The following is a 229640-nucleotide window of genomic DNA, read 5'->3' on the forward strand; positions in this document are numbered from 1 at the left end:
TCGGCGAGCAGGAGGGCCTGCGCCGGGGCCAGGTCGAGGGTGAGCACCCGTACGGCGGCGTTGCGGCGGGACGCCGGGGTGAGGCTGTCGGCCAGGCCGGCGAGGGTGGCGAGGCCGGGGACGAGGTACTGCTGGTCGATGCAGAGGCCGAACGCGTACACGGCGACTTCGCCTTTCGGGCGTGGTGCACGGGCGGGACGGAAGGGTCGGCAGTGAGCGCGGGTGCTCAACAGCTGTCCCGGGCTTCGGAGCGGGCGAGGATTTCGAGGCTGTCGGGCTCGTCGGTCTCCCAGTGGGGCCCGCCCCCGGTCGGCGGTCGCAGCACCCACACGGTGCCGCCGGTGCGGACGTCGGTGACGATCGCCCGCCGTCTGTCGCCGTCCCGCACGAGGTCGCCAACCCAGGCACGCTGGGCGTTCACGAGGCGCCCTCCTCGTACGTGTCCAGCTGCGTGAACCAGCCGGAGGCCGCGTCCGCGATGTCGCGACGGCGCCGGGCCTGGCCAGGGGTTCGACGGGCCGGGGCGCCGTTCGACGCGTCCGCGAGGAACCCTCCCCGGTCGCGGAGGAGAACGCCGAGAGCCGCGAACTGGGCGGCGTCGGCAGCGACATGCGTCGGGCCGCTGACGACGACGCCCCGGATCATCCCGGCGGACAGGGCGGACGTGACGGCCTGCCAGCCCGGCCGCTCCATGAGCGGCAGCGCCGGGTCGGGGTCGGACCAGACGCCGGCGACGTGCCAGTGCCGGCCGTCGGCGTAGTAGCGGCCACGCTCCTCGCTCTCACCGAGGGCGGTGGAGGTGGTGGCGCACAAGTAGACGGCGACGGGTACGTGCCCGAGGCCGCCGGGGGGATTGTTCGGCATGCCCACAAGGCTGCTGTGCTGCGGAATTCGAGCCCAGGCACGGCCCGTCGCAGTGGAGAGACTCCGTATCCGGTCGGACTGCCACGTCCCGTGGCAGCTGAAGCAGGGTCGCCCGAGGGTGTGCCACGCCCCATAGCAGTCGCGCTGATGGCGCGCTCGTACCTACTACGGGCCGTGGTACTTCGGCTCGTAGGTCAACGCACTCCGAGGGGCACGCCCGCGGAGTTCGCCAATCCTCGCAGTCGGTTGACAGACACGCCGGCGAGCCTGCTGATGATGACGCCGGGAAGCATCTGGTGGCGCACCCATCCCGGGGCCATCGCGCAGACGGCTTGGAGGGTGTCGGCGGCTGCATCCCACCGTCGGCATTCGACCTGGGTGAGGGCGACGTCCAGGCCGTAGCGGGCCCGTGTGGCCAAGGGCACCGTGTCGTCCAGGCGGACGGTGTCCGTGAGCCGCAGCGCTCCAGCCGTATCGCCAAGGGCCACGGCGATGCTCATCGCCTGCGTGGCGGCGTACATCGGTCCGTACGGCTGGGCGTGCGAGCCGCGGGCGTGCTCGTCCCCGATCCGGGCAGCAACGGCGTGGGCCTGGGAGAGGTACTCGCGAGCGTTGTCGGCATGCGCACCGCCCCGGGAAGCGGCGACGGCGGCGTTCGTGACGAGTTGCCCGTACACGCTCAGGCGTTCCGGGTCGTGCTCGCTCATCTTGGGCTCGATCCGGTCGGCTTGTGCCGCGGCAAGGAGGAAGCCCTGCTTGGTCCGGCCGTCGCGGAGATTGACCCACGCGGTCGTGGCGGCGAGGTGCGTGTCACGCAGATCATCCCCGCCCTGCACGGCAATCTGGCGGCCGTACGTCAGCGCCGCATACGCCAGATCTCGTGATCCGAGCACATTGGCAGCCATGCCCGCCGTCTGAAAGGTGTCGATCAGGACGCCGGCGGCGGCTTCCCGCTCATCGAGGTCGGCCGCGTCGAACCTGGCCCGCGCCTCGGGAAGGAGCCGCCCCAGGAGAGTGCCGAGCTCGGTGTACCGGCCTTCCCAGTACGCGGCATCCGCACGACGGACGACGGCGCGGAGCTCTTCGACGGTGCCCGGCTCGACCTCGGCGGGGATGCCGATGGCCGCGTCATGGGTGGCTGCGGAGACCAGGCGCAACGCGGACCGCTCGTCACGGTCCATGGACCGTCGAGGCGCCTGCTGGCCGAGGAGCACGGCGATGTCCGTACCGAGCGCGTCGGCGATCGACAGCAAGGACGGCAGGGAAGCCGTTCCGCCACGTTCGAGCTTGCGGACCACGCCGACCGACACGCCGGCCGCCTCCGCTAACTGCTCCTGCGTCATGCCGCCGCGCAGCGCCTTCAAGCGCTCAGCGGTGGTGTACTCCGCCCACTGCATGCTCCAGAACCTCCGCGTGATGGACCCCACACGGACAGTACTGGCTGGAGCGGTGGAGCTGACAGCCTTTGATCAGACGGCAGTTGGGTTCACGCGGCGAGCACCGCCGTGACACCGATGAGGGCCTCCAGCTTGGTCACGGCCGTGTCCTCGTCCGTGACGTGGACCGTGGCGATGCCCAGATCGGCCGCCGGCGGAAGGTTCACCGCGTGATCGTCCACGAACACGCACCGCTCGGCGGGCAGCCCGATCCGCTCCAGGGCGAGCTCGTAGATGGCCGGATCGGGCTTGGCCATCCCGACCAGCTCGGAGACGACGTGCACGTCGAACAAGTCCCAGATGCCGACGTGTTCATACGGGTTGAACGGGTCGAGACCGAAGCTGTTGGACAGCAGGGCGAGACGGTGACCGGCGGCACGCGCGGCACGCGCGAGTGCGACCATCCGCCGGGCCGCAGACACCCCGGCCCAGGCCCGCCCCATCAGGTTCACCGGATCCACATGCGCACCCAACAGTGCGGCCGTGCCCTCGTTCCACTCGGCCTGCCCGATCTCCCCGATCTCCAGAGCCGCGTACAGACGCCGGCCCTCAGGGTGATCGTTGAGAATGCCACGCCACGCGCCCGGAGCCAGCCCCTCTGACACACACCACGCACGATGGGCGGTCCTGGGGTTGGCGGTGAGCACCCCGGCGAAGTCGAGGATCAGGCCGCGCTGCTCGCGCCCCCCGGCGGTGGCAGTGCTGTGCGACATGCGGTGACCGTCCCTTCCGCGATTGGTCTCACGGGGACGCTACCGCCTGTCGAGCACCCCGAAAGCGCCAAATACCCACGTGCTCCGGGCGATGAGGCTTCTTGTTCCCCACCCACGTCAGGCTGTTCCTCACACCTGCGCTGTTCCTCACCTTGCGTCGGTGGACGGTCAGTGGCAGCAGTCACAGCCGGGACGGCAGTCGTATGCGTTGCTCGCGTTCATGTTGGTGCCAGGCGACCCGCCGTGGCCGGAAGGAGACCTCGGCGGACCTCCTCTTCCGGTGGGTACAGGACGCACGGGTGGACGCCCACCACGCCTCAGAGTGCACTGAGAGGCTCGATGCGGCACGCCAGGGCAGACTCCCTCAGGTTGTCGGGACCGGCGTCACAGTGTCGCGGGGCCGGACCGGGGACCGTAGGCGGTCAGGAAGCGGTCACGGAAGGTGTCCATCCGCCAGACGGGGGCGTCCGGGCCGGGCTTCAGGCCCTCCTGCCAGCCCCACCCGGAGATCCGGTCCAGTACGGCCGGGTCGCGCGCCACGACCGAGACCGGTACGTCCCGGCCGAATGCGCCGCGCGTGACGGTGGGTACGGGCTGGTGGTCGCCGAGGAAGACGAGGACGGTGTCGTCGTCGCCGTACTCCTCCACGTACGAGACGAGGCTGTTCAGCGAGTACTCGATGGCACGCCGGTACTCGGTGCGCACCTGGTCCGGGTCCTGCCACACCTCTTCGGGGTCCTTCCCCGCGTCCTTGATGGAGTGGTAGACGGAGCCGTCCCCGATCTCGTCCCAGCCGACGGCCGTGGGTATGGGCGCCCAGGGGTTGTGGCTGGAGGCGAGGACGATCTCCGCCATCAGAGGCTCATGGCCCCGCCTGCCGTGCTCCAGGCGTTCGAAGGCCGAGAGGGTGAACTGGTCGGGCACCGGGGTCCAGCTGAACTTCGGCCCCTGGTAGCCGAGTTCGCGCGAGTCGTAGACGTGGTCGAGGCCGTAGAACCTGCCCTCCGGCCAGGACCGGGTGACGCCCGGCATGATGCCGACCGTCCGCCAGCCGCCCGCGCGCCGGAAGGCGCCCGTGAGGGTGAGCCGGTCGCCCGACGTGAGGTTGCGGTAGCGCTGCTGGTTCTTGATCCACAGGCCCGACATGAAGGTGGAGTGGGCGAGCCAACTGCCGCCGCCCGACGTCGGGGAGGTGAGGAAGGCGCTGCGGGACGAGTAGCCGGCCGCGCGCAGCTGCCTGGTCCCGTCCGCGAGTACGTCGCCGACCTGCGGGGCCATGGCGGGGTCCTGGACGGCGCTGCGGCCGTAGCTCTCGACGAAGACGAAGAGGACGTCCTTGCCGCGCAGCCCGGTCAGCAAGCGGTCGCCGGGCGTGCCGCGGAAGGCGTCCACGCCCGCCTCCCCGGCGAACTTCCGCCGGTCCTCCAGACCCGCGTACACCTGCCGCGCACGGCTCTGGACGGCCCCGGCCGCGCTGTCGGCGGCCACCGGCACACCGGCGAGCTGCGCGCCGAGCGCCGTGCAGAGCATCCAGACGGTCCCGAGGACGAACGTGCCGCCGGTCGAGGCGGCGGTGTGCCGGACCGCGAGGCGGCTCAGCCGGGCGGTCGCCAGTGCCATGACGACCACCAGGGAGACGGCGAGGACCACGACCGCGGTCGCGGCAGCGATCGCGCCGGCCGGGCCGACGGAGTCCCTGAGGAACGCCTGGGCGTCGTCGAGCAGGATCCAGTCGAGCACCGGGTCGAACGGCCGGGCGAGCACCGAGTGGAAGCCCATGTCGAGCAGTCTCAGGACGGTCAGCAGGCCCAGGGCCGTCCCGGCGAGCACCGGCAGCACCCGCACCACCCGCACCACCCGCACGACCCGTCCCGGCTTCCGCGGCAGGACGAGCAGTACGGCGGTGGCGAGGACCGCCTCCCCCGGGATGCGTGCGAACGCGCCGGGCGTGAGGCGGCCGAGTTCGCTCGGCAGGAGGAGGGCGGCGAACACCAGCAGGGCGGCCAGGACGGTGGTCGCTCGCGCCGTCGTCCGCGCGGCTGCGGGGTGTTCGGACCGCATGCCCCGTCGGCCCTCTCGGCCCCGCTGGCCGTCGGGGACCGCCTCGTCCGGGCCGTCGTCCGCCGCGGGCTCCGGGGAGCCCTGCCGCGGCAGGTCCTCCCCGGTGACGGCGGCGTCCGTGTCCAGCGGCTGACGGCTACGTATCCTCAGCGACACCCGGGAGGTCCTTCCGTGCGGAGCCGGCGGTGGCGCGGCGGACCGGGGCACGGGGCGCCGGGGCCGCGGTTACCTGTACGGGCGGCCCGCGGCTCCGGTTCAAGCGACCGCCCCCCACGCGGTGTTCGGGAAGCTGAGGGTCCGGTAGACCGCCACGTTCCCCGCCAGCTCCGAGCAGGCCCGCGCCGCCGCGCCGGCGCGATGCGTGTAGGCGGGGTCGCCGGCGTCCAGCAGCACGCCCAGCGTCGTACCGCTGTGCCCGACGGCCACGCCCAGGCCGCCGACCTCGCGGCAGATCTCCCGCATCGGAGCGAGTGACCGCTTGTGGCGGAGCGCCTGGTTCATCAGGGCGCTTCGGGTCGCCACCCGGCCCACCTCCGCGAGGTCCCGCGAGCGCACGGCGCCGGTGAGCCGGTCCAGCAGCCGTGCGTACTCCCGCCGGTCGGCCGCCGTGAAGGGCTTCGGGATGCGGTTGAAGTCGACCGTGTCGACCGCGCCGCCCTCGTCGATCCCGACCACGGCCATGGCGGGCAGCGAGCCGAGGACGGCGCGCAGCCGCACGGTGCGGTGGTGGAAGGCGACGATCGCCGGGTAGAGCACTCCGTCCGTGGGCTCGATGCGCGCCAGCAGCCGCTCGATCCGGGCGGGCGGCATCGGGACGTCCAGCGCCTGCCCCACCGCGCGTGCCGTGGCGACGAGATCGGCCGACGAGCTGGCCAGGCCCTTGCCTTCCGGGATCACGCTGCTGACGGTCAGCAGACCGGTCACCGGGAGCCCGGCCTCCTCGGTGATCATCCGGGCCAGCCGGAGGGCCTTGGACTTGTGGGCGGGGCGGACCAGCAGCTCCGTGAGGCCGGGGTCCTGCCGGAAGGTGGCCATCGTCCACCGGGCCACGGGCAGCGTCACCAGGAAGTCGCCGTTCTCCTCCGGCAGTACGCCCTGGAGCAGCTCGCCGAAGGTGCCGAAGGCGGTGCCCACTCCCGCGGGCCTCGTACGGAGCCGTGGATCCACCTCATGGGACAGCTTCACGGATTTCCTCTCGGCAGGGGTGGGGCGGGCGAGCGGTCCGTCCGTCGGCCGCGGACCGCCCGAGCCTATCGATGTTGACAATCATTTTCAATTAATGTGATGCTCTGGGCCTGCCACGACCAGAACGAGGAGGAGCCGCGGGTGCACGAGCACATAGCGGAGGCGGTGAAGACTCCCGATCTCATATCCCTGCAACCGGACTTGGTCTGTCTCCGCTTCGAGACGATGAAGATCTACTCGGCGCTCGGAGCGGTCCGGCACCTTCTGGAGTCGGGCGCCGTCGCCCCCGGTGACACGCTCGTCGACAGCTCCAGCGGGATCTACGCACAGGCCCTGGCGCTCGCCTGCCACCGCTACGGGATGAAGTGCCACATCGTGGGCTCCACGACCGTCGACCGCACCCTCCGCGTCCAGTTGGAGATCCTCGGCGCGACCCTGGAGCAGGTCCGGCCGTCCCAGGACCTGCGCCTGGACCAGGAACTGCGCGTCCGGCGGATCGCGGAGATCCTCGCGGAGAACCCGTCGTACCACTGGATGCGCCAGTACCACGACGGCATCCACTACTACGGCTACCGCGACGTGGCCGCGACGATCGCCCGCGAGATCCCCGACGGGCCGCTGGCCCTGGTGGGCGGGGTGGGCTCGGGCGCCTCGACCGGGGCCGTCGCCACGTATCTGCGCGAGGCGGGCAGGGACGTCTCGCTGGTCGGCGTCCAGCCTTTCGGGAGCGTCACGTTCGGCTCGGAGCACGTGTCCGACCCGGACATGATCATCGCCGGGATCGGCAGCGCGATCGCGTTCGAGAACGTGCGGCACGAGCTGTACGACCGGGTGCACTGGGTGAACTTCGCCTGCGCCATGTCCGGCGCGGTCGAACTCCTGCGGACCAGCGGCATCTTCGCGGGACTCTCCACCGGGGCCGCCTATCTGACGAGTCTCTGGGAGCGCCGCCAGGACGACTCGCGCACCTACGTCTTCATCGCCGCCGACACGGGCCACCGCTATGTGGAGAGCGCCTACGCCCGGCACGCCGAGGCCCAGGACATCGACGCCCTGAAGCCGCACGAGATCACGTCCCTGGACGAGCTCAAACACCCCTGGTCGGTGGCCTCCTGGCCCGAGATCCGGGACCGGGAGCCCGCCGGGACGCGCCCGTGACCGCCCCCACGCACGCCACGACGAGAGAAACCGACATGTCACACGCCACGCCGCGGACCGTCGCGGAACTGACCGACGCCGTACTGTCCGGCGCCTACGGCCCCGACCCCGGGAGCCTGGCCGTCACCAGCGCGTTCTGGCTCTACCACACCACCCGCCTGGCGGGGGGCGAGGTCACGTACCACAACCACTACCTCCTGCTCCGCGTCGGAGGGTCCTTCGGGGCCTGCTCCTTCGAGGCCGGTGAACTCGCCCCCGACTTCTGCGAGAACGCCTCCGGCGAGACGCTGGACACCCTGCTCCGCAACGCGTCGACCCCGGTCCGGATCGCCGCACTCGACGCGTACCTCGCCCAGGTGCTCCCGCACCGGGAGTCGGCGTCCGCCGAGCCGGTCGCGCTGCCCGGCGGAACGCCGGAGGTCCGCGCCCGCGCCCGTGACGCCGCCATCGCCGGGCTGCTCGACATCGCGCCGGGCGCCAAGGTCGCGCTCATCGGCGTCGTCAACCCGCTGGTCGCGGCGATACGCGAGCGGGGCGGCGTCTGCCTGCCCTGCGATCTGAACCTGCGCACCACCCAGTGGGGCGAGCAGGTCGCCGACGACATGACCGAGGTGCTCAAGGAAGCCGATGCCGTGGTGGCCACCGGCATGACGCTCAGCAACGGCACCTTCGACCTCATCCTCGAACACTGCCGGGAGCACGGCGTACCGCTGGTCGTCTACGCGCAGACCGGCAGCGCGGTGGCCCGCGCCTTCCTGTCCGCAGGGGCCGGGGTCACCGCGCTGAACGCCGAGCCCTTCCCCTTCTCGCAGTTCAGCGCCGAAGAGTCGGTCCTGTACCGCTACCGCGCCGGCCGGGAGGGCTCGTGAGCATCGACGCCGCCAAGGGCGCCAAGGGCGCCAAGGGCGCCGAGAACGCCAAGGACGCCAAGGACGCCAAGGACGCCGAGAACGCCAAGGACGCCGAGAACGCCCCGGTGGAGCAGGAGGCCGAGGAGGCGCTTCCGGGCGATCTGCGGATGGCCCGTGCCCTGTGGCCGGTGCTGCTGGCATCCGCGGTCGGCCTGCTGCCGTTCACCGTCTTCAGCACGTATCTGGTGCCGATCGCGCACGACGCCGGCAGCAGCGTCGCCGCGATGGGCGGGCTCCGCGGACTGGGCGGTCTCGCCGCCCTGCTCGTGGGCACCGCGCTCGCGCCGCTCATCGACCGGGTGCCCAGGGAGTGGGCCGCCGCGGGAGGGCTCGTGGCGCTCGGCGCATCGGCCGCCCTGGGCGCGAGCGGGGACTTCGTCCTGCTCGCCGTGTTCTGCCTGCTCGTCGGCGCCAGTACGGCCGTGCTCAACCCCGCCCTCACGGCGGCGGCCGCCGACCGCTTCGGCACCGGCAAGGCGGCGGGCCGTGCGGCGACCCTGGTCACGGCGGTGCAGTCGATGACCGCGATGCTCGCGGCACCGCTCGTGGCGCTGCCCGCGCTGTTCTGGGGCTGGCAGGGCGACCTGGTCGCGGTGGCCGCCCTGTCGGTGCCGCTGGCCGCGGTCCTCCTCGCCCGGCGCGGAGGCACGAAGGCCGGCCGGGCCGCCGGGGAGGAGCAACGCCTCGGCTATCTCGCCTCGTTCAGGGCGCTGGGCGCGCGGCCCGGTGTCGTACCGCTGCTGCTGATCGGCATGGCGCGCACGGCCGTGTTCATGGGCTACCTGGCCTACCTCGCGGCCTTCTACGACGAGCGGTTCCGGCTCGATCCCGGGCTCTTCGCGTTCGTCTGGACGCTGAGCGGCGCGGCGTTCTTCGTCAGCAACCTCCTCACCGGCCGGCTCACCAACGCCGACCGGCCCCGGATCGCCACCGAACGCCTCCTGGTCATCGGCCTGTTCGCCGCGCTCGCCTCGGTCACGGGCTTCTACTTCACGCACTGGCTCCCGCTCGCCCTCGCGCTGACCGCGGTGCATGCCGCCAGTCACGCCGTCGTGGCGGCCTGCGTGGTCAGCCTCCTCGTGAGGCGCTGCGGAACGCTGCGCGGCTCGGCCCTGAGCCTCAACGCCGCCGGCCAGAGCCTCGGCGTCTTCGTCGGCGCGGCGCTCGGCGGCGCCGGCCTCGGCCTGGCCGGCTACCCCGGCGCGGCGCTCGCCTTCGGCGCCCTGGTCGCCGTCGCCCTGGTCGCCGCCTTCCTGGCGGGCCGCTCCGGTACGGCCGGCGAGCACGCCCCGTGATCCCCGCGCCGACCGTCGGCGCCGCCGGAGCCGGCGCCGTACGAGCGACCGACGGAACAGCAGACGGAACAGCAGACGGAACAGCAGACGGAACAGCCGGCACCACCGGCCCCGAGCACGGCGCGACCGGGAAGGACCGGCTCGCCTCCCGGGGGGCCCTGGCGCTGACCTGTGCCCTGCTGCTCGCCGCCCTCCTCGTCTCCGTCGTCGTCGCCATCGGACTGGGCTCCGCCGTGATCACGCCGGGGGAGACCGCCCGCTATCTGTGGGCGGCTCTCAGCGGCGGGCGCATCGACGCGGACGAGATCACGACGTACCAGATCATCTGGCAGATCCGCACGCCACGGGTGCTCCTTGCGGCGCTCGTCGGCGCCGGGCTGAGCGCGGTCGGCGTCGCCATCCAGGCGATGGTCCGCAACGCCCTCGCCGACCCCTTCGTCCTCGGCGTCTCCTCCGGTGCCTCCGTCGGAGCCGTCGGCGTCACGGTCACCGGCGCGCTGGCCGCCCTGGGCATCTACGCGGTCTCCGCGGGCGCCTTCATCGGCGCGCTGGCCGCCTCGTTCCTCGTGTACGCCGCCTCCGCGAGCCGGGGCGGCGGGCTCTCGCCGCTGCGACTCGTCCTGACGGGAGTGGCCATGTCGCTCGGGTTCCAGGCGGTCATGAGCGTGATCATCTACTTCGCGCCGGACAGCGAGGCGACCAGCATGGTCCTGTACTGGACGATGGGCAGCTTCGGCGCCGCGACCTGGGGTGCGCTCCCCGTCGTCTCCGCGGCCGTACTGCTCGGTCTCGCCGTGCTGTACCGGTACGGCAGGGCGCTGGACGTCATGGCGCTCGGCGACGAGACCGCCACGAGCCTGGGCATCAGCCCGGACCGGCACCGCAAGGGCCTGCTCGTCCTCGTCTCGCTCGTCACCGGCGTGATGGTCGCCGTCAGCGGCGCCGTCAGCTTCGTCGGGCTCGTCATGCCCCATGTGGTGCGGATGGCCGTCGGGGCCGGCCACGCCCGGGTGCTCGCCGTGGCCCCGCTCACCGGGGCGGTCTTCATGGTCTGGGTCGACCTCGCGTCGCGGACCCTGGTGGCCCCGCGTGAGCTGCCGCTGGGCGCCATCACCGCACTCGTGGGCGTGCCGGTCTTCATCGTGCTGATGCGCCGCAAGGCCGCTGTGTTCGGGGGGCGTTGAGATGAGACTGGCACTCGACGGACTCTCGGTGGCGACCGACGGCAGGAGCCTCGTCCGCGACCTCTCCCTGGAGGTGGCCGCCGGCCAGGTCGTGGGCCTCGTCGGGCCGAACGGAAGCGGCAAGTCCACTGCCCTGCGCTGCGTCTACCGGGCGCTGCGCCCCAGCTCCGGCACGGTGTGGCTGGGCGAGGACGAGCTCACCCGGCTGCCGCTGCGCCGCAGTGCGCAACTGGTCGCCGCCATGGCCCAGGACGGCTCCGTCGACCTCGACTTCACCGTCGAGGAGGTCGTCGCGCTCGGGCGCGCGCCCCATCTGCGGGGCAACCAGGCGCTCAGCGGCCGCGAACGGGAGCTGTGCGCACGGTCCATGGACCGGCTCGGCATCCGCCACCTCGCGCGGCGCGGGGTCCTCACCCTCTCGGGCGGCGAACGGCAGCGCGTCCTGCTGGCCCGCGCCCTCGTCCAGGAACCCCAGGTCCTGGTGCTCGACGAACCGACCAACCACCTCGACGTACGCCACCAGGTCGAACTGCTCTCCCTCCTGCGCGGCTCGGGTCTCACCGTCCTCGTCGTGCTCCACGACCTCAACCTCGCCGCGGCCGCCTGCGACCGGCTCGGCGTGCTCTCCCAGGGGCGCCTGGTGACCACCGGCACCCCCGAGGAGGTGCTCACGCCCGGACTCGTCGAGGACGTGTTCGGCGTCCGGGCCAGCGTCGTCCGCCACCCGCTCACGGGCGATCCGCAGCTGCTGTACGCGATCGCCCCACCTCTTGACGATCGCCCCACCTCTTGAAGGCACACCACGTGAAAGGCACACCACGCATGTCCACAACCCGCTCCTCCGGCCCGCTGCGGCAGCGCGCCGCCCTGGGCTCCGCCCTCGCCGCCACGCTGCTGCTCAGCGGCTGCGGCGCCGAGGTCGCACCGGACGCCGCGAAGGCGTCCGGGAAGACCACCGTCAAGCGGTGCGGCGAAATGGCCGACTACACGGTCCCCGAGCGCGCAGTCGCCTACGAAGGTGGCAGCGCCGACAAGCTCTTCAGCCTCGGCCTGACCGAGCACGTGCACGGATACGTGATGCCGCCCGCGAACCCGCCGGTGAGCGAGTCCCCCTGGGCGGCCGAGTACGCCAAGGTGAAGATGCTCAGCGACGACCTCCTCAACAAGGAGGTCGTCGTGGAGGCCAAGTCCGACTTCGTGGTCGCGGGCTGGAACTCCGGCTTCAAGGACGAGCGGGGCATCACCCCCGAGATCCTGGACAAGCTCGGCATCCAGAGCTTCATGCACACGGAGAGCTGCTTCAACTACCCCGAGTACCCCGAGAAGGTCACCCCGTTCGAGGCCCTCTACACCGACCTCGACCGGCTCGGCCGGATCTTCAAGGTCGAGAAGAAGGCCACCGAGGTCGTCGACGGCCTGAAGCAGCGCGTCGAGGCCGTCAGGGCGAACGCCCCCGAGGGCGAGCCGGTGCCCGTCTTCCTCTACGACTCGGGCACCGACCAGCCCTTCACCGCCGGCAACCAGGTGCCGCCCAACGACATCATCAGGACCGCGGGCGGCCGGAACGTCTTCGACGGTCTCGACCAGCGCTGGACCCAGGTCAACTGGGAGTCCGTCGCCAAGGCCGAGCCCGAGGTCGTCATCATCCTCGACTACGGCGACCTGCCCGCCGAGAAGAAGATCGACTTCCTGAAGAAGTCCCCCCACACCAGGGAGCTGCCCGCCGTCAGGAAGGGCAACTTCTTCGTCCTCGACTACAACGAGGGGATCAGCGGGCCACGGAACGTCGACGGCCTGGAGAAGTTCGCGGCGTATCTGCGCTCGCTGGACCGCTGAGGGCGCTGAAGAGGCGGCCGGGCCACCAGAACCAGCGGCCGAGGTCCAGGGCGAGGGCGGGCACGAGGACGGTGCGGACCAGGAAGGTGTCGAGCAGGACGCCGATGCCGACGAGCACGCCCATCTGCGCCATGGTCACCAGCGGCAGTCCGGCGAAGACCGCGAAGGTGGCGGCGAGGACGACACCGGCCGAGGTGATGACGCCTCCCGTGCTGGTCAGCCCCTCCAGCACACCGCGGGCGTGGCCCAGCCGGGCCGCCTCTTCGCGTACCCGGTGCATCAGGAAGATGTTGTAGTCGATGCCCAGGGCGACGAGGAAGACGAAGCCCAGCAGGGGGATCGACCAGTCCACGCCCGCGAAGCCGAAGACGTGCTCGAAGAGCAGGTTCGAGGCGCCGAGCGCCGCGAAGAACGAGACGACGACCGTGGCGAGCAGCAGCAGGGGCGCGACCAGGGCGCGCAGCAGCCAGATCAGGACGAGCAGGACGACGGCGAGCACGGCCGGGATCACCGTCGTCAGGTCGCGGTCGGTCGCGCGCTGGGTGTCGAGGGTCTGGGCCGTGGTGCCGCCGACCAGCGCGTCCGCACCGTCGACCCGGTGCACCGCGGTGCGCAGCTCGTCGACGGTGTCCTTGGCCGCCTGGCTGTCCGGGATGTCCTTCAACACCACGGAGAGGGTGGCGAGTTCACCGTCGACGGTGCGCTCGCCGTCCTCGACCCGGGCGACGCCGTGCACCTTTGCCGCCGCGGCCGAGACCTCGGGGACCGCCGCGGCCCTCGTGACGATCTTGGCGGGGTCGGAGGCGCCCGACGGGTAGTGCGCGGAGATCCGCTCCTGGGCGACGACCGACTCCGGCTTCTCCTGGAACATCTCGGACTGCTGCAGACCCATGCCGATCCCGGTGGCGCTGAGCGCGAGGACGCCGGTGACGGCGAGGGACATCATCCAGTACCAGCGGGGGCGGCGGGCGACGGCGGTGCCGATACGGGACCAGACGGTGTCGGCCTTGCGGGCCGGGGTGCCGTACGCCGGTACGAACGGCCAGAAGACCCAGCGGCCCGCGATCACCAGCAGCGCCGGCAGGACGGTGAGCATGGCGAGGAGGCCGCAGAGCACACCCACCGCGCCGACCAGTCCGATGGAGCGCGAGGAGTCGAGGTCGGCGAGGGAGAGGCAGACGAGTCCCGCGGCGATGGTGCCGGCGGAGGCGAGGACCGCCGGACCGGAGCGGCGCAGCGCGAGCTGCATGGCCTCGTGCCGGTCCTCGTGGCGGTGCAGTTCCTCGCGGTAGCGGGCGATGAGCAGGAGCGCGTAGTCCGTGCCGACGCCGAAGACGAGAACCATCAGGATGCCCGAACTCTGCGGATTGACGGGCAGGTCGGCGTACCTGGCCAGCAGATAGGTGCCCACCTGGGTGAGGACCGCGGCGAAGCCGACCGCCAGCAGCGGGAAGAGCCAGAGGACCGGGCTGCGGTAGGTGATCAGCAGCAGGACGGCCACGACGAGTCCGGTGGCGAGCATCAGGGTGGAGTCGAGCGTGTCGAAGACCGCGACCTGGTCGGTGAGCGACCCGGCCGGTCCGCCGACGGCGACGTCCACGCCCGGCGGTGCGCCGGCGGCCGCGGTCGTGCGGAGTTCGTCGATCGTGCCGGTGATGCCGTCCCCCTCGGTGGAGAGCGGGACGACGGTCATCAGGGCCTTGCCGTCCTCGGACGGGATGGGGGGCGCGATCTGCTCGCCCTCCGCCGCGAACTCCGCGAAGGCGGCACGGTCGGCGGCGGCCTTCGCGTCCGCACCCTCACCGGTGTAGACGACGACGGCGGGCATGACCGTGTCCGTACGGAACTTCTCCAGCTCGGTGTTGACCAGCGCCGATTCGGCTCCGCTCGGGAGGAAGGCGTTGGCGCTCGTGTCCTCGACCTCGCCGAGCTTCCCCGCGAGGGGGCCGAGCGCGACGGCGAGGACCAGCCAGGCCACGAGGACGAGGTACTTGGTGCGGCGGCCACCTGGGGCGCCTGCCGCGCGCCTGAACAGCGCGTTCATGAGTAGTCTCCGGGGTGGGGAGTACGGTCGGCCTCGGCCGGCGAAGGGCGTACGGGACCCGCACCACGGCGCTGAGAGGTGTCACGACCTGCCGTGGTGTCCGGGTTGGTGCCGGGAAAAGGTGCTCTCCAGCGCTGGGCCTACGGCCGGGAGTTGCCGCTCCCGGCCGTACGCATCGCGCTGTGCTAGGGGGACACCCCCTAGTCGATGGAGCGCATCATCTTCTCCATCGAGGCGATCGAGGCACGGGCCTGCGTGAGCTCCTCCAGCGTGCGCCGGTGCAGCTCGACGTTGTCCTCCAGCAGCTCGGCGTATTTCGCGGCGAGCTGCCGGTACTGCTCCTCGCGGGCGGCGAGCATCCGGGCCCGCCAGGTCGCCGCGGTCTGCCGGACGACCACGATCAGGAGGGTGAAGACACCGCCGGCACCGACCACTCCCGCCCAGTCCGCTCCGCTCATTTCGCCTTCTCCTTCACGGTCTCTTCCTCTTCGGTGATCGTCCGCGCCGCGGCCGCGACGACGTCGGGGGTGAGCGTGTAGGCGAAGGGTGTGACCTCGAAGTACTTCATGGCCTTGCCGTCCTCCGCCAGCTCCAGTGAACCGGTGACGAGTCCGGCGGCTTCGAGTCGCTGGAGGTGCATGTGGAGCAGCGGACGGCCGATCCCCAGCTCGCGGGCGAGCCGGCTGACGTAGTCCCGGCCTCCCGAGACGAGAGCCGCCACGATCCGCAGCCGGTGCGGGTTGCCGAGCGCCGCGAACACCTTCAGCAGCTCGTCCCCGGTCGGTTGCGGGTCCGGGACCTGAGTCATCGCGACACCCTTCGTACCTACCTGTCAGTCAAGGCTGACAGTACCTCCGAGACCTGTCAAAGAAGACTGACACATCTCAGGGATACCTAAGGGGTGCCCCCGTGGATCTCGGGGTCGCGTCAGGGGTGCGCCGCCCGCGGGAAGGTGCCGAGGTCAGCAGGTGGCGCAGCAGCCCTTGCCCCGCCAGGCGTCGCGGCCCTCCTTCACGGCGATGGCGGCGATGGCGAGGGCGGCGACCGGGTCGGCCCAGGACCAGCCGAGGGTGGCGTTGAGCGCCAGGCCGACGAGGAGCACGGCGGACAGGTACGTGCACAGCAGCGTCTGCCGGGAGTCCGCGACCGCGCTGGCGGAGCCGAGTTCGCGTCCGGCGCGGCGCTGGGCGGCGGACAGGACCGGCATCACCGCCAGGGAGAGTGCGGCGAGCACGATGCCGGGGACGGAGGACGCGGCCTCACCGGTGCCGGTCAGGGCGCGCAGGGCGTCGACGGTGACGTACGCGGCGAGGGCGAAGAACGAGAGCGCGATGATGCGCAGGGCCGTCTTCTCGCGTGCCTCGCGCAGGGCGTGGTCGCGGGCGGAGAACTGCCAGGCGACCGCGGCGGCGGAGGAGACCTCGATGACGGAGTCCAGGCCGAAGCCGATCAGCGCGGTGGAGGAGGCGAGCGTGCCCGCGGTGAGGGCCACGACCGCCTCGACGGCGTTGTACGCGATGGTCGCGGCGACCAGGAGCCGGATGCGCCGGGCGAGCGCGTCGCGCCGCGCCGGGGACGGGCCCAGGGATGCCGTGGCCATCAGCAGCATCCCTTGTCGGCGGCGTCGGGGCAGGTGCGGTCGGTCTCGACGGCCAGTACGGCGGTGCGTAGATCGTCCAGGGCGTGGCCGAGGCGTTCGTCGGCCAGCTCGTAGCGGGTGCGTCGGCCGTCGGGCACGGTGACCACGAGGCCGCAGTCGCGCAGGCAGGCGAGATGGTTCGACAGTCGGGTGCGCGAGATGCCGAGGGCGTCGGCGAGGTCGGCGGGATAGGCGGGGGCCTCGCGCAGGGCGAGCAGGAGCCGGCAGCGGATCGGGTCGGCGAGCGCGCGGCCGAACCGGGCCAGCACCTCGATGTCGGAGGCAACGGTCAGCATGGCAATGACAGTACATGGATTTCTGAATTCAGAAAACCTTGAACTGTCGGAGCCGGGTGAGTGGGCAGGCGGTGGGGCCGCACGCATCGGCGCACGGCCCCGCCGTCCCCGTCCCGTCCCGTCCCGTCCCGTCCCCGTCCCGTCCCGTCCCGTCCCCGTCCCGTCCCCGTCCCGTCCCGTCCCCGTCCCGTCCCGTCCCGTCCCGTCCCCGTCCCGTCCCGTCCCCGTCCCGTCCCGTCCCGTCCCGTCCCGGCCCGGCCCGTCCCGGCCCGTCCCGGCCCGTCCCGGCCCGTCCCGGCCCCGCGGCTCAGGCGGCGGGCCCGAACTCCGCGCCCAGTTCGCGGAACACGGCCCCGTTGAAGGCGAAGGCGCGGTTGCACTCCTCGACGATGCGCGCCTTCTCCAGGCCGTCCGCCGCGACGGCGTCCAGCAGCGCGCGGTACTCCCGCTTGAACGCCGCCGGATTGGCGACGTCCTCGAAGACGTAGAACCGCACCCCGTCGCCCTTGCGCGCGAAGCCCCACGCCCGCTCCGCCGCGTCCCGGATGATCTGACCGCCCGACAGGTCGCCCAGGTAGCGGGTGTAGTGGTGGGCGACGTATCCCGCCGGCCAGGTCCTGGCGCACTCCTCGATCCGCGCCGTGTAGGCCAGCGTCGCCGGAAGCGCGCCGACCGACCCGCGCCAGCCGGCGCCCCGCAGGTGGGCGAGGTCGCGCTCGATCTCCGCCACCCGGAACAGCTCGGGCCGGACGAACGGGCCCGCCACCGGGTCGCCGGCCAGCGTGTGTGCCGATTCCTCCAGCGCCCGGTAGACGAACCACAGTTGCTCCGTGTAGCGCGCGTACGCCTCCCGGCCGAGCCGGCCGCCGAGCAGGTCGCTCATGAACCCCGAGTTCTCCGCCTCGGTGTGCTGGTCGTGCGAGGCGGCGCGGATCTGCACCGAGAACGGTGTCGCGCCCACGGGGTCGGCGGGGGCGGCAGGGGCTTTCACAGGGGCCTCCAGGGGACGAGAAGGAATTTGCCGACATGTTGTCGGCAACATCGGATAGGTGGTCAGACAGCGGAGTGCGTCCGGCGTGCGCGCCGGAGCGCGAACCAGCCCGCCCCCGTCAGCAGCGCGGCCGCGGCGGCCAGGGACAGGACGGTGACGCCGGTGGAGGCGAGGCTGCCGTCGCCGGAGCCCGCGTCCGCGGACCCGCCGCCGACGGTGCCGCCCGAGCCGGAGCCGGAGCCGGAGGTGGCCCCGGACCCGGAGACCGAGCCGCCCGCCCCGCCGGACGTGCCGCCGTCCGCCGAGCCCGAACCGCTGCTGCTGCCACCGGCGCTGTCGCCTGTGCTGCCGCCGGAGCCCGACGGGGGCTCGTCGTCCCCGCCCCCGCTGCCTCCGGCACCGCCGCTGCCGCCCCCGTCCTCGCCGCCGTTCGCGACGACGGTGAGGGTGACCGGCGCCGTACGGGTGGTGCCGGCGGGGTTGGTGAACTCGGCGCGGTAGCGGTACCCGTCGTGTGCCGCCGTCGCGGTGAACGCGTACGTGTGCCGCACCGCCCCCTCGACGGTGGTCCAGGTCTGCCCGCCGTCCGGGCTGACCTGCCAGCGCACGGTGGGCTCCGGGGCGCCCTCGGCCGCGGCGGTGAACGCGACGTCGTCGCCCGGTGCGGCGGACCGGTCCGCCGGCGCCTGCGTCACCTTGGGCGACATGCGTCGGTCCAGCTTGGTGACGGTGCCCGCGGCCGGGCTGGTGACGTAGACGGTCGAGCCGCCCGGGGTGACGGCGACGGTCGCCTCGCCGAGCTGGGAGTGGTTGCCCGGCAGTGCCGTCGGTTCGGCGGCAGGTTCGTACGTCGTGGTGGAGTACACCGCCAGGGAGCCGTCGTTGTCGCCGCCGCTGCCGGTGTCGCCGTTGTCCTGCCGGACGACGAAGGCCCGCTGGGTGGTGGGGTCGAAGGCGATGCCCGCGGCCTCGTCGGTCCCCTCGACGGTCTTCAGGAGCTTGGCGTCGCGGTCGTAGACGAGGACGGAGTTCCCGCTGCCCACCCAGACGTTGCCGGTGGCGGGGTCGGCCTCGACGAACCTGACGTACCCGGCGGGGAGTTCGGCCGTCGCGGTGACCGTGAACGAGCCGGTGTCGACGCGCCGCAGCTGTCCGCCCGACGCCCCGGCCGACCATGCGGCCGCGTGGGCGGGGTCGACGCCGAGCACGCCGCCCCCGTCGAGGGTGATGCCGCGCCTGACCGTGCCGGTGGCGGTCTCGACCTCGGAGAGTGCGGCGCCCTGGGCGACCAGGACGGTCGCCGGCTCGGTGCCGGGACCGGCGCCGGTGACCGTGGCACCGCCCAGCCAGACACCGCGCGCGGCCGTGTCGCCGGCCTTGGCGGTGCCGATGCCGCGCAGCGGGTAGTGGAAGACGACGCCGTCGCCGGCGAGCGGCGCGATGATCCGCGTGACCCGGCGGCCGGCCAGGGCGCCGGTGGAGCCGGGCGCCTGGGAGATGTGGCCGACGACCTCTCCGTTCGCCGGGTCGAGGACGTACAGGCCCTGCTCGTTGACGTCCGCGGTGTCGGCGAGGTTGTCGGAGCCGACGTACAGCTTCCCGGAGTCGGGGTGCAGCAGGACGTCCAGCGGCTTGCCGGCCGTGGTGAACGAGGCCGACTCGCGGTAGCTCACCGTGCCGGCGGGCACGTCCACACCGTCCCCGCCGTCGCCGGGGCCCTGGCCCTCGAAGGCGACGGGTATGCGGACGTCCTGGGACCGGTCGCCGCTGCCGCGGTGGTCGACGCGGGTGACGACGGCACAGCCGACCCGGGTGCAGTCGAGCCCGTCGCCCTTGGCCTTGACGGTGATCCGGACGTCGAAGGTGCCGTCGGGCCCGTAGGCGGTGGCGAGTTCGCCCTCGTAGCTGTCGCCCTCGGGGACGATCCACTGCGAGGCGCCGCCGCCACCGGTCATGTCGGCGCCGCCCAGGCAGGGGCTGGGCACCCGGTTGTCCCCGTTGTCCTTGCAGAAGGCGACGTAGACGCCCTTGGTCCCGTCGTATCCCTCGCCGGTGACCCGGATCGACTCGCCGGCCGGGTCGAGGTGCGCGGAGGCGGACACGGTGAGCCTCTGTCCGCCCTTGCCCAGACCCGTCTTCGGTGTGTCGGCGGCCAGCGCCGCCGAGCCCGCGGTGACCGATGCGGTCACGAGGGCGGCCGAGGTGAGCAGCGCCGCGGCTCGTCCCCGTCCCCGTCCCCGTCCCCGTCTGCGGCCGGGCCCTGGCCCGGCCGCCGCGCCGGGTGCGCGGTCCGGCCGCCGCCGGCCCGTCGTCTCAACTGCCATGGGGTGTTCCTCACTTGTCGGGGCGCCGCCCGGCAGCCCCGAGCGCGCCGAGGGCCGGGCCCCGGTCGTGCGGGGCCCGGCCTGACGGGGGACTACTGGAAGGCGACCGGGACGTGGACGTCGTACTTGCGGTCGTTGGTGTCCGTGTGGTCGGCGCGGGTGACGATGGCGCAGGTGACGTCCTCGCCGCAGATCTGGCCGTTGTCGAGCTCGGCCTTGACGAAGATCTGGACGCTGAAGGTGCCGCCGGCGCCGAAGGCGGAGCTGTTCGGAAGGGTGCCGCCGCCGAGGCTGGACACCCAGTGCGAGGCACCCGTGGTGCCGGACTCGTCCTGACCGCCCAGGCAGGGGGTGGGCTTGGCGGCGCCCTGGGCCCCGCTGACCACACAGAGGCCGACGTACACGCCCTGGGCCGGGTTGTAGCCGGAGCCCGAGACGGTGACGACCTGGCCCGCGGCCGAAGCCGTGTCGGGGCCGGTCAGGGACAGGTTGTACGTAGTGCTTCCGTCGGTGATCGTACGGGTCGCGGTGGCGGCGGAGGCGGAGGAGGCCAGGCCCAGCGTCAGCGCGGCGGAGGCGACGACGGCGAGGCCCGCGCGGGCGGCGGTACGGGCGGACGGGACAGCTCTCATGACGGGCAGAGACCTTTCTCGGTGTCGGAAAGCGCCGGAGGGCATGGGAACGAGCCCTCCAGGCCCTTGTCGGCCCAGCACCTGACGGGTCGGCCGGCCGGCCCGCGGAACCCCTCGGGTACTTAGGTAAGGCAAACCTAAGTACACCTTGGTTTGACTGTCAACAAAGCTTCCGGTCGGCGACGGGCTGCGCGCTCGCGGCCTCCCACCGCTTCCGGCATCCTGGCTTTCAAGCGATTTGTCCCTGTGTAGACGCACGGCCATGAGGATCGAGGCGCCTCCCGTGAACCGTCCTTCCCGGCCGCGTCGCCCCACGGTTCCCGTGGCCCTGACGGCGACGGCCGTGCTGCTGTCCGCGAGCGCCTGCGGCAGTGAGGACGCGGGGTCGGCCGTCAGCACGGGCGAGCGGCTCTCCGGGACGATCACGGTCGACGGGTCCAGCACGGTGGCGCCGCTGTCCACCGTGGCGGCCCGGGTCTTCGAGGAGCGCAACCCGGGTGTGAAGGTGACGGTGGGGGCCTCCGGCACCGGGGGCGGCTTCGCGAAGTTCTGCAACGGCGAGACCGACATCTCCGACGCCTCTCGCCCGATCAACGACGCCGAGAAGGCGGCCTGCGCGAGGAACGGCATCGCGTACGAGGAGTTCCTCGTCGCCAACGACGGTCTGTCCGTCGTGGTGAACAAGGACAACGACTTCGCCGACTGCCTCACGGTCGAGCAGCTGAGGAAGATCTGGGAGCCCGGCTCCAAGGCCGCGACCTGGAAGGACGTCGACCCGGCGTTCCCCGACGTGAAGCTGGAACTCTTCGGCCCCGGCAAGGAGTCGGGCACCTTCGACTACTTCACCGAGGCGGTCAACGGCAAGGAGGGAGCCTCCCGCGCCGACTACACGCCGAGCGAGGACGACAACGCCACCGTCCGGGGCGTCGCCGGCGCCAAGGGCGGCCTCGGCTACTTCGGGCTCTCGTACTACGAGGAGAACAAGGACAAGCTCAGGCTGCTGAAGGTCGACGGCGGCGACGGCTGTGTGGAGCCCACGAGCCAGACCGTGCAGGACGGCTCGTACAAGCCGCTCTCCCGGCCGCTGTACATCTACCCGAAGGCGGAGTCCCTGGGCAGGAAAGAGGTCGGTGCCTTCGTCGAGTTCTTCGTCGTCAGCAACGAGGAACTCGCCAGGAAGGCCCTCTTCGTGCCCCTGGACAACCTCCAGGAAGCGGAGCTCAAGAAGGACTTCGAGAACCTCAAACTCCGGCGGGGCCACGAGAAACCGTCGCCGTCCGGCTGACGGCGGGATGGGCCCGGCCCCGCCGGGCCGGGCCGCGGCGGCCCGGTCAGGACAGCGTGGCGACGACCTGCCGCACCCGTACGGCGACGTTCTCGGGCAGCGGCGCGTAGTGGATGCTCGGGAGGATCTTCTGCCCTTCCTCGCTCGCCGTGTACGTGAGGAAGGACTTCAGCGCGGGAAGCGTCTCGCGCTGGTTGCCCCTGTCGCAGGCGATCTCGTACGTGACGAGGACGATCGGGTAGGCGCCCTCGGCCTTGGTCGCGTAGTCGAACTTCAGCGTCAGGTCGTCGTCCTTGCCCACCACCTTCGCGCCGGCGATGCCTGCCGACGCCGTCTGCGGGCTGGCGATGACCGGCTCCGACGCGCCGGTGTCGATCCGGACGGTGGGGATCTTCAGCTCGGTGGCGAAGGAGAGCTCGAAGTAGCCGATCGCGCCCTCGTTGTTGCGCACCGTGGCCGCGACGCCGTCCGAACCGGCCGCGGAATGGCCGCCCTTGCCCTGCCAGCTCTTCTTCGCCTCGTAGGGCCAGTCGTCCTCGGCGGCGCCGGCGAGGTAGGCGTTGAGGTTCTGCGTCGTGCCGGAGTCGTCGGACCGGTGGACCGCCTGGATCCTCAGGTCGGGGAGTTCGACACCGGGGTTGAGCTTCCGGATCGCCGGGTGGGACCAGTTGGCTATCTCGGAGTCGAAGATCTTCGCGAGCGTCTCGGCGTCGAGGACGAGATCGTCCACACCCTGGAGGGTGTAGCCGAGGGCGATCGGACCGCCGACCATCGGCAGGTCGATCGCCTTTCCGCCCGGGCACACCCTCTGCGACCGCTCGACGTCCTCGGCCTTCAGTGCGCCGTCGGTGCCGCCGAAGGCCGTCGCCTGGCGCATGAACTGGGCGACGCCCGCGCCCGAGCCGATGGGGTTGTAGGCGATCCGCACCGACGGGCAGGCCCGCTGGTACTCCTCGATCCACCGCTCCATCGCGTTCTTCTGCGCGGACGAACCCGAGCCCGGGACCTTCCCCTGGGTGGCACAGGCGATACGGGCGGGCGACGGCGACATGACCGCCCGGTCCTCGCCCTTCTCGGGGGCGTCGCCGAACGCGCCCATCGCCATGACCACCGCGCCCGCCACCGCCCCCGCCACCGCACACGCGGCGGCGGCCGCCACGGCGGCCCCGACGGGCAGGAATCTTCTGCGCCGGCCGCCCTTGCGCCGATGCTCCATGGTGCCTCCCGGTCTCCGCGAGGCACGCCGAGCCTCTTCATCCGTCGGACAGATGGTCAGCGATACGCGGGGCCGAGGGGCTAAGGCGGGGCGAACATTCGGTGTCGCACGGCTGGCTTTGCGGTGGCCGGGTTGTGAGGGGGGCGGGTGCGTCGGCCCGGCATGAGGGGGGAAGGCCGACCCTCGCTCACGGCGGGTACCCGTTCGGACGCGCTGCGTGGCGCCCGGAATGGGCCTTTGAAACGATGGCCCGAAGGTGAGGGAGGCTCCAGCGGCGTGCTGCTGTCTGCCCTCACCTGCCCGTTTCGGAGGGAGAGACCATGGCTGAGAAAGCCGGGAGACAGCGCTCGGGCCACACGAAGGCGGCGCATCCCGTCCAGGCCACGCTGGCGCACCCCATGGAGACCGTGACGGCGGTCGTGGACCGGGTGCCGGGTGTGGACAGGGTCAAGCACGCCTTCGACGGCGTACTGGACTCCGTCGGGGTCGTGTCGCCGCACGCCCGCCGCGTCACGGCCTACGCCGGAGCGGGGCTGCTCGGGGTGGCCGGCGTGATCGAGTGGCCGGTGGCGGTCGCGGGCGCCGCGGTGGTGTGGCTGACGCAGCCGCGCTCGAAGGAGGACACCTCGCAGGGGTCCCGGGCGGCGGCTTCCGGCAACGGGATGCGGGCCAAACAGGCGGCCCGGTCGGCCAAGGCGTCGACCGTCCCGACCACGTCGACCGCGTCGCGGAAGCCCAAGTCCTCGGCCAAGTCGTCCTCCAAGTCCGCGGTGAAGTCCACCGTCAAGTCCGCGGTCAAGTCGTCCTCCAAGGCTCCGGCCAAGTCCGCGGTCAAGTCGTCCTCCAAGGTCTCGGCCAAACCCGCGGTCAAGTCGTCCTCCAAGGTCTCGGCCAAACCCGCGGTCAAGTCGTCCTCCAAGGTCTCCGCCAAGCCCTCCGCCAAGTCGTCCTCCAAGTCGTCCGCCAAGAAGGCGCCGACGACCGCGGGCCGGTCCAGGAGCGGCCCCTCCGCGCAGCGCAGCAGTACGCGGAAGACGGCTTCGGCCGGGCGGAAGAAGAGCTGAACCCACCGCCGCTCTCCCGTCCTCCCCCGCCGCTCCACCGTCCCACCGGCGGGCCTGAAGGCCCGTTTCCGCGATGTTCCAGAGCAACGGCCCCAGGCCGAGTCCGCGGAGGTGAGAGATGCTGTCGCGCCTGCTTCCCCTGCTGCCCGCCGTACAGCTGAGCAGCGCCCTGGCCGCCCCGGCCCTGGCCGCCCTCCGCATCGCCCCGCCCGCGGCGGCGGTGGTACGGGTGGCGACCGCTTTCGCGGGCGCCGGTGCGCGGACCGCCGCGGGCGGGGCGACGGCGGTGTCGGACACCGCGCTGCGGGTCGGCAGGGTCGCCCGTAACGCGATGACTCCCCAGGTCGGTTACTGGCGCGCCGGATCGCGGATGCACCTCGCTCTGCGCCACCACCCCGACGCACCCGAGAACTCCGTCGAGACCCCCGTCGAGAACTCCGTCGAACTGCTCGAAGCGGCCGCCCGGAAGGTCGCCGCCGAGCTGGCCGAGCACCCTGACGTGGTCAGCGCCTACTGGGACGGCGGCCTGGCCCGGCTCGTCGTGCAGACCACGGAGGACGCGATCGGCGGCGCGGTGGCGGACGAGGCGGCCGAACTCGCCGCCGAGCACGGTCTGGAGCACGTCGGCGAGCACACACTCGCCCATGCCCACCCGGGTTCCGCCGGGAGCGTGCGGGCGGGCGTGCTCGCCCTGGCGTGCGACGCCGCGGGGATCGCCGCCGCCGTCGCCGCGCAGACGGCCCGCGTGCGGAGCGTGCCGCGTGCGGTGACGGCCGCGGCCACCCTGATGCGGGAGGACTCCCGGGTGCGCGCAGCGCTGGTCGGCCCGCTGGGGGCCGACGGGGCCGACCTGCTGCTCGCCGCCGCGTACGCCGCGGCCCACGCCATCGGGAAGTCGCCCGTCCCGCTGGTGCTCGACGCGGCGCTGCGGTCCACGCAACTGGTGGCGGCCCTCGCCCAGCTGGCGGCCTTCGACGCGGTGCACGACACGCTGTGCGCGCCCGACCGGCTGACGGTGGCCGGCGACCACGCCGTACGCCCGCCCCTACCGGCGGGTCCGGGCGAGGAGTACGCCGAGGCCGCGGTCAACGGCATGCTGGCCGGGGCCGCGACGACGCTGCTCTTCACGCGGGACCCGGAGGAGGCGGCCGAGGCCGTACTGGCCGCGACCCCCAAGGCCGCGCGCTACGGACCCGCCGGCTTCACCGCTGCCCTCAGCACTCTGCTCGCGCGCGAGAACGCCCTCGTCCGGGACGCCGATCGGCTGCGTGCGCTCGAACTCGTCGACACCGTGGTCCTGCACCCGGAGGCACTGCGCCGCAATCGGCTCTGTGTCCTCGAAGCCCATCCGAGCACCGACGACTGGGACGAGCACCGGCTCTGGCAGGCCGCGACCGCGGCGCTCCAGGGCTCCTGGTGGACCGACGACGGGGCGTCGGGGGCCGGAGCGGCGTACGCGGCGGGTGAGACGGGTGAAGCGGGTCAGCAGGGTGAGGCGTACGCGTCGCAGAGAGCCCAGCTCGGTCTGCGCCCGGTGCCCGGTCAGCCGCCGGCGGAGGCAGGCATGATGATCGCCTCGACGGGCGACCGGGACGTCGGCACCGTACTCGTCGGCTTCGAGGTCGACCCGATGGCCGAGGCCGCGCTGGACGCGGCGCGCCGCGCGGGCCTGCACGTCGTCGTGGTGGAGAGCGAGTCCCTGGGCGAGTTCGGGACACTGGCCGACGAACTCGCCGCAGCCGACCGCCCGTTCGCCGACGTGGTCCGCGCCCTCCAGGACGAGGGGCGCACGGTCATGACCGTGGTGCGGGTCCCGCAGGAACACACCGCGGGCGGCCCGCGGTTGTCCCCCCGTGGAGGGGACGCCGCCGACGGGCTGCTCGCCGGTGACATCGCCGTCGCGATCACCGACAAACGCAGCGCCGTCGTCTGGGGCGCGGACGTGATCTGCCTGCGCGGACTGGAAGGCGTGTGGCGGCTGCTGGCCGCGATCCCGGCGGCCCGGACGGTCGGCCGGCACGCCAAGTTCTTCACCGAGGCGGGCGCGGCACTCTCCGAACTCCTGGTGCTCAGCCGGGGAACGCGCACGGGCCGCCCGTCCTTCCCCCTCGAAGCGCGGCTCGGCCCGGTCAACATCGCCGTCACCGCCGCGCTCGTGTGGGGCTGGTGGGCCGCGCTCGGCACCGCCACCCACACCGCGCCGCACCCCAGGCCGCGGATTCCCTGGCACGCGCTCGAACCGCGGGAGGTGCTCGCCCGGCTGGCCAGAGCACCGCGCTCCGCACCCACCGCCCTGATGGAACTCCGGGCCGAGGCCGGCCGGATCGCGCACGCCGCGGCCGCGCACCGGACCGTCGCCCCGATGCGCCTCGGCGCCCGCCTGATGGCCGCCACATGGGCGGAGCTCGACGACCCGCTGACCCCGGTCCTGATGGTCGGTGCCACGGCCTCGGCGCTGCTGGGCTCCGTCGTGGACGCGTTCCTCGTCACCGGCGCCGTCGCCGTCAACGCCCTCGTCGGCGGCGTACAGCGCCTGCGTGCCGAGCGCGCCCTCTCCGCACTCGTCACCGGCCAGCGGCACATCGCCAGACGCGTCGCCGCCACTGCCGCCGACGGCGACGAGGAGGAACCGTCCATCGTGGAGGCCGAGCAGCTGGCACCGGGCGAGGTGATCGAGCTGCACACCAACGACGTCGTGCCCGCCGACGCCCGGCTGCTGGAGGTCGACGGTCTGGAGGTGGACGAGTCCGCACTCACCGGCGAGTCCCTGCCCACCCGCAAGCAGCTCGCCGCCATGCCGCAGGCGGCCGTGGCGGACCGCAGTTGCATGGTCTTCCAGGGCACCACGGTCGTGGCCGGTCACGCCCGAGCGGTCGTCGTGAGCACCGGTGGGCAGACCGAGGCGGGCCGCGCCGCCGCGCTCGCCGCCCGCGTCCCCACCTCGGCAGGGGTCCAGGCGCGGCTGCACGAGCTGACCCGCAAGGTCCTGCCGCTCACCCTCGCGGGCGGCGCGGCGGTCACCGGACTGTCCCTGCTGCGCGGACGCCCCATGCGCAGCGCCCTCGAAGGCGGGCTTGCCGTCGCCGTCGCCGCCGTGCCCGAAGGCATGCCGCTGGTGGCGACGGTCGCACAGATGGCCGCGGCACGGCGGCTGAGCAAGCTCGGCGTCCTCGTGCGCACCCCGCGCTGCCTCGAGGCGCTGGGGCGCATGGACACCCTCTGCTTCGACAAGACCGGCACCCTGACCGAGAACCGCCTGAAGGTCGTACGGCTCGTCACCTCGGCCGGCACCGAGCACCAGCCCTTCGACCCGGAGGCGGCGCCGCTCCTGCGCCTTGCCGCACGCGCCTGCCCCCGCGCCGCCGAGCAGACCGGCGTCCATGCCCACGCCACCGACGAGGCCGTTCTGGCGGCCGCCCCGCACGACACGGGGTGGACGGCGGCCTCGGCCCAGCCCTTCGAGGCGAGCCGCGGTTACGCGGCGGCCGTCGGAAGCGACACCGACGGCGTACCCCTGCTCGTCGTCAAGGGGGCTCCCGAAGTCGTCCTGCCCAGCTGCCCCGACGCCGGGCCGGCCGTCGTCGACACGGCGCTCACGCTCGCGGCCCAGGGGCTGCGGCTGCTGGCCGTCGCCCAGCGCCGCCTCGCGGCCGACGAGACCGCCGACGAGACCACCGAGGCCCTGGACAAGCCCCTCGAATCCCTGGAGTTCACCGGATTCGTGGCGCTCGCCGACACCCCCCGCCCCAGCTCCGCACCGCTGGTCGCCGGTCTGAACGAGGCGGGCGTACGACCCGTCATGCTCACCGGCGACCATCCCGAGACCGCCCGCGCGGTGGCCCTGGACCTGGGCTGGCCGGCGGACGCCACGGTCGTCACCGGAGACGAACTTGCCGTACTCGACCGGGCGGGACGCATCCGCCTCCTGCGGGACTGCGGCGTCGTCGCCAGAGTCGCACCCGAGCAGAAGCTCCAGGTCATCGAGGCCCTACGGGACGCCGGGCGGGTCGTCGGCATGGTCGGCGACGGCGCCAACGACGCCGCCGCCATCCGCGCCGCCGACGTCGGCGTCGGCATCGCCACCCGGGGGTCGGCGGCGGCCCGCAACGCCGCGGACCTGGTGATCACCAACGACGAGCTGTCGGTCCTCATCGACGCGATCGGCGAAGGCCGGGCCCTGTGGCGCAGCGTCGCCGACGCCATCAGCATCCTGCTCGGCGGCAACGCCGGAGAGGTCGGCTTCTCCGTCCTCGGCACCCTCCTCGCCGGGAACTCGCCGCTGACCACCCGCCAACTGCTGCTGGTCAACCTGCTCACCGACATGTTCCCCGCGATGGCCGTCGCGGTGACCCCCCACGACCCGCGCCCGAACGCCCCGGCCTCCGCGCCCGACTCCGCCTCCGTGGGCCCGGCCGTCCTCGGGCAGCCGCTGACCCGCCAGATCCGGCAGCGCGGCGTCGTCACCGGCATCGGCGCCACCTGCGCCTGGCTGATCGGCAGCCTCACCCCCGGCACGGCCCGGCGCACCAGCACGATGGCCCTGTGCGGAGTGATCGGCGCCCAGCTCACCCAGACGATCCTCGGACGCCGCCGCAGCCCCCTCATCCTGGCCACCGTGCTCGGCACCGCCGCCGTTCTGGTCGGCCTGGTGCAGACCCCCGTGGTCAGCCACTTCTTCGGCTGCACCCCACTGGGCCCGTTCGCCTGGACCGGGGTGGCTCTCGCCGTGGGAACCGCCGCGCTCGCACCTCACGTACTGCCGTACACGGAGCGGTTGCTGAGCGGACTCGACGCGCGCCTGAAGCCCGCGCCGACCGGTCCCTGATCCGACCGGTCCCTGATCCGACCGGTCCCTGATCCGACCGGTCCCTGATCCGGTCGGTCGCTGGGTCCGTTCGGTCCGTGCTCGTGCTCACCGGCCGGCCCCGTCGCGCGCGACCGGGCCGGTCGGGGATCAGGAGTAGAAGTTGCGCTGCCACCGGTGCTCGGCCAGGACGGCGAGCTGGTCGGCCGTGAGCGGGCGTCCGTCGCTCAGGGCCGTGTTCCGCTCGACGTTGCGCACGCTGCGCATGCCGGGGATGACCGTGGAGACCGCCGGCGAGCTCAGCACGAACCGCAGCGCGTACTCGGCGATCTCGTCGGGGGCGATACCGAGGTCGGCGACGATCGCGTCCACCCGCTCTTCGACCTGGGCCGGGCGGTCGCCACGGAAGTAGCGGGCGCGGACATCGCCCTCGGGAAACGTCGTGCCGGCGGTGATCCGGCCGGTGAGACCGCCCTCGTCCAGCGCCACCCGGACGATGACGCCGACACCGTGCTCCACACACGCCGGCAGCAGCGCGTCGGCGGGCGACTGGTCGAAGATGTTGTAGATGACCTGAACGCTGTCGACGGTGCCGCTGCGGACGAGCGCGAGCGCGTTGCCGGGCTCGTGGTCGTTGACGGAGACGCCGAACAGGCGGATCTTTCCCTCCTGCTTCAGCGCGGCGATCGTCTCCAGCCAGTCACCGCGCCCGACCCACTCGTCGCTCCACACATGGAACTGCAGCACGTCGAAGTGGTCCAGGCCGGTGGCGCGGAGACTGGTCTCCACGCTCTCGCGGATGTGCGCGCCGGGGAACGTCTCGGCCGGGTCCAGGCCGTCGGGCGCGGGCCACATCCCGTTCCTCGGCCCGACCTTGGTCGCCACGAGCACGTCGTCACCGGCCCGCTCGCGGACGACGCGGCCGACGATCCGCTCACTCTCGCCGTAGCCGCGGGCGGTGTCGAGGAAGTTCACGCCGAGGTCGATGCCACGGTGCAGGGCCCGAACGGATTCGTCCTCCGTCGCACCCACCCAGCCGGACCCGGCCTCACCGATGCCCCACGTGCCGTAGCCGATCTCGGATACGGACACGCCGCTGCGTCCCAGTTCGCGGTAGCGCACAATGATCCTCCGTGTCGTGGTGCCGCGAAATGTCTACACCACAGCGAAATCCACGCCGGACGCGGGCGGCACACGCACGTTCCGGCAGCAAGGAGCCGACTCTTGTCCCGTTCGTACGACGTCGTCGTCATCGGCCTGGGCGGTATGGGCAGCGCCGCGGCCTACCACCTGGCCCGGCGCGGTCAGCGCGTCCTCGGCCTGGAGCGCTTCGGCCCCGCGCACGCCTTCGGGGCGAGTCACGGCGGGTCCCGCATCTACCGCCAGAGCTATGCCGAAGGCCCGGACTACGTACCGCTGCTCCTTCGGGCCAGGGAGCTGTGGGACGAGCTCGGACGCGACTGCGGCGAGGTGATGTTCACCCGGACCGGCGGCCTCACGATCGGGCGGGCGGACAGCCCGATGGTCGCCGGCAGCCTGCGCAGCGCCCGCCGGTGGGAGCTCGCGCACGACGTCCTCGACAGTGCGGCGATCCGCCGCCGCTTTCCGACCTTCCGCCCCGCGGACGAGGACGTCGCCTTCTACGAGCACCAAGCGGGGGTGGTCCGTCCCGAACTCACCGTCGCCGCGCATCTGCGCCTGGCCGAACGCCACGGTGCCGAGCTGCGCTTCCACACGCCCGTCACCCGCTGGGAGCCGGAGCCCGGAGGCGGGGTCCGCGTCGTCACCCCCGAGGGCACCGTCACCGCCGGACGCGCGGTCGTCGCTCCGGGCCTTCCCCGCCCTGGACGGCCCCGACGGCGGAGTGAAGGTGGCCTTCCACTCCATCGGCGCCCCGACCGACCCGGACCACCTCGACCGGGAGATCCACCCTGAGGAGGTCGAGGCGATGAGGGAGTTCCTGCGGACGCGCATCCCCGCCCTGGCGGGGCGCCTCCTCAAGGGCGCCGCCTGCACCTACACGCTCACCCCGGACGAGCACTTCGTCGTCGCTCCGCACCCGCAGTACCCGCAGACCACGGTGGCCTGCGGCTTCTCCGGCCACGGTTTCAAGTTCGTGCCCGTGGTCGGTGAGATCCTCGCCGACCTCGCGACGGAGGGCACGACCCGCCACCCCATCTCCCTGTTCGATCCGCGCCGGCCACGGGCGGAGGCGTCCTGACGTCCTAGGAGGGGGAGGCAGGGGGGACGTTCGTCACCGCCGCCGGGCGGCGAAGAAGCCGAGGATGGTGCCGGTCGCATCCAGCGAGGTGCTGGTACGGCCGAAGCCCGCGGGCGGTGTGACGGACGAGCCGGGCCAGGTGTGGCCCGCCCCGTGCACGACGAGGAGTTCGACGGTGGCCCTGGAGTCTCCGGGGCCCCACACGGTGCGGTCGTAGCCCGCCTCGCTTCGCTCGACCGGTGCGCGGGCGCCGCCTTCGGCGGCGAACGCCTCGGCGCCGGCCCGGGACGCCATGCTGGGGGTGATCGGCTCCTCGCCCGCGGCGGCCGGGCCCGGGCTGGGCAGGCCCGCGAGGGGCCGTACGGGATCCTCCGCGCCATGGATCATCAACACCGGTACCGCTCCGGTGGGTTCGACCGCGGCGGGCCCGGTCGGGAGCTGGCCCGCGACGGCGGCGGCTCCCGCGAGCAGACCGGGACGCTGGGCCGCCATACGCAGCGCCATCGATCCCCCGTTGGAGAACCCGACGACGTAGACCCGCAGTGGATCGGCCCCCTCGGTCCGCACCAGCTCCTCGACGAGCGCCTCGGTGAACCGCACATCGGCGTCCGGATCCGGCCGCCGTCCGGTGGCGGCGGCACCGGCGCCCCAGCCGCTGTGCAAGCCCTCGGGGTAGGCGATGAGCATGTCGCGTGCCGCGGCCGCCGTGCCGAGGCCGGTCATCTCACGCATGCCCTCGGCGCTGGAGCCCCGGCCGTGGTACGCGATGACGAGCGGCCTGGGCGCGCCGCCGTCGGCGCCGGGCCGGTGCAGCAGGTACTCCCGGGTGCCGCCGTCCACCCGTAGCCGCTCGCGGGTGTCGGCGGCGGCTGCCGTGTGCCCGGCGTTCGGTGAGCTGCCGGCCGGAGTCGGCAGGGAGCGCGGCTCGTCCGGCGGGGCACAGCCGGCGGTGAGCGCCAGCCCGAGGGCCAGGGCGCCGAGCAGCGGACCGCGTGCGGTCGTACGGGGACGAAAGCGGGCGAAGAGCAGGTTCATGTCCCGAGAAGAGCAGCGTGCACGGCACCATGTCCAAGACGCCTATCGATCCCGGATCGATCAATCCTGGATATCGTTGCTGGCTATGGACCTGGTCCGGCATATGGAGTGCTTCGTGGCTGTTGCAGAAGAGTCACACTTCGGCCGTGCCGCGGCCCGCCTGGGCATGGCCCAGCCGCCCCTGTCGCAGCGCATCAAGCGCCTGGAACGGGAGTTGGGCGTGCTGCTCTTCGAGCGGACCAGCCGGCAGGTGACGATCCGATCCGGCGCGGCGCCGTCAGCCTCGGCGTGGCCGCCATCGAGGGGCGGGGCCGAGCGATGACAGGAAGGCCGAGATGACCGCCTCGTACGAAACCATCGAGACCAGGCTGGACGGCAACGTCCTGTCCGCCACGTTCAACGCCCCGCCGATGAACCTCATCGGTCCCGAGGTCGTGCGGGACCTGGTCGCGCTGATCGAGGAACTGTCGCACCCGACCGCCCCACGCGTGGTGGTCTTCGACAGCGCGGACGCCGACTTCTTCTTCCCGCACGTCGACATGACGAAAGTCGCCGAGTACACAGCTGAGGCCGCGAAGGCCGGAGGCCCCGGCGATGCCTCCCTGGGAATGCTGTTCCGCAGGCTCAGCCTGCTCCCGGCCGTCACCGTCGCCAAGCTGCGCGGCCGTGCCCGGGGAGCGGGCAGTGAGTTCCTCCTCGCCTGCGACATGCGCTTCGCCTCCCGGGAGAACGCCATCCTCGGCCAGCCCGAAGTGGGCATCGGAACACCCCCCGGCGCGGGCGCGATCCAGCACCTCACCCGTCTGCTGGGCCGGGGCCGTGCCCTCGAAGCCGTGCTGACCTCGTCGGACTTCGACGCCGACCTCGCCGAACGCTACGGATGGATCAACCGCGCGGTCCCCGACGCCGAACTGGACGAGTTCGTGGCAGGCATCGCCGCGCGCATGGGCGGCTTCCCCCGCGATGCGCTGATCGCAGCCAAGTCGGCCATCAACGCCGTCAGCCTGCCGGCCCCCGCCGACGTACGCGCGGACGCCGCACTGTTCCAGCAACTCGTCCGGGGCGAGGGAGTGCGGCAGCGCACGGCCGAACTGTTCGACCGCGGCTTCCAGACCCGTGGTGCCACCGAGCTCGGCCTCGGGGAGGCCCTGGGCGCCTTGAAGGCCGTCGACTGAGCGTCGACGCCGCCATCCCGACAGGCGAGATCGCCACGGGCCACCGATTGCCGATTGGCCCGCGCCCCGGACGCGGCGCCCTGAGAAACTGCACCTCCATTGCCGTACTCGGAGGAGATGTCATGCAGGTAGCGGTGGTCACCTTTGACGGATTCAACGAGCTCGACAGCTTCATCGCCTCCGCGCTGATCAACCGGTGCCGGAAGGACGGCCTGGAAGCCTTCATCACGACACCGACGCCGGTGGTCACGTCCATGAACGGCGTCGAGGTCACCGGACAGCGCCCGCTGGAGTTCGTCACCGAAGCCGATGTCGTCCTCATCGGCAGCGGGGTGAAGGCACGAGACGTGGTCGCCGACGACGCGCTGATCTCCAGGCTGCCGCTCGACCCGTCGCGACAGCTGATCGGCGCGCAGTGCTCCGGCGCGCTGGTGCTCGCCCGGCTCGGCCTGCTGGACGCCATGCCCGCCTGCACGGACATCAAGACCCGGCCCTTCGTCGAGGCCCGCAACGTCACCGTGCTGGACGCACCGTTCCACGCCGAGGGGAACATCGCGACGGCGGGCGGCTGCCTCGCGTCCCAGTACCTTGCCACGTGGGTGATCACCCGAACTCTCGGGCAGGACGCCGCCCGCGACGTCATCGACTACGTGGCCCCGGTCGGCGAAAACCAGGAGACCACCGAGCGCGCCCTGCGCGCCGTCCACACGGGCGAGGTCGCACTGGGCTGACGCCCCGCGAATCACCCCTGGGCTGCCCCGTCTGTCCGCGTCCACGGCTCCCCGCCCGAGCTGCGGCGGTTGCGGCGCGCCGCACTTGCTCAGCGGCGGCCCAGCCGGGGTCGCGAACCCACGCGCGCCGGCGTCGCCAGCTCGGCCCGTAGCGCGTCTTCCAGCGCCGAAAGGCCATCCTCCACACCCTGGAGCGGCCACGCGTCCGCCGCCGAGGATCCGTCGGAGATCACCGTCTGGGCGTCAAGCAGGGCACGGTGCACATCACTCACAGCGGAACGAACCTCGTCGCCGGATATGAGCGACGCCTCGACGATCCACTTGTAAGCGGCCGACCGGTTGTCGAGCAGGTTCCCGTCGTCCTCCTCCTTCAGGATGGAGGCCAGCGAGTCATGCCAGCCGTAGAGCCTGATCAAGAGATCCCTGTACAGGCCCTTCTTGTCATCCAGCCAGCGCACTTGCTCTGCGTGTGCCCGTTGTTCCTGCTGGATACGCACCTGTCCGCGCTGCGCGAGCCAGGCGCCCGCAAAGCCCGTGACAGCTCCCACCGTTGTGCCCGCAAGACCGACCAGCGCTGCTTCCATGACAGCTTCTTAGCAGAGAGCTGACTTCGCGAGCAGAGAAAGATCAAGACTGGTGGAGTCTCCAAGACTGCGTCGGGTGCGCTCGCTCCAGTAGCACGGCCGACGGAGCCGGCGCCTGGAGGCGTTCGGGTCTTGACCGCCCGCGAGGCTGCTACCTCAACTGGCCGTTCTTACTGCTTTTTCGTAGCGCGGGCAGCGTCCGGCCGAACCCACGCATGGCGCCCCTCGGTTCTCCATGAATCCCCATTTGTGCCGTTCTCGGGCTCGCTGAGCGACCGCACTGCCCGTAGTTCACATGGCGAGCCGGGAGCGGCCCTGGCCCGCGGCTTCGGAGTCAATTCGCTGTCGGTCTCCGTGGCTTGGCGTCCGGCTGTGGTCCGTCTCATCCGGCGCGGGGCAGGAACGGACCTGGCTCAGCTCCGCCCAATCATGTTGATTGCTATCGGCAGGGCGACCATGCCGCAGAGTGCGAAGACACTCCCGAGGACGCGCAGGAAGACGGGGTGCACAGCCCTTGTCTTCGTCTGCTGTTCCGGCCTTCGGGCGAGTCCGTTGACCACCAGTGCCTGGAAGCGAGTGGCGGCCTTCCTGGTAGCCAGGGTGCCTCCGCCGACGAGGGCAAGCAGCCCCCAAAGAAACAGGAACGGGCCGGGGCCGGGCCCATTCCGGCCAGCGAGAAGCAGCATGCCCCGCATACTCCAGCAGCAGCGTGATTCGGGTCAACGGAGCTCCCGGTGAGACCCCGCCCAATCTGACGTAGTTGTGGCACAGGAGCCTGCCCGGCCCAGGGCGGTATTCCCGTTCGGGGCTCATGCTGCTGAGCGCGTGTGGGGCGACAGCCCGGTCTACGTCGCCGGCTGTGCCGTGGTGGCCGGCCAGGGCGTGCGACTGCCGGAGCGGGGCAGCCCTGCGCAGGACGCGGTCCGAGCGCATCCGGGCCGGCGAGTAGCTGTGCCGCCCTGAGGAAGGACTCTGTCCCTTTTCTCGTCCATGACCTGAGCTGCGTATCTCGTAAGGGCAAGTAGCAACATTCGATCAAAGGGTGCAGCATGGAAGCGGGGATCCTATAACGCCTCAGCGTGAAGACTGGGACGCGTCACGGACCGATCGCCATTCGAGCTGATCGGGTTTTCCGGCAGCTCATAGCCCGGGCTCTTCTCGTCGACGGGTCCGAATTTGGCGCGCATGACAACCCCTCATCCCATAACGAACGGCATGGGGGACTCAGTTGGCTCCGAGGAGAGCTCCGAGGAGAGCAATATGCACGTCAAGAAGCGTCTAATCCCGTCTCTCATGGCTCCTCTCGCCTTCGTAATCGCCTTCGCGATGCCTCCGTCTGAGGCCTCACACGCCGGCACCCCCTCGGTCGACAAGTTCTGCGAAAACGACGGCATGGTGCTCCGGCCGAAGTCCGATTTCCCGGATACGCCTGTTGGGCGAGTCAACTACAACATGCAGAGCAGCAAAATGGAGAAAGCAATGCTCTGCTTGGTCAACTGGGATCGGCGTCATGAGCGTGTGAGGGAGCTGTACACCACAAGGCTCATCGGCAAGACGAGGTATCGAGGGCTCGGTGGCGCCGCCTACGACCATGCCATCGCTGCGGCGAAGTTGCGGTGGTGGGGATCCGTAGCCCAGTACCCGTCCTGTACGCCCAGACAAGACGACCCCAGCCGATGCGATCCGCACATCAATCCACAGACACGATCGACACCTACGAAACGCGCCGAAGAAACAGGCTACGGAAGGGGTTGCGCGAACTGGAAGGTAGGTGAGAACGCTTACACGGCCTCAGGGAAGGACCTCACGCCGTTGGACGCTTTTACCTGGTGGATGCGCAGCGAGCGGCACAGAGAAAACATTCGCAACCCGGAATGGGAGACCATGCACATGCGAGTGGTATGGGGTAGCGCAGATCCGGGCACTGGAGCAAGCGCGCCAGGAGCGACGTATGTGCAAATGTTTGGGCGCTGCTGGAAGTGAGTACCGAGGGCGGTCGCCGAACGTGCGCATGCGCGGCCTGTGCATCAGTGCCCTCTTGCACGTCCCACCCGACGCCCACACCGTGGTGAGGATGCAGCTCGGCGTTCTGACAACGCAGGGGAGGGCGACGCGTAGTGAGTGCAGTCACACCGTGGGCCAGGGACACCTTCGGCACCGCGGCCGGCCAGTTGGCCAGGACGATCCCGGCGTGCCTCGTGGAAGCTCACAAGAGGGCACGTCACGGCCACGAGGGGGTCCACACCCAGACCCTGGAAGCGTACGGCCATGGTCTCCACGCGGCACAGTACGAGACGCTCGGCGCCGGCCTGGCGCCGCTCGAGGCAGCAATGGCCCGACGGCTACAGGGCCGTACGATCATGGTCGTCGGCAGCAACGTCATCTATCCCATCCGGTATGCCAAGAAGGACGTGCCGGTTACGGCGGCACGACTCCGAAAGGCCGTCGGCTTCCGAGCTGACCTCATCCGGCGCCACGGCCCGGAGCCGATGCAGCAATCTCTCGACCTCGGCTTGGAAGAGCTGGACGAACAGCACCTGCATCCCGACGTCGCGCTGCTCCCGCCCGAGCTGCGGCTGATCATCGTGGCGTACGCCTGCTCGATGGAACAGGGCGTCATACGGGTTGAGTGGGGCTCAGCAGAGCTTCGCCGCGAGGACCGCTACCTCATCTGGCACCACCACGAGCCGCTCCTTCCGTCGGCCGACCCACGCGCCGCCTAGGGCGTGTTGCGAAAGTCCCGTCTGCGCGGCGGCGTCTGGCACGCACGCTCGCGGCGTTGTCGGTCGTCGGCGCAGCCCGCTGCGCTCTCCTTCCTCCGCCTTGCGATCGCACGCACCAGACGCCGCCGCGCCCGCCCTACGGGCGGACGACGCTACTTTCGCAACACGCCCTAGCCGTGGTGCCAAGGCCAGCCGCAACTGGGCATCGACGGCCATGACCTGCGGCCGCCGAACCGATCACCGCACGGCCGTCCCGGCAACGCCGGGCCGATCGGACTGTCAGTGCAACCCTCCCTCGGCCTCGTCGAGGCTCCCGGTGAAGGCCCGACCGTCGGCCTGCCGCCACCGCGGCGGCCGGTCATGTTCGTCGGTTCGGTGGAGGTCGCGATGCCGAGGCGTCGGCTCCGGTGTTGCGTCCGCCGACCCTGGTCGGTCTGGACGGCCACGGAGTCCCAGGTCGTTGACCTGGGACTACGTGAACGAGCGGACGGCAGCCCCAAGGCCGGTCAGGCGCTGGACAGCGTCGTCGCCAGCGACTGAAACCAGGCGCCGTGGGAGAACGGCTCGGGCGGGGCGACCTCCATGCCGAGCTCGGCGGCGGCCAGCGCGTAGTCCCCCTCGTCCAGGGGGAGCGCGAGCAACTCGTTGAGTTCGCCCACGAGGCGTGCGACCAGCTGCGGGTCGGTGGTGGCGGCGTAGTCGGCGACGGCGGCGTCATGGTCGGCGAACTCGTCGACGATGTCCTGCGAGAACCAGCCGCCGAGCAGTTGCGCGGTCTCAGGGAAGCGCGCGTGCCACTCCCAGTGCGTCTGCGGGGACGACGGTTCCGGGACGTCGCCCTCCTCGATGCTCTTCTTCAGGTGGTCGGCCAGCACCATCAGCCAGTCGCCGATCTCCGACTGGGGCATCCCGGTGTCCGGGATCGCGTAGAACTCACCCAGGCCCTGCCGGATGCGGCCCGGAGGGTTGCGGCTGTACTCGCGCAGCTGGCGCTCCGCCTCCGCGATGGCCGAGGGGCGGGTGTGCCAGGTGTGACGGAGGTACGCGTCCAGCGCGCGGCTTCGCCTCTCCGGGGTGTCGTCGGCCGGCTGTCCCAGGTACGCGCGCATCACCTGATCCAACTCGCCGTATCGGCGGTCGTGTTCGAGGGGCTTCATGGACATGTGCGTGCGGCCCCTACAGGTAGAACGGGACGGTCGTGTGGACGACGAAGCCGTGCGGGCTCGACGGCTCGCGGCGCAGGACGACGCGCGCCGCGCGGACGTCGACGGGCCCGCGGCCCGCCAGCAGATCGGCTTCCAGCTGGACCCTGCCGACAGGCTCCTCGCGGGACGGCCAGGCGGCCTCGATCGTGAGGCGGGCCCGGGTGTTCTGGGCGAGCCAGCGGTGGACGACCTGCTCGTTGGCGGTCACCACCTGCTGGGTGGCCCAGTGGGCGGTCTCCCGGTCGGGGTAGGAAGCGGAACGGGTGAGCACGGGGGCATCCTCTCAAATCACCTGGTCAGGAGCTGCGCTCGTACGGATCGGCATCCGTATCGGCAGCCGGATCAGTAGTCGGAGAAGTTCCAGAACATGCCGACCTCGGTGTCCGTGACGACGACCAGGCCGCAGTCCTCCGAGTACACGCTCAGCGGGCTGTAGCCGAAGCTGTCCAGCGTGAAGTCGAGTGTGCCGGGCGCGCTGCCGGTCTTGCTGACGTTGGTGTGATAGCTGGCCTCGTCCCCGTAACGTGCGAGGATCGTGCGCGCCATCGCCCGCAGCTCGTCCTGGCTCTCCGTGAACCGCGCCAGGTTGGACAGGGCGCAGCCGTCGTCCGTGAGGGCCAGCAGCAGGTTCTCGGCGCTGTCCCGGTCGATCTCCTTGAGGCGCTGCGCGACGTACTCCGGGGGGTGGACGGCGAAGGGGAACGTGGGGAACCCCTCGCGCTCCGGATTCTGCGCCGCATCGTCGAGACCGGCCCAGCCCCGCGGGTCCGGGACCCGCGCCATCAGCGCGAGGACGTCGAGGATCCAGTCCTCGTGGCGGCGCGGGCCCGTGGCGTCGTACGGGTACGCGTCCTCGTACAGGTGACGTACTGCGGCTTCCCAGGCGGCCTGGTCGACGGACATGTGGCGCTTGCCTTTCTCGGTGGGGCGCTAGGACTTGTAGGGCATCGACGTCATGACCGTGAACGGCGGGTTGCGGCTGCTGTCGTACTTGAGGCGCGTCTCGATGCCGTTCACGTCGTATGCCTTGGCGCCGATCCCTCCCTCCTTGTAGCCGGACTTCGGGTCGTTCGGGTCTGCCGGCTGCTTGAACACGCTGCGGCCGCTGGTCTCGCCGTTCGGCGCGGTCGAGCGGAACTTCTCGACGTCTCCGTCGGCCAGCTGCGGCGGGCCCTTGATCCACGCCTCGATGGCGGCCTTGTTCTTGTTGAGGTTGAACTCGGTCAGCTCCTCGGCCCGCTGGTAGCTCCGGAAGGCCGAAGAGCTGCCGGGGAACGGTTTGCCGTGCGGCCAGGCCTGCGTGGGGCCCTGCGACTGCTGGTCACGCAAGCGCTGCGCCAGCTGCTCGTCCGTCTTTCCGACGTGCTTGTCCAGGGTGTGGCCGTCGGCCATGTACTCGTTGGCGGCGAGGTTCAGGTCGTACCTGCCGGCCGAGTCGACCTTCAGCCAGACCTGGGAGTCCTTGAACTCCTCCAGGGCCCGCATGCCGAAGCCGTGTGCACGGGCGACGCCGGCCTCGAACTTGGGGGCGCTCAGGTACGCCTCGTCCAGCGGCTCCTTCAGCGCCTCCATGCGGCTGGTCAGACCCCCCAGGATGCCGGTGTACGTGTCGACGATCCGGTTCAGCTTCGCCGTGTCGATGTTCAGGACGGTCTTGACGTCGAACGACAGGACCAGGCCCGCACCCTTGCCGATGGCGGACGTGACGGTGGTGAGGATGCTCTTGGGGTCCTTGGGCTTGGCCAGGTCCTCGATGATCTCCTTGGCCGCCTTCCACATGGCGCGGTGGAGCTCGTCCGCGACGTCGCGGTTCAGGTCGACGGCGGCTTCCGCGTACTCGCGCAGGATGGTGGCGATGTTGTCCGCCGTGTCCTTCAGTACGGCCAGGACGGGCTCGCTGCCCGTGGGGACGCGGGGCGTGCCCGGGCCGGAGCTGGCGGTCTGCCCCCACTGGTAGCCGTGCCGTTGCTGGCCCCACGCCGTCCCTCCCCACAGGGCGCTGCAGAAGGTCCGCATGGCGGCTTCCCAGTCGGCCTGCTGGTGGTTGGTGATGGAGCCGACTGCCTGGGTGAACTGGTCCGCCCCCGTCGTCGCGACGATGGAGACGTTCATCCAGCTGTGGCACAGGGAGTTGAGATAGTGCTGCTGCGGGAAGGGGTGGACGTCCGCCACCCTTCCGATCCGGAACACGTGCTTGCACAGTGGCTGGAGGACGTCCCGGACGATCTCGGGGATGCCTTCCATCAGGCCGCGCAGGATGTCGTCACCGCCGTCGTCGTCACCCCACTTGATGTCGGGTATCGAGTCGAACTTCGGTGCCTTGTCGATGACCGCGGGCCGCGGGCGCTGCTCGGCCGTCTTCCCCGGCTTGGGGTGGGCCGCCGCGTCCGCCGTGGTGTAGGCGTTGGCCGTCTCGGTGAACCCGACCGCGACGCCGCCCACGCTGAGTACGGACCGGCCCCAGACCTCCAGCCAGCGGTCACCGATCTTCTTGTACGCCTGGGCGAACGTCTGGGCCTCGGCGCCGGCACCTCCGGCATCGGGGTACTTGCCCAGCTCCTCCAGGAGCTTGTTGGCCCCGCGCACCATAAAGTCCTGTTGCGCGGCGACCCGGCCGGAGACCGACCAGAGGTCGCTCGGCTTGACGTCGATGGCGCCGTTGCCGCCGGGTGACTGGGCGGGGGCGGAGGGGCCGGCCATCAGGCGCCGCCACCCCAGCCTTCGAGTACGGACCTGTTGGCCGCGGCGTAGTTGAGGTGCCCCTTGACGACGACCTCGTGGAGCCAGGCCTGGGCGGCCTTGAGGTCGTCGGCGGAGTGGCTCCACTTGTCCAGCTCGTCGATGAAGGCCTCGCGGGCCTCGCCGTCCCAGGCCAGCACGACCTTGGTGGCCCGCCCGTACAGCGTGTCCAGCCTCTCGTTGAGGGTGCGGAGGATGTCCTCCAGGTTCCCCGAAAGGCGTTGCAGGGTGGCGAAGTCGACGGTGATCCGGTCTTCGTCCGGCATGGTGCTGATCCCCCGTGGTTCAGACGTCCAGAATGCGGCTCTTGTGCTGCCCGGCGTCCGGCGCGGGCGCCGGTTCGGGCACGGTGAGGGCGCGGGCGGCGGCGGACACGTCCTCGCCCTCCTGTAGCCGCCGTATCCGGGCCAGGGTGTCGAGCTCCTGTTCGGTGAAGCCGTCGCGCGAGGCGCGCGTGGCCGCTTCGAGAAGGATCATCACCTGGCGGATGCGCACGGCGTCCTCGGCGACGCCGCGGTGCAGGGAGCGGTACGCGGTGGCGGTGGGGCCCTGCCAACCCGCGGCGATCCTGTCGACGACCTCGTCCATGGCGCGGGTCTGCTGTTCCAGAAAGCGCTGCATCTCGTCGAGATCGTTCGCCAGTCCGGTGAGTCCGTCCTCCGAGACGTCCAGATCGGCGTTCCGCATCCTGAGCCCCCGCTCGTCGCGCCGTTCGTACGCGTACTTCTGCGTACGGGTGTTCACTCTAGCGGCCGGTCCCCCTGTCGATCAGGCTGGTGCACGACGCCTAACGTTGTCCGGACAACAAGAAAGGCCCGGCTCTATGAGCTGGGCCTTCGTCGTGGAGCGGGTGACGGGAATCGAACCCGCGCTCTGAGCTTGGGAATCCTGACAATGATCTCGTGGTATGGGCTCGTGACCTGCACAGACGCTGCCGCCGACGCTCTTCGGAGAGTGGCCGGTGTCGCCTTGATTGACCGTGGCTTTCCGCCCTGGGTGGTGCGGAGGTGGTGCAGGGTGGTGCACCTCAACGAGTAGATGAGGAAGGAGCCTTCGGCTCCTGCGACCTACAAGGGTCGGCTTCGCCGACGGGCTGCAACACCCGGGGTGTTGCAGCCGTCTGTGACCGGACAGCCCGGACACCTCAGATTTGAGCTGTCCGGGTCGTTCGGGCTGGTCAGGTGGGGTGACCGGACAGTCGGACAGCTGGGACACCCACCGTCAATGCCACAGGTGCGCATTCACGGCGCGCGCCTCATCCCTTATGTCCAAGAGCTCAATCACGTTCACTCCCTCGGAGCGGAGGGCTTCAACACCGGCGCCGGCACGCACGAAGAGGTCTGGCTCCCGCCATGCGATGACGACACGGCGGATGCCCGATTGGAGAACCAGTTGTGTGCAAGTCAGCGCCCTGGACTTGCGTTCCGAGCAGGGCTCCAAAGTGCTGTAGAGCGTTGCTTCGAGGAGCCGCGGGTCATTCCACGCCACCTTCGACAGAGCTGATTCCTCAGCATGGACGTACAGGTCCGTCTCGCGCGAGTAGCCGCTCGCAACCTCCTGACCATCCGCACTAACGATTACAGCCCCGACGGAGAATGCCCTTTCGACAGGCGGGCTGAGACGGGACAGCGCAATCGCTCTCGCCATCCATGCCCGGTCGTCGAGCTGGTTCACGCCATGCTCTCCTGCTTCGGGAGGTAGCGCAGAAGGACGACGTCGCCGATCGTTCGCGCCTCAGCAAGGCGCATGCGGCGGGTCGAACCTCCGGGATAGCTGGCCGGGTACAGGAAGCGGGGAGCACCGGCGTCGCCCACGACCAGCGGCGCGATTGCCAGGTGAATCTCATCGGCGAGTCCCTGGGAGAGGAACGCTGTGTGGATCTTGCCGCCGCCCTCCACCATCAGGCGTTCCACGCCTCGGTTCCCTAGGTCGTCAAGGAGTGCGCCGAAGTCGATGGACGCCCCGGTGGATACGACGTCGGCAATTCCGGTGAGCCGATCCCGGAGCTTTTCGGCGCCCGCGTCCGTCGTGTACGCGAGCTTCTCGCCGCCGTGGTGCCAGAATTTCAGGTCGGGGTCCAGGTCTCCACTGGCGGAAACCGTGACCTTCAGGGGGTACGCAGGCTTTCCGGCTGCGACCCGGCGAGCGCGCCGCTCTTCGCTGTTGACCAGAAGCCGCGGATTGTCAGCTCGCATCGTGCCGGCGCCGATGAGGATCGCGTCAGACTCCGCGCGGACCTGGTCAACGCGATCGAAGTCCTCGCCGTTGCTGAGCAGGAGCCGATCGGCAGTCGTGTCGTCGATGTGCCCATCGACGGAGGTTGCCACGCTCAGCAGTACATATGGACGGGGCACTGCGGATCTCCTTGGCTTCGCTGGAGTGCGGGTGGACCGTCAGGCTTGCCTCAGCACGGCCTCGGTCATGGCGTCCTTGAAGTCGGCCACGCTCGGGACAGTACGCCACTGGTTCATGGACTCATCGAGTTGGGCCAGCTCCCGGTTGATGCGAGCCGATCCGGTTTCCTCGCCGATGCTCAGGGCCTGGAGGCCCACCGAGGCGGCTTGCTCTGCCTCTCCGGCGTTGGCTAGGGCAACGGCCTCGCGGGCGAGATAGACGCCTCGGTCGCGGTGGTACCCGGCGGGCAGTCGACCGATGGCGCTGCGAAAGCCTTCAGCGGCACCGTGGTGGTTGCCAAGGACCGCGTGGCTGTGGGCGCGCTGCACTTCGATGTACGCGGTGTCCAGCCACACACCCCACGGTGAGCTGGGGTCGGGGTCCATGTTCGCGTGAAGGTTCAGGGCGTGCTCGTAGGCGCGCTGGGTCATGGTCACGTCCTTGCGCAGCGCATGGCCGTGGGCGCCGTAGGTCGCGGCGACCGCCGCAAGGCGACTCCGGGGGGCCGCATGGCCTTCCGCAGCTTCCGCGACATCGACAGCCTCGATGGGGTCTCGCATGTCGCCGGCCAGCTGGCTGCGGCGTGCAAGGATGTACGTAGTCAGCTCTGCATCACCGGCCATGTGGGACGTTTCAAGAGCTTCTCGCGTCCAGTGCTGGGCAGCGCGGAAGTCTCCCAGGTCCTGGAAGAACCATCCGCACAGCTCGGAGTACTGGGTCTGTACCTGTAGGAGTTGGCGACGATCGGCGCCGCGAAGGTCGGCGCGCAATTCCTTGATGGCGGCGATCTGCTGTTGGACGACGGGGATGACCTGCGTAGGGCCGAAGCGGTTGTCGTTGTCGATCAGGACTCTCCGCGTCGCCTGAAGGAGTTCGATCGGGTTCGCGCCGGACGCGCTGAGGCTGGAGCGGCGTGCGGCAGTTGCGGCGGCTGGGAGGTCTGAGGCGGCGGCTATCGCAGCGCCTGCTCCGAGTGCGCCGATCAAAGCCCTGCGAGAGAGCGACACGAAGATGATCCTTCCGTCATCGGTTCGTACAGGGACGGAGAGCCCCTCCTCAGACGGTGCCTGGATACCCGATTCGTCAGCCAGGGCCACAGGCGACTTGGACACATGGGGCCCTGGATTGGACACATGCCGGGCGCGCAGGGCCTCAAGGCTGGCCCCTTGGGTGATCGACTCATGCAGCCGGATGAGTGCCCCGCTCGCCCCCAACGCGCTGTCATACGCGTGGACGAGGTCAGGGGAAGGAGCCTGATCGCCTCGCTCCACTCGGGCCATGTAGCTGCTGTTGAACACGATCGCTTGGCCGAGTTTTCCCAGCGATAACCCCCGCTGGTTCCGCCATGCCCGCATCTCGGCGCCGAGGTAATGCAGTGGGCTGGCATGAGGCGTTAGTTCCTTCGGCCGCTGCCCCATTCCGTCCTCCCCGATGTGGCCCATGTGGCCGCCCTGCGGCGGCCACATGATGTGTCTGTCGCCCAGTCAAGTTCCGTCGCTACAACAGATGCAGAGGCGGATCCCCAGCCTATCGACGCAGGCTGGGGCGCCGTATCCGAAGCAAGGGAAGGAATTGGATCGTGACCACGGCGATGACTCGGCAGCTGACGCCGGCAGCACTGCGCGACCTGGCTTGCCAGGTTGTGGTCGCCGCAGCGGGCGAGCCCTCATTTGGTCTCCAGCACCGCCACGCGCTCGCGGAGGTCGTCGACCTCCACTCGGAGGCGACTCACCTCATCGCGCAGCTCAGCGATCGCGGCTTCCGGTCCCGCGTGCCGGGCGCGGTCCGCGGAGTCGGAGGTCAGGAAGGCGCCTTTGCCCTGATGGGTCACAACAAGGCCGTCGGTCTTGAGCTGCCGGATCGCGTCGCGGGCGACCGTCACGGTCACCGCGTAGCGCCCCTGGATCTCCGCCAGCGATGGCAGCTTCCCCGCCTGCTTGAACTCGTCGCTGGCGATCCTCTTCCGGAGGTCTTCCGCCACCTGCTGATAGGCCGGTTTGCCGGTCCACTCAATCATCTGCACCCCATGAGTCGTCAGCGTCTCTCTGCCTCATAGTGCCCAAGCGGCAGAGGTAGAGCCAGCTCCGGACCCAACGACTTGGGCAAGGAGACTTGCGCAACTCTGCCTCACAGTGCACTCTGAGGCAGGGTTGAGGTTCCGGCTCCCCGGAACTCTCGGCTCCCCCGCGACGCCTGCCCACGTGGCTAGGCGAGCGAACGGCAAGACCCGCGCCCAGAGGGCCCCGTGACACGGGCTCGAAGGAAGCGTCCGTTCCTTGAGAACTCCACAGCGTGACGAATGAGGCCGCCGCCTCCTCCGAAAAGGCGGCCAGCGCGGTGAGGTCCGCGCAGCCCTGATGGTCGTAGGCCGGGTTCGATTCCCGCCGGGGCACGCACGACACCGCCGCGGCGGCGGGACTCCCCACCAAGGTCGCCTGCCGCCGCGGCTCTCCCTGCCAATCGACTTCAGGAGTGATCCATGCGTACGTACATCGGCGGTCATCAAGCCGTCTCTGCCACGGACTTCGTGGAACTGGCCCTCGGTACCCCGGTTGAGCTGTGGCTGGGCGTGGAGGGCGAGAACGAGATGGAGCGCGTGGCCCGCCTGGATGCGGCCCGCGACATCCTGGCCGACAACCCGAGCCTGCCGGACGACGTGTCCCGGATCGCTGCGGAGGCGATCGAGGCGTACGCGCCGGAGCTGTTCAACGTCGTCCCGTTGGTCCGGCCGGCGGTCCGGCGGACGCGGTCCCGGAAGGGAGCTGCGGCATGACGACCATGCAGACCGGCGAGCGGCCGGCGGTGCCGCCGCTGACCCGCCCGGAGACGGGCCTGGCCGGTGTCGGCGCGCTCGCCGCGGCCGGTGTCGGCGCCCTGGGCCTGGTGGCGTCGTTCGACGCCGTGTCGGAGGCCGCTGCGCGGTGGGGGTTCGCCTCGCCGTGGATGCTGCCGGTCGGGATCGATGTGGCGATTCCGGTGTTCACGGTGGCCAATCTGCTGTTGATCCGGCTGGACATGGCGTTGGCCTGGGTGCGGTTCGTGCCCTGGGCGCTCACCCTGGTCACCTGCGGGCTGAACGTGGCGGCTGGGCATGGCGTGTGGGCGAAGGTGGCTCACGGGACGATGCCGCTGTTGTGGGTGGTGTTCTCCGAGATCGGCGCCCACATCTACGCCGTCCGTATCGGTGCGGCGACCGGCCGGCGGATGGACAAGATCCGTTTCGGCCGGTGGCTGCTGGCCTTCCCTTCTACGTTTGCTCTGTGGCGGCGGATGACGCTGTGGGAGCTCACCTCCTACACCGAGGCCCTCGCCCGGGAGAAGCAGCGGCAGCTTGCCCGCGCTGAGCTGCGCGAGGTGTACGGGCGTCGGTGGCGCAAGCACACCCCGCACCGCACCCGCGTACTGCTCAAGCTGGGCGACCTTGCACCCGTCGCGATCGAGGCTGACCCGGCCCCGGAGCCCCGGCCCGAGCCTGAGCCCGAGGCATCGAACGACGCGGCGCCCAAGCCGCGACGGAGCCGGAAGCCGAGCCCGAAGCCGAAGGCGACGCGCACGGCGGCGGAGCTGCTGACCGCGGCGCGGGAGGCCGCCGTCGACTGGCCCGATGCCGAGATCAACGCGGAGAAGATCCGAACCACGCTGCGCTGCTCGGCAGCCAATGCCCGTACCGTGCGGGACGCACTGCTGGCTGAGCGGACGGAAGCCGCGCGTCCTGTCGAGTTCGAGGGGGCAGCGGCATGAGCAGCACCCTCTTAACCGCTTTCGCTGCTGCCGGGCCGGTCGCTGCGGGATGGCTCGTGCACGCGCGGTGGCTGCGGCGGAACCTGCACACGGCCCGCCGTGACCCGCTCACCGGTCTGCGGACCCGTGAGGGCTTCACCCGCCGCGCCACGGTCCTGCTGAAGGACCCGCGGGCGGTCGTGGTCCTCGCGGACGTCGACAAGTTCAAGCAGATCAACGACACCTACGGCCACGCCGCCGGGGACGCGCTCCTGAAGGCGACCGCGGCACGGCTGGCGCACTACGTCGGCACGGAGGGTGTGGTGGGTCGGCTCGGTGGTGATGAGTTCGCCGCGGTCGTCCTCGACACCCACGGCACCGTGGGCGATCTGCTCGCCGTACTGCATGGCGTGCTGGCCCGCCCGGTCGACGGACAGCCCCCGGCAGTGCGCACCACCGTGTCGCTGGGCTGGGTGCGTGCTGGGGACTTCCCCGGCGAGGACCTGTCCTCGCTGCTGGGTCGGGCGGATGAGGCCATGTATGCGGCCAAGCAGGGCCGCGCCGGAGTGCGCCGCGCAGGGCTCGGCCGCCTGTTCGCCACGGTCACCGGTCGGCGCTCAGGTCGCCGCGGCGCCCGTACCACCCCGCCGGATGTGGGGATGGTCGCCTGATGTCGCCGGCGTTCGGCAAGTGCTACGACCCGACCGGCGCGACGTATGGGATCCCCACCTACCCCTGGCGCCTTGCCCCCGACGGCTACGCGACCCGCCGCCAGCTCCGTGCCCGTGGGCTGCGGCCCGGTGGGCAGCCGGTTGCCGCGCAGTTGATGCGCCGCTCCCCGCGTCGCAAGGGCGGGGTGGTGGTGGCTCACCTGTACCGGATCGACCGGGCGAAGCCGGTGCGGCCGATGACGTCGCGGAAGTGGGGCGCGCTCGCTCTGGCGATGCTTGCCCGCCGCACCTGCCCCGCCTGCCGACTGGATGCCGGGTACGTCATCCCGCCCACGCTCGGCACCTGCGTCACCTGCGCCTACCCCGAGGAACAGTGCGCTGCCTGAAACCGAATGCTGAGGAGCACGAGCATGCGTCCCGTCCTTCTGCACACCCTGATGCGCCGCACCACCGATGTCCGCACGGTGGCCTACCGCCCGGAGCGGCTGACGGTCGACACCGCCCGCCAGATCATCCGTCGGGCCCGTCGAAGCGCCGCGGTCGTCCGCGTCTACGAGACGACCGACCGCGACGGCAACAACATCCACCTCGCCCACGTCCACTTCGGCCCCGGCCGGTGGAACGACGTCGACTCCGTCACCGACATCTACGAGATCCCCACCCAGGCCCTGACGGCACTCTGAACCGCTGGTCGGCCTACAGGCTGTCCGCCGCGGCACCGATGGTCGACGCCCACCACTGCTTCAAGCGGTGGCGACGGTTGCAGTAGCTCCGTCGCCGCCATCGCGGCTGCTCGACCGGCTGTCTGCACCACTTGCACGGCCGGGTTCTTCGCCCGGCACTCGTTTCCCCGCCCATGCCGCGACTGTAGCGGCCCAGTTCACGGGCCCGGACGCCCACCTTCCACAGCGCCGTCCGGGCCCCACTCCAACCCTGTTCCCAGGGAGGAACACTCAGTGAATCACGACGACGAGAATGAACTCTTCAACCGACTCGAAGCAGACATGGCCGCCGACCCGTCGCCCGACTCGGGCGCCGATGTAGTCGACCTGAACAAGGCGCGGTCGGCCCGATCGGAGTCGGGCGACGCCACCGCCGACCCGTCGGCCGACTCGACCCCGCAGGCGTCGGGTGCCGAGTCGGGCGACTCGACCGCGATGCGGTCGGGTGGAGGGTCGGGGCCGGTGATGGTGGATGGTCCGGCCCCGGCGGGGCCCGGGTTCATGGACCTGGTCAAGGGCGCCAAGCGCCGCCCGATCGTGCCGATGTGGCTGCGCTCCACCGGGGAGCTGAAGGCCGCTACCGGTTGGGTGGCCGGGCACTACGGCCACAAGGCCGGGTATCACGCGCTGCGTGCCCCGGTGTACACGGCCCGGCTGGCGCTGCTGTCGCCGCGTGGGGCGGCGAAGTTCGTCGGCTCCACGATGCGATGGGTGGCGGACAAGGAGGGGGAGCCGGTCCGGCTCGCCGCGGTTCGCCGCGAGGACGCGGCCGACTACCTGAAGCTCTCCCGCCAGCGGGACGGACGGGTGCGACTGCGCACTCTGATTACGGTGCTCGCCTCGGTCGTCGGCCTCGGGGCGGCGCTGGCCCTCTATGTGCTGGCCCCGGGGTGGCTTCAGGCCGTGTCGGTCGGGGCGCTGCTGCTGGCGCTCGGGCACGTCGGCCGGTACGAGGACGCGCCGGTCTTCACCCGCGCGGTCGACTTGCCGCACGTGGAGCGCCTGACCTCTGACATCGTCGGCCGCGCGTTCGCCGCGCTGGGGATCGCGGAGATCAACAAGCAGGTGACCAAGGGCAAGCCGGGCATCGAGTTCAAGGCCCCGATCCAGCGCGACGGCAAGGGCTGGCGCGCCGATCTGGATCTCCCGCACGGGGTGACCGTCTCCGACGTGCTCGACCGGCGTGAGCGGCTCGCCTCTGGTCTTCGGAAGTCGCTGGGCTGTGTGTGGCCCGAGCCGGTACCGGGTGAGCACCCGGGGCGGGTGATGCTGTGGGTGGGGGATCAGGACATGGCCCGCGCCCCGAAGCCTGAATGGCCGCTGTTGAAGGCCGGTACGACGTCGCTGTTCAAGCCCGTCCCGTATGGCACCGACCCGCGCGGCCGGCAGGTGGGCTTCGACCTGATGTACGCGAACTTCCTGACCGGCGCCATGCCGGGCAGGGGTAAGACGTTCGCGCTGCGGATCCTGCTCCTGGCCGCCGCCATGGACCCGACCTGTGAGCTGCACACCTGGGAGTTCAAGGGCACCGGCGACTTCTCCGCGTTCGCCCCTATCTCCCACACCTACGGTTCCGGGCCTGGTGACGATGCCACGGTGGAGGGCTGCGTGGACGCGCTGGAGTACGTCTACGGCGAACTCGACCGCCGCGCCCGGGTGATCAACGGCTTGCCCAAGGACATCTGCCCCGAGAACAAGGTCACCCCCGCCCTGGCGGCGAAGAAGTCCCTCGGGCTGCACCCGCTGGTGATGTCCATCGACGAGTGCCAGGAAGTCTTCACCCACGACCGGTTCGGCAAGAAGGCCGCCGAACTGGCCACCGCCATCATCAAGCGGGGCCGCGCCCTGGGCGTGATCCTGCTGCTCGGCACGCAGCGCCCGGACGCCGACAGTCTGCCGAAGGCGATCAGCGCCAACGTCGGCATCCGGTTCTGCCTTCAGGTCATGGGCCAGCCCGAGAACGACATGGTCCTGGGCACGTCGATGTACAAGAACGGCATCCGCGCCACCTCGTTCACCGCTGATGACCTGGGCATCGGCTACCTGGTCGGGGCGGGGCCGAACCCGCAGATCGTCCGCTCCTACTACATCGACAACGCCAACGCCGAAGTGATCTGCCAGAAGGCCAAGGCCGCCCGCGCCGCGGCCGGCACCCTCCCCGACCCCGAGGCGCCGAAGAAGGAGAAGACCGCAGACACGCTGCTCGCGGACGTGCTCGCGGTCATCGCTCCGGATGAGGCCAAGGTGTGGAACGAGACCGTCATCGAGCGCCTGGCGGAGCTGCGGCCCGAGCGCTACGGCGACTGGGCCCGCATGAGCGGCGAGGAGCAGACCGCCCACCTGACCGCAGCCCTCAAGCCCTACGGCATCAGCGTGGGGCAGGTCGGGCGCCGCATCGACAGCAAGTTCACCAACAAGCGCGGCATCAAGCGCGACGACATCACCAACGCGATAGCTGAGCGTAACCGAAACCGGGACGCGAGCTGAGCTAGGAGGGCTGCTATCGATAGCGGGATGCCCTGCTATCGATAGCAGCCCCGATAGCGGCCCACACCCCATCTGATCAGGCCGCTAGTACATAGCGGCCCACCTGCGAAAACCCCGGAAACCCGCCTGGGAGGGCCCCACGTGACCCCTGCCCTGTTCGCTATCGCCTGCCTGCTCGCCGTCACGTTTTGTTACGGCGGTCTGTGTGCGGCCGTGCCGTTCGGACCCTGCCGCAAGTGCCGCGGCATGGGCCACCAGATCAAGACCGACCGCAAGGGCCGCATGAAGCGCGGCAAGGACTGCCGCCGCTGCAAGGCCACCGGCAAACGCATACGCGTCGGCCGCCACCTCTACAACGTCGCGGCCCGCATCCACCGCGACGGCACCCACTGAACCCCACTCACTCACACCGGAAGGGACCCGTCGTGGTCGTCACCGTCTCGCTCGTCGCCCTGTTCGGGCTCGTCCTGTTCTTCCTCCTGCGCTCCAACTCCCTCGGTTACGGCAGCGCGTTCACCGCTGCCGGGTTCGGCTTCTTCCTCGCCTCCACCGGCGCCTCCGGACCCATCAACGAACTCGCCACCGCCGTCATCAACGCCCTCGGCAACCTCTGAGAAGGGCCACCACCATGACCGATCGGATCACGCTCATGGCCGCCGGCGAGCTGCGCACCGCACTGGAGGCCACCGCCCGCGGCGACCTCCCGGCGGCCGCCGCCGCACTCATGAGCATCGACCCCACCTCATGGCAGGCCATCGAGCACCGCCTCACCGTGCTCGGCGGCTCGCTCCCCGAGCTGCTCGCCACCGTCCGGGACGGTGGCGCATGAACGGCGAACTCATCACCGCGGGTGTCCTGTTCACCCCGGCCGCGGTCATCGGCACGGTCTTCCTCGCCGGACACCGGGCATCCCGCCGGGCCGACGACGCCCTGGCCGCCGCGCTCGCCGCACACCAGGCCACACCGGCCACGGGCACCCAGCCCCCGGGCGGGCGCGAGACGGACTCGCGGCCTGCCGCAGAGCCAGCGCGGCTGGCCGCAGTCATCGACTTCCCCACCTGCCGCAGCGACGCGGCATAACCCCCGAGAGGACAGCCATGTTCGAGATCCGCATCATCTGCGACCCGGACGACCGCGACCGCGTGAGCAAGACCCTCGCGGACGCGTTCACCACCGGGCCGGTACGCGAGCACCCCACCCGCGACGGGAAGCGCACCTGCCTCTACCTGACCGCCGACCACCGCCCCGAGCCGGAATCGTGGCCGACACCGGATGAGGCGTACGCGCTCGCCCCGAGCATCATCAGCGAGATCGGATGGACCGCCCGCACGGCCGCCGACAAGCCGTTCGGCGCCCGTCTCGGGCGGGAGTTCTCGCTCCGCAAGGCCGCCGTCCTGGACCGCATCGCCCTCGCCGACGAAGCCGCCGGCATCCACGGCGACGCGGCAGAGGTGGCCACCAAGGCCGCCCAGCGGCTCATGGAGGTGGACGACGCGGCCGTGATCTGCGACCCGCGTTTCTACATCCGCCGCGAGTACGCCCGCTGGGCCAAACACCAGTAGCAACGCCGCGGCGGCGGGACTCCCCACCAAGGTCGCCCGCCGCCGCGGTTCTCCCTACCCGTCCGAAGACAGACAGGAGACCTACAGCATGACTCATGACCAGCCCCACGCGCTGCTCACCGCAGCCCTCACCGCTGCTGAGCGCGGCTGGCACATCTTCCCCCTCGTCCCCGGCGACAAGCGCCCAGCACTCCGCGACTGGGACACGTGGGCCACCAGCGACAGCGAGCGCATCGGCCGCTGCTGGGCACACGCCCCGTACAACATCGGCGTCGCCGCCGGACCCTCCGGTTTGGTTGTCGTCGACCTGGACCGGCCGAAGCACCCCGACGACGTCCCGCCGGCGGCGTGGGCCGAGTACGGCGTCACGGACGGGGCCGACGTGCTCGCCGTGCTCTGCGAGCGCCACGGCCAGCCCTTCCCCACCGACACATACACGGTGCGCACGTGGAGCGGCGGCACCCACCTGTACTTCGCCGCCCCGGAGGGCGAGCCCCTGCGCAACACCGCCGGGGACAGTGCCCGCGGACTGGGCTGGAAGGTCGACACCCGCGCCGTCGGCGGACTCGTGGTCGGCGCGGGTAGCACCTTCCACGGACGCCGCTACGCGGTCACTCACAACGGCCCCGTGGCGTCCCTGCCCCGCTGGCTCGCCGAACTGCTGCGCCCTGCCTCCTTGCCCGCACAGAAGCCCATCAGGGTTGCCCTCGCCGGTCGTGGGCGGCGCAGCGCCTTCCTGCGGTCCGCGGTCAACGGGGAAGTGGAGCGAGTCACCCGCTCCGGCCCGAGCCAGCACAACAACGCGCTCTACATCGCCGCGGTCGCCCTCGGGCAGCTCGTTGCCGGGGGCGAGCTGAGCGAGGCCGACGTGACGGGCTGGCTCCTGACCGCCGCACTCCAGGTCGGCCAGGGCGAGCGCGAGGCCCAGCGCACGATCAACTCCGGTCTGCGGGCCGGTGCACGGCGTCCGAGGACGGTCGCCGCATGAGCGCGTCCCCGATTCCGCCGCTGCACCTGTACTCCGTGCCCAGCGACCCGGAAGCGGCGCCCAAGACGCCGCCAAAGCGCGAGCGTCCCCGCACCTCCTGGACTGCGGATCAGCTCATGGCCGCACGCTTCCCGGAGCCGAAGTGGGCCGTGCCCGGCATCCTTGCCGAAGGCGTCAGTCTGCTGGCCGGACCGCCCAAGGTGGGCAAGTCGTGGCTGTCTCTTGGACTCGGTCTCGCCGTTGCGGCCGGCGGGCACGCCTTCGACTCCGTACCCGTTCAGGGCGGCCCGGTGCTCTATCTCGCCCTGGAGGACACCCCGCGCCGGTTGCAGACCCGCATGGGCAAACTGCTCGGTGGCCAACCTGCCCCGGCGGGGTTGACGCTGGTGACCGAGTGCCCGCCCTTCCCGCAGGGCGGCACGGAGGCCATCGCGCAGTGGTTGGACCGCAATCCGGATGCCCGGATGGTCGTCATCGACGTGTTCGCCAAGATGCGCGGGCAGGCTCCGCAGGGTGTGTCGGCGTACGACGCGGACTATGTCGCTGTCGGCTACGCCAAGCGGCTCGCGGACCACTACGGCATCGCCGTCGTCCTGGTCCACCACGTCCGCAAAGCGGGCTCGGACGACTTCCTGACCGAGGTGTCCGGCACCAACGGCATCGCCGGAGCCGCTGACGCCACCCTCGTGCTCAAGCGGGCCCGCGGGCAGGCAGACGGCATCCTCCACGTCACCGGACGCGACGTGAACGAAGCCGAGTACGCGCTCCAGTTCCAGGAAGCCTCCGGCGCCTGGCACTTGCTCGACGGTCCGGCGTCCGACCACACCATCGGCGACACCCGCGCCGCGATCCTCCGCCACGTCCGCGCCAACCCCGGCGCCAAGCCCAAGGACATCGCCGCAGCCCTCCCGCAGGTCGACGTGGACACCGTCCGCCGTACCTGCTCCCGCATGGCCGCCGACGGACAACTCACCAAGGACGGCAGCGGGCGCTACTACCCCCACACCGAGACCCGGACACAGACCACACAGGAGGTGTCCCAGCTGTCCGACTGTCCGGTCACCCCACCTGACCAGCACGAACACCCCGGACAGTCCGAACTGGACCTGTCCGGCCTGTCCGACTCCGATTCCCAGCGAGGTGAACGTCATGCGTGAGCGGTACCTCTCCGTCGCCGAGGTCGCTGAAGTCCTCGGCACGACCGAGCGTTTTCCTCGTCGGCTTGTTGCTGAGCGGCGGATCACATTCGTGAAGGTCGGACGCCATGTGCGCATCCCCGAAAGCGCGCTGGCGGCGTTCGTGAGCGCCAACACCGTGCAGCCCGTGCAGCCCCGACGTCGCACGAGGAGGGCTGCGTAAGTGGGACGGAAGGGACCGCAGAAGGGCAAGGCCATGCGGCGCTTCGGAGCGGTACGGCAGTACCGCTCCGGTCGCTGGACCGCTTCGTACATCGACCCGACGGGACAGCGGCGTCGAGCGGACGAGACCTTCGACACCAAGACCGATGCCGAGGTCTGGTTGTCGCAGGTGGAGGCGGACATCACCCGCAAGGACTGGCGGGACCCGGATGCCGGCGCGGTCAACTTCGAGGAGTTCGCGCTGAAGTGGGTCGCTGAGCGGGGGGTGGCACCGCTGACCCAGGAGCTTTACCAGCGGCTCCTCCGACTGCACATCCTGCCGACATTTGGGGAGCGAGACCTGGACGAGATCACGCCGCCGCGCGTACGCGAGTGGAGGGCCGAACGACTCCAGAGCACGGGCGCTACCACGGTGGCGAAGTCGTATCGCCTCCTCAAAGCCATCCTGGAGACCGCGGCCGACGACGAACTGATCCGCCGCAACCCCTGCCGGATCCGCGGCGCGGGCAAGGAAGAAGCCACCGAGCGCGAGACAGCGACCGTAGAGCAGGTGGATGCCCTCGCGGAAGCGATCGGGCTGCGCTGGCGCCTCATGGTCTACCTCGGGGCGTACGGTCCGCTGCGTCCTGAGGAGCAGGCAGAGCTACGGCGCAAGGACGTCGACCTGGACGACATGACGATCCGCGTCCGCAGGGCGGCTCCGGAGCTGAGCACGGGGAAGCGCGCCGAGGGCCCGACCAAGTCCGAGGCGGGCAAGCGGGTCCTCGTGCTGCCAGGGTTCGTCCACACGGACTTGAGGCGCCATTTGGAGTGGTACGCGGAGAAGGGTCCGGACGGGTTGCTGTTCGTGGGGGAGAAGGGCAAGCCGTTCCGCCGCTCCAGCTTCGGTCGCAAGTGGAGGAGGGCGCGGGCCAAGGTCGGCATGCCGGAGGGCTTTCGCTTCTACGACCTTCGTCACACCGGGCACACCCTGACGACTCAGTCCGGGGCGACGCTCAAGGACACGATGGTGCGCGCCGGCCAGTCGTCGGAGAAGGCGGCGCTGATCTACCAGCACTCGAACTTGGAGCGACAGAAGGAGGTTGCGGTGGGGCTCGACCGCAAGGTAAGAGAGCAGCGAGCGAAGCCCTCCGACCAGCCAAAACAGGGGGGAGGTGGTGCGGAGGTGGTGCGCGGCGCCTGAATCGGTCTAGACAACACAAGGGCCCAGGTTGGGGATCATGTCCCTGGCCTGGGCCTTAGTCTTTGGAGCGGGTGACGGGAATCGAACCCGCGCTCTGAGCTTGGGAAGCTCATGTTCTACCATTAAACTACACCCGCGAGGCGGAGCCGTTGATCGGTACCGCATCGTCGCACACTGTACCCCATCCGAGCCCCCGGCGTCCGAGCCGTGGGGCTTTCGCGTTCTTCGGGAAGGTGGCAGGGAGGGGTGGATGTGGGGGTGCGGTGGAGGGGCGGGGCATACCTTTGAGAGGGCGGAGTGCCGCGTGGAGTGGTGTCCTGTTGATCCCCTAATGTGGCTATCTCGTCCACGCTTGTTGGGGAAGGGACTTGATGGACTCGATGGACTCTATGGACGCGCCGGAGTCGATGAAGGGCCAGGGTCACGCGCTGGAGCGCACCGTCGTCCGCTGTGCCGAGGGGCATGTCTTCACCACCTCGTCGTTCCCGATGCAGCAGCTCGGTGCCGGGCGGATCGGGCCCGGGCGGCTGATTCGGTGTCCGCGGTGCGCGCGGCTGCGGCATGCCGTGCCGGTGGATCACGTGGATCACGTTCAGCCGGTGAAACGGTAGCGGTAGCGGTAGCGATCGGCGGGGCGGAGCGCGCGGGGTGGCGTCCGATTGGGGCGGGCCCGCGCCCTCTGCGTATCCTCGGGGCGTGCTTCTCTCAGACTTGGACATCCGAACCGAGATCGACGCGGGACGGGTCCGTATCGACCCGTTCGACGATTCGATGGTGCAGCCCTCGAGCATCGACGTGCGGCTCGACCGCTACTTCCGGGTGTTCGAGAACCACCGCTATCCCCATATCGACCCCGCCGTCGAGCAGGCCGACCTGACGCGGCTCGTCGAGCCGGAGGGCGACGAGGCGTTCATCCTCCACCCCGGCGAGTTCGTGCTGGCGTCGACGTACGAGGTCATCACGCTGCCGGACGACATCGCCTCGCGACTGGAGGGCAAGAGCTCCCTCGGGCGGCTCGGGCTGGTCACGCACTCGACTGCCGGCTTCATCGATCCCGGGTTCTCCGGGCATGTCACGCTGGAGCTGTCGAATCTGGCGACGTTGCCGATCAAGCTGTGGCCGGGGATGAAGATCGGCCAGCTGTGCATGTTCCGGCTGAGCTCGCCGGCGGAGCACCCGTACGGATCCGAGAAGTACGGGTCGCGCTACCAGGGGCAGCGAGGACCGACGGCCTCGCGGTCCTACGTGAATTTCCATCGGACGCAGGTGTGAGGACCGGACGCCATGAGTGACGCCATAGGTGGGGTACGCGAGAACCTGACGTACGAGAAGTTCGGCGGTGCCGTCCGCGAGCTGGCACAGGCCATCGCCGACGACGGGTACGAGCCCGACATCGTGCTGTCCATCGCGCGCGGCGGGGTCTTCGTCGCCGGCGGGCTGGCGTACGCGCTGGACTGCAAGAACATCCACCTGGTGAACGTGGAGTTCTACACCGGCGTGGGGACGACCCTGGAGATGCCGGTCATGCTCGCCCCGGTGCCGAACGCGATCGACTTCTCGGACAAGAAGGTCCTCATCGCCGACGACGTCGCCGACACGGGCAAGACCCTGAAGCTCGTCCACGACTTCTGCGTCGACCACGTGGCCGAGGTGCGCAGCGCCGTCATCTACGAGAAGTCGCACTCGCTCGTGAAGTGCGAGTACGTCTGGAAGCGCACCGACGACTGGATCAACTTCCCGTGGAGTGTTGAGAAACCCGTCGTGCAGCGCAGCGGACAGGTGCTCGACGCCTGAGCTGAAAAGGCCCCCGCCGGTGTGGCGAATTCCAGGGGTCGTTGCAACACAATTTGATCAGCTGGCTGTTGCCAGGAGCTTAGCGAGGCGCTCGGCTGGGGTTTCCCAGCCGAGCGTCTTGCGTGGACGACTGTTCAGCTCGGCAGCCACGACGTCCAGCTCCTCGCGGCTGTAGCGGGCCAGGTCGGTGCTCTTGGGGAAGTACTGCCTGAGCAGGCCATTGGTGTTTTCGTTCGAGCCGCGCTGCCAGGGGCTGCCGGGGTCGCAGAAGTAGACCGGCATGTCGGTGGCGATGCTGAACTCGCTGTGGAGGTGCATCTCGGAACCCTGGTCCCAGGTGAGGGAACGCCTGAGTCGGGCTGGCAGCACGGAGACGGTCTGGATGAGTGCGTCACGGACCTGGGCGGGCGGTCGATTCAGATCGTGCCCAGCTTGATGATCGACAGCAGTGCGATCAGCTGGATCGCCGACGCTCCCAGCGCCTTCGGCCACGGCAGGTCGTGCGACTTGCTCACCATCGAGGTGAAGAGGGCGCCCGCTGCCAGCCAGGTCACCCAGCCGACGACCTGGACCAGTGAGTTCTCGCCGCCCAGGAAGAGCGCCACGACCAGGCGTGGGGCGTCCGTCAGGGACATGATCAGCATGGAGAGGCCGACCGTCGGCTGCCAGGCGCCGTCGCCGCCGAGCTGGCGGGCGAGGGTGTGGGTGACCGCGCCCAGGATCAGGCCGCCGACGACGAAGGCCATGCCCGTGAGGAGCACGGAGACGAGCGCGGTCGTGAACGGGGCGTTGATCGCTTCCTCGCGCGTCTGGTCGAAGCCGAAGATCGCGAGCAGTCCGTAGAGGAACGTGACGATCAGGGCCGGGGCCCACACCGGGTAGTCGCGCATCTGGAGGAACGTCGGGCCCGGGCGCAGCACGATGCCGCTCAGCAGGTCCTTCCAGTGCAGCCGCGGGCCCGCGGGCGCCGCGGGGGCGGTTCCGGCGCGGTACGTGGAGCCGTTGCCGTACGGGTCCTCGCCGACGCTGAACGCCTGGGTGTGACCGGGGTTGTTGGCGTACGGGTCTCCGGCGGGGTACGCGCCGCCCGGTCCCTGCTGGGCGTACGGGTCGCCGAAGTACTCCGGTTCGCCGTGGGGCGCCTGCTGCTGACCGGGATGCCGACCCGGATGGCCTTGCCGGCCCTGTTGCCACTGCTGCTGCGGGTGCGTGGGCGCCACAGGGCCGCCTCCGTACTGCTGCTGCCCGTACGACTGCCCGTACGGCGGCGGGGGCGCCTGCTGCGGTTGTTGTTGCGGGGTGCGGTTGTTGTCCCGGCCGCGTCCGATCCTGAATCCAGCCACGCATTCGAACGTACCTGTTCTCGCTGTGCCGCGTGTCCCTGCCAGGGGAACATGCGGGCCTTTGCGGCTGAGCTGTGACATCCCCTAGGGGGACTGCTGTGAGGGATCCCGGAGGGGGCGGAATGGCTGGTTTACGTATTTGTGTAGTGGTCTGATCGGGCTTCGTTACGTTTCCTATGGGCGGCCCTCACATGTCATTCGTAGCTTCGTGGACGTCAGCAACCCGCATTACGAGGCAGGAGAGCCCACCCATGCGCGCTACCCGACGTTTCCTCCGCACCGCCGCCGTCACCACCGGATCCATCGCGGCCCTGCTTCTCCCGGCGGCCGCCGCATCCGCACACACGGCCGCGGCCCCGGCCCCGGCCCCGGCCGCGGCCCCGGCCCCTGCGGCCGCCCCCGTGACCGCCCGTTCGTACGTCACCGTCCAGCTGCCCCACGGCCGCTTCGCCGAGCTGGTCAAGGCCGGGCGGCACGGGAGCGACCCGCTCGTCGTGCTCCACCGGGCCAATGGGACGTACCTCGGCACGCTGACCACCGAGCGGCCCTCCGTCCGTCTGGAGGGCACGTACTACCGGCTCGTGCCGAACGGGAAGCACTCCGCGCTGGTCGTCGTCGACCTCCGCCGCGGTGGTGAGACCTCCGTCTACGGCTTCGACGGCCGCGTCCGCCGCTGACGGCGGAGGACGACGCCGCAAGAGCGGAGGACGCCGCCGCAAGACATGAGCGGCCGGTCCTGCCCCCGAGGCAGATCCGGCCGCTCACTGTTCGGCAACGAAGACGGCTACTTCACGGGTTCCGGTTCCGGCGCGTCGGCCGTCGCGGCCTCGCCTTCGCCGCCCGGGTCCACCGGCGTCCTGACCGAGTCGAGCAGCAGCTGCGCCACGTCCACGACCTGGAGGCTCTCCTTCGCCTGGCCCTCGTTCTTCTTGCCGTTCACGGAGTCCGTGAGCATCACGAGGCAGAAGGGGCAGGCGGTGGAGACGATGTCCGGGTTGAGGGACAGTGCCTCGTCGACGCGCTCGGTGTTGATGCGCTTGCCGATCCGCTCCTCCATCCACATGCGCGCGCCGCCGGCGCCGCAGCAGAAGCCGCGCTCCTTGTGGCGGTGCATCTCCTCGTTCCGCAGGCCCGGCACCTTCGCGATGATCTCGCGCGGGGGCGTGTAGACCTTGTTGTGGCGGCCCAGGTAGCAGGGGTCGTGGTACGTGATCAGGCCCTCGACCGGGGTCACCGGGATCAGCCTGCCCTCGTCGATGAGGTGCTGGAGCAGCTGGGTGTGGTGGATGACCTCGTACTCACCGCCGAGCTGCGGGTACTCGTTGGCGATGGTGTTGAAGCAGTGCGGGCAGGTGGCGACGATCTTCTTCGACGACTTCGGCTTCTTCGTCTCCGGGTCGTCGTCGTCCTCGCCGAAGGCCATGTTCAGCATGGCGACGTTCTCGGCGCCGAGCTGCTGGAACAGGAACTCGTTGCCGAGGCGGCGCGGCGAGTCACCCGTGCACTTCTCCTCGCCGCCCATGATCGCGAACTTGACGCCCGCGATGTGCAGCAGTTCGGCGAAGGCCCTGGTGGTCTTCTTGGCGCGGTCCTCCAGGGCGCCGGCGCAGCCGACCCAGTAGAGGTAGTCGACCTCGGTGAGGTCCTCGACGTCCTGGCCGACGACCGGGACCTCGAAGTCGACCTCCTTGGTCCACTCCAGGCGCTGCTTCTTGGCGAGGCCCCAGGGGTTGCCCTTCTTCTCCAGGTTCTTGAGCATCGTGCCCGCCTCGGACGGGAACGAGGACTCGATCATCACCTGGTAGCGGCGCATGTCGACGATGTGGTCGATGTGCTCGATGTCGACCGGGCACTGCTCGACGCACGCACCGCAGGTGGTGCAGGACCACAGCACGTCCGGGTCGATGACACCGCCCGCGGGGAAGCCGCTGTCGGATGCGGGCTCGGCGGTGCCGATCAGCGGGCGCTCGGCCTCCGCGAGGGCGGCCGCGGGGACGTCCTTGAGCTGCTCGGCGGACGCCTTCTCCTCGCCCTCCATGGTCTTGCCGCCGCCGGCCAGCAGGTACGGGGCCTTGGCGTGCGCGTGGTCGCGGAGCGACATGATGAGGAGCTTGGGGGAGAGCGGCTTGCCGGTGTTCCAGGCCGGGCACTGCGACTGGCAGCGGCCGCACTCGGTGCACGTCGAGAAGTCGAGGATGCCCTTCCAGGAGAACTGCTCGACCTGGCTGACACCGAAGACGTCGTCCTCGTCCGGGTCCTCGAAGTCGATCGGCCGGCCGCCGGAGGTCATCGGCTGGAGGGCGCCCAGCGCGCTCTCGCCGGTCGCGTTGCGCTTGAACCAGATGTTCGGGAAGCCGAGGAAGCGGTGCCAGGCCACACCCATGTTGGTGTTGAGCGAGACCGTGATCATCCAGATCAGCGATGTGCCGATCTTGATCATCGCGGCGAGGTAGATCAACGTCTGGAGGGTGGGGACGCTCAGCCCGTCGAAGGCCAGGACCAGCGGGTACGAGACGAAGTACGCCGCCTCGTAGTGGTCCACGTGGTGGATCGCGCCTTCGAGGCCGCGCAGGGCCAGGATCGCGAGGCCGATGGTGAGGATGACGTACTCGACGAAGTACGCCTGCCATGCCTTGGAGCCGGCGAAGCGCGACTTGCGGCCGGCCCGGGAGGGCAGGTTGAGGAGCCGGATCGCCATCAGGACGACGATGCCGACGACCGTCATGAGGCCGATGAACTCGATGTACATCTCGAACGGCAGGAAGCCGCCCAGGACGGGCAGGGTCCAGTCGGCCCGGAAGAGCTGTCCGTACGCCTGTGCGAGCGTCGGGGGCAGCGTCAGGAAGCCGATCGCGACGAACCAGTGGGCGAAGCCCACGATCCCCCAGCGGTTCATCCGCGTGTGGCCGAGGAACTCCTTGGCCAGGGTGATCGTGCGCGCCTTGGGGTTGTCGGTGCGGCTGCCCGCAGGCACGGGCTGGCCGAGTTTCACGAACCGGTAGATCTGCGCGACGGCTCGGGCGATGAGCGCAACGCCGACCACGGTCAGGACCAGCGACACGATGATCGCGGCGAGTTGCATTTGGGGGCTCCTCGGGCCTGCGAGGTGGGGAGGCCAGCGCTTACGGAACGGGTAAGCGAGGTCTACTAAGCGGTAACTTATTCAGTCCGTCTGAGACTACCCACTTGTTCCGCCGCACTGTAGTTGGGCGAGCGGTGATCTGCGTCGCTCAGGTCACCCTGAGTACGGGCTGCACGGGGTCTCCCGGACGCCGGTCGTCCGGGCGGTGCCGGCGGCACACGGCGGGGACGGTGTGCAGCAGGACCGCCAGGTCGAGTCCGATCCAATGGTGCTCCACATAGTGCAGATCGAGCAGCTCCGGTTCGTCCCACGGGAGGGTGGACCGGCGGGCGCGGGCGAGCTGGGCGGGGCCGGTCAGCCCCGGCCGTACGCTCTGCCGCCAGCGTGCGTCCGCACGCGGATCGCCGGGCGCCAGTGCCGCGGGTCCGACCAGGGACATCTCGCCCCGTACGACATGGGGCAGCCGCGACAGCAGGTCCAGCCGGAGGCGGCGGGTGCGCAGCGAGCGTACGGTGAACGGGCAGCCGTGCAGGCCGGACTTCAGCTCCCGTGCGAACACGCCGCCGGGTGTGCGGCGCAGCGCCGCCGCGCAGGCCGCGGCGGCCAGCACGGGCGCCGTCAGGATCAGCAGGATGGTCCCGAGGGTCAGATCGAGAAGGCGTTTGGGCTGCACGGTGTGCATCGTTCCCACCTGGCCCTTCCGTCATCCTTGATCGCCATACGTCGCGTATTCACGTTTTCGCGTGTTTTCACGCTTTCGTGCTTTACGGGAACGATGGCACGGTGGAAGTCGCCGTAGCCGCAGGCCGCGCCGGGCGCCAGGGCGATGTGCCCGCGGGGTGGACGCACCATAGTTGAGTCGGGTCGACTCAGCTCTGTTGACTCGTTGGGGCCAGTGATGCATCCTTGAGCCAGTTCCACTCAAGTCAGTCCCACTGGAGGAATTGAAATGGCACGTGCGGTCGGCATCGACCTGGGCACGACTAACTCCGTCGTCAGCGTTCTGGAGGGCGGCGAGCCCACCGTCATCACCAACGCCGAGGGCGCCAGGACCACGCCGTCCGTCGTCGCCTTCGCCAAGAACGGTGAGGTGCTCGTCGGCGAGGTCGCGAAGCGTCAGGCGGTCACCAACGTCGACCGGACCATCCGGTCCGTGAAGCGTCACATGGGCACGGACTGGAAGATCGAGCTCGACGGCAAGACCTTCAACCCGCAGCAGATGTCCGCCTTCATCCTGCAGAAGCTGAAGCGGGATGCCGAGGCGTACCTCGGTGAGAAGGTCGCGGACGCGGTCATCACCGTCCCGGCGTACTTCAACGACTCCGAGCGCCAGGCGACCAAGGAGGCCGGTGAGATCGCGGGCCTCAACGTCCTGCGCATCGTCAACGAGCCGACGGCCGCCGCGCTCGCCTACGGCCTCGACAAGGACGACCAGACGATCCTCGTCTTCGACCTCGGTGGCGGCACCTTCGACGTGTCCCTCCTGGAGATCGGTGACGGCGTCGTCGAGGTGAAGGCCACCAACGGTGACAACCACCTCGGTGGCGACGACTGGGACCAGCGCGTCGTCGACTACCTGGTGAAGCAGTTCGCCAATGGCCACGGCGTCGACCTGTCCAAGGACAAGATGGCCCTCCAGCGCCTCCGCGAGGCCGCTGAGAAGGCCAAGATCGAGCTGTCCTCGTCCACCGAGACGACGATCAACCTGCCCTACATCACGGCGTCCGCCGAGGGCCCGCTGCACCTGGACGAGAAGCTCACGCGCGCCCAGTTCCAGCAGCTCACCGCCGATCTGCTGGACCGCTGCAAGACGCCGTTCCACAACGTCATCAAGGACGCCGGCATCCAGCTGTCCGAGATCGACCACGTCGTCCTCGTCGGTGGCTCGACCCGTATGCCGGCCGTCGCCGAGCTCGTCAAGGAGCTGACCGGCGGCAAGGAGGCCAACAAGGGAGTGAACCCGGACGAGGTCGTCGCCATCGGCGCCACCCTCCAGGCCGGTGTCCTCAAGGGTGAGGTCAAGGACGTCCTGCTCCTCGACGTGACCCCGCTGTCCCTCGGTATCGAGACCAAGGGCGGCATCATGACCAAGCTCATCGAGCGCAACACCACGATCCCGACGAAGCGCTCCGAGATCTTCACGACGGCCGAGGACAACCAGCCGTCCGTGCAGATCCAGGTCTACCAGGGCGAGCGCGAGATCGCGGCGTACAACAAGAAGCTCGGCATGTTCGAGCTGACCGGCCTCCCGCCGGCCCCCCGCGGCGTGCCGCAGATCGAGGTCTCCTTCGACATCGACGCCAACGGCATCATGCACGTGACCGCGAAGGACCTCGGCACCGGCAAGGAGCAGAAGATGACCGTCACCGGCGGCTCCTCGCTCGCCAAGGACGAGGTCGACCGGATGCGCCAGGAGGCCGAGCAGTACGCGGAGGAGGACCACCGCCGCCGCGAGGCCGCGGAGACCCGCAACCAGGCCGAGCAGCTCGTCTACCAGACCGAGAAGTTCCTCAAGGACAACGAGGACAAGGTCCCGGGCGAGATCAGGACCGAGGTCGAGACGGCGGTGACCGAGCTCAAGGAGAAGCTGAAGGGTGAGTCCGCCGAGGGCGACAACACGGCGGAGATCCGCACCGCCACCGAGAAGGTCGCGGCCGTCTCCCAGAAGCTCGGCCAGGCCATGTACGCCGACGCGCAGGCCCAGCAGGCCGCGGGCGGCGCCGGTGACGGTTCAGCCCAGCCCTCCGACAGCGCTGACGACGTCGTGGACGCCGAGATCGTCGACGACGAGAAGGACCAGAAGGGTGGCGCTGCCTGATGACGGAGGAGACCCAGGGCTTCGACGAGAAGCCTGACGTCCCCTCCGGCGCCACTCCGGACGAAGCGGCGCAGGCCGCCTCCCCCTCCACGGAGGGGGCGGCCCCGGCCGGGGACGCGGCACAGAACGCGCATCAGGCTGCCCAGGCAGCGCAGGCGGGTGCGCAGTCCGCCGGCCTGACGGCCCAGCTGGACCAGCTCCGTACGGCGCTCAACGAGCGCACGATGGACCTCCAGCGGCTCCAGGCCGAGTACCAGAACTACCGCCGTCGTGTGGAGCGGGACCGGATCACGGTCAAGGAGATCGCCGTCGCGCAGCTCCTGACCGAGCTCCTGCCCGTCCTGGACGACATCGGCCGTGCCCGCGAGCACGGCGAGCTGGTGGGCGGCTTCAAGTCGGTGGCCGAATCGGTGGAGACGGTCGCCGCCAAGATGGGCCTTCAGCAGTTCGGCAAGGAGGGCGAGCCCTTCGACCCGACGGTCCACGAGGCCCTGATGCACTCGTACGCGCCGGACGTCACCGAGACGACCTGTGTGGCGATCCTGCAGCCGGGCTACCGGATCGGCGAGCGCACCATCCGCCCCGCGCGGGTCGCGGTCGCCGAGCCCCAGCCGGGTGCGGCACCTGCGGCGCCCGCGGCGCCGAAGGACGAGCAGTCGGCCGACGAGGAGAGCGGTGGCCCGGGCGAGGGCTGACGTGATCGGTTGCGTACGAGGACGTGTCCGAGAGGAGGGACGTCGATGAGCACGAAGGACTTCGTGGAGAAGGACTACTACAAGGTTCTCGGCGTCCCCAAGGACGCGACCGAGGCCGAGATCAAGAAGGCGTACCGGAAGCTCGCCCGTGAGTACCACCCGGACGCCAACAAGGGCGACACCAAGGCCGAGGAGCGCTTCAAGGAGATCTCCGAGGCCAACGACGTGCTCGGCGACCCCAAGCGGCGCAAGGAGTACGACGAGGCGCGCGCCCTGTTCGGCAACGGTGGCTTCAGGGCCGGCGGTCCCGGCGCCGGCGGCACGTTCAACTTCGACCTGGGCGACCTCTTCGGAGGCGCTCAGGCCGGGGGCGGCGGCGCCGGTGGTGCCGGTGGCTTCGGCGGCGGGCTCGGGGACGTCTTCGGCGGACTGTTCAACCGCGGCGCCGGGGCGGGCGCCCGCACCCAGCCGCGCCGCGGCCAGGACATCGAGTCCGAGGTGACGCTCAGTTTCACCGAGGCGGTGGACGGGGCCACGGTCCCGCTGCGGATGTCCAGCCAGCAGCCCTGCAAGGCGTGCTCGGGAACCGGCGACAAGAACGGCACGCCGCGGGTGTGCCCGACCTGCGTCGGCACCGGCCAGGTCTCGCGCGGCGGCAGCGGTTCGTTCTCGCTGACCGACCCGTGCCTGGACTGCAAGGGCCGCGGTCTCATCGCGGAGAACCCGTGCGAGGTCTGCCACGGCAGCGGCCGCGCCAAGTCGTCCAGGACCATGCAGGTCCGCATCCCCGCCGGGGTGAGCGACGGCCAGCGGATCCGGCTGCGCGGCAAGGGCGCCCCGGGCGAGCGCGGCGGCCCGGCCGGCGATCTGTACGTCGTCGTCCACGTCGACTCGCACCCGGTCTTCGGGCGCAAGGGCGACAACCTCACCGTCACGGTGCCGGTCTCCTTCACGGAGGCGGCGCTCGGCGGCGAGGTGAAGGTGCCGACGCTCGGCGGGTCCCCGGTCACGCTGAAGCTGCCCGCCGGCACTCCCAACGGGCGCACGATGCGCGCCCGCGGCAAGGGTGCCGTCCGCAAGGACGGCACCCGGGGCGACCTCCTGGTCACCGTCGAGGTCGCGGTGCCGAAGGACCTCGGCGACGAGGCGCGTTCGGCCCTGGAGGCATACCGGAAGGCGACTGAGGGCGAGGATCCGCGGGCAGAACTGTTCCAGGCTGCGAAGGGAGCGTGACACGATGGACGGCCGACGTCGACAGCCGGGATTCGGTGGCAGGGCCTACGAACTCACCGACGAGACGCCGGTGTACGTCATCTCGGTGGCGGCCCAGCTCTCCGGCCTGCACCCGCAGACGCTGAGGCAGTACGACCGCCTCGGCCTGGTCTCCCCGGACCGGACGGCCGGCCGTGGCCGCCGTTACTCGGCCCGCGACATCGAACTGCTCCGCCAGGTGCAGCAGTTGTCGCAGGACGAGGGCATCAACCTGGCCGGTATCAAGCGCATCATCGAGCTGGAGAACCAGGTCGCGGCGCTCCAGGCGCGCGTCGCCGAGCTCTCGGCGGCGGTGGAGGGCGCGGCGGTGGCGATGCAGCAGCGCGAGGCGCAGGTGCACGCCTCGTACCGGCGCGATCTGGTGCCGTACCAGGACGTGCAGCAGGCGAGCGCGCTGGTCGTGTGGCGGCCGAAGCGCGGCGAGCAGTAGGACGCCCGAGGCAGCCCGAGGCAGCAAGGCAGTTCGTCCGAAGGGCCCGGTGCACGGCACCGGGCCCTTCGGCATGTCACCGGGTGCGGGCGCTCAGCTGTCCTGCTCCAGGATTCCGGACCGGGCGATGAGGAAGCCGAGTTGCGCCCGCGAACCGCTGCCGAGGCACGAGGCCAACTTGGCGATGTGGGCGCGGCAGGTGCGGACGTTCATGCCGAGGCGGCGGGCGATGGCCTCGTCGACGAGGCCCTCGACGAGGAGCCGGGCGATGGCGCGCTGCACGCCGCTGATGCCGTTCACGTTGGGCTCGTACGTCACGGGGTCGTCGAGCGGTATCGCCTGCATCCAGAACTGGTCGAAGACACCGACGAGATACTCGACCAGGCCCGGGTGGTGGAGTTCGAGCGCGACCTGGCGGTCCCGGCTGGCCGGGACGAACGCGACCTTGCGGTCGACGATGATCAGCCGGTCGATGATCTCCTCCAGCGTGCGCACCTCGACCTCGGGCCCGATCCGTTCCAGATAGGCCAGTGTGATCGGCTGATGGCGGGCGGTGTGCTGGTAGAGCGTGCGCATCGTGATGCCCCGGCCGAGCAGCGGCCTGACCCTGCGCAGCGCTTCGCCGAAGGTGGCCGCGCTGCGCCCGCTGCCCGGCTGCACCGTCAGCAGCTCCGACGTGCACTCGGCGACGACGCGGTCCAGGCTGGCGTTGATCCGGGGGAGCCCTTCGAGCACGGTTATCGCGTGGGTCGTCGAGGGGTCCTGCGCGCTGATGGTCATGAATGGCTCAAACGCGTCGGACAGTTCTACGGTGAGCCGTCTACGCTCCTGGATTTCGTTCTCTATCGGCAGCAGCAGCTGGGCCAGTGCCGCGGAGGGCGGAACCGGGCGGAGCCACTGGGCGTCGTCGGGGTCGGGACGGAGCAGGTCCAGGTCGATCAGGCAGGGCGCGGAGGCCACCTCCGTCCGGGCGATGCGCCCGGTCCGCAGTGCGCTCGCGTAGAGCCGGGAGCCGGCCTCGCACAGCTCCGCATGTGTATGAGGGTGCCCCTGATTGTCCCGTTCCGACCGCATCTGTACACCCCCAGGCTTTTGCAATACAGGAACATGATGCATTGGGCGAGTGGTGGAAACGTGGAGAGTGAGCCATCGTCATGGCTGCGGGGGAGCCGTAGGAATCACCTTCAAGTGAGGTTGCTCGGTCATGGCCAAGAAGCTCATACGCACCGTAGTCGGTGTCGCGCTCTTTGCTGCTGCGGCGGTGGGAGTGGCGGCGTCGGCCGAGGACCCCGGGTGGGGGCTGGGTACGCAGGTGACCACGGCGGCGCCTGACCCGGGCTGGGAAATGCCGGACCCGGGCTGGGAGCTCGCACCGCAGACGGTTCAGGGCGACCCGGGCTGGGGAAGCGTGCCGCGCACGCTCCCGGATCCTGGCTGGGGAGCGGCTCCGGCCGCGGACCCGGGTTGGGGGTCCGCGCAGGCATGACGGTTCCCGAGGATCCTCGTTTCCGCCGTGAGATGGCGACCGCGTACCGCTCCGGGTGGCATTTCATCGACCTCGTCACGGCGGTGCCGCACCGTGGCGATTCGTTGATGGTCACCCTCCTCGGCGAACCGGTCGTGATCAACCGCGGTGACGACGAGGAGATCCGCGCGTACCGGTGCCTCCGGAGGCCCCGCGGGGCTCCGCAACCCGTTCGCTGTGCCATCAGGTACGGCATGATCTTCGTCAATCTCGACCAGCGCGACCACCAGCTGGTCGAACCGCAAACCACCACCGCCACCCCCCGCAGTGCCTGAGCGGTTCCCCCGTCGTTCAAGATCGCTCAGGTACTTCCCCCACACAGCGGCGCCATCGTGGACCTGAAACACGATGGCGCCGCTGTGCTGTGCGCGCACAGCACGGGCGCTGCTCCGGCCCGGCTCCGGCGCTGCTCCGGCCCCGGCAGGGGCGCGACTCAGGCGCGGCCCATCGCACGGGTAAGCGCGATCTCGATGACCACCCGGTCCGGGTTCGGGGCCGGGGTGCGGCCGTAGCGCTCCGCGTAGCGCGCCACCGCGTCCGCGACCGCCTCCGGGTCCGTGCGGACCGTGGCGCGGCCCTCCAGCGTCGCCCAGCGGCCCTTGTCCACCTGGCAGACCGCCACCGGGGCCGGCTCCGGGGCGGCTGCCAGGATGTTCGCGACCTTGCGGCTGTGCTTGTTGGTGATGACGCGGGCGATGCCCCGCTCGCCGCCCTCCGGGTCGTACGTGACGCCCACCGCGACGACGTGCGGGGTGCCGTCGGGCCGCGGGGTGGTCAGGGTGCACATGTGGTACTCCCGCCAGAAGCTGAGATACGACGGGTCCGGGCTGCGCGGATCGATGGCCATGCCCTGGAACCTACCGCCGGAGCTGCCCGTTTAGTAGCCCTGGATGGACCTTGAGTGGAATAGACTCAACTTTGTGTACGCTGGACGAGTCATGGACAGAGGAGGCGTCATGCAGCAGTACGACGCCGCTCAGACGCAGCTGAGGAGGAGAGACCGCACGTGGACGCCGAGCTGACCAACAGGAGCCGGGACGCGCTCAATGCCGCTTCCACCAGGGCCGTGTCCGACGGGCACGCCGATCTGACCCCCGCGCATCTTCTGCTCGCGCTCCTCGCGGGCCAGGACAACGAGAACATCACCGACCTGCTGGCCGCCGTCGACGCCGACCAGGCCGCGGTGCGCTCCGGGGCCGACCGGGTCCTGGCCGACCTGCCCAGCGTGACCGGCTCGACCGTCGCGCCCCCGCAGCCCAGCCGGGAACTGCTCGCCGTGATCGCCGACGCCACGACCCGTGCGAAGGAGCTCGGCGACGACTATGTGTCGACCGAGCACCTGCTCATCGGTGTCGCGGCCAAGGGCGGGCGGGCCGGCGAGGTGCTGTCCGGGCAGGGGGCCACGGCGCAGAGGCTGCTGGAGGCGTTCGAGAGGACACGAGGAGGGCGACGGGTGACGACACCCGACCCCGAGGGCCAGTACAAGGCCCTGGAGAAGTTCGGCACGGACTTCACGGCCGCGGCCCGTGAGGGCAAGCTCGATCCCGTCATCGGCCGTGACCAGGAGATCCGCCGGGTGGTGCAGGTGCTCTCGCGCCGCACCAAGAACAACCCCGTGCTGATCGGTGAGCCCGGCGTCGGCAAGACCGCCGTCGTCGAGGGGCTCGCCCAGCGGATCGTGAAGGGCGATGTGCCCGAGTCGCTGCGCGACAAGCGGCTCGTCTCGCTCGACCTGGGCGCGATGGTTGCGGGTGCGAAGTACCGGGGCGAGTTCGAGGAGCGCCTGAAGACCGTCCTCTCCGAGATCAAGGAGAGCGAAGGGCGGATCATCACCTTCATCGACGAGCTCCACACCGTCGTCGGCGCGGGCGCGGGCGGCGACTCCGCGATGGACGCGGGCAACATGCTGAAGCCGATGCTCGCCCGCGGCGAACTGCGCATGGTCGGCGCCACGACCCTCGACGAGTACCGCGAGCGGATCGAGAAGGACCCCGCCCTGGAGCGCCGCTTCCAGCAGGTGCTGGTCGCCGAGCCGACGGTCGAGGACACGATCGCGATCCTGCGCGGGCTCAAGGGCCGGTACGAGGCGCACCACAAGGTGCAGATCGCGGACAGCGCGCTGGTCGCCGCCGCGACCCTGTCCGACCGGTACATCACCTCCCGCTTCCTGCCCGACAAGGCCATCGACCTCGTCGACGAGTCCGCCTCGCGGCTCCGTATGGAGATCGACTCCTCGCCCGTCGAGATCGACGAGCTGCAGCGCTCCGTCGACCGGCTGCGGATGGAGGAGCTCGCGCTCAAGAGCGAGACGGACGAGGCGAGCAAGCAGCGTCTGGAGAAGCTGCGGCGCGACCTCGCGGACCGGGAGGAGGAGCTGCGCGGCCTGACCGCGCGCTGGGAGAAGGAGAAGGAGTCCCTCAACCGGGTCGGTGAGCTGAAGGAGAAGCTCGACGAGCTGCGCGGCCAGGCGGAGCGGGCCCAGCGCGACGGCGACTTCGACACCGCCTCCAAGCTGCTCTACGGGGAGATTCCGGGGCTGGAGCGGGAGCTCGCCGAGGCCACGGAGGCGGAGGCGCAGCAGGAGGCGGCGAAGGACACGATGGTCAAGGAGGAGGTCGGCCCGGACGACATCGCCGACGTCGTCGCCTCCTGGACCGGTATCCCGGCCGGCCGGCTGCTGGAGGGCGAGACCCAGAAGCTCCTGCGCATGGAGGACGAGCTGGGCAGGCGCCTGATCGGCCAGACCGAGGCGGTGCGCGCCGTCTCCGACGCGGTGCGGCGCTCCCGGGCCGGGATCGCGGACCCCGACCGGCCGACCGGCTCCTTCCTCTTCCTCGGCCCGACCGGTGTCGGCAAGACCGAGCTGGCGAAGGCGCTGGCGGACTTCCTCTTCGACGACGAGCGGGCGATGATCCGCATCGACATGTCGGAGTACAGCGAGAAGCACAGCGTCGCCCGGCTGGTCGGCGCGCCTCCCGGGTACGTGGGGTACGAGGAGGGCGGCCAGCTCACCGAGGCCGTGCGCCGGCGCCCGTACAGCGTGATCCTGCTCGACGAGGTGGAGAAGGCCCACCCCGAGGTCTTCGACCTGCTGCTCCAGGTCCTGGACGACGGGCGGCTCACCGACGGCCAGGGCCGCACGGTCGACTTCCGCAACACCATCCTGATCCTCACCTCCAACCTGGGCAGCCAGTACCTGGTGGAGCCGCTGACAAGCGAGGAGGAGAAGAAGCAGCAGGTGCTGGAGGTCGTCAGGGCGTCCTTCAAGCCGGAGTTCCTCAACCGGCTGGACGATCTGGTCGTCTTCTCGGCCCTGACCAAGGAGGAGCTGGGCCGTATCGCCGAGCTCCAGATCGACCGCCTCGCGCGGCGGCTGGCCGAGCGCAGGCTGGTGCTGGAGGTCACCCCGGCCGCGCTGGAGTGGCTCGCCGACGAGGGCAACGATCCGGCCTACGGGGCGCGGCCGCTGCGGCGCCTCGTCCAGACGGCGATCGGCGACCGGCTCGCGAAGGAGATCCTCGCGGGCGAGATCAAGGACGGCGACACGGTCCGCGTCGACCGGTTCGAGAACGACCTGCTCGTGGGCCGCGTGCAGTGAGCCGGTGCGGTGCGGGGGCCGGGGCGCCGCCCCGGCCCGCGTTGCCGCACACCGGCCGCACGTCCCGATTCGGACACGTCGCGCCCGGGGACCGGTGGGGGTTGCCAGCCCCCGCCCGGCATGGGAGAGGATGGCCGCATCCGTACGAAGGGAAACACCCCGTGAGCATCGACCCGTCCTCGATTCCGAATTTCGGGGGCCAGCCCCAGCAGCCCCAGGCCGCAGGACCGGCGGGTCCTGTGGTGCCCGACCAGGACCTGGTCAAGCAGCTCCTCGACCAGATGGAACTGAAGTACGTCGTCGACGACGAGGGTGACCTCGCGGCGCCGTGGGAGGAGTTCCGCACCTACTTCATGTTCCGCGGTGAGGAGGACCAGCAGGTCTTCTCGGTGCGCACGTTCTACGACCGTCCGCACGCCCTTGAGGACCGGGCGAAGCTTCTGGACGCGATCGACGACTGGAACCGCCGCACCCTGTGGCCCAAGGTCTACACGCACACCCACGAGGAGGACGGCAAGCCGGTCTCCGTCCGCCTCATCGGCGAGGCCCAGATGCTGATCGGCATGGGCGTCAGCCTGGAGCACTTCGTGTCGTCCACCGTCAGCTGGGTGCGCGCGTCGATCGAGTTCGACAAGTGGCTCGCTGAGCAGTTCGGACTCGCGCCCGCGAGCGCCGACGCCGCCGAGGACGAGAAGCCCGCCGACGACGCCTGAGGGCCCGCCCGGCCCGTGGCTACAGCGCCATCGGCCCGAGCGTGAGCAGATACGCCCCGTAGCCGAACGACAGCCCGGCCAGGGCGGCGATCACGGTGATCGCCGCCCTCGGCCGGGCTTTCGTCAGTGCGGTCGCGAGCGGCAGCAGCAGCGGGAAAGCCGGCAGCAGGAAGCGCGGCTTGGACTCGAAGAAACCCGAACCGCCGACCGTGATCAGCACCAGCACGCCCGTGTAGACGAGCAGCGCCGGCGGCGGCCGGTCCATGACGAACAGGGCGAAGAGCAGCACTCCGGCCCCCACGATCATCAGCGCCATCGGAAAGCCGAAGAAGACGGGTGTGGTCACCATCGACCGCACCACCAGCAGCGAACCGGCCCCCAGGTCGAACCGCGACGTCCAGCCGCTCTGCACCGCGAAGTAGCCGCCCAGCGGGTCGCCCGTGCGGGACCCGACCCACAGCAGGTAGCCGAGCCATCCGGCGGGCGCCAGGGCCGCCCCGGCCCACAGCCGCCAGCCGCCCGCCCCCTTGCGTCTGACCAGCTCGTACGCCGCCACCACGACGACCGCCGCGGCGACCGCGACGCCGTTCGGTCTCGTCAGCCCGGCGAGCGCCGCCAGCGTCCCCGCCCACAGCCAGCGGCGGGTCAGCAGCGCGTACAGCGACCACGCCGCGAAGGCGCACAACAGCGGCTCCGTGTACGCCATCGACAGCACGATCGCGTGCGGCAGCAGCCCCCACAGCAGCACGAGGACGGTCGCGACGGTCCTGTTGTGCAGCCGCTCGCCGATGGCGTAGATCCCCCAGGCCGCGACGCCGGCCGCCACCCAGGAGAGCGCAAGGCCCACCGTGCCGCCTGCCACCGGCAGGAGGGCCTTGCCGGCCCTGATGAGCGCCGGGTAGAGCGGGAAGAACGCCAGATCGGACTGGACGGCGCCGTCCGGCCAGTGCAGCGTGTGCCCGTAGCCGTGCGAGGCGATCCGGGCGTACCAGTTGGAGTCCCAGGACGTGGCGAGCAGGGCCCGCGGGGACTTGTCGATGCGCCAGGCCCAGAGGGCCATCAGGAGCATCCCGAGGAGCCGGGCCGCGGCGAACAGCCCCAGCGCGGGCGCCGCCCGGTACAGGGCGGCGCGCCAGTGGGGAACGGGCCGGGCACCGGCCAGGGCATCGACTGACGCTGCCTTGTCGGACGCTGACTTGTCGAACGTCTCGGCGGACAGGGGACACCTCCGTGCGCGCGTGATCGGTCAGTCAACCCGACCTTCAGCGGCGCGCGGTGGCGGCGCGAGCGCTGCGCGGCCGTCCGGGTGGATTCCGGCCCGGAAGGCCGCCGCGTACGTGTGCCGCCTTGACGGCGGCGGGTCCGGCACGTAGCCGCGCTGTTTCAGCCGGCGGCCAGGCCCGCGTCCCCGTGCGGTCCGTCGGACCAGCCGGTTGCCGGCCGGTCGCAGGCGGGGAGTTCCGGCTGCTGCCGGCGGCCGTGCCCAGCGCGAGCAGTGCGGCGCGTGGCCGCGACCGGTCCCCGGCTCCGGTCGCGGCGACGTGGGGCGTGGCGGGGTGGCAGCGGCGGATCAGCAGCAGCCGGCTGCCATCGGCCCGTCCGCGCCGGAGCCTGTGGAGGCGGGCTCGCCGCAGCAACAGGTGCTTCCCTGCTGTTCGTCGAGCGTGTCGGCGTCGGCCTTGTCGACGTAGACCTCCCAGGGCTCCCGGCCGGGGCCGTGGACCCAGACCTTGTCCTGGAGGGCGTAGCAGCAGGTGGTGTCGGACTCCTCGGTGGTGGCCAGGCCCGCCTCGCCGAGGCGGGTGGTGGCGGCGTGGACGGCGTCGGTGGTGTCGACCTCGACGCCGAGGTGGTCCATGCGCGTCGCCTCGTCGCCGGCGCCTTCGATGAGGACGAGCTTGAGCGGGGGCTCGGCGATGGCGAAGTTGGCGTAGCCGTCGCGGAGCTTGGCGGGCTCGGTGCCGAAGAGCTTGGTGTAGAAGGCGACGGACGCGTCGAGGTCCGGGACGCGAAGGGCGAGCTGTACGCGGGACATCGTGTACCTCCTTGCGCGGGTGGGGTTCAGCAGCCGCCCGATACGGCTGCCGGGGCGCCGATGCCGATCTGCAGGGTGGCGGGTGCGGCGCAGCAGCCGCCACCGTCGTCGCCGGCCCGGGTGGTCTCGGGCTCGTCGAAGAGTCCGGCGCCGCCGCACACCCCCGTCTCGGGCAGGGTCAGCTCCACGCGCTCTGCGGCTTCCCGGTCGCCGGCGAGGGCGGCGGCGATGGAGCGGACCTGTTCGTAGCCGGTCATGGCGAGGAAGGTCGGGGCGCGGCCGTAGGACTTCATACCGACCAGGTAGACGCCCTCCTCCGGGTGCGAGAGCTCGTTGACCCCGTGCGGGTAGACGGTGCCGCAGGAGTGGACGTTCGGGTCGATCAGCGGTGCCAGCCCGACAGGGGCCTGGAGGCGCTCGTCGAGACCGAGGCGCAGCTCGGAGACGAAGGAGAGGTCGGGCCGGAAGCCGGTGAGGACGATGACCTCGTCGACCGCGTCCAGACGGCGTCCGTCCTCGGCCACCAGCACCAGCCGGCCGTCGGCGTCGCGTTCGACGGCCTCGGTACGGAAGCCTGTGACAGCGTCGGCGTGTCCGTCCTCCACCGCGGCCCTGGCGGCGAGGCCCAGCGCACCGCGTGCGGGGAGCTGGTCGGCCTCGCCACCACCGAAGGTGGAGCCGGAGATGCCGCGCCGCAGGATCCACACGGCATGCGTGTCCGGGGCGGTCTCGGCCAGGCCCGCCAGGGAGGCGAGGGCGGTGAAGGCGGAGGCGCCGGAGCCGATGACGGCAGTGCGCTTGCCCGCGTAACGCGCCCTGACGGCTGGGTCATCGAGGTCCGGGACGCGGTAGCGGACGCGGTCCGATGCGGTGCGCTCGCCGAGGGCGTGGAGGCCGTCGCCGCCGATCGGGCCGGGGGTGGACCAGGTGCCGGAGGCGTCGATGACCGCGCGGGCGGTGATCCGCTCCTCGGTGCCGTCGACGCCCCGGATGTGCACGGTGAAGGGCTGCTGTTCGCGGTCGGCGTCCACGACGCGATCGCGGCCGGCGCGGGAGACGCCGGTGACGAGGGCGCCGTAGCGGACGCGCTCGCCCAGCACGTCCGCCAGCGGCTGAAGGTACCGCTCGGCCCAGTCGCCTCCGGTCGGGTACGTCGCACCGTCAGGGCTGATCCAGCCCGTGGGGGCCAGGAGCTTCGCGGCCGCGGGGTCGACCACCTCGGCCCAGGTGGAGAAGAGCCGCACGTGACGCCACTCCCGCACGGCGGCACCTGCGGCGTCCCCCGCCTCCAGGACCAGGGGCTCCAGGCCCCGCCCGACGAGGTGTGCGGCAGCGGCCAGGCCGATCGGGCCGGCCCCGACGACCACGGTGGGCAGGACGTCGGTGGGCACCTCGGTAATCGGCTCGGTCACGGCGAATCCCCAGTCTGTTTCGACACCCGTCGATGGCTTGCGTTGCCAGCATGGCGCCTGATTCGACGACCGTCAACATAGGCAGGGATCGAAGTAGGAGGGGGTCGTGCGGACGGCCGGCCGCGCATGCGCATTCGGGACGAGAGGGCGTGGGCTCAGGACGCCAGGCGTTGCAGGCGGCTGGTGGCCTCGCGGAGGACGTCGTCCCTCTTGCAGAAGGTGAAGCGGACCTGGCTGCGGCCGGCCTCCGGGTCGTCGTAGAAGACGGAGTTGGGGACGGCGACGACACCGCAGCGTTCGGGGAGGGAGCGGCAGAAGGCATAGGCGTCCTTCTCGCCGAAGGGGGTGATGTCGGTGGTGATGAAGTAGGTGCCCTGGGGCCGGTAGACCTCGAACCCGGCCGCACGCAAGCCGTCGGCGAGCAGGTCGCGCTTACGTCGCAGGTCGGCGCGGAAGCCGTCGAAGTACGAGTCCGGCAGGCGGAGCGCCTCGGCGATCGCGTACTGGAACGGGCCCGCACTGACGTACGTCAGGTACTGCTTCGCCGTCCGGACCGCAGAGACGAGGGGGCCGTCGGCCGTGACCCAGCCGACCTTCCATCCGGTGAAGGAGAAGGTCTTGCCGGCCGAGGAGATGGAGACGGTCCGCTCGTGCATGCCGGGGAGCGTCGCGATCGGGACGTGGACGGCGTCGTCGAAGGCCAGGTGCTCGTAGACCTCGTCGGTGACGACGAGCAGGTCGTGTTCGACGGCGAGCCCGGCGATGGCGGTGCGCTCCTCGGCGGTGAGGACCGTGCCGGTCGGGTTGTGCGGGGTGTTGAGGAGCAGGAGGCGGGTCCGCGGGGTGATCCTGGCCCGCAGCTCGTCCAGGTCCGGACGGAAGGACGGGGCGCGCAGGGTGAGCGGTACGCGCTTCGCGCCGGCCATCGCGATGCACGCCGCGTAGGAGTCGTAGAAGGGCTCGAAGGCGATCACCTCGTCACCGGGCTCCAGCAGCGCGAGCATGGTCGCCGCGATCGCCTCGGTCGCCCCCGCGGTGACCAGGATCTCCGTGTCGGGGTCGAAGTCCAGGCCGTAGAAGCGGCGCTGGTGGTCGCTGATGGCGGCGCGCAGTTCCGGGACGCCCGGACCCGGCGGGTACTGGTTGCCCCGGCCGTCGCGCAGGGCCCGCACGGCAGCCTCGCGTACGGACTCCGGGCCGTCCGTGTCCGGGAAGCCCTGACCCAGGTTGATCGCGCCCGTCGCCGTCGCCAGTGCCGACATCTCCGCGAAGATCGTCGTCCCGAGCCCGTCCAGCCTGCGGTTCAGCAGCGGCCTGCCGCCCATGTCTCCACCGTCCTCAACCGGGTGTCCGTCGATCCTTCGAGTGCCATCCTGGCCCATGCCCGGACGGGCGCTCCGCTTGCGCATCCCGGGGAACGAGACGCTCGCCGGAGGTCATGGCCGCCATCCTGCGCGGAACCTCTGGACTAGCTCAAGTCTGCTTTGGGCCGTGAGGGCCGGGGGCATCCCCCTGTCACGCAAGCGACGGGACCCGCGCAAGCGGGGACCGCACGGGGAACGAAGGGGGACGGTGAGGGCGATGCTGGTACTGATCATCGCGGTCGCGCTGGCCGCGGTCCTGGTGGCCGTGGTCAGGGCGGCGGGCCGGAGCGGCGCCCGCGGTGTCGGCCGGAGCCGGTCGCGGCGCGGCAGCTGGTGGGCGGGGAGCGGCGGTGGCTCCTCGCACGGCGGGGGCGCCGCCTGCGGAAGCGGTGGCTCCTCGTGCAGTAGCTCCTCCTCGTGCAGCAGCTCCTCCTCCTGCGGGGGCGGAGGAGGCTGCGGGGGCGGAGGCAGCTGACACGGGGCAGCTGGTCCGCCGCGCACCGCGGCAGAAGGACGCCCGGGTGGGAGAGGAGTGAACTCCCCCCGGGCGTCGCCATGTTGACGCACTATGCACGTATCCCGCGTGGTCACGGACATTCCGGAGGGGATTCGGTTGAACAGTTGAACCGTAAGGCCCCCGAGGGGATGGAAAGCACGTGAAGTTGGGTAAAAGCGCTGTGAGCGCCGCGCACTTCATGATTCCCTCGCTGTCGAGAACATCCAGCCCTCGGACCCTCCATCCGGACCCGAGCAGGCGGTCCCCACTCCTGTGTGCCACCTCCGGGGCGCCCCCGGACCGCCCGTCTACCCGTTACGCGTGTTTGCGGAGCCGACCCATGCTCACGACCCTGAAGACCTCCTACACCGACACCCGCGCGGCCGATCTGGCCTGGGCGCTGGGGCGGGAGCCGCTGCCCGCCCTCGCCGAGCTGGACCTGGAACTGGAAGGGGCGAAGCTCCAGTTGAGACTGCTGGGCGCATCGCACCAGGTGCTGCTGGAGGAGGAGCAGGGCGTCTGCTCCGAGACCGTCGCCTGCATCCCCGGCAGCAGCACGCCGCTGCCGCTGGGTGTGGCCAAACGGATCGGCGTGTGGGACTACGAGTTCGCGGCGCGCGTCGAGACGCTGTCGCAGGGCTCCTTCGCGGGGCGCGCGCAGGAGCTCCTCGCGCTGGTCGCGGACCATCCGAACGGGCTCGCGGGGACCTTCCCCGGCTCGCCGCACGCGTTCACGGCCATGGTGGCGCAGCGGCTGGAGGGCCAGGTGCGGTGGCGCACTTGGCATGCGTACCCGCAGGAGGGGCAGCTCGTGGTGACCCGGACGCGGGTGGGCGCGCGCATGCCCGCTGCGCGCTGATTCCACACATCCTCATGGCATTTCGATGCAGTTGCACCCGTGTGGGTGACGTGATGCGACGGATGTGTGACGTAGCGTTACGGCATGATCGACCCGCCTGTGTCAGCACCCGCCCGGGGCGGGGCGCGACGGCTCCAGGGCGGGGCGCGGCCGCCCGTCCGTCCCGGCGCGGGCCGGTTCCCCGTCCTCCTCGTCGTCTTCGTCTGCGCCGCCTGCGGGCTGGTGTACGAACTCGAACTCGTCGCCCTCGCCTCGTACTTGATCGGTGACTCGGTCACCCAGGCCAGCGTCGTGCTGTCCGTCATGGTCTTCGCGATGGGTCTCGGCTCCCTGTTCGCCAAGCGGCTGCGCTGCCATGCGGCGGTCGGATTCGGGCTGGTGGAGGCGGCGCTCGCGCTCATCGGCGGCAGCTCGGCGCTGGTGCTGTACGCGGCGTTCGCATGGTTCGACGAGGCGCGGTACGCGCTGGTGGCGTTCTCGCTCGCGATCGGCGTGCTGATCGGGGCGGAGATCCCGCTGCTGATGTCGCTGATCCAGCGGACGTCGCGGCGCGCCGACGGGGAGCACGACGCGGCGGGCACGGTCGCCGACCTCTTCGCGGCGGACTATGTGGGCGCGCTGGTGGGCGGACTCGCCTTTCCGTTCCTGCTGCTGCCCTGGCTCGGACAGCTGACCGGCGCGCTGCTGACGGGCGCGGTGAACGCGGTGGCGGGCGCGGCGCTCGTGCTGTGCCTGTTCCGGCGGGACCTCTCGTCGCGGGCGCGCTGGTGGCTGCTGATCGGCAATGTGGCGGTGCTTGCGCTGCTGGCGACCGCGACCGTGCTGGCCGCGGACTTCGAGTCGGCGGCGCGGCGGGCGGTGTACGGCGAGCCGGTGCGGGTCGCCGTGCGCACGGGACAGCAGGAGGTCGTGCTCACCGGCGCGCGCCAGGGGCCGCTCGATCTCTTCCTGGACGGCCGGCTGCGGGCGAGTGGGCGGGCTGAGGCGCGGTACCAGCCGGCGCTGGTGCGGCCGGCGATGCGCGGGCCGCACGCCCGGGTGCTCGTCCTCGGCGGCGGAGACGGCCTCGCGGCGCGCGAGGTGCTGCGGTATCCCGGCGTGCGCACGGTGACCCTCGTCGAGCGCGATCCGGGCATGGTGCGGCTCGCCCGCACGGATCCGGCGCTGTCGGCGCTGAACGGTGCGGTGTTCCGGGACGCGCGGCTGCGGGTGGTGTACGCGGACGCGTTCGCCTGGCTGAGGGGCGCCGCGCAGGGCGGGGACGGGTGCGGGGACAGGGGCGGGGACGGGGGCGGCGGATACGACGTGGTGATCGCGGACCTGCCCGAGCCGGGCACCGCGCCCGGCGCGAAGCTCTACTCCCAGGAGTTCTACGGCCTCACGGCGGGGGTCCTCGCGGACGGCGGACGGGTGGCGGTGCACGCGGGCGCGATCGGCGCGGACGCGCGAGCGTACTGGACGGTCGAGTCCACGATGCGCGCGGCGGGTCTCGCGACGACCCCCTACCGCGCGCCGGCCCACCCCGCCCGCGCCTTCGTCCTGGCGACGGCGGGCCCACCGCCCCGGCTGGGCCCGGGCGCGGTGGATCTCGCGCCCGAGCGGATGGAAGGGCTGCCGGCGTCGACGCTGGTGCATCCGCGGTACGGGGAGTGACGGGGCACTTTTGCGGCTTCCGCCGCGTCGGAGGGGCGGAGCCGCCGCTCGCGTCTGCGGCGCGAGGTGTGCCGGTTCTGCACAGAAGGGGTCCGCGCGGGCCGGGGCTGAGTAGGCTCGGGCCATGGAGCATGAGGTGTTCGTTCCGGTACCGGCAGAGATCCTCCGGCAGGCGCTCTCCGATCCTGCCCGCGTCGCGCGCTGCCTCCCGGGGCTCCAGCAGGACGCCGACGCGGCGGTCGGCCCGCTCGCGGGGAGGCTGAAGATCCGCGTCGGCGGACATACGATCACCTATCGCGGCGCCCTGCGGATCACCCCGAAGGGCAGCGACTTCGCCGTCGAGGGCGAGGGCACGGAGGCCCGCGGTCCGGGCTCCGCCAAGGTCGCCCTGACGCTGCGTCTCCTCCCGGCGGAGGGCGGTACGACCCTCGGCTTCAGCGGCACGTCCCACGCGGACGGCCGCCTCGCCGAACTGCCCGCGGACACGATCGTCCAGGCGGCCACCCGCCTGCTGGACCGTTTTGCCGCGTCGCTGGCCTCCGAGGCACCCGCCCCCTCCGCCGGCGCCCAGCCGGACACCACGACCGAGGTTCCCCGAACCGACGACGTCCCCGAAGCCGAAGCCGAAGCCGAAGCCGAAGCCGAAGCCGAAGCCGAAGCCGAAGCCGAAGCCGAAGCCGAAGCCGAAGCTGGAACGGACGCGGGCGCGGACACCGGGAGCGGCACCGGGACCGGGACCGACCCCGCGCCCCTCTTCGACGTCGACGTTCCGCCCCCCTCCCTCGACCCCCTGGCCGACGAGACGTTCGGCGACGGCGACGAGCCCCCGGCGGAGGCCGCGCACGCGCGCCGGACCATGATCGGTCGCAGCGCCGAGGAGGTCGACCACGCGCCGCCCCGCGGCCGCTACGCGCCCGTGCCCGCACCGCAGTCCACCACGGCCGGTGGCACTCTGCGCTGGATCGCGCCGGCCGCCGCACTCGCGATCGCGTCCGCCGTCGTCGTCGGGCGTGCGCTGCGGCGTCGCAGGTAGTCCGCCAGTAGTGTCGGGGTGTGAGTAGCGAAGAGAGTGTCCGGCTCACCGCCGGCGATGCCGAGCTGACCGTTGACCCCGCGAACGGCTGCCGCGTCAGCAGTTTCCGGATCGGAGGGACCGAACTCCTCCGCCAGGGTCCGCACTACGGCAGTTTCCCCATGGTCCCGTGGTGCGGACGCACCGAGAACGGCCGGTTCCTCAACGGCGGCGTTCCCCACCAGTTGCCCGTCAACTCCCCGCCCCATGCCATCCACGGCACCGGCCGCGACGTGGCCTGGCGGATGGCGCGCGAGGCATCCGGCCCGACCACGGCCGTGTTCACCTACGAACTCGGCGACCCCTGGCCGTACGACGGACTCGTGACCCAGACGTTCGAGCTGACCGAGGACTCGCTCACGTTCCAGATGGGCGTCGAGACATACGACGTGTCGTTCCCCGCGCAGGCGGGCTGGCACCCCTGGTTCCGGCGCAACGCCTTCCCGGGCGGGAAGGACGTGCGGATCGACTTCACCGCGGACTGGCAGGAGGAGCGCGGCACCGACCACCTCCCCACCGGCCGCCGTATCGCCCCCACCCCCGGCCCCTGGGACGACTGCTTCGGCATGGAGGACGGCGTCCACGTCACCCTCACCTGGCCCGAGCAGCTGGAGCTCACGGTGAAGAGCCGCTCGGAGTGGGTCGTGGTCTACGACGAGGAGCCCGAGGCGGTCTGCGTCGAGCCCCAGTCGGGTCCTCCCAACGGCCTCAACACCCATCCGCGCCTGGTCACGCCCATCGACCCGCTCGAAATGGCCGCGACCTGGAGCTGGCGGAGGCTCGCTCAGGACAGGACCTAAGCTGCTGGGCATGACTGACGTATGCGCTGAGCTGCTCCAGCAGATCAAGGACAAGGCCGTCGTGCACGGCAAGGTGACCCTCTCCTCGGGTCGTGAGGCCGACTACTACATCGACCTGCGCCGGATCACGCTGGACGGCGAGGCCGCGCCGCTGGTCGGTCAGGTCATGCTCGATCTGACCGAGGAGCTGGACTTCGACTGCGTCGGCGGGCTGACCCTCGGGGCCGACCCCGTCGCCACCGCGATGCTGCATGCCTCCGCCGCGCGCGGCGAGCGCCTGGACGCCTTCGTCGTGCGCAAGGCCCAGAAGGCCCACGGGATGCAGCGCCGTATCGAGGGCGCCGACGTCAAGGGCCGGCGCTGCCTCGTGGTCGAGGACACCTCGACCACGGGCGGCTCGCCGCTCACCGCCGTCGAGGCGGTGCGTGAGGCGGGCGGTGAGGTGGTCGCGGTCGCCACGATCGTGGACCGCGGCGCCGCCGACGCCATCGCCGAGGCCGGGCTCAGCTATCTGACCGGATACCGGCTCTCGGACCTCGGCCTCGACTGACCGGTCCGCCAGGGGCTGACCTGCGGCTTTGCCGAGGGGCGGGTGTTTCACGTGAAACCTCCCGCCCTTTGGGCCGGGCACCGGCGTGGGCGTCTGGAAAGATAGGTGCGACGATGACGTCGCCCCCAGGTCAGGGCCAAGCAACGCAAACCGCACATCACAAGGAGCGGACAGATGCCCATCGCAACCCCCGAGGTCTACAACGAGATGCTCGACCGGGCGAAGGCAGGCAAGTTCGCCTACCCGGCCATCAACGTCACCTCGTCCCAGACCCTGCACGCTGCGCTGCGCGGCTTCGCGGAGGCCGAGAGCGACGGCATCATCCAGATCTCCACCGGCGGTGCGGAGTTCCTGGGCGGTCAGCACAGCAAGGACATGGTGACCGGTGCGGTCGCCCTGGCCGAGTTCGCGCACATCGTGGCGGCGAAGTACGACATCACCGTCGCGCTGCACACCGACCACTGCCCGAAGGACAAGCTCGACGGCTACGTCCGCCCGCTGCTGGCGGTCTCCGCCGAGCGTGTCGCCGCCGGCAGGAACCCGCTCTTCCAGTCCCACATGTGGGATGGTTCCGCCGAGACCCTTGCCGACAACCTGGCCATCGGCCAGGAGCTGCTGGCGCAGGCCGCCGCCGCCAAGATCATCCTTGAGGTCGAGATCACCCCGACCGGCGGCGAGGAGGACGGCGTCACCCACGAGATCAACGACGAGCTCTACACGACGGTCGAGGACGCCATCCGCACCGCCGAGGCGCTCGGCCTGGGCGAGAAGGGCCGCTACCTGCTGGCGGCGTCGTTCGGCAATGTGCACGGTGTGTACAAGCCGGGCAACGTCGTGCTCCGCCCCGAGCTGCTGAAGGACCTGCAGGCCGGTGTGGCCGCGAAGTTCGGCAAGGCCGACCCGTTCGACTTCGTCTTCCACGGCGGCTCCGGCTCCACGGCCGAGGAGATCGCCACCGCGCTGGAGAACGGTGTCGTGAAGATGAACCTCGACACCGACACCCAGTACGCCTTCACCCGCCCCGTCGTGGACCACATGTTCAAGAACTACGACGGTGTGCTGAAGGTCGACGGCGAGGTCGGCTCCAAGAAGCACTACGATCCGCGCAGCTGGGGCAAGGTCGCCGAGGCGGGCATGGCCAAGCGCGTCGTCGAGGCGTGCGGCGCGCTGCGCTCCACGGGCACGAAGATCAAGTAAGCGCTGGACCCCCTGAGGGCCCGGCACCGGTCACCGGTGCCGGGCCCTCGCGTTTGGGCCCTCGCGTTTGGGCCCTCGCGTTTGGGCCCTCGCGTTTGGGCCCTTGCGTTTGCGGGCTCGCGTCCGTTCGGCGAGGGGTGGGGAGGAGCCGGGGCGGGAAAAGTCCTGCCGCAGGCGATGCCACCGGCCCAGGGGGATGATCGGCGTATGGACATCAGGCTGTCGTCGACCACCGGCCGGTGGGTGGTGCTGACGACCGTCCTCGGGTCCAGCATGGCACTGCTGGACTCGACCGTCGTCAACGTCGCCCTGCCGCACATCGGCGACGACCTCGACGCCGATCTCGCGGCCCTGCAGTGGACCGTCAACGCCTACATGCTCACCCTCGCCGGGCTGATCCTGCTCGGCGGAGCGCTCGGCGACCGGTACGGGCGGCGGCGGGTGTTCGTCATCGGGGTGGTGTGGTTCGCGGTGGCCTCGCTCGCCTGCGGGCTCGCGCCCAACGCGCTCGTGCTGATCATCGCCCGCGCCTTGCAGGGCGTCGGCGGCGCCCTGCTCACACCCGGCTCCCTGGCCATCATCCAGGCGAGTTTCCACCCCGACGACCGGGCCCGCGCCGTGGGGCTGTGGTCCGGCTTCGGCGGGGTCGGCGCGGCCGTGGGCCCCTTCGTCGGCGGGTGGCTGGTAGACGGCCCCGGCTGGCGCTGGGTGTTCCTGCTGAACGTGCCGCTGGCGGCGCTGTGCGTGCCGGTGGCGCTGCGCCATGTGCCCGAGTCGCGCGACCCGTTCGCGCACGGGCGGTTCGACGTCCTGGGCGCCGTGCTGGGCGCGCTGGGCCTCGCGCTCGTGACGTACGCGCTCATCGACATGGCCTGGTGGGCCGGTGTGGCGGGGGTGGCGGCGAGTGCGGCCTTCGTCGTCGTCGAGCGGCGCCGTCCCGAGCCCATGCTGCCGCCGTCGATCTTCGCCTCGCGGCTGTTCACCGCGGTCAACCTGGTCACCGTGTGCGTGTACGCGGCGTTCGGCGGGTTCTTCTTCCTCGCCTCCCTGCAACTCCAGGTCGTCTCGGGCTATTCGGCCCTCGCCGCGGGGACCGCGCTGCTGCCCACCACCGTGCTGATGCTCCTGTTCTCCGCCCGCTCGGGGGCGCTGGGCGAGCGGATCGGCCCCCGCATCCCCCTCACCGTCGGCCCGCTGCTCTGCGCGGCCGGGATGCTGCTGATGCTCCGCGTCGGTGCGAACGCCTCGTACGTCGCCGACGTGCTGCCCGCGACGCTGGTGCTCGGCCTCGGCATGGTGACCCTGGTCGCCCCGCTCACCGCCACCGTCCTTGCCTCCGTGGACACCGCCAGGGCGGGCATCGCCAGCGGTATCAACAACGCGGCCGCCCGCGCGGCGGGCCTGCTCGCGGTGGCCGCGCTGCCGCTGCTGACCGGGATGGGGCCGGAGGCGTACCGGATCCCGGAGGAGTTCGCGGCGACCTTCCGGCGGGCGATGCCGATGTGCGCGGGCGTGCTCGTGCTGGGCTCGGTCATCGCCTGGGCGACGATCCGGCGGCCGCCGGCGACGCGCGCCCGGCCCGAGTGCAAGGTGCAGTGCGGGGTCGGCGCGCCCACTCTGGAACACATCGCGCGGCCGGACCCCGGGCAGGACGGCCATGACCGTCGGGAGGGCCGGGACGACCGTCGGGAGGGGCGGGACAAGACCTCCGAGTGAGCCGCGGGGCGCGCCGGTCGCGGGCGCGGGTCGCGGCGGGGCGGCCGGGCTCTGCCCATGCCCAGGGGCCTCGGAGGGGCTCTCGGGCCTCAGCGGCCTCGGAGCAGGCCCTCGGGTCTCAGAGCATGTCCTCGATCGTCATCGGCAGTTTGCGCAGCCTGCGACCGGTGGCGTTGTGGACCGCGTTGGCGATGGCGGCGGCGACGCCGACCTGACCGATCTCCCCGACGCCCTTCACCCCGAGCGGGTTGACGACCGGGTCCTCGACCTCGACGAGTTCGATGTCCACGTCGGGGGCGTCGGCGTTGACCGCGACAAGGTATTCGCCGAGGCTGGAGTTGGCCCAGCGACCGGTCCCGGGCTGCATGTAGTTGGCCTCCAGCAGTGCCTGCCCCAGGCCCCAGAGCATGCCGCCCATGAGCTGGCTGCGGGCCGTCTTGGGGTTGAGCACCCGGCCGGGGGCGAAGGCGCCCGTCATCCTGCGCACCCGGATCAGTCCGAGTTCCGCGTCCACGGCCACCTCGGCGAACTGCGCGCCGAACGTGAGCATGCCGTACTCCGCGCCCGGGCCGGGCGGACTCCAGGATCCGGTGGCCTCCGCGTCCGGCTGGAAGCACCGCTGCAGCAGCGCCGCGTACGACTCGCTCGACGTACCCGCGGTCATGACGCCGTCCTGGACGACGACATCGGCAATCGCCGCGCCGTGCAGGGGCGATCCCGGATCGCCGACGGCCCGCGCGATCATCTGGTTGCGCAGGGCGGTGGCCGCGCTGTGCACCGCGGCACTGATCATCCCGCTGCCGGAGGAGCCGACGGCCGCCGCGATGGTGGGCAGGTCGGTGTCGCCGTTCTCGAAGCGGCAGCGCTCGAAGGCCATGCCGAGGCCGTCGGCGGCGACCTGGGTCATGACGGTGGCCACGCCGGTGCCGAAGTCGGGGGTCGCCGCCTGTACGAGGGCCGTGCCGTCGGCGTACAGGCGGGCGCGGGCGCGCTGCGGGTTGGCGGGCGAGAAGACCGGGTATCCGGCCGTGGCCATGCCGGTCCCGATCAGCCAGTTCCCGTCGCGCCTGGCGCCTGGCGCCAGGGTGCGCCGGTCCCAGCCGAAGCGGGCGGCGCCGCGCTCGAAGCACTCCCTGAGGCCGGTGCTGGACCAGGGGTTGCCGGTGTTGGGGTCGGTGTCGCTGATGTTGCGCAGGCGCAGCTCGATCGGGTCCAGGCCGAGCTCCGAGGCGAGTTCGTCCATCGCGCACTCCAGGGCGAACATCCCGGACGCCTCGCCGGGTGCGCGCATGAAGGTGGGCGTCATGGTGTTGCCGCGGATCAGCCGGTAGACGCCTTCATAGGCGGGAGCGGCGTAGATCTGCGAGGAGAGACCCATCGACGGCTCCGCCCAGTCGTCGAAGTGCGAGCCGACCGAGAGCTTGTGGTGGCGGATCGCGGTCAGCCGGCCCTCGCGCGTGGCGCCGACGGCGAGGTGCTGCTCCTGCTCCTCACGGTGACCGACCGAGGTGAACATCTGCTCACGTGTGAGGGCGAGCCTGACGGGGCGGCCGACCTCACGGGCGGCCATGGCGGCCAGCGCCGGATGGTTGTGGATCATGGCCTTGGAGCCGAAGCTGCCGCCGACGAAATGACCGATGACGCGGATCCTCGCCAGCGGGATGCCGAGCAGCTGGGCGACGGTGATCTGGGTGGCGTTGACCCCCTGGGTCGCGTCGTACAGCACCAGCTCGTCGCCCTGCCACTCGGCGGTGGTGGTCGAGGGCTCGATCGGGTTGTGGTTGTTCGCGGCGTAGGTGTACGTGGCCTCCACCCGTACATCGGCCCCGGCGAGGCCCGCTTCGGCGTCCCCGCGCTCGATACGGCCCGGCAGGAACCCGCCGAAGATCCGCTCGGGCTCGTACGCCTGGTCGCGCCCCTGGTCGATCGTGGTGACCGACGGGGTCTCCTCGTAGGTGATCCGCACCAGGCTCGCCGCGTGCTGGGCGCGCTCGTAGGTGTCGGCGACGACGAGAGCGACCTGCTGGCCCGCGTAGTGGACGATGTCGTCCTGCATGGGGAAGAACGTCTGGCCGGGCGCCGCGGTGCCGGCGAGCGAGGGGACGAGCGGCGGCTGGGCGGCGATCCTCGGCAGGTTCTCGTGGGTCAGTACGGCGAGCACACCCTCCTCGGCCAGGGCGTCACTCGTGTCGATCGCGGTGATCCGGCCGCTGGGGACGCGGGCGCCGACGATGTACGCGTACGTCAGGCCCGGGATCGGGACATCGGCGGAATAGCGCGCCGCACCCGTCACCTTGGGGCGGCCGTCGACGCGGTCCAGGGCCTGTCCGACGGCCGGGGTTGCGGTGGTCATGCCGGGCTCCCGTTCCCCGCGAGGGTGTCGAGGGCGCGTACGATCGCGCGCTGGGCGAGTTCGACCTTGAAGGCGTTCATCACGGTGGGCCGCGCGTCGGCCAGCTCCACCCTGGCGGCCTGTGCGAAGTTCGCCCGCTCCGCGACCGCCCCGATCAGGAAGTCCTCCGCGCGCCGGGCGCGCCAGGGTTTGGTGGCGACACCGCCGAGGGCCATGCGTACGTCCGCCACGGTGTCGTCGACGAGCGACAGCGCCACGGCCACGGAGGCCAGGGCGAACTCGTAGGACTCCCGGTCGCGGACCTTCAGGTACAGGGACGTGCGGGCGACCGGCGCGGCCGGCACCTCGATGGCGGTGATCAGCTCGCCGTGCGCCATGGGGTGCTCGCGGTGCGGGGTGTCACCGGGCAGCAGGAAGAAGTCGTCGATGGCGTAGGTGCGCTCGCCGTCGGCCCCCTGGGTGAGCACCTTGGCGTCGAGGGCCATGAGGGCCACCGCCAGATCGGAGGGGTGCGTCGCGATGCAGTGGTCGCTGGTGCCCAGCACCGCGTGTCCGCGGCTGAAGCCCTCGATCGCGGAGCAGCCGGTGCCCGGGTCCCGCTTGTTGCAGGGTGACTCGGCGTCGCGGAAGTACGAGCAGCGCACGCGCTGGAGCAGATTGCCCCCCATGGAGGCCATGTGCCGGAGCTGCGCGGAGGCGCCGAGCTCCAGGGCCTGGGCGATGACCGGGAAGCGCTCCCGGACGACGGGTGCCGCGGCGACCTCGCTCATCCGGGCCAGGGAACCGATGCGCAGACCCCCCTCGGGGGTGGCCTCGATTCCGGTGAGGGGGAGATCGTTGATGTCGACCAGCCGGCGGGGGGTGAGGACGTTCTGCCGGAGCAGGTCCACCTCTGTGGTGCCGCCGGCGAGGAAGTCGCTGGTGGGGTCGGAGCTGACGGCGGCGATCGCGCTGGCCGTGTCAGGGGCGCGGGAGTAGGTGATGGGCCGCACGGCGGGCTCCCTGTGCTCGGTTCGGTGGCATTCGGTCGGGCGTGCTCTGCTCGGTCGGTGCTGTGCTCAGTCGGTGTGCTGTGCTCGCTCGTCCTCCGGACCGGAGGGACTGCCCAGGGACTAGTCGGCGCGGCCCGCACCGTCGGCGCGGCCCGCACCGTCGGCGCGGCCCGCACCGTCGGCGCGGCCCGCACCGTCGGCGCGGCCCGCACCGTCGGCGCGGCCCGCACCGTCGGCGCGGCCCGCACCGTCGGTGCGGTCGGTACCGTCGCGGACCGCGCGGATGGCGGCGCGGATGTGCGGGTAAGCGGCGCAGCGGCAGATGTTGCCGCTCATCCACTCCTTGATCTCGGCGTCGTCGCCCGCGTGCCCCTCCTTGAGGAGCGCCACGGCGGACATGATCTGGCCGGGCGTGCAGAAGCCGCACTGGAACGCGTCCTCGGCGATGAACGCCTGCTGCATGTCGTGGAGTTCGCTCTTCTCCGCGAGCCCCTCGATGGTGGTGATCTCACGGCCCTCGCAGGTCATCGCGAGGGTGAGGCAGGCCAGCACGCGGCGCCCGTCCACCCACACCGTGCAGGCGCCGCAGGTGCCCTGGTCGCAGCCCTTCTTCGCCCCGGTCATGGACAGGCACTCACGGAGGGCGTCGAGCAGGCTCACGCGTGGCTCGATCTCCGTCGTCAGCTCGGCGCCGTTGACCTTCAGGGTGACCTCGACCGGGCCTGGTCCTCGTTCATCGAGGGTGCGGCCACGTTCGGTGACGGCCGAGCGACGTGCAGGCATAGTTCCTCCTGGGCGCTTGTCCCCTCAATGCTCATACAGCGACAAATACGGTGCAACCGGATGCCCGGCGCGGCAACGGGGGCGCCTCGGGGCGGGGGAAGGCGGAACGCGTACGAAGGGCGGCGGGGTTGGCGGTCAGGAGGTCCGGTCCGGGGTGTGCCGCCCGGCCGTCCCGCCGCTTCTGTGACACTTGACCGCATGTCCATCCACGAAAACCTGCTCGGGGGACCGCCCCCCACCCATCTTCCCGACGAGCCCGAGCCGCGGGAGCTGCTCGCGTCCGGCACGGCCCCCGCCGAGGTCGCCGCGAAGTACCCCACCTCCTCGCTGGCCTGGGCCCAGCTCGCCGACGAGGCGTTCGAGGCCGGCCGCGTCGTGGAGTCGTACGCCTACGCCCGCACCGGCTACCACCGCGGCCTCGACGCGCTGCGCCGCAGCGGCTGGAAGGGCCACGGCCCGGTGCCCTGGGAGCACGAGCCGAACCGCGGCTTCCTGCGCGCCCTGCACGCCCTCGCCCGCGCCGCGCAGGCCATCGGCGAGCAGCACGAGTACGAGCGCTGCGCGACGTTCCTGCGGGACTCCTCCGAGACCGCCGCGCAGATCCTCGGCTGAGCGCGGCTCCCGGGCCGACCGGCCCTGCCCGGTGGCGGGCGCCTCTCGGGGCGCCCGCTCTGGCCGTTCCCGCGTGGCTCGTGTTTATGATGCCCGCAGGGGACCGGAGCTCCGATACCACCAACGGAAAGGGGCGGACCGCTACCCGGACACTTGTGTCAGGAGACAGCGATGTCGCAGTATCCCGATGCCTCCGGAGCGGGTTCGGTCACCCCGAACCTCGACTTCGCGGGCACTACCCCGTACGAGGACTACGTCCAGGCGGACGTCCTCACCCACCTCCAGCACCCCCTCTCCGACGACCCCGGCGAGATGGTCTTCCTGGTCACGACCCAGGTGATGGAGCTGTGGTTCACCGTCATCGTCCATGAGTGGGAGACCGCGTCCGGCGCGCTGCGCCGCGACGACCTGCCGGTCGCGATGGACGCGCTCAAGCGCTCGGTACGGGAGCTGGAGGCGCTGAACACCTCCTGGCGGCCCCTCGCACAGCTCACGCCCGTGCAGTTCAACTCCTACCGCAGTGCCCTCGGTGAGGGCTCCGGCTTCCAGTCGGCGATGTACCGGCGGATGGAGTTCCTGCTCGGCGAGAAGTCGGCGTCGATGCTCGTCCCGCACCGCGGGGCCCCGCGCGTCCACGCCGAACTGGAGAAGGCGCTCCAGCAGCCCAGCCTGTACGACGAGGCCCTGCGGCTGCTCGCGCGCCGCGGCCTGCCCGTCCCGCAGCAGGTCCTCGACCGCGACCTGTCCCAGCGGTACGAGCCGTCGCCCGAGGTCGAGCGGGTGTGGGCGAGCGTGTACGCCGACGACGACCAGCACGCCGAACTCGTCCGCCTCGGCGAGGCGTTGACCGACGTCGGCGAGCTCGTGTGGCGCTGGCGCAACGACCATCTCGTCGCCACCCGCCGCGCCATGGGCGCCAAGGCGGGCACCGGCGGCTCGGCGGGCGTCGCCTGGCTGGAGAAGCGCGCGGCCAAGAACGTGTTCCCCGAGCTGTGGACGGCGCGCAGCCATGTCTGAGACGCGACTCACCGAGCGGGCCGCGGAGCTGGACGCGGCGGACGAACTGGCCAAGCGGCGCGAGCTGTTCGCTCTTGAGGACGGCACCGTCTACCTGGACGGGAACTCGCTCGGCGCGCTGCCGCGCCACGTCCAGGACCGGATGGCCGACGTCATCGGCAGGCAGTGGGGCGAACTGCGCATCCGCTCCTGGGACGAGAGCGGCTGGTGGACGGCGCCCGAGCGGATCGGCGAGCGGATCGCCCCGCTCGTCGGCGCCGCGCCGGGCCAGATCGTCGTCGGCGACTCCACCAGCGTGAACGTCTTCAAGGCCGTGGTCGCGGCGGTGCGGATGGCGCCGGAGGACCGGGACGAGATCCTCGTCGACGCCACGACCTTCCCCACCGACGGGTACATCGCCGAGTCGGCCGCCCGGCTGACCGGCCACCGGACGGTCGTCGTCGACCCCGCCGACGTACCGGACGCGGTGGGCCCGCGTACGGCCGCCGCGCTCGTCAACCACGTCGACTACCGCACCGGCCGCCTCCACGACCTGCCCGGGATCACGGCCGCGCTGCACGCGCGGGGCGCGCTCGCCGTCTGGGACCTGTGCCACAGCGCGGGCGCGCTGCCCGTCGGCCTCGACGAGCACGGGGTGGACCTCGCGGTCGGCTGCACCTACAAGTACCTCAACGGCGGGCCCGGTTCGCCCGCGTACCTGTACGTCGCCGAGCGCCACCAGGGCCGCTTCGACTCACCGCTGCCCGGCTGGAACTCGCACGCCGACCCGTTCGGGATGACCCCCGGCTACACACCGGCCGAGGGCTCGGTACGCGGCCGGGTCGGCACGCCCGACATCCTCTCGATGCTGGCGCTGGAGGCGGCGCTCGACGTGTGGGACGGGGTCGCCGTGGAGGCGGTACGGGCCAAGTCGCTCGCCCTCACCGACTTCTTCCTGGAGTGCGTGGAGGCGTATGTGCCGCGGGGGAGGCTCACCTCGCTCACCCCGGCCGCGCACGCCGAGCGGGGCAGCCAGATCGCACTGGCCTGCCCGCACGCGCCGGCCGTCATGGAGGCCCTGATCGCACGCGGTGTCGTCGGCGATCTGCGCCGTCCTGACGTGCTGCGATTCGGCTTCACTCCGCTGTACGTCGGGTTCGCGGACACCGAGCGCGCGGCCAGGGTCCTGGCCGAGGTCCTGGGCGGGACGCGCGGCTGATCGCGGGGGCCGGGTACGGGCCCTGGCCGGCCGGTCAGCCCGGCCTCGCGGGGCCTGGTACCGTCCCCGCTGGTCAGGCCAATTCGGCCCCCGCACCGAAAGGTTGGAGCAGCATGCCGGACCCCGCCGCCGCTCGCGACGCCGCCGAAGAGGCCTCCGCCCTGTCGCATCCGGCCGTCGCCCCGGATGCCACCGCCGCGTACGGCGAACACCCCGACCAGGTCGTCGACTTCTACGCGCCGCGCGACGCCCGGGACCCGGCGCCGCTCGTCGTGGTGCTGCACGGCGGGGCGTGGCGGGGGCCGTACGACCGGCAGCACATCACCCCGTTCGCGGACTTCCTGGCGCGGCACGGTTTCGCGGTGGCGAACGTGGAGTACCGAAGGGGCGGTTCGCTGCCCCAGCAGCGGGACGACGAAGGGGCCGCGGGCCCGGTGGCCGGGCGCTGGCCGGAGACGCTCGACGACGTGGCGGCGGCGATGGACGCGCTGCCCGGCCTGGCCCGCACCGCACTGCCCCAGGCGGACCCGCGGCGCACCGTCCTCACCGGACACTCCGCGGGCGGCCATCTCGCGCTGTGGGCGGCGGCGCGCCATGTGCTGCCCGCCGGTGCGCCGTGGCGGCTCGCGTCACCGCCGCTGCTGCGCGGGGTCGTCGCGCTCGCCCCGATCGCCGATCTCGTACGGGCGGCGGAGCTGTCCGTGTGCGGCGGCGCGGTGCACCAGTTCCTCGGCGGCAAGGAGCGGTTCGAGGAGCGTGCGCCGTACGCGGACCCGGCGGCACTGCTGCCCACCGGGATCGCGACCGCCGTCGTCCAGGGCCGCGAGGACACCGTGGTGCCGCAGGCCGTCGCCGAGGCGTACGTCGACGCGGCGGCGAAGGCGGGCGAGACGGTCGGCTTCACGCTGCTGGAGGGCGTCGGCCACTTCCCGCTGATCGATCCGGCGGCGGACGCGTGCGCGGTGGTGGCGGAGGAGATCGCCCAGCTCGCCTGGTGAACGGCCCGCCAGGGCTCGTTGCGTTCGCCGGGTGGGCGGCGCGTAGTACCTGGGACGGACGCCGAGGGATCCTCATCACAGGTGACGCCCGTGTGCCTCCGCACCCGTACCTTGGCAGACGTGACCGACACGCAGACCACGCAGCGCATACCGCGCTCCCCGCGCGCCGAGGCCGAGAGCCGCAGCCCCGAGTTCCGCCTGGCGATGGGCGCGCTCGGCGGTCTGCGGCAGGACCTGTTCCATGATCCGTTCGCCTACCGGCTGCTGCCGCCGATGCGGACGGACGGCCCGGTCGTGCGCCGGATGCCGGGCCGGATACGCGGTGGTCTGGCCTGGACCCCGCACGCCTTCGTCGGCTTCCTGGCGTTCATCACCCTGGTCACCGGACTGTCGGCGGGCCACAGCATGTCGAGCGGCGTCGTGGTCCTGTTCACCGCCGCGGTCCCGGCCGCGGCCGTGCTGCTCACGCTGGTGCGGCCGGTCGGCGCGTTCTGGCTGTCGCTGACGTCCACCCCCGTCCTCGCGTTCCTCATCGGCGACCACTGGAGCGGCTGGCCCTGGCCGCCCGGCCCGTTCGCCGCCCATCTCGCCGTGCTGACCGTGGTCGCGCTGCGCACCCGGCCCCGTACGGCCGCCTGGATGTGGCTGCTGACCGCCACCTACGGAGCGTTCGCCGAAGGGATCGCGGGGTACGGCTACGGCGGGAACAGCTGGCCGATGGTCTTCGTCTCGGCGCTCCTGCTGCTCGGCACGACCGTCCTGAACGTGCGCCGTGCGGCCCGCGAGGAGGTGGCCGTCCAGCAGAGCGTCACCGCCGTCGAGCGGGACCGGCGCACCCTGCTGGAGGAGCGCACCACCATCGCCCGCGAGCTGCACGATGTCGTCGCCCACCACATGTCGGTGGTCGCCATCCAGGCGGAGGCGGCGCCGTACCGGGTCGAGAACCCGCCGCCCGAGCTGGTGCAGGCGTTCGCGACGATCCGCGAGAACGCGGTGGCCTCGCTCACCGAGCTGCGCCGCGTCCTCGGGGTCGTACGGGCGGAGGACCACGAGGCCCCGGACGCCCCGCAGCCGACCCTCGCCGACCTCGACGGGCTGATAGCCAACGTGCGCGACGCGGGCCTGACCGTGGAGACCGCGGTCACCGGCGCGGTGCGCGAACTGCCCCAGGGCGTCGAGCTGTCGGCGTACCGGATCATCCAGGAGGCGCTGAGCAACGCCCTGCGCCACGCGCCCGGCGCGCCGGCGAAGGTCGAGGTGGCGTACGTGCTCGGCGGCCTGGGCCTCAGGATCGTCAACGGACCGGCGCGAGGGCTCGTGAAGCCCTCGCCGGGGGCCGGGCACGGCATCACCGGCATGCGCGAGCGGGTGGCGATGCTGAACGGCGAGATGACGGCGGCGGAGACGGAGGACGGCGGCTACGAGGTCGCCGCGTTCCTCCCCGTGGCGAAGGACGAGAGCGCATGACCATCCGGGTCCTGATCGTCGACGACCAGGCCATGGTCCGCGAGGGCTTCTCCGTGCTGCTGAACGCGATGCCGGACATCGAGGTGATCGGCGAGGCGGTCAACGGCCGGGAGGCGGTCGCCCAGGTCACCGCCCTGCGCCCGGACGTGGTCCTGATGGACATCCGGATGCCGGAGATGAACGGCATCGAGGCGACCCGTGAGATCGTCGCGGCCGACGCCGACGCCAAGGTGCTGGTCCTGACCACCTTCGACCTCGACGAGTACGTGTACCAGGCGCTGCGCGCGGGTGCGTCGGGCTTCCTGCTGAAGGACGCGTCGGCGCGGCAGCTCGCGGACGGCGTGCATGTCGTGGCGGCGGGCGAGGCGCTCCTCGCGCCGACGGTCACACGCCGGCTGATCACCGAGTTCTCGCGGATCCCGGCCGCGTCGCCGCGGCCCCCGGCGATGGCCCGGATCGGCGAGCTGACGGAGCGCGAGACGGAGGTGCTGGTGCTGATCGCACAGGGCCTGTCGAACGCGGAGATCGCCGCGCACCTCGTCGTCGCCGAGTCCACGATCAAGACCCACGTCAGCCGGATCCTGGTGAAGCTGGGGCTGCGCGACCGGACGCAGGCGGCGGTGTTCGCGTACGAGGCGAGGCTGGTCACGCCCGGGTAGGGCGACGAGGCCCTGTCGTCTGGATGAGGCCGGATCAGGCCGGATCAGGGCGGATCAGGGCGCGTGCCAGGGCACGCGAGCCGCTGCGGCCCCGGCAAGATCCGAACGGCAGGGCCTAGCATCCGCGTATGGACGCTGCTCCGTTCGCCCCCTGGTCGCCCGCGTTCGTCGCCGACCCGTACCCCGCCTACGCGGAGCTGCGCGCTCGCGGCCGGGTGCACTGGTCCGAGCCGACCCGGCAGTGGCTCGTGCCGCACCACGCCGATGTGTCGGCGCTGCTGCGGGACCGGCGGCTGGGGCGTACGTACCGCCACCGGTTCACGCACGAGGAGTTCGGGCGGACCCCGCCGCCGGCCGCGCACGAGCCGTTCCACACGCTCAACGACCACGGTCTGCTGGACCTCGAAGCCCCCGACCACACCCGGATCCGGCGGCTGGTGGCGAAGGCGTTCACACCCCGGACGGTGCAGGCCCTGGAACCGGCCGTGCGGCGGCTGGCCGCCGGGCTCGTGGGGGAGCTGGTGAAGGCGGGCGGCGGCGATCTGCTCGCCGACGTCGCCGAGCCGCTGCCGGTCGCGGTGATCGCGGAGATGCTGGGGATACCGCAGGCGGACCGGGGCCTGCTGCGGCCCTGGTCGGCGGCGATCTGCGGGATGTACGAGCTGAACCCGACGCAGGAGACGGCGGCGCGGGCGGTGCGGGCGTCCGTCGAGTTCTCCGCGTATCTGCGGGAGTTGATCGCGCGGCGGCGCAAGGAACCGGGGGAGGAGCTGATCTCGGCACTGATCGCGGCGCAGGACGAGGACGGCGGCCGGCTCAGCGAGCAGGAGATGGTCTCCACGTGCGTGCTGCTGCTGAACGCGGGGCACGAGGCGACGGTCAACACGACGGCGAACGGCTGGTGGACGCTGTTCCGGCACCCGGAGCAACTGGCGGCCCTGCGGGCCGATCCGGGGCGACTGCCCACGGCGGTGGAGGAGCTGATGCGGTACGACACCCCGCTCCAGCTCTTCGAGCGCTGGGTCCTCGACGACATCGAGCTCGACGGCACCGTGATCCCGCGCGGTGGTGAGGTCGCGCTCCTCTTCGGCTCGGCGAACCGGGATCCCGCGCGCTTCGAGCGCCCTGACGCGCTGGACCTGGCCCGCGCCGACAACCCGCACATCAGCTTCGGCGCGGGCATCCACTACTGCCTGGGCGCGCCGCTGGCCCGTATCGAACTGGCGGCGTCGTTCGGGCAACTGCTGCGGCAGGCGCCGACGATGAGGGTGGTGGAGGAGCCCGAGTGGGGGGCGGGGTTCGTGATCAGGGGGCTGCGGGGGCTCCGCGTGGAGCTGTGACCTCTTCCCCGGCCCGCCCGCCGTGCGGGGGAGCGGGCCGGGGAGAGAGCGGCGGGACCCGGTCAGGTGCTGAGATCCCGGCGGCGGAAGCCCGCCAGGCCCGCCGCCACCAGGGCCACCGCGATCGCGGTGAGGAGCAGCACCGGGGTCCAGTCCATCTCCGTTCCCGGCAGCTTCGGCAGATGGCCGAAGGGCGAGAGGTTCAGCACGGACTGCGGCAGGTTCAGCGCCGGACCGATCCAGCCGAGCGCCAGGCACAGCCCCGCCACTCCCCACGCCGCCGTCGTCGCCTGCGGGAAGGCGCCGTACAGCAGCAGCGTCAGGCCCGCCAGCGTCCACACCGCGGGGACCTGGACCAGCGCGGCGCCCAGGAGCGGACCCAGCTCCCCGCTGTGGCCGATCGCCAGGCCGGCCCCGCTGAGCAGCAGGATCAGCGCGGCGCCGCCGAAGGCGACGACCAGGTGGCCCGCGGCCCACGGGATGCGGCCGACCGCGTTCGCCAGCACCGGCTCGGCCCGCTGGGACGTCTCCTCGCCGTGCATGCGCAGCACCGACCCGACCGCGTACAGCGCGGCGACCATCCCGAACATGCCGGTCATCGCCGCGAGGAAGGCGTCGGTGAGCGCCGCCTGCCCGCCCATCCGCTCGAAGATCTCCTTGGCCTGCTCGTTGTCGCCGACCAGGTCGGCCGCGCCGCTCGCCATGCCGCCGAAGACGATCCCGGTGAGCAGGAAGCCCGCCGCCCAGCCGAGGAGGGTGGCGCGCTGCAACCGCCAGGCGAGCCCGCCGGCCGTCGCGATCCGGCCCTCGGCCGGTCCGGGGCGGGTGGGCAGGAAGCTCATGCCGACGTCGCGCCGCCCGGCCAGGGTGTACGCGACGACGCACTGCACGGCCACCGCCGCGGTGATCAGCAGGAGCACCCACCAGCGCTCGCCGGCGAAGGCCCGTACGTTCTCCGCCCAGCCGATCGGTGACAGCCAGGTCAGCACCGAGGAACCGTCGGCCGTGCCCGCGTCACCGGCCGCCCGCAGGACGAACGCCAGCCCCAGCACCCCGGACGTCAGTCCCTTGGCGAGCCGGGCGCTCTCGCTCAGCTGGGCGACGATCGCGGCCATCGTGGCGAACAGCACGCCGGTCCCGCCGATCGCGAGGCCGAGGGCGAGCGCACCGCCCGCGCCCTGCCCGGACAGGCCCGCGGTGATCAGCAGCGCCACCGCGGCGTTGGCGATCACCGCGGTCAGCAGGGCCGCGGTCAGCGGCGCCCGCCGTCCCACCATCGCCGAGGACAGCAGCTCCTGACGGCCCGTCTCCTCTTCCTCGCGCGTGTGGCGCACGACGATGATCAGGCTCATCACCGCGGCGAGCACCGCCGCGAAGGTGCCGAACCGCCACGCGACCAGACCGCCCACGCTGTGGTCGAACACCGGCCCGTACATGCTGCGCAGCGAGCTGTTGCCGGCCATCGACACGGCCAGCTGGGCCCGCTCGGCCTCGGTGTCGTACAGCGTCTCCAGCGAACCGACGCCGCTGACGACCATCAGGGTGAGCACCACGACCCAGACGGGAAGCATGACCCGGTCGCGCCGCAGGGCGAGCCTGAGCAGTGCGCCCGTCCCGGCCAGCGGCCGGGAGCCGCCGCCCCGGACGGCGAAGGTGCCGGTCTCGGCGACGGCGGTCATCGTGCCACCGTCCCTGCCGTCTGCTCCGCGTGCAGGTCGTCCTGGTAGTGGCGGAGGAACAGCTCCTCGAGCGTCGGCGGGGTGCTGGTCAGCGACCGTACTCCCGACTCGGTGAGCGACCGCAGCACCGCGTCCAGCTTGTCCGTCTCGACCTGGAACCGCACCCGCTTGCCCTGGACGTCCAGGTCGTACACGCCGGGCAGGTGCGAGAGCCCGTTGGGCGCGCCCGCGAGCTCCGCGGTGACGCTCGTACGGGTCAGGTGGCGCAGGTCGGCGAGGGTGCCGGTCTCCACGGTGACGCCCTTGCGGATGATGCTGACGCGGTCGCAGAGCGCCTCGACCTCGCTCAGCACATGGCTGGAGAGCAGGACGGTCCGGCCGCGGTCGCGCTCCTCGGCGACGCAGCTCTGGAAGACCTCCTCCATCAGCGGGTCGAGGCCGCTGGTCGGCTCGTCGAGGATGAGCACGTCGACGTCGGAGGCGAAGGCGGCGACGAGGGCGACCTTCTGCCGGTTGCCCTTGGAGTACGTACGCCCCTTCTTGGTGGGGTCGAGTTCGAACCGCTCGACCAGCCGGTCGCGGCGCGCCTTGTCGAGTCCGCCGCGCAGCCGTCCGTAGAGGTCGATGACCTCGCCGCCGGAGAGGTTGCGCCAGAGCGTCACGTCTCCGGGGACGTACGCGACCCGCCGGTGCAGCTCGACGGCGTCCTTCCAGGGGTCCTTGCCGAGCAGCTGGGCGGCGCCCGAGTCGGCGCGCAGCAGGCCCAGGAGGACCCGGATGGTGGTGGACTTCCCGGCGCCGTTGGGCCCGAGGAAGCCGTGGACCTCGCCGGTCTCGACGCTGAGGTCGAGACCGTCCAGTGCGTGCGTCCGCCCGAACGACTTGTGCAGTCCGGAGACGGTGATGGCCTTCGTCATGGTTCAGAACGTACGGTGGTTTCACAAATTTGTGAAGTTAAGAAAGCGTATAAACTTGACGTGGGGCCGTGAGCAGGGGAGATGATCCGGTGGTGACTGAGCAGACCGAGCGGAAGCCGGATGAAGGGGCGGTGTCCGACTTCGTCGAGCGCTTCGCCGCGCAGTTCGTCGAGGCGGGTGTGCCCCGGATGCCGTCCCGCGTCTTCGCCGCCCTGATCGCCTCCGAAACCGGAGTGATGACCTCCGCGGAGTTGGGCGAGCAGCTCAAGGTCAGCCCGGCCGCCGTCTCCGGCGCGGTCCGCTATCTCGCCCAGGTCACCATGGTCTCCCGGGAACGCGAACCGGGCTCCCGGCGCGAGCGCTACCGCGTGGCCAGCAACCAGTGGTACGAAGCCATCGCCAACCGGGACCAGCTCCTGCGGGCCTGGGAGGACACCTTCCGCGACGGGATCGCCAAGCTCGGGCCCGACACGGGGGCCGGACGCAGACTGGCGGAGACGCTCGCGTTCTTCGAGTTCCTGGAGGCCGAGTTGGCCGGGATGATGGAGCGTTGGCGCACGGTGCGCGCCGAGAAGTTCGGCGAGAGCGGCTGACGCGTCGGGGCCGCACCGCTCGTGCGGCACGGCCCCGGACCCGGCCCTGTCACGGACCCGGCCTTGTCACGGCCCTGGCTTTGTCACTGCCCCAGCCCTGTCACTGCCCCGGCTTTGTCACGGCCTCGGCCCTGTCACGGCGTCGCCAGCGCCTCCGTGGGGGAGAGGCGCGCGGCGCGGATCGCCGGATAGAGCCCGGCCAGCGCGCCGATGGCGATGGTGGCGCCGACCCCGCCGAGCACCGCCCACGGCGGTACGACGGCGGGCCACCCCTGGTAGACGGCGTAGCCCGCGGTGACCGCGGTGCCCAGGAGCGCGCCCCCGGCCCCGCCCAGCGCGGAGAGCAGCAGCGACTCCGCGAGGAACTGGGTGCGGATCTGGCCCCTGGTGGCGCCGAGCGAGCGGCGCAGGCCGATCTCGGCGCGGCGCTCAAGCACCGAGATGACCATGGTGTTGGCCACCCCCACCCCGCCGACCAGCAGTGCCACCGCCCCCAGGCCGAGCAGCAGTCCGGTGAACGCCTCACCAGCGGCCTGCTGGGCGGCGAGCGCGTCGGACGGGCGGGAGACGTCGACCTCGTTGGGCGCCTCCGGGCTCGCCGTCGCGCCGAGCACCGAGCGGACCGACTCCACCCGGGACTCGTCCGAGCGCGTGTAGACGGTGGCCGGGTGGCCGTCGAAGCCCAGCACCGACTCCGCGGCGGGCCAGCCGGTCAGGGCCGCGCTGTCCAGCTCGGGCGCGAGCGGCGCCGGATCGAGGATGCCGACGACGGTGAACCACTCGCCGCCGACGAGGACCCGGACCTCCGATCCGGCCCTGGTCACTCCGAGCCGCTCGGCCGCCTCCGCACCCAGCACCACCGCCGGATACCTGCCGGTGGCACCGTTGAGCCAGGTGCCGCTGCGGACCGTGGCCCCGACCGTGTCCAGCAGGTCGGTGCGTACGGCGTAGGCGGCGATGCCGCCGGTCTGCGACGCGGGGATCCGGTCGGTGCGGTAGACCTTCGCCCCGCTGATCCGCCCGATCGCCGACACCGAGTCCACCGGACCGATCCGCTCGATCATCGCCTCGGCCGTCATCGGCAGCCTCGCCTCCTCGCCCAGCAGCGTCTGGCCGGGCGCGACGGTGAGCAGATTGGTGCCCAACGCCGCGAGCGTCCGGTCCAGTTCGGCACGGGAGGAGGACGAGATGCCGACGACCGCGACCATCGCCGCGATGCCGATGGCGATGCCGAGCGCGGACAGGAACGCCCGCATCGGCCGGGTGCGCAGCCCGACGCCGCCCACCCGCACGACGTCGCGCGGCCGCATCCGGGCCGGCTGAAGGACGCCCGCCATCACACCACCCCCAGTACGGCGGGGCGCCGGAACGTGTCGGCGACCACCCGGCCGTCCCGCATCCGCACCTGCCGGGGCAGGCTCGCGGCGATCTCCCGGTCGTGCGTGATGATCACGACCGTGGTGCCCGCGGCGTGCAGCTCGCGCAGCAGCGCCATCACCCCGGCGCCGGAGACGGAGTCCAGGGCGCCGGTCGGCTCGTCGGCGAGGAGCAGCGGGGGCTCCCCGGCCACGGCCCTCGCGATGGCGACCCGCTGCTTCTCGCCGCCGGACAGCTCGTGCGGCTCGTGGTCCATGCGGTGGGCGAGACCGACCCGTTCCAGTGCGGCGGCCGCGCGCCGGCGGCGTTCGCCCGGCAGCAGTCCGCAGTAGAGGAGCCCGTCGGCCACGTTGTCCAGCGCCGTGGTGCCGGAGGCGAGGTGGAAGTGCTGGAAGACGAAGCCGATCGTGCGCGCCCGCAGCGCGGAGAGCCGGTTGTCCTTGAGGGCTCCCACGTCGTGGCCGTCGATGCGCACGGTCCCGGACGAGGGCCGGTCGAGGGTGCCGATGATGTTCAGCATCGTCGACTTGCCCGAGCCGGACGGGCCGACGATGGCGGCCAGTTCACCGCGGCGGATCTCCAGCGAGACACCGTCGAGGGCGGCGACTGCGCCGGGGTAGACCTTGGTCGCATCCGTCAGGGAGATCATCGCGGCATCCCCACGGTCATGCCCTCGGCGATCCCGTCCCCGGAGATCTCGACGCGGCCGTCGGCGAAGAGGCCGGTGTCGACGGGGACGTAGCGCGTGGTCGTGCCCTCGACGGCCTCCACGCCGTAACCGCCCTCCTGGAGTGCGACGAGCGCGGCGACGGGGACGGTGAGTACGTCCTTGTGCTCCTCGGCCGTGAAGGTGACGTCGACGGAGGCGAGGGCGAAGGCGGCCGCCGCCTTCTGGTTCTTCCCGGCGCCCAGTTCGACGATGGTCTCGATCCTCGTCTCCGGCTCGGTGTCCTGGCCGCCCTCGCCCGGCTCGATCACGGTGGACACCTCGGCGATCGTGCCCTTGGCACTCGTACCGTCCGGGAAGGCGATGGCGACCTCGGCGCCCTTCTTCGCCAGCCGCTGGTCGGCGACGTCGAGTTCGGCGGTGACGACCTGGTCGGTGCCGGTGTACGAGAGCACCTTGCCGCCCGGTCCGGCCGCATCCCCTTCCGCGGCGGCCAGGCTGTCGACCCGTACCGCGGCGGGCGCGAACACCACCCGGCCGAACTCGACGGCGCCGGTCTCGGGCAGGCCCTGGTCCTCCTGCCACGCCTTGACCGCGTCGGCGGTGGCGTCGGTGAACTCCTCGTCGACGGTGAAGCCGGTGTGGCCGAGGGCGGCCAGGTTGCGCTCCAGTTGCTCGACGTCGGGCCCTTCCGTGATGCCGGCCTTCATCGCGCGGTACGCGGGCACCGGGCCGTACATCAGCGTGACGGGCTTGTCGTCGACCTTGAAGAGCGGCTTGCCCCGGCTGATCGTGTCCCCGCTCGCGGGCAGTTGGGTCAGCGTGCCGGGCAGGCGGGAGCCCAGGCCGGTGGCCGGGCCGTAGCCGAGCTCGCCGTCGGCACTCTGGGTGTCCTTGAGGGTCCGACGGGTGACCTCGGCGGTGCTCGGCGGCAGCGCGGCCGCCGGGTCCGTACCGCCGTCCCGGCCGTCGAGGTCGATGCCGATGCCCAGCGTGGCGGCGGTGGCCGCGCCGGCGGCGGCGAGGACGAGGAGGGCGACGGCGATCTTCCTGCCCCGGCCCTTGCGGCGGCGGGGGCGGAACCGGGCCGAGGCGGCATCGCTTTTCGCGGACCGGCCGTCGGAGGTGAGGCTCTCGGCGGCGCTGCCCTCGGTGGAGCTGCTCTCGGCGGTGTGTTCCTCGGCAGAGCTGCCCTCGGCGGAGTCGCTCTCGGCGGTGTGTCCCTCGGCGGAATCGCCCTCGGTGGAGTGGCCGTCGGCGGGGTGGCCGTCGACGGTCGGTGCGCTCGTCACTGGGCGCCGCCCTTGCCCTCGCCCCGGAGGATCTTCTCGCACTCCTTCTGCGCCTTCGGGAAGTCCGGGTCCTCACCGATCTTCTTGTCGATCCTGATCCCGCCCTGGCCGGGCTCGGGGTCGGGCAGGTCGACGCCGTTCCCGCGCATGCACTCGGCGAACTCCTGGGCCTTCTTCTCCATTTCCGGGCCGGGCCGCTTGCCCTCGCCCATCGGGGAGTACTGCTTGCAGGCATCCTGCGCCGCCTGCATGTCCGCCTGGCTGAGGCCCTCCTGCTTCCTCATCATGATCTTGCCGTCGACCGGGTCCTCCATGCCGATGCCGTGTTCGCGCATGCACTGCGCGAACTTGAGCCCCTTCTCCTCCTGGCTGAGGCCCGAGGCGGCGCTGCTGCCGCCGGCCGGCTTCTTCGCCCCGCCGGCCGATGCCACCTCGCTGCCGCCTTCGTTCGAGCCGCAGCCCGTCAGGGCAAGGGTGAGCGCCACGGGTATCGCCGCGAACGCCCCGAGGGTCCGCCGCCTTTTCGCCGGACTCTTCATCGCCGTCTCCTTCCACCGGCCGGACCTGCTCCGGCCGCCCGGGCAGCGATGCAACGCGGCGGGGCGTTTCGGCACCGTTTCCACCGGAGCTAACAGGGAGCAAACACCGCGTCGGCCACGATGTGCCGGGCGCGAACCGGGAGAGGACGGACGGACAGGTGCGGGTGCTGGTGGTGGAGGACGAGCCGATGCTCGCCGACGCGATAGCGGAGTGGCTGCGTGACGACGCGCACGCCGTCGACGTCGCGCTCGACGGCGGGGCGGCGCTGGAGCGGATCACGGTCAACGACTACGACGTGGTCGTGCTCGACCGGGACCTGCCCGTCGTGCACGGCGACGACGTCTGCCGCGAACTGGTCGGCTCCGAGTCGGCCGCGCGGGTGCTGATGCTCACCGCGGCGGCCGAGATCAGCGACCGCGTCACCGGCCTCTCGCTGGGCGCCGACGACTATCTGCCCAAGCCGTTCGCCTTCCCCGAGCTGGCGGCCCGCGTGCAGGCGCTGGGCCGTCGGGCCCGCCCGGCCGCCCCGCCCGTGCTGCGCCGGGCCGGCATCACCCTCGACCCGGCGCGCCGCGAGGTCTTCCGGGACGGGCGGTACGTCCCGCTGTCCCGCAAGGAGTTCGCCGTGCTCGACGAACTGCTGCGCGCCGACGGGGCCGTGGTCTCCGCCGAGCGCCTGCTGGAGAAGGCATGGGACGAGCACACCGACCCGTTCACCGGGGTGGTGCGGCTCACCATCCTCAAGCTGCGCCGCAAGCTCGACGATCCGCCGGTCGTCGAGACCGTGACGGGAGCGGGGTACCGGATCCCGTGAGCGCTCTGCACCCCCGCCGCCCGTGCCTGCCGCGCCGCCCGTGCCTGCCGCGCCGCCCGCGCCCGCCTCGCCTCCCGCGCCTGCCCCGCCGCCCGCGCCGTCTGCACTTCCCGCGCTTTCTGCGCTTCCCGTGCCGCTCACGACGCTTCACGCTGCGGGCCCGGCTCACCCTCATCTACGGCGGCCTGTTCCTCGTCGCGGGCGTCGTCCTCCTCGGCGTCACCTACGCGCTCTTCACCCATCAGCTGTCGCAGTCCGGACACAAGTTCCTCGCCAGGACGGAGCTGCCCGGCACCCGGACCCAACCCCCGGGTACCGGGACCGACGCACCCGCGGGCCTCGGGAAGCAGAAGGACATCGTCGTCTTCACCCGGAGCGGCGATGTCTTCAGGGGCGCCGAAGCCGTGGCGCGCATGGAGCAGGAGCAGGCGGCGCTGCGCGAGGCGGCGACCACCTCGCTCCTCGCCCAGGGCGGCATCGCGCTGTTGATCGTCGGAGGCGCCGCGGCCGGCTTCGGCTGGCTCGTCGCGGGCCGGGTCCTCGCCCCGCTGCACCGGGTCACCGACACGGCCCGGCGGATAGCCGACGCCCGCGTCGCCGACCGCGGCCTGCACGAGCGCATCGCCCTGCGCGGCCCGGTCGACGAGGTCAAGGATCTCGCCGACACCTTCGACACCATGGTCGAACGGCTCGACCGGTCCTTCGACGGCCAGCGCCGCTTCGTCGCCAACGCCTCGCACGAGCTGCGCACCCCGCTCACCCTCGGCCGCGCCCTGGTCGAGGTGGCCATGCACCGCAGGACGGCGTCCCCGGACGTCAAACAGCTCGGCGAGAACCTGCTGGGGATCAACTCCCGCCACGAGCGGCTCATCAACGGCCTGTTGCTGCTCGCCGACTCCGAGAACGAGCTCACCGACCGCCGCCCGGTCGACCTCGCCGATGTGGTCGAGCATGTCGTCGCCCAGACCGCACCGGAGGCGAAGAAGTCCGGGATCGCCGTCCACGACACCGCCGGCGAGGCGCCCACCACGGGTGACGCGCTGCTCCTGGAGCGGCTGGTGCACAACCTCGTCGAGAACGGCATCCGCCACAACACCGGGGACGGTGGCTGGGTACGGATCACCAGCCGCACCCGGGACGGCGACCTCGTCGAGATCGAGGTGAGCAACACCGGCCCGGTGGTGGCGCCCTACGACATCCCGGCCCTCTTCGAGCCGTTCCGCCGCCTCGGCGCCGACCGCCTGGTCACCGCCAAGGGCGCGGGGCTCGGCCTCTCCATCGTCCGCTCGGTCACCCGCGCCCACGCCGGGGAGGTCACCGCCCGCCCCCGCGAGGGCGGCGGCCTGGTGGTGACGGTCAGCCTGCCGCTCAGCACCCGGGACCACGTCCTCGTCCCGGACTGACACGGGCGGCGGGTGGGAGCCGCGGCACTGAGCAACAGAGCCCGTGCGTCGACAGGTCTACCCGGATCGGCTTCAGCCGCCGTTTCCGTTCCGCACACTCCTCGGGCCCAACTCATGGTAGATGCGGAGGCTACGCCCTTATTGGGTGCATCGTTACGTTTTCGTCATCGCGCGGTACGCAACCGTGGTGCATGCCACTGAAGCGATTTCGGATCCCGATTCTCCTGGAGAAAGTCGTCCCTCTTGCTGGGTCTACGTTTTGAGGTGGTGCTTGACCTGCACTGATTCATTGAAGGGGAAGTTGTGGAAGCAGAACGCATGGTGGTGTCTCCTGCGGCAAGGGGGCAGCTGTGGCCACGTGGCAGAGGGCTGCGACGCATATCGGCCGGACTCGTCCTGGCTGTCTCGCTGTCGCTTCTCGCCGATGCGGAAGGCGCGTTGGCCGTCACCAGCACGAGGGCACCTGAGGCGGGGAAGGAAACCGAGTCGGCGTCGGCGGCCGACATTCCCTCGGCCAGGGTCGCGGCCCGCCTGTCCGGCAATCGCGTGGAGGCGCTGTCCGAGCGCACGGAGACCTCTACGACGTGGGCGAACAAGGACGGTTCGCTCACCACCGAACTCTCCTCCGGTCCCGTCCGGTTCGAGCGTGACGGCAAGTGGACCGACATCGATGTCGAACTACGCGAGGCGGCCGGCGAGGTCGAGGCCAAGGCCCACCCGGGTCGGCTCAGGCTCGCCGGCAGGGGCGGCGCCGTCCCGAAGTCCCTGGCCGCGGCGGGCAAGGCGGCCGCCCGCGATCTGGTCACTCTCGGGGAGGGGGATGAACAGATCACCCTGCAGTGGAAGGGCGGCCTGCCCGCACCGAAGCTGGACGGCACCCGGGCGACCTACGAGAACGCCGTGCCCGGCGCCGATGTGATCGTGGAGGCGACTCGCACCGGCTTCGAGCAGTACGTCGAGATCAAGGAGAAGCCCGCCGCTCCCGGCTACTCCTACACTCTGCCGCTCAAGGCCAAGGGGCTGAAGGCCGAGCAGCAGAGCGACGGCAGCGTCCTGTTCACCGACAGGAAGAACAACAAGCGGGCCGTGATGCCCGCGCCGGTCATGTGGGACTCCACCGTCGACAAGAGGTCCGGGGAGCACACACGGCGCGTCCCGGTAGCGATGAAGGTGGAGCAGAAGGGCTCCGCAGTCAGCCTTGTCGTCACCCCGGACGCCGATTTCCTCGCCGACGAGGACACGAAGTACCCGGTGACGGTCGACCCCTCGACCTCGTCGCTGAGCAACGTCTTCGACACCTACGTTCAGCAGGGCGAAACCCGCGACTGGTCGACGGACACCGAGTTGGACCTCGGCAACCCGGGTACCAAGAACAGCGACGGCACCGCGCGCACCGCCCGTTCCTTCATCACGTGGAACACCGCACCGATCCAGGACGCGCTGGTACAGGGCGCCAAGCTGTCGCTGTGGAACTTCCATTCAGGCAACAACGAAGACTGCAAGGCCTACCCGTGGGAGGTGTGGTCCACGGCGGCCGCGTCGACGTCCTCGCGCTGGGCCGCCCAGCCGGCGTGGACGGCGAAGAAGGCGACCTCTTCCGAGACCAAGGGCAACCCGTCCTGCACCTCGGCGCCTGACGGCTGGATCAACGCCGACGTCACCGCCCTGGTCCAGGAGTGGGCCTCTGCCAAGGCAACACGCGGCCACATGGGGCTTCGCGCCTCCAGCGAGAGCGCCGTCCCCCAGTGGAAGCGCGTCAACTCCGCCAACGCGGCGTCGAACCCGCCGAAGCTGGTGGTCAACTACAACTACCGGCCGCGCACCGGCACCAAGCAGGAGGCGGGCCCGCCGTACTCCGCCTACGGCGGCGCCTACGTGGTCAACACCACCACACCGACGCTGCGGGACACTTTCGTCGACGCCGACGGTGACAAGGTCAACGGCACGTTCCAGATCTTCGACAGCGCCACCGGCACCCAGGTCGGCGATGTCATCGTCTCCCCCTACGTGCCCTCGGGCCAGGCCGCTTCGGTGACCGTCCCGTCCGGTGTGCTGGCCAACGGCAAGACGTACAAGTTCCGCACATCACCGTACGACGGCACCCACTACAACACAGGCTGGTCGGCGTGGAAGAGCTTCACGGTCGACACCAGCGCCCCGTCCGCCCCGACGAAGATCACGTCGACGGACTACCCCGCGAACGCCTGGGTGAAGGGAGCAGGCCAGGCCGGTACCTTCACGGTGACGCCGTCCGCCACCGACCACGACTGGCTGGAGTGGTCGCTGGACGGCGTGACCTGGACCAAGGTGACTACCGGTGGCTCCGGCGCGAGCAAGGCCATCACCGTCGTACCGCCCAAGGACGGCACCCAGACACTCCAGGTCCGGTCCGTCGACAAGGCGTCCAACACCTCGGAGCCGGCCTCGTACACCTTCCACGCCGGCCCGGGTGGCTTCGTCCAGCCGGCCGACGGCGAGCGGACCGCGCGCCGCGTGCCGCTGATCGCCGAAGCCGAGGCGGGCAGGTACGACCATGTCTCCTTCTCGTGGCGGCGCTCCGCGGCGGACACCTGGGTGAAGATCCCGGTGACGGACGTCACGGCAGGCGGACAGCCGCTGTCCGCCTGGCCGGTTCCCCTCACCAACGGCAAGAATGCGGCCCTCGTGTGGAACGCCACCGACACCGTGAGCCCCGACGGAACCGTACAGATCAAGGCCGACTTCACCGGACCGGACAGCGCCGCCGGCGCCACCCAGCCGCTGACTGTCGTGGTGGACCGTGACGCCGACGGCGCCGCGTCCTCCGACGTCGGCCCCGGCTCGCTCAACCTGCTGACCGGCGATTACACACTCTCCGGCACCGACGTCTCCGTGCTCGACATGAGCGTGACCCGCAGCGCTTCCTCCCGTGCGCCCACGGCAGGTGCGGACCAGGAGGGCCAGGCTGCGATCTTCGGCAAGGAGTGGGTGACAGGCACGGCCGCACAGGCCGTGCAGTCCGACTACTCCGAGATCCGCAGGACCTCGGCAACCTCGCTGGATGTCGTCACCGCCGAGGGAGGCGCCATCTCCTTCACGGCCAACGCGGCCAAGACGGGCTGGATCCCCGAGCCCGGCGCGGAGAACCTGACCCTCAAGGGCAGCCTCACCAGCGGCGACCTCACCGTGTCGGACACCGACGGTGCCGTCACCACATTCGGCCGGGTCGGCACGGCCGGCACCGCGTGGACGGTGAGCCGCTCCCTGACGGACGGTCATGCCGACTCCACCACCGAAATCGTCTCCGAGTCCGTGACCGTGAACGGCAAGGTTCTCGCCCGTCCCAAGCGGATCATCGCGGCCACCAGCGCCATCACCGTGGGCACATGTGAGGCCACCCCGTCCGCAAAGGGTTGCCGGGTCCTGGAATTCGTCTATGCCCCCTCGACCACTGCGACTTCCTCGGTACTCGGGAATGTGAAGGACCAGGTCTCCGAGATCCGGGTATGGGCCACCTCCCCCGGCGCGGCAGCCGCGACCATGACCAGCGTCGCCAAGTACGCCTACGACGACGCCGGCCGGCTCCGTGAGACCTGGGACCCCCGGATCTCTCCTGCGCTGAAGACCACCTACGCATACGACCCGGCGGGTCGGGTCACCCAGCTGACCCCGCCCGGACAGCTGCCCTGGACGTTCTCCTACGGCAAGGTCGGCAACGATGCGGTCGCCGGCAGCGGCATGCTGCTCAAGGTCACCAGGCCGACCCTGAAAGCCGGCTCCGCCGGTGAGACCGACGGCAACACCGCCCAGACCAGCGTGGTCTACGGAGTGCCGCTGACGGGCAGCAAGGCCCCGGAAGCCATCGGTGCCTCCGATGTGAAGACATGGGGACAGCTCGACGCGCCCACCGACGCCACCGCCGTCCTCCCCACGGACACCCGGCCTTCATCGCATGACGGCAGCGCACTGACGGCGGCCGACTACCGGCGCGCCATGGTGTCCTACCTCAATGCCTCGGGCCGCGAGGTCAACACCCTGGACCCGGGGAAGAACGTCACCACGACGGAATACGACCAATTCGGCAACGCCGTCCGCGAGCTCTCCGCCGCCAACCGGTCACTGGCCACCGGCGCCTCCGCCGCGGAGAAGGCCACGCTGGCTGACCTTGGTATCGCGACACTGCCCGTCGCCGAGCGCGCGGAGCTCCTGTCGAACCGCGGCATCTACAGCGCTGACGGCTCACGCGAACTGGAGACCCTGGGACCGCTGCACCGAGCGGTACTCGAAGCGGATCTCAAGGACGGTACGACAACGGTGGCGGCGGCAGGCGACCCGATGACGGTCCGCCACCGCACCGTCAAGGAGTACGACGACGGGCGTCCCACCGATGGCACCGCCACCGTCTCCGACAAGGTCACCAAGTCCACCGAGGGCGGCCGACCACGCAACTGGCCCACGCTGAACGCGGACGCCCGCGTCACCCAGACCGTGTTCGACTGGGCCAAGGGGCAGCCCACCAGCACCATCCAGGACCCAGGCGGCCTGGCCATCACCGAGAAGGCCGCCTACGACAAGGCCGGACGCCAGATCAGCCGCAGTATGGCCGCCTCCTCCGGCTCGGATGCCGGCACTCTGATCACCGAGTACTACACGGGTGACGGAACCGGAGTGTGCGGCGGCCGTCCCGAGTGGGCTGACGAGGTCTGCCGTACCCGTCCCGCCGCGGCCGTCACCGGTGGCGGCAGCAATCCGGCCGAGCTCGTCACCACGCTCGCCGAGTACGACCGCTGGGGCGAGACGTCCAAGCTGACCGAAACCGCCAACGGCACCACACGGGTCAGGACCACCGAGTACGACGCGGCCGGCCGCGCCGCCAAGGTGACCGTCTCCGGTGGCATCGGCGCCGCCGTTCCCGCGGTGACGACGGCCTACGACCCGGACAGCGGCAAGGTCGCCACGATCACCTCCACCGACGGCGGCACGATCAAGAAGGGCTATGACAAGCTCGGCCGTCTTCTCACCTACACCGACGCCGACGGCGGGGTGACCACGAGCACGTACGACGCCGAGGGCCAGCCGGTCCAGGTCAGCGACAACGTGCCGTCGAGCACCACGTACAGCTACGACACCACGAGCGATCCGCGCGGCTTGCCGTCCGCCATCACGGACTCGGTGGCCGGTACGTTCACCGTCGGCTACGACGCCGACGGCCAGGTGCGGACCCAGAAGCTGCCCGGCGGCTTCACCATGCGTCAGCGCAGCAACCCCGCCGGCCAGCCGACGGAGCGGACCTACACCCGCGACAGCGACGGAACGGTCCTCTTCTCCGAGACCCTGCTGCCCACCGTGCACGGTCAGCGCGCTACGTACACCGGCTCCGCCGGCCGGACCGCCAACCAGACGTTCGCCTACGACAAGGCAGGACGACTCTCCAGGACCCGGGACGACACGGTCGACGCCGTCTGCGTGACACGCAGCTACACCTTCGACAAGAACTCCAACCGCAAGACGCGCGCCACCGCGGCCGCGGCCCCGGGACAGGCGTGCACCACCAGCGGCGCGACGACCACCAGTCACGCCTACGACAGTGCCGACCGGCTCGTCGACAGCGGCTACGGCTATGACGCCCTCGGGCGCACGACGGCCGCTCCCGGCACCGCGCTCGCGTACTACGCCAACGACCTGGTCCGCCAGCAGACGGCCGGCTCCCAGCGGCAGACCTGGACCCTCGACTCCCAGCTGCGCTTCCGGGGCTGGACAGTGGAGTCCAACACCTCCGGCGGCTGGACGAAGGCCCAGTCCAAGCTGAACCACTACGGTTCCGACGCGGACAACCCGCGCTGGATCGTCGAGGACACCGCAACCGGGGCCCTGACCCGCAACGTCAACGGTTTCGACAACGGCCTGGTGGCGACCACCGCCAAGAGCGGCAGCACGGTGCTCCAACTCGTCAACCTGCACGGCGACGTGGTGATGCACCTGCCGACCACGGCCGGCCAGGCCGTCACGGTGCTGAGCACGGACGAGTACGGCAACCGTGCCGAGGGCCCGAGCACCGTCCGCTACGGCTGGCACGGCGGTCAGCACCGCTCCTCCGAGACGCTGACCGATCTCGTGCTGATGGGCGTGCGCCTGTACAACCCGGCCACCGGCCGGTTCCTGTCCGGCGACCCGGTGCCCGGTGGCAGCTGCAACGCGTACGACTACGCGTGCGCGGATCCGGTCAACAGCGACGACGTGACGGGGTGTGCCACCTGCCGCGTGCCGAAGCACGCCTGGACCGGACGCAGCTTCACCACGGTCCTGCGCACCACCGGCTGGAGCTACGGCAGTTGGCAGAACTACAACTACCACTGGGTCTGGGACGTCGTCAGCGGTGACAAGGGGCCGCTGCCGATCACCGCGTGGAAGCGCCAGTACCGGTACCGCAAGCAGTACGTCTTCAAGTGCAAGGTCGTGGCCTGGTACGGCTGGGGCCGGCAGAAGATCCTCGCGACCCATGAGACCCGCTACCAGTACTCCTACCGGGACCGCACCACGTACCGGATCGCCTTCACCGGCATCAAGTGGACGCGGACCGGAGGCTGGAGCTGGACCCGGACTTCGCGGACGTACGTATCCAGCTCGAGCATCGTCTACACCCGCGGATAACCCCTGATCTGCGACCCGACAGCGGTGGGGGCGCTCCGCGCTCCGGCGTGGAGCGCCCCCACCCCCGCGCATCACCGACCAACCCGGCGGTCCGGACGGAACGCCCCGACCGCTCGCCCAGGAGAATCACTCCCATGCTGTTCGCCATCGCCGTTCTCGCCATCGCCGTCTTCGCCTGCACCCTGTGGTGCTCCGTCACCGTCGCCCGGATGCGGGACATCCCCACGTGGCGCCGCTTCCTGCCCCTCGCGCTCTTCCTCGCCTCCAACGCCGCAAGCCTGCTCCGGGCCTTCGACAGGCCCGAGATCGCGAACGTCGCGGCCTTCCCGCTGAACGTCGCGGTCGTCCTCGTGGCCCTGGCGGAGATCCGCGGATCCCGGCGGCGCCGGAGTGAGGCGCCCGCTCGTTCGATGTGAGGCCGGTCGGTGCCCGTACCCGCCGTGATCGGCGCGGGCCACCGGGCACCCCCTACTCCCGCGGGCCCGCGGCCGGGAGTGTCAGGGCCCAGCCCTTCGGCCGCAGCGTCCAGGTCCGGTGCCGGACCGGTCCCAGGTCGAGGGTGTCCGCGCGGTAGCGGAAGCTCGGGCCGGAGACCGTCACCACCTTGGCCAGCGTGCGCAGCGGCTCCGCTCCCGTGCGGCGGGGGTGGGTCACGGTCACCTCCGCCGCGCCGTCGCCCGCCCGTACGCGGACGTCCTCGACCGGTTCGTCCAGGTCGCTCAGCAGCACTCCGTCGGCCTCGACCCGCAGCCGGTGGGGGCGGGCCACGGGCGCGGGCGGGGCCGGGCGGACCAGGGTGCGCACGAAGGAGCGGCAGGTGTCCCAGACCGAGGCGGGATGCGGGACGGAGACGGCCGCGGCGGCCTCGGCGGGGATGCACAGCTCGCCCAGCACGACCCCGTCGCTGTCGTCGACCAGCAGGTCCAGCGGCCGCGCGACGCCGTCGAGCACCGCCCGCGCCGCCGCCACCGCGCCCGTCGGCACCCCGAGCGAGCGGGCCAGCTCCACGGAGGCCGCGGAGCCGACCGGGACGAGCGACAGCGGCTCGTCCCCGAGCTCTCGGCCCCGGTACAGAGCGGCCACGGCGCGCAGCAGCGCCTGGTCGTCACCGACCACGACGGGTCGCCGGCCACCCCTTCGGGTCAGCGCCCGGGAAAATTCCTCCGGACCGTCGGGCAGGCAGATTTTCGCCGCAGCCCCGGCACACAACACATCCTTCGCGATCCGAACGGACTCGCCGTCGATACGGCGGGCGACCGGGTCGATGACCACCAGGAGCTGGTCGTGAGCCGACACCTCGGTCCTTCCTCGGGTAGCATCTTTGTGCAAGAGCCCCTTGCGCGATTGCGCCAGGGGCTTCGTCTATTCCGGGGCACACCGGTTGGCGGCTCAGGCCCCCTGACCATGGACATGCCCCGCCCGGAAGGGGTGTACGCCTGTGCCCGCACTTGTGCTGCTCGGTGCTCAGTGGGGTGACGAGGGCAAGGGAAAGGCCACCGACCTCCTCGGTGGATCCGTTGATTACGTGGTGCGTTACCAGGGCGGCAACAACGCCGGCCACACGGTCGTCGTCGGCGACCAGAAGTATGCGCTGCACCTCCTCCCTTCCGGAATCCTCTCGCCGGGGTGCACCCCGGTCATCGGCAACGGAGTCGTCGTCGACCCGGCTGTCCTGCTCTCCGAGCTGAGCGGGCTCAATGAGCGAGGCGTCGACACGTCCAAGCTCCTGATCAGCGGTAACGCGCATCTGATCACCCCGTACAACGTCACGCTCGACAAGGTGACGGAACGGTTCCTCGGGAAGCGCAAGATCGGCACCACCGGCCGCGGCATCGGCCCGACGTACGCCGACAAGATCAACCGTGTCGGCATCCGCGTCCAGGACCTCTACGACGAGTCGATCCTGGCCCAGAAGGTCGAGGCGGCGCTGGAGAACAAGAACCAGCTCCTCGCCAAGGTCTTCAACCGGCGCGCGATCGAGGCGGACCGGATCGTCGAGGAGATGCTCCAGTACGCGGAGCAGATCAGGCCGTACGTCGCCGACACCACGCTGATCCTGAATGACGCCATCGACGAGGGCAAGGTCGTCCTCTTCGAGGGCGGCCAGGGCACCCTGCTCGACGTCGACCACGGCACGTACCCCTTCGTCACCTCCTCGAACCCGACCGCCGGCGGCGCCTGCACCGGCGCCGGCGTCGGCCCGACGAAGATCAGCCGCGTCATCGGCATCCTCAAGGCGTACACGACCCGTGTCGGCGCCGGCCCGTTCCCGACCGAGCTCTTCGACGACGACGGCGAGGCGCTGCGCCGCATCGGCGGCGAGCGCGGTGTGACCACCGGCCGTGACCGCCGCTGCGGCTGGTTCGACGCGGTGATCGCCCGCTACGCGACCCGGGTCAACGGCCTGACCGACTTCTTCCTCACCAAGCTGGACGTGCTGACCGGCTGGGAGCAGATCCCGGTCTGCGTCGCCTACGAGATCGACGGCAAGCGCGTCGACGAGCTGCCGTACTCGCAGACCGACTTCCACCACGCGAAGCCGGTGTACGAGTACCTGCCGGGCTGGTCCGAGGACATCACCAAGGCGAAGACCTTCTCCGACCTGCCGAAGAACGCGCAGGGCTATGTGAAGGCGCTGGAGGAGATGTCGGGCGCGCCGATCTCGGCGATCGGTGTCGGCCCCGGCCGCACCGAGACGATCGAGATCAACTCCTTCCTGTAGTCCTTCGGTAGTCCTTCGGTCCTCAAGTCCTCCACGGATCACGGACACACGAGCCGGCCGCCCCCGCAGCGGGGGCGGCCGGCTCGGTCGTACGCGCTTCCTAGCGCTGCGGCACCGGGAATGCCACCGGGCTTCTCGCCCCGCTCCGGCCCACCGCGCGCACGCCGAAGAACACGTTGTCCTTCGACAGGTCCACCTCGTGGCGCACCACGTCCCCGGCCTCGATGACGTGCGTCCACTCGGGCGCGGTCGTCTCGCGCCACACCACCTCGTACCCGGCGAGATCAGGCTCCGTGCCGCGGTCCCACACCAGCTCCGTGGCGTTGGTGAGCGTGCTGGTCACGATCTTGGCGTTGCGCGGGGTGCCCGGTGCCCGGGCGAGGGTCCACAGAGCGGCGCCGTTCACCCGCGCCACTCGCGCGATGTAGTCGAAGTCGCAGAACTCCGGCAGGTCGCCGTACTGCTTGCCGTCCTCGACGCGCACGTCCTGGTGCTGGTGGGCGTAGTCCTCGGCCGGTTCCGTGAACCGGGCCGCGGGATAGCCGCGTTCGAGGAAGGGGATGTGGTCGCCGCCGCGCAGATAGCGGTCACGGCGGTAGATCACGCGCACGTTCATCCCGGTGGCATCGTTGTCGGCGGTGTCGCGGACGAAGCGGGCGAGCTGGCGTGCCGGGGAGTCGTTCTCGCCCCCGACGGAGCGCCGCGTGGCGGCCTGTTCGGGGGTCTCCGAGCTGGGCACCCCCTCGGCGAAGAGCCGGATGGAGCGGGGGTCGAGGGTGCCGTCGTCCGCCTTGGGGCTGCCGACGATGTCATTGGTGAACATGCCCTGGACGTCCGCGCCCGCGGCCTTGAACCGCTCGGCCATGTGCGCGGCGCCGTACAGGCCCTGCTCCTCGCCCGCGACCGCCGCGAAGACGATCGTGGCGGCCGGACGTCGGGTGGCCATCACGCGTGCCAGCTCCATCGCGACCGCGACCCCCGAGGCGTCGTCGTCGGCGCCCGGGGAGTCGCTGGTCGCGTCCATGACGTCGGTGACGCGGGAGTCGTAGTGCCCGGAGACGACGTAGATCCGCTCGGGGGCGACCGAACCGCGCAGGGTCGCGACGACGTTGGTGATCCGGGTCGCGACGGGGATCCGCGACGCCGGTTCCTGGATGTACGACTGGAGCTCGACGGTCATCCGGCCGCCGGACGCCTCCGCGTACGTCCTCAGCTCCGCGAGGATCCAGTCCCGGGCGGCGCCGATGCCGCGCACCGGGTCGTCCTGGACGGAGAGGGTGTGCCGGGTGCCGAAGGAGGCGAGCTTGCGCACGGTCGCCTCGATGCGGTCGGGGTCGATCTCCTTGAGGAGGGTGCGGAGTTCGCGGGTGGGGGACTGCGCTGTGGCGGGCCGGTCGCCGTGTCCGTGGCCCGTACCGCCGGAGCCGGAGCCGGGGCCGGAGCCGGGGCCGGGGCCGGAGCGGGAGCTGGGGCCGGCCGCGAACGCCTGGCCGGTGGCCGCGGCGCTCGCGGCGGCCGTAGCGGCCGCCGTGGCGAGCACGGCGCGTCGTGTGGTGGTGCCGCTGGTGCCTTCTTCTGGAGTCTGCTGCGACATGGCGTCATAGTCATGGACTCGTCAACCACCTGCAAGGGGCCCTGCCACGGACGGGGGCGACTGCCGGGTGCGGCCCCAGGTGACCGCGACCGCCAGGTACGGCAGCGCGAGCAGCGCGAAGACCGTGCCGTGCGGGGCGTGGGCGGACAGCGTCGCGTACGCCCCGTAGACCAGGATCGTGCCGGCGCCCGTGCCGAGCCCGGCGAGCGAGGTCACGGTGGCCCGGCTCGGGCCGGTGATGGCGGCCTGGAGGCGGGCGTCGGCCAGCACGTCCGCCAGCTGGAACACCAGGAATCCGGCGCCCACGAGGACGAGTCCGGCGGGGCGGCCCGACAGCGCGCCGGCCGCCATCACCGCCGCCGCGCCCGCGACGGCGACGCCGAGGGCGCGGGCGGAGAGCCGCTCCCCCGGCCCGGCGAGCAGTGAGCCCGCGGTCACCCCGGCCCACACGACGAGGACCAGCAGCGGAACGGCCGGCCCCGCGACGCCGGTGGCGGCGGCCAGCAGCGGTACGTACTCGTCGAGGGCGCCCCAGACCGAGGTCAGCACGACGGACAGCAGCAGCGTGTGCCGCACGGGCCGGCTGCCCCGCACCTCCGCGAGGCCGGCCCGCAGGGTCGCCGCGTACGCCCCGCGCCGGGCGGCCGCGCGCTCCGGTTCAGGCTCGGCCTCCGGCTCGGCCGCGGACTCCGGCTCGGGCTCGTGCTCGGACTGCGGTTCAGGCTGCGGCTCGGGCTTGAGCTCCGGTTCCGGCTCGGCCGTGGGCTCCGGTTCGTGCTCGGCCGCGGACTCCGGCTCCGGCTCGGCCGCGGACGCCGGTTCGGGCTTGGGCTTGGGCTTGGGCTTGGGCTCGCGCTCGGGCTTGGGCTCCGGTTCGGGCTCGCGCTCGGGGCTGGGCTCCGGCTCCGGCTCGGCCGCGGGCTCGGGTTCGTGCTCGGCCCTGGGGGCGCGGTGCTCAGGCAGCAGCGCCCCCGCGGCCGCGCACAGCAGACACGCGGCAACGCTCGCCGCACCCAGCAGCCGGTGGCCGCCCAGCGCGTGGGCGGGGGCCGCCGCCGCGGTCGCCGCGGCCGTCGCGACGATGCTCGCCGCGGCGGCCCGCCCCATCACGCGGGCGTAGCGCGCCGCCGCGCCGAGCCGTTCGAGCTCGTCGTGGACCAGCGCCTCCATGGCGCCGGAACGCAGCGATCCGCCGATGCCCCACAGGACGAACCCGGCGGCGAAGGCCCCGTACGACGGGACGAGGACCCACAGTGCGAAGCCGGCCGCCGACAGCAGCGGTCCGGCGGTCACCAGCAGACGGCGGGAGACGGCATCGGCCCAGACGCCGGAGGGGACCTCCAGCACCAGCCCGGTGAGCGACCAGAGGGCGAACAGGAAGGAGATCTCGGCGGTGCTCAGGCCGTGCTCGGCGAAGAGCAGCGCATAGACCGGGTAGAGGAGGACGAAGTCCTCGAGTCCCGCGTAGGCGTAGAGCGTTCGCTCCAGCCGGCGCACACCGGGGTGAGGACGAGCGGGCGGGCAGGACGAAGAGGTGAGCATCGATCGTGGTCCTTCTGCGGAACGGACGGGGACGCCGGGTGCTCACCCGCGCGGCGGCCCGCGACAGCCCGCTCCGGGACCGTCAGCCGAGGATCAATGTCGTCGTCTCATACGGCCGAGTCTGTCACAGCCCCCGCTCCCGGATCCGGCTCTGTGGACAAGCCCCGACGGGACCTGTGGACGGTCTCCTCGGGCCCCGACGGGACCTGTGGACGGTCTCCTCGGGCCCCGACGGGACCTGTGGACGGTCTCCTCGGGCGCCCGCGGGCCCGCGGCGGCGACGTCCGTCACTCCTCGCCGCAGACCCGCAGCCCCTTCGGGGTCACGCACGGCAGATGGCCGTGGGTGGTGATGACGTCCTGCCCGCTGCCCAGCCGCATGTAGGTGAGGAAGCTTGAGGCGAGCGAGTCGGCGGGCGGCCGGCCGTAGGTGTACGCGTACTCGATCTCCCGGTACGGGTACGCGCTGGTGCCGACGGTCTCCACCGACGGGGGATCGCCGTCGATGGTCAGCCGGTGGACGCCCTTCAGGGTGGTCCCGGCGCGCAGTTCGCTGTAGCCGATGGCGCCGGGGAGCTTGGCGACGGTGCTCAGGACCTGTTCGGTGCTGTCGAGTTCGCAGCGGGTGACCTTCGACTCGGGGTCGTCCTTGTGCACGCAGTCGCGCGAGGAGTTGGCGGGCTCGTTGCGGTTGAGGACGCGGCGCTGGAAGATCTCGCGGGTGCCGGAGTTGGCGTCCCGGCTGACGAGCAGGATCTTCAACTGCGGGCCGCCGAGCTCGCTCCAGTCGGTGATGTCGCCGCGGTAGATCGCGCGGATGTCGTCCAGTGCGAGGTTCGTCACCGGCACCTTGTCGTTGGCGACGAGCGTGAAGGCCGAGACGGCGATCCGGTTCTCGCGCAGCTGCGGGAAGCCGCCCGGCTTGGGCCCGTCGGAGAGGGCGATCACGGGGGGTGAGCCCTTCCGCGCCTCATCGGCCTGTTCGCCGGCGGCGGCGAGTGACCGTATCCCGGCGGTGCTGCCGTGGGCGTCGACGGTGATCTTCGAACCGGCGCAGTCCTTCTCGTACTTCTTCGCCAGCTCGCGCACGACGGGCGCGAAGGCCGTCGAGCCGTTGACCGTCAGCTCGCCGGTCGCGCAGCCGATCGGCGGGCGCGAGTCGTCCCGTACGACGATGATCGCGGCGAGCGCGATCACGCAGGCGGTGAGCAGCACGGTGATGTTGCGGGCCGCGTTGCTGAACAGCGGGGTCTTGTCGTCGGGCAGGACGGCGCGGTTGGGCATCACCTCGCCGTCCCGGATGCCGCCGGTGATCCGCACCTCGCAGCCGACCGGGCCGCCGGAGAGCAGCACGAGGAGTTTGTAGTACTCGCCGCGGTTGAGCGGGACGCGGGGGATGTAGAGGGTGTTGCCGACGTAGCGCAGACCGGCGGACGGGGTGAAGTGCTCCGCCAGGTGCTCCGCGCCGCCGCCGTGGGTGACGGCGAGCCCGCGCACGAAGCGGTCGGTGAAGTCGACGGTGAGCCCGTGCACTTCGCGGCCGGTGTAGTCGTTGTCCGCGATGCTCTGCGAGCCGTCGTTCTCGATGCGCAGGAGGACGAGGGTGCCGTCGGACATGTCGGGGGTGTCGCTGAAGAGGCCGAGCCGGATGTTCGGCCGCCCGTTGCGGCGTCCGTTGCTGCCGATCGGCGTGTCCAGCTGGATGCGGTAGCCGATGCGCTTCCTGCTCGGTACGCGGCGCTCGTACCAGAGCACGCCTGCGGAGGCCAGGACGCCGAGCATGGCGGTGCCCACGGCCACGACGTTCTCGGCGCTCAACCATTCCACCCAGTCCACGAGTCGTCACCGTACGGACGTACGAGGCGAGTTGGGGTGTCTGCGCAGGTCTGTCGGCTGTTGTTCGCCGCCCGTTCAGGAACCGGCCGCCGGTGGGGCGGCGCCTTCTCGACAATCATGGTCTAGACCCTTGACAGGTCCAGACCAATCCCGGTTCAGTGCTCACCACGTAACCACCCCCCAACCCCCCCACAGGGAAAGGCAGATAACGTTGTCACGACACATAGTGCGACGTACGGTGAGCGGTCTCGCCGCCCTCGCAGCAGCAATCGGATTCGCCGTCGCCCTCCCCGCCTCACCCGCCGCCGCTGCCGACTGCGCGGCGGCCTGGAGCTCTTCGTCCGTCTACACCAACGGCATGGTCGCCTCCCACAACGGCCACAACTGGCAGGCCAAGTGGTGGACCCAGGGCGAGACGCCCGGAACCACCGGCGAGTGGGGTGTCTGGGCCGACCAGGGCGCGTGCAGCGGAGGCGGAGGCGGCAACCCGGACCCCTCGGGCTTCGTCGTCAGCGAGGCCCAGTTCAACCAGATGTTCCCGAACCGGAATTCGTTCTACACGTACAGCGGCCTGACGACGGCGATGAGCGCGTACCCCGCCTTCGCGAACACCGGCAGCGACACCGTCAAGAAGCAGGAGGCCGCGGCCTTCCTCGCCAATGTCTCGCACGAGACGGGCGGCCTCGTCCACATCGTCGAGCAGAACACCGCCAACTACCCGCACTACTGCGACGCCGGCCAGCCCTACGGCTGCCCGGCCGGCCAGGCCGCCTACTACGGCCGCGGACCGATCCAGCTCAGCTGGAACTTCAACTACAAGGCCGCGGGCGACGCCCTCGGCATCGACCTCCTCGGCAACCCCTGGCGCGTCGAGCAGGACGCGGCCGTCGCCTGGAAGACCGGCCTCTGGTACTGGAACACGCAGTCCGGTCCGGGCACCATGACCGGCCACAACGCGATGGTCAACCAGGCCGGCTTCGGCCACACCATCCGCTCCATCAACGGCTCCCTGGAGTGCGACGGCGGCAACCCGGCGCAGGTCCAGAGCCGCGTCGACAACTACACGCGGTTCGCCCAGATCCTGGGTGTGCCGACGGGCGGGAACCTGTACTGCTGACCCGCTGTTGAGTCCCTTGGGCGGGGGCGTACGGCGGCGGCCGTGCGCCCTCACCCGTACGCCCCCGCCCATACGCTTCACCGTGCCGAGCGCCTCGCGCTGATCACCGTGCTCGGGACCCGGACGCTCGTCGGGTGGCCACAGATCCATTCTCTGACTAGAGTCAGAGAATGGACACGACGCAGATCGACCAGGTGCGGCGGTTCAACCGCACCGTCACCGAGCGCGTGGGCGTGCTCCACGACCACTACCTGGGCCGCGGCCGGCCCGTGGGCGAGGCCCGGCTCCTCTGGGAGATCGGCGCCGGTGAGCAGAGCCACGGCCACGACGTACGAGAGCTGCGCGAACGCCTCGGGCTCGACTCCGGTTACGTCAGCCGGCTGCTGCGCTCCCTGGAGGCCGACGGCCTGGTGACCGTGGAGCCGCAGCCCCGCGACAGGCGGGTGCGCACCGTCCGCCTCACCGACGCGGGCCGCGCCGAGCGGGCCCTGCTCGACCGCGGCAGCGACGACCTGGCCGGCTCCCTCCTCCAGCCGCTCAACGCCGCACAGCGGGCCCGGCTCGTGGCCGCCATGGCCGAGGTCGACCGGCTGCTGACCGCCGGGACCGTCACGCTGGAGACCGTCGACCCGGACCACCCCGACGCCCGGCACTGCCTGCGCGCGTACTTCACCGAGCTCCAGGAGCGCTTCGAGACCGGCTTCGACCCCGCCCTGAGCCTGCTGCCCGACGCGGGTGAACTGCGCCCGCCGCTCGGCCTGTTCCTCGTCGCCCGCCTCCACGGCGAGCCCGTCGGCTGCGCCGGCCTGAAGCTGCCGCCCGGCGACGGCCCGGCCGACGTCAAGCGGATGTGGGTCGCCCCCCATGTCCGGGGCCTCGGCCTGGGCCGCCGCTTCCTGGCCGAGCTGGAGGAACGAGCGGTCCGGGACGGCCGCAGCGTGCTGCGCCTCGACACCAACAAGGCGCTCAGCCCCGCGATCGGCCTCTACCGCTCCTTCGGCTTCCAGGAGGTGCCCGCCTTCAACGACGAGCCGTACGCCCACCACTGGTTCGAGAAGCGCCTGTCCGCGCCCACGGCGTGAGGGCGGACGTCCCTACGTGTCCTGCTGCCGGCGCACCATCTCGGTGATCCAGGTGGGCGCGAACGGAGACGTGCAGCCCGGGGAGGTCGGGTAGTCCTTGAGCACCTCAAGGCGCTCGCCGATGCCGATGGCACGGGTGCGGTACTCGGCGTGCTCGATCCCGATCTGGGCCAGGCAGTGGTTCATCGCCCACTGCAGGCGATCCGGGGCGTCCTTCATCTCCGCCTCGATGACATCGAGCAGTCCCGCGAGGTCGAGGCCCTCGGGCTTCTTCGCCACGCGTTCGGTGGTCAGCGCCCAGCCGGCGCTCGCCACCACCGGATCCGGATCGGCGGACCAGATGAGGCGCAGCTCTTCGGCGTGCGGGTTCTTCTTCACCACGTAGTTCACGAGCCAGTCGTGCACCTTGGGCGCGCGTGCCTCGCGCAGCATGGCGTCCAGCTCGTCACGCCCGAACGCCTTGGGGCGGCAGATCAGGATCGCCAGCAGCCTCGCGGCGGTGTCGTCCGTCTCCCAGAGCCGGCACGCGAGGTCCTGCTGTGTCTTCAGGCGCTTCGCGATGGCGCGCAGCTTGCCGAGGTTCACACCGTGATCGTCACCGTGCTTCTCGTTCACCGCGCGTGCCTTCGGGTCCTCAAGCGTGGCCAGCTCGGCCATCACCTCGGCCACTGTCGTCCCGCTCGGCGTCGTCCCGGCCACCTCAGCCTCCTGTCCGTCACGTGCGGGATTCAGCCTACGACGGAAGCCGTCCCCCTGTCGTAGCGCGTTCCCCGGTCCGGCCGCCGGGCCGACCGCCCTCCTCAGTCGAGGACGTGCCGCAGATACGCGCGCGGGTCCGCCAGGTAGCGGCGCCAGTGGTCGACCAGGGCCAGCTCGCCCCACGACACACGCCGCATGCCGTGCTCGCCGACCTCGACGATGTCCGCGCCCGGCATCGCCGTCAGCAGCGGGGAGTGGGTGGCGCAGATGACCTGCCCGCCGGCCTTGGTCAACTGGTCGAGGTGCCCGATCAGTTCGAGGCAGGAGGCGAAGGACAGCGCCGCCTCCGGCTCGTCCATCACATAGAGCCCGGGCTGTAGGAACTTGCCCCGGAACGCAGCGAGGAAGCCCTCCCCGTGGCTGACCGAGTCCGGCGCGAAGCCTTCCCGGTCCAGCGCGTCCAGCGCCGTCTCGGCTCGCAGGAAGAACCCCTTCCGCGCGGCCCAGCTGCCGAGCATGCGGCGCCCGCGCGGCGCCGCGTCGAAGCGGATCCGCTCGCCCAGCACCGACTTGGGCCGGTGGCTGGCGTAGCGCCAGTCGTGCGAGCCGCCCCAGGAGTCCAGGCCGAAACCCTCCGCGAGGGCTTCGACCAGGGTCGACTTGCCCGATCCGTTCTCACCGACGAGGAAGGTCACCGGCGCCGTGAAGCGCAGCCCTTCCGCGAGGAGTTCGCGGACGCAGGGCACGGACCAGGGCCACCGCGTCTCGTCGTACGAGGTCACATGTGCGTACGCGTGTTCGACGATCACGTGCCAAGTCTCTCATTGTCGTGACCAGTGACCAGTGACCAGTGACCAGTGACCAGTGACCAGTGACCAGTGACCAGTGACCAGTGACCAGTGACCAGTGGTGCGGATGCCGCCCTGGAGAGTCGTGACGTCGGTACGATCGATGTCATGACTCCGCCACCCAGGGAGAAGGTCAGCATCACGCTCCCGCCGGACCTCGCGGCTCGTGCGCGTGCCGCGAGCAAGGGGAACCTGTCGGACTACCTGGCGAGGGCCCTGGAGGAGAAGCTGCTGGCCGACGCCATGGCCGAGTACGCCCGCCTGCGTGCGACCGAGACGATCGACGACGTGCACGAGGCGGCCGGGGAAGACGCTTCATGATCGACATCCAGCGGGGATCGGTGTGGCGCATCCCCACCGTCGGCCGCGAGCGCACCCTGCTCGTCATCCAGAACTCCGCCGTCATCCGGCTGCACCCGGGCGGCATCGTGTGCGCCGTGGTGCAGGAGGCGGAGGACGCGCGGGACACACTCGTCACCGTGCCGATCACCGCTCCGGTGAACGGTGTCGTCATGGCCCCTGACATCGCTGGCTTCCGCCCCGAGCGGTTCGAGGCGGGGAAACTCCTCGGCCACCTGTCCGCCGAGGACATGGAACGGGTGGACCGGGCCGTACGCGCCCTGCTCGACCTCTAGGGGGTGGCCGGGCCCGTCAGGTCCAGCTCCCGCATGCGCTCCGGGTCGGCGAGGATGTCGAGTTGGACGACCTTTCCGTCCCTGAGGGTGAAGGACATGACCGACACCGCCTTGTCCGCGGTGACCGACATGAGCCCCGGCAGCCCGTTGACGAGCACGAGCCGCGCGGTCGGCGCGAAGCGCGCGTACATGGACGCCTGGCCGGCGACCTCCTGTGCACCGCGGACCAGCTTCGTCGCGCCTGCGGCGAGAACACCGCCGTCCACGCGCAGGACGACGTCCGGGTCGAGCAGGGACAGCAGCGCGTCGAAGTCGCCGCCGTGCGACGCGGCCACCCACGCCTCCACGACCTCGCGCTGCCGCGCGAGATCGGGGTCCGGCGCCGGGGCCGCGCCGACCTTCCGGCGCGCGCGGCTCGCGAGCTGCCGCGTCGCCGCGGGCGACTTGCCCACGATCGGCGCGATCTCGTCGAAGGGCACGGCGAACATGTCGTGCAGCACGAACGCCAGCCGCTCCGCGGGCGGCAGCGTGTCGAGGACGACGAGCATGGCGAGCCCGACGGCGTCGGTGACCAGCGCCTCCGCCTCCGGATCCGTCCCGCTGATGCTGCTGACGACCGGGTCGGGTACGTACACGTCGAGGGGGTCCTCGCGGCGCGACGTACGCGAGCGCAGCATGTCCAGGCACACCCGGCCCACGACCGTCGTCAGCCACCCCGCCAGATTCCGGACCTCGCTGGTGTCCGAACGGCTGAGCCGCAGCCACGTCTCCTGGACGGCGTCGTCGGCCTCGGCGAGCGAGCCGAGCATGCGGTACGCCACCGCACGGAGATGGAAACGGTGCTCCTGGAAGCGCTGCGCCAGCAGTTCGTCGTCGGTCACTTGGCCCAGTCTAGGAATGCCGACCAGGAGGAAGGGGCCACGGTGAAGGTGGGGCCGTCGGTGACCTTGGAGTCGCGGAGGTGGATGGTGTGGGGGCAAGCAGCGACCTCGACGCAGTCGCCACCGTTGGGGCTGCTGTACGAGGACTTGCGCCAGTCGAAGGCGACCTCGATGCACTCACCACCGCTGTCGCTGCTGTAGCTGGACTTGAACCACCGCAGGGTGCTGCTCATCTCTGCTCTCCTGCCAACTGCTCGATGAGGCCCAGCGATTCCCGGGGCGTCAGGGCCTGTGCCCGGATCCTCGCATACCGTTGGGCGTACGTGCTCACCTTTGCGGGGTCCTTGATCAGCAGGCTCTCGTCCTGGATTTCCAGGTAGGCCAGGTGATCGTGCTCCGGAGTCTCGATCAGGTTCAGCTCGCCGTAGGCACCCGCGCACTCGCCATTCAGGCCGCAGTCCATGGGCAGCACCTGAAGCGTGACATTGCGCCGCTTCGCGTGGTCTGCGAGGCGCAGCAACTGCTCTCGTGCGAGATCGGCACTGCCAATCGGCCGATTCAACGCGGACTCCTCCAACACCAGCTCGATCGTCGCCACCGGTTCTCGATCGAAGAGTGCCTTGCGCGCCATCCTCGCCTCGACCAGTTCTTCCACACGCTGCTCGGGAAGCGGCGGGTATCCGCCACCGATCAGTGCCCGCGCGTATGCCTCCGTCTGGAACAGGCCATGGATGACGTGCGTCGCGTACAGCCTGACCACCACCGCCTTCTGCTCCAGCCCCGCGTAGTTCTTGAACTGCGGCGGGTACTTCTCCATCCGCATGTACACCCGCGCCTGCTCGAAGATCTCTAACCCGTCCCCGAGCACCCGCTCCAGATGCACCAGCATCTCGTCGCTCGCCGGCTGCGCACACGTCTCCATCGCGCTGACCGCCGCCGCCGAGAACCCGATCTCGTTACCGAGCTGCTCCTGCGTCCACCCTTTCCGTACGCGCAGTTTCCGCGCGACGTCCGCCACAAGCCGTGCCGTCGGGCTTGCCGTTTCCTTGTTTTCCGCTCGCGCCATGGTGATCCCGTTCTGACTCAACCGGTCTCAACCGGTCACTACCCGAACCTGCCCAACACGACCCAGGTCTACGGGCGTTGGCGCAGGTCAAAGGGGTTGCGACGCCCCGCCCCGGTCACGGGAAACGCTAACCGCAAGCGGTCAGACTGAAGCTGTGAATACGCAAACTCGCGGAGCAGCGATCGACTGGATCCCCGATTCCGGATTCCAGCTGCGAAAGGCCGGTGTGCAATTCGACGCCGTACGCCTCGATGGTGAGGACGGCCTCCGGCTCGCCTGTCTCATGCACCGTATGACCGGCGGTGACCCCGGCCCCGTCGTCGTCCAGGTGACCGGCCGGCACGCGGTCTACTTCCTGCTTCCGGCGGGCAGCACGGCCCGCCGCTGCTGGCCCCGCGAGGTGACGCGGTTCAACGGCACGTCGGGCCGTATCAGCTATGTGCCCGTCCCCGCCCTGCGTGGGCGCACCTGGCCGCTGTCCTGGTGGTCACCGCCCACCGACGCCCGCCGCTTCGTGCATCCCCTCCTCCTGCGCACCGCGGCGATCGAGCTGCTCAGCGGGGCAGGGGGCGGGGCGGCTGACCGGTCATGAGCGGGGGCCGGGGTCGCCGATCACGCCGATGCGGATGCCCAGCCAGGGATAGATGTGCGAGTAGAAGACGTTGTCCTGCGGCTGGAGGCCGACGGCGGACGGCCACATCTGGAAGGCCGGGGCGTTGGACACCCCACCGTGGAGCCGCCGCCACACCCGCGCGCCGTCCGTGCCACCCGGAGGCGGCGTGATGGTGTCGGTCCACTCGACGGCGTTGCCACCCTGGTCGAGCGTGCCCCACGGGGAGGTGGTCCGCGCCTGGCCGACCGTCGCGAGGCTGCCCTGGTAGACGTCGGCGTAGGTGGCCGGGTCCAGCCCGATCGGGTTGGCGGTGGTGCAGACGCCGGACGGCACCTGGCCCGGGCACCAGCTCGGGGCGGGCAGGTCGGAGGCGTGGTACGAGGCGAGGGGCTGGGGCGCCGCGTTGGTGACGTCGCCGGTCGCGGGGTCGAGGACGGTGGGGGAGGGGGCGGTCGCGGCGCCGTCGCCGAAGACGCCCGGGTTGGTCGGGTACTTCCAGTAGGAGAACGTGCCGACGCCGCTCGGGTCGTAGTAGGCGGCCTTGACCCACTCGTTCTGGCTCGGCACGACGAAGCCGGAGTCGCTGGTGCGGGTCGCGTCCCGCTCGGTGAGGTCGTACATCCCGCGCTCGGTGCGCGGCGAGAGCCGGACCCGGTAGGTGACGTAGGTGAAGCGGCCCTCGGTGGTGGTCTCCTTGGACAGGATCCGGCCGTTGTCGAGCGAGTTGGCCAGGCGGGCCGCTTCGAGGAAGTTCGCGAAGCCGTAGGGCTTGGACGTCCACTGCGGGTAGCCCACCGCGTAGTGGCGGCCTCTGGCGGCGTCCTCGTCGAAGTCGACCTGGCCGTACTTCGGCCAGGCCGAGGAGGACTCGGTGTCCTCGTAGAGGTCGTGGCGGTCGCGGCCGTCGGGGTCGACGGTGTTGAGGAACGCCACCCACTGGCCGACGGTGATTTCGAGCTGCCCGATCTCGTAGGGGTAGGCGACCGCGCCGAGCGTCTGGCAGTCGCTCGTGCTCTCGGGGGCGTCGGCGCACGACTGGTAGACGGCGTCGGTGAAGGGGACGACGGCCACCGGCGGATTGCCGGGGGAGCCGACCCTGGCGGTCCGCAGCGTGATGACCGAACCCGCTCGCGAGCGGTCGTCGTCGGCGGGGGTCCGCGCGCCGGCCGTCGTGGTGAGGGCGGGGGCGGGGGCCGCCGCCAGCAGTGCGGCCAGGCCGCATGCGGCGGCGACGGCCTTCCCGAGGCGACTTCGACTGCGGCTCGACACGACGTACATGGGGCTTCCCCGTCCGGCCGGTGGTGAGGGCGCTGACCGGCGCCACATTAGTCCGCAATGTTGCTGTATGTGCCTTCCCTGTTGCCGTGCGTGCGCGAAACAACCCCGACGGGTGCCGCAATCGCCTCCGTGCTCGTCGAGGACTCGGCCGCAACGTACGCCGACCGATTTGTCAAGCCCCGAATTGCAGCGGCATGACGGGGCTGCTTATCCAGGGCTTACTTGAGTCATGGGTTCACGCAGACCAGGTGGCCCACCCGATTCCAGCTCTTTATCCCACGAAGGAGAATTCCCATGATCCGCACTTCCCGCACCCGGCGTCTCGTCATTCTGACTGCCTCGACCGCTCTGGCTGCGGGAGGTGCGCTTCTGCCCACCAGCGCGTTCGCGGCTTCCGAGCCGACGCACACGGTGGCCGTCGAAGCGGCCGTCAAGGGCGACCACTGGCGCGGCGGCCACGGTGACGGCTGGCGTCACCGCGACAACAGCCACGGGCGCAACGGCCACGGCCGCGGCGACGGCGGTGGCCGGAACGGTGGCGGCGGTAAGGGCAACATCGTCGTGATCATCGGCGACAACAACACCGTTCCCATCAACAACGGCACGGTCAACACCGTCAACGAGGACTGAGAAAGCAGACCGGAAGTGGTCTCGAATTCACGGGCCACTCAATAAATCCCTTTATCGAGGAGGAAAACCCATGACTCGTAATATCCACACCAACGACAATGTCCGCCCCCGGCGCCGGCGCTTTCGCCTCGCCACGGTTCTCGCCTCGGCGGCCGTGATCGGCGGAGGCTTCTTTCCAGCCGCTGCGATGGCGGCCCCGCAGCCCGCCTCGCCGACGGTGAGCGTCGCCGACCATCCCGCCGACGTCAAGGCCGGTACGGGTGGCCGCGGTGGTGACGGTTTCTTCGGTGGCACCGGTGGCCGCGGTGGTGACGGCTTCTTCGGCGGCACGGGCGGCCAGGGCGGTGACGGCTTCTTCGGTGGCACCGGCGGTCGTGGCGGTGACGGCATCTTCCGCGGTACCGGCGGTCGCGGTGGTGACGGTTTCTTCGGAGGGACGGGTGGCCGCGGTGGTGACGGTTTCTTCGGAGGGACGGGTGGCCGCGGTGGTGACGGTCTCTTCGGCGGCAAGGGCGGCCAGGGCGGTGACGGCTTCTTCGGCGGTACCGGCGGCCAGGGCGGCGACGGCTTCTTCTGAGCTTGCCCGCCGCACACCCACCGGCACGGGGCGGAGGTGCTCACACCTCCGCCCCGTGCCTGCTCCCTCGCAGCTCGACAACCCTTTCGTGGAACGGAGTCCCCCATGTCCAGCAGCCTCTGGCAGCGTTCGATCATCCTGGCGGCGGCCGCAGCGGCCTTCGCCCTCGGCACCGCATGCACCGCAACGACGTCGCACAGCGCGGGCGCAGACCACTCCGCCGGCACGGCGGGCTCCGCCAGCCCCGCCGGTCCCGCAAGTGGCGGCTGCGTACGCGGCAGCGGCGGCCTGCCCGGAACCGGCGGAATAGGCGGCGACGGAGGCCGGGGCGGTGACGGCTTCTTCGGCGGCACGGGCGGCGACGGCGGCCGGGGCGGCGCGCCCGGTCGGCCGGGTGAGCCCGGAAAACCCGGGCACGGCTTCTTCGGCGGTACCGGCGGCCGGGGCGGCGACGGCGGCGTCGGCACGGGCTGTCTCCGGTTCAGCGACCTGCCCGACAAGCCGAAGGACGAGCTCACGGCGGCGGACAAGGCGCGGATCGTGCTGGTCGTCGTCTACGGCGACACCACGAGCGCCGAGGTCGCCAAGAAGTACAAGGTCCCGGAGAAGGAGGTCGACACCTGGAAGCGGCAGGTCCTCGACGGTGACTGGTTCGCGCTGGCGGGCGTGGACCGGCCTTTCCCCTGGTGAGCCGGTGCGGTCGCGGCACCGTCGGTGAGGGCCGTGCCGCAGGCGGAGGGCTGTCGGGGCCTTCCGCGGCCCTTCGTAGAGTGGAGGCCCGTGACAGACACCGCGCGCCCGCTGCCCGACCGTCCCCTCCGCGGCCGTCCCCTCCGCGGCCGTCCCCTTCCCGAGCGCCCGCTGCGTATCGCCGCGGCCCAGGCCCGGCCCGCCGCCGGGGACGTCGCCGCCAACGCGGCCACCACCGCCGCGATGATCCGTGAGGCCGCCGCCTCCGGCGCCCGGCTCGTCGTCTTCCCGGAGAAGTTCCTCACCGGCTACGAGCCCGAACTCATCCGCGCCGAACCGCTCCGGTGCGCCGTCCAAGGCGACGGCGACGCACGGCTCGCGCCCGTCACCGCCGCCTGCCGCGAGACGGGCACGGTCGCGGTCGTCGGCGCCGCCGTCCACGACGGCGGCGAGCTGTACGTCTCGGCGCTCGTCATCGGGGCCGACGGGGCTCTCGTCACCCGCTACGACAAGCAGACCCTCTTCAAGGCCGAGCGCGAGGTCTACCGCCAGGGGGCCAGGGGCGCCAGCCTCGAACTCGGCGGCTGGCGGCTCGGGTTGGGCATCTGCTACGACTCCGGATTCCCGGAGCACGCCCGCGCGGCGGCGCTCGACGGCTGCCATGCGTACGTCGTAGGCGCGCTGTTCGGCGTGGGCAACGGCCACCACGAGTCGCGGACCTGGTTCCCCGCCCGCGCACTCGACAACACCGTCTATGCCGTCCTCGCCAACCACGTCGGCGAGACCGGCGGCCGGCAGGCATGCGGCGGCAGCGCGGTCTGGGCGCCTGACGGACGTCTCGTCGCGGAGGCGAGCCCCGACCGCCCCGGCCTCCTCGTCGCCGACCTCGACCCGGCCGTCCTGCGCACCGCCCGCGACGCGGAGCCGATGCTGCGCGACCTCCACGACACGGCGGCGGCGCGGCGGGACGAACACCTGCTGGGCGGCTGACGCCCGACCCCGCGCACGCAGCGCCATGGCATGCGCGGCGTCCATGGCACGTGATGGAGGATCCGGCAACCGGTCCGGCCGAGTCCACGGACGGCGAACTGGTGGGAAAATGGCACGCATGAGCGGCCAGGCCCTCGTGACGCTGTTCCTCAGCGGCGACGTGATGCCGGGCCGGGGCGTCGACCAGATCCTGCCGCACCCCGGTGACCCCGTGCTGCGCGAGGGTTACGTCCGGGACGCTCGCGAGTACGTGACGCTCGCGGAAGTCGCCAACGGGAGGATTCCCCAGCCTGTGGACTACGTCTGGCCCTGGGGCGAGGCGCTGGACGTGCTCGACGAGGTCGGACCCGACGTGCGCGTCATCGACCTGGAGAGCAGCGTCACGACGAGCGACGACTTCGCGCCCGGCAAGGCCGTGACGTACCGGATGCACCCCGACAACCTGCCCTGCCTGGCCGCCGCCCGGCCCGACGTCTGCGCGCTGGCCAACAACCACGTGCTCGACTTCGGGCGCCGGGGCCTGGAGGAGACCTTGGACCTGCTGCGCGGCGCCGGGCTCGGCCCGGCCGGGGCGGGGCGGGACCTCGACGAGGCCCAGCGGCCGGTGGCGGTGCCCACGAAGAGCGGCGGGCGCGTGCTCGTCCTGTCGTGCGCCATGGCGTCCGCCGGGGTGCCGTCGCGGTGGGCGGCGGGGGAGGGGCGGCCGGGCGTGGACTTCGTACCCGATCTGTCGGCCCGCAGCGCGGACGCGCTCGCGCGGCGTGCGGCGGCGGTGCGGCAGGAGGGCGACCTCGTCGTCGTGTCGATCCACTGGGGCTCGAACTGGGGGTTCAACGTCTCGCAGAGCCAGACCGGCTTCGCGCGGCGGCTCGTCGACGGCGGCGTGGACGTCGTCCACGGCCACTCCTCCCACCACCCCCGGCCGATCCAGGTCTACCGCGGCAAGCTCATCCTCTACGGCTGCGGCGACCTGATCGACGACTACGAGGGGATCTCGGGCTACGAGCGCTACCGCGACGACCTTCGCCTCATGTACTTCCCGTCGCTCGACCCGGCCACGGGCGAGCTCGCCTCCCTGCGGATCGCTCCGATGCAGGCCCGCCGGATGAAACTGCACCACGCCTCGGCGGCGGACGTGGCCTGGCTCTGCGAGGTGCTCAGCCGCGCGGGCCGGCCGTTCGGCACCCAGGTGGAGCCGGAGCTGGCGGACGACGGCTTCCTGGCGGTGCGGTGGTGGCGGCGGGCGACGCTGTAGCGGGCCCGGGACCTCTGTGGCGGGCCCGGGACCGACCCGACACCTTGCCCACGAAAGTGGCCGAGGCCATACAAGATGGCCATGTCCGGCGCCGTCCGGGCCTCCCTAACCTGTTCGCCATGACCCCTCATGCCGAACCCGATCCGCAGGCCGGCGCGGCCGTCAAGGCCGCGGACCGTGCGCACGTCTTCCACTCCTGGTCCGCCCAGGGCCTGATCGACCCGCTCGCCGTGGCCGGCGCCGAGGGCTCGTACTTCTGGGACTACGACGGCAACCGCTACCTCGACTTCACCAGCGGCCTCGTCTACACCAACGTCGGCTACCAGCACCCGGCCGTCGTCGCGGCGATCCAGGAGCAGGCCGGCCGGCTCACCACCTTCGCGCCCGCCTTCGCCATCGACGTACGCTCCGAGGCCGCACGCCTCATCGCCGAGCGCACCCCCGGCGACCTCGACAAGATCTTCTTCACCAACGGCGGTGCGGAGGCCGTCGAGAACGCCGTCCGCATGGCCCGGCTGCACACGGGCCGCGCGAAGGTGCTCTCCGCCTACCGCTCGTACCACGGCGCCACCTCCACCGCGATCAACCTCACCGGCGACCCGCGCCGCTGGGCCTCCGACTCGGCCTCCGCCGGCGTCGTCCACTTCTGGGCGCCGTTCCTCTACCGCTCCCCCTTCTACGCCACCACCGAGGCGGAGGAGTGCGCGCGTGCCCTGACGCACCTGGAGGACACGATCGCCTTCGAGGGGCCGGGGACGATCGCCGCGATCATCCTGGAGACCGTCCCCGGGACCGCCGGCATCATGACCCCGCCGCCCGGCTACCTCGCGGGAGTCCGCGAGATCTGCGACCGGTACGGGATCGTGTTCGTCCTCGACGAGGTCATGGCGGGCTTCGGGCGCACCGGAAAGTGGTTCGCCGCCGAGCACTTCGACGTCGTGCCCGACCTGATGACCTTCGCGAAGGGCGTCAACTCCGGTTACGTGCCGCTGGGCGGTGTCGCGATATCCGCGGAGATCGCGGCGACCTTCGACAAGCGGCCGTACCCGGGCGGGCTCACCTACTCCGGCCACCCGCTCGCCTGCGCCGCCGCCGTCGCCACCATCCGCGCGATGGAGGACGAGCAGGTCGTCGAGCACGCCGCCCGTATCGGTGAGACCGTCCTCGGCCCCGGCCTGCGCGAGCTCGCCGAGCGCCACCCGTCGGTCGGCGAAGTGCGCGGCCTGGGCGCCTTCTGGGCCCTCGAACTGGTGCGGAACCGGGAGACACGCGAGCCGCTCGTCCCGTACAACGCGGCGGGCGAGGCCAACGCGCCGATGGCGGCCTTCGGCGCGGCCTGCAAGAAGAACGGCCTGTGGCCCTTCATCAACATGAACCGCACCCACGCCGTCCCCGCCTGCAACATCAGCGAGGCGGAGGCCAAGGAGGGCCTGGCGGCCCTCGACGCCGCGCTCGCCGTCGCCGACGAGCACGTGGCGTAGGACACGCGGCGCAGGACGCGGCCCGTGGGCACCACGCGGGGCGTAAGAGCGGCGTAGGACGTGGCGTACGCCACGCCCTGGGGTCCCCTCCGACTGGCTTAGGGTGTCCGGAACCGGACGGAGGGGACCCACACATGCCCGCGAGCGGAGTCGTGACCCGCAGCACATTGCGGCAGCAGATCGCGGACGCACTGCGCGACGAGGTGCTCGCCGGCCGTCTCCAGCCCGGGCAGGAGTTCACGGTCAAGGAGATCGCCGCCACGTACGGGGTGTCGGCGACGCCCGTCAGGGAAGCGCTCGTCGACCTCACCGCGCAGGGGCTGCTCGACTCCAACCAGCACCGCGGCTTCCAGGTGCACCGGTTCTCGATCGAGGACTACCGCGGCATGGTCGAGGCCGCCTCGCTCGTCGTGGACGGCATCTTCCGCGCGGACGGGACCCCGCGCGCCAACCCGGTGCACGGCCCGGCCCTCGTCTCCGTACGCCGCCGGGCCGAGGAGGCCGCGCGGGCCGCGCGCAGCGGTGAGCTGGACGTCCTCATCGGCTACGACCTGCGCTTCTGGCGGGAGCTCGGCGCGCTCGTCACCAACTGCTACATCGCCGAGTTCCTGCACCGGATGCGGGTCCAGACCTGGGTGTTCGCCGTGCCGCATCTGCGCGGCGAGCCCGAGCCGGCGGCGTGGCTGTGGAACAGGCACGAGGACCTGGTGGACGCGATCACCCTCGGGGACGGGCGGACCGCGCACGCCGTGGTCGTCACCCACGACGAGCACGCGCTGCGCTGGGCGGACCGGCTGGAGCGGCGCACCCGGTGACGGGGCACGGTGAAGCGGTGCGGTGACGGGGCACGGTGAAGCGGTGCGGTGAAGCGGTGCGGTGAACGGGAGTAGTGAACGGGAGTGGTGAACGGAGCCGCGACCGGGATGTGCGCTGACTGGGCGGGGTAGTCCCGTAGCACTACGCTGTCCCGACCATCGCACAAACCCGTACAACCCCGATGGAGAGCGAGCCCGTCTTGGCCTGTGACCTCTGGCTGGTCCCCCTCGTCGACGTGCTGTGCCACAGCCCCGACAACCCGTTCGCCGACGAGATCGCGTCGTACGACAAGGCCCTCACCGATGCCGGTCTGCCCACCATTCCCGTCTTCGCCTACATGCCGGGCCTCTCGGGCGACGTCGCGCCCATCGCCGGCTTCGACTACGACGCCCTGCACTTCCTGCGCCGGGCCTATCTGCTCCAGCTCTGCGGCCTGGCGGTGACGCCGGTCGACGAACTGGGCGGCGACTACGAGCAATTGCTGGAGATGTTCGAGTCGACGGCCCAGCAGTCGCATCTGGTCTGGCACTACGACCACGCGGGGGCCTACGTCCCCGTCGACTTCCAGGTCCCGCTCTCGAACGAGGAACTCCTCGCGGCCGGCGGCCCCTTGGGCTCGACGCAGGGCCTCCTGCGCGAGCTCGAGTACGTGGCCCCCTCGATCGGCATCGACCCCGCCAACCCCCCGGCCGCCCCGGCCCCGCCGGCGCGCCCGACCTCCCTGGAGGAGCCGGCGGGGCCGATCCCGTACGACGAGAGCCCGTTCGCGCGCGAACGCCACGTCTGGCTGGGCCTGCACGCGGCGGCCACACGCAGCCTCGGCCAGGGCTCCATGATCATCTTCAGCTGACGCGCGGGCCACGGCCCTCGGGCCGCGGACCCGCCGTGCGCCTGCCGTGCGCCGGCCGGGCACCGCCGTCACGGCGGGCGCGGCCGGCGGGGTCGGTGCGGGCGGTGCGGGGGCCGTGCGGCTGGCGGGTCCGGCGCGGGTCAGCGCGGCTCCGGCGGCCGCTGCCTCGGCATGTTCGGCCGGGTCGGCGGTGTGAGCGGGAAGCGGCCTGAGGGGTGGCCGTTCTCCGGGCGCGGCGCCGTGCCCGCGTGCGAATGCAGCACCTGCGGGGCCGGGCCGGAGCGGAACTCGACCATCCAGTCCGCCGTCTCCGCCCGTACGAGCTCGGTGATGTCCTCCGAGAAGCGGCGCAGCACCCCGAGGCACCGCTCCGCCGCCTCGCTCGCCGTGCCCTCGGTCGGGCCGAGCACCTCGCGCACGCTCTCCGACGCCCAGTCGAACTGGAGCGCCTGGAGGCGTCGCTGCACCGCCTGGGCCGCGGCGACCCCCCGCATCCAGCCGGACGTCAGGCCGAAGTACCGGTCGCAGGCCAGGCACGCCCCGGCCAGCAGCAGCGAGAGATAGCCCCAGCCCGCGGCGCCCGACAGCACGTCGGTGAGGTCGAGGAGCGGCAGCGCGGCGCCCGCGATCACGCCCAGGGCCGTACCGACGCGCAGCACCCGGGCCCAGCGGCGCTTGCGGGCCCGGTCGGAGAGGTACCACTCCGCGGTGCGCAGCGCGTTCGACTCGACCCAGCGGTACAGCTCGTCGAGTCGCTCCGCGGGCTCGCCCCAGTCCCCGAGCGGGAAGGGCCGCCCCGTCAGGTCGCCGTGCGCGTCCAGGCTCTCCCGGGCGGGGGCGCCCTCGCTGCGAGAGACCCCGTTCTCCTCCCGGGCCGACCCCCCAGGCTGCATCTCCGGCTGGCTCACCGGGGCACTCCTCTGCGCTCTGCGTGACTGCACTGCGTGGCTACGCATTGCTCTGCGTGACTGTTGCGTCCGTACCGTGCTAACCCTGCGTGACGTGCGATGCGCGCGTGGGTTCTGATGCGCAGGGTCTTCCTACCGCCGAATGGTGGGCCGCGGGGGCGAAATCCCGGTATTTCCGCCCGCACGAGGGTCCTGGTCGGGTAGGGGGAGGCCGGACGCTCTCACTCGAAAGAGTTGGTGACGAGCGGGCGGGGCGGGGCGCTCCGGGACCACGTAGGCTCGGTTTACCGAACATTCGTCGTCGAAATGCCAGGAGTGACCGTGATTCCCGGTGGTGGCCAGCCCAATATGCAGCAGCTGCTCCAGCAGGCCCAGAAGATGCAGCAGGATCTCGCCCGGGCACAGGAGGAACTCGCGGCGACCGAGGTCGACGGCCAGGCGGGCGGCGGTCTCGTCAAGGCGACCGTGACCGGCTCCGGGGAGCTGAGGGCGCTCGTCATCGACCCCAAGGCGGTGGACCCGGAGGACACCGAGACCCTCGCGGACCTCGTCGTCGCCGCCGTCCAGGCCGCGAACGAGAACGCGCAGCTCCTCCAGCAGCAGAAGCTCGGGCCGCTGGCACAGGGTCTGGGCGGCGGCGGGATCCCGGGCCTGCCGTTCTGATCCGTTCGTTCCGGAGTCATCCATTCCGGAGTCGTTCGAATTCGGAGCCGCCGTTCGGATCCGGAGCCGTCCGGATCCCGGCGTACACGCGCCGGTAAGGCGTACGCGCTTCTATGGCGTACGCCCAGCTACTACCGTAGCCATCGAGCCGTAACCATCGAAGCAGTCCCGGAGACCGGAGAGTCCCGGAGAACCGGAGAGGCGTTCCGTTGTACGAAGGCGTGGTTCAGGACCTGATCGACGAACTGGGCAGGCTGCCCGGCGTCGGTCCCAAGAGCGCGCAGCGGATCGCCTTCCACATCCTCCAGGCCGAGCCCACCGACGTCCGCCGCCTCGCCCACGCCCTCCTTGAGGTGAAGGACAAGGTCCGCTTCTGCGCCGTGTGCGGCAACGTCGCGCAGCAGGAGCAGTGCAACATCTGCCGGGACGCACGCCGCGACCTGGCGGTCATCTGCGTGGTCGAGGAACCCAAGGACGTCGTGGCGATCGAGCGGACCCGCGAGTTCCGCGGTCGCTACCACGTCCTGGGCGGCGCGATCAGCCCGATCGAGGGCGTCGGCCCGGACGATCTGCGGATCCGCGAGCTCCTCACGAGGCTCGCGGACGGCGCGGTCACCGAGCTGATCCTGGCGACCGACCCCAACCTCGAGGGCGAGGCCACCGCCACCTACCTGGCGCGCATGATCAAGCCCATGGGGCTGAAGGTGACGCGTCTCGCCAGCGGACTTCCCGTTGGCGGCGATCTCGAATACGCCGACGAGGTCACGCTCGGGCGTGCCTTCGAGGGGAGACGACTTCTCGATGTCTGACGCAACGCTGCACTCCGCCACGCAGGATCCGGACGACTTCGCGGTCCAGATCGCCGACTCGATCGAGAGCTTCATCGTCGCCACCACGGAAGTGGCGAAGGGCGACGAACCCGACAGTGCGGTGCCCTTCCTGCTGCTGGAGGTCTCGCAGCTGCTGCTCGCTGGCGGCCGGCTCGGCGCGCACGAGGACATCGTCCCGGAGGAGCGGTACGAGACGGACACCGGCCCCGACCAGGACGTGGACGAGCTGCGCGAGCGGTTCGCGGTCCTGCTCGACCCGGTCGACGTCTTCTCCGAGGTCTTCGACCCGTACGAGCCGCGCAAGGCGCCGGTCCCGTGCCGGATCTCCGACAACCTCGCGGACGTCGTCACGGACCTCCGCCACGGCCTCGCCCACTACCGCGCGGGCCGCACCACCGAGGCGCTGTGGTGGTGGCAGTTCTCGTACTTCTCCAACTGGGGACCGACGGCGTCGGCCACCCTGCGCGCACTCCAGTCGCTCGTCTCGCACGTCCGCCTCGACCAGCCCCTCGCGGAGCTGGACGGCCTCGACACGGACGAGGACCTGCCCGACGACGACCTGGCGGAGGAGGCCGGGCGCGTGATGGTCGAGGAGATCGCGGGGCCGCTGGGGCTGCGGAAGGTCCGTACCGCCCGCTAGACGGTATCCCGGGGGTTCTCGGGTTCCTTTGGTGCCCTGGGGTGTCCCGGGGTGCCCGGGGCGTGCTCGGGCTGTAGCAGAAGCGATACGTTCCGGCTGGTCCCACGGGGTGTCCGGCACCGCTAGGTTGGCGGTCCTTCGACGTTCAACGTACGGGTGCTGGGGGCTGGGGAATGGTGGACCGCATGGGACGACGACGTACTGCGCACAGAGCTGCCGCCGCGGTGGTCGTGGCGGCGGCTCTGCTGTCGGGCTGCGGCCCCGAGTCGTCCCCGGCGGGCGGTGCCGGAGAGGTCTCCGACGTACCGTCCGTGTCCACGACGCCGCCCCTGACCCCGGCGGCATCGCCCTCGGCAACGCCCTCGCCCTCGGCTCCTGTCTCGGCGACCCCGCAGACGGGCCCTTCCGGGTACGAGGGCTCCGCGGCACCGTCCACGCGGCCCGTGACACCCACGGCGAAGCCGAAGGCCCCCTCCCGGCCGACCAAGCTCACCATGTTCGCCTCCGCCCCGGGCGGCAGGCTCGACCTGGCGCGGGGCGGCCCCGCCAAGGAGTTCACGGTCTCCGTCCACAACGGCAACACGCGTGCGTACGCCGAGGTCGCCGTGGCCTTCCAGATGGAGATCATGGAGAGCGCCAACGGCAGGTCCTCCGCCCAGAACGGCTTCGTCGTCGAGCGCCGTGATCCGGCGACGGGCCGCTGGACCAACGTAGAACTGCGCGTCGCCAACGACGTCCAGCCGCTCTGGCTCACCGCGACCGGGAGTCCGCTCGCCCTCGAAGCCTCCCGCGTCGAGCGCTACCGGATCCGCGCGGTCCCGACCGGGCCCGCCGGCTCCATGCCCCTCATGATCAAACTGGTGGACGCGGCGGCGCCCGACGACGCGTGGGAGACCGCCTTCCTCGGCAACGCCTCGCTCATGGTGAGCGCGAAGAGCTGATCCCGCGCGGGGAGCCGGTCCCGCCCGAGGAACTGGTCCCGCGCGAGGGGCCGGGCCGGTGTGAGGGCCGGGCCGGTGTGAAGCGGCCCACACTCCGCGTACCCGGCCGCTGCCGCGGGCAGGCGGGAGCCCGAGCGGTCAGGAGCGCTCCGCCCCGGCGGCAGCCGCCACTGTGCCGGATGATCACGTCGTGAGCGGGACATCTCACGATGCGATACCTACCGGGCGTTCCTGGCTCGCTCGTTAAACTGAGCCGACCGCAGTGATGACTGCGGCACAGACCGAGCGAGGAGCGCACGTGGGCCTGGTCGTGCAGAAGTACGGAGGTTCCTCCGTTGCCGATGCCGAAGGCATCAAGCGCGTCGCCAAGCGGATCGTCGATGCCAAGAAGAACGGCCACCAGGTGGTCGTCGTGGTCTCGGCGATGGGCGACACGACGGACGAGCTGATCGATCTCGCCGAGCAGGTATCCCCCATCCCTGCCGGACGCGAGTTCGACATGCTGCTGACCGCCGGAGAGCGGATCTCCATGGCCCTGCTGGCGATGGCGATCAAAAACCTGGGCCACGAGGCCCAGTCGTTCACGGGCAGCCAGGCAGGTGTCATCACCGACTCGGTCCACAACAAAGCGCGCATCATCGATGTGACGCCGGGCCGCATCCGTACGGCGCTCGATGAGGGCAACATCGCCATCGTCGCCGGCTTCCAGGGCGTGTCCCAGGACAAGAAGGACATCACCACCCTCGGCCGCGGCGGCTCCGACACGACCGCCGTCGCGCTGGCCGCCGCGCTGGACGCCGAGGTCTGCGAGATCTACACCGATGTGGACGGCGTCTTCACCGCCGACCCGCGGGTCGTGAAGAAGGCCCGCAAGATCGACTGGATCTCCTTCGAGGACATGCTGGAGCTCGCCAGCTCCGGCTCCAAGGTGCTGCTGCACCGCTGCGTCGAGTACGCACGCCGATACAACATCCCGATCCACGTCCGCTCGTCCTTCTCGGGACTGCAGGGCACCTGGGTCAGCAACGAGCCGCACTCCGACGAAAAGGGTCCCAAGGTGGAGCAGGCCATCATCTCCGGTGTCGCCCACGACACCTCCGAGGCGAAGATCACCGTCGTCGGCGTCCCGGACAAGCCGGGCGAGGCCGCCGCCATCTTCCGCACCATCGCGGACAACGAGATCAACATCGACATGGTGGTGCAGAACGTCTCCGCCGCGTCGACCGGTCTCACCGACATCTCCTTCACCCTCCCGAAGACGGAGGGCCGCAAAGCGATCGACGCGCTGGAGAAGACCAAGGACGCCATCGGCTTCGAGTCGCTGCGCTACGACGACCAGATCGCCAAGATCTCGCTCGTCGGCGCGGGCATGAAGACCAACCCGGGCGTCACCGCTTCGTTCTTCGAGGCGCTCTCCGACGCGGGCGTGAACATCGAGCTGATCTCGACCTCCGAGATCCGCATCTCGGTCGTCACGCGCGCGGACGACGTCAAGGAGGCCGTGCAGGCCGTCCACACCGCCTTCGGTCTGGACAGCGACTCCGACGAGGCGGTCGTCTACGGAGGCACCGGACGGTGACCGCAGCGCGCCGGCCCCCGGTGGTCGCACGATGAACCGCCCTGTCGCCGGGCCGCGCAAGCCCGCGCTCGCGGTCGTCGGCGCGACCGGGGCCGTCGGCGCGGTGATGCTCCAGATCCTGTCCCAGCGTGCGGACGTGTGGGGCGAGATACGCCTGGTCGCCTCGGTGCGCTCGGCCGGCCGCAAGCTGTCCGTGCGCGGCGAGGAGACCGAGGTCGTCGCGCTCTCCGAGGAGGCGCTGACAGGCATCGACGTCGCGCTGTTCCTGGTGCCGGCCCAGGTGGCCGCCCAGTGGGCGCCGATCGCCGCCGCCAAGGGTGCTGTCGTCGTGGACAATTCAGCTGCTTTCCGGCTGGACCCGGATGTTCCGCTCGTTGTGCCCGAGATCAACCCCCATGCCGTACGGGTCCGTCCGCGCGGCATCGTCGCGAGCCCCGGCGACACCACCCTGGCCATGATCGTCGCGGTGGGCGCGCTGCATGCCGAGTTCGGCGTGGACGAGCTCGTCGTCTCCGCGTACCAGGCGGTCAGCGGCGCCGGGCTCGGCGGCGTCGAGGCGCTGCGCACCCAGCTCGCCGTGGTCGCGGGCACGGAACTGGGCACGCACCCCGGCGATGTGCGCCGCGCCGTCGGCGACGGCACCGGTCCGTTCCCCGCCCCCATGGCGCTCAACGTGGTGCCGTGGTCCGGGGCGCTCGCGGAGGACGGCTGGTCCACCGAGGAGCTCGCGATCAGGGCCGAGACGCGCAAGATCCTGGACCTGCCCGAACTCAGGGTCTCCGCGACGTGTGTGCGGGTGCCGGTCGTCACCGCCCACTCGGTCTCCGTGCATGCCCGTTTCGAGCGCGAGGTGAGCGTCGAGCGGGCGCACGAGATCCTCGCCACCTCGCCCGGCGTGGTGCTCTGCGACGACCCTGGCGCGGGGGAGTTCCCCACGCCCGCGGATGTGGTCGGGACCGATCCGACCTGGGTCGGCCGGGTCCGGCGGGCCATGGACGATCCGCGTGCGCTCGAACTCTTCGTGTGCGGCGACAACTTGCGCAAGGGCGCTGCGCTGAACACCGCCCAGATCGCCGAGGCGATCGCCAGGAGCCTGCCCGAGAGCGGTGCCGCGCCGGTCCCCGTAGCGGAATTCTGAGTACCGCTCATCGCAGATGTTTGTAGGATCTGTGAACACCCTGTGAGCAAGTCTCTTGCATGTACCACTTGAACTGGGGTGATGGCATGTTCGACGATGCTTTCCTGCCATTCTGCAACCGGTGGGCGGGTGGGAAGCGTCTTTGCGGTCGCCCCTTCATGGTGCCGCGATAAATGGGGCATTGGGGAAGAGCGATTACGCATGAGGGCATACGGTGCACCGTCAAAAGCGGTGGCGCGCGCGTACAACCCTGACGGGGGGAAGCGTGTCCAACAGGCGTGGCAGAGGTACTCGACATCACAGCGGTGGTCCCGGTGCGCGGCAGAGCGGCCGTGCTGCCGCCCCGCGTCGTCGGCGTGGCCGGCGGGGTCCCGGTGCGCGGAGCCGCAGTGCGTCCGCTCCGGCGTCCCCGGACGGCCGGCGGCATGCCGGTGATCGCCCCCATGCCCTCCACTCGTCCCACCGGCATCCCGTCGCAGCGCGAGGGCGCTGACGACGCGATGGCCGCAGGCACGACCGTCGACCACCTCACCGAGACCTACCGCGCCCACTACCGGTCGCTGCTCGGCCTCGCCGCGCTCCTGCTCGACGACACCGCGTCCTGCGAGGACGTCGTCCAGGAGGCGTTCATCCGCGTCCACTCGGCGCGCAGAAGGGTCCGGGACCCCGAGAAGACCCTCGCCTACCTCCGGCAGACCGTCGTCAATCTGTCGCGCTCCGCGCTGCGCCGGCGGATCCTCGGGCTGAAGCTGCTCTCCAAGCCGATGCCGGACATGGCGAGCGCCGAAGAGGGCGCGTACGACCAGCTGGAGCGGGACGCGCTGATCAAGGCGATGCGCGGGCTCCAGCGGCGCCAGCGCGAGGTCCTCGTGCTGCGGTACTTCGCGGACATGACGGAGGCTCAGGTCGCCGAGACCCTGGGCATCTCGCTGGGCTCGGTGAAGGCGTACGGCTCGCGGGGCATCGCGGCGCTGCGCGTCGCCATGGGGGCCTCGGCATGAACAGACGAGAGCACGGCCGCGAAGACGGGAACGGGCACGATTTCGGGCCAGAGGGCGGGTCCGGGCATGATCGTGGGCGGGAAGCTGAGCTGTACGGGCCGGACGGGCCGTTGAACGACCGGACTGGGAACGGAATTGTGAACCACGGGCCGCTGGACGACATGCACGGCAAGCGGGAGAACGGGCGAGATGCCGGCCCGCTGGGCGGCGACGCACCGGGCCGCGCGGCGGGCGACGCGCTCGGCCGCGGTGATGGCCTGGACGGGCTCCGGGCCGCGCTCGGAGGTACCGCCTTCGGAGGCGGGGCTTCGGGCGGCTCTCCGGGTGGCGTTTCGGGCGGGGCTTCGGGTGGCTCTTCGGGTGGGGCTTCGGGCGGAGAGGAGCTGGACGCGCTGGGCGGCGACGAACTGGCCCTGCGCCGGATGCTCCACGACGCCGTCGACGACCTGGCTCCCTCCGACGGTGCCCTCGACCACCTCCGCAAGGCCGTGCCGGCTCGGCGCGCCCGCAAGCGGCAGGCGCTCGTCGGCCTGGCGGCCTCGGTGATCCTGCTCGGCACCGCCGTCCCGGCGTTCGTCCACGTCGCCAACACCGGTGGTCTCTCGGGCGACCTGACCGGCATCAACGCCGGTCACGGCGAGGAGGCCCAGGGCGGCACCGGCACCGAGACCGGCGGCGAGGAAGGCGAGCAGGGCACCGGCGGCTTCAGCGGGGAGACCCCGGGCTCCGCCGGCACGGCCGACGCGTCCCAGAAGCCGGTGCTGCCGGGCGTCGGCTCGGCCTCCGCGTCACCGGGCGCCACCGTCGTCCCGGCGGACAGCATTCCCGCCACCACGCCCACCTGCTCATCGGGTCAGCTCGGTGTGGACAGGACGGAACTCGGCGCCCCTGACACCGAGGGCAAGGTGTACGGCACGTTCCGCATCGCCAATGTCTCCGGCACCGAATGCGCGGTCACCGGCGGCGGCACGGTCGCCGTGCAGGCGATCGGCGCGGCCGACGCGGCGAAGATCAGTGTGGTCGAGCACACGGCGGGCGACGCCGCGAGCGGCCTGCCCGACCCGGCCTCCCAGGCCGGCGCGCTCGTCCTCAAGCCCGCGACGTCGTACGAGGTGAAGTTCGCCTTCGTGCCCTCCGAGACCTGTCCCACGACCGGCGAACCCTCGCCCGACCCCTCGCCCACGGACGGCGCTTCGGGCATGACCGACGGCGCGGGGTCGAGCACCACCGAGACCCAGCTCGGCACCGCGGACGGCGGCGGCACGGCGGACGGCAGCATCTCGGTCGCGCACACCCCGGAGGCCGGAGCCCCGGTCGCCGAGACGACCATTCCGAACGCCTGCGCAGGAACGATCTACCGCACAGGCGTGCTGAACGCCCCCTGACGCGACCGCCCGGGGTGGGTGAGGGCACGTGAGGGGTACGCCGGGTCGGGCTGCGGACGACGCGGCCCGCCCCGCGCTCTACGCCGGGTCGAGACCGAGCGCCTGGTCCTTCGCCGCCTCAGCCTCGCGCCGCACGAAGCGGAACCACATGAACAGCACGAAGCCCGCGAACGCGAACCACTCCAACGTGTAGCCGAGGTTCTGGAACGCCTTCAGGTCGAGCGTGCTGCCCCGCGGCGCCGCCGCGGGCACGGGCTTCATCCCGTCCGGTGCGGCGGGCAGCGTGATCCACGCGTCGTACACGTCGTCCGGCACCAGATTCACCAGCGACGCCGCGCTGATCATGCCCAGCCGCCCGGGCGCCGCCCCGCCGGCAGCGCTCGCCCCGTCGCTGCTCGTCGTCTCGGACGCCTGCAGGGCGCCGGTCACCGTCACCTCGCCGGCGGGCGCGGCCGGCGCCTTCGCCCCGGCGGGCAGCCAGCCGCGCACGACCGGCAGGGCCTTGCCGCTGCCGGTGCGCAGCAGCGTCAGCACATACGAGCCGCGCTTGCCGTCCAGCTGCCGCTCCGGCACGAGGAACTGCTCCCCGTACCGGCCGGTCGCCGTCGCGTGCCGCCCCGATGTCTCCTTGTCGACGGGCAGCAGCTCGTCGAGCGGCACGGCGGCCCGCTTGCCGGGGTCGGGCCGCTGCTCGGCGGCCCGGTGTGTGTCGACGCGGTCCTCGAACCTGCCGAGCTGCCAGGTCCCCATGAAGACGCAGAAGGGGATGCTCAGCGCGACGAACACATTGATTCCCCACCAGCGGGGAGTCAGCAGGAACCGGTACACCCCTCCACGGTACGGAACGCCGCTCCTACTTCCGTCCTCGGGTCCTCCCTCGGGTCCTCGTTCGGGTCCTCCTTCGTGTCCCCCTCGTGTCCTCGATTCCGCGGAGTGTCCGCGGCTCTACTTCAGATGCCGCTCGGCGAAGGCCAGCTCCAGCCGCACCTGCTTGATGCGCTCCTCGACCACCAGCGAGCCGTGCCCCGCGTCGTACCGGTACACCTCGTGCACGGCGTCCCTGGCCGCGAGGCGGTCCACATAGTTCTCGACCTGGCGGATCGGGCAGCGCGGGTCGTTGACCCCCGCCGAGATGTAAACCGGCACCTTCACCGCGTCGACGTAGGTGATCGGCGACGACGCCTCGTACCGCTCGGGCACCTCTTCCGGAGTGCCGCCCAGAAGCGTGCGGTCCATCGCCTTGAGGGCCTCCATCTCGTCGTGGTACGCCGTCACGTAGTCCGCGACGGGCACCGCGGCGAGCCCCAGCGCCCAGGCGTCCGGCTGGGTGCCGAGCCCGAGCAGGGTCAGATAGCCGCCCCACGAGCCGCCCGCCAGCACCAGCTTCGCCGGGTCGGCGAGCCCGGAGGCCACGGCCCACTCACGGACCGCCGCGATGTCCTCCAGCTCGATCAGACCCACCCGGTGCTTGAGCGCGTCCGTCCACTCCCGCCCGTACCCCGTCGAGCCCCGGTAGTTCACCCGCACCACCGCATAGCCGTGGTCCACCCAGGCGGCGGGACCGGCCGCGAACGCGTCGCTGTCGTGCCACGTCGGGCCGCCGTGGATCTCGAAGACCGTCGGGAACGGGCCCTCGCCCGCCGGCCGCTGCACCAGCGCGTGGATCCGGCCGCCCGGCCCGTCCACCCACGCGTCCTCCACCGCCACCGAGCCCGGTGCCTGTATCCCCGGCGGGTCCAGCACCTCCCGGCCCGTCGTGGAGCGCACCTTCGGCGGCTGCGCGGCCGAGGACCACAGATACTCGACCGTGCCGTCCGGCCGGGCCGTCGCGCCCGAGACGGAGCCCGCCGGGGTCTCCACCCGGGTCAGCTCCCGTATCACCGGGTCGAAGCGCCACAGCTCACTGCGCGCCTCGAAGCTGTGCCCGATCAGCAGGGCCGAGCCGTCCGGATACCACTCGGCGCTCACATCGCCCGGCAGCTCGATCGCCAGGTCGGTCTGCTCGCCGGTCGCCACGTCCCACAGCATCGGCTCCCAGCGTCCGCGCCGCTGGTGCCCCACCAGCAGCCGGGTGTCCCCGTCCACCGGGGCGAAGCCCAGCACCTCCAGGCCCAGCTCGACCGTGCCGCCCTCGGTGTCGTCCAGCTCCGCGACCAGCGAACCCGCCCCATCGCTCGCGGCGTGGGAGGTGCCGCCGATCCGGACCACGCGCAGCGCCGAGTGCATCGCGTCGCCGTGCTCCGTGTGCTCGATGGCGACCAGCGTCCCGTCGTGCGAAAGATCACCGACGCCGGCCGACTCCCGGTGCCGGTAGATCTCGACGGGGTCGGCCCCGGGCCGGACGACGTGGATCGTCGTGCCCTCCTCGTCCGTCGAGCGGCCGACCACCGCCGTGCCGTCCCGCCCGAGCGCCAGCCCCGCGCTGTACGAGGAGGGGAGACCGGGGGCCGCGGGCTCGTCGGCCCCGCCGCCGAAGGGCTGCCGCAGCCACACCCCGAACTCGTCCCCGTCCCGGTCCGAGAACCACCAGACCCACTCGCCGTCGGGGGTCAGCACGCCGTCCGTCGTCCCGTTCGGCCGGTCGGTCACCTGGCGCTGCTCGCCGGTCGCGCGATCCCAGGCATACAGCTCGTACGTCCCCGTCGCGTTCGAGACGAAGAGCGAGCGGTCCGGGGCGTCCTCCGCCCAGTCGGGGAGCGAGACGCGCGGTGCCCGGAAGCGCCGCTCCCAGTCGGGCATGCCGCCGGCGGACGCCGGCGCGGTGCTCGGCACGGGCTCGGAGGAGGAGCCCGGCGTGGACTCGGTGATCTCAGTCATGCCCCCCATTCTGCGCCGCCCCGCCCACAAACCGTTCGCGTCGTCCGCAGCCTGTGGATAACCTCCGCGGCATGTACTCACCGCCTCCGGCCGACTGGCGCGAGACGAATCGTTCCCGCTGGGACGAACGCGTCCCCATCCACGTCGCGGGCGACTTCTACGACCTCGCGGCCTTCCGCGCGGGTGAGGACTCGCTGCGCGACTTCGAGACGGCCGAGGCAGGCGACGTCTCCGGCCGCTCCCTGCTCCACCTCCAGTGCCACATCGGCCTGGACACCCTCTCGTGGGCCCGCCGCGGCGCCTCTCGCGTCGTCGGACTCGACTTCTCCGAGCCCGCCGTCGAAGCCGCCCGCACACTCGCCGCGGACCTCGGCCTCGGCCCCGACAGGGCGGCGTTCGTCGCCGCCGACGTGTACGACGCGGCCGAGGCCGTGCCCGACACCTCGTACGACATCGTCTACACCGGCGTCGGCGCACTGAACTGGCTCCCCGACGTCACCCGCTGGGCCGAGACGGCCGCCGCGCTCGTCGCACCGGGCGGCTTCCTCTACCTCGCCGAGTTCCACCCGCTGACCGACAGCCTCGACGACGCGACCGGCTCCCGGGTCACGCACGACTACTTCGCCCGCGACGCCTGGATCGACGAGACCCCGGGCACGTACGCGGACTTCGACGCACGGACCGTCCACAACCGCAGCGTGGAGTGGCAGCACCCGATAGGCGAGGTCGTCTCGGCCATCGCCGCCGCCGGTCTGCGCATCGAGTTCCTGCACGAGCACGACGTCTCGCTCTTCGCGCGCTTCGGCTCGCTGAGGCGCCACGACGACGGCTACCACCGCTTCCCGGCGGACCGCCCGCGCATCCCGCTGATGTACTCGCTGAAGGCGACGAAGCAGGCCACGGGCTGATGTCCGGCGGCGGGTCCGCACTCCCCCGTACAACCCTGCCGGGGACCCGCGAGCGGATCCGCGGCAGGCGGCCTGCGTCCGGTTCAGGCGCGAGTGCCGGGCGACTGGCACGTCCCCCTGGTCGGGCGCTGCCGAGCGCCGAGCGCCGAGCGCCGCGGAGCCGGGCGTCACCGGTCGGCGACGTAGGCGACGAGCTTCGCCATGTTGCCGGTGAAGGCCGAGGTCGTGATCCCCTGGGCGCTCTCACCCGGCTGGTACGGCGGCTCCGCCGGCGGATCGGCGGGGTTGTAGGGGGAGGTGTCGTATGTGTCGCCGACGTGCTTGCTCATATAGGCCGTGCCGTCGTACGGGGTGCGGGGAGCCGGGCCGCGGTACGGGTTGGTCGTGGTGCCCACCGGGGTGATCCAGTGGTCCTTGGTGCCGAGACCGGTCACGAGGGCGTCCGCCTGCGCGTCGGTCACCACGGGGAGCGTGAACTCGGCCTCCCGGAAGAGATCCGTCGGTTCGAGGTCGCGGATGCCGAAGTACCGGGGGAGTTCGTACGGGCTGCCGGGGGTGAGCGGGGACCGGGCGCGCAGCTCCGCCACCTCCGCGCGGCCCATCGCCATCAGCTCCTCGTACGTCGACCTGAGGCCGGCGATGTCGACGGAGCGGCCGCCGGAGTAGTGGCTGAGCGTGTTCCGGTGGTCGTGGTCGTAGTAGTAGGCGCCGTTGCGGATGTTGGAGCCGAAGCGGTGGACGAACCGGGCGCGGTTGGTGCCCAGTTCGACGAAGGTCGGGTGCGTGCTGTTCTTCAGCAGCGGGTTCTCGCCCTTCTGCTCATCGGTGAGCGGGCAGCTCTCCAGCCACGCGATGGCCTCCGGTACGCGCCGCAGATAGGCGTGGTCGCCGGTCAGCCGGAAGTAGTGGAAGAGCTGGCGGACATTGGTCTGGGTGGTGTGGGTGGTCAGCGCCCGCGGCTCGTAGGAACGCGCTCCGGCGGGCGCTCCCGCGGGGCGGCCGTTCACGGCGTGGGCGAGGTGCTGGAGGCCCCAGCCGGCCTGGGGGCCGGGCTGCTGGAGCCGGTGCAGACAGGCCATGGCGCGCAGCACGGGCCGGTTCAGGTCCCGCCGCCCCAGCGTCGCGGCGCACATGAGCAGGAACTTGATGTTCTCGCCCAGCACGTCGTCGTTGAAGGTGACGTGCCGGGTGTAGTCGCCGTCCTCCATGCCGTGCCCGACGTCGCCGGGCAGCCAGGACGGCCGGGCGTCGGGCCAGGGGGTGTCACTGACCGAGCCGGAGAACGCGGGGAAGCGCTGCGGCCAGCCGCCGTCCGCGGGTCCGCCGCGCAGCTGTGCCCTGAGCATGAAGTCGATCACGCGGTTCAGCGCCGCCCTGAACGCGGGGTGCCTGCGCTCCACGTACAGGCGCAGGATCAGCTGGGCGGCGGCGGAGGTGCCTGCGTCGTCGAACGTGGCGTTGCCGTAGAAGTGCTGGAACTCCTCCAGCCGCCAGCCGTTGGCACCGATCGTGTCGTACCACCGGCGCAGCGCGCCCTCGCCGGCGAAGTCATGGATGTAGTTCCAGCCGCCTATGGGCAGTTGGGCCGCGACGAGCGCGAGCCCGGTGCGCTCCGCCGCACGGTAGAAGGTCTCGTCGCCGGTCGCGTGGTAGGCGTCGAGCAGGCTGTGTCCGACGGTGGGGGTGCCGGGCGGCTGGACCCAGCACATGGTGCGCCGTGCCTCCATCTCGCCCCAGGTGGCGGAGAGATCGGGCAGATAGCTCCACACGTAGCCGCCGCGGTACGAGACCTGTTCATCCATGAAAACGGCCGCGCGGCTCATCGCGTGGGCGGCACCGCGCGTCGCGGACGGCGCGGGGGACGGCGCGTGTGCCAGTGCGGGGGACGGGCGGGCGGGTGCCTGCGCCGCGTGTGCCGGTGCGGCCGGGAGCCCCGACAGCGCGCCGAGGAGCACGGGTGCGGCGGCGAACCGGCCGAAGGTCCTGCGGTTCATGGGCGTCGTCATGGGGTGCGCCTCCAGGCACGGCGGAAGCCGCAACTGCGTTGCGGGGGAAGGGGGGAGTGGCTGCCCCTACGCCTACCACCCGCTCTTCGCGGTGCTCAAGAGTTCGTATCAATGATTTTTGTTCATATCCATGACCGGTGGTGGTGTGGCGGGTCAGCGGGTGCTGACCAGCGTCGCGTACACGACGACGTTGCCCAGGTAGCCGGCCGTCCTGCTGTAGCCGCCGCCGCAGGTGATGATCCGCAACTGCGGCACGGCCGAACTCCCGTACACCTTCCGGCTCGGGAAGCCCTTCCGCGGGTGGATCTCGACGGCGTCGACCTTGAAAGCGGCGGTGTGCCGGTCCCGGCGCGTCACCTCGACCGTGCTGCCCTTGCGCAGCGCCCCGAGCGAGAAGAACACGGCGCGGCCCGACGGAGTGTCGACGTGCCCGGCCACGACGGCGGTGCCGGCCTCGCCCGGTGCGGGCCCCTTGGCGTACCAGCCGGCGACGTTCGCCTTGTCCGCCGGCGGGACGTCCAGTGAGCCGGCCGCGTCCAGCGCGAGCTTCATCACCGGCGCGTCCACGCCGATCGCGGGGATGCGCAGCCTGGCCGGCTCGGCGCGGGAGCGGTCGCCGTTCCTGTTGCTCGAACGGTACGGCGGCGCATGACGGACCGCCGGCCCGTGCGCGGCCGGCGGTGCCGCGGACGCGGTGCCGGCCTGGGCCGGTTGCGGCTGCGGAGCCGTCTCGCCGTTCAGTCCCTGCACCAGCAGATAGACGCCGGCGCACAGGACGGCGACGAGGGATTTCTTCGACGGGGAGAATGCGGAAAGCGCGCGTCCCATGGAGGTCACGCTCCGGGTCCGGGGAAGGGGTGGTCGGTACGCGGGGTGGTGCGTGAAGGGGTGAGTGGGGCGGTGCGTGAAGCGGTGGGTGGGGCGGTGGTTGAAGCAGGGGTGAAGCGGCGGCGGTGTGCCGGAGGGAGGCGGCGCGGACCCGCCCCGGCCGGGCGGGCCCGCGCCGACGGTCGGCGAAGGGCGGTCGGTGAAGAGCGGTCGGTGAAGAGCGGTCGGTCAGCCGGCCGCGCCGGCCCGCCGCCGCCTTGCGACCAGGCCGCCCGCCGCACCGAGGATCAGTGCGGAGCCCGCCGCGATCTCGGTGCCACTCATCCCGCCGGCACCGCCGAATCCCCCGCGGACCGCGCCCTCCGGCTGGCGGGCGACCTCGAACTCGGTCATCACCCGCGTCGCCGGGGGGCACTTGACGGTGATCGAGTAGACGCCGTCCGCGGCATCGTCGGGAACGGTGAACTCACCGGCGAGTTCACCCTCGTTGTCGCTCTCGGTCAGGTTGATCTGACCGCCCGCCTCCGCCTGGCCCTTGGCGTAGCCACCCGACTCGCAGGCCGAGGTGCTGACGGTGACGGTGGAGCCCGGGTATGCCACGTCGGGGCTGACATGGACATCGGACTCGTCGGCGACCGCCGCCGCGCCCGGGAGACCGAAAGCAATGACGGTCAAGGCGCCAACGGCGAGTACACGTGCAGTACGCATTTTCACCACCCTCCGACAAGCGCGGGGGGCGGGACCTGATGTCCCGACGAGGACGCCGCGCTCCAGGCCCCAAGAAAATCAGCTGAAATGATCAAAAGACCGACACGAAACGCACGGGGGTGTGCGCGCCGGATCCCGGCCGGACCATTCGCACAGGTCGCGCGGGCCGCGATACGCCCAATGACGGAATATCAGATTTATGCGGCGAACGGGTGGCGCGGCCGGCGGCGACGGGGCGCGGTGGATCGCGTCGGGTGCAGGCCGCGGTGGGGCGGTGGGGGCGACGGCGGTGGTGGTCTGCGGGCCTTCACCAGCGGCGACCTGACGGACCGTAAAACCGCGGGAAGCCCAGGTGCCCGCGTCGTTACGACGACGAGAATCCGCAGCTCCTGGCCGCTCCCGCGCGGGTGGCGCGGGCGCCGCGGCCGGTCCGGTGGAGGCCGAGCTGGGTGAGGAGATCGCACGGCTGCTCGCCGAGTACGAGGAGCAGATGGAGGCCCTCCAGTTCCGCAAGGCCGCGGCCGCGCTGCGCGCGCTGTGGTCCGCGGGCAAGGCGTATCTGGAGGACAGTCCCCCTGGCTGGAGATCATGAACCTGATCCATCTGTACGGGGTCGTCTCCGAGCCGGTCATCCCGGCCACGGCCGCTGCCATGCGCGGTGCCTTCGCGCTGCCGGGCGACACCGCGCTGCCGCCCGGCACCACGGCGCCGGGCGGCGCCGAAGCCTCGGCCCGGGCGTGGGTGAGTGCCGAGGAGGCCAGGGCGCTGGACGCGGTCCCGGCCGGCACCGCCTTCACCGTCCCGCCGGTGCTCTTCGCGAAGATCGCGGTGGAGGACCTTGCGGCGTACCGCGACCGCTTCGGCGGCGCGGAAGCGGCCGCCTGACCGGTCTCCTCCGCTCTCGGCCGCCCGGTCGTTCCGCACTCGTTGCCGGAGCGGCAACGAACGTTGCCGCTTCGGCCGGCGGGTCGCAGGGTGGGCGGTATGACTGAGACGGACAAGCAAGCCATGGCGGGCGGTCTCCACAACGCCGCGGGCGCCTCCTCCGTAGTGGATGTGGTGGTGGTCGGCGGCGGCGCGGCCGGGCTGTCGGCCGCGCTGACCCTGACCAGGGCCCGGCGCTCGGTGCTGGTGATCGACTCCGGGGAGCCGCGCAACGCGCCTGCCGCCGCGGTCCACGGATACCTTTCCCGCGACGGCCTCCCGCCGGAAGACCTGCTGCGGACCGGCCGCCAGGAGGTCACCGGCTACGGCGGGCGCATCGTGGCGGACCGCGTCACCGGGGCCCGCCGGGACGGCGAGCGCTTCGCCGTGGACACCGCGGGCGGCGGCCGGTTCACGGCACGGCGGCTGCTGGTGACGACCGGCCTGGTCGACCGGCTTCCGGATGTGCCCGGCCTGCGGGAGCTGTGGGGGCGTGACGTCCTGCACTGCCCGTACTGCCACGGCTGGGAGGTACGGGACGCGCCGATCGGCGTACTGGCGACCGGCCCCTGGGCCGCCCACCAGGCGCTGCTGTTCCGGCAGTGGTCGCCGGACGTGACCGTGTTCCTGCACACCGCGGGCGATCCGACGGACGAACAGTGGGAGCAGCTGGCCGCACGCGACATCGCCGTGGTCGACGGCGAGGTCGTCGGGCTCGACACCGACGGCGGCGACGACGGAGACCGCCTCTCGGGCGTACGGCTGGCCTCGGGCACGCGGGTGCCGGTGCGGGCCCTGGCCGTGGCACCGCGCTTCGAGGCGCGCGGCGAGGTGCTCGCGGAGCTCGGCCTGACGAGCGTGGACCATCCCATGGGCATGGGCAGCTACGTCGAGTCGGACGCGAGCGGGTTCACCGGCGTCGCCGGGGTGTGGGTCGCGGGCAACGTCACCGACCTCATGGCCGGTGTCGCCGTGTCCGCGGCCTCCGGGATGCAGGCCGCGATCGCGATCAACGCGGATCTCGTGGCCGCCGACGCCGCCGCGGCGGTGGCCCGCCGCACGGTGGCGTCCGGCCGGGCACCCTTCGGCCCGGCCGCGGAGGCCGTCGCCTGCGAACGGGTCCTCGGTGAACGCCGGCACGGCATCGACACCGTGATCGGTGCCCGGGGTACGGGGCGCCCCTCTGGCGATTGACTCTTCGGGGTGAGCACGTGTCGACACAACCGGTGACCGGGTACGCCCTGAGTGCCACCGCGCCTTCCTCCTGCCCCGTCCTCAGGGCCCCGTTCCCTTCCCCGGGGCCCTGCGTACGGCCCGTTCCTCCCGGCCGACTCCGAGGCTCTTCGTGTGGCCTGTGACACGTCTGTGACAGTCGGCGGACGCCGTCATGACGTCCCCCCGGCAGCCTTTTGGAAAGAGGGCAAATAGCAGTAATTCAGACATTTGCTCCCTGCTTCCGAGGGTGTGAGCAGGACGATCGAACCGATGCGTCGGAGGAAATCCCATGAGCCTCACCCTCGCCACCCCCTCCACCCACTCCACCGAGGCCCCCGCCCCCGCCCTGGCCCCGCGCGAGCGGGAAACCCTCCGCCACATCGCCGCCGGCCGCACCTACCTCCAGACGGCCCGCCACATGGGTCTCTCCAAGCACACGGTCGACGCCTACCTGCGCCGCATCCGGGCCAAGCTCGACATCAACACCACGGCGGAGCTCACCCGCCTGGCGATCTCCCTCGGCCTGTGACCCCGTCCCCCGGGGCGGGGGCCTGGTCGGCCTCGCTCAACGGATCAGGGCCGGTGACTCGACGGAGTCACCGGCCCTGATCCGTTGAGCCAAGGCATGTCGAGCTCGCCTGCCACAGCCCACAGCCCACAGCCCACAGCCACCGCTATCGGCGTCGGCGAAGGGGCGGCAGCTCACGACAGATCACCCAGAGGCTGACCAGCACCAGCAGCGCTCCGCCGATCGGCCACCCCACGGAGGCGCCGGCGCGGTAGTCCCTGACGCCGAACCAAAGAAAGAGGACGGACGGGGGGAGCCCCACCCAGTCGAGTGCTCTGCTCAATCTCGCGGGGAACGAAGGCTCGTGCACAGCCTGATCCTGGCAGTCGCCTGCACCCGCCACTAGATCCGAAGCACCAGATCCGAAGAAGGACGACCGAGAAATCCCCCGCGAGCAGGTGAGATCGATCATGCGGTACGGCATACATCCACCTGCTGCGTTCTCCGACGAGCCGCCGTCAGCGCTGCGCCCGAACAGTCGGGCGCTCGGGCGTTCGGCCGACACCGCCCATCCGCAGTAAGGAGCTGTCATGCAAGCCATCGCTGTGTCGGACCGCGACGCCGGTATCGCCGGGCTGTCGCTGACGGACCTGCCGTACCCCCACGCGGCCGAGAACGACGTCATCGTGCGGGTGCACGCCGCGGGCTTCACGCCCGGGGAGCTGGACTGGCCGGGCACCTGGACCGATCGCTCGGGCCGCGACCGTACGCCCAGCGTGCCCGGGCACGAGGTGTCGGGTGTCGTCGTCGAGCTGGGGTACGGCACCACCGGCCTGACCGTCGGCCAGCGGGTGTTCGGTCTGACCGACTGGACCCGCAACGGCTCGCTCGCCGAGCACGTCGCGGTCGAGGCCCGCAACCTCGCTCCGCTGCCGGCGGACGTCGACCACACCGTGGCCGCCGCGCTGCCGGTCTCCGGCCTGACCGCCTGGCAGGGCCTGTTCGACCACGGCCGCCTCACCACCGGCCAGACCGCCCTGATCCACGGTGCCGCGGGCGGCGTCGGATCGATCGCGGTGCAGCTCGCCCGGGAGGCCGGCGCCCGTGTCATCGGCACCGGCCGGTCCGCCGACCGGGACACGGTGCTCGCACTCGGCGCCGACGCCTTCCTCGACCTTCGGACCGAGACGCTGGAGGACGTCGGCGAGGTCGACGTCGTGCTCGACGTGATCGGTGGAGACGTCCTCGCCCGCTCCGCCGCCCTGGTGCGGGCCGGCGGCACGCTCGTCACCATCGCCACGCCGCCCGACGTCCGCCCCAGGGAGGGGCGGGCCGTCTTCTTCGTCGTCGAACCCGACCGCGCCCGGCTCGCCGACCTTGCCACCCGGCTGAGGGACGGCCGCCTCAGGCCGGTTGTCGGTGACGTACTGCCGCTCGCCGAGGCAGCCGCCGCATTCGCTCCGGCCACGCGCACCCTCGGCAAGACGATCATCCGTGTCGCCGAGGACTGAACGCCCCCGAAGGACCATTCCGCGGCGCAGGCCGCCCGAACGAAGCGAAGGACCCATGACGGACACCCACCGCGTCAACATCGGAAAGCAGCACCCGGCCGCCTACAAGGCCCTCATCGCCCTGTCGACGGAAGTGGAGAGCAAGGCCGCCGCGGCGGGCCTCGACCCGCTCCTGGTCGAGCTGTTGAAGATCCGCACCTCCCAGATCAACGGCTGCGCGTACTGCCTGCGCATGCACACCCGCGACGCCGTCAAGAAGGGTGAGAGCCCCGACCGGATCGCCGTGCTGCCGGCGTGGGGAGAGACCGGCTACTTCTCCGAGACCGACCGCGCCGCCCTCCGCCTGACCGAGGCGATCACACGCGTGTGGGACGGACACGTCAGCGACGAGGACTACGACGCCGCGGCGGCCGTACTCACCGGGGAACAGGTCTCGGCGGTCTCCTGGCTGGCGACGGTGATGAACGCCTTCAGCCGTGTCGCGATCACCAGCCGGTACCCCGTGGGCGGCTGACCACCCCGGGCGTTTCTCGGGATGATCACCCTTGCCGTCGCCTATCCGCGGTATGCCTCCATCAGCCGCAGCCACACCTCGCTGATCGTCGGGAAGGCGGGCACCGCGTGCCACAGCCGTTCGACCGGCACCTCGCTGATGACCGCGATGGTCGCGGAGTGCAGCAGTTCCCCGACGCCGGGGCCCACGAAGGTGGCACCGACCAGGGTGCCGCGGTCCAGGTCGACCACCATGCGGGCCTTTCCGCGGTATCCCTCCGCGTACTGGACCGCACCGGCCACACTGCGGAAGTCGTTGTCCACCACCTTGACCCGGCGTCCGGAGCGTTCCGCCTCCCGCGCGCTCAGACCGACGGCCGCGACCTCGGGGTCCGTGAAGACCACCTGGGGCACGGCCTCGCTGTCGGCGGTCGCGACGTGCGTGCCCCACCTGCTCTCGTCGAGCGGTTCGCCGTTGACGCGGGCCCCGATCACGGCGCCCGCGATCCGGGCCTGGTACTTGCCCTGATGTGTCATCAGGGCACGGTGGTTGACATCGCCGACCGCGTAGAGCCAGCCGTCCTCGATCGCGCCGACCCGGAAGGTGTCGTCGACCTTCAGCCAGTCGCCCGGGGCGAGACCGATGGTCTCCAGGCCGATGTCCCGGGTGCGTGGCGCCCGGCCGATCGCGAACAGGATCTCGTCGGCCGCCAGTCGGCCCCCGTCCGCCAGCGTGATACGCACCTCGCCGCCGGGGCCGTCCTCCCGCGCCACGGACGTGACGGCGGTCCCGAGGCGCACGTCCACGCCCGCCTCGCGCAACGCCTCCGCGACCAACTCCCCGGCGAACGCCTCCATCCGCGACAGCAGACCCCCGCCCCGGACCAGCAAGGTCACCTCCGCACCGAGCGCACGCCACGCGGTGGCCATTTCGACGGCCACGACGCCCCCGCCGACCACGACGAGACGCCCCGGCACCGCATCGGCACTGGTGGCCTCACGGCTGGTCCACGGACGCACCTCGTCCAGACGGGGAAGATCCGGCAGCGCCGCACCGGTGCCGGTGCAGACGGCGACCACGTGCCGGGCGGTGAGGGGTACGGTGCCTCCGTCGGGGGTGGTCACCACCACCCGGCGCGGACCGTCGAGGCGGCCATGGCCCCGTACGAGGTCGACGGAGACCGAGTTCAGCCACTCGACCTGGTCCTCGTCGTGCCAGTGGTTGACGATGTCGTCGCGATGAGCGAGGACCGCGGGCACGTCCAGTGGCCCCGCCACCGCCTGCTTCAGCCCCGGAACGCGGCGCGCGTCCGCACGCGCCAGAACCGGCCGGAGCAGCGCCTTGCTGGGCTCGCACGCCCAGAACGAACACTCGCCACCGAGCAGCTCACTCTCCACGATCACGGTGCTGAGACCGGCGGCACTGGTCCTGTCGGCCACGTTCTCCCCGACGGGGCCCGCGCCGATGACGACGACGTCGTATGTGCGGGAGGTGTCGTTCACTGCTGCTCCCTGCGTCTCGTTGCTCATCGCCCGGGAAGCCGGGTCGTCACTTCCTGCAGCACCCAGCCGTTGCCGTCCGGGTCGCTGAACGAGGCGAACGAGCCGTAACTCGCGCGCTCGGGCTCGGGGCCGCTGACCCGCGCCTCCTCCCCGGCGTGATGGAAGACACCGCCGGCGTCATGGAACACCTCGCTCATGTCGGCTCCCCGTTCGACGAGTTCGGCCCGGGCCGCCACGACGTCGTCGACGATCAGATGCAGCCCCTGGACCGAGCCCGGCGCAGCGGTTGTCACCCTGTCGCCGAAGAGGATCGAACACGGCGACCCCGGGGGCGTCAGATGTACCACCCGGAATCCCTCACCGCCCGAGTAGTCGACATCCATGCGAAAGCCCAACCCTTCGTAAAAGGCTTTGGCGCGGTCGACGTCGGAGACGGGCAGTACGACGACTTCCAGCTTCAGATCCATTGGGCCACCTTTTCCCTTACGGCCGCCCCAGGTGACCGCGGCCGCATACTCCCGCCGGGTCCGGCGGCTACGCCTCCAGGTCGAGGCGCACGACCGCCCCGATCTCGATGAGTTGGTCCGGCAGCGCGAGACCGGCAACGCCCATCACGGTGCTGGTGGGGCGGTGCTTTTCGAAGTACTCCGCGTGGAGACGCGCAGCCGTGTCGAAGTCCTGCCGCAGGTTGACGAGTAGCACGGTGGTCTCGACGATCTGGTTGCGAGTGGCTCCGAAGTGCTTCAGTACGAGATCCATGTTGGCGAACGTGGTCCTGGCTTGGAGCTCGAAGTCTCCGGCGCCGATGAAGGTGCCGGCTTCGTCATGAGAAAGCTGTCCGGAGACGTACAGAGTCTCACCTGCCCGCAGTGCCTGGCTGTATCCGTAAAGGGATTCCCATGGCATGCCAAAACCGAATCTCACGGCCTGAACAGTCATGGATCCCTCCATCGATCCAGGGGCTTCCGTGACGCGGCGTGGTGCCTACCTCTTTCGATTCGGCCTTTGGCCCGAGACTCCCACGGCGAAGCGCTATTCCGTAGATCAACCTCTTTCGAGCCTAGCAATATGTCCCGCCGGACGCCTTCCAGCTACGAACGGCGCCCATGCCGCCGAACGTTGCGCGTGACCGGCAATGGCCGCTGCCAGCCGATCGGCGCCGGGGTCGGTGTTGCATGGAGTGACGGTGACGTCGCTGCTTGCGACAGCGGACGCCACTCGGTCCACAGATCCGCCCCGGGTTGTGCGCGAAGGAACCGCGGTCAGCCGTCGAGCAGACCCCGGAGTTCCTCCAACGACAGGTGGGCTTCCGGAACGGCAGCTTCACCGACGAATCGGACACCCTCGGCGGCCAGGACATCCGCGGGTGAGCTCGTACGTGTCGGATCGGTCCACCGGAAGCCTGCGCTGGCGCGACCGGACGCCGTGAGGACCCGCCACGCGTTGGGGCACTGACCACAGGTGGCCAGGTGGGTGCCGACGGGAACGGCGTGGCTGCCGATGACGGACGCCACGTCGCCGTAGGTCGTCCACCGCCCGGAGGGGACGGCGCCCAGAAGGGTGTGGAGGCTTGTCCAGTCCTTGCGGACGCCGTTGAGCTGCTTGGCCAGGTCGGCGAGGCTGGCCCCTGCCAACGTTGCCCATTCACCGGGATCGACCGTGCTCGGGACGTCGTCGGTGTCGACGTCCCACCAGGTCGTCCCCTGGATCCCGTCAGGTGTCCGGCCGGTCACGCTCTTGAAGATGTGGTTGGCCAGTCCGGTCGGGGTGTACAGCATGCCGTCGGCGACCCAGGTAAGAGGTTTGGCGGTGCTGTTGTTCCAGATCGCCGTCGTGCGCCTGTCGTCCTCACCCACCCAGGCGAGGATGGCCTCGCGGATGGATTGCGGCGCACCGTGCCTCGGCGTCAACCGCAGGCTCGTCCCGTCCGGCAGCAGGCCGGCGCCGACGAGGACGTGAGCGGCGTTTCGGGCCCGGGAGCGCTCCTCCAGTTTCCTGGCGGCGGCCTTGGCCTCGACCCGGGCAGGAGCGAGGGTGAACTCCTCGACTTCAGGTGTCGGATAGACCTTGGTGAAGCCGACGACGAGGTGGTCCTCCACCTTCCACAGGCCCACCTGGACGAGGTCGATGTCGAGGTTCATCTCCGACAGCCACACCACCGTGTGGGTCACCTGCTTGGGGAAGTCGGCAGCGATGATCACTTGTCGGGGGCGCTGGAGCAGTTCCGGACTCCAGTCCCCCTCGACATGGTCGAGGAGGTGCTGCCTGCACGTATCGAGTTCGACGGCCTGGCCCCTGCCGGTCAGGAAGTCGCGGTGTGCCTGCGCCAAGGTGTCGAGGTCGAACCGGGATACGAGGGCGGCGTAGGTGATCGCTTGGAGATGTACGTCTCGGTCAGCTGTTCCCCGTTTCAGCTCGACCACCACGAGGCGCCCGGTGGCGTCCAGCCCGAGGACGTCCAGTCGGTCCCGTGCCGGTATCCCGTCCGTGTCGGCCCACCGGTCGAACTCCGCTGTGATCACGAGTACCGACTCACCGAGGACCTGAGGGTTGGCGATCACCCACTCCTGTAGGTGCTGCCGTTCGAGGAGCCCTTCCGCGGCCAGCCCGGTCGGTGAGATCGGTGTTGCCGACCGGCCCGCAACGGCGAAGAGATGATCCACTACTTCCCCCTCATGCGCCCAGCAGTGTCAGGTCGGGCACCCTGAGCCTATGGGCAGGTCGGGCCGTTGGGCAGGCGGTTTCTCCGGATTGGAGGGGGCCCGCCGCCTATGAAGCGGGCCGCCCCGGAACCATGGGAGAGTCCGGGGCGGCGTCGGGGTGTTGTGGCCGGTCAGGGGGCGACGGCAACGTCGAAGATGTGGATGCCTCCGTTGGACGGCAGCACCACGAAGTCGATCTGCCGGGCCGGGTCGAGGGGAACGGAGTGGGCGAAGACACGGTAGGCGATGCCCGCGTTCCCGTACCCGTTCGGTGTGTTGCGGCCGTCGGTCGACTTCACGAGCGTCGCCCCGTGGGCATCGGCAGGGGCGAACGACCAGTTGGGGAAGCCGAAGGTTCCGGTGGTGGTGGTGCCGTCCTTGTAGTAGACGGTGGCGTTGCCCACGGCGTCACCGACACCCGAACCGAGGAAGACGAGCTTGCTGCCCGCACCCGCAAGGGTGATCGCCTGGCCGCCGGCGGTCGCGTTGTCCCTGGTCCCGGCCGCGACGTCGGGCCAGGTCAGTTCCGCGCCCAGGGCGTTGACGCGCGCGCCGGGAGTGAGCCCGACCGCGGCCAGTTTCTGGGCGGAGAAGCTGTTGCCCTCGCCGTCGTAGTCTCCCGGTGCGGTGTCGGACTCGTCGGTGATCGCCACGTTGTTGAACGCGGCGGCCAGATTCGGCAGCGGGGTGCCGCTGCGCTCCGACCGGGTACCCATGGCCGAGCCCCGGCCGTCCCCGCCGCTGTAGGTGGCGGTCGCCGTGAACGTACGCACCGTGAATCCACCGCGCCGTTCGGGCACCTGGATCCGGAACTCGGTTTCCGCGGCAGCGCCCTTGGCGAGGGACCCGTCCACGCTCCGGACGGAGGGCTGTACGGCCCATCCGACCGGCCCGGCGAAGGAGACCTTCAGTGAACGCATCCGCTCCGGGCCGGCGTTCTTGACGGTGACCTTCACGGTCGAGATGGCGGGGCCGTCGAGGTCGACGGCGGAGATGCTCACTTCGGTTCTCGCTGCGGGTTCGTCCGAGGCGGCCGCAGGGATTCCCGCGAACGCCTGCCCGGAGGTGAGGGCGAGGGCCGCCGCCACGGCCATGGCTCTGAGAGTGGTGATCAGTCCGACTGGTCTCACTGTCCGCTCCTTCGGAAGAGATGCCTGAACTGAACGGGGAAGTCCGCGGACGTCGTCAGCCGACCGGGGGCATGTCGGTCATGCGCGAGTCCAGACCCATCCGCAGATTGACCCAGGAACCCCGCGTGAAGTCGGGTACGGCGACCGGACGGCCGCCCGCTGCCAGAGACTTGACGCTCAGCGGAACGGGCGCGCACCACGAGGCCGAGTCGTAGACGTCGATGTCGGGGACGAGCCCCGCGCGCATCAGCTGGACGGTGCGCCACTGCAGGACGTAGTCCATCCCGCCGTGGCCGCCGTTGTTCGCCGCGTCGTCACCGATCTTCTTCCACAGCCAGTGGTCGAACTCCTTGCGGTAGGTGTCGAAGTCACGCCAGGAGTGGCCGCCGTGGTCCGGTTCCACATAGATGCGTCCGCCGGTCGTCGAGGTGCCCGCGTAGTCCTCGAATATGCCGCGGGTGCCGGCCAGGCTGTTGATCCGGCTGTAGGGGCGGGGCGAGCTCACGTCGTGCTCGGCCCTGATGACGCGACCCTTGGCCGTGTCGATGAGGCAGGTGACGAGGTCACCGTTGATGTAGGTCTCCTGCCAGGACGGATGCGACTCCGGGACGAAACGCTCCCGGTAGTCGGCCAGCCCCTTGGGCTCGGTGGCGGTGGCACGCAGTACGGTCATCCGGTCGCCGCGGTTGATGTCCATGGCGGCGGCGACCGGGGCGAGACCGTGCATGGCGTAGAACGACGCGGTGCTGCGGGTGTGCCACCGTCGGCGCCAGGCGTCGGTGTAGTAGGTGTCGGAGAACAGCAGGGCGCGCAGGTCGTGCAGATAGCCGCCGTGCCCGTTGGTGACATCGCCGAAGAGTCCTTCGTGCGCCATCTTGAGCATGGCGAGCTCGTTGCGGCCGTAGCTGCAGTTCTCCGAGAGCATCAGATGACGGCGGGTCCGCTCGCAGGTGTCGACGAGGTCCCACAGCTCATCGAGCCCGGTGGCTATGGGCAGTTCGACGACGACGTGCTTGCCCGCGAGCAGCGCGGCCTTCCCTTGCTGGTAGTGGAACTCCCAGGGCGTGGCGATGTAGACGACGTCGATGTCGTCGCGCTTCAGCATCTGCGCGAAGGAGTCGTCCGAGCCGCCGTACTCCGCGGGTCGCGGTTTGCCGATGGCGACCAGGCGGTCTGCGGTGCGCTTGGCACGCTCGGCACGGATGTCGCAGACGGCGGTGACGGTGCAGCCCGGCACGACGGCCCAGCCCTCGCTCATACCGTGGCCCCGGTTGCCCAGACCGATGACACCGACGCGGACCGTCCGGTGGACGTCGAACGGCATACCGATCACGGACTTCTGGCCCGGCCTGCGCCGGGGCGTGACGGCCTCCGGCACGGCGGAGCCGTCGGCCGTCGCCGCGGCGACGCTCCCGGCGGCGCCCAACCCGGCCGCGGCCGCGCCTGTGGCGAGGGCTCCACCCAGGAGCAAGCGACGTGAGACTGCGGGCAGTTCAGACATGGGGCATCGCTCCTCGGACGGGTGCGGGATCCGGCGGGGACGACTTTGGCGGGACCGCCACGAGGATGTCAATAGATGTTCGCAAGTCCCTGGTTTCAAACAAAAACAAGCATTCCGCTGCCGCAGATGAGCACAGTGGGCGCCACTCGCACGCGATGAGCTCGGGCGCCCGGCATTGCGGCACGCAGCCGCGCAGCCGCACAGCCGACGCTTACGGACACACGGCGCCAGGCACACGCGTCCGACGGATCAGTGGCCCCGGCTCACCTGCGCCCGACGCACTTCAGGCAGCACCGAGGGCATCACGCGTCGCGGCCGTCATCGCCACGGACCCCCGGAGGTACGGTCGCTTGCCACGGGCTCCTGCTCGATGGCAAGTTCCGTGTCCAGGGAGTCAGGCACCTCGGCCAGCCCATGGCGTAGAGGTCCGAGACCAGCCTTCCCGATGCGGGTGGGTGCCGCACAGCAGATCAGGCCCGGTGCTGATCTCTCAGCACCGGGCCTGACCTGGTGTTTCACTGTCGGGGTGGCGGGATTTGAACCCACGACCTCTTCGTCCCGAACGAAGCGCGCTGCCAAGCTGCGCTACACCCCGATGTCATCCGCTCTCGCGGCGACGTCGTTTACTTTAGCCCACGCGCGCCCGGAGACGAAATCCGGTTTTTGCGGGTCGCCGGCGGGTCCCGGGCAGCTCGCCCGTGGACCTTCGCCGGGCGCCCCAGCAGGTCATTCGTGGGGTGTCAGGGTCAGCAGGGTCGCCTCCGGGGGGCAGGCGAAGCGGACCGGGGTGTAGCGGTTGGTGCCGCAGCCGGCCGAGACATGGAGGTAGGAGGTGCGGCCCGCGGCTTCGTGGGTGGAGAGGCCCCTGGCGCGGTCGGTGTCGAGGTCGCAGTTGGTGACCAGGGCGCCGTAGAAGGGGATGCGGAGCTGGCCGCCGTGGGTGTGGCCGGCCAGGATCAGGGGGTAGCCGTCGGCGGTGAAGGCGTCGAGGGTGCGGATGTACGGGGCGTGGACGACGGCGAGGGAGAGGTCGGCGTCGTGTTCGGGGCCGCCGGCGACCGCGTCGTAGCGGTCGCGCTTGATGTGGGGGTCGTCCAGGCCGGTGAAGGCCAGTTCGAGGGAGTCGAGCTTCAGCCGGCCGCGCGCGTTGCCGAGGTTCACCCAGCCCGCCGCGTCGAAGGCGTCGCGCAGTTCCTCCCACGGGTTGTGGACGACGCCGACCGCGGGCGCGTTGCCGTTGAGGCCGTGGCGGCCCTGGGCCTTCTCGAAGAGATAGCGGGCGGGGTTGCGCAGCTTGGGGCCGTAGTAGTCGTTGGAGCCGAAGACGTAGACGCCGGGGAAGTCGAGGAGCGGGCCCAGCGCGTCGAGGGTCTCGGGCACGCCTTTGGGGTCCGACAGGTTGTCGCCGGTGTTGACGACGAAGTCGGGGCGCAGGCCCGCCAGCGACTGCAGCCAGGCGCGCTTCTTGCGCTGGCCGCTGACCATGTGGATGTCGGAGACCTGGAGGACGCGCAGCGGGCGCATCCCGCGTGGCAGGACGGGGACCGTCAGCCGGCGGAGCCGGAACGAGCGGGCTTCGAATCCCGCGGCGTAGACGAGACCGGCGGCGCCGACTGCTGCGACACCGGCCGTGATTTTGAGGGGGACCCCGTAGCCCCGGTGGGTTCCGCGCATGCGCTTATCGTCGCAGACGCGCCCGTGTGGTCGTGCGGCCCGTCCCCGTCGAGCGTGGCCGCGGGTGCCTCCCGGAAGGGGAGCAGCAGGAGCAGGCAGAACGAGATCCATACGTATGCGTTGCTGCCCAGGAAGCCGGGCGCGCCCCCGTCGTTCCACCGCCACAGCCACACGATGCTGCTGCACAGCAGGGCGTAGCTCAGCCCGGCCCAGAACAGCAGCCGCTTGCGCTGCTCCCCGCCGGGGGCGGCGCGCAGGCCGGAGTCGGCGAGCACCGCGAGCGCCGGGATGAGCCAGACCAGGTGGTGCACCCAGGTGACAGGGCTGACGAGGCACGCGGCGATGCCGGTGAGCGCGAAGCCGGCCAGTTCGTCGCCGGCGGCGACGGCGCGCCGGGCCCGCCAGGCCCACAGGGACAGCAGGATCAGTACGCCGATGGCCCACACCGCGCGGCTGGGCTCGGCGGCGGGCTCGGTGAGCCGGGCGAGCAGGCCCTGCCAGGACTGGTTGGAGACGTAGGCGAGCGAACCGACGCGGTCCGTGTTCCACATCGCCTCGGTCCAGTACGTACGGGACGCCTCCTGGTCCGCCCAGGCGGCGATCACGGTGGCGGCGCCGGCGACGGACGTGGCGAGGGCGGCGGCCTTGCGCCGCCCGGTGACCAGCAGATAGACGATGAAGATCGCCGGGGTGAGCTTGATCGCGGCGGCGAGGCCGATGCCGAGGCCCGCCAGCCGGTCCAGGCGCCGTGCCCGTGCGGTGGCCGAGGTCAGCAGCCAGGCGTCGGAGAGGACGAGCGCGAGCAGGAGCAGGTTGACCTGGCCGAAGCTCGCCGTGTCCCGCACGGGCTCCAGCCAGGCGAAGAGGCAGCCGAGCACGGCGTACGCGAACCAGCGGGTCCAGCGCTCCCGGCGGATCGTCGTGTCGGCACAGATATAGAGGATGGCGGCCGCGGCCACGATGTTCAGCAGTTGGCTGATCGCTATCGCGCTGTACCAGCCGACCACCGCCATGGGCAGCATGACGACCGCGGCGAAGGGCGGGTAGGTGAAGCCGTAGTGCGTGCCCGGCTTCAGGTAGTCGTAGATCCGGCCGCCGTCCGTCCAGTAGTCGACGGTGCCGTAGTAGACGTGCAGGTCGAACCAGTTGCGGTGGAGCGGCACGAAGATCAGGAAGGCCGTGACCGCTGTCGCGAGTCCGGTGGCCACGGAGAACCGGCCGAGAGCAGTGGTCGGTGGCCTCACGCGGGACTCCCCAGTGGTTCCGTACGGCCGCGGCCCGAGGAACCACGTGCGCTGAACTGATGGACGAACAACAGTACGACCAATGCGGCCGCGCCGCCGCCCACGGCGAGCAGCAGCTGCGTCCCGTCCGGGGCGAAGCCGCTGGGCAGCACCGCGAGGGCGAGCGCCCCGCTGGCCACGGCCGCGGCGCGGCGTAGCCGTATCGAGCCGTTCGGTGCCGCGGCGGCGATCAGGAACAGGCCCCAGAGAACGTACCAAGGACGGATCGCCGGTCCGAGGAGAGCGACTGCGGTCAGGCTCAGACCGAGCGCGTAGACCGGGCGGCGTAGGTGGTGCCGCCGCCAAAAGGCGATCATGGCCAGCACCGTAGCCGCGATACCGGCCGTGTGCCAGGCGGGAATCGCGAATTCCGCAAGGCTGCTCCCCGCGCTCGTCAGCGCCGCGCCCGTCATCCGGCCGAGTGACGAGGTCAGCGACCAGTTCTCCGGTGACACGGGGGTGTCGAGCGCCGCTATCCAGCCGTAGCCGGTGCCGGTGACGGCGGTCGTCGCGGCCGTCGTCGCCGCGGCCGTGCCGGCCACGGCGAGGGCGGCACGCAGCCGGGGCAGCCTGCCGTTCATCCGCCGGCCCCAGAGCAGCGCCACGGCGAGCAGACCGAGCGCGGCAGGGGCCTTCACCAGCGCGGCCAGCGTGACGAGCACGGCGCCCGCCACCGGCCAGCGGCCCAGCGCGGCGACCAGGCCCGCGCCCAACAGCCCCAGCATCACCGCGTCGTTGTGGGCGCCGGCCACCAGGTGCAGCAGCAGGAGCGGGTTCAGCGCGCCGAGCCAGAGCGCGGTGCGCGGGTCGGCGCCGCAGCGCCGCGCCAGCCGCGGCAGGCAGAACACCATCAGCGCGACCCCGGCCAGCGCGACCAGCCGCATGCCGATGACGCCCGTGAGCACCTCCGTCCGCGCGAAGCCCGCTATCGCCGCCGCGCAGGCCAGGAAGACCGGGCCGTACGGGGTGGGGGTGTGCTGCCAGAGCGGCGCGACCTCGTAGGTCAGCGGGCCGCCGAGGCGGGACGGGCCGTGCGCGTACACATCCATCTGCGCCTCGACCATCGCGCCCTGGGCGAGATAGCTGTACACGTCACGGCTGAACAGCGGCGGCGCGACGAGCAGCGGCGCCGCCCAGAGCGCGAGCGTGAGCAGCAGCGTGCGGGGCGTCGGCGGCTCGGGACCGCGGATGGCGCGGCCGAGCAGCGCCCAGGCCGCGATCAGCAGGACCAGGCCGAAGTACGCGCCGGCCAGCCCGAGCGCGGCCGCGCCGGAGCGTGGCGCGAGCACGTCCCGTACGGGTACGGCCCCGACGGCCACCCCGCAGGCGGCGAGCACCGCCGAGCCGACCACTCCCAGCAGCTGGACGTGGCGGGTGGCCGTGGGGACGCGGAGGATGACCGGCATGCGGGCAGGCTGTCAACGGACGATGGACGGCAGCCGACGTGTATCCCACTCCGGAACGGCCACGATGTGTCCGGCGCCTTACGAGCGGAGGGCTTCCGAGGTCGGCCGCGGTCCGGCGCGTGTCCGGCCTGTGTGGGCGTGGGCCCGGTTGCGGTTCTGGTTGCGTGTCCGGGGCGGGCGGGTGTGGGCTCGGTTGCGGGTCTGGTTGCGTGTCCGGGCGGACGCGGCGGCGCGCGGGCCACGCACTGGGCGGGCAGGTGTGGGCTCGGCTGCGGGGCCGGGTTGTGCGTCCGAGGCGGGTGGGCCCGGAGGCGGGTCTGCGGGCCGGGTTGGGCGTCCGGCGTAGGCGGGTGTGGCCCTGCTGCGTGTCCGGTGCGGATGGGGCTGGGCCCGGCTGTGGATCCGGTCGCGTGTCCGGCGTGAGCCGGGCGCGGGTCCGTCGCCGGGCCGTGCCGGTCCGAGTGGGGCCCGGGGGGCCTCCCCGGGGCCTCAGGCCCCGCCGCGGTCCGGCCCGGACGCGGTCCGGCCCGGACGCGGTCCGGCCCGGACGTGGTGTGGTCGCGCGGCGGACGAAATGCGTGGGCGGCGCACGCCGCGTACCTGCCACAATCGGGACCATGACCACGCTCAAGACCAAGCTGCACGAAGACCTCACCGAGGCGATCAGGGCGCGTGACGAGCTGCGCTCCTCGACGCTCCGGCTGACCCTCGCCGCGATCAGCAAGGAGGAGGTCGCGGGCAAGCAGGCGCGCGAACTCTCCGACGACGAGGTGCAGAAGGTGATCGCCAAGGAGGCGAAGAAGCGCCGCGAGGCGGCCGATGCCTTCACCCAGGGCGGCCGCGGCGAGCAGGCCGAGCGGGAGAAGGCGGAGGGCGAGATCCTCGACGCCTATCTGCCGAAGCAGCTGTCGGACGCCGAGTTGGAGGCGATCGTGGCCCAGGCCGTCGAGGAGGCCCGCGCGGCAGGCGCCGAGGGCCCGCGCGCGATGGGTGCGGTCATGAAGATCGTCAACCCGAAGGTCGCGGGACGCGCCGAGGGCGGCCGGGTCGCCGCGGCGGTGAAGAAGCTCCTCGCCGGCTGAGCCCGGCGCCGTGGCCGCCGCGCAGGCGCGCCACTCGGGCCCCGGGCCCCGGGCCCCGGGCCCCGGGCCCCGGCGGAGTCGTACCGCCTGCGCATTACGACGCGCCTGCGCACCACGACGAGTGCCGGCCACGTGAGAAGTCACGTGGCCGGCACTCGTTCGTCTGCGCCCCCGCCCAGCGGGGCCCGGCTGCGTCAGTTGCGTCCGCCCGGACCCGCGTTGGTGCCGCCGCCGTCGGTCTTGCCGCCGTCCGCACCGCCGATGAAGCCCGGCGGGAAGGAGACGCCGGGGAAGGGCTCACCGCCGGGGCCGTTGTCACCGCCGCCGTTGTCACCACCGCGGTTGTCGCCGGGCTTTTCCTCGTCCTCCTCGTCCTTCTCCTTGTCGCTCGCGCCACGCGGCACGTCGACGTAGTTGAAGGAGGGCGTCTCGGATGCCTCCAGCGCCCCGGTCATCGCGATCTTCCAGATCGGTCCCGGGAGGCAGCCGCCACAGACCTTGTCGTAGTACTGGCCGCCGATGGTGATGTTGTACATCGACGCCTTCTCGCCGATGTCGTCACCGACCCACACCGCCGTGGACAGATTGGGGGTGTAGCCGACGAACCAGGCGTCCTTGCGGTCGTTCGTCGTACCCGTCTTGCCCGCGTTGTCCCGATCGCTGAGACCGGCCCTGGTGCCCGTGCCGTCCTCGACGACACCCTTCAGCATCTGGTTGATCGAGTCCGCGGTGCGCTCGCTCATCGCCTGCGAGCAGGACGACTTCGGCACCGGGAGGCTCTTGCCGTCCGCGGCGGTGATGGACGTGACGGCGATCGGGGTGCAGTACGTACCGCGGTTGGCGAACGTGGCGTACGTCGCCGCCATCGAGAGCGGAGTGCTCTCCTCACCGCCGAGCGTGATCGACGGGTTCTCGCCGAGCTTCGCGCCGTCGCCTCGCTCGTAGCCCATGGACTTCGCCATCTCGACCGTCTCGCAGAGCCCGGTCATCTGCTCCAGCTTCGCGAAGTAGGTGTTGATGGACTTGCCGAGCGCGGCCGTCATGTCCCAGCTGCCGGCCTCCTCCTCCATCTCGTTCTGCAGGTCCCAGGTGCCGGAGCCGGCCGGGGAGCCCGAGCAGTTGGTGAAGGACCTCATCGGGAGCTGGAGCTTCCAGCCGCTGGAGAAGGACTGCGCCGGGGTGATGCCCTTCTCCAGCGCCGCGGCGGCCGTGATCGGCTTGAACGTCGACCCGACCTGGAAGCCGTAGGTCGTGCCGCCCATCTTCTTCTCGACGGCGAGGTTGAGCACCGTCTCGTGCTTCTTCTGGTCCAGTCCGTACGGGCGGGACTGCCCCATCGACAGGATCTTCCCGGTGCCGGGCTCGACCTGCACCACCGACGCCGCGACCTTGTCGTCCTTGTTGACGTGCGAGGTGGCGGCCTCGTTGGCGGCCTCCTGGGCGCGCGGGTCGAGCGTGGTCCTGATCGTGAGGCCGCCCAGGTTCCACAGCTTCTGGCGCTCCTCCTCCGTCTTCCCGAAGGCGGGATCGTTGAGGATGGTCTTGCGCACGTAGTCGCAGAAGAAGCCGGCGCCGTCGACGGCCGTGATGCAGCCGTTCTTGGGCTTGCTGACGTTCAGCTTGATCGGCTTGGCCTTCGCCGCGTCGGCCTCGGCCTGTGAGACGTACTTCACGTCGGCCATGCGCTGGAGGACGACATTGCGCCGCAGGGTCGCCTGGTGCGCGTCGTTCACCGGCTCGAAGTCGCTCGGCGACTGGACGATGCCGGCCAGCAGCGCCGACTCCTCCAGGTTCAGGTCCTTCGCGGACTTGGAGAAGTAGCGCTTGGCCGCCGCCTCGACGCCGTACGCCTGCTGGCCGAAGAAGGTGATGTTGAGGTAGTTCTCGAGGATCTTCTTCTTCCCGAGCTCCTCCTCCACCTGGATCGCGAACTTGAGCTCGCGGACCTTGCGGCCGAGGGTCTGCTGGGTGGCCTGGGCGACCTTGTCGGGGTCGTCGCCGGCCTCCTCGACGAAGACGTTCTTCACGTACTGCTGCGTGAGGGTGGACGCTCCCTGGGTGACGCCGCCCTCCTGCGCGTTCCGGTTGAGGGCGCGGAGCACGCCCTTGAGGTCGACGGCCCCGTGCTCGTAGAAGCGCGCGTCCTCGATCGCGACGATCGCCTTCTGCATGTACGGCGAGATGTCCTTGAGCGGGACGACCGTACGGTCACGGGAGTAGACCGTGGCGATCTGGCCGCCCTCGGCGTCCAGGATCGTGGTGCGCTGACTGAGAGGGGGCGTCTTGAGGTTGGCCGGGATCTCGTCGAACCCCTCGACCGTCCCCTTGGCTGCGAGCCCCAGCGCCCCGGCGGCGGGCAGGGCGATGCCCGCCAGCACCGCTCCGGAGAGCACGCTGACACCGAGGAACTTGGCGGCCTGCTGGGTCCCGGTCAGGCCTCCGCCCGAGCGCTTGTTTGCCATGGAGGCAGCCTAATCCGTTGCCGACGGCCTTCCGATGGAGCAGGTGCTCCTCGGGAGGTTCGGTCACCAAGCCGTGACATCCGCGGGGTGGAACGGGGTCGAGCGGGGTCGAGCGGGGTCGAGCAGGGTGGAACGAGGCGGGACGGGTTCCGGGCGCGGCGACTCCCGGCGGCTCTCGGCGACGTTCGCATTCGCCGGACAGACGGACAGGCGTTGGCCTAAGCTGCTCCCAACTGTCACAGCAGTGCCGTTGCGCATCACGTCCCCGTAGCACTTCGTAGCACTTCGCAACGCCCCGAACCACCCCCGCAGCACCGCGAACCACTCCCCGAGGACTCCGAGGCGGCCACCTCCCCCACCGCCTCGCCCAACTGATCCGAATTGTCGGATTCATTACGTATGTCCTCACCTCACTCCCCTGGGTGATCTGCCGCGTACGCATAGTCCGTTCGGGCCATTCAAGATTGGGCCCGAAGGGGGTGTTGCGCTGTGCCCACCTTCCGTAACGTCCTCAACTGGCAGCGGTGAATATGCCGCTGCCGCCGTGGGGGAGCCTCGATTCGGGAGAGGACGGCGCCGGCATGGGCTGGGTAACCGACTGGAGTGCGCAGGCAGCCTGCCGCACTACCGATCCGGATGAACTGTTCGTACAAGGAGCGGCGCAGAACAGGGCCAAGGCGGTGTGCACCGGATGCCCGGTGCGGACCGAGTGCCTGGCCGACGCGCTCGACAACCGTGTCGAGTTCGGCGTATGGGGTGGCATGACCGAGCGGGAGCGGCGCGCGTTGCTGCGCAGGCGTCCCACCGTCACCTCCTGGCGCCGGCTGCTCGAGACCGCGCGTACCGAGTACGAGCGGAGCGCGGGCATCCTGCCCGTGGGCCTGGACGACGACGAGACATACGAGACGTACGCGGCCGTCGGATAGCGGGCATCGGACAACCGACGCCGCCCCACACGGCCCGGGCGGGCCGCGTGGGTAAGGCACGACGTGTCCGTGCAGGCACGTGCGTACGGGCCTGTCCTTGTTGCGTCGTACTGCCGCTGCGTCGTACTGCCGTGCGCGCCGCCGGGTTGTGCGGTCGCGTTGCGCGGTCGGCTGGGCTACGCGGGTCGGCCGGGCTACGCGGTTACGCAGCTCCGGCCGGGTCACCGCCGGTCGCGAGCCGCTCGCCGATGGCGCGCAGTCCCGCGAGGTCGTGCACATCGCCCGGCAGGGCGGCGACTTCGGCCACCGCCACCTCGGGGTGGAGCGCGGTGAAGCGGTCGCGCGTGCGCTGTTCGCGCGCGAGCACCTGCATCCGCTCGGCATGCAGCCGGAGCAGCCCCGCGGTCAGCTGCGCGGTCGGCGGCGCCGACGGGGCAGAGGGGTCTGCCGGGTCTGCCGGGGCGTTTTCAGGGGCCGACTCCACGGCGGGAGAGGGGTCCGTGGAGTCACGAAGACCAGCCTTCCCGGCCTCCTGATCCACAATGCCGCCTTCGTCAAGATTTTCCGCGGCCGCAAGCGCCCGCTCGGCCGACAGCCGGGCGGCGCCGCTGTCATGGACCCGGTTGAGCACCAGCCCGGCCAGCGGCATCTCCTCCGCGGCCAGCCGCTCCACGAAGTACGCCGCCTCGCGCAGCGCGTCCCGCTCCGGGGCGGCCACCACAAGGAACGCGGTGCCCGGCGCCTGCAACAGCCGGTAGGTGGCGTCCGCGCGGGTGCGGAACCCGCCGAACATCGTGTCCATCGCGGCCACGAAGGTCTGTACGTCACGCAGCAGCTGACCGCCCAGCAGCTTCCCGAGCGTGCCGGTCATCATCGACATACCGACATTCAGGAACTTCATCCCGGCCCGGCCGCCCATCTTCGCCGGAGCCATCAGCAGCTTGATGAACTTGCCGTCCAGGAACGACCCCAGCCGCTTCGGCGCGTCGAGGAAGTCCAGGGCCGAGCGGGACGGGGGAGTGTCCACGACGATGAGGTCCCACTCGTCGCGCGCCCGCAGCTGCCCCAGCTTCTCCATCGCCATGTACTCCTGCGTGCCCGCGAAACCGGCCGACAGGGACTGGTAGAAGGGGTTGTCCAGAATGGCCCGGGCCCGCGCCGGGTCCGCGTGCGCCTCGACGATCTCGTCGAAGGTGCGCTTCATGTCGAGCATCATGGCGTGCAGCTCGCCGTCGCCCTTGATGCCGTCGACACGGCGGGGTGTGTTGTCGAGCAGGTCGATGCCCATCGACTGGGCCAGCCTGCGCGCCGGATCGATGGTCAGGACGACCGCCTTGCGGCCGCGCTCCGCCGCCCGTACGCCCAGGGCGGCCGCGGTCGTCGTCTTGCCGACCCCGCCGGCGCCGCAGCACACGATGATGCGGGTGCCCGGGTCGTCGAGCAGCACGTCGATGTCGAGCAGCGGCGTGTCCTGGAGGGCGATGCCGTGCGTGATGCCTTGTGTCGCTGTGGGCGGCGTCATGCGTAGTCCGTTCTCCCCGTGTACGTCTGCACGCTCACGTCTCCCCGTTCACGCCGAGCTTCCGCAGCTCGGTCGCCAGCTGGTACAGCCCGGCCAGATCGACACCCTCGCTCAGCAGGGGCAGCTCGTACGTCGGCAGCTCGAGCCCGGCGAGCACTTCGCGCTGCTCGCGCTCCAGCTCGACGCGCTGCGCGTGCTCGGCGGCCTGCTCCAGCAGCGGGCCGACGAGCCGGGCCGCGCCGCTGACGCCCGCCGCCGTGAGCGACTTGGCGATGTCCTTGCGGCGGCTCGTGGTCGCCGCCGTCCGCACGGCCTCCTCGTCGAGGATGTGCGGCCGCACCATGTTGACGATCACATTGCCCGCGGGGAGGTCGGCGGCGCGGAGCTCGTCGACGCCGTCCGCGGTCTCCTGGACCGGCATCTCCTCCAGCAGGGTCACGAAGTGCACCGCGGTCTCGGCGGACTTGAGGACCCGCATCACCGCCTGTGCCTGATTGTGTATCGGGCCGATCTTCGCCAGGCCCGCCACCTCGTCGTTGACGTTCAGGAAGCGGGTGATGCGGCCGGTGGGCGGGGCGTCCATGACGACGTAGTCGTACGCGTACGCACCCTGCTTGTCGCGGCGGCGCACGGCCTCGCAGGCCTTGCCGGTCAGCAGGACGTCGCGGACTCCGGGGGCGATGGTCGTGGCGAAGTCGATGGCGCCGAGCTTCTTGAGCGCCCGGCCGGCCGAGCCCAGCTTGTAGAACATCTGGAGGTAGTCGAGGAGGGCTCGTTCGGCGTCGATGGCCAGGGCGAACACCTCGCCGCCGCCCGGGGCGACGGCGATCTTCCGCTCCTCGTACGGCAGCGCCTCCGTCTCGAAGAGCTGTGCGATGCCTTGCCTGCCTTCGACCTCGACGAGGAGCGTGCGCTTCCCCTCGGTCGCGAGGGCGAGCGCGAGTGCCGCGGCGACCGTCGTCTTACCGGTCCCGCCCTTGCCGCTGACGACCTGGAGCCTGCTCACGTCTTCGAGCCTAACCAGTCGGCCCGTGGGCTACGCACGAGGCTGCCGCCGGGTGCGGCTACAGTCGGCTCCATGACCAAGTGGGAATACGCGACCGTGCCCCTTCTCGTGCACGCGACCAAGCAGATTCTGGACACCTGGGGCGAGGACGGCTGGGAGCTCGTCCAGGTCGTCCCCGGGCCGAACAACCCCGAGCAGCTCGTGGCCTACCTCAAGCGGGAGAAGTCGTGAGCGGCGTTGTCGAGGCGAAGCTCGCCGAGCTCGGCCTGACGCTGCCGGAGGTCGTACCGCCGCTGGCCGCGTACCAGCCGGCCGTGCAGTCCGGTCCGTACGTCTACACCTCGGGCCAGCTGCCGATGGTGGAGGGCAAGCTTCCGGTCACCGGCAAGGTGGGCGGCGAAGTGACCGCGGAGGAGGCCAAGGAGCTGGCCGCCACGTGCGCGCTGAACGCCCTGGCGGCCGTGAAGTCCGTCGCCGGTGACCTGGACCGGGTCGCCCGGGTCGTGAAGGTCGTCGGATTCGTCGCCTCCGCCCCCGACTTCACCGGCCAGCCGGGCGTCATCAACGGCGCGAGCGAGCTGCTCGGCGCGGTGCTCGGCGACAAGGGTGTGCACGCGCGCAGCGCGGTGGGCGTCGCGGTCCTGCCGCTGGACGCCCCGGTGGAGGTCGAGGTCCAGGTGGAGCTCGTCCAGGACTGAGCCGGACCGCCGGTCGGTCAGTATCCACCGGTAGATACCGGATACGTGTGCGGCCCCGCACCCCGCTTCCATGGCGGGGCGGGGCCGCACCGGTGTTCCCGGCGTCTCCGGGCGTCTCCGTGGGCCCCGGGCGTCTCCGTGGGGCTCCGGGCGTCCCCGGCGCCCCTCGAACATCCGCGCGCGAACGCATAGCATCCGCCCATGTCCAATGGTCAGTGGTACCCACCGGAATGGCCCGACCGGATCCGCGCGCTCGCCGCCGGTGAGCTCACCGCCGTCACCCCCAGGCGGGCGGCGACCGTGATGCTCCTCAAGGACACCCCGGAGGGCCCCGCGGTCCACATGCTGCGCCGCCGCGCCTCCATGGCCTTCGCCGGAGGCGCGTACGTCTACCCCGGCGGCGGTGTGGACGAGCGCGACTCCCGCCCCGTGCGGTGGGCGGGCCCCGCACTGGCCGAGTGGACCGTCCGGCTCGGCGTCGACGACGAGGCGGCCGCGCAGGCCATCGTGTGCGCGGCGGTCCGCGAGACGTACGAGGAGGCGGGCGTCCTGCTCGCGGGCGAGACCGCGGACTCGGTGGTCGGGGACACGACGGGCGACGACTGGGAGGCGGACCGGGCGGCGCTGGTCGACCGGGAGCTGTCGTTCGCCGAGTTCCTCGACCGCCGCGGGCTGGTGCTGCGGTCGGACCTCCTGGGCGCGTGGGCCCGCTGGATCACACCGGAGTTCGAGCCGCGCCGCTTCGACACCTGGTTCTTCGTCGCTGCGCTCCCGGAGGGGCAGCGGACCCGTAACGCCTCGACGGAGGCCGACCGCACCGTGTGGATCCGTCCCGCGGACGCCGCGGCCGGCTACGACAAGGGCGAGCTGCTGATGATGCCGCCCACGATCGCCACGCTGCGGGCGCTGGGACGGTACGAAGCCGCGGCCGATGCCCTCGCGGCCGCTCGGGACCAGGACCTCACGCCGATCCTCGCTCAGGCACGCTTGGAGGAGGGACGGCTGGTGCTGAGCTGGCCCGGCCACGACGAGTTCACCAAGCACATCCCGACAGGGAACATCCCGGCAGGACAGAGCCCTGCGGGAGACACCCCAGCGGGAGAAGGCTCTGTGGGAGACAGCCCTGCGGGAGGCAGCCCAACGGGCCCGGCGGAACCGACGGGAGGCGCCCGATGAGCAGTGCGTCGGCCCTCCCCGGCCAGCCGCGCGGTGTCGTCGCCTCCGGTCCCGCCACGGCGCGGACGGTCAACGTCCTCGCCCCCAACCCGTCCGCGATGACCCTGGACGGCACCAACACGTGGATCGTCGCCGAGCCGGACTCCGAGCTCGCCGTCGTCATCGACCCCGGCCCGCTGGACGACACCCACCTCCGGAACGTCATGGCGACCGCGGAGCAGGCCGGCAAGCGCGTGGCGCTCACCCTGCTCACGCACGGACACCCGGACCACGCCGAGGGGGCGGGCCGGTTCGCCGAACTGACCGGCACGAAGGTCCGCGCGCTCGACCCGGCGCTGCGCCTCGGCGACGAAGGGCTCGCGGCGGGCGATGTGATCCGTACCGGCGGCCTGGAGCTGCGGGTCGTCGCCACGCCCGGCCACACCGCCGACTCGCTCTGCTTCCACCTGCCCGCCGACCGCGCCGTACTGACCGGAGACACGATCCTCGGGCGCGGCACGACCGTCGTCGCGCACCCGGACGGGCGCCTCGGCGACTATCTCGACTCGCTGCGGCGGCTGCGCTCGCTCGCCGTCGACGACGGGGTGCACACGGTCCTCCCCGGCCACGGCCCCGTTCTGGAGGACGCCCAGGGCGCCGTCGAGTTCTACCTCGCCCATCGAGCGAACCGCCTCGCCCAGGTCGAGACGGCCGTCGAGAACGGTCACCGCACGGCCGCCGACGTCGTGGCCCATGTGTACGCCGACGTGGACAGGTCGCTGTGGCCGGCCGCGGAGCTGTCGGTGCGGGCCCAGTTGGAGTACTTGCGGGAGCACGGCCTGATCTAGGCCGTGTCCCGTGTGTCCCGTGTGCGGTGTGTCCTGTCCCGTGTCTTCGAAGGACTTGCCGTACGAAGGGGGCCGCCCCGGCACATGGCCGGGGCGGCCCCCTTCTACGCGTACTGCCGGCGCCCGGCCGGACTCCGGACTAGCGGGAACGCTTCGCGAGGCGCTCCACGTCGAGCAGGATCACGGCGCGAGCCTCGAGCCGCAGCCAGCCGCGCTGCGCGAAGTCGGCGAGTGCCTTGTTCACCGTCTCGCGGGAGGCGCCGACGAGCTGGGCGAGCTCCTCCTGCGTCAGGTCGTGGACGACGTGGATGCCCTCCTCGGACTGCACGCCGAAGCGGCGCGACAGGTCGAGGAGCGCGCGGGCGACTCGGCCCGGGACGTCGGAGAAGACCAGGTCGGACATCTGGTCGTTGGTCTTGCGGAGCCGGCGGGCGACGGCGCGCAGCAGGGCCGTGGCCACCTCCGGGCGCGCGTTCAGCCAGGGCTGCAGGTCGCCGTGGCCCAGACCGAGGAGCTTGACCTCGGTGAGGGCGGTGGCGGTGGCCGTGCGCGGGCCGGGGTCGAAGAGCGAGAGCTCACCGATCAGCTCGCCCGGGCCGAGCACCGCCAGCATGTTCTCGCGGCCGTCGGGGGAGGTGCGGTGAAGCTTGACCTTGCCCTCGGTGACCACGTAGAGGCGGTCGCCGGGGTCGCCCTCGTGGAAGAGAGCGTCGCCGCGGGCGAGCGTCGCTTCACTCATCGAGGCGCGGAGCTCCGCGGCCTGCTCGTCATCGAGCGCCGCGAAGAGTGGGGCGCGCCGCAGAACGTCGTCCACGAATTCTCTCCTTGTCGACCTGCTCAGGGGACGGTGGTCCCCATGATGCCGCACAGCAAAACAGTGCGATCGATCACAAGGCTCCAACACAAGTTTGACGCACCGGCGTGTCCGGTTGTGCCCCAGGTGCTGATTCGGGTGGCGATCGGCCGTGCCCGGGGCGGATGTCGGTGGTGGCCCTTAGGCTGGCCGGGTGTCCAATTCGCCGGTGGGAGTGCAGGCCAAGGGGGCCGGAACTATGTCAGGGGAGCGGAATTCCGCTGTGGGCGAACAGGGTTCTCGCGTGCCGACAAAGACGGCAAAAGGGACAAGTCGGAAGCCTGCTGGCGTTGCTGCGAAGTCGGCGCCCGTGAAGGCCTCGAAGCCTTCGAGGCCTTCGGTGAAGACGGTGAAAGCGGCGAAAGCGGCAACGGAAACGAAGGCGGCGGCGAAGGCGGCGAGGGTGGCAAAGACGGCAAAGGCTGCGAAGCCGTCGAAGCCGTCGAAGCCGGAGTCGAGGCTGGCGATGGTGCGCCGCGCCCGCCGGATAAACCGTGAGCTGGCGGAGGTCTATCCGTACGCCCACCCGGAGCTCGACTTCCGGAACCCGTTCCAGCTGCTCGTCGCGACGGTCCTGTCCGCCCAGACGACCGACCTGCGGGTCAATCAGACGACCCCCGCGCTCTTCGCGAAGTACCCGACCCCCGAGGACATGGCCGCCGCCGTCCCCGAGGAGCTGGAGGAGGTCATCCGGCCCACCGGCTTCTTCCGCGCAAAGACGAAGTCGCTGATCGGCCTCTCCACGGCCCTCCGCGACAGCTTCGGCGGCGAGGTGCCGGGCCGCCTTGAGGACCTGGTCACGCTTCCCGGAGTGGGCCGCAAGACCGCCTTCGTGGTGCTCGGCAACGCGTTCGGGGTGCCCGGGATCACCGTGGACACCCACTTCATGCGGCTCGCCCGCCGCTGGAAGTGGACGGAGCAGGACGACCCGGTCAAGATCGAGGCCGAGGTCGCCGAGATCTTCCCCAAGAGCGAGTGGACGATGCTCTCGCATCGTGTGATCTTCCACGGCCGCCGCATCTGCCACGCCCGCAAGCCCGCCTGCGGCGCCTGCCCGATCACCCACCTCTGTCCTTCGTACGGCGAGGGTGAGACGGACCCGGAGAAGGCGAAGAAGCTGCTCAAGTACGAGATGGGCGGCTATCCGGGCCAGCGGCTCAACCCGCCGCCGGACTACCCGGGCAAGCCGGCACCGCCCCTGGGCGCTTCATGACGGGTCCACGGCGGGCCGGCTCGGAAGGCGAGGCCGGTACGGGGGCCGACATGGGCGGCGACAGGTCCGGCCGCAGGGCCGACGGCGGCAAGGCCGGCGAAAAGGGTGGAGACGCAGCCGAGGGAGCGGGCGGGGGAGCGGGCCGGAACGATCCCGGTCACCGAACGCGTTGGACACGACGGGGGTGCCCATGACACGCACGGACGAGATGTACGACGGCGAGCTGGCCGTGACGAGCGACGGCCTGCCCGACTGGCTCGCGCCGGTCGACCGGGCCGCGAGGACCGTCGAGCCGCAGCAGCTCAGCCGGTTCCTGCCGCCCGAGAGCGGCGGCCGGCAGTCCGCCGTGCTCATCCTCTTCGGGGACGGCCCCCAAGGTCCCGACCTGCTGCTCATGGAGCGGGCCAGCAGCCTCCGCTCCCATGCCGGCCAGCCGTCCTTCCCCGGTGGAGCCCTCGACCCCGAGGACGGCGATCCCGCCACCACCGGCCCGCTGCGCGCCGCCCTCCGCGAGGCCCAGGAAGAGACCGGGCTGGACCCGGCGGGCGTCCAGATCTTCGGCGTCCTGCCCCGCCTCTACATCCCGGTGAGCAGCTTCGTCGTCACCCCGGTCCTCGGCTGGTGGCGTGCGCGCAGCCCGGTCGGCGTCGTCGACCCGGCCGAGACCGCCCGTGTCTTCCCGGTGCCCGTGGCGGATCTCACGGACCCGGCCAACCGTGCGACGGCCGTCCACCCGAGCGGGCACCACGGTCCTGCCTTCCTTGTCGGATCTGCCCTGGTCTGGGGTTTTACCGCCGGTGTGATCGACCGCATCCTGCACTTCGCCGGCTGGGAGCGCCCATGGGACCGGGGCAGGCAGGTCCCACTCGACTGGCGCACATGAGACCGTTGCCCAGGTGCAACCCCGGGACCACCCGTCCCCCGGGTCCCCGACCCCCCGCCGGACGGAGTGCCGGACGACGAATCTGCGAGGCTATTGACGGTGAACGTGCTGGACATCCTGCTGCTGGTCGCCGCCGTGTGGTTCGCGATCGTCGGGTATCGCCAGGGGTTCGTCGTCGGCATCCTGTCGGTGACCGGTTTCCTCGGCGGCGGACTGGTGGCGATCTATCTGCTCCCGCCGCTCTGGGACCAGCTGACCGATGAGGCCGAGGTCTCCACGACCGCGGCGATAGTCGGCGTCGTGATCGTGATCGTCTTCGCCTCCGTCGGCCAGGCATTCACCACCCACCTGGGCAACAAGCTCCGCCGGTACATCACGTGGTCGCCCGCCCGCGCCCTCGACGCCACGGGCGGTGCCCTGGTCAACGTCGTCGCGATGCTGCTCGTGGCCTGGCTGATCGGCTCCGCCCTCGCCGGCACGTCCCTGCCGACGCTCGGCAAGGAGGTCCGCAGCTCCAAGGTGCTCCTCGGGGTCTCCCGGGTGATGCCCGCCCAGGCGTCCACCTGGTTCACCGACTTCTCCGCGGTCCTCGCGCAGAACGGCCTCCCGCAGGTCTTCAGCCCGTTCGCCAACGAGCCCATCACCGAGGTCCGGGCCCCCGATCCGGCTCTGGTGAACAGCCCCGTCGCGGACCGCGCCCAGCGCTCCATCGTCAAGGTCGTCGGCACGGCCCCGAGCTGCAACAAGGTCCTCGAAGGCACCGGCTTCGTCTTCGCCGAGCGCCGCGTCATGACCAACGCGCACGTCGTCGGCGGCGTCGACGAGCCGACCGTCCAGATAGGCGGCAAGGGCAGGCTGTACGACGCGAAGGTCGTCCTCTACGACTGGCAGCGCGACATCGCCGTGCTCGACGTCCCGGAGCTCGACGCACCGGTGCTGCGGTTCACCGAGACCGACGCCCGGACGGGCGACAGCGCGATCGTCGCCGGCTTCCCGGAGAACGGCGCGTACGACGTCCGCTCCGCGCGAGTCCGCGGCCGTATCGACGCCAACGGCCCCGACATCTACCGCCACGGTGAGGTGCGCCGCGATGTGTACTCGCTGTTCGCGACGGTCCGCCAGGGCAACTCCGGCGGCCCGCTGCTCACCACGGACGGCGAGGTGTACGGAGTGATCTTCGCCCGTTCGCTCGACGACGCCAGCACCGGCTATGCGCTGACCGCCGACGAGATCCGTGGCGACATCAGGCTCGGTGTCACGGCCAATCAGCAGGTCGACAGCCAGAGCTGCGCGCTGTGAGCGAACGACGCGGGGCGCTCAGCCCCGCGTATGGCGCAGTCGCGCCGAGACCCAGCGCGCCCGGCGGCGGAGGATACGGGAAATCCCGAGCCGGGGATCGTGGCCCTGTGCCTGCGGGCCGCCCCTCTCGTGGCTGATCGGCGCGGAGGCCGAGCGGGAGTTGCGTGCTGTGTCACCGTAGTCGTGCGTCCAGCCCATACCCCGACGTGTGCCCGTGCCCCAAGGTCGGTAACCTCATCGGGGCCCGCCAATTGGCCTATGCGCCGGGCAATACCCGTTCGCGGAACGCCCGTTCGCCCATCGGTCCGGTTCGGGCTCTTTGAGCCGGTTGTCACCGGTCGGGTTCGGGGTCCTTGAGCCAGTTGACGAGCTCGTTGGAGAACGCCACCGGATCCTCCTCATGGGGGAAGTGGCCGAGCCCGTCGAAGAGGCGCCAGCGGTACGGGGCTTCCACGTACTCGCCGGAGCCCGCCGCGCTGCGGGTGCGCATCGCCGGGTCGAGGGAGCCGTGCAGATGGAGCGTCGGCACCCGGACGGGGCGCTTCATACGGCGGTTGAACTGGATGCCGTCCGGACGGGCCATCGACCGCACCATCCACCGGTACGGCTCGACCGAGCAGTGCGCGGTCGAGGGGATGCACATCGCCCGCCGGTACACCTCCACCGCGTTGTCCTCGGGAGGCCGCGGCCCCGACCACTCCCGGAGCAGCCTGCCCACCAGCGCCGCGTTGTCCGCGACCAGCTGACGCTCCGGCAGCCAGGGGCGCTGGAAGCCCCAGACGTACGAACCGGCCCGGCTCTGCGCGAAGTCGCCCAGCATCGAGGAGCGCCAGCGGCGCGGATGCGGCATCGAGGACACGACCAGCCGGCGCACCAGCTTGGGCCGCATCACGGCCGCCGTCCAGGCCAGGTACCCGCCCAGGTCGTGGCCGACGAGCGCCGCGTCCGGTTCGCCGAGGGACCGTACGACACCGGTGATGTCGAGCGCGAGGTTCGCGGGGTCGTAACCCCGCGGCGTACGGTCGCTGCCGCCTACGCCCCGCAGATCCATCGCCACCGCCCGGAACCCCGCATCCGCGAGCGCGGTCAGCTGATGGCGCCACGTCCACCAGAACTGCGGGAAGCCATGCAGCAGCAACACCAGCGGCCCGTCGCCCAGCTCGGCGATATGGAAGCGCGCACCATTGGCGGCCACGTCGCGATGGGTCCAGGGACCATCGATTCGTACGGGTCCGCCGCTTCCCGCGCCGTGTCCGCTGCCGGTGCCGTTGCCGTTGCCGCTGTCAGGGTCGGTCATGCAGATGAGCGTGCCACAACCGCGGCCGAGTCCTCGCTCTGGCGGGGATGCGGCTTGACGTTCTGCAGCACCGCCGCGGTCTGCTTGGCCGAGGCGATGGACCTCTCCGGCGGCTTGACCTTCTTGAACTTCATCACTGCGAGCAGCCCCAGCAGCGCCGCCAGCAGCACGAACGCACCGGCCACGATCAGGAACGACCAGGCGAGCCCGAGGCCCAGATTGTGGATGCCGTACGCGGCGGCGAAGCTGAACATCGGCACCGAGAACAACAGCAGGCCACCCGCGACGGCGCCGGCCACACCGCCCGTCACCCCGCGCTTGACGTCCTGCCGGATCTCCGCCTTGGCCAGCGCGATCTCGTCGTGCACCAGCGCGGACATCTCGGCCGTCGCCGTCGCCACCAGCTGCCCGACCGTCCTGTCGGGTCCGGTCAGCCGGACCGGTCCGACCGTGTCGCCTGCCGTTTCGGTGGCGCTGACGGTGCCGGCCGCGCCCTTGCCGGGGTCGCTCATCGCTGACTCCCTCGTCTCTGCTTCGGATCCGTTGTCAGATCATGCCGGACTGTCACGCATTCTGCGTTGTCCGTGCCCTTGTGCTGCCTGCCCCAGACGTGCCGCGGGGTGGTGACGGTGGTCGTTACCGGTCGCCCTTGGGGGCCTCGGACGACCCTTGGACGAGCTTGGACGGCCCACAGACGGCCCGGCTCGGCTGCCGAAGTCCGCTCGACGGCTGATCGGCATCCTCTCAGGGGCAGCGGTTTCCTCCCTGAATCCGTGGCCTGCTCCAATCGGCGGAGCCGGCAGAGGACCGAGCCGCCGTGTTGCGGACCGCCGCGTTCGCCCGTGAACGTTCTCGCCGGCATGGGTCCGCGCCGAGGTGGCCCGGATTTCTGCTGTGCCCGCTCCGGCGGGCCCTCACTGCGCTAGCGTCAAGTCCGTGATCATTTGGCTCAATGGCACCCACGGCGCAGGCAAGACGACGACCAGTGCACTCGTGCAGCAGTTGATCCCGGATTCGCGGGTGTTCGATGCCGAGAAGGTCGGCGAGACACTCATGGACATCACGCCGGGGCTGCCCAGGACGGACAACTTCCAGCACTGGCCGCCGTGGCGGCCGCTCGTGGTCGAGACCGCCCGCCGTGTGCTCGACTACACCGGTGGCACTCTGGTGATGCCCATGACCGTCCTGGTCGAGCAGTACTGGCGCGAGATCAGTGCGGGCCTCGCCCAGCACACCATTCCGGTGCGGCACTTCGTCCTCCACGCCGACCAGGACACCCTCCGCGGGCGCATCGAGGGGGACACCGTTCTCGGCCCCTCCCCATTCCGTCTCCAATACCTTGAGCCCTACGCCGAGGCGGCCCGCACGTGGCTGCACGGTGAGGCCGAGGTCGTCGACACCACGCACCTCACGCCCGCCCAGGCCGCCCTGCAGATCGCAGAGGCCATCAGGAGCTGAGGTCCGCCGCTACTCCGGACTGTCGCCCTCACCGCGCGACGCCCCCGCGAGTTCCGCCTTGCGGCGGTGCTCGGCGGCCTTCCGCTCGTAGATCGCGGCCATGCGCAGGTGGTACTCCGGGTTGTCCTGCTCGTAGATGTCGGGGATGCCGTCGAGGTCCTCGTCGCGCTCCTCCTCCTCGCACAGCGTCTGGTACGTGCGCACCCGGCGCTTGAGCAGCGCTGCGGAGAACACCGCGGCGATCAGCGACCCCATCAGGACCGCGGCCTTGACCTCACCCATCAGAGCGGCGTCGCCCTCGAAGGCGAGCTCGCCGATGAGGAGCGAAACGGTGAAGCCGATACCGGCGAGTGCCGCCACGGCGAACACGTCCGGCCAGGCCAGATCCTCGTTGAGTTCGGCTCTGGTGAAGCGCGCGGTGAGCCAGGTGCCGCCGAAGATGCCGATCGCCTTGCCGACCACCAGGCCGAGGACGACGCCCAGCGTCTCGGGCTTGCTGAAGACATCGTGCAGGGCGTTGCCGGAGACGCTCACCCCGGCCGAGAACAGGGCGAACAGCGGCACCGCGAGACCGGCCGAGACGGGTCGTACGAGGTGCTCGATGTGCTCACCGGGAGAGTGCTCCTCGCCCTCCTTGTGGTGGCAGCGCAGCATCAGGCCCATCGCGACACCGGCGATGGTGGCGTGGACGCCGCTGTTGTACATCAGGCCCCAGATGACGAGGGCCAGCGGTATGTACACGTACCAGCCGCGCACGCCCTTGCGCAGGAGCAGCCAGAAGACGCCGAGGCCGACGACCGCGCCGCCGAGGGCGGCGAAGTTCAGGTGGTCGGTGAAGAAGATGGCGATGATCAGGATCGCGAAGAGGTCGTCGACGACGGCGAGGGTGAGCAGGAAGGCCCGGATCGACGACGGCAGGGATGTGCCGATGACCGCGAGAACGGCGAGCGCGAAGGCGATGTCGGTGGCGGTGGGCACGGCCCAGCCGGCCATGGAGCCGCCGCCGACGGCGTTGACGACCGTGTAGACGATCGCGGGTGCGGCCATGCCGCAGATGGCGGCGACGACCGGGAGCGCCGCGGCCTTGGGGTCCCGTAGTTCGCCCGCGACCAGCTCACGCTTGAGCTCGATACCGGCGACGAAGAAGAAGATGGCGAGCAGTCCGTCGGCCGCCCAGTGCTGGAGGGAGAGGTCCAGGCCGAGGGCGGCAGGGCCTATGTGGAAGTCGCGTACGGCTTCGTAGCTGCCGCCCAGCGCGTTCGCCCAGAGGAGCGCGATGACCGCGGCCACGAGCAGCAGAACACCGCCGACGGTCTCGGCGCGGAGCGCGTCCGCCACGAAGGTCCGCTCGGGGAGCGAGAGACGTCCGAGGAACTTGCGCGGGGTTTCGGTGGGCGCGGCCACGAGTGGACCTCCGGTCGGGTGGGCATGACTGAGCACTTGCCGACCAGACTTCCCGGCACACCTAGGTTTTCTTGTCGCATCGCTGATGCGTTCGTTACTTTACCTAAGAACATGCCTGGGTGTACAACCGGTGCATCTCTGGCGATCGTCACGATAGACGCAAAAGGGGCACCCGGCGCGTTGCTTCCGGGTGCCCCTGTGCGCGGTGCTACGAGGACCGTTCTCCGAGGTCAGCCTCCCGCTGGGGGCGGTCCGCCCGTGGTCGGTGCGCGCGGGCGGACCTTGGAAGGTTCGCCCGCGAATGTTGTCAGTCCTCCGAAGCCGCCGACGGCAGCTTGGACTGGATGAGATCCATCACGGAGGAGTCGGTCAGGGTGGTGACGTCACCGAGCTGACGGTTCTCCGCGACATCGCGCAGCAGCCGGCGCATGATCTTGCCGGAGCGGGTCTTGGGCAGCTCGGCCACCGGCAGGATCCGCTTGGGCTTGGCGATCGGGCCCAGCGTGGTGGCCACGTGGTTGCGCAGATCCGCGACGAGGTCGGCGTCCTCGCTCGCCGTGCCGCGCAGGATCACGAACGCCACGATCGCCTGTCCCGTCGTCTCGTCCGCCGCGCCGACGACCGCCGCCTCGGCGACCTTCGGGTGGGAGACGAGCGCGGACTCGACCTCGGTCGTCGAGATGTTGTGCCCGGAGACGAGCATCACGTCGTCGACCCGGCCCAGCAGCCAGATGTCGCCGTCGTCGTCCCTCTTCGCGCCGTCCCCGGCGAAGTACCTGCCCTCGAAACGGGACCAGTACGTGTCGATGAAGCGCTGGTCGTCGCCCCAGATGGTGCGGAGCATCGACGGCCACGGCTCGGTGAGGACGAGGTAACCGCCGCCGCCGTTGGGCACCTCGTTGGCCTCGTCGTCGACGACGGTCGCGGAGATACCGGGCAGCGGGCGCTGCGCGGAGCCCGGCTTGGTCTCGGTGACGCCCGGCAGCGGCGAGATCATCATCGCGCCGGTCTCGGTCTGCCACCAGGTGTCCACGATGGGGGTGCTGCCGCCGCCGATGTGCTCCCGGTACCAGACCCAGGCCTCGGGGTTGATCGGCTCACCGACCGAGCCGAGGACGCGCAGGCTGGAGAGGTCGAACTTGGCGGGGATGTCGTCCCCCCACTTCATGAACGTGCGGATCGCGGTCGGCGCCGTGTAGAGGATCGTGACGCCGTACTTCTGGACGATCTCCCAGAAGCGGCCCTGGTGCGGGGTGTCGGGTGTGCCCTCGTAGATCACCTGCGTGGCGCCGTTGGCCAGCGGTCCGTACACGATGTAGGAGTGGCCGGTCACCCAGCCGATGTCGGCGGTGCACCAGTAGACATCGGTCTCGGGCTTGAGGTCGAAGACGGCGTGGTGGGTGTAGGCCGCCTGGGTGAGGTAGCCGCCGGAGGTGTGCAGGATGCCCTTCGGCTTACCCGTCGTACCGGACGTGTAGAGGATGAAGAGCGGCTGCTCCGCCTCGAACGCCTCGGGGGTGTGCTCGGGGGACTGGCGGGAGACGATCTCGTCCCACCACACGTCCCGGCCCTCGGTCCAGGCCACCTCCTGGCCGGTGCGGCGCACGACGAGCACGTGCTGCACGCGGTCGACCCGGTTGATCGCCTCGTCGACGGCGGGCTTGAGCGCCGAGGGCTTGCCCCGCCGGTAGCCGCCGTCCGCGGTGATGACGAGCTTGGCGTCGGCGTCCGCGATACGGGTGGCGATGGCGTCGGCGGAGAAGCCGCCGAAGACCACCGAGTGCGCGGCGCCGATGCGGGCGCACGCGAGCATGGCGATGACGGCCTCGGGGATCATCGGCAGGTAGACCGCCACCCGGTCGCCCTTGGTGACGCCCAGCTCCGTCAGGGCGTTGGCCGCCTTGGAGACCTCGTCCTTCAGCTCGGCGTACGTGATGGCGCGGCTGTCGCCGGGCTCGCCCTCGAAGTGGATGGCGACGCGGTCACCGAGGCCGGCCTCGACATGACGGTCCACGCAGTTGTACGCGACGTTGAGCGCGCCGTCGGCGAACCATTTGGCGAAGGGCGGGTTCGACCAGTCGAGGGTCTCGGTCGGCTCGGTGGCCCAGGTGAGCCGCCGGGCCTGCTCGGCCCAGAAGCCAAGCCTGTCCGCCTCGGCCTGCTCATACGCCTCAGCCGTGACATTGGCGTTCGCGGCCAGCTCGGCCGGAGGCGCGAACCTCCGCTCTTCCTTGAGCAGGTTGGCCAGGCTTTCGTTGCTCACGACATCTCCCTTTCCCAGGGCGTCCTATGTGCCTATGTGTCCCAGGCCATAGCTCATCAGTCAGATGCCCGGGTGACAAGAGCCTTCGGGGAATTGGTTTAGACCTGTGTGGTGCGGGCGCCGCTGTGGAATCCGGTGGGCTCGACCGGTCCCTCCTCCCCGAGCGGTGAGGAGGAGGGACCATACGTATTCACGGATGCCGCGCCCGGCCGGTTCAGGGCGCGGCAGCACAGGCCGGCTTTCGTCGGCTCGGGCTGTGCTCTGGTCGGGTGCACGCTCTCTTTGCGCCCAGACCCAGAGCAGGGGCCCCTGCCCAGCCCAGTCCCAGCCCAGGCCCTGCCCAGCCCAGGGCCCAGGCCCCGGTCGGGTCAGGCCCCGGTCGGGTCAGGCCAATGTGTTCTCCAGCGCCGGCGGCCCGGGCGTGACCCGGTCGAAGACCTCCTCGGCGCCGCCGGCCTTCGCATCATCCGCCAGCAGGTACGCCTGCGCTTCGCCGACGTGGAAGTACATCCCGTGCAGTTGCAGACGGCCTTCGGCCAGTCTGCGGGCCACCGCCTCGTGGGCCCGCAGATGCTCCAGCTGCTGGACCACGTTGGTCAGGCAGAGCTGCTCCACCGCGTCGGCGGGCAGCCGTCCGGAGATTCTCGCCGAGGAGTGATGACGGGAGCGCATCCGGTCGAGGCTGGGCTGTGCGTGGCGCAGCCATCGCTGCAGCGGCGTCCGGGGTGCGTCCTTGCCCTTGCCCTTGTCCTCGTCGTCGTCGCTCTGGATGCCGTTGAGCAGTGCCTGCATGGCACCGCAGCCGGAGTGGCCGCAGACGGTGATCGAGTCGACCTCCAGTACGTCCACGGCGTACTCGATCGCGGCGGCGACCGAGTCGTCTCCGCTCTCCGCTCCCGGCCTGGGCACGAGATTCCCCACATTGCGCACGGTGAAGAGGTCGCCGGGGCCGCTTGCCGTGATCATGCTCGTGACGAGGCGGGAGTCGGCACAGGTCAGGAACAGGTGAGAGGGGCGCTGGCCCTCGCGGGCCAGCCGCGCCAGCTCGTCGCGCACCAGCGGTGCGGTGTTGCGCTGGAAGGAGCTGATTCCGCTGGCCAGTTGGTGCAGATGCTTGCCGTGCTGCCGATGCCGCTGGCGCTGTCCGGGCGACGTGGTGGCCGGATGCTCCTGGCAGTGGTGATTGCGCCAGGGTGTCCAGGGCCGGCAGCAGGCGTGCGACTCGGAGGCGGGCTCGGCGATCCGGCCCCCGGAGCGCCCGGTGAAGACGGCCGTACCGCCGTGGGCCTCATGGCCCGCCTGCCAGTCGTGCAGCGCTTCGTAGGCCGCGTGGTCCATGAAGGAGCCGTCCAGCTCCACCACGGTGTCCGCGTCGTGCGGCACTTTGCTGAGCACGCGGCTCAGCCGGGGCACGGCCAGGAACGTCAACTGGCCCCGCACCCGGACCCGATAGGTCCCGTCGCGCTCCTCGACGGTGATCCGCGTCCTGGTCAGCCGGTGCAGTGCGACGGCGACCGCGACGGCGACCCCGATGGCCACGCCTTCCAGGACACCGGTGAGCACCACCGCCGCCATGGTCGCCGCGTACACGAGCATTTCGCGGTTCCGCCGCACGCTGCGCAGATGCGTGATGTTGACCATCTGGACGCCCACGACCATCACCAGGGCCGCCAGGGTGGCCAGCGGGATCAGATCGAGCACCGGCACGAGCAACAGCGCGGCCAGAGCGACCCACAGGCCGTGGAGCATGGTCGACTGCCGGCTGACGGCGCCGGCGGCCACATTGGCGGAGCTGCGCACGGCGACCCCGGTGACCGGCAGCCCGCCGAGTGCGCCGGAGACGATGTTGGCCGCGCCCTGCCCTCTCAGCTCCCGGTCGAGGTTGGCGCGCGGGATGCGGACCGCGGGCTTCTTGCGTGCCGCGACCAGCTTGTCGACCGCCACGGCGGACAGCAGTGACTCCACGCTGCCGACCAGTGTGATGGTCAGGACCGCGGCCAGGAGGCCCAGCACCGGTCCGTCGGGAAGCTCGGGCAGGGCGTGGCTCTGCCAGGACGGAAGGTCGACCCGGGGCAGCCTGAGCCCGGCAGTCGCGGCCAGCGCGGTCGCGAGGGCCGCGGCCGCCAGCGCGGCCGGGATCGTCCGTACGGCTCTGCCGGTCCGCCCCGGGAGGCGTGGCCAGGCGAGCAGCACGGCGATGGTCAGGGCGCTGACGGAGAGCGCGGCGGGGTGCAGATTGGCCAGTTGGCCCGGAAGCCCGAGCACATTGTCGATCGCGGAGCTCTGCGGCGTGCCGCCGAGGACGATGTGCAGCTGTGCGAGCGCGATCGTCACGCCGATACCGGCGAGCATGCCGTGCACGATCGCCGGACTGACGGCCAGCGCCGAGCGGGCCACCCGCAGCATGGACAGCACCAGCTGGGCCAGGCCCGCAAGCACCGTGATGGCGCAGGTGGTCCGCCATCCGTACTGCTGGATCAGATCCGCCGTCACCACCGTGAGCCCGGCCGCCGGTCCGCTGACCTGGAGCGGCGCCCCGCCCAGCGTGCCGACGACGATCCCGCCGATCGCCGCCGCCACCAGACCCGCCTGCAGCGGCGCACCTGTGGCCAGGGCGATACCAAGGGAGAGCGGCAGCGCGATCAGAAAGACGGTGATGGACGCGGTCGCATCAGCACCGTTGATCCGGAGCCGGAAGCCTGTGCCGCTCCCGCCTCCGCGGTCGGGCCCGCCGCGGGAGCGGAACCGGGACCGGGATCCGTCGGGCTCGTCGCGGTCGTGGTGCTGCTGGTCGTTCGTGCGATGGGGGACGCAGGCAGGCATGTTCCCGTCTCCTCCGGGGCGGCGCGGTCGCGGAATGTGGGGGTCGCGGCCGTGGGTCACGGCGTACAGCGGCGGGATGTTGGGACTGGCGGGATGTTGGGACTGGAGTCTCGACGCGCCTCGGCTGGTGAGGGAGTCTCAACTCTCGGTAAATGGATCGTAATGCAGAGTAAAGACTGCGGCATGATTTTCGGGGCAAATAGGGCAACTCTTCACCCGTTCTGGTGATTAATCATTTCGGCTCGGCCTGTCACCCCCTCCCCTCTTCGTTGCGGCGCGAGTCTGTGCGCACTCGCCGTCGTATCGGCCGATAAGCCGCAGATCACTCCACATGAGGGAAGAGGTGGACGGAATGCCGGCCAGCACGAGGAAGCTCGCCGTCGGTGCCGCCGGCACGGCGCTCGCCGTGGGGATCGCGAGCTGCGCCGGTGGTTCCGGTTCCCTTCCCCAGCAGGGTCCGCAGGGCGCCAACGCCGTGATCCGCCTCATCGGCGACGGCTCCACCGCCTACACCGGAAACCAGCCCGGAGTGCCCAGGCCCGAACGGCTGAAGCCGGGTCAGAAGCCCCCGCAGTTCGTGGTCTTCTCCTGGGACGGCGCGGGCGAGGACAGCCAGAAGCTCTTCTCGCGCTTCCGGAAGCTGGGCAGGAAGCACGGCGCGACGATGACCTACTTCCTCAGCGGCGTCTACCTGCTGCCCGAGGACAAGGCCGGGGAGTACGAGCCGCCCCGGCACGCACCCGGCAGCTCCGAAATCGGCTTCAACGACACCCAAGGGATCAAGGCCACCGTGCGCGAGCTGCGCCAGGCCTGGCTCGAAGGCAACGAGATCGGCACCCACTTCAACGGACACTTCTGCGGTGCGGACGGCGGCGTCGGCAGCTGGTCGGTCAGGGACTGGAAGAGCGAGATCAGCCAGGCCAAGTCCTTTGTGAAGCACTGGAAGACGAACACGGAGCTGACCTCGGAACCGCCGCTGCCCTTCGACTACGACAAGGAGCTCATCGGCGGCCGCACTCCCTGCCTGGAGGGACGCGAGAACTTTCTGAAGGCCGCGAGCGAGCTGGGCTTCCGCTACGACGCCAGCGGCACCGGCGAACAGGTCTGGCCCGACAAGGAACGGGGCATGTGGGAATTCTCGCTCCAGATGATCCCGGTCCCCGGCCGCGCCTTCGAATCCCTCGCCATGGACTACAACTTCATGGTCAACCAGTCGGGAACGAGCAAGGGCGACCCCACCATGCACCGGTACTGGGGCGACCAGATGCGCAACGGCCTGATCCAGGGCTTCGAGCGGGCGTACTCCGGAAACCGCGCCCCCATGATCATCGGCAACCACTTCGAGTCCTGGAACGGCGGTGCGTACATGCGCGCCGTCGAGGAGACCGTCGGGGTGGTCTGTGCGAGGCCGGAGACCCGGTGCGTCTCGTTCCGGCAGCTCGCCGACTGGCTCGACGCCCAGGACCCGAAGGTCCTGGCGAAGCTGCGTAGGCTCCCGGTCGGTCAGGCGCCCGGGCAGGGCTGGGAGGCATTCATCACCCCCCAGCCCGCGAAGCCCGCCGCGAAGCCCGCCGCGAAGTCCGCTGTGGAGCCGGCCACGAAGCCCGCCGAGAAGAGCAAGCACGCGAACTCCGCTTAGGCCGCCCGGTCAAGCCGGTCAAGCCGGTCAAGCAGGTCAGGCCGGTCAGGCCGGTTGTGGAGCGCCGGCCTCCAGGGTCCGTTCGCCGAGCACGAAGGCGGGGTCGATCTGTGCCGCCAGGTCGGCCCCCGTCTTCGCGTTCCCCCAGCTCTCCGCGTTCTTCAGGTGGAAGTGCACCATCTGCTGTGTGTAGCGCTCCCAGTCGCGGCGCCCGTACGACGCGCCCGCAGCGTCCTGGAGCGTGCGCAGCGCCGCGAGGTTGGACTCCTCCAGCAGGCCGAACCGCGGCGGGCGGCCCTTCTCCATGGCCCGCACCCAGTCCGAGTGCCCGACCGCGACCAGCAGGTCCTCGCCCACCTGTTCACGCAGGAACTCCAGATCGTCCTCGCCCTGCACCTTGTTCCCGACGACCTTCAGCGAGACGCCGAAGTCCCGTGCGTACTCCTTGTACTGCCGGTAGACGGAAACACCCTTACGGGTCGGCTCGGCGACGAGGAACGTCATGTCGAAGCGCGTGAACATCCCGGACGCGAACGAGTCCGAGCCGGCCGTCATGTCGACCACGACGTACTCGTCCGGACCGTCGACGAGATGGTTGAGGCACAGCTCCACCGCTCCCACCTTGGAGTGGTAGCAGGCCACGCCCAGATCCGACTCGGTGAACGGTCCGGTCGCCATCAGCCGGATCTCGCCGTCGTCCAGCCGGACCGTCCGGGCGCAGGCGTCGTAGACCGCGTTGTCCTCGCGCACGCGCAGCAGTCGTGACCCCTCACCCGGAGGGGTGGTCTTGATCATCGTCTCGGCGGACGCGATCCGGGGATTCGTGCCGCGCAGATAGTCCTTGATGAGGGGGAGGTGCGCGCCCATCGCGGGCAGCGCCGCCGCCTCGTCCTCGTCGAGTCCGAGTGCCGTGCCCAGGTGCTGGTTGATGTCGGCGTCCACCGCGACGACATGGGCCCGCTGTGCGGCGAGGTGGCGGATGAAGAGTGAGGACAGCGTGGTCTTGCCGCTGCCGCCCTTCCCTACGAAAGCGATCTTCATGTTCACGTAGGTTAGTGCCGTGATCGCGCCGGGGGCTCGGGATGCGTGAAGAAGACCACTCCATCGTGGGGTCTGCCCCTCGGACGCGTAGCCTCCCTACTTATGAGTACGAACGCCTCTGACCCCCTGGCCGCACTGGGCGCACTGCCCGGCGTCGCGGATGCCGTCGACTCCGTACGCAAGGCCGTCGACCGGGTCTACGGGCACCGGGTCATGCGACGCCGCGCCAACGAGGTGGCGTCGGAGGCCGCACTGCGCGGAGCCCGGGCTTCCGCGGCGCTCTCCGGGGCCGACTGGGCGCTGGAAGAGGTGCGCCGACGCACCGATTTCGGCGGCGAGGGGGAGGCCCCCACCGTCGGCGCGGCGCTGCGGCTGACCGCCGAGGCAGGCCAGTTGCTGTCCATCTGGCGCCAGTCACCCCTGCGGGTGCTGGCCCGGCTGCACCTGGTGGCGGCGGGCGGTGCGGCACCGGACGACACGGTCGGCCGGCCCCGCCTCGTGGGTGAGAAGGTCGACGAGCCGCTGATCGAGGCGCCGCTCCCGGATGCCGACGAGGTGGCGGGACGGCTGGACGGGCTCTCCGGGCTGGTCATCGCGGGCAGTTCGGCCCCGGCGCTGGTGATCGCCTCCGTCGTGCACGGAGAACTGCTCGCACTGCGCCCGTTCTCCTCGTCCAACGGACTGGTCGCCAGGGCCGCCGAGCGCATCGTCCTGGTCGGCAGCGGCCTCGATCCCAAGTCGATCTGCCCGGCCGAGGTCGGGCACGCGGAACTCGGCCGCGCGGCGTACGTCGCCGCCTTCGACGGATATCTGTCGGGGAGCCCGGAGGGGATGGCTGCCTGGATCGCGCACTGCGGCCGCGCCGTCGAGCTGGGCGTTCGCGAATCGACGGCGGTCTGCGAGGCGTTGCAGCGGGGCGCCGCCTAGGTGTACTGCCCAGCCAGGTTGGTCGAGTTTGTGTGACGACACGGTCTGAATCTGTGAGATGGGGAAGGCCTCCGGTTGTGGAGTGGAGCTGTCGAGGAACCGCTCCGCCAACCAGGAGGCCTTCGTGTCTCACGCTAACGCTGCTTTGACTCCCCGTGCCCGTCTTCGGCTGGCGCGTCTGATTGTCGATGACGGCTGGCCGGTCGCCCGTGCGGCCGAACGCTACGACGTGTCCTGGCCGACCGCCAAGCGGTGGGCCGACCGTTACGCCGAGTCCGGGCCGGTGGCGATGGCTGACCGGTCCTCCCGGCCGCACCGCAGTCCTGCCCGAACACCGCAGCCGCTGGTCCGCAAGATCGTGCACCTGCGCTGGAAGCAACGTCTGGGCCCGGTCCAGATCGCCGGACGGCTGGGCATGCCCGCCTCCACCGTCCACGCAGTCCTGACCCGCTGCCGGATCAACCGCCTGTCCCACATCGACCGCGCCACCGGCGAGCCGGTCCGCCGCTACGAGCACGATCATCCCGGCGCAATGCTCCACATCGACGTCAAGAAGCTCGGGAACGTGCCCGACGGCGGCGGCTGGCGCTACGTCGGACGCGTCCAGGGCCGCAAGAACCGTGCCGCAACACCCGACAAGCCCCGCAACAAGTACCGAGGACCGCTACTGGGAACCGCGTTCGTCCACACCGTCATCGACGACCATTCCCGCGTCGCCTACGCCGAGATCCGCGACGACGAGATGGCCGCCACCGCGGTCGACGTCCTGCGGCGCGCGGTAGCCTGGTTCGCCGCCCGAGGGGTGACCATCGAGCGGGTCCTCACCGACAACGGCTCGGCCTACCGCTCCCGGCACTGGACACAAGCCTGCACCGAGCTCGGCATCACACCGAAGAAGACCCGCCCCTACCGGCCACAGACCAACGGCAAGGTCGAACGCTTCCACCGCACCCTCGCCGACGGCTGGGCCCTCGGCCGCTTCTACCCCAGCGAATCAGCCCGCCGTAAAGCCCTGCCAGCCTGGCTCCATCACTACAATCACCACCGCCCCCACACCGCGACCGGCGGCAAACCACCCATCACCAGGTTGACCAACGTCCCCAGGCAATACACCTAGGGCAGCGCCCGGAGGTGGTCCCGCCCGGGGGCGGTCCGTACAGGCCGGGTGGTCTGTACAGGCCGTACAAAGGGTTGCGGCGGTACCGGAATTGGTACCGCCGCTGGCATGTCCGCCCAGTTACCAAGCGTCCTCGATATGTTGCCCATCAGGTCGGAAACTTTGTCCGTCACCTGGTGCGGCTGGCCCGTAATCGACGGGTCGACGTCGCGTGGGTGCTCGGCATCCATGCTTCGGTCCGTGGGCCTTTTCCTGCGTGATTGGTGATCCTCTCGGATGTCCCAGGTCTCGCGGGCCGTTGAGTCCTTTGTACTCCAGCGGCAGGGTGAGCGGAACCCCTGCCTGCACTTCTTTACTTTTAGGTTCAAATACGGGCAATGGACGCGCTGCGGCGCTGGCTGGCGTACCAGACGAGGCCCGCGGTGGCCGCTGCCGCGCCGACCGCGGCGGCCGCGACCAGCGCGGGACGCGGCGGGAGCGTGAACGCGGGGATCCGCTGCTTCAGCCGTACCGGCCGGTTGAAGACGAGGACCGGCCAGCCGCGCGACACGGCCTCGCGGCGCAGGGCGCGGTCAGGGTTGACCGCATACGGATTGCCCACCGACTGGAGCATGGGGACATCCGTGATGGAGTCGCTGTACGCGTAGGAGCGCGACAGGTCGTATCCCTCGGACGCGGCGAGTTCCTTGACCGCCTCGGCCTTTGTGGGCCCGTACGCGTAGTACTCGACCTCCCCCGTGTAGCAGCCGTCGTCGCCGACGACCATGCGGGTCGCGACGACCCGGTCGGCGCCGAGCAACTCACCGATCGGTTCGACCACCTCCGCGCCGGACGTGGAGACGATCACGACATCGCGACCGGCGGCGTGGTGCTCCTCGATGAGGGAGGCGGCTTCGTCGTAGATGATCGGGTCGATCAGCTCGTGGAGGGTCTCGGCGACGATCTCCTTGACCTGCTGGACGTTCCAGCCCTTGCAGAGCGCGGACAGGTACTGCCGCATCCGCTCCATCTGATCGTGGTCCGCGCCGCCCGCGAGGAAGACGAACTGGGAGTAGGCGGTCCGTAGTACGGCGCGGCGGTTGATCAGCCCGCCTTGGTAGAAGGACTTGCTGAAGGTCAGCGTCGACGACTTCGCAATGACCGTCTTGTCCAGGTCGAAGAAGGCTGCTGTGCGCGGCGAGGAGTGGTTTTCCACGACGCCGAGCATAGGCGCCCACCATTCGGCGTAAGCTGGGGCGCGTGGGTTTGCCTGAGAAGGCTCTCGGGTACACCATGGAAGTCACGGATCGTTCGCGACCGTGCTAACCCGGCCCGACTCCTCCCCCCCCGAGTCGGCCGTGGGGACGACCCCCGCTCTCCCCCCCGGCGGGGGTCGTCGCATGTCCGGACGCATTTTCGTCCCTCACTCATGGTCGTTCAGCCCTCCGTCGGGCGTCTCCGGCGCTGTCGGGTGACATCAGTGATCCGTCACTCTATGTAGTGGCTGTGCTGCGCTGTGGAAGTCGAGTCGTAAGTCACCGGTATGGGCTAGCGGGATATTCACAAGTGGCGAGTTGTCCACAGTTTTTGAGCAAGATCCACACGATTTTTCGGCGCGCTGCACGGTGATTCCGTCCGCGATGTTCGCGGGCTGAAGGAATCACGGATCCGGGCCGGTCTCGCCGGTTCGGTGACTCGACTGCGGCAGCGTGATGTGAGGGGGAGAAATCGTGATGGGTTTCATCACATCTGATACATCCGGTACGCCGGATGCATCCGTGTCCGGGGTGCGTTGGTCGTCTCGGTCGTCTCGGTCGTCTCGGTCGTCTCGGGTGCCCGGGGCGTCCGGGCCGCCTGGGTCCTCTGAGTCCGAGGTTTCGCGAGTGCCCGAGGGGTCCTGGGTTTCGCGGTCATCCGGACCATCGTCGGGGGCGTCGGGGGCGTCGGGGGCGTCGGGGGCGTCGGGGGTGTCCGGCGGCTCCGCCGGGAGGCCGGCTGCCGGGCTGCGCAGGGATGGGCCGCTGATCCTCACGGAGGACCTGGAGCTGCTCGACGATCTGCTGCGGCTGTGCGCCGCGGCAGGTGCCGAGCCGCAGGTCCACCATGCGGTGCCCGAAGAGAGAGCGAGCTGGGAAGCCGCGCCTCTCGTCCTCGTCGGGGACGACGCGGCCGCCCGCTGCCGGGGAGCCTCCCGCAGACGTGGGGTGCTGCTCGTCGGCCGGGACCAGGACGATCCACAGGTGTGGCGTCGGGCTGTGGAGATCGGTGCCGACTGCGTGCTGCGGCTGCCGGACGCCGAGGGCTGGCTCGTCGACCGGATCGCGGACGTGGCCGAGGGTGTCGGCCGGCCCGCGCTCACGGTCGGAGTGATCGGCGGCCGGGGTGGTGCCGGGGCCTCCACGCTGGCCTGCGCGCTCGCGGTGACCGCGGCGCGCGAAGGACAGCGCACGATGCTCGTCGACGGCGACCCGCTGGGCGGCGGTCTCGATGTGCTCCTCGGCGGGGAGCGGGCCCAGGGCCGCCGCTGGCCGGACTTCGCGGCGTCCAAGGGCCGGGTGGCCGGCGGTGCGCTCGAGGAGTCGCTGCCCGCCGTGCACGGGCTGCGGGTGCTGAGCTGGGACCGGGGCGACACGGTCGTGGTGCCACCCGAGGCGATGCGCTCGGTGCTGGCGGCGGCGCGCAGACGCGGCGGGGTGGTGGTCGTGGATCTGCCGCGCCGGGTCGACGAAGGGGTCGCCGAGGCGCTGGCGCAGTTGGACATCGGGCTCCTGGTGGTGCCGGGCGAACTGCGCGCGGTGGCCGCGGCGAGGCGTGTCGCCTCGGCGGTCGGCATGGTGCTCGGCGATCTGCGCGCCGTGGTGCGCGGGCCGTACGCGTCGGGGCTGGACGAGCAGTGGGTGGCCGATGTGCTCGACCTGCCGCTGACGGGTGAACTGCCCGTGGACGCGGGACTCTTCACCGACCTGGACAGTGGGGTTCCGCCCGGTGCGGGGGCGAGGGGACCGCTCGCCCGGTTCTGCTCGGCGTTCTGGGAGCGGGCGCTCACGGGCGGTGCGGTCTCATGACCACGACACTGCTCGACGCCGTGCGCCAGCGGCTCGCCGAGAGCGGGGCCGAGCCGACGCCGGCCAGGGTGGCGGCCGCGCTGCGCGCGCAGGGGCGGCTTCTCGGCGATGCCGAAGTGCTGGGCGCCGCCGAGGAGCTGCGCTGCGAGCTGGTGGGGACCGGGCCACTGGAGCCGCTGCTCGCCGACCCGGCCGTCACGGATGTGCTGGTGTCCGCGCCGGATCGGGTGTGGGTGGACCGGGGCGGCGGTCTCGAACTCACCGAGGTCACCTTCTCCGACGCGGGTGCGGTGCGCAGGCTTGCGCAGCGGCTCGCGGCGGTGGCGGGCCGGCGACTGGACGACGCGCGGCCCTGGGTGGACGCCAGGCTCCCCGACGGCACGCGGATGCACGCGGTGCTGCCCCCGGTCGCGGTCGGCTCGACCTGTCTGTCGCTGCGGGTGGTGCGACCGCGGGCCTTCTCGCTGAGCGAGCTCGTCGCGGCGGGGACGATCCCGCCCGGCGGCGACCGGCTGCTGGGGGCGCTGATAGGGGCGAGGATCTCGTATCTGATCAGCGGCGGCACGGGCACGGGCAAGACGACCCTCCTGTCCACGCTGCTGGGACTGGTGGGCGAGCGTGAACGGATCGTGCTGGCCGAGGACTCGGCCGAGCTCAGGCCCGACCATCCGCACGTGGTGCGGCTCGAGTCCCGGCCGGCCAACCAGGAGGGCGCGGGTCAGGTCACTCTGCGGGACCTGGTGCGCCAGGCGCTGCGGATGCGCCCCGACCGGCTGGTGGTGGGCGAGGTCCGGGGAGCCGAAGTCACGGACCTGCTCGCGGCGTTGAACACCGGCCATGACGGCGGCTGCGGCACTGTCCACGCGAACACGGCCGCCGACGTCCCAGCCCGGCTGGAGGCCCTGGGCACGGCCGCCGGGCTGGACCGGGCGGCGCTGCACAGCCAGTTGGCGGCAGCGCTGTCGGTGGTGATCCACCTCGTACGGGACCGGGACGGGCGCCGGAGGATCGCCGAGGTGCATGTACTGGAGCGGGACGCGTCGGGGCTGGTGCTGACCGTTCCCGCGCTGCGATGGGGCGCGGCGGGCTTCGCCAGGGAGCGGGGCTGGGAGCGGCTGCGGTCGCTGATCGGGGGTGTGTGGTGACGACCGTGGCGATGTGTGCGGCGGTGTGCGCGGGGGCTGCGGCGCTGCTGACGGCGGGCGGCGACCAGGGGAGGCGGCGAGCAGGGCTGGTGCTCGCGGGCGGTGGCATGGTGCGGCCGGCCACCGGCTGGGACCCGGAGCGGTGGTTGCGGGCCGTCTGGCGGCTGCGGCGGGAGTGGCTCTGCCTGCCGGTGGGATTGCTGCTCGCGGCGGTCGGGGAGTCGGTGCTGCCGCTGGTGCTGGGCCTGGTTGCCGTGCCGTGGGTGCGACGGCGGCTCCGTGCCCGGGAGCGGGGGCGGGACAGTGAGCGCAGGGCCGATGCGGTGGTCGCCCTGTGCGGGGGCATCGCAGGCGAGCTGCGGGCGGGGCACCAGCCCGGGCAGGCGCTGCTGACGGCAGGGCGTGCCACGGGGGCGCTCGGCGGGGCGGAGGCCGCGGTGCTGGCGGCCGCCAGGTTCGGCGGAGATGTGCCCGCGGAGCTGCGTCGGGCGGCCTGTGAGCCGGGTGCGGAAGGTCTGGCCGGGCTCGCGGCGTGCTGGCTGGTGTCGGTGGATGGCGGGGCCGGGCTGGCCTCCGGTCTGGACCGGCTGGAGGCGGCGCTCCGGGCCGAACGGGACCAACGGGAGGGGCTGCGCTCGCAGTTGGCGGGAGCGTGGTCGACCGTCGTGGTGCTCGCGCTCCTCCCGGTGGTCGGGCTGGCGCTGGGCTGGGCGCTGGGCGCGGACCCCCTTCGGGTGCTGCTGCACACCCCGGTTGGCATGGGCTGCCTGCTGGCGGGCGGGCTGCTGGAGGCCGCGGGCCTGTGCTGGGCGGCACGGATCGTGCGGGCGGGGGAGCGGCCATGAGCGGCGAGTTCGTCCACAGGATGGGGGCGGCGGTGTCGATGGCGGCGGCTGTCGTCTGGCTGGGCTGCTGGACGGCGGGTTGGCGCCGCGCGAGGCGGACGCGCAGGCGTATCGACGCTGTGCTGCCGGCGGAGCGCACGCGGCCCGAGCACGGGCCGGCCCCGCGGTGGACGCTGCGGTACGCGGCGGGAGTGCGGCAATGGGCCCTTCCGGCGTGCGCGTTGATCACCGGCATTGTCCTGGCCGGTGGGGTGACGGGTCTCCTGCTCGGCGCCCTGGGGGCCTTCGGCCTGCGGAAGTGGCAGCAAGGCCGCGCCCGGGACCGGGCCACGGGCGACGACCGGTCGGCCGGGCAACTGCCGCTCGCCGCCGATCTGCTGGCCGCCTGCGTCTCGGCCGGGGCCGGGCCGCGCGAGGCGGCGGAGGCGGTCGGGGAGTCGCTTGGCGGCCCGGTCGGCGAGCGGCTGGCGAGGACGGCTGCCGAGCTGAGGCTGGGCAGCGAACCGGCCCGGGCGTGGGGGCGGTTCGCGGAGATACCGGGCGCCGCGGGCCTTGCCCGCTGTCTGGAGCAGTCCGGGTCGTCGGGCGCGCCGGCGGCGGAGCCGGTCTCCCGGCTGGCCGCGGGCCTTCGGGCGGAGCGGGCCAGGAGCGCCGCCGCGCGGGCTCAGCGAGCCCAGGTCCTGATCACGGCACCGGTGGGGCTCTGCTTCCTGCCTGCGTTCCTGGCCATCGGGGTGGCTCCGGTGGTGATCGGGCTGGCGAGCGGGCTGCTGAACGGTGACTGAGGCAACAACGGAAGCAACAACGGAAGCAACAACGGAAGAAGCAACCGAAGCGCATGACTGCGCGACGAAATCCAGGGGGTTGGCATGGCATTCATGGCATGGCTGAAGGGACGCATGGCCGTAGCACGGGTGAGTCTGCGCAGGACGCGGGCGCCCGGCGACGCGGGTATGACCACCTCGGAGTACGCCATGGGGACGATCGCGGCCTGTGCTTTCGCCGCGGTGCTCTACAAGGTGGTCACGAGCGGAACGGTGTCGAAGGCCCTCGAATCGGTGATCGGGAAGGCGCTCGATGCCCAGTTCTGACACCCGGGCCGGCATCGGGGACGATCACGGCTCCGTGACCGCGGAGGCGGCGGTGGCCGTTCCCGCCCTCGTGGTCTTCACGATGGCGCTGGTGTGGGCACTGGTGGCGGCCGCCGCACAGATCCAGTGCGTGGACGCGGCCAGGGCCGGGGCACGGGCCGCCGCGAGATCCGAGCCGGAGACGGCCGCGCTGGCCGCCGCCCGCTCGGCCGCACCGCAAGGGGCCCACATCTCGCTGAAACGGGACGGCGACCTGTGGCGGGTGCGGGTGGATGCGCCCGCTCCCGGCCCGGGAGCGCTGGCGCTGACCTTGACGGCACAGGCCGCCGCTCTCGCCGAGGACACGGTCGCCGAGGACACGGTCGCCGAGGACACGGCGGGGAGCGGCGCGCCATGAGCGGCCGCCACGACCGGGGCTCGGCGACCGTGTGGGTGGCCGTGGCGGCGTGCGCGATGTGCGCGGTCTTCGCCGTGGTCCTCGCTCTGGGCCAAGCGGTGGTCGCCCGGCACCGCGCGGGCGCCGCCGCCGATCTGGCCGCCCTCGCCGCGGCCGACCTGGCGCTGGAGGGCGCAGGGCCGGCGTGCGCCGCGGCGGCGCGGGTGGCGCGCGCTCAGGGGGCGGCCTTGGCACGGTGCGCTGTGGACGGCGAGATCGCCGATGTGACGGCCACGGCTGCTCTCGGCCCATATGCGCCGGAGGTCAGATCCCGGGCGGGTCCTCCGGATGGCGCAGCCGCCCCTCACGGGATGCGGGGGACAGGTCCGCAGGACCGTCCGGAGGCTCCTGCGGGCCAGGCACCTCAGGGACTTCGCCTTCCGCGGGGGCCTGGGGAGCCTCCCTGAGGAGGACCGTCAGCAGGCGGACGGCGGCGCGTTTGTGCAGCGGGTCGTTGCCGTTGCCGCACTTGGGGGACTGGATGCATGACGGGCAGCCGGCCTCGCACTCGCAGGATGCGATGGCCTCCCGGGTCGCGGTCAGCCACTCGCGGGCGGTGTGGAAGGCCCGCTCGGCGAAGCCCGCCCCGCCCGGGTGGCCGTCGTAGACGAAGACGGTCGGCAGCAGGGTGTCCGGGTGCAGCGGGACCGAGACGCCGCCGATGTCCCAGCGGTCGCACGTGGCGAAGAGGGGGAGCATCCCGATGGAGGCGTGCTCGGCCGCGTGGAGGGCGCCGCCCAGCTGCTCCGGGTTCACCCGAGCGGCGTCCAGCTGGTCCTCGGTGACCGTCCACCACACGGCCCTGGTCCGCAGGGTGCGCGATGGCAGGTCGAGTTTGGTCTCACCGAGCACCTCCCCGGTGATCAGCTTGCGGCGGAGGAAGGAGACGACCTGGTTGGTGACCTCGACGGAGCCGTAGCAGAGCCGGCCGGCGCCCCAGGGGATCTCGGTGTCGGTTTCCAGGACGGAGATGGAGGTGGTGTCGCGGGCGGTGGTGGAGTACGGCGGGTTCGCCTCCTCGACGAGGGCGACCGAGTCCTCCAGGTCCAGCTGCTTCACCAGGTACGTACGGCCCTGGTGGAGGTGGACGGCCCCGTCGTGCACGGCGGCGTGGGAGGCCGGCTCGTCGACGGTCCCGAGCAGCCTGCCGGTCGCGGCCTCGACGATCTGCACCGGCCGGCCGCCCTCACCGCGGATGTCGGTCAGGTCGGCAGCCCGCTCGCGCCGGGTCCAGTACCAGCCCGCGGCGCGCCTGCGCAGCAGTCCGGCGCTCTCCAGCTGGGGCAGCAGCTCCGGCACGGCGGGGCCGAACAGGGCGAGGTCGTCCTCCGTCAGGGGCAGCTCCGCGGCGGCCGCGCAGAGGTGCGGGGCAAGGACGTACGGGTTGTCCGGATCGAGGACGGTGGACTCCACCGGCTGCCGGAAGAGCGCCTCGGGGTGGTGGACGAGGAAGGTGTCCAGCGGGTCGTCTCGGGCGACCAGCACCGCGAGAGCGCCCTGCCCGGAGCGCCCCGCCCGGCCTGCCTGCTGCCACAGCGAGGCCCGGGTGCCCGGATAGCCGGCGATCACGACCGCGTCCAGGCCGGAGACGTCCACGCCGAGCTCCAGGGCGGTCGTGGCGGCCAGACCGAGCAGCTCGCCCGAGTGCAGAGCCTGCTCCAGGGCGCGGCGCTCCTCCGGGAGGTAGCCGCCCCGGTAGGCGGCGACTCTGCGGGCGAGGGAGCGGTCGACCTCGGCCAGGCGTTCCTGAGCGATGACGGAGATCAGTTCGGCGCCGCGCCGGGAGCGTACGAAGGCGACCGAGCGGACGCCCTGGACGGTCAGGTCGGTGAGGAGGTCGGCGGTCTCCGCGGTGGCCGTGCGGCGCACCGGGGCGCCCTTCTCGCCGTGCAGCTCGGTGAGCGGGGGCTCCCAGAGGGCGAAGACGAGCTCGCCGCGGGGCGAGGCGTCGTCGGAGACCTCGGTGACCGGCAGGCCGGTGAGGCGGCGGGCGGCGACGGCGGGTTCCGCGGCGGTGGCCGAGGCGAGGAGGAAGACGGGATGCGCACCGTAGCGGGCGCACACACGGCGCAGCCGCCGCAGGACCTGGGCGACGTGGGAGCCGAAGACGCCCCGGTAGGTGTGGCACTCGTCGATGACGACATAGCGCAGCGAGCGCAGGAAGGAGGACCAGCGGGGGTGCGAGGGAAGTATCCCGCGGTGGAGCATGTCGGGATTGGTGAGCACATAGTTCGCGTACTGGCGCACCCACTCGCGCTCTTCGACGGGTGTGTCCCCGTCGTACACGGCCGGGCGCACACGGTTGCCCAGCGGTGCCGCGAGCTCTCTGACGGCGCGGCGCTGGTCGGCGGCCAGGGCCTTGGTCGGGGCGAGGTAGAGGGCCGTGGTGCCGCGCCCGTTGGGGGCCTCGGCGCCGTCGAGGAGCGTGCTGAGCACCGGGGCGAGATACGCAAGCGACTTGCCGGAGGCGGTGCCGGTGGCGATCACTACCGATTCGCCGTCCAGGGCGTGCTCCGCGGCCGCCGCCTGGTGGGCCCAGGGGTGCTCGATACCGGCCGTTCGAATGGCGTTGATCACTTCCGCACGGATGCGGTGCGGCCATACGGCATGGCGCCCCGGCCTGGGGGGCAAGTGCTCCGTATGAGTGATGCGCGCAGCCCGGCCCGCCCCTGCGGTGAGCCGGTCGAGGACCGTACCGGGGGAGGGGCGGGTTTCCCCGCTCTCGGGAGGTCGTCTGGGACGGTGATTCTGTGCCATCGGCACCGAGTGTGTCACCGGCGTGACGGACAATGGTCCCAAGGCGTCGTGCATGGCTGCTGGTAAGTGATTGAATGCCATCGCGGCTGGCGATCCGTCCCCTGGCTCCGTCGGGGAGACCCGAGGGGCGACCGCTCGATAGCAAGGTGCTGGAGGATCCGTGGACCTGTCCCTGTCGACTCGCAATGTTTCCGGCCCTGGTGGCGACCGTACGGTCGTCGAGGTCGGTGGCGAGATTGATGTGTATACCGCGCCCAAGCTGCGCGAGCAGTTGGTCGAGTTGGTGAACGACGGCAGCTACCACCTGGTTGTCGACATGGAGGGTGTGGACTTCCTCGACTCGACCGGCCTCGGCGTGCTCGTGGGCGGTCTCAAGCGTGTGCGTGCGCACGAAGGCTCGCTCCGTCTCGTCTGCAACCAGGAGCGCATTCTCAAGATCTTCCGGATCACCGGTCTGACCAAGGTGTTCCCCATCCACACCACGGTCGACGAGGCCGTCGCGGCGACGGACTGAGTCGCCGGAGGGCTCTGGGAGGGGTTCCGGACCGTTCAGTCGGTCCGGTGCCTCTCGGGAGCGCTGGGGAGCTTCTGGGGCCGGATTCGAACGGTTCGGATCCGGGTCCGGTCGGCTGCCGGAAGAAACAGGGGTTCCGGGCGCAAGCCCGGGCCCTGGAGATGCACGCTCGCACGCTCGTACGTCCGAGGGGGACCGCATGGCCACCGTTGAACTCCGCTTCAGCGCCCAGCCCGAGCATGTCAGGACGGCCCGACTGGTGGCCGCTGCTGTCGCGCGCCGGGCCGGGGTCGACGAGGCGGCGCTGGACGAGGTCAGGCTCGCCGTCGGCGAGGCGTGCAGCCGGGCGGTCGGGCTGCACCGCAGCAACGGCATCACCGCCCCCGTGCGGGTCGTGCTGACCGAGGAGGAGAAGACGTTCACCATCGAGGTGGGCGATGAAGTGCCGGGTCCGGGCGGCGCCACCGAGGCCGAGGCCGAGGCCGAAGCCGACGCCGAATCCGGTTCCGGTTCTGAGTCCGGTCGCGGTTCCGGTTCCGTCGGGCAGTCCGGCGAGCAGGAGAGCGACGCCGGTGAGGACGAGATGGGGCTCGCGGTGATCAGCGGGCTCGTGGACGACGTCGAGGTGGTGACGGGCAAGGACGGCGGCGTCATCCGGATGAGCTGGCCGACACCCCAGGCCACGATCGTGCCCTGATTTGTCACGCCCCCTTGACGGCGAGGCGGCAGGCCGCTGACGGCCCGTGTGCGTCACGCTGACGGCCGCCCGCACGTACGTCCCTCTGAGAGGCCCTGCTGAGCAGGGCCTTTTTCATTTTCCTAGATCATTGATCAAGCGTCAATGCTTTTGCCCCATTACCGCTTTCGGGGGTAATCGTGGAGCGCGATCATTTGCTGAGTAGCAAGTCAAGGTCAATTCCATTTGCGGCGCCCTGTTTTGATCAGGTCCCGCTACCTACAATCCGTCCACATCTTGAGCTCTGAACGTCAAGGAGGACGAATGGCGGGGCTCTTCAACCCACACCTGACCGACCACCCCACTTCTCTCGCGGCCGCGGTACTCACCGATGACAACAGGATGATCGTCATCGTGATCGCGGCCATCGCCCTGGCGGCGCTGGTCGTCGCCCAGCTGCTGGTGCGCCAGGTGCTGGCGGCCGGCGAAGGCACCGATTCCATGAAGAAGATCGCGGCTGCCGTCCAGGAAGGCGCGAATGCCTATCTGGCCCGGCAGTTGCGCACCCTCGGCATCTTCGCCGTCGTCGTGTTCTTCCTGTTGATGCTGTTGCCGGCCGACAACTGGTCCCAACGTGCGGGACGTTCGGTGTTCTTCCTGGTGGGCGCGCTGTTCTCGGCCGCCACCGGATACATCGGCATGCGTCTTGCCGTACGCAGCAATGTGCGCGTGGCCGCGGCCGCGCGCGAGGCCACACCGGCGGAAGGCGAGCCGGAAAAGGATCTGACGGCCGTCGCGCACAAGGCCATGAAGATCGCTTTCCGTACGGGCGGCGTGGTCGGCATGTTCACGGTGGGCCTCGGCCTGCTCGGTGCCTCCTGCGTGGTTCTCGTCTACGCGGCGGACGCCCCCAAGGTCCTGGAGGGCTTCGGCCTCGGGGCCGCGCTCATCGCCATGTTCATGCGTGTCGGCGGCGGCATCTTCACCAAGGCCGCGGACGTCGGCGCCGACCTCGTCGGCAAGGTCGAGCAGGGCATCCCCGAGGACGACCCGCGCAACGCGGCCACCATCGCCGACAACGTCGGTGACAACGTCGGCGACTGCGCGGGAATGGCCGCCGACCTCTTCGAGTCGTACGCCGTCACGCTCGTCGCGGCGCTCATCCTCGGCAAGGCCGCCTTCGGCGATCTGGGTCTGGCCTTCCCGCTGATCGTCCCGGCGATCGGCGTGGTCACCGCGATGATCGGCATCTTCGCGGTCGCCCCGCGGCGCGCCGACCGCAGCGGGATGACCGCCATCAACCGCGGATTCTTCATCTCCGCGGTGATCTCGCTCGCCCTGGTGGCCGTGGCCGTGTTCGCGTACCTGCCGTCGAGCTACGCGGAGCTGGACGGTGTCACCGAGGCCGCGATCCTCAGCCACGCCGGCGACCCGCGCATCCTCGCGCTCGTCGCCGTCGGCATCGGCATCGTGCTCGCGGCCCTGATCCAGCAGCTGACCGGGTACTTCACCGAGACGACCCGCCGTCCCGTCCGGGACATCGGCAAGTCGTCGCTGACCGGCGCGGCCACCGTCGTCCTCGCCGGCATCTCCATCGGCCTGGAATCGGCCGTCTACACGGCGCTGTTGATCGGTCTGGGCGTGTACGGCGCGTTCCTGCTCGGCGGCACGTCGATCATGCTCGCGCTGTTCGCGGTGGCGCTGGCCGGCACCGGTCTGCTCACCACCGTCGGCGTCATCGTCGCCATGGACACCTTCGGCCCCGTCTCCGACAACGCCCAGGGCATCGCCGAGATGTCGGGCGACGTCCAGGGCGCGGGCGCGCAGGTCCTCACCGACCTCGACGCCGTCGGCAACACCACGAAGGCGATCACGAAGGGCATCGCCATCGCGACCGCGGTACTCGCCGCGGCCGCGCTCTTCGGCTCGTACCGCGACGCGATCGCCACCGCCGTCGCGGAGGTCGGCGCCAAGGCCGGGGAGATGACCCTGAGCCTGGACATCTCGCAGCCCAACAACCTGGTGGGGCTGGTCCTCGGAGCCGCGGTCGTCTTCCTCTTCTCGGGGCTGGCGATCAACGCCGTCTCCCGGTCGGCGGGTTCGGTGGTCTACGAGGTGCGCCGACAGTTCCGCGAGCACCCCGGGATCATGGACTACAGCGAGAAGCCGGAGTACGGACGCGTCGTCGACATCTGCACGAAGGACGCCCTGCGCGAACTGGCCACGCCCGGCCTGCTCGCCGTGATGGCGCCCATCGCCGTCGGCTTCACGCTCGGCGTCGGTGCCCTCGGCTCGTACCTGGCGGGTGCCATCGGCACCGGCACGCTGATGGCCGTCTTCCTCGCCAATTCCGGTGGCGCGTGGGACAACGCCAAGAAGCTGGTCGAGGACGGCCACCACGGCGGCAAGGGCAGCGAGGCGCACGCGGCGACGGTCATCGGCGACACGGTCGGCGATCCGTTCAAGGACACCGCGGGCCCCGCGATCAACCCGCTGCTGAAGGTGATGAACCTGGTGGCGCTGCTGATCGCTCCCGCGATCGTGCAGTTCAGTTACGGCAACGACGCCAGCCCGGGCGTACGGGCGATCGTGGCGGCGCTCGCGATCGTGGTCATCATCGGCGCCGTGTACGTCTCGAAGCGGCGTTCCGTCGTCGTGAGTGACGAAGGCAACGCCGCCGAGCGGACGGCGAAGTCACAGGACCCGGCGGTCGTTTCGTAGACCGTCGCCGCCGGGGCTCAGGGCCCCGGCGGAAGTCCCTGCTCAAAGTACGGGCGGGCGACGCGGATTGACGCGTTGCCCGCCCGTTCGCATGTCCGCGCACCGTTCCGGCGCCGTGCGTCGGCCGACCGGAATGAGCCGAGGTGAGAGCCTTCTCTCTCTTGGTGCAAATGGCTTCAATGGCGTACATAATGGACGTCTGTCATGCGATAGTCGTGCCGTTGGCGTGTATGTTCCGGGGCCGAGAGCCTTGGAAGGGATCGATCCGGTGAAGGTGAAGAAGAAGTTCGCAACCGCGCTGTCCGGCAGTGCGCTCCTGGTGCTGGCGCTGTCCGGCTGCACCGGCGACGACAGCGACGCCAAGGTGAATGCCTGGGCCAAGACGGTCTGCGACCAGGCGCAGCCGCAGATCCAGAAGAGGGCCGACGCCCAGCAGGCGATCATCTCGACCGCCGCCGACGGCAAGCCTGCCGATATCCAGGCCGCGGACTCGAAGGCCTTCCAGGACATCGCCGCCGCCAACAAGGCGCTGGCCGCGGCAGTGCAGGAGGCCGGTACGCCGCCGGTCGAGAACGGCGAGAAGCTGCAGCAGGACGCCGTCAAGGAGCTCAACGCCACCTCCGTCGCCTACCTGGACCTGAAGAAGAAGGTCGACGCGCTCGACCCGAAGGACCAGCAGAAGTTCGCCGACGGACTGCAGGGCGTCGCCGACGGTCTGGCGAAGATCGAGAAGATGGACCAGGACTCCCTGTCCAAGCTGCAGTCCGGCGAGTTGGGCCAGGCGATGGCGAAGGAGCCCGGCTGCCAGAAGGTCAAGCCGTCGTCGACCGCCAACCCCGGCTCGGACGCGTCCGCGCCGGCGAGCAAGCCGTCGAACGCCTCCGGACCGTCCAAGTCCCCTGCCACGTCGAAGTCCGCGGACGAGTAGACCCCGGCAGCCCAGGTCCCGTCGCTCGGCCCGTGCCCGCCATCGGCCGGGCGGCGCCCGCGGGCGCAACCATCCGGGGCCGCAACCATCCGGTGCCGCAGCCGGTACGAGAACGCAGCCGGTACGAGGCGGCGCCGCACCCGTACGGGGCGGCACCCGTACGAGGTCGGCCCGGCACCCGCGGGTCGCCGCGGTCGCGGCCGCGGCCGGGCCGTCCGGTCCGCGTCCCCGTGATCGACGTACAGGGCATGCCCGGGACGGGATGCCCCACTGCCCGCGCGGCAGGGGTGACCGCCGTGGCCCGCGGGAGAGAATGGGCGCGTGAGTACGACCAGCCTTGCCGCAGACCTCCCCGTCCCCGATCAGTCCGCCCGGCTCCGCGACGCCCTGCTCGCCGCCGACTTCACCGCCGACGGGCTGCTCGACCTGCTGGGCGGGTCCGCCTATGCGGCCCTCGCCCGCAGTGAGACCGTTCCGGCGCTGCGCGCCACACGCGGGGACTCCCCGCTGGAGACGCTCGTCCGGCTCTTCCTGCTCCAGCGGGCGGTGTCGCCCGAGCGCGCGCGGGCCGCGCTGCCGCTGGACGTGGCGCTCGCCGGCGGCTGGCTGACCGAGGACGGCGACGACGGGGTGCGGGCGACGGTGGACATCCGCCCCTACGGCGGGCCCGACGGTCAGGACTGGTTCATCGTCTCCGACCTCGGCTGCGCGGTCGGCGGAGCGGGCGGGGCCGGCGGCCGGGCCGAGGGCGTCGTGCTCGGCGTCGGCGGCGCTTCCACCACGCTCGCCGGGCTCACCGTCCGCACGCCGGTGTCCTCCGCCCTCGACATCGGCACGGGCTCCGGGATCCAGGCGCTGCACGCCACCCAGCACGCCACCCGGGTCACCGCCACCGATCTCAACCCGCGGGCGCTGGTCTTCGCCCGGCTCACCCTCGCGCTGTCCGGAGCGCCCGAAGCCGATCTGCGCGAGGGCTCGCTCTTCGCGCCGGTGGAGTCGGAGACGTACGACCTGATCGTGTCCAACCCGCCCTTCGTCATCTCTCCCGGCGCCCGGCTGACGTACCGGGACGGCGGGATGGGCGGGGACGATCTGTGCCGCTCGCTCGTTCAGGAGTCGGGGGAGCGGTTGAACGAAGGGGGGTTCGCGCACTTCCTCGCCAACTGGCAGCACGTGGAAGGGGAGGACTGGCAGGAGCGGGTGCGCTCCTGGGTGCCGCGCGGATGCGATGCCTGGATCGTCCAGCGCGAGGTGCAGGACGTGACGCAGTACGCCGAGCTGTGGCTCCGGGACAGCGGTGACCACCGCACCGCTCCCGAGGAGTACGCGGCGCGCTACGACGCGTGGCTGGACGAGTTCGAGGCGCGTGGGACCAAGGCGGTCGGCTTCGGCTGGATCTCGCTCCGGAAGTCCGGGGCGGCGCAGCCGTCGATCGTCGTGGAGGAGTGGCCGCACCCCGTCGAGCAGCCCCTCGGCGAGACGGTGCGGGCCCATTTCGAGCGGCAGGACTATCTGCGGACGCACGACGACGCGGCGCTGCTCGCGGACGCCTTCGTGCTGGCCCCTGAGGTCATGCAGGAGCAGGTCGGACTGCCGGGCGCCGAGGATCCCGAGCACGTCGTGCTGCGGCAGAACCGCGGCATGCGCCGTGCGACGAAGGTCGACCATGTCGGCGCGGGCTTCGCCGGGGTCTGCGACGGCACGCTGAGCGCCGGACGCATCCTCGACGCCATCGCCCAGCTCGTCGGCGAGGACCCGGTGCTGCTCCGGGACCGTACGCCACAGGCGATCAGGGTGCTCGTCGCTGAAGGCTTCCTGGAGCCGTCCCCGGAGCGCGGATAGCGGGCGACGGGCCGGAGCCGACCGTGTGAATCCGGTCATAGGCCACACGTCGGGTGCACCCCTGGTGCGTACGGGTCACGGGGCACGGGGCTGCACGGCGGGTCCACGGAGGAGGCGCCTCCTGTTCCGTTTCTGTCGTTCTGTCGTTCTGTCGTTCTGCCGGCAGCTCCTGCGCACGACCGGCGCCGCCCGGGTGAACCCTCACCGCGTTCACGCGGAATTCGCGTGGGTGACGCCCGGAGGTGTCAGCCTCGGCCCCAGGGGCATCCCGGAGGCAGGCCGAGGAGGAGGAGACGCGCATGGAGAGCGGTCCGGCGATCTTCGCGGGAACGGCATTCGCGCTGTTCGGAGCGGCACTGCTGGTGTGGACGGGTGCGCGCGTCCTGCACCGCGCGCCGGTCGCACACGGTGTGAACCGCGCCACCGCCGCCGCCCTCACCGCGATCTTCGGAACCGTCTTCCTCGTCGCCGGCGTCTGGTGCTTCAGCCGCGTCTGAGCACCCCTGCGCCCACGCCGCCCAGGGCGCCTGCGCCCACCCCGCCGGGCGACCGTCCTGGCGCCGCCCCGCGCGGCACGCCCTGAGACCGGCATGGCGGTCCGGGCGGCAGGAATGCCTGGAGTCGGGTTACCGTTCGAGTGGCCGTTGCGAGCTTTTGCCGTTTGACACGGGGGCGGGTTGTACCGTCACACTCCGCAGCGACAGCAGTGGCAGTACGGCCCGTACGCCGTACGCCGTGCGCGTACGTGCCCACCGAGCGTCGACCGGAGAGAAGAGCGAAGTTGTCCCCGACCAGCGAGACCGCACAGGGCGGCCGCCGACTCGTCATCGTCGAGTCGCCTGCCAAGGCGAAGACGATCAAGGGCTACCTCGGCCCCGGCTATGTCGTCGAGGCGAGCGTCGGGCACATCCGCGACCTCCCGAACGGGGCCGCCGAAGTTCCCGAGAAGTACACGGGCGAGGTCCGCCGCCTCGGCGTGGACGTCGAGCACGACTTCCAGCCGATCTACGTGGTCAACGCCGACAAGCGGGCGCAGGTCAGAAAGCTCAAGGAGCAGCTCGCCGAGTCCGACGAGCTCTACCTCGCCACCGATGAGGACCGCGAGGGCGAGGCCATCGCCTGGCACCTGCTGGAAGTCCTCAAGCCCAAGGTCCCGGTCAAGCGGATGGTCTTCCACGAGATCACCAAGTCCGCCATCCAGGAGGCCGTCGCCAACCCGCGCGAGCTGAACCAGCGGATGGTCGACGCCCAGGAGACCCGCCGAATCCTCGACCGCCTCTACGGCTACGAGGTCTCGCCGGTCCTCTGGAAGAAGGTCATGCCCCGGCTGTCCGCGGGCCGTGTCCAGTCCGTGGCCACCCGCCTCGTCGTCGAGCGCGAGCGCGAGCGCATCGCCTTCCGCTCCGCCGAGTACTGGGACCTGACCGGCACGTTCTCCACCGGCCGCACCGGTGACGCCTCCGACCCCGCCGCCTTCACCGCCCGCCTCACCACGGTCGACGGGCAGCGGGTCGCCCAGGGCCGCGACTTCGGCCCGGACGGGCGGCTCAAGTCCGGCCAGGTGCTGCACCTCGACGAGGCGAACGCGCTCGCGCTCAAGGCCGCGCTGGAGAACGCCGCGTTCGCGGTCCGCTCGGTCGAGTCGAAGCCGTACCGCCGCTCGCCGTACGCCCCGTTCCGTACGACCACCCTCCAGCAGGAGGCCTCGCGCAAGCTCGGCTTCGGGGCGAAGGCCACGATGCAGATCGCGCAGAAGCTGTACGAGAACGGCTTCATCACCTATATGCGTACGGACTCCACGACGCTCTCCGACACCGCCGTCACGGCGGCCCGGGCGCAGGTCACGCAGTTGTACGGCGGTGACTACCTGCCCGAGAAGCCGCGCACGTACGCCGGGAAGGTCAAGAACGCGCAGGAGGCGCACGAGGCGATCCGCCCCTCGGGCGACCGCTTCCGCACCCCGGCCGAGACCGGGCTGACCGGCGACCAGTTCCGGCTGTACGAACTGATCTGGAAGCGGACCGTCGCCTCCCAGATGAAGGACGCCGTCGGAAACTCGGTCACCGTCAAGATCGGCGGCCGCGCGGCCGACGGCCGGGACGCCGAGTTCAGCGCCTCCGGCAAGACGATCACCTTCCACGGCTTCATGAAGGCGTACGTGGAAGGCGCCGACGACCCGAACGCGGAGCTGGACGACCGCGAGCGCCGCCTCCCGCAGGTCGCGGAGGGCGACCGGCTCACCGCCGAGGAGATCACGGCGGACGGCCATGCCACCAAGCCGCCGGCCCGCTACACCGAGGCGACGCTGGTCAAGGAGCTGGAAGAGCGCGAGATCGGCCGCCCGTCGACGTACGCCTCGATCATCGGGACCATTCTCGACCGCGGCTACGTCTTCAAGAAGGGCACGGCCCTCGTCCCGTCCTTCCTCTCCTTCGCCGTGGTCAACCTGCTGGAGAAGCACTTCGGCCGGCTCGTCGACTACGACTTCACCGCCAAGATGGAGGACGACCTCGACCGCATCGCGCGGGGCGAGGCCCAGGCGGTGCCGTGGCTGAGGCGCTTCTACTTCGGCGAGACCGTGCCTGACAGCGGCTTCGCCGCGGGCGGCGAGGGCACCGCCGCCGAGGCTGGGAACGGCGACGGCGACCACCTCGGCGGCCTCAAGGAGCTCGTCACCGACCTCGGGGCGATCGACGCCCGCGAGATCTCGTCCTTCCCGGTCGGCAACGACATCAAGCTGCGCGTCGGCCGCTACGGGCCGTACGTGGAGCGCGGCGAGAAGGACGCGGAGGGCCACCAGCGGGCCGACGTCCCCGCCGACCTCGCACCCGACGAGCTGACCGTCGAGCTCGCCGAGGAGCTGCTGGCCAAGCCGAGCGGCGACTTCGAGCTCGGCAAGGACCCGGAGACGGGCCACGAGATCGTCGCGAAGGACGGGCGCTACGGCCCGTACGTCACGGAGATCCTGCCCGAGGGCACCCCGAAGACCGGCAAGAACGCGGTGAAGCCGCGGACCGCCTCGCTCTTCAAGTCGATGTCCCTCGACACGGTGACGCTGGAGGACGCGCTCAAGCTGATGTCGCTGCCGCGCGTCGTCGGCAAGGACACCGAGGGCGTCGAGATCACCGCCCAGAACGGCCGCTACGGCCCGTACCTGAAGAAGGGCACGGACTCGCGCTCCCTGGAGAACGAGGAGCAGCTCTTCACCATCACGCTCGACGAGGCGCTGGCGATCTACGCCCAGCCGAAGCAGCGCGGGCGTGCGGCGGCCAAGCCGCCGCTGAAGGAGCTGGGCACGGACCCGGTGAGCGAGCGTCCGGTCGTGGTGAAGGACGGCCGCTTCGGCCCGTACGTCACCGACGGCGAGACCAACGCGACCCTGCGCACCGCCGACAGCGTCGAGACGATCACCCCCGAGCGCGGCTACGAGCTGCTCGCCGAGAAGCGCGCGAAGGGGCCGGTGAAGAAGGCCGCCAAGAAGGCTCCCGCGAAGAAGGCGGCGGCCAAGAAGACGGCGGCGAAGAAGACGACGGCCGCCAAGACCGCCGCGAAGAAGACGACCACCGCCAAGAAGACGACGGCGAAGACGGCGGCCAAGAAGACGGCCGCGGCGAAGACGGCGGCCGCGAGGACCTCGTCCGCGGACGAGTAGTCGAGCGGGCAGCGGACATGAGGGGCCACCCGTGGGTGGCCCCTCTTCCGTTGGCCCGCCGCTCTTCCGTTGGCCCGCCGCCCGTTTGTTCGGACTGGGCCACCGAGGAGCCATGTGCTCCGGATAGGCTGGGCGGATGACGCGAGCGGACCAGCCAACGGCCCAGAGCCCCCTCTCTGACCCCGGCGCACTTGCCGCAGACGCCCTAGCCGCGGACTCGCGCGAGCGCGCCGTGCGGTCGCTGCTGCGCGTACCCGCGCTGCGGCGCCTCTGGGGAGCACAGCTCGTCGGCGGCGTCGGTGACGCCCTCGCGCTGCTGGTGCTGGTTCTGCTGGCCCTGCAGGCAGCGATCACCGAGGGGGCCTTCGGCGGGGGGTACCGGGGGGCGGCGTTCGCCGTCGCCGCCGTGTTCGGCGCCCGTGTCCTCGCGACGCTGCTCTTCGGGGCCGTACTCCTCGGCCCGCTCACCACGCTCACCGCGGCCAACGGCCCGCTGGACCGCCGCTGGACGATGATCGGCGCAGACGGCGTCCGTGTCGCCCTGCTCGTCATCGCGCCCCTGTGGATCGACTGGGTCCCGGACAGCGCCCTCGGATACCTCCTGGCCACGGTCTTCGTCGCCGGTGTCGCCGAACGGTTCTGGACGGTCGCGCGGGAGAGCGCCGCACCCGCGCTGCTTCCGGCGCCGCCGCTCGAAGGCGCCGCGGTACGGCCGCTTCCGGACCACCAGGACGCACTGCGCCGGCTCTCCCTGCGCACCGCCTTCGCGGCGGTCCCCGCGGGCGCCGCCGTCCTGCTCGTCGCCACGCTGATGGGCAATCTGCTCGGCACCGGCATCGAGTGGTTCTCGCTGCACCAGGCGGCCCTCGGGTCGTACGTCGCGGCCGGGCTCTTCGCCGCCTCGGTGTCCGTGCTGTACGCCGTCGAGCTGCCGGACGCGCAGACTCCGCGCCCCCGCTCCCCCCTGGAGGGCCTGCGCCGTCCGTCCACGGGCAGCGGACTCGACAAGGGCCGTACGGGCGCGGTGCCGCTGCTCGTCCTCGCCTGCGCCGCGATCGCCGGAGCCATCGCCTCCGCCACGGCCGTCGCCGTACTGCACGCCCGTGACCTCGGTGGCGGGCCCGTCGCCTTCGCCCTGCTCGTCCTGGCGCTGACCGGCGGTACGGGACTCGGCATCCGCGGCGCCAAGGCCGTGCTGCCCGCTCTCTCCCGCCGCCGCCTCCTCGCCCTCGCGATCGCCGTCACCGGCATCGCGCTGCTGACCCTCGGGCTCGTGCCGGACACGGCGACCGTGCTCTTCATCGCCGTGCTCGCGGGCGGCGCGGCCGGCGTCGCCGCGCACACCGGGCATGCCCTGATCGACCTGGAGACGGAGGAGTTCCGCCGCCCGCGGATCACCGAGCATCTGCAGGCCGTCGTCCGCGTCTCGATCGGTCTCGGTGCGATCGCCGCCCCCCTGCTCGCCGCCGCCATCGGTCCGCACCGCCTCGCCAACGGCGACTTCGTCTTCGCGCACGGCGGCGCCGCCTTCACGCTGATGCTGGTCGGCGCGCTGCTGCTGCCCGTCGCGGTGATCGTCCTCGCCAGGACCGACGACCGTTCCGGAGTGCCGCTGCGCCGCGACCTGGCCGACGCGGTGCGCCGTGGCGCGGACCCGCGGCAGGCGCCGTCCGCGACCGGGTTCTTCCTCGCCATGGAGGGCGGCGACGGAGCCGGAAAGTCCACGCAGGTGGATGCGCTCGCCGAGTGGATCCGCGCCAAGGGGCACGAGGTGGTCGTCACCCGCGAGCCCGGCGCCACCCCGGTCGGAAAGCGGCTCCGCTCGATCCTGCTCGACGTGTCCTCGGGCGGTCTGTCCAACCGTGCGGAGGCGCTGCTCTACGCCGCGGACCGCGCCGAGCACGTGGACACGGTCGTACGCCCGGCGCTGGAGCGCGGTGCGATCGTCATCTCCGACCGGTACATCGACTCGTCGGTCGCCTACCAGGGGGCCGGCCGTGATCTGTCCCCGACGGAGATCGCCCGTATCTCCCGATGGGCGACGGACGGACTTGTTCCGCATCTGACGGTGCTGCTGGACGTCTCCCCGGAGACCGCGCGCGAGCGCTTCACGGAGGCACCGGACCGGCTGGAGTCGGAGCCGGCGGAGTTCCACCAGCGGGTACGAGCCGGCTTCCTGACCCTGGCCGCGGCCGACCCCGGCCGCTATCTCGTGGTCGACGCCGGCCAGGAGCCGGAGGCCGTGACCACCGTCGTACGCCACCGGCTCGACCAGGTGCTCCCGCTCTCCGACGCCGAGGTGAAGGCACAGGAGGAGGCCCGGAAGGCCGCCGAGGAGGAAGCCCGCCGCAGGACCGAGGAAGAAGCCGCCCGGAAGGCGGAGGAGGAGCGCCTGGAGCGCGAGCGCCAGGAGCAGCTCGCCAGGCTGCGCGCCGAGGAGGAAGAGCGCAAGCGGCTGGAGCTGGAGGAGGCGCGGCAGCGCGAGGTCGAGCGGCAGGCGGATGAGGCCAGACAGCGCGCAGAGGACGCGCGGCGGCTGGCCGAGGAGGAACGCCGGCGGCGCGAGGCCGAGGAGAAGATCCGCCGGGAGGAAGAGGAGCGCCGTCGTCGGCGGCAGGCCGAGGAAGAGGCCAGGCTGCGCACGGAGGCGGAGGAGCGGCGCCGCGAGAAGCAGCGCAAGGCGGAGGAGGCCCTGCTGCGGGCCGAGGAGGCCCGCAGGGCGGCGGAGGCCGCCACTTCTCCGATGATGGGTGCGAACGAGGTGACCCAGACGGTGAGGACCCCCGTCGTGGGAACTCCGGGCGGCGAGCCCCCGGCCGTGGACGCCCCGACCGTGCAGACGCCGCGTCCGCACATCGACATGACGAAGCAGGACGAGGAGACGACCGTCCTCCCGCAGGTCCCCGAGGCGTCGCAGGTCCCGCAGGTCCCGGAGGCGTCGCAGGCCGATCCGGCCGCCGACGAGACGGCCGTCCTCCCACCGGTGCAGGACGACCGCCCCGCGGACCGCGTGCCTCCCGGCATCTTCCGCGACGAGGAGCCGCCGGCAGCGGCTCCCGGAGGGAACGACCGCACGCGTGAGCTGCCGCAGGTCGATGAGGAGGGACGCCCGCGGCGCCGCTCCGACTGGGCGGAGGAGACCCCGCTCGACGACTTGCCGACGCTGGCGGACGAGCTGCTGGGCCCGCACGACGACGAGGACGGGCGGTACCGGCGGCGCTAGGGGGGTGTCCGGTGGGTACCAATGGTTTTCCACAGGCGTGGGGCGCTGTCGGCGCCCTGCCCCACAATGGGAACCCGGTGCCGCACCTCACCTCACCTCACCTCACCGGTGCACACCTCGTACGACGTCGGAGCGGAAGGCGGTGACGGCTGCATGGCCGTGTGGGACGACCTGGTCGGGCAGGAGCGCGTCCAGGAGCAGCTCGCCGCCGCCGCGCGGGACGCCGACGCGCTGGTCACGGCGCAGGCCGCGGGGGAGCAGCCGCCCGACGCGTCCAAGATGACGCACGCCTGGCTGTTCACGGGCCCGCCCGGGTCGGGCCGCTCCACCGTCGCACGGGCGTTCGCCGCCGCCCTTCAGTGCACCAGCCCGGACCGGGCCCTGGGCGGAGCACCGGGCTGCGGATTCTGCGACGGCTGCCACACCAGCCTGATCGGCACCCACGCGGACGTCGAGGTGGTCCGCACCGACCTGCTGTCCATCGGTGTGAAGGAGACGCGCGACCTGGTCCGCCGCGCCCAGCTGTCGCCCGCCGTCGGCCGCTGGCAGGTCATCGTCCTGGAGGACGCCGACCGGCTCACCGAGGGCGCGGGAAACGTGCTGCTGAAGGCCGTCGAGGAGCCCGCCCCGCGCACGGTCTGGCTGCTGTGCGCGCCGTCCCTGGAGGACGTGCTCCCCACCATCCGGTCCCGCTGCCGCCACCTCACACTGCGCACCCCGCCCGTCGACGCCGTGGCGGACGTCCTGATCAGACGGGACGGCATCGAGCCCGACGCGGCCACGGCAGCCGCTCGGGCGACCCAGGGGCACATCGGCAGGGCCCGCCGGCTCGCCACCGACGAGCGTGCCCGTGCCCGTCGCGCCGCCGTCCTGAAGCTTCCGCTCCGCGTCGAGGACGTCGGCGGCTGCCTCAAGGCCGCGCAGGAGCTGGTCGACTCCGCGGGCGAGGATGCCAAGCAGGTCTCCGAGGAGGTCGACGTCAAGGAGACGGAGGACCTCAAGGCCGCCCTCGGTGCCGTGGCGGGGGGCCGGATGCCGCGTGGCACGGCGGGGGCGATGAAGGAGCTGGAGGACCGGCAGAAGCGCCGCAAGACCCGCACCCAGCGGGACAGCCTCGATCTCGCGCTCACCGATCTGACCGGGTTCTACCGCGATGTGCTCGCCCTCCAGCTGGGCTCCTCGGTGGCCCTTGCGAACGAGGACATGCGGGACGCACTCGACCGGGTGGCACACGGCTCGACCCCCGAGCGCACCCTGCGCCGGATACAGGCGGTGCTGGCCTGCCGCGAGGCGCTGGACTCGAATGTGGCGCCCCTGCTGGCGGTGGAGGCGATGGCGCTGGCCCTCCGCGCGGGCTGACGACATCCGAACCGCCCATACGGGCTGCAAGGGGTACGAAACCGTGCTCGGCGGTTAGGCTCCCAGAATGGACACCAGGCAACGCCTCCGGACCCGTCTCCGGACCTCCGCCCTCGCATTCACCGCGGCTGCGGGCATGCTCATCTCCGGCTGCAGCGGCGGCGGTTCACTCTCGGAGGTGTTCTCGCCGTCCGGGTCGTCGACCGCGTCCGCTCCCGTCGGGGGCGGCGTCTCGTCGGCCGAGTTGAAGCCGTTCTACAACCAACGCCTCGCCTGGCGGGACTGCGGCGCATCCGGCTTCCAGTGCGCCACGCTCAAGGCCCCGCTCGACTACGCGAAGCCGACCGGGCCGTCGGCCGAGCTGGCCGTGGCCCGGGTGAAGGCGACGGGCCCGGGCAAGCGGATCGGTTCGCTGCTGGTCAACCCGGGCGGGCCGGGCGGCTCCGCCATCGGCTACCTCCAGGCGTACGCCGGTCTCGCGTACCCGGCCCCGGTCCGGGCCCAGTACGACATGGTGGCGATCGACCCGCGCGGAGTCGCCCGCAGCGAGCCGGTCGAATGCCTCGACGACAAGGGGATGGACGCCTACACACAGACCGACCAGACCCCTGACGACCGCGCCGAGATCAGCAGGCTGAGCACGGCCTACAAGGGCTTCGCGGCAGGCTGCGAGAAGCGCTCCGCCTCGGTCCTGCCCTATGTCTCGACCGTCGAGGCGGCCCGTGACATGGACATCCTGCGCAGTGTGCTGGGCGACCCGAAGCTGTCGTACGTGGGAGCGTCGTACGGCACCTTCCTGGGCGCGACATACGCGGAGCTCTTCCCGGACCGCGTCGGCCGGCTCGTCCTGGACGGGGCGATGGACCCCTCACTGCCGGCCCGCCAGGTGAACCGCGACCAGACGGAGGGCTTCGAGACCGCCTTCAAGTCCTTCGCCGCCGACTGCGTGCGGCGCCCGGACTGCCCCCTCGGCACCACCTCCGCCGCGGATGCGGCCGGCCGGCTCAAGGCGTTCTTCACCAAGACCGACGCCACCCCGGTCCCGGCCAGCGAGAGCCGCGAGCTCACCGAGTCGCTGGCCACGACGGGCGTGATCGCCGCGATGTACGACGAGGGCGCCTGGCCGCAGCTCCGCGAGGCGCTGTCCCAGGCCATGAACGGCGACGGCTCCGCACTGCTGGCGCTGTCGGACTCGTACTACGAACGCGACCCCGACGGGGCCTACGCCAACCTGATGTACGCCAACGCCGCCGTGAACTGCCTCGACACCCCACCCGCCTTCACCTCCCCCGACGAGGTGACGACGGCCGTCGCCGACTTCGAGAAGGCGTCCCCCGTCTTCGGCAAGGGCTTCGCCTGGGCTTCCCTGAACTGCGCCTACTGGCCTGTCCGCGCCACCGGCACCCCCCACCGCATCGAGGCGAAGGGCGCCGCCCCGATCCTCGTCGTCGGTACGACCCGCGACCCGGCCACCCCCTACAAGTGGGCCCAGGCCCTCTCGGAGCAGCTGTCCTCCGGCACCCTGCTCACCTACGACGGCGACGGCCACACGGCATACGGCCGCGGCAGCGACTGCATCGACACGGCGATCAACACCTACCTCCTGGAGGGCACCCCGCCGACGGAGAACAAGCGCTGCACCTGACCACCCCGGCAGGCACCGGGCCGGTCAGAGGCACCCCGATTAACCCTGTAGACTTAGCGCCGCTGCTGATGCGAGCCTGCTCTTCCGGGGCGGGACTGTCGGCAGCTTGCCGCCTTAGCTCAGATGGCCAGAGCAACGCACTCGTAATGCGTAGGTCTCGGGTTCGAATCCCGAAGGCGGCTCTGTGGAAGCCCAGCTCAGACACTGTCTGAGCTGGGCTTTTTCGTTCAGCGGATACGGCGACGACGCTGCGCGCGGGCCGCGCGGGTGTCAGCGGTCTCAGTGGTGGTCTCAGCGGGGCCCGGAACCGGGGTCGCAGGCGGGGGTACGAAGAACTCGCCCATGCGTTGCATGGTGTCCTTCGACAGGTGGGATCGGCCCTTCGCGTACCGCCGGGTCTGACTGATCGCGTGTGCCGCAGGGTTTCCATGATCGTGGGCATGTCGACACCCAGTTCGTTCAGGATCGCGCCGGCGGTGTGGCGGCTGCCGTCGTACAGGGGGCGGTCATCGATCACTGCTTCCTTCACGCCGGGCCCTGCGCGTGCGGCCCAACTTGATCTGCTTCAGGACGCCTTCGGCCACCAGCTCGCTTGGTTGTACTCTCCCGGGGTGACTGCGATCTTCGACGAGACCGTCCGCGCCCGGCTGCAAGCCCCCAACATTTGGTACGTCGGCACTGTGTTCGCCGACGGAGCACCGCAGGTCAGCCCCATGTGGGTGGATCTGGAGGGAGAGGGGGAGCTGATGTTCAACACCTCGGTGGGCCGGGTGAAGGAGGAGAATCTGCGCCGCGACCCCCGCGTCTATCTCTCGCACGCGGACGCCGTCGACCCCTTCGACAGGGTGCAGATCAATGGTGTGGTGACCCGCTTCATCGAGGGTCAGGAGGCGCACGACCGGATGGACCAGCTGGCCCGCAAGTACCTGGGCAGCGAGCGCTTTGAGTGGCTCATGCCGGGCGAGCAACGGGTTGCTGTGATCGTGCGTCCGGTCAAGGTGCGACACATCGTCGGGGTGGAGCACTTCCGGCCCGGTGGACCCGCCCCCGCTCCCTGACGGGCACCGCTGAAGCGGCGCGGTGCGGGAAGGTGGCTGTCAGCGGCGGTGAGCACGCCGACCAGCAGCGGGCCGCGCCTGGTGGATGTGCAGGCCGTGCCAGGGCTCGTCCGGCGGATCATGGGCCGAGCAAGGGCCGGGCCGAGGAGAGGGCCGGCCAGTGACCTCGTCGTGTTGACCGCCCCCGGCAGGCGGTGCTGGAGTCGGCAGGTGGACAGCATCCCCGCCAACCGGCGGCTCTGGAACAAGATCAGCAGCGCCTACCAGCACAAGCACGACCCGCAAATCGGCGCCGCACCCCGGCTGTGGGGCATGTACTCCATCCCCGACGCGCACCTGCACGCCCTGGGCGACGTCGCCGGCAAGCGCGTCCTCGAACTCGGCTGCGGCGCCGGGCAGTGGTCCAGGGCGCTCGCCGCCGAGGGCGCCACCGTGGTCGGGCTCGACCTGTCCGAAGCCCAACTCGCCGCAGCGGCCCGCGCGATGGGAGCGGACCGCTACCCGCTCGTGCAAGGCGCCGCGGAACAACTTCCCTTCGCTGCGGACAGCTTCGACCTGGTGTTCTGCGACTTCGGTGGGCTCAGCTGGGCGCCCCCGCACCTGGCCGTCCCGCAGGCCGCACGCGTCTTGGGTCGAGGCGGGCGCCTGGTGTTCAACGTCGCCAGCCCATGGTTCGAAGCTTGCTACGACGAAGCCGCCAGCCGCGTGACCACGACGCTGCGGCAGGACTACTTCGGGCTGAACACCATCGCCGAAGACGACGGCGCGACCAGCTATCAGCTCACCTACGGCGACTGGGTCAAGGTTCTGCGCGGCGCGGGTCTCATCATCGACGACCTCATCGAGCCGCGGCCCGAACTCGGAACACCCAACGGCTACAACGAAACCGACCCACCCGACTGGGCACACCGCTGGCCGGCGGAACTGCTCTGGGTAACCCACAAACCGTAAGGTCCGCCGCGCCGAGACGTGACGGCATCCCCTCGCCGGGCAGGCCGAGGTCCTGCCCGGCTGAATCATGGGCGTAGCCATCTGGCCTGGTCTTTTCTGTTGCTCGGGGCATGGTGGTGCACACGGGCTGGAGGGGCGTGGGTTGTCGTTGGGTTGCTTGCTGAGCGACGAGGAGGGGCTGACGGTCCCTCCGCTTGTCGCGCCGCTCCGGGCGTTGTCCGCGCATGTGCGGGCGGGTGGGGAGGGGGGTCTCCCCTTGCCTGGGGTATTGGTCTAGTCCAAACTCGTCATGGACATGGACGGCGACTCTGCAGAGTCGGTCGCGCACGGCCCGCAATGCCGCCGCCGGTCCTGATCGACAGGTCGCGGTCATTGAATGAGGGGGATGCCATGTCAGAGAGGACGCCGGCCACGGGGCTTCCCCGGGGAGGTCCGGCAGGCGAGCCGGGCCCGTTCGGGACATGGCTGCAGGCGTTCCGAAGACGGGCCGGGCTGAGCCAGGAGGTGGCCGCGTCGCGGGCCGGGATCAGCACCAGGGCGCTGCGGGACATCGAGCGGGGCCGGGTCCAGCGGCCCCAGTCGCGCACCCTCCGGCGCCTGGCCGAGGCGCTGGGGCTGACCGGCGGTGAGCTGGCGGACCTGCTGGCCGCCGCCCGTACCGGGCCCCCGCGCGGCGCCGTTCGGCCGCGCCTGCTGATCCTCGGCCCGCTCTCCCTCCAGCGCGGCCAGACCCCTGTCCCGGTCACCAGCCCGATGCTGCGCCGCCTGCTCGGGCTGCTGGCGCTCAAGCACCCCGAGCCCTCCACCCAGCAGGAGATCACCGACACCCTCTGGCCGTCCGGGCCGCCCACTTCCCACCAGAGCCTGATCCACACCTACGTCAGCCAGGTTCGCCGGCTGCTGGAGCAGGGCGTCCCGCGGACCGTCCCGCCGCCGACCGTCGTCCGGACCCCCACGGGCTATCTGCTGGAGGCGTCCCGGAACCAGATCGACCTCGGCCACTTCGACGAGTTGCTGGCTCAGGCGGAGCGCCTGCACCGCGCGCCGGACCCGCGGGCCGTGTACGAGTCGCTGACGCAGGCCCTCCAGTGGTGGCGGGGGCCGGTGCTCGCGGACGCGGACCCGGTGCTGCGCCAGCATCCGGCCGCCGTGGTGGCCAACGAGCGGCGGGTCAAGGCGGTGCTGCTGCACGCCGACACCGCGCTGCTGCTGCGCCGGCCCGAGGAGGCCGTCCCGGTGCTGTGGGACATGGTGAACACCGAGCCCTTGCACGAGGGTCTGCACGCCCGGCTGATCCTCACCCTCGCCAGCTGCGGGGAGCAGGCCGCCGCGCTCAACGTGTTCAGCCGCCTGCGCGACCGGCTCGACAAGGAGTTGGGCATCGCGCCCAGCGCGGAGGTCCGTGACGCCCACCTGAGGGTGCTGCGCCAGCAACTGCCCCTCGCTCAGCGCCCGGACCACCCCGCGCCGGCCGACCGCACGGCGCTCACCGGCCCGCTCCCGGCCCAGCTGCCCGCCAGGGCCGGCTCGTATGTCGGGCGGCGACGGCAGATGCGGAAGCTGGACGCCCTCGTCTCGCCCGACCCGGCGCGGCGCTCGCATGTGGTGGCGGTGGTCGGTGCGCCCGGGGTCGGCAAGACCGCGCTCGCCAAGCACTGGGCGCACGCGCGGCGCGAGCACTTCGAGGACGGACAGCTGTTCGTCGACCTGCGCGGCCACTCCCCGCTCCCGACGCTGCGTCCCGGCGACGTCCTGGCGCAGTTCCTCCGGGCCCTGGGTGCTCCGCCCGACCAGCTGCCCGCGGAAGAGGACGAGGCCGCGGCGCTGTACCGCACACTGCTCGCCGACAAGCAGATGCTGATCGTGCTGGACAATGCGCGCGACGCCGAGCAGGTCAGGCCGCTCATCCCGGGCGCCCAGGGCTGCGCGGTGGTGATCACCAGCCGTAGCCGGCTCGCGGGGCTCGTCGCGAGTGACGGCGCCCGCCAGCTCGTCCTGGACGTGCTCGATCCGGACGAGGCACGCCAACTGCTCGGCAGCACCATCGGTGAGAGCCGGGTCGCCGCCGAGGAGGAGGCGGCGCGCAGGCTGGTGCAGGTCTGCGGCGGCCTGCCGCTGGCCATCCGGATCGCCGGTGCCAACCTGCTGGCCCGTGACGCCGGTATCGCCGACTACTGCGCCGAGTTAGCGGGCGACGACATGCTCAGCCGGCTGCACATCGAAGGGGACCGGCGCTCGACGGTACGGGCCGCCTTCGGCCTGTCCTACTGCGCGCTCCCGGCCGCGTCCCAGCGGATGTTCCGGCTGCTCGGTCTGATGCCGGGCCCGGACGTCACCGTGGACGGCGCCGCGGCGCTGGCGGACTCGACCTCGGCCGAAACGGCCGGACTGCTGGTGAGCCTGACGGACGCCCATCTGGTGCGGGAACGGGCGGCCGGCCGGTTCGGGTTGCACGATCTGCTGCGCTCCTACGCCCGCGAGCTGGTCAGCAGGGAGGAGGCGCACGCCGCCCGGCAGCGGCTCTTCGACTGGTACCTCTACCACACCGACGCGGCGGCCCGACTGCTCTACCCCGCGGATTCGGCCTCGGTCCCGTGCGCCGGGACGGCGCCCTCGGCCGCGCTGGTCTTCTCGGACCACGGTCAGGCCTCGGAGTGGCTGGACAGCGAGCGGGAGAACCTGGCCGGCGCCGTCCTGCAGGCGTCCGGCACCGGTTTCACCGCCGTCGCCTGGCGGCTGGCGGAGAGCCTGCACGGCTATCTCTCGGCAGGCATGTACACGGGCGACTGTCTCAAGGTCGCGACCGCCAGCCTGTTCGCCGCCGTCGCCGACGGCGAGTTGCGGGCCCAGGCCGCCGCCCAGTTGCGGCGCGCCGAATGCCACTGGGTGCTGGGGAACAGCGCGCAGGCCCTGGAGCTGTTCGGCAGTGCGCTGGAGCTCGCGCGGCAGGCCGGCTGGCTCGACGGGCAGGCGCTGGCGCTGCGCCGCATCGGAGCCGCGCACCAGGAGAACGGCGCCACGCGGCTGGCCTGCGACTACCTCTCCCGGGCCCGCGAACTCATCCGGTGCGGCAACGGGGCGGGGAGTGCGGACGACGTCACCAACCTGGGGCTGATCTGCTGAAGGCGCGGGCGGTGGCACGATTCCGCCGAGCCGGGCCGAGCCGGGCCGGGCCGAGCCGAGCCGAGCCGAGCGCTGCTCGCGGTCCGGATGCGGTGGCGCCGAGCTGCCTTCCCCGGCGCGTGCACCGACCCGGGCGGCCACTGCGCCGTACGGCCCCCGGCCCACATGCTGGCGGGGTTCCGCATGTGCGAGGTCCGCGCGCTCGACGTACCGGCCTGCGTACGGGCACGGTGCGGCCACGGCCACGGCCACGGTCACGGCGCGACGCACTCGCCCTGCACCACGGCGGTCGGCCCCGGCACGCGGAGCAGGGCGGTCGAGCACGGGCGCGAGGTGCTGCGGCTCTCGCGGGCGAAGCGCCCTGGGCCGTGACAGGTCCGGCTGCGCCGAACACCGCCCCTGTGCCCCAGCCGGCCCGGCGGCAGGACAACTACTCCGGCAGTTGCCCCGGTTCTGCCGGTTCCCACGGGCCGATCGGCGGCGACCGGGAGAACCACAGGCCAGTACCCCTGTCTTCGGCCGGGAGTGGCCGCCCGGGAGCTTCCGGTCCTCTGGTGCGACTGTAGGAGCCCGACCAGGCCGGGCCCGTACGGTGGCCGCACCGCAAGGCCGTTCCCCGTGCCGATCATGAGGTGACACGTTGCCGTAGCTCCCGGTGGCCTTCGCCGCCGCCCGTGCGGGGGGCGCGTTCCGAGCCCCTCTCCTTCGGTCAAGCCCACATCATCCGCGCGATCAGAATGAGGTGACGATGGAATCCGCGGCACAGCCCCCACTTCAGGAAGCTCACCGGAGTGCCGAGGTGGACGAGTTCGCGGTCGCGTTGTACGAACGCACCGTCGGACGCGTCGACTTCAGTCCGGCCGGGATCGCCGAAGAGCTGGGCGTCCCGCAGCAGCGCGCCGAGCAGGCGGTCGGCGTATTGCGCGAACTGCGCCTGGTCAAGCCCGCGGACGGTGGGGCGGACCGGCTGGTGGCGGTCAGCCCGGAGGCCGCCCAGATGGAGCTGCTGGTCCCCCTGGAGCGGGAGATCCTCGACAGTCGTCACCGACTCGCCGGATTCAAAGGTCAGTTGAGCTCCTTCGTGGCGGCGTTCGAGAAGCAGGCCAGGACCCGCTCCGAGC

The 229640-nt window shown here is 71.3% G+C and carries 203 protein-coding genes, 3 tRNA genes and 6 pseudogenes (2 of these 212 running past the window's edge); 122 read left to right on the forward strand and 90 right to left on the reverse strand.

What is annotated here, in order from left to right; translation table 11 throughout:
- From KK483_RS18815 to KK483_RS18845, 7 genes are all read right to left on the reverse strand, one after another.
- Nucleotides 1-161 carry the beginning of a glycosyltransferase gene (locus tag KK483_RS18815; RefSeq protein WP_262006371.1) on the reverse strand. 727 nt of this gene lie to the left of the window's left edge, so 161 of the gene's 888 nt are visible here — the first part of the coding sequence; the start codon lies at nucleotides 159-161; its stop codon lies off the left edge, out of view.
- Between the two features lie 65 nt (nucleotides 162-226).
- A complete protein-coding gene (locus KK483_RS18820; RefSeq protein WP_262006372.1) occupies nucleotides 227-421 on the reverse strand; it encodes a hypothetical protein in 195 nt (64 codons plus the stop codon).
- On the reverse strand, nucleotides 418-864 hold the full coding sequence (locus tag KK483_RS18825) for a hypothetical protein (RefSeq protein ID WP_262006373.1): 447 nt from the start codon (nucleotides 862-864) through the stop codon (nucleotides 418-420). The genes KK483_RS18820 and KK483_RS18825 overlap by 4 nt, the downstream gene beginning before the upstream one ends.
- Before the next feature lie 194 nt (nucleotides 865-1058).
- The gene (locus tag KK483_RS18830) at nucleotides 1059-2261 is read right to left on the reverse strand and encodes a helix-turn-helix domain-containing protein (protein WP_262006374.1); all 1203 of its coding nucleotides are present in this window, start codon (nucleotides 2259-2261) and stop codon (nucleotides 1059-1061) included.
- An 89-nt stretch (nucleotides 2262-2350) separates the two neighbouring features.
- Entirely contained in the window at nucleotides 2351-3013 is a 663-nt protein-coding gene (locus KK483_RS18835) for an HAD-IA family hydrolase (protein WP_262006375.1), read from the reverse strand.
- Nucleotides 3014-3397: 384 nt separating this feature from the next.
- Complete coding sequence (locus KK483_RS18840) at nucleotides 3398-5230, reverse strand: sulfatase (RefSeq protein ID WP_399014317.1); 1833 nt, start codon at nucleotides 5228-5230, stop codon at nucleotides 3398-3400.
- Between the two features lie 99 nt (nucleotides 5231-5329).
- The gene (locus tag KK483_RS18845) at nucleotides 5330-6259 is read right to left on the reverse strand and encodes a kinase (RefSeq protein ID WP_262006376.1); all 930 of its coding nucleotides are present in this window, start codon (nucleotides 6257-6259) and stop codon (nucleotides 5330-5332) included.
- Nucleotides 6260-6358: 99 nt separating this feature from the next.
- Here KK483_RS18845 and KK483_RS18850 point away from each other — a divergent pair, with 99 nt between their 5' ends.
- The 6 genes from KK483_RS18850 (at nucleotide 6359) to KK483_RS18875 (ending at nucleotide 12643) form a co-directional block, all read left to right on the forward strand.
- Nucleotides 6359-7417 (forward strand): pyridoxal-phosphate dependent enzyme, encoded by a 1059-nt coding sequence (locus tag KK483_RS18850; RefSeq protein ID WP_262006377.1) that lies wholly within the window; start codon nucleotides 6359-6361, stop codon nucleotides 7415-7417.
- A gap of 35 nt (nucleotides 7418-7452) precedes the next feature.
- Nucleotides 7453-8286: a Rossmann-like domain-containing protein gene (locus KK483_RS18855; RefSeq protein ID WP_262006378.1), complete on the forward strand. Its 834-nt coding sequence runs from the start codon at nucleotides 7453-7455 to the stop codon at nucleotides 8284-8286.
- Nucleotides 8283-9623: an MFS transporter gene (locus KK483_RS18860; protein WP_262006379.1), complete on the forward strand. Its 1341-nt coding sequence runs from the start codon at nucleotides 8283-8285 to the stop codon at nucleotides 9621-9623. Before KK483_RS18855 ends, KK483_RS18860 begins: the two co-directional genes overlap by 4 nt.
- Before the next feature lie 164 nt (nucleotides 9624-9787).
- Nucleotides 9788-10807: an iron ABC transporter permease gene (locus tag KK483_RS18865; RefSeq protein ID WP_262009594.1), complete on the forward strand. Its 1020-nt coding sequence runs from the start codon at nucleotides 9788-9790 to the stop codon at nucleotides 10805-10807.
- 1 nt (nucleotide 10808) lies between these two features.
- Entirely contained in the window at nucleotides 10809-11600 is a 792-nt protein-coding gene (locus tag KK483_RS18870) for an ABC transporter ATP-binding protein (protein ID WP_262006380.1), read from the forward strand.
- 29 nt (nucleotides 11601-11629) lie between these two features.
- Nucleotides 11630-12643: an ABC transporter substrate-binding protein gene (locus tag KK483_RS18875; RefSeq protein WP_262006381.1), complete on the forward strand. Its 1014-nt coding sequence runs from the start codon at nucleotides 11630-11632 to the stop codon at nucleotides 12641-12643.
- Here KK483_RS18875 and KK483_RS18880 read toward each other — a convergent pair.
- From KK483_RS18880 to KK483_RS18915, 8 genes are all read right to left on the reverse strand, one after another.
- Complete coding sequence (locus KK483_RS18880; RefSeq protein WP_262006382.1) at nucleotides 12576-14687, reverse strand: MMPL family transporter; 2112 nt, start codon at nucleotides 14685-14687, stop codon at nucleotides 12576-12578. The two genes, KK483_RS18875 and KK483_RS18880, sit on opposite strands and share 68 nt — an antisense overlap.
- A gap of 200 nt (nucleotides 14688-14887) precedes the next feature.
- Nucleotides 14888-15145 (reverse strand): hypothetical protein, encoded by a 258-nt coding sequence (locus tag KK483_RS18885; protein ID WP_262006383.1) that lies wholly within the window; start codon nucleotides 15143-15145, stop codon nucleotides 14888-14890.
- Entirely contained in the window at nucleotides 15142-15495 is a 354-nt protein-coding gene (locus KK483_RS18890) for a winged helix-turn-helix domain-containing protein (protein ID WP_262006384.1), read from the reverse strand. Before KK483_RS18890 ends, KK483_RS18885 begins: the two co-directional genes overlap by 4 nt.
- Nucleotides 15496-15648: 153 nt before the next feature.
- Entirely contained in the window at nucleotides 15649-16296 is a 648-nt protein-coding gene (locus tag KK483_RS18895; RefSeq protein ID WP_262006385.1) for a cation transporter, read from the reverse strand.
- Entirely contained in the window at nucleotides 16287-16622 is a 336-nt protein-coding gene (locus KK483_RS18900; protein ID WP_262006386.1) for a helix-turn-helix transcriptional regulator, read from the reverse strand. Before KK483_RS18900 ends, KK483_RS18895 begins: the two co-directional genes overlap by 10 nt.
- Before the next feature lie 307 nt (nucleotides 16623-16929).
- Nucleotides 16930-17613: a heme oxygenase (biliverdin-producing) gene (locus tag KK483_RS18905; protein ID WP_262006387.1), complete on the reverse strand. Its 684-nt coding sequence runs from the start codon at nucleotides 17611-17613 to the stop codon at nucleotides 16930-16932.
- Between the two features lie 62 nt (nucleotides 17614-17675).
- On the reverse strand, nucleotides 17676-19937 hold the full coding sequence (locus tag KK483_RS18910) for an immunoglobulin domain-containing protein (RefSeq protein ID WP_262006388.1): 2262 nt from the start codon (nucleotides 19935-19937) through the stop codon (nucleotides 17676-17678).
- Between the two features lie 92 nt (nucleotides 19938-20029).
- A complete protein-coding gene (locus tag KK483_RS18915) occupies nucleotides 20030-20569 on the reverse strand; it encodes a hypothetical protein (RefSeq protein WP_262006389.1) in 540 nt (179 codons plus the stop codon).
- Nucleotides 20570-20852: 283 nt separating this feature from the next.
- Here KK483_RS18915 and KK483_RS18920 point away from each other — a divergent pair, with 283 nt between their 5' ends.
- Entirely contained in the window at nucleotides 20853-21854 is a 1002-nt protein-coding gene (locus tag KK483_RS18920; RefSeq protein ID WP_262006390.1) for a PstS family phosphate ABC transporter substrate-binding protein, read from the forward strand.
- 46 nt (nucleotides 21855-21900) lie between these two features.
- Here the strand turns inward: KK483_RS18920 and pstS are convergent, their stop codons facing one another.
- Nucleotides 21901-23070 carry a phosphate ABC transporter substrate-binding protein PstS gene (pstS, locus tag KK483_RS18925; protein ID WP_262006391.1) on the reverse strand — a complete coding sequence of 390 codons (1170 nt, stop codon included), beginning with the start codon at nucleotides 23068-23070 and terminating at the stop codon, nucleotides 21901-21903.
- A gap of 320 nt (nucleotides 23071-23390) precedes the next feature.
- On the opposite strand from pstS, the gene KK483_RS18930 reads away from it, so the two are divergent.
- Together KK483_RS18930 and KK483_RS18935 are read left to right on the forward strand one after the other, a co-directional pair.
- Nucleotides 23391-24134 (forward strand): hypothetical protein, encoded by a 744-nt coding sequence (locus KK483_RS18930; protein ID WP_262006392.1) that lies wholly within the window; start codon nucleotides 23391-23393, stop codon nucleotides 24132-24134.
- Between the two features lie 118 nt (nucleotides 24135-24252).
- A complete protein-coding gene (locus KK483_RS18935) occupies nucleotides 24253-28959 on the forward strand; it encodes a cation-translocating P-type ATPase (protein WP_262006393.1) in 4707 nt (1568 codons plus the stop codon).
- A 129-nt stretch (nucleotides 28960-29088) separates the two neighbouring features.
- On the opposite strand, the gene KK483_RS18940 is transcribed toward KK483_RS18935, so the two are convergent.
- On the reverse strand, nucleotides 29089-30060 hold the full coding sequence (locus KK483_RS18940; protein WP_262006394.1) for an aldo/keto reductase: 972 nt from the start codon (nucleotides 30058-30060) through the stop codon (nucleotides 29089-29091).
- A 102-nt stretch (nucleotides 30061-30162) separates the two neighbouring features.
- On the opposite strand from KK483_RS18940, the pseudogene solA reads away from it, so the two are divergent.
- A pseudogene (gene solA, locus KK483_RS18945) lies at nucleotides 30163-31159 on the forward strand (N-methyl-L-tryptophan oxidase).
- 33 nt (nucleotides 31160-31192) lie between these two features.
- On the opposite strand, the gene KK483_RS18950 reads toward solA, so the two are convergent.
- Nucleotides 31193-32194, reverse strand: a complete 1002-nt coding sequence (locus KK483_RS18950) for a PHB depolymerase family esterase (protein WP_262006395.1) — start codon at nucleotides 32192-32194, stop codon at nucleotides 31193-31195.
- An 85-nt stretch (nucleotides 32195-32279) separates the two neighbouring features.
- Here KK483_RS18950 and KK483_RS18955 point away from each other — a divergent pair.
- From KK483_RS18955 to KK483_RS18965, 3 genes and pseudogenes are all read left to right on the forward strand, one after another.
- Nucleotides 32280-32438: pseudogene (locus tag KK483_RS18955) on the forward strand (LysR family transcriptional regulator); the annotation flags it as partial.
- Between the two features lie 91 nt (nucleotides 32439-32529).
- Nucleotides 32530-33369: an enoyl-CoA hydratase/isomerase family protein gene (locus KK483_RS18960; protein WP_262006396.1), complete on the forward strand. Its 840-nt coding sequence runs from the start codon at nucleotides 32530-32532 to the stop codon at nucleotides 33367-33369.
- A 122-nt stretch (nucleotides 33370-33491) separates the two neighbouring features.
- A complete protein-coding gene (locus tag KK483_RS18965; RefSeq protein ID WP_262006397.1) occupies nucleotides 33492-34100 on the forward strand; it encodes a DJ-1/PfpI family protein in 609 nt (202 codons plus the stop codon).
- A gap of 89 nt (nucleotides 34101-34189) precedes the next feature.
- On the opposite strand, the gene KK483_RS18970 is transcribed toward KK483_RS18965, so the two are convergent.
- Nucleotides 34190-34684: a hypothetical protein gene (locus KK483_RS18970; protein ID WP_262006398.1), complete on the reverse strand. Its 495-nt coding sequence runs from the start codon at nucleotides 34682-34684 to the stop codon at nucleotides 34190-34192.
- Nucleotides 34685-35869: 1185 nt separating this feature from the next.
- Here KK483_RS18970 and KK483_RS18975 point away from each other — a divergent pair.
- Complete coding sequence (locus KK483_RS18975) at nucleotides 35870-36667, forward strand: hypothetical protein (RefSeq protein ID WP_262006399.1); 798 nt, start codon at nucleotides 35870-35872, stop codon at nucleotides 36665-36667.
- A gap of 134 nt (nucleotides 36668-36801) precedes the next feature.
- Entirely contained in the window at nucleotides 36802-37407 is a 606-nt protein-coding gene (locus KK483_RS18980; protein WP_262006400.1) for a hypothetical protein, read from the forward strand.
- A gap of 506 nt (nucleotides 37408-37913) precedes the next feature.
- On the opposite strand, the gene KK483_RS18985 is transcribed toward KK483_RS18980, so the two are convergent.
- From KK483_RS18985 to KK483_RS19025, 10 genes are all read right to left on the reverse strand, one after another.
- Complete coding sequence (locus tag KK483_RS18985; RefSeq protein ID WP_262006402.1) at nucleotides 37914-38570, reverse strand: contact-dependent growth inhibition system immunity protein; 657 nt, start codon at nucleotides 38568-38570, stop codon at nucleotides 37914-37916.
- A gap of 13 nt (nucleotides 38571-38583) precedes the next feature.
- Nucleotides 38584-38883, reverse strand: coding sequence for an RNase A-like domain-containing protein (locus KK483_RS18990; RefSeq protein ID WP_262006403.1), 300 nt, complete (start codon nucleotides 38881-38883; stop codon nucleotides 38584-38586).
- 71 nt (nucleotides 38884-38954) lie between these two features.
- The gene (locus KK483_RS18995; protein ID WP_262006404.1) at nucleotides 38955-39515 is read right to left on the reverse strand and encodes a hypothetical protein; all 561 of its coding nucleotides are present in this window, start codon (nucleotides 39513-39515) and stop codon (nucleotides 38955-38957) included.
- 27 nt (nucleotides 39516-39542) lie between these two features.
- Nucleotides 39543-41312 carry an RNase A-like domain-containing protein gene (locus KK483_RS19000; protein ID WP_262006405.1) on the reverse strand — a complete coding sequence of 590 codons (1770 nt, stop codon included), beginning with the start codon at nucleotides 41310-41312 and terminating at the stop codon, nucleotides 39543-39545.
- Nucleotides 41312-41617 carry a WXG100 family type VII secretion target gene (locus KK483_RS19005; RefSeq protein ID WP_262006406.1) on the reverse strand — a complete coding sequence of 102 codons (306 nt, stop codon included), beginning with the start codon at nucleotides 41615-41617 and terminating at the stop codon, nucleotides 41312-41314. The genes KK483_RS19000 and KK483_RS19005 overlap by 1 nt, the downstream gene beginning before the upstream one ends.
- A gap of 19 nt (nucleotides 41618-41636) precedes the next feature.
- A complete protein-coding gene (locus KK483_RS19010) occupies nucleotides 41637-42095 on the reverse strand; it encodes a WXG100 family type VII secretion target (protein ID WP_262006407.1) in 459 nt (152 codons plus the stop codon).
- Between the two features lie 477 nt (nucleotides 42096-42572).
- Nucleotides 42573-43025 carry a deaminase gene (locus tag KK483_RS35340; RefSeq protein ID WP_313879358.1) on the reverse strand — a complete coding sequence of 151 codons (453 nt, stop codon included), beginning with the start codon at nucleotides 43023-43025 and terminating at the stop codon, nucleotides 42573-42575.
- A complete protein-coding gene (locus tag KK483_RS35345; RefSeq protein WP_313879360.1) occupies nucleotides 43022-43678 on the reverse strand; it encodes a dihydrofolate reductase family protein in 657 nt (218 codons plus the stop codon). Before KK483_RS35345 ends, KK483_RS35340 begins: the two co-directional genes overlap by 4 nt.
- A gap of 66 nt (nucleotides 43679-43744) precedes the next feature.
- Nucleotides 43745-45187: a helix-turn-helix transcriptional regulator gene (locus tag KK483_RS19020; protein WP_262006408.1), complete on the reverse strand. Its 1443-nt coding sequence runs from the start codon at nucleotides 45185-45187 to the stop codon at nucleotides 43745-43747.
- Between the two features lie 224 nt (nucleotides 45188-45411).
- On the reverse strand, nucleotides 45412-45762 hold the full coding sequence (locus KK483_RS19025; protein ID WP_262009595.1) for a winged helix-turn-helix domain-containing protein: 351 nt from the start codon (nucleotides 45760-45762) through the stop codon (nucleotides 45412-45414).
- 462 nt (nucleotides 45763-46224) lie between these two features.
- Here KK483_RS19025 and KK483_RS19030 point away from each other — a divergent pair, with 462 nt between their 5' ends.
- From KK483_RS19030 to KK483_RS19100, 15 genes are all read left to right on the forward strand, one after another.
- A complete protein-coding gene (locus tag KK483_RS19030; protein WP_262006409.1) occupies nucleotides 46225-46518 on the forward strand; it encodes a hypothetical protein in 294 nt (97 codons plus the stop codon).
- On the forward strand, nucleotides 46515-47486 hold the full coding sequence (locus KK483_RS19035; RefSeq protein WP_262006410.1) for a DUF2637 domain-containing protein: 972 nt from the start codon (nucleotides 46515-46517) through the stop codon (nucleotides 47484-47486). The genes KK483_RS19030 and KK483_RS19035 overlap by 4 nt, the downstream gene beginning before the upstream one ends.
- Nucleotides 47483-48136 (forward strand): GGDEF domain-containing protein, encoded by a 654-nt coding sequence (locus KK483_RS19040; RefSeq protein WP_262006411.1) that lies wholly within the window; start codon nucleotides 47483-47485, stop codon nucleotides 48134-48136. Before KK483_RS19035 ends, KK483_RS19040 begins: the two co-directional genes overlap by 4 nt.
- Nucleotides 48136-48522: an RRQRL motif-containing zinc-binding protein gene (locus tag KK483_RS19045; RefSeq protein WP_262006412.1), complete on the forward strand. Its 387-nt coding sequence runs from the start codon at nucleotides 48136-48138 to the stop codon at nucleotides 48520-48522. Before KK483_RS19040 ends, KK483_RS19045 begins: the two co-directional genes overlap by 1 nt.
- Nucleotides 48523-48546: 24 nt before the next feature.
- Nucleotides 48547-48819, forward strand: a complete 273-nt coding sequence (locus KK483_RS19050; protein WP_262006413.1) for a hypothetical protein — start codon at nucleotides 48547-48549, stop codon at nucleotides 48817-48819.
- Between the two features lie 273 nt (nucleotides 48820-49092).
- Entirely contained in the window at nucleotides 49093-51345 is a 2253-nt protein-coding gene (locus tag KK483_RS19055; RefSeq protein ID WP_262006414.1) for a cell division protein FtsK, read from the forward strand.
- Between the two features lie 141 nt (nucleotides 51346-51486).
- Entirely contained in the window at nucleotides 51487-51738 is a 252-nt protein-coding gene (locus tag KK483_RS19060; RefSeq protein ID WP_262006415.1) for a hypothetical protein, read from the forward strand.
- Nucleotides 51739-51770: 32 nt separating this feature from the next.
- Nucleotides 51771-51959: a hypothetical protein gene (locus tag KK483_RS19065; protein WP_262006416.1), complete on the forward strand. Its 189-nt coding sequence runs from the start codon at nucleotides 51771-51773 to the stop codon at nucleotides 51957-51959.
- Nucleotides 51960-51973: 14 nt separating this feature from the next.
- On the forward strand, nucleotides 51974-52174 hold the full coding sequence (locus KK483_RS19070) for a hypothetical protein (RefSeq protein WP_262006417.1): 201 nt from the start codon (nucleotides 51974-51976) through the stop codon (nucleotides 52172-52174).
- Nucleotides 52171-52425, forward strand: a complete 255-nt coding sequence (locus KK483_RS19075; protein WP_262006418.1) for a hypothetical protein — start codon at nucleotides 52171-52173, stop codon at nucleotides 52423-52425. The genes KK483_RS19070 and KK483_RS19075 overlap by 4 nt, the downstream gene beginning before the upstream one ends.
- Before the next feature lie 17 nt (nucleotides 52426-52442).
- Complete coding sequence (locus KK483_RS19080) at nucleotides 52443-52907, forward strand: hypothetical protein (protein ID WP_262006419.1); 465 nt, start codon at nucleotides 52443-52445, stop codon at nucleotides 52905-52907.
- Nucleotides 52908-52995: 88 nt separating this feature from the next.
- Nucleotides 52996-53895: a bifunctional DNA primase/polymerase gene (locus KK483_RS19085; RefSeq protein ID WP_262006420.1), complete on the forward strand. Its 900-nt coding sequence runs from the start codon at nucleotides 52996-52998 to the stop codon at nucleotides 53893-53895.
- Nucleotides 53892-55052 (forward strand): AAA family ATPase, encoded by a 1161-nt coding sequence (locus tag KK483_RS19090; RefSeq protein ID WP_262006421.1) that lies wholly within the window; start codon nucleotides 53892-53894, stop codon nucleotides 55050-55052. The genes KK483_RS19085 and KK483_RS19090 overlap by 4 nt, the downstream gene beginning before the upstream one ends.
- Nucleotides 55045-55254, forward strand: coding sequence for an excisionase family DNA-binding protein (locus KK483_RS19095; RefSeq protein ID WP_262006422.1), 210 nt, complete (start codon nucleotides 55045-55047; stop codon nucleotides 55252-55254). Before KK483_RS19090 ends, KK483_RS19095 begins: the two co-directional genes overlap by 8 nt.
- Nucleotides 55255-55287: 33 nt before the next feature.
- Entirely contained in the window at nucleotides 55288-56436 is a 1149-nt protein-coding gene (locus KK483_RS19100; RefSeq protein WP_262009596.1) for a site-specific integrase, read from the forward strand.
- A gap of 63 nt (nucleotides 56437-56499) precedes the next feature.
- On the opposite strand, the gene KK483_RS19105 is transcribed toward KK483_RS19100, so the two are convergent.
- Nucleotides 56500-56573, reverse strand: a tRNA-Gly gene (locus tag KK483_RS19105).
- A gap of 270 nt (nucleotides 56574-56843) precedes the next feature.
- Between KK483_RS19105 and KK483_RS19110 the strand changes: the two genes are divergently transcribed.
- From KK483_RS19110 to KK483_RS19120, 3 genes are all read left to right on the forward strand, one after another.
- On the forward strand, nucleotides 56844-57047 hold the full coding sequence (locus tag KK483_RS19110; protein WP_262009597.1) for a hypothetical protein: 204 nt from the start codon (nucleotides 56844-56846) through the stop codon (nucleotides 57045-57047).
- 85 nt (nucleotides 57048-57132) lie between these two features.
- Complete coding sequence (gene dcd / locus KK483_RS19115; protein ID WP_262006423.1) at nucleotides 57133-57708, forward strand: dCTP deaminase; 576 nt, start codon at nucleotides 57133-57135, stop codon at nucleotides 57706-57708.
- Nucleotides 57709-57720: 12 nt separating this feature from the next.
- Nucleotides 57721-58230: a phosphoribosyltransferase gene (locus KK483_RS19120; protein WP_262006424.1), complete on the forward strand. Its 510-nt coding sequence runs from the start codon at nucleotides 57721-57723 to the stop codon at nucleotides 58228-58230.
- 57 nt (nucleotides 58231-58287) lie between these two features.
- Here KK483_RS19120 and KK483_RS19125 read toward each other — a convergent pair.
- Both KK483_RS19125 and KK483_RS19130 read right to left on the reverse strand, forming a co-directional pair.
- A pseudogene (locus KK483_RS19125) lies at nucleotides 58288-58632 on the reverse strand (IS30 family transposase); the annotation flags it as partial.
- Between the two features lie 14 nt (nucleotides 58633-58646).
- Nucleotides 58647-59573, reverse strand: a complete 927-nt coding sequence (locus KK483_RS19130) for a Yip1 family protein (RefSeq protein ID WP_262006425.1) — start codon at nucleotides 59571-59573, stop codon at nucleotides 58647-58649.
- 251 nt (nucleotides 59574-59824) lie between these two features.
- On the opposite strand from KK483_RS19130, the gene KK483_RS19135 reads away from it, so the two are divergent.
- Nucleotides 59825-60250: a hypothetical protein gene (locus KK483_RS19135; RefSeq protein ID WP_262006426.1), complete on the forward strand. Its 426-nt coding sequence runs from the start codon at nucleotides 59825-59827 to the stop codon at nucleotides 60248-60250.
- 107 nt (nucleotides 60251-60357) lie between these two features.
- Here the strand turns inward: KK483_RS19135 and KK483_RS19140 are convergent, their stop codons facing one another.
- Both KK483_RS19140 and KK483_RS19145 read right to left on the reverse strand, forming a co-directional pair.
- Complete coding sequence (locus KK483_RS19140) at nucleotides 60358-62655, reverse strand: (Fe-S)-binding protein (protein WP_262006427.1); 2298 nt, start codon at nucleotides 62653-62655, stop codon at nucleotides 60358-60360.
- A gap of 148 nt (nucleotides 62656-62803) precedes the next feature.
- Nucleotides 62804-63337 (reverse strand): sugar transferase, encoded by a 534-nt coding sequence (locus KK483_RS19145; protein WP_262006428.1) that lies wholly within the window; start codon nucleotides 63335-63337, stop codon nucleotides 62804-62806.
- Nucleotides 63338-63604: 267 nt separating this feature from the next.
- Here KK483_RS19145 and dnaK point away from each other — a divergent pair, with 267 nt between their 5' ends.
- Genes dnaK through KK483_RS19165 form a run of 4 tightly spaced genes read left to right on the forward strand, consistent with a single transcriptional unit; the run spans nucleotide 63605 to nucleotide 67870 of the window.
- The gene (gene dnaK / locus KK483_RS19150; RefSeq protein ID WP_262006429.1) at nucleotides 63605-65473 is read left to right on the forward strand and encodes a molecular chaperone DnaK; all 1869 of its coding nucleotides are present in this window, start codon (nucleotides 63605-63607) and stop codon (nucleotides 65471-65473) included.
- Nucleotides 65473-66168, forward strand: a complete 696-nt coding sequence (grpE, locus tag KK483_RS19155) for a nucleotide exchange factor GrpE (RefSeq protein ID WP_262006430.1) — start codon at nucleotides 65473-65475, stop codon at nucleotides 66166-66168. The genes dnaK and grpE overlap by 1 nt, the downstream gene beginning before the upstream one ends.
- A gap of 45 nt (nucleotides 66169-66213) precedes the next feature.
- Nucleotides 66214-67401, forward strand: coding sequence for a molecular chaperone DnaJ (gene dnaJ / locus KK483_RS19160; RefSeq protein WP_262006431.1), 1188 nt, complete (start codon nucleotides 66214-66216; stop codon nucleotides 67399-67401).
- A 4-nt stretch (nucleotides 67402-67405) separates the two neighbouring features.
- The gene (locus tag KK483_RS19165) at nucleotides 67406-67870 is read left to right on the forward strand and encodes a heat shock protein transcriptional repressor HspR (protein WP_262006432.1); all 465 of its coding nucleotides are present in this window, start codon (nucleotides 67406-67408) and stop codon (nucleotides 67868-67870) included.
- A 93-nt stretch (nucleotides 67871-67963) separates the two neighbouring features.
- Here the strand turns inward: KK483_RS19165 and KK483_RS19170 are convergent, their stop codons facing one another.
- Nucleotides 67964-68944: a helix-turn-helix transcriptional regulator gene (locus KK483_RS19170; RefSeq protein WP_262006433.1), complete on the reverse strand. Its 981-nt coding sequence runs from the start codon at nucleotides 68942-68944 to the stop codon at nucleotides 67964-67966.
- 408 nt (nucleotides 68945-69352) lie between these two features.
- Here KK483_RS19170 and KK483_RS19175 point away from each other — a divergent pair, with 408 nt between their 5' ends.
- The gene (locus tag KK483_RS19175; RefSeq protein ID WP_242328824.1) at nucleotides 69353-69670 is read left to right on the forward strand and encodes a (2Fe-2S)-binding protein; all 318 of its coding nucleotides are present in this window, start codon (nucleotides 69353-69355) and stop codon (nucleotides 69668-69670) included.
- Between the two features lie 158 nt (nucleotides 69671-69828).
- On the opposite strand, the gene KK483_RS19180 is transcribed toward KK483_RS19175, so the two are convergent.
- Nucleotides 69829-70242 carry a pyridoxamine 5'-phosphate oxidase family protein gene (locus KK483_RS19180; RefSeq protein WP_262006434.1) on the reverse strand — a complete coding sequence of 138 codons (414 nt, stop codon included), beginning with the start codon at nucleotides 70240-70242 and terminating at the stop codon, nucleotides 69829-69831.
- A gap of 159 nt (nucleotides 70243-70401) precedes the next feature.
- Here KK483_RS19180 and clpB point away from each other — a divergent pair, with 159 nt between their 5' ends.
- Both clpB and KK483_RS19190 read left to right on the forward strand, forming a co-directional pair.
- Nucleotides 70402-72993: an ATP-dependent chaperone ClpB gene (clpB, locus tag KK483_RS19185; protein WP_262006435.1), complete on the forward strand. Its 2592-nt coding sequence runs from the start codon at nucleotides 70402-70404 to the stop codon at nucleotides 72991-72993.
- A gap of 161 nt (nucleotides 72994-73154) precedes the next feature.
- Entirely contained in the window at nucleotides 73155-73706 is a 552-nt protein-coding gene (locus KK483_RS19190; protein WP_262006436.1) for a YbjN domain-containing protein, read from the forward strand.
- A gap of 19 nt (nucleotides 73707-73725) precedes the next feature.
- Here KK483_RS19190 and KK483_RS19195 read toward each other — a convergent pair whose 3' ends face one another.
- From KK483_RS19195 to KK483_RS19210, 4 genes are all read right to left on the reverse strand, one after another.
- Entirely contained in the window at nucleotides 73726-74775 is a 1050-nt protein-coding gene (locus tag KK483_RS19195; RefSeq protein WP_262006437.1) for a mannosyltransferase family protein, read from the reverse strand.
- Between the two features lie 501 nt (nucleotides 74776-75276).
- A complete protein-coding gene (locus tag KK483_RS19200; RefSeq protein ID WP_262006438.1) occupies nucleotides 75277-75741 on the reverse strand; it encodes an ArsI/CadI family heavy metal resistance metalloenzyme in 465 nt (154 codons plus the stop codon).
- Between the two features lie 26 nt (nucleotides 75742-75767).
- Nucleotides 75768-77153 (reverse strand): NAD(P)-binding domain-containing protein, encoded by a 1386-nt coding sequence (locus tag KK483_RS19205; RefSeq protein WP_262006439.1) that lies wholly within the window; start codon nucleotides 77151-77153, stop codon nucleotides 75768-75770.
- Between the two features lie 155 nt (nucleotides 77154-77308).
- Nucleotides 77309-78478, reverse strand: a complete 1170-nt coding sequence (locus tag KK483_RS19210; RefSeq protein ID WP_262006440.1) for a pyridoxal phosphate-dependent aminotransferase — start codon at nucleotides 78476-78478, stop codon at nucleotides 77309-77311.
- 875 nt (nucleotides 78479-79353) lie between these two features.
- On the opposite strand from KK483_RS19210, the gene KK483_RS19215 reads away from it, so the two are divergent.
- The 7 genes from KK483_RS19215 to KK483_RS19245 all read left to right on the forward strand — a co-directional run bounded on the left by KK483_RS19215 (nucleotide 79354) and on the right by KK483_RS19245 (nucleotide 86860).
- Nucleotides 79354-79872, forward strand: a complete 519-nt coding sequence (locus tag KK483_RS19215; RefSeq protein ID WP_262006441.1) for a DUF2617 family protein — start codon at nucleotides 79354-79356, stop codon at nucleotides 79870-79872.
- An 84-nt stretch (nucleotides 79873-79956) separates the two neighbouring features.
- On the forward strand, nucleotides 79957-81525 hold the full coding sequence (locus KK483_RS19220; RefSeq protein ID WP_262006442.1) for a polyamine aminopropyltransferase: 1569 nt from the start codon (nucleotides 79957-79959) through the stop codon (nucleotides 81523-81525).
- A 124-nt stretch (nucleotides 81526-81649) separates the two neighbouring features.
- Nucleotides 81650-82558, forward strand: a complete 909-nt coding sequence (locus KK483_RS19225) for an SRPBCC domain-containing protein (RefSeq protein WP_262006443.1) — start codon at nucleotides 81650-81652, stop codon at nucleotides 82556-82558.
- Nucleotides 82559-82578: 20 nt separating this feature from the next.
- Entirely contained in the window at nucleotides 82579-83397 is an 819-nt protein-coding gene (locus KK483_RS19230; RefSeq protein ID WP_262006444.1) for an aldose 1-epimerase, read from the forward strand.
- Nucleotides 83398-83407: 10 nt separating this feature from the next.
- Nucleotides 83408-83947: an orotate phosphoribosyltransferase gene (gene pyrE / locus KK483_RS19235; RefSeq protein ID WP_262006445.1), complete on the forward strand. Its 540-nt coding sequence runs from the start codon at nucleotides 83408-83410 to the stop codon at nucleotides 83945-83947.
- A 174-nt stretch (nucleotides 83948-84121) separates the two neighbouring features.
- The gene (fbaA, locus tag KK483_RS19240) at nucleotides 84122-85144 is read left to right on the forward strand and encodes a class II fructose-bisphosphate aldolase (RefSeq protein ID WP_262006446.1); all 1023 of its coding nucleotides are present in this window, start codon (nucleotides 84122-84124) and stop codon (nucleotides 85142-85144) included.
- A 207-nt stretch (nucleotides 85145-85351) separates the two neighbouring features.
- Nucleotides 85352-86860: an MFS transporter gene (locus tag KK483_RS19245; RefSeq protein ID WP_262006447.1), complete on the forward strand. Its 1509-nt coding sequence runs from the start codon at nucleotides 85352-85354 to the stop codon at nucleotides 86858-86860.
- Between the two features lie 118 nt (nucleotides 86861-86978).
- Here the strand turns inward: KK483_RS19245 and KK483_RS19250 are convergent, their stop codons facing one another.
- The 3 genes from KK483_RS19250 to KK483_RS19260 all read right to left on the reverse strand — a co-directional run bounded on the left by KK483_RS19250 (nucleotide 86979) and on the right by KK483_RS19260 (nucleotide 90988).
- Nucleotides 86979-89213, reverse strand: a complete 2235-nt coding sequence (locus tag KK483_RS19250; protein WP_262006448.1) for a xanthine dehydrogenase family protein molybdopterin-binding subunit — start codon at nucleotides 89211-89213, stop codon at nucleotides 86979-86981.
- The gene (locus KK483_RS19255) at nucleotides 89210-90205 is read right to left on the reverse strand and encodes a xanthine dehydrogenase family protein subunit M (RefSeq protein WP_262006449.1); all 996 of its coding nucleotides are present in this window, start codon (nucleotides 90203-90205) and stop codon (nucleotides 89210-89212) included. The genes KK483_RS19250 and KK483_RS19255 overlap by 4 nt, the downstream gene beginning before the upstream one ends.
- Before the next feature lie 120 nt (nucleotides 90206-90325).
- Nucleotides 90326-90988: a (2Fe-2S)-binding protein gene (locus KK483_RS19260; protein ID WP_262006450.1), complete on the reverse strand. Its 663-nt coding sequence runs from the start codon at nucleotides 90986-90988 to the stop codon at nucleotides 90326-90328.
- Nucleotides 90989-91186: 198 nt separating this feature from the next.
- Here KK483_RS19260 and KK483_RS19265 point away from each other — a divergent pair, with 198 nt between their 5' ends.
- The 7 genes from KK483_RS19265 (at nucleotide 91187) to KK483_RS19295 (ending at nucleotide 98279) form a co-directional block, all read left to right on the forward strand.
- Nucleotides 91187-91600, forward strand: a complete 414-nt coding sequence (locus KK483_RS19265; protein ID WP_262006451.1) for a DUF3151 domain-containing protein — start codon at nucleotides 91187-91189, stop codon at nucleotides 91598-91600.
- Nucleotides 91601-91771: 171 nt separating this feature from the next.
- Nucleotides 91772-92617 (forward strand): tryptophan 2,3-dioxygenase, encoded by an 846-nt coding sequence (gene kynA, locus KK483_RS19270; RefSeq protein ID WP_262006452.1) that lies wholly within the window; start codon nucleotides 91772-91774, stop codon nucleotides 92615-92617.
- Nucleotides 92610-93815 carry a kynureninase gene (gene kynU / locus KK483_RS19275; protein ID WP_262006453.1) on the forward strand — a complete coding sequence of 402 codons (1206 nt, stop codon included), beginning with the start codon at nucleotides 92610-92612 and terminating at the stop codon, nucleotides 93813-93815. Before kynA ends, kynU begins: the two co-directional genes overlap by 8 nt.
- 113 nt (nucleotides 93816-93928) lie before the next feature.
- On the forward strand, nucleotides 93929-94813 hold the full coding sequence (locus KK483_RS19280; RefSeq protein WP_262006454.1) for a S9 family peptidase: 885 nt from the start codon (nucleotides 93929-93931) through the stop codon (nucleotides 94811-94813).
- A gap of 111 nt (nucleotides 94814-94924) precedes the next feature.
- Nucleotides 94925-96280 (forward strand): sensor histidine kinase, encoded by a 1356-nt coding sequence (locus KK483_RS19285; protein ID WP_399014335.1) that lies wholly within the window; start codon nucleotides 94925-94927, stop codon nucleotides 96278-96280.
- Complete coding sequence (locus KK483_RS19290) at nucleotides 96277-96939, forward strand: response regulator transcription factor (protein WP_262006456.1); 663 nt, start codon at nucleotides 96277-96279, stop codon at nucleotides 96937-96939. The genes KK483_RS19285 and KK483_RS19290 overlap by 4 nt, the downstream gene beginning before the upstream one ends.
- Nucleotides 96940-97067: 128 nt before the next feature.
- A complete protein-coding gene (locus tag KK483_RS19295) occupies nucleotides 97068-98279 on the forward strand; it encodes a cytochrome P450 (RefSeq protein WP_262006457.1) in 1212 nt (403 codons plus the stop codon).
- Between the two features lie 62 nt (nucleotides 98280-98341).
- Here KK483_RS19295 and KK483_RS19300 read toward each other — a convergent pair whose 3' ends face one another.
- Together KK483_RS19300 and KK483_RS19305 are read right to left on the reverse strand one after the other, a co-directional pair.
- Entirely contained in the window at nucleotides 98342-99958 is a 1617-nt protein-coding gene (locus KK483_RS19300; protein WP_262006458.1) for an ABC transporter permease, read from the reverse strand.
- Complete coding sequence (locus tag KK483_RS19305) at nucleotides 99955-100875, reverse strand: ABC transporter ATP-binding protein (RefSeq protein WP_262006459.1); 921 nt, start codon at nucleotides 100873-100875, stop codon at nucleotides 99955-99957. Before KK483_RS19305 ends, KK483_RS19300 begins: the two co-directional genes overlap by 4 nt.
- An 89-nt stretch (nucleotides 100876-100964) precedes the next feature.
- Between KK483_RS19305 and KK483_RS19310 the strand changes: the two genes are divergently transcribed.
- Nucleotides 100965-101468: a GbsR/MarR family transcriptional regulator gene (locus tag KK483_RS19310; protein WP_262006460.1), complete on the forward strand. Its 504-nt coding sequence runs from the start codon at nucleotides 100965-100967 to the stop codon at nucleotides 101466-101468.
- A 134-nt stretch (nucleotides 101469-101602) separates the two neighbouring features.
- On the opposite strand, the gene KK483_RS19315 is transcribed toward KK483_RS19310, so the two are convergent.
- From KK483_RS19315 to KK483_RS19330, 4 genes are read right to left on the reverse strand one after another with little or no spacing between them, the layout of a single operon-like run.
- Entirely contained in the window at nucleotides 101603-102805 is a 1203-nt protein-coding gene (locus KK483_RS19315; protein ID WP_262006461.1) for an ABC transporter permease, read from the reverse strand.
- On the reverse strand, nucleotides 102805-103494 hold the full coding sequence (locus KK483_RS19320) for an ABC transporter ATP-binding protein (protein ID WP_262006462.1): 690 nt from the start codon (nucleotides 103492-103494) through the stop codon (nucleotides 102805-102807). The genes KK483_RS19315 and KK483_RS19320 overlap by 1 nt, the downstream gene beginning before the upstream one ends.
- Nucleotides 103491-104804, reverse strand: a complete 1314-nt coding sequence (locus tag KK483_RS19325) for an efflux RND transporter periplasmic adaptor subunit (RefSeq protein ID WP_262006463.1) — start codon at nucleotides 104802-104804, stop codon at nucleotides 103491-103493. The genes KK483_RS19320 and KK483_RS19325 overlap by 4 nt, the downstream gene beginning before the upstream one ends.
- Nucleotides 104801-105343, reverse strand: a complete 543-nt coding sequence (locus KK483_RS19330; RefSeq protein WP_262006464.1) for a hypothetical protein — start codon at nucleotides 105341-105343, stop codon at nucleotides 104801-104803. The genes KK483_RS19325 and KK483_RS19330 overlap by 4 nt, the downstream gene beginning before the upstream one ends.
- Before the next feature lie 158 nt (nucleotides 105344-105501).
- Here KK483_RS19330 and KK483_RS19335 point away from each other — a divergent pair, with 158 nt between their 5' ends.
- The 4 genes from KK483_RS19335 (at nucleotide 105502) to KK483_RS19350 (ending at nucleotide 114607) form a co-directional block, all read left to right on the forward strand.
- A complete protein-coding gene (locus tag KK483_RS19335) occupies nucleotides 105502-106158 on the forward strand; it encodes a response regulator transcription factor (RefSeq protein ID WP_262006465.1) in 657 nt (218 codons plus the stop codon).
- A 119-nt stretch (nucleotides 106159-106277) separates the two neighbouring features.
- Nucleotides 106278-107561: a HAMP domain-containing sensor histidine kinase gene (locus tag KK483_RS19340; RefSeq protein ID WP_262009598.1), complete on the forward strand. Its 1284-nt coding sequence runs from the start codon at nucleotides 106278-106280 to the stop codon at nucleotides 107559-107561.
- A gap of 318 nt (nucleotides 107562-107879) precedes the next feature.
- On the forward strand, nucleotides 107880-114191 hold the full coding sequence (locus KK483_RS19345; RefSeq protein WP_262009599.1) for a DNRLRE domain-containing protein: 6312 nt from the start codon (nucleotides 107880-107882) through the stop codon (nucleotides 114189-114191).
- 134 nt (nucleotides 114192-114325) lie between these two features.
- The gene (locus KK483_RS19350; RefSeq protein ID WP_262006466.1) at nucleotides 114326-114607 is read left to right on the forward strand and encodes a hypothetical protein; all 282 of its coding nucleotides are present in this window, start codon (nucleotides 114326-114328) and stop codon (nucleotides 114605-114607) included.
- 52 nt (nucleotides 114608-114659) lie between these two features.
- On the opposite strand, the gene KK483_RS19355 is transcribed toward KK483_RS19350, so the two are convergent.
- Nucleotides 114660-115487 carry a diacylglycerol kinase gene (locus KK483_RS19355; protein ID WP_262006468.1) on the reverse strand — a complete coding sequence of 276 codons (828 nt, stop codon included), beginning with the start codon at nucleotides 115485-115487 and terminating at the stop codon, nucleotides 114660-114662.
- Between the two features lie 142 nt (nucleotides 115488-115629).
- Between KK483_RS19355 and KK483_RS19360 the strand changes: the two genes are divergently transcribed.
- The gene (locus tag KK483_RS19360) at nucleotides 115630-116913 is read left to right on the forward strand and encodes an adenylosuccinate synthase (RefSeq protein ID WP_262006469.1); all 1284 of its coding nucleotides are present in this window, start codon (nucleotides 115630-115632) and stop codon (nucleotides 116911-116913) included.
- 100 nt (nucleotides 116914-117013) lie between these two features.
- Here KK483_RS19360 and KK483_RS19365 read toward each other — a convergent pair whose 3' ends face one another.
- From KK483_RS19365 to KK483_RS19375, 3 genes are all read right to left on the reverse strand, one after another.
- Nucleotides 117014-118507: a M20/M25/M40 family metallo-hydrolase gene (locus tag KK483_RS19365; protein WP_262006470.1), complete on the reverse strand. Its 1494-nt coding sequence runs from the start codon at nucleotides 118505-118507 to the stop codon at nucleotides 117014-117016.
- A 21-nt stretch (nucleotides 118508-118528) separates the two neighbouring features.
- Nucleotides 118529-120049: an MFS transporter gene (locus tag KK483_RS19370; protein ID WP_262006471.1), complete on the reverse strand. Its 1521-nt coding sequence runs from the start codon at nucleotides 120047-120049 to the stop codon at nucleotides 118529-118531.
- A gap of 287 nt (nucleotides 120050-120336) precedes the next feature.
- On the reverse strand, nucleotides 120337-121875 hold the full coding sequence (locus KK483_RS19375; RefSeq protein ID WP_262009600.1) for a substrate-binding domain-containing protein: 1539 nt from the start codon (nucleotides 121873-121875) through the stop codon (nucleotides 120337-120339).
- Between the two features lie 232 nt (nucleotides 121876-122107).
- On the opposite strand from KK483_RS19375, the gene KK483_RS19380 reads away from it, so the two are divergent.
- Both KK483_RS19380 and KK483_RS19385 read left to right on the forward strand, forming a co-directional pair.
- Nucleotides 122108-123001: a glycoside hydrolase family 19 protein gene (locus KK483_RS19380; protein WP_262009601.1), complete on the forward strand. Its 894-nt coding sequence runs from the start codon at nucleotides 122108-122110 to the stop codon at nucleotides 122999-123001.
- A gap of 170 nt (nucleotides 123002-123171) precedes the next feature.
- Entirely contained in the window at nucleotides 123172-124083 is a 912-nt protein-coding gene (locus tag KK483_RS19385; RefSeq protein WP_262006472.1) for a bifunctional helix-turn-helix transcriptional regulator/GNAT family N-acetyltransferase, read from the forward strand.
- A 12-nt stretch (nucleotides 124084-124095) separates the two neighbouring features.
- On the opposite strand, the gene KK483_RS19390 is transcribed toward KK483_RS19385, so the two are convergent.
- Together KK483_RS19390 and KK483_RS19395 are read right to left on the reverse strand one after the other, a co-directional pair.
- The gene (locus KK483_RS19390) at nucleotides 124096-124740 is read right to left on the reverse strand and encodes a DNA alkylation repair protein (protein ID WP_399016109.1); all 645 of its coding nucleotides are present in this window, start codon (nucleotides 124738-124740) and stop codon (nucleotides 124096-124098) included.
- Nucleotides 124741-124883: 143 nt separating this feature from the next.
- Nucleotides 124884-125591, reverse strand: coding sequence for an AAA family ATPase (locus tag KK483_RS19395; protein WP_262006474.1), 708 nt, complete (start codon nucleotides 125589-125591; stop codon nucleotides 124884-124886).
- Nucleotides 125592-125738: 147 nt separating this feature from the next.
- On the opposite strand from KK483_RS19395, the gene KK483_RS19400 reads away from it, so the two are divergent.
- Together KK483_RS19400 and KK483_RS19405 are read left to right on the forward strand one after the other, a co-directional pair.
- Nucleotides 125739-125951 carry a hypothetical protein gene (locus KK483_RS19400; protein WP_262006475.1) on the forward strand — a complete coding sequence of 71 codons (213 nt, stop codon included), beginning with the start codon at nucleotides 125739-125741 and terminating at the stop codon, nucleotides 125949-125951.
- Nucleotides 125948-126265: a type II toxin-antitoxin system PemK/MazF family toxin gene (locus KK483_RS19405; RefSeq protein ID WP_262006476.1), complete on the forward strand. Its 318-nt coding sequence runs from the start codon at nucleotides 125948-125950 to the stop codon at nucleotides 126263-126265. The genes KK483_RS19400 and KK483_RS19405 overlap by 4 nt, the downstream gene beginning before the upstream one ends.
- Here the strand turns inward: KK483_RS19405 and sigJ are convergent.
- From sigJ to KK483_RS19420, 3 genes are read right to left on the reverse strand one after another with little or no spacing between them, the layout of a single operon-like run.
- Entirely contained in the window at nucleotides 126262-127146 is an 885-nt protein-coding gene (sigJ, locus tag KK483_RS19410) for an RNA polymerase sigma factor SigJ (protein ID WP_262006477.1), read from the reverse strand. The two genes, KK483_RS19405 and sigJ, sit on opposite strands and share 4 nt — an antisense overlap.
- Nucleotides 127143-127379 (reverse strand): DUF397 domain-containing protein, encoded by a 237-nt coding sequence (locus KK483_RS19415; protein WP_262006478.1) that lies wholly within the window; start codon nucleotides 127377-127379, stop codon nucleotides 127143-127145. The genes sigJ and KK483_RS19415 overlap by 4 nt, the downstream gene beginning before the upstream one ends.
- A complete protein-coding gene (locus tag KK483_RS19420) occupies nucleotides 127376-128212 on the reverse strand; it encodes a helix-turn-helix transcriptional regulator (protein ID WP_262006479.1) in 837 nt (278 codons plus the stop codon). The genes KK483_RS19415 and KK483_RS19420 overlap by 4 nt, the downstream gene beginning before the upstream one ends.
- A gap of 154 nt (nucleotides 128213-128366) precedes the next feature.
- On the opposite strand from KK483_RS19420, the gene KK483_RS19425 reads away from it, so the two are divergent.
- Entirely contained in the window at nucleotides 128367-128804 is a 438-nt protein-coding gene (locus tag KK483_RS19425) for a hypothetical protein (protein WP_262006480.1), read from the forward strand.
- Here KK483_RS19425 and KK483_RS19430 read toward each other — a convergent pair.
- Nucleotides 128799-130103 (reverse strand): hypothetical protein, encoded by a 1305-nt coding sequence (locus tag KK483_RS19430; protein ID WP_262006481.1) that lies wholly within the window; start codon nucleotides 130101-130103, stop codon nucleotides 128799-128801. The two genes, KK483_RS19425 and KK483_RS19430, sit on opposite strands and share 6 nt — an antisense overlap.
- Nucleotides 130104-130397: 294 nt before the next feature.
- Between KK483_RS19430 and KK483_RS19435 the strand changes: the two genes are divergently transcribed.
- Nucleotides 130398-130733 (forward strand): hypothetical protein, encoded by a 336-nt coding sequence (locus tag KK483_RS19435; protein ID WP_262006482.1) that lies wholly within the window; start codon nucleotides 130398-130400, stop codon nucleotides 130731-130733.
- Here the strand turns inward: KK483_RS19435 and KK483_RS19440 are convergent.
- A complete protein-coding gene (locus KK483_RS19440; RefSeq protein ID WP_262006483.1) occupies nucleotides 130720-131337 on the reverse strand; it encodes a hypothetical protein in 618 nt (205 codons plus the stop codon). The genes KK483_RS19435 and KK483_RS19440 overlap by 14 nt on opposite strands.
- A gap of 78 nt (nucleotides 131338-131415) precedes the next feature.
- On the opposite strand from KK483_RS19440, the gene KK483_RS19445 reads away from it, so the two are divergent.
- The 6 genes from KK483_RS19445 to KK483_RS19470 all read left to right on the forward strand — a co-directional run bounded on the left by KK483_RS19445 (nucleotide 131416) and on the right by KK483_RS19470 (nucleotide 137392).
- Entirely contained in the window at nucleotides 131416-132000 is a 585-nt protein-coding gene (locus KK483_RS19445) for a DUF1153 domain-containing protein (RefSeq protein ID WP_262006484.1), read from the forward strand.
- 90 nt (nucleotides 132001-132090) lie between these two features.
- Nucleotides 132091-132990 (forward strand): carbon-nitrogen hydrolase family protein, encoded by a 900-nt coding sequence (locus KK483_RS19450; RefSeq protein WP_262006485.1) that lies wholly within the window; start codon nucleotides 132091-132093, stop codon nucleotides 132988-132990.
- A 118-nt stretch (nucleotides 132991-133108) separates the two neighbouring features.
- A complete protein-coding gene (locus KK483_RS19455; RefSeq protein ID WP_262006486.1) occupies nucleotides 133109-134245 on the forward strand; it encodes a CapA family protein in 1137 nt (378 codons plus the stop codon).
- Between the two features lie 119 nt (nucleotides 134246-134364).
- Nucleotides 134365-135726, forward strand: coding sequence for an aspartate aminotransferase family protein (locus KK483_RS19460; protein ID WP_262006487.1), 1362 nt, complete (start codon nucleotides 134365-134367; stop codon nucleotides 135724-135726).
- 134 nt (nucleotides 135727-135860) lie between these two features.
- Nucleotides 135861-136541 (forward strand): GntR family transcriptional regulator, encoded by a 681-nt coding sequence (locus KK483_RS19465; protein ID WP_262006488.1) that lies wholly within the window; start codon nucleotides 135861-135863, stop codon nucleotides 136539-136541.
- 200 nt (nucleotides 136542-136741) lie between these two features.
- Nucleotides 136742-137392: a hypothetical protein gene (locus KK483_RS19470; protein WP_242328887.1), complete on the forward strand. Its 651-nt coding sequence runs from the start codon at nucleotides 136742-136744 to the stop codon at nucleotides 137390-137392.
- Between the two features lie 140 nt (nucleotides 137393-137532).
- Here the strand turns inward: KK483_RS19470 and KK483_RS19475 are convergent, their stop codons facing one another.
- Complete coding sequence (locus tag KK483_RS19475; RefSeq protein ID WP_262006489.1) at nucleotides 137533-138300, reverse strand: SLATT domain-containing protein; 768 nt, start codon at nucleotides 138298-138300, stop codon at nucleotides 137533-137535.
- 321 nt (nucleotides 138301-138621) lie between these two features.
- Here KK483_RS19475 and KK483_RS19480 point away from each other — a divergent pair, with 321 nt between their 5' ends.
- The 8 genes from KK483_RS19480 to KK483_RS19515 all read left to right on the forward strand — a co-directional run bounded on the left by KK483_RS19480 (nucleotide 138622) and on the right by KK483_RS19515 (nucleotide 146477).
- Nucleotides 138622-138963 carry a YbaB/EbfC family nucleoid-associated protein gene (locus tag KK483_RS19480; protein WP_262006490.1) on the forward strand — a complete coding sequence of 114 codons (342 nt, stop codon included), beginning with the start codon at nucleotides 138622-138624 and terminating at the stop codon, nucleotides 138961-138963.
- A gap of 209 nt (nucleotides 138964-139172) precedes the next feature.
- Nucleotides 139173-139772 (forward strand): recombination mediator RecR, encoded by a 600-nt coding sequence (gene recR / locus KK483_RS19485; RefSeq protein WP_262006491.1) that lies wholly within the window; start codon nucleotides 139173-139175, stop codon nucleotides 139770-139772.
- Nucleotides 139765-140433: a DUF5063 domain-containing protein gene (locus KK483_RS19490; RefSeq protein ID WP_262006492.1), complete on the forward strand. Its 669-nt coding sequence runs from the start codon at nucleotides 139765-139767 to the stop codon at nucleotides 140431-140433. Before recR ends, KK483_RS19490 begins: the two co-directional genes overlap by 8 nt.
- Before the next feature lie 185 nt (nucleotides 140434-140618).
- Nucleotides 140619-141374 carry a hypothetical protein gene (locus KK483_RS19495; RefSeq protein ID WP_262006493.1) on the forward strand — a complete coding sequence of 252 codons (756 nt, stop codon included), beginning with the start codon at nucleotides 140619-140621 and terminating at the stop codon, nucleotides 141372-141374.
- A 298-nt stretch (nucleotides 141375-141672) separates the two neighbouring features.
- Nucleotides 141673-142953 (forward strand): aspartate kinase, encoded by a 1281-nt coding sequence (locus KK483_RS19500; protein ID WP_262006494.1) that lies wholly within the window; start codon nucleotides 141673-141675, stop codon nucleotides 142951-142953.
- A 31-nt stretch (nucleotides 142954-142984) separates the two neighbouring features.
- The gene (locus KK483_RS19505) at nucleotides 142985-144091 is read left to right on the forward strand and encodes an aspartate-semialdehyde dehydrogenase (RefSeq protein WP_262006495.1); all 1107 of its coding nucleotides are present in this window, start codon (nucleotides 142985-142987) and stop codon (nucleotides 144089-144091) included.
- Nucleotides 144092-144369: 278 nt separating this feature from the next.
- A complete protein-coding gene (locus tag KK483_RS19510; protein WP_262006496.1) occupies nucleotides 144370-145092 on the forward strand; it encodes a SigE family RNA polymerase sigma factor in 723 nt (240 codons plus the stop codon).
- A 137-nt stretch (nucleotides 145093-145229) separates the two neighbouring features.
- Nucleotides 145230-146477, forward strand: coding sequence for a hypothetical protein (locus KK483_RS19515; RefSeq protein WP_262006497.1), 1248 nt, complete (start codon nucleotides 145230-145232; stop codon nucleotides 146475-146477).
- A gap of 78 nt (nucleotides 146478-146555) precedes the next feature.
- Here the strand turns inward: KK483_RS19515 and KK483_RS19520 are convergent, their stop codons facing one another.
- Entirely contained in the window at nucleotides 146556-147305 is a 750-nt protein-coding gene (locus KK483_RS19520) for an SURF1 family protein (protein ID WP_262006498.1), read from the reverse strand.
- 117 nt (nucleotides 147306-147422) lie between these two features.
- Nucleotides 147423-149294: a S9 family peptidase gene (locus KK483_RS19525; protein ID WP_399014345.1), complete on the reverse strand. Its 1872-nt coding sequence runs from the start codon at nucleotides 149292-149294 to the stop codon at nucleotides 147423-147425.
- A 71-nt stretch (nucleotides 149295-149365) separates the two neighbouring features.
- Here KK483_RS19525 and KK483_RS19530 point away from each other — a divergent pair, with 71 nt between their 5' ends.
- The gene (locus tag KK483_RS19530) at nucleotides 149366-150202 is read left to right on the forward strand and encodes a bifunctional 2-polyprenyl-6-hydroxyphenol methylase/3-demethylubiquinol 3-O-methyltransferase UbiG (protein ID WP_262006500.1); all 837 of its coding nucleotides are present in this window, start codon (nucleotides 149366-149368) and stop codon (nucleotides 150200-150202) included.
- Nucleotides 150203-150369: 167 nt separating this feature from the next.
- Here KK483_RS19530 and KK483_RS19535 read toward each other — a convergent pair whose 3' ends face one another.
- From KK483_RS19535 to KK483_RS19545, 3 genes are all read right to left on the reverse strand, one after another.
- Nucleotides 150370-152208: a pectate lyase gene (locus KK483_RS19535; protein ID WP_262006501.1), complete on the reverse strand. Its 1839-nt coding sequence runs from the start codon at nucleotides 152206-152208 to the stop codon at nucleotides 150370-150372.
- 153 nt (nucleotides 152209-152361) lie between these two features.
- Nucleotides 152362-153036 carry a class F sortase gene (locus tag KK483_RS19540; protein ID WP_262006502.1) on the reverse strand — a complete coding sequence of 225 codons (675 nt, stop codon included), beginning with the start codon at nucleotides 153034-153036 and terminating at the stop codon, nucleotides 152362-152364.
- Nucleotides 153037-153264: 228 nt separating this feature from the next.
- Nucleotides 153265-153744 carry a hypothetical protein gene (locus tag KK483_RS19545; RefSeq protein ID WP_262006503.1) on the reverse strand — a complete coding sequence of 160 codons (480 nt, stop codon included), beginning with the start codon at nucleotides 153742-153744 and terminating at the stop codon, nucleotides 153265-153267.
- Nucleotides 153745-154156: 412 nt separating this feature from the next.
- Between KK483_RS19545 and KK483_RS19550 the strand changes: the two are divergent.
- The 5 genes and pseudogenes from KK483_RS19550 to KK483_RS19570 all read left to right on the forward strand — a co-directional run.
- Nucleotides 154157-154629, forward strand: a pseudogene (locus KK483_RS19550) (hypothetical protein); the annotation flags it as partial.
- Between the two features lie 123 nt (nucleotides 154630-154752).
- Nucleotides 154753-155862 (forward strand): NAD(P)/FAD-dependent oxidoreductase, encoded by a 1110-nt coding sequence (locus tag KK483_RS19555; protein WP_262009602.1) that lies wholly within the window; start codon nucleotides 154753-154755, stop codon nucleotides 155860-155862.
- Between the two features lie 310 nt (nucleotides 155863-156172).
- Nucleotides 156173-156412, forward strand: coding sequence for a response regulator transcription factor (locus tag KK483_RS19560; RefSeq protein ID WP_262006504.1), 240 nt, complete (start codon nucleotides 156173-156175; stop codon nucleotides 156410-156412).
- A 569-nt stretch (nucleotides 156413-156981) separates the two neighbouring features.
- Complete coding sequence (locus KK483_RS19565; protein ID WP_262006505.1) at nucleotides 156982-157902, forward strand: NADP-dependent oxidoreductase; 921 nt, start codon at nucleotides 156982-156984, stop codon at nucleotides 157900-157902.
- 55 nt (nucleotides 157903-157957) lie between these two features.
- Nucleotides 157958-158416: a carboxymuconolactone decarboxylase family protein gene (locus tag KK483_RS19570; protein ID WP_262006506.1), complete on the forward strand. Its 459-nt coding sequence runs from the start codon at nucleotides 157958-157960 to the stop codon at nucleotides 158414-158416.
- A gap of 41 nt (nucleotides 158417-158457) precedes the next feature.
- Here KK483_RS19570 and KK483_RS19575 read toward each other — a convergent pair whose 3' ends face one another.
- From KK483_RS19575 to mptB, 10 genes are all read right to left on the reverse strand, one after another.
- Nucleotides 158458-159897 (reverse strand): NAD(P)/FAD-dependent oxidoreductase, encoded by a 1440-nt coding sequence (locus tag KK483_RS19575; protein WP_262006507.1) that lies wholly within the window; start codon nucleotides 159895-159897, stop codon nucleotides 158458-158460.
- A gap of 23 nt (nucleotides 159898-159920) precedes the next feature.
- Nucleotides 159921-160364 carry a VOC family protein gene (locus KK483_RS19580; protein ID WP_262006508.1) on the reverse strand — a complete coding sequence of 148 codons (444 nt, stop codon included), beginning with the start codon at nucleotides 160362-160364 and terminating at the stop codon, nucleotides 159921-159923.
- Between the two features lie 67 nt (nucleotides 160365-160431).
- Nucleotides 160432-160803, reverse strand: coding sequence for a RidA family protein (locus KK483_RS19585; protein WP_399014349.1), 372 nt, complete (start codon nucleotides 160801-160803; stop codon nucleotides 160432-160434).
- A 356-nt stretch (nucleotides 160804-161159) separates the two neighbouring features.
- On the reverse strand, nucleotides 161160-162560 hold the full coding sequence (locus tag KK483_RS19590) for an MGMT family protein (protein ID WP_262006510.1): 1401 nt from the start codon (nucleotides 162558-162560) through the stop codon (nucleotides 161160-161162).
- A gap of 170 nt (nucleotides 162561-162730) precedes the next feature.
- Entirely contained in the window at nucleotides 162731-163729 is a 999-nt protein-coding gene (locus KK483_RS19595; protein WP_262006511.1) for an NEW3 domain-containing protein, read from the reverse strand.
- A gap of 55 nt (nucleotides 163730-163784) precedes the next feature.
- Nucleotides 163785-165230: a Gfo/Idh/MocA family protein gene (locus KK483_RS19600; protein ID WP_262006512.1), complete on the reverse strand. Its 1446-nt coding sequence runs from the start codon at nucleotides 165228-165230 to the stop codon at nucleotides 163785-163787.
- 521 nt (nucleotides 165231-165751) lie between these two features.
- A tRNA-Pro gene (locus KK483_RS19605) sits at nucleotides 165752-165825 on the reverse strand.
- Between the two features lie 131 nt (nucleotides 165826-165956).
- Entirely contained in the window at nucleotides 165957-166865 is a 909-nt protein-coding gene (locus KK483_RS19610; protein WP_262009603.1) for a metallophosphoesterase, read from the reverse strand.
- Nucleotides 166778-168148, reverse strand: a complete 1371-nt coding sequence (locus KK483_RS19615; protein WP_262006513.1) for a glycosyltransferase 87 family protein — start codon at nucleotides 168146-168148, stop codon at nucleotides 166778-166780. The genes KK483_RS19610 and KK483_RS19615 overlap by 88 nt, the downstream gene beginning before the upstream one ends.
- Nucleotides 168145-169593: a polyprenol phosphomannose-dependent alpha 1,6 mannosyltransferase MptB gene (gene mptB, locus KK483_RS19620; RefSeq protein ID WP_262006514.1), complete on the reverse strand. Its 1449-nt coding sequence runs from the start codon at nucleotides 169591-169593 to the stop codon at nucleotides 168145-168147. Before mptB ends, KK483_RS19615 begins: the two co-directional genes overlap by 4 nt.
- Nucleotides 169594-170210: 617 nt before the next feature.
- Between mptB and KK483_RS19625 the strand changes: the two genes are divergently transcribed.
- Nucleotides 170211-170675 (forward strand): GatB/YqeY domain-containing protein, encoded by a 465-nt coding sequence (locus KK483_RS19625; RefSeq protein ID WP_262006515.1) that lies wholly within the window; start codon nucleotides 170211-170213, stop codon nucleotides 170673-170675.
- Between the two features lie 194 nt (nucleotides 170676-170869).
- Here the strand turns inward: KK483_RS19625 and KK483_RS19630 are convergent, their stop codons facing one another.
- Entirely contained in the window at nucleotides 170870-173137 is a 2268-nt protein-coding gene (locus KK483_RS19630) for a transglycosylase domain-containing protein (protein WP_262006516.1), read from the reverse strand.
- A gap of 581 nt (nucleotides 173138-173718) precedes the next feature.
- Here KK483_RS19630 and KK483_RS19635 point away from each other — a divergent pair.
- Nucleotides 173719-174063: a WhiB family transcriptional regulator gene (locus tag KK483_RS19635; RefSeq protein WP_177149633.1), complete on the forward strand. Its 345-nt coding sequence runs from the start codon at nucleotides 173719-173721 to the stop codon at nucleotides 174061-174063.
- Between the two features lie 202 nt (nucleotides 174064-174265).
- On the opposite strand, the gene KK483_RS19640 is transcribed toward KK483_RS19635, so the two are convergent.
- Both KK483_RS19640 and KK483_RS19645 read right to left on the reverse strand, forming a co-directional pair.
- Nucleotides 174266-175585, reverse strand: a complete 1320-nt coding sequence (locus tag KK483_RS19640; RefSeq protein WP_262006517.1) for an ArsA family ATPase — start codon at nucleotides 175583-175585, stop codon at nucleotides 174266-174268.
- Between the two features lie 34 nt (nucleotides 175586-175619).
- Nucleotides 175620-176591 (reverse strand): ArsA-related P-loop ATPase, encoded by a 972-nt coding sequence (locus KK483_RS19645; protein WP_262006518.1) that lies wholly within the window; start codon nucleotides 176589-176591, stop codon nucleotides 175620-175622.
- A 72-nt stretch (nucleotides 176592-176663) separates the two neighbouring features.
- Between KK483_RS19645 and KK483_RS19650 the strand changes: the two genes are divergently transcribed.
- The 4 genes from KK483_RS19650 to KK483_RS19665 all read left to right on the forward strand — a co-directional run bounded on the left by KK483_RS19650 (nucleotide 176664) and on the right by KK483_RS19665 (nucleotide 179292).
- Nucleotides 176664-176822, forward strand: coding sequence for a DUF4177 domain-containing protein (locus KK483_RS19650; RefSeq protein WP_017947820.1), 159 nt, complete (start codon nucleotides 176664-176666; stop codon nucleotides 176820-176822).
- Nucleotides 176819-177289 carry a RidA family protein gene (locus KK483_RS19655; RefSeq protein WP_262006519.1) on the forward strand — a complete coding sequence of 157 codons (471 nt, stop codon included), beginning with the start codon at nucleotides 176819-176821 and terminating at the stop codon, nucleotides 177287-177289. The genes KK483_RS19650 and KK483_RS19655 overlap by 4 nt, the downstream gene beginning before the upstream one ends.
- Nucleotides 177290-177490: 201 nt before the next feature.
- Nucleotides 177491-178465: an NUDIX hydrolase gene (locus KK483_RS19660; RefSeq protein ID WP_262006521.1), complete on the forward strand. Its 975-nt coding sequence runs from the start codon at nucleotides 177491-177493 to the stop codon at nucleotides 178463-178465.
- Nucleotides 178462-179292, forward strand: a complete 831-nt coding sequence (locus KK483_RS19665; protein ID WP_262006522.1) for an MBL fold metallo-hydrolase — start codon at nucleotides 178462-178464, stop codon at nucleotides 179290-179292. The genes KK483_RS19660 and KK483_RS19665 overlap by 4 nt, the downstream gene beginning before the upstream one ends.
- A gap of 139 nt (nucleotides 179293-179431) precedes the next feature.
- Here the strand turns inward: KK483_RS19665 and KK483_RS19670 are convergent, their stop codons facing one another.
- Nucleotides 179432-180106 carry a Crp/Fnr family transcriptional regulator gene (locus tag KK483_RS19670; protein WP_015034542.1) on the reverse strand — a complete coding sequence of 225 codons (675 nt, stop codon included), beginning with the start codon at nucleotides 180104-180106 and terminating at the stop codon, nucleotides 179432-179434.
- Between the two features lie 238 nt (nucleotides 180107-180344).
- Here KK483_RS19670 and nth point away from each other — a divergent pair, with 238 nt between their 5' ends.
- The 3 genes from nth to KK483_RS19685 all read left to right on the forward strand — a co-directional run bounded on the left by nth (nucleotide 180345) and on the right by KK483_RS19685 (nucleotide 183540).
- Nucleotides 180345-181358, forward strand: coding sequence for an endonuclease III (gene nth / locus KK483_RS19675; RefSeq protein WP_262009604.1), 1014 nt, complete (start codon nucleotides 180345-180347; stop codon nucleotides 181356-181358).
- Between the two features lie 190 nt (nucleotides 181359-181548).
- Entirely contained in the window at nucleotides 181549-182241 is a 693-nt protein-coding gene (locus KK483_RS19680) for a CoA pyrophosphatase (protein ID WP_262006523.1), read from the forward strand.
- A 99-nt stretch (nucleotides 182242-182340) separates the two neighbouring features.
- The gene (locus tag KK483_RS19685) at nucleotides 182341-183540 is read left to right on the forward strand and encodes a MarP family serine protease (protein ID WP_262006524.1); all 1200 of its coding nucleotides are present in this window, start codon (nucleotides 182341-182343) and stop codon (nucleotides 183538-183540) included.
- Between the two features lie 18 nt (nucleotides 183541-183558).
- Here the strand turns inward: KK483_RS19685 and KK483_RS19690 are convergent, their stop codons facing one another.
- From KK483_RS19690 to KK483_RS19700, 3 genes are all read right to left on the reverse strand, one after another.
- Nucleotides 183559-183738 carry a hypothetical protein gene (locus KK483_RS19690; RefSeq protein WP_262006525.1) on the reverse strand — a complete coding sequence of 60 codons (180 nt, stop codon included), beginning with the start codon at nucleotides 183736-183738 and terminating at the stop codon, nucleotides 183559-183561.
- A gap of 133 nt (nucleotides 183739-183871) precedes the next feature.
- On the reverse strand, nucleotides 183872-184837 hold the full coding sequence (locus KK483_RS19695) for an alpha/beta fold hydrolase (protein WP_262006526.1): 966 nt from the start codon (nucleotides 184835-184837) through the stop codon (nucleotides 183872-183874).
- On the reverse strand, nucleotides 184834-185349 hold the full coding sequence (locus tag KK483_RS19700) for a phage holin family protein (RefSeq protein WP_262006527.1): 516 nt from the start codon (nucleotides 185347-185349) through the stop codon (nucleotides 184834-184836). The genes KK483_RS19695 and KK483_RS19700 overlap by 4 nt, the downstream gene beginning before the upstream one ends.
- 424 nt (nucleotides 185350-185773) lie before the next feature.
- Between KK483_RS19700 and KK483_RS19705 the strand changes: the two genes are divergently transcribed.
- The gene (locus KK483_RS19705; RefSeq protein WP_262006528.1) at nucleotides 185774-186295 is read left to right on the forward strand and encodes an AAA family ATPase; all 522 of its coding nucleotides are present in this window, start codon (nucleotides 185774-185776) and stop codon (nucleotides 186293-186295) included.
- A gap of 9 nt (nucleotides 186296-186304) precedes the next feature.
- On the opposite strand, the gene nhaA is transcribed toward KK483_RS19705, so the two are convergent.
- The 3 genes from nhaA to KK483_RS19720 all read right to left on the reverse strand — a co-directional run bounded on the left by nhaA (nucleotide 186305) and on the right by KK483_RS19720 (nucleotide 192785).
- Nucleotides 186305-187699: a Na+/H+ antiporter NhaA gene (gene nhaA / locus KK483_RS19710; protein WP_262006529.1), complete on the reverse strand. Its 1395-nt coding sequence runs from the start codon at nucleotides 187697-187699 to the stop codon at nucleotides 186305-186307.
- Between the two features lie 307 nt (nucleotides 187700-188006).
- Nucleotides 188007-189962 (reverse strand): acetate--CoA ligase, encoded by a 1956-nt coding sequence (acs, locus tag KK483_RS19715; RefSeq protein ID WP_262006530.1) that lies wholly within the window; start codon nucleotides 189960-189962, stop codon nucleotides 188007-188009.
- A 384-nt stretch (nucleotides 189963-190346) separates the two neighbouring features.
- Complete coding sequence (locus KK483_RS19720) at nucleotides 190347-192785, reverse strand: SulP family inorganic anion transporter (protein ID WP_262006531.1); 2439 nt, start codon at nucleotides 192783-192785, stop codon at nucleotides 190347-190349.
- Between the two features lie 352 nt (nucleotides 192786-193137).
- Here KK483_RS19720 and KK483_RS19725 point away from each other — a divergent pair, with 352 nt between their 5' ends.
- On the forward strand, nucleotides 193138-194424 hold the full coding sequence (locus KK483_RS19725) for a hypothetical protein (protein WP_262006532.1): 1287 nt from the start codon (nucleotides 193138-193140) through the stop codon (nucleotides 194422-194424).
- Between the two features lie 45 nt (nucleotides 194425-194469).
- Here KK483_RS19725 and KK483_RS19730 read toward each other — a convergent pair whose 3' ends face one another.
- Entirely contained in the window at nucleotides 194470-195465 is a 996-nt protein-coding gene (locus KK483_RS19730; protein WP_262006533.1) for an ATP-binding protein, read from the reverse strand.
- A gap of 102 nt (nucleotides 195466-195567) precedes the next feature.
- Between KK483_RS19730 and KK483_RS19735 the strand changes: the two genes are divergently transcribed.
- Together KK483_RS19735 and KK483_RS19740 are read left to right on the forward strand one after the other, a co-directional pair.
- A complete protein-coding gene (locus KK483_RS19735; RefSeq protein ID WP_262006534.1) occupies nucleotides 195568-196392 on the forward strand; it encodes an oxidoreductase in 825 nt (274 codons plus the stop codon).
- 124 nt (nucleotides 196393-196516) lie between these two features.
- On the forward strand, nucleotides 196517-197509 hold the full coding sequence (locus tag KK483_RS19740) for an IS481 family transposase (protein ID WP_262006147.1): 993 nt from the start codon (nucleotides 196517-196519) through the stop codon (nucleotides 197507-197509).
- A 364-nt stretch (nucleotides 197510-197873) separates the two neighbouring features.
- Here the strand turns inward: KK483_RS19740 and KK483_RS19745 are convergent, their stop codons facing one another.
- Nucleotides 197874-198716, reverse strand: a complete 843-nt coding sequence (locus tag KK483_RS19745) for an HAD family phosphatase (RefSeq protein ID WP_262006535.1) — start codon at nucleotides 198714-198716, stop codon at nucleotides 197874-197876.
- Nucleotides 198717-199455: 739 nt separating this feature from the next.
- On the opposite strand from KK483_RS19745, the gene ssd reads away from it, so the two are divergent.
- The 7 genes and pseudogenes from ssd to KK483_RS35525 form a co-directional block, all read left to right on the forward strand.
- Nucleotides 199456-200553, forward strand: a complete 1098-nt coding sequence (ssd, locus tag KK483_RS19750; protein ID WP_262006536.1) for a septum site-determining protein Ssd — start codon at nucleotides 199456-199458, stop codon at nucleotides 200551-200553.
- Nucleotides 200550-201698 (forward strand): TadA family conjugal transfer-associated ATPase, encoded by a 1149-nt coding sequence (locus tag KK483_RS19755; RefSeq protein ID WP_262006537.1) that lies wholly within the window; start codon nucleotides 200550-200552, stop codon nucleotides 201696-201698. The genes ssd and KK483_RS19755 overlap by 4 nt, the downstream gene beginning before the upstream one ends.
- 11 nt (nucleotides 201699-201709) lie before the next feature.
- Nucleotides 201710-202543: a type II secretion system F family protein gene (locus KK483_RS19760; RefSeq protein WP_262009606.1), complete on the forward strand. Its 834-nt coding sequence runs from the start codon at nucleotides 201710-201712 to the stop codon at nucleotides 202541-202543.
- The gene (locus KK483_RS19765) at nucleotides 202540-203328 is read left to right on the forward strand and encodes a type II secretion system F family protein (RefSeq protein WP_262006538.1); all 789 of its coding nucleotides are present in this window, start codon (nucleotides 202540-202542) and stop codon (nucleotides 203326-203328) included. Before KK483_RS19760 ends, KK483_RS19765 begins: the two co-directional genes overlap by 4 nt.
- Nucleotides 203329-203412: 84 nt before the next feature.
- The gene (locus KK483_RS19770; RefSeq protein WP_399014358.1) at nucleotides 203413-203634 is read left to right on the forward strand and encodes a DUF4244 domain-containing protein; all 222 of its coding nucleotides are present in this window, start codon (nucleotides 203413-203415) and stop codon (nucleotides 203632-203634) included.
- Nucleotides 203621-204031 carry a TadE family type IV pilus minor pilin gene (locus KK483_RS19775; protein ID WP_262006539.1) on the forward strand — a complete coding sequence of 137 codons (411 nt, stop codon included), beginning with the start codon at nucleotides 203621-203623 and terminating at the stop codon, nucleotides 204029-204031. The genes KK483_RS19770 and KK483_RS19775 overlap by 14 nt, the downstream gene beginning before the upstream one ends.
- Before the next feature lie 56 nt (nucleotides 204032-204087).
- Nucleotides 204088-204294 (forward strand): annotated as a pseudogene (locus KK483_RS35525) (Rv3654c family TadE-like protein); the annotation flags it as partial.
- Between the two features lie 40 nt (nucleotides 204295-204334).
- Here KK483_RS35525 and KK483_RS19785 read toward each other — a convergent pair.
- On the reverse strand, nucleotides 204335-206908 hold the full coding sequence (locus tag KK483_RS19785; RefSeq protein ID WP_262006540.1) for a DEAD/DEAH box helicase: 2574 nt from the start codon (nucleotides 206906-206908) through the stop codon (nucleotides 204335-204337).
- A gap of 79 nt (nucleotides 206909-206987) precedes the next feature.
- On the opposite strand from KK483_RS19785, the gene KK483_RS19790 reads away from it, so the two are divergent.
- From KK483_RS19790 to KK483_RS19840, 11 genes are all read left to right on the forward strand, one after another.
- A complete protein-coding gene (locus KK483_RS19790; protein ID WP_003967428.1) occupies nucleotides 206988-207341 on the forward strand; it encodes an STAS domain-containing protein in 354 nt (117 codons plus the stop codon).
- 199 nt (nucleotides 207342-207540) lie between these two features.
- Nucleotides 207541-208038: an ATP-binding protein gene (locus KK483_RS19795; protein WP_262006541.1), complete on the forward strand. Its 498-nt coding sequence runs from the start codon at nucleotides 207541-207543 to the stop codon at nucleotides 208036-208038.
- 303 nt (nucleotides 208039-208341) lie between these two features.
- Nucleotides 208342-210738 carry a sodium-translocating pyrophosphatase gene (locus KK483_RS19800; RefSeq protein WP_262006542.1) on the forward strand — a complete coding sequence of 799 codons (2397 nt, stop codon included), beginning with the start codon at nucleotides 208342-208344 and terminating at the stop codon, nucleotides 210736-210738.
- Nucleotides 210739-211012: 274 nt separating this feature from the next.
- Nucleotides 211013-211666, forward strand: coding sequence for a small secreted protein (locus KK483_RS19805; protein WP_262009608.1), 654 nt, complete (start codon nucleotides 211013-211015; stop codon nucleotides 211664-211666).
- A 321-nt stretch (nucleotides 211667-211987) separates the two neighbouring features.
- Nucleotides 211988-213508 (forward strand): class I SAM-dependent methyltransferase, encoded by a 1521-nt coding sequence (locus KK483_RS19810; protein WP_262006543.1) that lies wholly within the window; start codon nucleotides 211988-211990, stop codon nucleotides 213506-213508.
- A 299-nt stretch (nucleotides 213509-213807) separates the two neighbouring features.
- On the forward strand, nucleotides 213808-214005 hold the full coding sequence (locus tag KK483_RS19815) for a hypothetical protein (protein ID WP_262006544.1): 198 nt from the start codon (nucleotides 213808-213810) through the stop codon (nucleotides 214003-214005).
- Nucleotides 214006-214289: 284 nt separating this feature from the next.
- Complete coding sequence (gene topA / locus KK483_RS19820; RefSeq protein WP_262006545.1) at nucleotides 214290-217160, forward strand: type I DNA topoisomerase; 2871 nt, start codon at nucleotides 214290-214292, stop codon at nucleotides 217158-217160.
- A 136-nt stretch (nucleotides 217161-217296) separates the two neighbouring features.
- Nucleotides 217297-220383, forward strand: a complete 3087-nt coding sequence (gene tmk, locus KK483_RS19825; protein ID WP_262006546.1) for a dTMP kinase — start codon at nucleotides 217297-217299, stop codon at nucleotides 220381-220383.
- A gap of 153 nt (nucleotides 220384-220536) precedes the next feature.
- Complete coding sequence (locus tag KK483_RS19830) at nucleotides 220537-221742, forward strand: DNA polymerase III subunit delta' (protein ID WP_262006547.1); 1206 nt, start codon at nucleotides 220537-220539, stop codon at nucleotides 221740-221742.
- 67 nt (nucleotides 221743-221809) lie between these two features.
- Nucleotides 221810-223387, forward strand: a complete 1578-nt coding sequence (locus tag KK483_RS19835) for an alpha/beta hydrolase (protein WP_262006548.1) — start codon at nucleotides 221810-221812, stop codon at nucleotides 223385-223387.
- A gap of 108 nt (nucleotides 223388-223495) precedes the next feature.
- A tRNA-Thr gene (locus KK483_RS19840) sits at nucleotides 223496-223569 on the forward strand.
- Nucleotides 223570-223614: 45 nt separating this feature from the next.
- Here KK483_RS19840 and KK483_RS19845 read toward each other — a convergent pair.
- A pseudogene (locus KK483_RS19845) lies at nucleotides 223615-223910 on the reverse strand (integrase); the annotation flags it as partial.
- 88 nt (nucleotides 223911-223998) lie between these two features.
- Here KK483_RS19845 and KK483_RS19850 point away from each other — a divergent pair.
- The 4 genes from KK483_RS19850 to KK483_RS19865 form a co-directional block, all read left to right on the forward strand.
- Nucleotides 223999-224445 carry a TIGR03618 family F420-dependent PPOX class oxidoreductase gene (locus tag KK483_RS19850; RefSeq protein WP_262006549.1) on the forward strand — a complete coding sequence of 149 codons (447 nt, stop codon included), beginning with the start codon at nucleotides 223999-224001 and terminating at the stop codon, nucleotides 224443-224445.
- Nucleotides 224446-224655: 210 nt separating this feature from the next.
- The gene (locus tag KK483_RS19855; RefSeq protein WP_262006550.1) at nucleotides 224656-225396 is read left to right on the forward strand and encodes a class I SAM-dependent methyltransferase; all 741 of its coding nucleotides are present in this window, start codon (nucleotides 224656-224658) and stop codon (nucleotides 225394-225396) included.
- 390 nt (nucleotides 225397-225786) lie between these two features.
- On the forward strand, nucleotides 225787-228519 hold the full coding sequence (locus tag KK483_RS19860) for a BTAD domain-containing putative transcriptional regulator (RefSeq protein ID WP_262006551.1): 2733 nt from the start codon (nucleotides 225787-225789) through the stop codon (nucleotides 228517-228519).
- Nucleotides 228520-229318: 799 nt separating this feature from the next.
- Nucleotides 229319-229640 carry the 5' end (the start) of a LuxR C-terminal-related transcriptional regulator gene (locus KK483_RS19865; protein ID WP_262006552.1) on the forward strand. 656 nt of this gene lie beyond the right edge of the window, so the window shows 322 of its 978 coding nt (coding positions 1-322); the start codon lies at nucleotides 229319-229321; the stop codon falls past the right edge of the window.

It is taken from the genome of Streptomyces sp. FIT100, assembly GCF_024584805.1.
Lineage (GTDB): Bacteria > Actinomycetota > Actinomycetes > Streptomycetales > Streptomycetaceae > Streptomyces.

Bases quoted from the DNA above. Each gene is read 5' to 3' on its own strand.
- KK483_RS19795 (WP_262006541.1), top strand. From the start codon at position 207,541: ATGGCCACCGTTGAACTCCGCTTCAGCGCCCAGCCCGAGCATGTCAGG.
- tmk (WP_262006546.1), top strand. From the start codon at position 217,297: ATGACGCGAGCGGACCAGCCAACGGCCCAGAGCCCCCTCTCTGACCCC.
- KK483_RS19385 (WP_262006472.1), top strand. From the start codon at position 123,172: ATGGACACGACGCAGATCGACCAGGTGCGGCGGTTCAACCGCACCGTC.
- KK483_RS19100 (WP_262009596.1), top strand. From the start codon at position 55,288: ATGCGGCGCTTCGGAGCGGTACGGCAGTACCGCTCCGGTCGCTGGACC.
- KK483_RS18885 (WP_262006383.1), bottom strand. From the start codon at position 15,145: ATGAGCGGAGCGGACTGGGCGGGAGTGGTCGGTGCCGGCGGTGTCTTC.
- KK483_RS19505 (WP_262006495.1), top strand. From the start codon at position 142,985: ATGAACCGCCCTGTCGCCGGGCCGCGCAAGCCCGCGCTCGCGGTCGTC.
- KK483_RS19555 (WP_262009602.1), top strand. From the start codon at position 154,753: ATGGCGGGCGGTCTCCACAACGCCGCGGGCGCCTCCTCCGTAGTGGAT.
- KK483_RS19265 (WP_262006451.1), top strand. From the start codon at position 91,187: ATGTCCATCCACGAAAACCTGCTCGGGGGACCGCCCCCCACCCATCTT.
- KK483_RS19690 (WP_262006525.1), bottom strand. From the start codon at position 183,738: ATGGGCTGGACGCACGACTACGGTGACACAGCACGCAACTCCCGCTCG.
- KK483_RS19495 (WP_262006493.1), top strand. From the start codon at position 140,619: ATGGGACGACGACGTACTGCGCACAGAGCTGCCGCCGCGGTGGTCGTG.
- KK483_RS19095 (WP_262006422.1), top strand. From the start codon at position 55,045: ATGCGTGAGCGGTACCTCTCCGTCGCCGAGGTCGCTGAAGTCCTCGGC.
- kynA (WP_262006452.1), top strand. From the start codon at position 91,772: ATGTCGCAGTATCCCGATGCCTCCGGAGCGGGTTCGGTCACCCCGAAC.
- KK483_RS19765 (WP_262006538.1), top strand. From the start codon at position 202,540: ATGAGCGGCGAGTTCGTCCACAGGATGGGGGCGGCGGTGTCGATGGCG.
- KK483_RS19680 (WP_262006523.1), top strand. From the start codon at position 181,549: ATGACACGCACGGACGAGATGTACGACGGCGAGCTGGCCGTGACGAGC.
- KK483_RS19315 (WP_262006461.1), bottom strand. From the start codon at position 102,805: ATGGCGGGCGTCCTTCAGCCGGCCCGGATGCGGCCGCGCGACGTCGTG.
- KK483_RS19000 (WP_262006405.1), bottom strand. From the start codon at position 41,312: ATGGCCGGCCCCTCCGCCCCCGCCCAGTCACCCGGCGGCAACGGCGCC.
- nth (WP_262009604.1), top strand. From the start codon at position 180,345: ATGTCAGGGGAGCGGAATTCCGCTGTGGGCGAACAGGGTTCTCGCGTG.
- KK483_RS19560 (WP_262006504.1), top strand. From the start codon at position 156,173: ATGAGCCTCACCCTCGCCACCCCCTCCACCCACTCCACCGAGGCCCCC.
- KK483_RS19650 (WP_017947820.1), top strand. From the start codon at position 176,664: ATGACCAAGTGGGAATACGCGACCGTGCCCCTTCTCGTGCACGCGACC.
- KK483_RS19350 (WP_262006466.1), top strand. From the start codon at position 114,326: ATGCTGTTCGCCATCGCCGTTCTCGCCATCGCCGTCTTCGCCTGCACC.
- KK483_RS19120 (WP_262006424.1), top strand. From the start codon at position 57,721: ATGAGTGACGCCATAGGTGGGGTACGCGAGAACCTGACGTACGAGAAG.
- dnaJ (WP_262006431.1), top strand. From the start codon at position 66,214: ATGAGCACGAAGGACTTCGTGGAGAAGGACTACTACAAGGTTCTCGGC.
- KK483_RS19460 (WP_262006487.1), top strand. From the start codon at position 134,365: ATGACCCCTCATGCCGAACCCGATCCGCAGGCCGGCGCGGCCGTCAAG.
- KK483_RS19220 (WP_262006442.1), top strand. From the start codon at position 79,957: ATGATCGACCCGCCTGTGTCAGCACCCGCCCGGGGCGGGGCGCGACGG.
- KK483_RS18900 (WP_262006386.1), bottom strand. From the start codon at position 16,622: ATGCTGACCGTTGCCTCCGACATCGAGGTGCTGGCCCGGTTCGGCCGC.
- KK483_RS18830 (WP_262006374.1), bottom strand. From the start codon at position 2,261: ATGCAGTGGGCGGAGTACACCACCGCTGAGCGCTTGAAGGCGCTGCGC.
- pyrE (WP_262006445.1), top strand. From the start codon at position 83,408: ATGACTGACGTATGCGCTGAGCTGCTCCAGCAGATCAAGGACAAGGCC.
- KK483_RS19250 (WP_262006448.1), bottom strand. From the start codon at position 89,213: ATGACCACCGCAACCCCGGCCGTCGGACAGGCCCTGGACCGCGTCGAC.
- KK483_RS19305 (WP_262006459.1), bottom strand. From the start codon at position 100,875: ATGACGAAGGCCATCACCGTCTCCGGACTGCACAAGTCGTTCGGGCGG.
- KK483_RS19830 (WP_262006547.1), top strand. From the start codon at position 220,537: ATGGCCGTGTGGGACGACCTGGTCGGGCAGGAGCGCGTCCAGGAGCAG.
- KK483_RS19085 (WP_262006420.1), top strand. From the start codon at position 52,996: ATGACTCATGACCAGCCCCACGCGCTGCTCACCGCAGCCCTCACCGCT.
- KK483_RS18975 (WP_262006399.1), top strand. From the start codon at position 35,870: ATGACAACCCCTCATCCCATAACGAACGGCATGGGGGACTCAGTTGGC.
- KK483_RS19465 (WP_262006488.1), top strand. From the start codon at position 135,861: ATGCCCGCGAGCGGAGTCGTGACCCGCAGCACATTGCGGCAGCAGATC.
- KK483_RS19035 (WP_262006410.1), top strand. From the start codon at position 46,515: ATGACGACCATGCAGACCGGCGAGCGGCCGGCGGTGCCGCCGCTGACC.
- KK483_RS18935 (WP_262006393.1), top strand. From the start codon at position 24,253: ATGCTGTCGCGCCTGCTTCCCCTGCTGCCCGCCGTACAGCTGAGCAGC.
- KK483_RS19110 (WP_262009597.1), top strand. From the start codon at position 56,844: ATGAAGGGCCAGGGTCACGCGCTGGAGCGCACCGTCGTCCGCTGTGCC.
- KK483_RS19165 (WP_262006432.1), top strand. From the start codon at position 67,406: ATGGACGGCCGACGTCGACAGCCGGGATTCGGTGGCAGGGCCTACGAA.
- KK483_RS19320 (WP_262006462.1), bottom strand. From the start codon at position 103,494: ATGATCTCCCTGACGGATGCGACCAAGGTCTACCCCGGCGCAGTCGCC.
- KK483_RS18965 (WP_262006397.1), top strand. From the start codon at position 33,492: ATGCAGGTAGCGGTGGTCACCTTTGACGGATTCAACGAGCTCGACAGC.
- KK483_RS19345 (WP_262009599.1), top strand. From the start codon at position 107,880: ATGGTGGTGTCTCCTGCGGCAAGGGGGCAGCTGTGGCCACGTGGCAGA.
- KK483_RS19090 (WP_262006421.1), top strand. From the start codon at position 53,892: ATGAGCGCGTCCCCGATTCCGCCGCTGCACCTGTACTCCGTGCCCAGC.
- KK483_RS18850 (WP_262006377.1), top strand. From the start codon at position 6,359: ATGCTCTGGGCCTGCCACGACCAGAACGAGGAGGAGCCGCGGGTGCAC.
- KK483_RS19075 (WP_262006418.1), top strand. From the start codon at position 52,171: ATGAACGGCGAACTCATCACCGCGGGTGTCCTGTTCACCCCGGCCGCG.
- KK483_RS18875 (WP_262006381.1), top strand. From the start codon at position 11,630: ATGTCCACAACCCGCTCCTCCGGCCCGCTGCGGCAGCGCGCCGCCCTG.
- KK483_RS19835 (WP_262006548.1), top strand. From the start codon at position 221,810: ATGGACACCAGGCAACGCCTCCGGACCCGTCTCCGGACCTCCGCCCTC.
- KK483_RS18825 (WP_262006373.1), bottom strand. From the start codon at position 864: ATGCCGAACAATCCCCCCGGCGGCCTCGGGCACGTACCCGTCGCCGTC.
- KK483_RS19415 (WP_262006478.1), bottom strand. From the start codon at position 127,379: ATGAGCAGCACCCTGCGGTGGTTCAAGTCCAGCTACAGCAGCGACAGC.
- KK483_RS19040 (WP_262006411.1), top strand. From the start codon at position 47,483: ATGAGCAGCACCCTCTTAACCGCTTTCGCTGCTGCCGGGCCGGTCGCT.
- KK483_RS19195 (WP_262006437.1), bottom strand. From the start codon at position 74,775: ATGCTCCTGATGGCCCTCTGGGCCTGGCGCATCGACAAGTCCCCGCGG.
- KK483_RS19045 (WP_262006412.1), top strand. From the start codon at position 48,136: ATGTCGCCGGCGTTCGGCAAGTGCTACGACCCGACCGGCGCGACGTAT.
- KK483_RS19445 (WP_262006484.1), top strand. From the start codon at position 131,416: ATGTCCAGCAGCCTCTGGCAGCGTTCGATCATCCTGGCGGCGGCCGCA.
- KK483_RS18960 (WP_262006396.1), top strand. From the start codon at position 32,530: ATGACCGCCTCGTACGAAACCATCGAGACCAGGCTGGACGGCAACGTC.
- KK483_RS19400 (WP_262006475.1), top strand. From the start codon at position 125,739: ATGACTCCGCCACCCAGGGAGAAGGTCAGCATCACGCTCCCGCCGGAC.
- KK483_RS19225 (WP_262006443.1), top strand. From the start codon at position 81,650: ATGGAGCATGAGGTGTTCGTTCCGGTACCGGCAGAGATCCTCCGGCAG.
- KK483_RS19625 (WP_262006515.1), top strand. From the start codon at position 170,211: ATGACCACGCTCAAGACCAAGCTGCACGAAGACCTCACCGAGGCGATC.
- KK483_RS18880 (WP_262006382.1), bottom strand. From the start codon at position 14,687: ATGAACGCGCTGTTCAGGCGCGCGGCAGGCGCCCCAGGTGGCCGCCGC.
- KK483_RS19370 (WP_262006471.1), bottom strand. From the start codon at position 120,049: ATGCTCACCTCTTCGTCCTGCCCGCCCGCTCGTCCTCACCCCGGTGTG.
- KK483_RS19530 (WP_262006500.1), top strand. From the start codon at position 149,366: ATGTACTCACCGCCTCCGGCCGACTGGCGCGAGACGAATCGTTCCCGC.
- pstS (WP_262006391.1), bottom strand. From the start codon at position 23,070: ATGGAGCATCGGCGCAAGGGCGGCCGGCGCAGAAGATTCCTGCCCGTC.
- dnaK (WP_262006429.1), top strand. From the start codon at position 63,605: ATGGCACGTGCGGTCGGCATCGACCTGGGCACGACTAACTCCGTCGTC.
- KK483_RS19695 (WP_262006526.1), bottom strand. From the start codon at position 184,837: ATGACCGACCCTGACAGCGGCAACGGCAACGGCACCGGCAGCGGACAC.
- KK483_RS18855 (WP_262006378.1), top strand. From the start codon at position 7,453: ATGTCACACGCCACGCCGCGGACCGTCGCGGAACTGACCGACGCCGTA.
- KK483_RS18950 (WP_262006395.1), bottom strand. From the start codon at position 32,194: ATGAACCTGCTCTTCGCCCGCTTTCGTCCCCGTACGACCGCACGCGGT.
- kynU (WP_262006453.1), top strand. From the start codon at position 92,610: ATGTCTGAGACGCGACTCACCGAGCGGGCCGCGGAGCTGGACGCGGCG.
- KK483_RS19455 (WP_262006486.1), top strand. From the start codon at position 133,109: ATGAGCGGCCAGGCCCTCGTGACGCTGTTCCTCAGCGGCGACGTGATG.
- KK483_RS18910 (WP_262006388.1), bottom strand. From the start codon at position 19,937: ATGGCAGTTGAGACGACGGGCCGGCGGCGGCCGGACCGCGCACCCGGC.
- KK483_RS19005 (WP_262006406.1), bottom strand. From the start codon at position 41,617: ATGCCGGACGAAGACCGGATCACCGTCGACTTCGCCACCCTGCAACGC.
- KK483_RS19580 (WP_262006508.1), bottom strand. From the start codon at position 160,364: ATGGATCTGAAGCTGGAAGTCGTCGTACTGCCCGTCTCCGACGTCGAC.
- KK483_RS19280 (WP_262006454.1), top strand. From the start codon at position 93,929: ATGCCGGACCCCGCCGCCGCTCGCGACGCCGCCGAAGAGGCCTCCGCC.
- KK483_RS19760 (WP_262009606.1), top strand. From the start codon at position 201,710: ATGTGTGCGGCGGTGTGCGCGGGGGCTGCGGCGCTGCTGACGGCGGGC.
- KK483_RS19050 (WP_262006413.1), top strand. From the start codon at position 48,547: ATGCGTCCCGTCCTTCTGCACACCCTGATGCGCCGCACCACCGATGTC.
- KK483_RS19660 (WP_262006521.1), top strand. From the start codon at position 177,491: ATGTCCAATGGTCAGTGGTACCCACCGGAATGGCCCGACCGGATCCGC.
- KK483_RS18890 (WP_262006384.1), bottom strand. From the start codon at position 15,495: ATGACTCAGGTCCCGGACCCGCAACCGACCGGGGACGAGCTGCTGAAG.
- KK483_RS19570 (WP_262006506.1), top strand. From the start codon at position 157,958: ATGACGGACACCCACCGCGTCAACATCGGAAAGCAGCACCCGGCCGCC.
- KK483_RS19535 (WP_262006501.1), bottom strand. From the start codon at position 152,208: ATGACGACGCCCATGAACCGCAGGACCTTCGGCCGGTTCGCCGCCGCA.
- KK483_RS19135 (WP_262006426.1), top strand. From the start codon at position 59,825: ATGCGCGCTACCCGACGTTTCCTCCGCACCGCCGCCGTCACCACCGGA.
- fbaA (WP_262006446.1), top strand. From the start codon at position 84,122: ATGCCCATCGCAACCCCCGAGGTCTACAACGAGATGCTCGACCGGGCG.
- KK483_RS18915 (WP_262006389.1), bottom strand. From the start codon at position 20,569: ATGAGAGCTGTCCCGTCCGCCCGTACCGCCGCCCGCGCGGGCCTCGCC.
- KK483_RS19020 (WP_262006408.1), bottom strand. From the start codon at position 45,187: ATGGGCCACATCGGGGAGGACGGAATGGGGCAGCGGCCGAAGGAACTA.
- KK483_RS18870 (WP_262006380.1), top strand. From the start codon at position 10,809: ATGAGACTGGCACTCGACGGACTCTCGGTGGCGACCGACGGCAGGAGC.
- KK483_RS18970 (WP_262006398.1), bottom strand. From the start codon at position 34,684: ATGGAAGCAGCGCTGGTCGGTCTTGCGGGCACAACGGTGGGAGCTGTC.
- KK483_RS18995 (WP_262006404.1), bottom strand. From the start codon at position 39,515: ATGTCCGTCGACCAGGCCGCCTGGGAAGCCGCAGTACGTCACCTGTAC.
- KK483_RS19200 (WP_262006438.1), bottom strand. From the start codon at position 75,741: ATGTCCCGCGTACAGCTCGCCCTTCGCGTCCCGGACCTCGACGCGTCC.
- KK483_RS19300 (WP_262006458.1), bottom strand. From the start codon at position 99,958: ATGACCGCCGTCGCCGAGACCGGCACCTTCGCCGTCCGGGGCGGCGGC.
- KK483_RS19755 (WP_262006537.1), top strand. From the start codon at position 200,550: ATGACCACGACACTGCTCGACGCCGTGCGCCAGCGGCTCGCCGAGAGC.
- KK483_RS19290 (WP_262006456.1), top strand. From the start codon at position 96,277: ATGACCATCCGGGTCCTGATCGTCGACGACCAGGCCATGGTCCGCGAG.
- KK483_RS19775 (WP_262006539.1), top strand. From the start codon at position 203,621: ATGCCCAGTTCTGACACCCGGGCCGGCATCGGGGACGATCACGGCTCC.
- KK483_RS19260 (WP_262006450.1), bottom strand. From the start codon at position 90,988: ATGCCTGCACGTCGCTCGGCCGTCACCGAACGTGGCCGCACCCTCGAT.
- KK483_RS19545 (WP_262006503.1), bottom strand. From the start codon at position 153,744: ATGCGTACTGCACGTGTACTCGCCGTTGGCGCCTTGACCGTCATTGCT.
- KK483_RS19785 (WP_262006540.1), bottom strand. From the start codon at position 206,908: ATGGCATTCAATCACTTACCAGCAGCCATGCACGACGCCTTGGGACCA.
- KK483_RS19735 (WP_262006534.1), top strand. From the start codon at position 195,568: ATGAGTACGAACGCCTCTGACCCCCTGGCCGCACTGGGCGCACTGCCC.
- KK483_RS19245 (WP_262006447.1), top strand. From the start codon at position 85,352: ATGGACATCAGGCTGTCGTCGACCACCGGCCGGTGGGTGGTGCTGACG.
- KK483_RS19700 (WP_262006527.1), bottom strand. From the start codon at position 185,349: ATGAGCGACCCCGGCAAGGGCGCGGCCGGCACCGTCAGCGCCACCGAA.
- KK483_RS19175 (WP_242328824.1), top strand. From the start codon at position 69,353: ATGACGGTTCCCGAGGATCCTCGTTTCCGCCGTGAGATGGCGACCGCG.
- KK483_RS19070 (WP_262006417.1), top strand. From the start codon at position 51,974: ATGACCGATCGGATCACGCTCATGGCCGCCGGCGAGCTGCGCACCGCA.
- KK483_RS19365 (WP_262006470.1), bottom strand. From the start codon at position 118,507: ATGTCGCAGCAGACTCCAGAAGAAGGCACCAGCGGCACCACCACACGA.
- KK483_RS19540 (WP_262006502.1), bottom strand. From the start codon at position 153,036: ATGGGACGCGCGCTTTCCGCATTCTCCCCGTCGAAGAAATCCCTCGTC.
- KK483_RS19725 (WP_262006532.1), top strand. From the start codon at position 193,138: ATGCCGGCCAGCACGAGGAAGCTCGCCGTCGGTGCCGCCGGCACGGCG.
- KK483_RS19770 (WP_399014358.1), top strand. From the start codon at position 203,413: ATGGCATTCATGGCATGGCTGAAGGGACGCATGGCCGTAGCACGGGTG.
- KK483_RS19665 (WP_262006522.1), top strand. From the start codon at position 178,462: ATGAGCAGTGCGTCGGCCCTCCCCGGCCAGCCGCGCGGTGTCGTCGCC.
- KK483_RS19080 (WP_262006419.1), top strand. From the start codon at position 52,443: ATGTTCGAGATCCGCATCATCTGCGACCCGGACGACCGCGACCGCGTG.
- KK483_RS19630 (WP_262006516.1), bottom strand. From the start codon at position 173,137: ATGGCAAACAAGCGCTCGGGCGGAGGCCTGACCGGGACCCAGCAGGCC.
- KK483_RS19600 (WP_262006512.1), bottom strand. From the start codon at position 165,230: ATGTCTGAACTGCCCGCAGTCTCACGTCGCTTGCTCCTGGGTGGAGCC.
- KK483_RS18835 (WP_262006375.1), bottom strand. From the start codon at position 3,013: ATGTCGCACAGCACTGCCACCGCCGGGGGGCGCGAGCAGCGCGGCCTG.
- KK483_RS19565 (WP_262006505.1), top strand. From the start codon at position 156,982: ATGCAAGCCATCGCTGTGTCGGACCGCGACGCCGGTATCGCCGGGCTG.
- KK483_RS19180 (WP_262006434.1), bottom strand. From the start codon at position 70,242: ATGGCCATCGATCCGCGCAGCCCGGACCCGTCGTATCTCAGCTTCTGG.
- KK483_RS19635 (WP_177149633.1), top strand. From the start codon at position 173,719: ATGGGCTGGGTAACCGACTGGAGTGCGCAGGCAGCCTGCCGCACTACC.
- KK483_RS19390 (WP_399016109.1), bottom strand. From the start codon at position 124,740: ATGGCCGAGCTGGCCACGCTTGAGGACCCGAAGGCACGCGCGGTGAAC.
- KK483_RS18930 (WP_262006392.1), top strand. From the start codon at position 23,391: ATGGCTGAGAAAGCCGGGAGACAGCGCTCGGGCCACACGAAGGCGGCG.
- KK483_RS19815 (WP_262006544.1), top strand. From the start codon at position 213,808: ATGGAGAGCGGTCCGGCGATCTTCGCGGGAACGGCATTCGCGCTGTTC.
- KK483_RS19140 (WP_262006427.1), bottom strand. From the start codon at position 62,655: ATGCAACTCGCCGCGATCATCGTGTCGCTGGTCCTGACCGTGGTCGGC.
- KK483_RS19585 (WP_399014349.1), bottom strand. From the start codon at position 160,803: ATGCCATGGGAATCCCTTTACGGATACAGCCAGGCACTGCGGGCAGGT.
- KK483_RS19210 (WP_262006440.1), bottom strand. From the start codon at position 78,478: ATGGGCGGCAGGCCGCTGCTGAACCGCAGGCTGGACGGGCTCGGGACG.
- KK483_RS18895 (WP_262006385.1), bottom strand. From the start codon at position 16,296: ATGCTGCTGATGGCCACGGCATCCCTGGGCCCGTCCCCGGCGCGGCGC.
- KK483_RS19405 (WP_262006476.1), top strand. From the start codon at position 125,948: ATGATCGACATCCAGCGGGGATCGGTGTGGCGCATCCCCACCGTCGGC.
- KK483_RS19170 (WP_262006433.1), bottom strand. From the start codon at position 68,944: ATGCGGTCGGAACGGGACAATCAGGGGCACCCTCATACACATGCGGAG.
- KK483_RS19490 (WP_262006492.1), top strand. From the start codon at position 139,765: ATGTCTGACGCAACGCTGCACTCCGCCACGCAGGATCCGGACGACTTC.
- KK483_RS19800 (WP_262006542.1), top strand. From the start codon at position 208,342: ATGGCGGGGCTCTTCAACCCACACCTGACCGACCACCCCACTTCTCTC.
- KK483_RS19720 (WP_262006531.1), bottom strand. From the start codon at position 192,785: ATGCCTGCCTGCGTCCCCCATCGCACGAACGACCAGCAGCACCACGAC.
- KK483_RS19860 (WP_262006551.1), top strand. From the start codon at position 225,787: ATGTCAGAGAGGACGCCGGCCACGGGGCTTCCCCGGGGAGGTCCGGCA.
- KK483_RS18985 (WP_262006402.1), bottom strand. From the start codon at position 38,570: ATGTCCATGAAGCCCCTCGAACACGACCGCCGATACGGCGAGTTGGAT.
- KK483_RS19420 (WP_262006479.1), bottom strand. From the start codon at position 128,212: ATGGCGCGAGCGGAAAACAAGGAAACGGCAAGCCCGACGGCACGGCTT.
- KK483_RS19730 (WP_262006533.1), bottom strand. From the start codon at position 195,465: ATGAAGATCGCTTTCGTAGGGAAGGGCGGCAGCGGCAAGACCACGCTG.
- KK483_RS19330 (WP_262006464.1), bottom strand. From the start codon at position 105,343: ATGAAGAGTCCGGCGAAAAGGCGGCGGACCCTCGGGGCGTTCGCGGCG.
- KK483_RS19030 (WP_262006409.1), top strand. From the start codon at position 46,225: ATGCGTACGTACATCGGCGGTCATCAAGCCGTCTCTGCCACGGACTTC.
- KK483_RS19745 (WP_262006535.1), bottom strand. From the start codon at position 198,716: ATGCTCGGCGTCGTGGAAAACCACTCCTCGCCGCGCACAGCAGCCTTC.
- KK483_RS19295 (WP_262006457.1), top strand. From the start codon at position 97,068: ATGGACGCTGCTCCGTTCGCCCCCTGGTCGCCCGCGTTCGTCGCCGAC.
- KK483_RS19025 (WP_262009595.1), bottom strand. From the start codon at position 45,762: ATGATTGAGTGGACCGGCAAACCGGCCTATCAGCAGGTGGCGGAAGAC.
- KK483_RS19145 (WP_262006428.1), bottom strand. From the start codon at position 63,337: ATGCACACCGTGCAGCCCAAACGCCTTCTCGATCTGACCCTCGGGACC.
- KK483_RS19435 (WP_262006482.1), top strand. From the start codon at position 130,398: ATGATCCGCACTTCCCGCACCCGGCGTCTCGTCATTCTGACTGCCTCG.
- KK483_RS19430 (WP_262006481.1), bottom strand. From the start codon at position 130,103: ATGTACGTCGTGTCGAGCCGCAGTCGAAGTCGCCTCGGGAAGGCCGTC.
- KK483_RS19640 (WP_262006517.1), bottom strand. From the start codon at position 175,585: ATGACGCCGCCCACAGCGACACAAGGCATCACGCACGGCATCGCCCTC.
- mptB (WP_262006514.1), bottom strand. From the start codon at position 169,593: ATGCCGGTCATCCTCCGCGTCCCCACGGCCACCCGCCACGTCCAGCTG.
- KK483_RS19525 (WP_399014345.1), bottom strand. From the start codon at position 149,294: ATGACTGAGATCACCGAGTCCACGCCGGGCTCCTCCTCCGAGCCCGTG.
- grpE (WP_262006430.1), top strand. From the start codon at position 65,473: ATGACGGAGGAGACCCAGGGCTTCGACGAGAAGCCTGACGTCCCCTCC.
- KK483_RS19215 (WP_262006441.1), top strand. From the start codon at position 79,354: ATGCTCACGACCCTGAAGACCTCCTACACCGACACCCGCGCGGCCGAT.